The 230,686-nt window shown below is 31.2% G+C and carries 212 protein-coding genes, 2 rRNA genes, 1 other RNA gene and 1 pseudogene (2 of these 216 cut by a window edge); 124 read left to right on the top strand and 92 right to left on the bottom strand.

Annotated features, from left to right (window positions below; translation table 11 throughout):
- On the bottom strand, nt 1–585 hold the beginning of the coding sequence (locus AC3VJB_RS02840; RefSeq protein WP_497666729.1) for a T9SS type B sorting domain-containing protein. It extends 1,590 nt beyond the left edge of the window; only the first 585 of its 2,175 coding nucleotides appear in the window; it begins with the start codon at nt 583–585; the stop codon falls past the left edge of the window.
- Nucleotides 586–842: 257 nt separating this feature from the next.
- On the opposite strand from AC3VJB_RS02840, the gene cmk reads away from it, so the two are divergent.
- Together cmk and AC3VJB_RS02830 are read left to right on the top strand one after the other, a co-directional pair.
- Nucleotides 843–1,532 (top strand): (d)CMP kinase, encoded by a 690-nt coding sequence (cmk, locus tag AC3VJB_RS02835; RefSeq protein WP_497666728.1) that lies wholly within the window; start codon nt 843–845, stop codon nt 1,530–1,532.
- Nucleotides 1,533–1,622: 90 nt separating this feature from the next.
- Nucleotides 1,623–3,110 (top strand): NAD(P)H-hydrate dehydratase, encoded by a 1,488-nt coding sequence (locus tag AC3VJB_RS02830; RefSeq protein WP_497666727.1) that lies wholly within the window; start codon nt 1,623–1,625, stop codon nt 3,108–3,110.
- On the opposite strand, the gene AC3VJB_RS02825 is transcribed toward AC3VJB_RS02830, so the two are convergent.
- The 4 genes from AC3VJB_RS02825 to AC3VJB_RS02810 form a co-directional block, all read right to left on the bottom strand.
- Nucleotides 3,107–4,768 carry a sodium:solute symporter family protein gene (locus tag AC3VJB_RS02825; RefSeq protein ID WP_159611716.1) on the bottom strand — a complete coding sequence of 554 codons (1,662 nt, stop codon included), beginning with the start codon at nt 4,766–4,768 and terminating at the stop codon, nt 3,107–3,109. The two genes, AC3VJB_RS02830 and AC3VJB_RS02825, sit on opposite strands and share 4 nt — an antisense overlap.
- A 130-nt stretch (nt 4,769–4,898) precedes the next feature.
- Nucleotides 4,899–5,660, bottom strand: coding sequence for a DUF6503 family protein (locus AC3VJB_RS02820; RefSeq protein ID WP_497666726.1), 762 nt, complete (start codon nt 5,658–5,660; stop codon nt 4,899–4,901).
- Nucleotides 5,661–5,774: 114 nt separating this feature from the next.
- Nucleotides 5,775–7,526 carry a cytochrome-c peroxidase gene (locus AC3VJB_RS02815; RefSeq protein ID WP_497666725.1) on the bottom strand — a complete coding sequence of 584 codons (1,752 nt, stop codon included), beginning with the start codon at nt 7,524–7,526 and terminating at the stop codon, nt 5,775–5,777.
- A gap of 41 nt (nt 7,527–7,567) precedes the next feature.
- The gene (locus AC3VJB_RS02810; protein ID WP_497666724.1) at nt 7,568–9,028 is read right to left on the bottom strand and encodes an alkaline phosphatase PhoX; all 1,461 of its coding nucleotides are present in this window, start codon (nt 9,026–9,028) and stop codon (nt 7,568–7,570) included.
- Between the two features lie 1,646 nt (nt 9,029–10,674).
- Here AC3VJB_RS02810 and AC3VJB_RS02805 point away from each other — a divergent pair.
- The 3 genes from AC3VJB_RS02805 (at nt 10,675) to AC3VJB_RS02795 (ending at nt 13,664) form a co-directional block, all read left to right on the top strand.
- Complete coding sequence (locus AC3VJB_RS02805; RefSeq protein ID WP_497666723.1) at nt 10,675–10,905, top strand: hypothetical protein; 231 nt, start codon at nt 10,675–10,677, stop codon at nt 10,903–10,905.
- Between the two features lie 103 nt (nt 10,906–11,008).
- Complete coding sequence (locus AC3VJB_RS02800; protein WP_497666722.1) at nt 11,009–12,991, top strand: tetratricopeptide repeat-containing sensor histidine kinase; 1,983 nt, start codon at nt 11,009–11,011, stop codon at nt 12,989–12,991.
- Nucleotides 12,981–13,664 carry a response regulator gene (locus AC3VJB_RS02795; protein ID WP_047789727.1) on the top strand — a complete coding sequence of 228 codons (684 nt, stop codon included), beginning with the start codon at nt 12,981–12,983 and terminating at the stop codon, nt 13,662–13,664. The genes AC3VJB_RS02800 and AC3VJB_RS02795 overlap by 11 nt, the downstream gene beginning before the upstream one ends.
- Nucleotides 13,665–13,682: 18 nt before the next feature.
- Here the strand turns inward: AC3VJB_RS02795 and acs are convergent, their stop codons facing one another.
- From acs to AC3VJB_RS02780, 3 genes are all read right to left on the bottom strand, one after another.
- Entirely contained in the window at nt 13,683–15,590 is a 1,908-nt protein-coding gene (acs, locus tag AC3VJB_RS02790) for an acetate--CoA ligase (protein ID WP_497650649.1), read from the bottom strand.
- A gap of 92 nt (nt 15,591–15,682) precedes the next feature.
- The gene (locus AC3VJB_RS02785; protein WP_073183101.1) at nt 15,683–16,024 is read right to left on the bottom strand and encodes a DUF779 domain-containing protein; all 342 of its coding nucleotides are present in this window, start codon (nt 16,022–16,024) and stop codon (nt 15,683–15,685) included.
- A 54-nt stretch (nt 16,025–16,078) separates the two neighbouring features.
- A complete protein-coding gene (locus tag AC3VJB_RS02780; protein ID WP_047789724.1) occupies nt 16,079–17,578 on the bottom strand; it encodes an aldehyde dehydrogenase family protein in 1,500 nt (499 codons plus the stop codon).
- Between the two features lie 201 nt (nt 17,579–17,779).
- Here AC3VJB_RS02780 and AC3VJB_RS02775 point away from each other — a divergent pair, with 201 nt between their 5' ends.
- Together AC3VJB_RS02775 and AC3VJB_RS02770 are read left to right on the top strand one after the other, a co-directional pair.
- On the top strand, nt 17,780–18,700 hold the full coding sequence (locus AC3VJB_RS02775) for an AraC family transcriptional regulator (RefSeq protein WP_159490792.1): 921 nt from the start codon (nt 17,780–17,782) through the stop codon (nt 18,698–18,700).
- 46 nt (nt 18,701–18,746) lie between these two features.
- Nucleotides 18,747–19,526, top strand: coding sequence for a sulfite exporter TauE/SafE family protein (locus tag AC3VJB_RS02770; RefSeq protein ID WP_159490790.1), 780 nt, complete (start codon nt 18,747–18,749; stop codon nt 19,524–19,526).
- Nucleotides 19,527–19,612: 86 nt separating this feature from the next.
- Here the strand turns inward: AC3VJB_RS02770 and AC3VJB_RS02765 are convergent, their stop codons facing one another.
- The gene (locus AC3VJB_RS02765; RefSeq protein WP_047789721.1) at nt 19,613–20,083 is read right to left on the bottom strand and encodes a Dps family protein; all 471 of its coding nucleotides are present in this window, start codon (nt 20,081–20,083) and stop codon (nt 19,613–19,615) included.
- A gap of 116 nt (nt 20,084–20,199) precedes the next feature.
- Between AC3VJB_RS02765 and AC3VJB_RS02760 the strand changes: the two genes are divergently transcribed.
- Together AC3VJB_RS02760 and AC3VJB_RS02755 are read left to right on the top strand one after the other, a co-directional pair.
- Nucleotides 20,200–21,141, top strand: a complete 942-nt coding sequence (locus AC3VJB_RS02760; protein ID WP_047789720.1) for a hydrogen peroxide-inducible genes activator — start codon at nt 20,200–20,202, stop codon at nt 21,139–21,141.
- A 39-nt stretch (nt 21,142–21,180) separates the two neighbouring features.
- Nucleotides 21,181–21,927: a hypothetical protein gene (locus AC3VJB_RS02755; protein ID WP_497666721.1), complete on the top strand. Its 747-nt coding sequence runs from the start codon at nt 21,181–21,183 to the stop codon at nt 21,925–21,927.
- 47 nt (nt 21,928–21,974) lie between these two features.
- Here AC3VJB_RS02755 and AC3VJB_RS02750 read toward each other — a convergent pair whose 3' ends face one another.
- Entirely contained in the window at nt 21,975–23,867 is a 1,893-nt protein-coding gene (locus AC3VJB_RS02750) for a SulP family inorganic anion transporter (RefSeq protein ID WP_159611734.1), read from the bottom strand.
- Nucleotides 23,868–24,014: 147 nt separating this feature from the next.
- On the opposite strand from AC3VJB_RS02750, the gene pyrR reads away from it, so the two are divergent.
- Genes pyrR through AC3VJB_RS02725 form a run of 5 tightly spaced genes read left to right on the top strand, consistent with a single transcriptional unit; the run spans nt 24,015 to nt 27,165 of the window.
- Nucleotides 24,015–24,569 carry a bifunctional pyr operon transcriptional regulator/uracil phosphoribosyltransferase PyrR gene (gene pyrR, locus AC3VJB_RS02745; protein WP_073183111.1) on the top strand — a complete coding sequence of 185 codons (555 nt, stop codon included), beginning with the start codon at nt 24,015–24,017 and terminating at the stop codon, nt 24,567–24,569.
- A 24-nt stretch (nt 24,570–24,593) separates the two neighbouring features.
- Nucleotides 24,594–25,526 carry an aspartate carbamoyltransferase catalytic subunit gene (locus tag AC3VJB_RS02740; RefSeq protein WP_497666720.1) on the top strand — a complete coding sequence of 311 codons (933 nt, stop codon included), beginning with the start codon at nt 24,594–24,596 and terminating at the stop codon, nt 25,524–25,526.
- Between the two features lie 2 nt (nt 25,527–25,528).
- Entirely contained in the window at nt 25,529–25,861 is a 333-nt protein-coding gene (locus tag AC3VJB_RS02735; RefSeq protein WP_047789715.1) for a hypothetical protein, read from the top strand.
- A 41-nt stretch (nt 25,862–25,902) separates the two neighbouring features.
- Nucleotides 25,903–26,223: a T9SS type A sorting domain-containing protein gene (locus tag AC3VJB_RS02730; RefSeq protein ID WP_073183117.1), complete on the top strand. Its 321-nt coding sequence runs from the start codon at nt 25,903–25,905 to the stop codon at nt 26,221–26,223.
- Nucleotides 26,224–27,165 (top strand): ribonuclease Z, encoded by a 942-nt coding sequence (locus tag AC3VJB_RS02725; RefSeq protein WP_173360078.1) that lies wholly within the window; start codon nt 26,224–26,226, stop codon nt 27,163–27,165. It begins immediately after the preceding gene.
- Here AC3VJB_RS02725 and AC3VJB_RS02720 read toward each other — a convergent pair.
- A complete protein-coding gene (locus AC3VJB_RS02720) occupies nt 27,162–27,524 on the bottom strand; it encodes a CoA-binding protein (RefSeq protein WP_047789712.1) in 363 nt (120 codons plus the stop codon). The two genes, AC3VJB_RS02725 and AC3VJB_RS02720, sit on opposite strands and share 4 nt — an antisense overlap.
- 95 nt (nt 27,525–27,619) lie before the next feature.
- On the opposite strand from AC3VJB_RS02720, the gene AC3VJB_RS02715 reads away from it, so the two are divergent.
- Complete coding sequence (locus tag AC3VJB_RS02715; RefSeq protein WP_159490776.1) at nt 27,620–30,067, top strand: TonB-dependent receptor domain-containing protein; 2,448 nt, start codon at nt 27,620–27,622, stop codon at nt 30,065–30,067.
- A gap of 86 nt (nt 30,068–30,153) precedes the next feature.
- The gene (locus AC3VJB_RS02710) at nt 30,154–32,523 is read left to right on the top strand and encodes a TonB-dependent receptor (RefSeq protein WP_497666719.1); all 2,370 of its coding nucleotides are present in this window, start codon (nt 30,154–30,156) and stop codon (nt 32,521–32,523) included.
- Nucleotides 32,524–32,581: 58 nt separating this feature from the next.
- Here the strand turns inward: AC3VJB_RS02710 and AC3VJB_RS02705 are convergent, their stop codons facing one another.
- Nucleotides 32,582–33,592, bottom strand: a complete 1,011-nt coding sequence (locus AC3VJB_RS02705; RefSeq protein WP_047789709.1) for a 3-oxoacyl-ACP synthase III family protein — start codon at nt 33,590–33,592, stop codon at nt 32,582–32,584.
- A 162-nt stretch (nt 33,593–33,754) separates the two neighbouring features.
- Here AC3VJB_RS02705 and htpG point away from each other — a divergent pair, with 162 nt between their 5' ends.
- The 10 genes from htpG to AC3VJB_RS02655 all read left to right on the top strand — a co-directional run bounded on the left by htpG (nt 33,755) and on the right by AC3VJB_RS02655 (nt 44,849).
- A complete protein-coding gene (htpG, locus tag AC3VJB_RS02700; RefSeq protein WP_497666718.1) occupies nt 33,755–35,665 on the top strand; it encodes a molecular chaperone HtpG in 1,911 nt (636 codons plus the stop codon).
- Between the two features lie 331 nt (nt 35,666–35,996).
- Nucleotides 35,997–36,854 (top strand): RluA family pseudouridine synthase, encoded by an 858-nt coding sequence (locus AC3VJB_RS02695; RefSeq protein ID WP_437824352.1) that lies wholly within the window; start codon nt 35,997–35,999, stop codon nt 36,852–36,854.
- Nucleotides 36,855–36,886: 32 nt separating this feature from the next.
- Nucleotides 36,887–37,561 carry a tRNA (guanosine(37)-N1)-methyltransferase TrmD gene (gene trmD / locus AC3VJB_RS02690; protein ID WP_073183128.1) on the top strand — a complete coding sequence of 225 codons (675 nt, stop codon included), beginning with the start codon at nt 36,887–36,889 and terminating at the stop codon, nt 37,559–37,561.
- Between the two features lie 122 nt (nt 37,562–37,683).
- The gene (gene rplS / locus AC3VJB_RS02685) at nt 37,684–38,031 is read left to right on the top strand and encodes a 50S ribosomal protein L19 (RefSeq protein ID WP_047789705.1); all 348 of its coding nucleotides are present in this window, start codon (nt 37,684–37,686) and stop codon (nt 38,029–38,031) included.
- Between the two features lie 292 nt (nt 38,032–38,323).
- On the top strand, nt 38,324–40,138 hold the full coding sequence (locus AC3VJB_RS02680; protein WP_497666717.1) for a DUF885 domain-containing protein: 1,815 nt from the start codon (nt 38,324–38,326) through the stop codon (nt 40,136–40,138).
- Nucleotides 40,139–40,306: 168 nt separating this feature from the next.
- Entirely contained in the window at nt 40,307–41,479 is a 1,173-nt protein-coding gene (locus tag AC3VJB_RS02675; RefSeq protein WP_281980239.1) for a nuclear transport factor 2 family protein, read from the top strand.
- A gap of 112 nt (nt 41,480–41,591) precedes the next feature.
- Nucleotides 41,592–42,920: a M28 family peptidase gene (locus AC3VJB_RS02670; protein WP_497666716.1), complete on the top strand. Its 1,329-nt coding sequence runs from the start codon at nt 41,592–41,594 to the stop codon at nt 42,918–42,920.
- 3 nt (nt 42,921–42,923) lie between these two features.
- Nucleotides 42,924–43,490, top strand: coding sequence for a YdeI/OmpD-associated family protein (locus AC3VJB_RS02665; protein ID WP_497666715.1), 567 nt, complete (start codon nt 42,924–42,926; stop codon nt 43,488–43,490).
- A 34-nt stretch (nt 43,491–43,524) separates the two neighbouring features.
- A complete protein-coding gene (locus AC3VJB_RS02660; RefSeq protein ID WP_497666714.1) occupies nt 43,525–44,052 on the top strand; it encodes an RNA polymerase sigma factor in 528 nt (175 codons plus the stop codon).
- Entirely contained in the window at nt 44,052–44,849 is a 798-nt protein-coding gene (locus tag AC3VJB_RS02655; RefSeq protein ID WP_047789700.1) for an anti-sigma factor, read from the top strand. The genes AC3VJB_RS02660 and AC3VJB_RS02655 overlap by 1 nt, the downstream gene beginning before the upstream one ends.
- 109 nt (nt 44,850–44,958) lie before the next feature.
- On the opposite strand, the gene AC3VJB_RS02650 is transcribed toward AC3VJB_RS02655, so the two are convergent.
- The 4 genes from AC3VJB_RS02650 to AC3VJB_RS02635 all read right to left on the bottom strand — a co-directional run bounded on the left by AC3VJB_RS02650 (nt 44,959) and on the right by AC3VJB_RS02635 (nt 49,827).
- Nucleotides 44,959–47,187 (bottom strand): TonB-dependent receptor, encoded by a 2,229-nt coding sequence (locus AC3VJB_RS02650; RefSeq protein ID WP_497666713.1) that lies wholly within the window; start codon nt 47,185–47,187, stop codon nt 44,959–44,961.
- 15 nt (nt 47,188–47,202) lie between these two features.
- Nucleotides 47,203–48,498 carry a tetratricopeptide repeat protein gene (locus AC3VJB_RS02645; RefSeq protein WP_437824342.1) on the bottom strand — a complete coding sequence of 432 codons (1,296 nt, stop codon included), beginning with the start codon at nt 48,496–48,498 and terminating at the stop codon, nt 47,203–47,205.
- 89 nt (nt 48,499–48,587) lie between these two features.
- Entirely contained in the window at nt 48,588–49,148 is a 561-nt protein-coding gene (locus tag AC3VJB_RS02640) for a DUF4331 family protein (RefSeq protein ID WP_281980233.1), read from the bottom strand.
- A 28-nt stretch (nt 49,149–49,176) separates the two neighbouring features.
- Complete coding sequence (locus AC3VJB_RS02635; RefSeq protein WP_253680459.1) at nt 49,177–49,827, bottom strand: DUF4331 family protein; 651 nt, start codon at nt 49,825–49,827, stop codon at nt 49,177–49,179.
- Between the two features lie 195 nt (nt 49,828–50,022).
- On the opposite strand from AC3VJB_RS02635, the gene AC3VJB_RS02630 reads away from it, so the two are divergent.
- Complete coding sequence (locus AC3VJB_RS02630; protein WP_167714010.1) at nt 50,023–50,910, top strand: TIGR01777 family oxidoreductase; 888 nt, start codon at nt 50,023–50,025, stop codon at nt 50,908–50,910.
- On the top strand, nt 50,903–51,580 hold the full coding sequence (locus AC3VJB_RS02625; protein WP_073183151.1) for a GNAT family N-acetyltransferase: 678 nt from the start codon (nt 50,903–50,905) through the stop codon (nt 51,578–51,580). The genes AC3VJB_RS02630 and AC3VJB_RS02625 overlap by 8 nt, the downstream gene beginning before the upstream one ends.
- Before the next feature lie 164 nt (nt 51,581–51,744).
- Here AC3VJB_RS02625 and AC3VJB_RS02620 read toward each other — a convergent pair whose 3' ends face one another.
- The 11 genes from AC3VJB_RS02620 to hemA all read right to left on the bottom strand — a co-directional run bounded on the left by AC3VJB_RS02620 (nt 51,745) and on the right by hemA (nt 63,365).
- Nucleotides 51,745–53,052: a dihydrolipoamide acetyltransferase family protein gene (locus tag AC3VJB_RS02620; RefSeq protein ID WP_253680463.1), complete on the bottom strand. Its 1,308-nt coding sequence runs from the start codon at nt 53,050–53,052 to the stop codon at nt 51,745–51,747.
- A gap of 352 nt (nt 53,053–53,404) precedes the next feature.
- On the bottom strand, nt 53,405–54,307 hold the full coding sequence (gene hemF, locus AC3VJB_RS02615; RefSeq protein WP_159490750.1) for an oxygen-dependent coproporphyrinogen oxidase: 903 nt from the start codon (nt 54,305–54,307) through the stop codon (nt 53,405–53,407).
- Nucleotides 54,308–54,337: 30 nt separating this feature from the next.
- Entirely contained in the window at nt 54,338–55,084 is a 747-nt protein-coding gene (locus AC3VJB_RS02610; RefSeq protein WP_047789747.1) for an EI24 domain-containing protein, read from the bottom strand.
- 74 nt (nt 55,085–55,158) lie between these two features.
- A complete protein-coding gene (locus AC3VJB_RS02605) occupies nt 55,159–55,761 on the bottom strand; it encodes a TlpA family protein disulfide reductase (RefSeq protein ID WP_082118662.1) in 603 nt (200 codons plus the stop codon).
- Between the two features lie 20 nt (nt 55,762–55,781).
- The gene (hemE, locus tag AC3VJB_RS02600; RefSeq protein ID WP_253057196.1) at nt 55,782–56,813 is read right to left on the bottom strand and encodes a uroporphyrinogen decarboxylase; all 1,032 of its coding nucleotides are present in this window, start codon (nt 56,811–56,813) and stop codon (nt 55,782–55,784) included.
- 44 nt (nt 56,814–56,857) lie between these two features.
- Entirely contained in the window at nt 56,858–58,147 is a 1,290-nt protein-coding gene (gene hemL, locus AC3VJB_RS02595) for a glutamate-1-semialdehyde 2,1-aminomutase (protein WP_437824334.1), read from the bottom strand.
- A 58-nt stretch (nt 58,148–58,205) separates the two neighbouring features.
- Nucleotides 58,206–59,168, bottom strand: coding sequence for a porphobilinogen synthase (gene hemB / locus AC3VJB_RS02590; protein ID WP_047789688.1), 963 nt, complete (start codon nt 59,166–59,168; stop codon nt 58,206–58,208).
- Between the two features lie 19 nt (nt 59,169–59,187).
- Nucleotides 59,188–60,015: a tetratricopeptide repeat protein gene (locus AC3VJB_RS02585; protein WP_159490744.1), complete on the bottom strand. Its 828-nt coding sequence runs from the start codon at nt 60,013–60,015 to the stop codon at nt 59,188–59,190.
- Entirely contained in the window at nt 60,012–60,521 is a 510-nt protein-coding gene (locus AC3VJB_RS02580) for a hypothetical protein (protein WP_047789686.1), read from the bottom strand. The genes AC3VJB_RS02585 and AC3VJB_RS02580 overlap by 4 nt, the downstream gene beginning before the upstream one ends.
- Nucleotides 60,522–60,523: 2 nt before the next feature.
- Nucleotides 60,524–62,110 carry a hydroxymethylbilane synthase gene (hemC, locus tag AC3VJB_RS02575; protein WP_497666712.1) on the bottom strand — a complete coding sequence of 529 codons (1,587 nt, stop codon included), beginning with the start codon at nt 62,108–62,110 and terminating at the stop codon, nt 60,524–60,526.
- A complete protein-coding gene (gene hemA, locus AC3VJB_RS02570; protein ID WP_239180229.1) occupies nt 62,094–63,365 on the bottom strand; it encodes a glutamyl-tRNA reductase in 1,272 nt (423 codons plus the stop codon). Before hemA ends, hemC begins: the two co-directional genes overlap by 17 nt.
- Before the next feature lie 211 nt (nt 63,366–63,576).
- Here hemA and AC3VJB_RS02565 point away from each other — a divergent pair, with 211 nt between their 5' ends.
- The 5 genes from AC3VJB_RS02565 (at nt 63,577) to AC3VJB_RS02545 (ending at nt 67,205) form a co-directional block, all read left to right on the top strand.
- Entirely contained in the window at nt 63,577–64,461 is an 885-nt protein-coding gene (locus tag AC3VJB_RS02565; RefSeq protein WP_047789684.1) for a helix-turn-helix domain-containing protein, read from the top strand.
- A 30-nt stretch (nt 64,462–64,491) separates the two neighbouring features.
- Nucleotides 64,492–65,007: a TrmH family RNA methyltransferase gene (locus AC3VJB_RS02560; RefSeq protein ID WP_073183164.1), complete on the top strand. Its 516-nt coding sequence runs from the start codon at nt 64,492–64,494 to the stop codon at nt 65,005–65,007.
- A 1-nt stretch (nt 65,008) separates the two neighbouring features.
- Nucleotides 65,009–66,046 carry a ferrochelatase gene (hemH, locus tag AC3VJB_RS02555; protein ID WP_437824330.1) on the top strand — a complete coding sequence of 346 codons (1,038 nt, stop codon included), beginning with the start codon at nt 65,009–65,011 and terminating at the stop codon, nt 66,044–66,046.
- A 162-nt stretch (nt 66,047–66,208) separates the two neighbouring features.
- Nucleotides 66,209–66,799: a CopD family protein gene (locus AC3VJB_RS02550; RefSeq protein ID WP_437824328.1), complete on the top strand. Its 591-nt coding sequence runs from the start codon at nt 66,209–66,211 to the stop codon at nt 66,797–66,799.
- Nucleotides 66,800–66,821: 22 nt separating this feature from the next.
- Nucleotides 66,822–67,205, top strand: coding sequence for a lipocalin family protein (locus AC3VJB_RS02545; RefSeq protein WP_047789680.1), 384 nt, complete (start codon nt 66,822–66,824; stop codon nt 67,203–67,205).
- Nucleotides 67,206–67,239: 34 nt separating this feature from the next.
- Here AC3VJB_RS02545 and recR read toward each other — a convergent pair whose 3' ends face one another.
- Complete coding sequence (gene recR, locus AC3VJB_RS02540; protein ID WP_437824326.1) at nt 67,240–67,857, bottom strand: recombination mediator RecR; 618 nt, start codon at nt 67,855–67,857, stop codon at nt 67,240–67,242.
- A 70-nt stretch (nt 67,858–67,927) separates the two neighbouring features.
- On the opposite strand from recR, the gene AC3VJB_RS02535 reads away from it, so the two are divergent.
- The 4 genes from AC3VJB_RS02535 to AC3VJB_RS02520 all read left to right on the top strand — a co-directional run bounded on the left by AC3VJB_RS02535 (nt 67,928) and on the right by AC3VJB_RS02520 (nt 75,053).
- Entirely contained in the window at nt 67,928–69,391 is a 1,464-nt protein-coding gene (locus AC3VJB_RS02535) for an aminoacyl-histidine dipeptidase (RefSeq protein WP_437824324.1), read from the top strand.
- 64 nt (nt 69,392–69,455) lie between these two features.
- Nucleotides 69,456–70,043, top strand: coding sequence for an acyl carrier protein phosphodiesterase (locus AC3VJB_RS02530; RefSeq protein WP_437824322.1), 588 nt, complete (start codon nt 69,456–69,458; stop codon nt 70,041–70,043).
- A gap of 6 nt (nt 70,044–70,049) precedes the next feature.
- On the top strand, nt 70,050–71,729 hold the full coding sequence (gene ggt, locus AC3VJB_RS02525; RefSeq protein WP_437824320.1) for a gamma-glutamyltransferase: 1,680 nt from the start codon (nt 70,050–70,052) through the stop codon (nt 71,727–71,729).
- Between the two features lie 69 nt (nt 71,730–71,798).
- Nucleotides 71,799–75,053: a S41 family peptidase gene (locus AC3VJB_RS02520; protein ID WP_437824319.1), complete on the top strand. Its 3,255-nt coding sequence runs from the start codon at nt 71,799–71,801 to the stop codon at nt 75,051–75,053.
- Between the two features lie 138 nt (nt 75,054–75,191).
- Here the strand turns inward: AC3VJB_RS02520 and AC3VJB_RS02515 are convergent, their stop codons facing one another.
- Together AC3VJB_RS02515 and AC3VJB_RS02510 are read right to left on the bottom strand one after the other, a co-directional pair.
- A complete protein-coding gene (locus AC3VJB_RS02515; protein ID WP_073183184.1) occupies nt 75,192–76,322 on the bottom strand; it encodes a cysteine desulfurase family protein in 1,131 nt (376 codons plus the stop codon).
- A 46-nt stretch (nt 76,323–76,368) separates the two neighbouring features.
- Nucleotides 76,369–76,914 (bottom strand): DUF8465 domain-containing protein, encoded by a 546-nt coding sequence (locus AC3VJB_RS02510; RefSeq protein WP_047789673.1) that lies wholly within the window; start codon nt 76,912–76,914, stop codon nt 76,369–76,371.
- Nucleotides 76,915–76,997: 83 nt separating this feature from the next.
- Between AC3VJB_RS02510 and AC3VJB_RS02505 the strand changes: the two genes are divergently transcribed.
- Nucleotides 76,998–77,633 (top strand): low molecular weight phosphatase family protein, encoded by a 636-nt coding sequence (locus AC3VJB_RS02505; protein ID WP_073183187.1) that lies wholly within the window; start codon nt 76,998–77,000, stop codon nt 77,631–77,633.
- Here the strand turns inward: AC3VJB_RS02505 and ppk2 (AC3VJB_RS02500) are convergent, their stop codons facing one another.
- The gene (gene ppk2 / locus AC3VJB_RS02500) at nt 77,634–78,413 is read right to left on the bottom strand and encodes a polyphosphate kinase 2 (protein WP_047789671.1); all 780 of its coding nucleotides are present in this window, start codon (nt 78,411–78,413) and stop codon (nt 77,634–77,636) included. It lies immediately after the preceding gene.
- A gap of 2 nt (nt 78,414–78,415) precedes the next feature.
- A complete protein-coding gene (gene ppk2 / locus AC3VJB_RS02495; protein ID WP_047789745.1) occupies nt 78,416–79,273 on the bottom strand; it encodes a polyphosphate kinase 2 in 858 nt (285 codons plus the stop codon).
- Nucleotides 79,274–79,353: 80 nt separating this feature from the next.
- Between ppk2 (AC3VJB_RS02495) and AC3VJB_RS02490 the strand changes: the two genes are divergently transcribed.
- The 8 genes from AC3VJB_RS02490 to AC3VJB_RS02455 all read left to right on the top strand — a co-directional run bounded on the left by AC3VJB_RS02490 (nt 79,354) and on the right by AC3VJB_RS02455 (nt 86,852).
- Nucleotides 79,354–80,286 (top strand): lipid A deacylase LpxR family protein, encoded by a 933-nt coding sequence (locus tag AC3VJB_RS02490; RefSeq protein WP_497666711.1) that lies wholly within the window; start codon nt 79,354–79,356, stop codon nt 80,284–80,286.
- Nucleotides 80,287–80,371: 85 nt separating this feature from the next.
- Complete coding sequence (dnaN, locus tag AC3VJB_RS02485) at nt 80,372–81,490, top strand: DNA polymerase III subunit beta (protein WP_047789669.1); 1,119 nt, start codon at nt 80,372–80,374, stop codon at nt 81,488–81,490.
- A gap of 136 nt (nt 81,491–81,626) precedes the next feature.
- Nucleotides 81,627–82,391: a ParA family protein gene (locus AC3VJB_RS02480; RefSeq protein ID WP_047789668.1), complete on the top strand. Its 765-nt coding sequence runs from the start codon at nt 81,627–81,629 to the stop codon at nt 82,389–82,391.
- 9 nt (nt 82,392–82,400) lie between these two features.
- Nucleotides 82,401–83,288 carry a ParB/RepB/Spo0J family partition protein gene (locus tag AC3VJB_RS02475; RefSeq protein WP_497666710.1) on the top strand — a complete coding sequence of 296 codons (888 nt, stop codon included), beginning with the start codon at nt 82,401–82,403 and terminating at the stop codon, nt 83,286–83,288.
- Nucleotides 83,289–83,867 carry a DUF5683 domain-containing protein gene (locus AC3VJB_RS02470; RefSeq protein ID WP_159616812.1) on the top strand — a complete coding sequence of 193 codons (579 nt, stop codon included), beginning with the start codon at nt 83,289–83,291 and terminating at the stop codon, nt 83,865–83,867.
- Nucleotide 83,868: 1 nt separating this feature from the next.
- Complete coding sequence (gene dapB, locus AC3VJB_RS02465) at nt 83,869–84,570, top strand: 4-hydroxy-tetrahydrodipicolinate reductase (protein WP_167714032.1); 702 nt, start codon at nt 83,869–83,871, stop codon at nt 84,568–84,570.
- Between the two features lie 78 nt (nt 84,571–84,648).
- Nucleotides 84,649–86,232, top strand: coding sequence for a signal peptidase I (gene lepB, locus AC3VJB_RS02460; RefSeq protein ID WP_497666709.1), 1,584 nt, complete (start codon nt 84,649–84,651; stop codon nt 86,230–86,232).
- On the top strand, nt 86,232–86,852 hold the full coding sequence (locus AC3VJB_RS02455; RefSeq protein WP_047789663.1) for a WbqC family protein: 621 nt from the start codon (nt 86,232–86,234) through the stop codon (nt 86,850–86,852). The genes lepB and AC3VJB_RS02455 overlap by 1 nt, the downstream gene beginning before the upstream one ends.
- 163 nt (nt 86,853–87,015) lie before the next feature.
- Here AC3VJB_RS02455 and AC3VJB_RS02450 read toward each other — a convergent pair whose 3' ends face one another.
- From AC3VJB_RS02450 to AC3VJB_RS02430, 5 genes are read right to left on the bottom strand one after another with little or no spacing between them, the layout of a single operon-like run.
- Complete coding sequence (locus AC3VJB_RS02450; protein WP_253680490.1) at nt 87,016–88,521, bottom strand: lipopolysaccharide biosynthesis protein; 1,506 nt, start codon at nt 88,519–88,521, stop codon at nt 87,016–87,018.
- 1 nt (nt 88,522) lies between these two features.
- Nucleotides 88,523–89,608 (bottom strand): non-hydrolyzing UDP-N-acetylglucosamine 2-epimerase, encoded by a 1,086-nt coding sequence (gene wecB / locus AC3VJB_RS02445; RefSeq protein ID WP_159490712.1) that lies wholly within the window; start codon nt 89,606–89,608, stop codon nt 88,523–88,525.
- A complete protein-coding gene (locus AC3VJB_RS02440) occupies nt 89,605–90,885 on the bottom strand; it encodes a glycosyltransferase (RefSeq protein WP_437824305.1) in 1,281 nt (426 codons plus the stop codon). Before AC3VJB_RS02440 ends, wecB begins: the two co-directional genes overlap by 4 nt.
- Nucleotides 90,882–92,057: a glycosyltransferase family 4 protein gene (locus AC3VJB_RS02435; RefSeq protein ID WP_437824303.1), complete on the bottom strand. Its 1,176-nt coding sequence runs from the start codon at nt 92,055–92,057 to the stop codon at nt 90,882–90,884. The genes AC3VJB_RS02440 and AC3VJB_RS02435 overlap by 4 nt, the downstream gene beginning before the upstream one ends.
- On the bottom strand, nt 92,054–92,581 hold the full coding sequence (locus AC3VJB_RS02430; protein ID WP_437824301.1) for a class I SAM-dependent methyltransferase: 528 nt from the start codon (nt 92,579–92,581) through the stop codon (nt 92,054–92,056). Before AC3VJB_RS02430 ends, AC3VJB_RS02435 begins: the two co-directional genes overlap by 4 nt.
- A 316-nt stretch (nt 92,582–92,897) precedes the next feature.
- Between AC3VJB_RS02430 and AC3VJB_RS02425 the strand changes: the two genes are divergently transcribed.
- Entirely contained in the window at nt 92,898–94,586 is a 1,689-nt protein-coding gene (locus AC3VJB_RS02425) for a helix-turn-helix domain-containing protein (protein WP_437824299.1), read from the top strand.
- Here AC3VJB_RS02425 and AC3VJB_RS02420 read toward each other — a convergent pair.
- Together AC3VJB_RS02420 and AC3VJB_RS02415 are read right to left on the bottom strand one after the other, a co-directional pair.
- Nucleotides 94,583–96,976 (bottom strand): YfhO family protein, encoded by a 2,394-nt coding sequence (locus tag AC3VJB_RS02420; protein ID WP_497666708.1) that lies wholly within the window; start codon nt 96,974–96,976, stop codon nt 94,583–94,585. The two genes, AC3VJB_RS02425 and AC3VJB_RS02420, sit on opposite strands and share 4 nt — an antisense overlap.
- A 2-nt stretch (nt 96,977–96,978) precedes the next feature.
- A complete protein-coding gene (locus AC3VJB_RS02415) occupies nt 96,979–97,260 on the bottom strand; it encodes a DUF4834 family protein (protein ID WP_239178828.1) in 282 nt (93 codons plus the stop codon).
- A 139-nt stretch (nt 97,261–97,399) separates the two neighbouring features.
- Between AC3VJB_RS02415 and AC3VJB_RS02410 the strand changes: the two genes are divergently transcribed.
- The 7 genes from AC3VJB_RS02410 (at nt 97,400) to AC3VJB_RS02380 (ending at nt 104,787) form a co-directional block, all read left to right on the top strand.
- Nucleotides 97,400–98,743, top strand: coding sequence for a transporter (locus AC3VJB_RS02410; RefSeq protein WP_239178830.1), 1,344 nt, complete (start codon nt 97,400–97,402; stop codon nt 98,741–98,743).
- Nucleotides 98,744–98,761: 18 nt separating this feature from the next.
- Nucleotides 98,762–99,880, top strand: coding sequence for a GTP cyclohydrolase (locus AC3VJB_RS02405; protein ID WP_497666707.1), 1,119 nt, complete (start codon nt 98,762–98,764; stop codon nt 99,878–99,880).
- Nucleotides 99,880–100,590, top strand: coding sequence for a 16S rRNA (uracil(1498)-N(3))-methyltransferase (locus AC3VJB_RS02400; RefSeq protein ID WP_047789653.1), 711 nt, complete (start codon nt 99,880–99,882; stop codon nt 100,588–100,590). The genes AC3VJB_RS02405 and AC3VJB_RS02400 overlap by 1 nt, the downstream gene beginning before the upstream one ends.
- A 40-nt stretch (nt 100,591–100,630) precedes the next feature.
- Nucleotides 100,631–101,806, top strand: coding sequence for a helix-turn-helix domain-containing protein (locus tag AC3VJB_RS02395; RefSeq protein WP_520980978.1), 1,176 nt, complete (start codon nt 100,631–100,633; stop codon nt 101,804–101,806).
- Nucleotides 101,807–102,200: 394 nt separating this feature from the next.
- Entirely contained in the window at nt 102,201–102,842 is a 642-nt protein-coding gene (locus AC3VJB_RS02390; RefSeq protein WP_497666705.1) for a DUF4159 domain-containing protein, read from the top strand.
- Nucleotides 102,826–103,737 carry a bile acid:sodium symporter family protein gene (locus AC3VJB_RS02385; RefSeq protein ID WP_073183222.1) on the top strand — a complete coding sequence of 304 codons (912 nt, stop codon included), beginning with the start codon at nt 102,826–102,828 and terminating at the stop codon, nt 103,735–103,737. Before AC3VJB_RS02390 ends, AC3VJB_RS02385 begins: the two co-directional genes overlap by 17 nt.
- Nucleotides 103,738–103,740: 3 nt before the next feature.
- Nucleotides 103,741–104,787: a 1-acyl-sn-glycerol-3-phosphate acyltransferase gene (locus AC3VJB_RS02380; protein ID WP_047789649.1), complete on the top strand. Its 1,047-nt coding sequence runs from the start codon at nt 103,741–103,743 to the stop codon at nt 104,785–104,787.
- Here the strand turns inward: AC3VJB_RS02380 and AC3VJB_RS02375 are convergent.
- The 4 genes from AC3VJB_RS02375 to AC3VJB_RS02360 all read right to left on the bottom strand — a co-directional run bounded on the left by AC3VJB_RS02375 (nt 104,768) and on the right by AC3VJB_RS02360 (nt 110,080).
- Complete coding sequence (locus tag AC3VJB_RS02375) at nt 104,768–107,698, bottom strand: serine hydrolase domain-containing protein (RefSeq protein WP_173360858.1); 2,931 nt, start codon at nt 107,696–107,698, stop codon at nt 104,768–104,770. The genes AC3VJB_RS02380 and AC3VJB_RS02375 overlap by 20 nt on opposite strands.
- Before the next feature lie 69 nt (nt 107,699–107,767).
- On the bottom strand, nt 107,768–108,253 hold the full coding sequence (locus AC3VJB_RS02370) for an ABC transporter ATPase (protein ID WP_437824288.1): 486 nt from the start codon (nt 108,251–108,253) through the stop codon (nt 107,768–107,770).
- A 74-nt stretch (nt 108,254–108,327) separates the two neighbouring features.
- Nucleotides 108,328–109,155 carry a 3'-5' exonuclease gene (locus AC3VJB_RS02365; RefSeq protein ID WP_125067922.1) on the bottom strand — a complete coding sequence of 276 codons (828 nt, stop codon included), beginning with the start codon at nt 109,153–109,155 and terminating at the stop codon, nt 108,328–108,330.
- Between the two features lie 70 nt (nt 109,156–109,225).
- Nucleotides 109,226–110,080 (bottom strand): PPK2 family polyphosphate kinase, encoded by an 855-nt coding sequence (locus AC3VJB_RS02360; protein ID WP_464837958.1) that lies wholly within the window; start codon nt 110,078–110,080, stop codon nt 109,226–109,228.
- A gap of 140 nt (nt 110,081–110,220) precedes the next feature.
- On the opposite strand from AC3VJB_RS02360, the gene AC3VJB_RS02355 reads away from it, so the two are divergent.
- Nucleotides 110,221–110,736: a flavodoxin family protein gene (locus AC3VJB_RS02355; RefSeq protein WP_167714046.1), complete on the top strand. Its 516-nt coding sequence runs from the start codon at nt 110,221–110,223 to the stop codon at nt 110,734–110,736.
- Here the strand turns inward: AC3VJB_RS02355 and AC3VJB_RS02350 are convergent.
- From AC3VJB_RS02350 to AC3VJB_RS02320, 7 genes are read right to left on the bottom strand one after another with little or no spacing between them, the layout of a single operon-like run.
- The gene (locus AC3VJB_RS02350) at nt 110,726–111,481 is read right to left on the bottom strand and encodes a LytR/AlgR family response regulator transcription factor (protein ID WP_281980211.1); all 756 of its coding nucleotides are present in this window, start codon (nt 111,479–111,481) and stop codon (nt 110,726–110,728) included. The two genes, AC3VJB_RS02355 and AC3VJB_RS02350, sit on opposite strands and share 11 nt — an antisense overlap.
- A 26-nt stretch (nt 111,482–111,507) precedes the next feature.
- Complete coding sequence (locus AC3VJB_RS02345; protein ID WP_047789640.1) at nt 111,508–111,816, bottom strand: 2TM domain-containing protein; 309 nt, start codon at nt 111,814–111,816, stop codon at nt 111,508–111,510.
- Nucleotides 111,804–112,142 carry a 2TM domain-containing protein gene (locus tag AC3VJB_RS02340; protein ID WP_497666704.1) on the bottom strand — a complete coding sequence of 113 codons (339 nt, stop codon included), beginning with the start codon at nt 112,140–112,142 and terminating at the stop codon, nt 111,804–111,806. The genes AC3VJB_RS02345 and AC3VJB_RS02340 overlap by 13 nt, the downstream gene beginning before the upstream one ends.
- A gap of 1 nt (nt 112,143) precedes the next feature.
- Entirely contained in the window at nt 112,144–112,431 is a 288-nt protein-coding gene (locus AC3VJB_RS02335; RefSeq protein ID WP_047789638.1) for a 2TM domain-containing protein, read from the bottom strand.
- Nucleotides 112,421–112,717, bottom strand: coding sequence for a 2TM domain-containing protein (locus AC3VJB_RS02330; RefSeq protein WP_047789637.1), 297 nt, complete (start codon nt 112,715–112,717; stop codon nt 112,421–112,423). The genes AC3VJB_RS02335 and AC3VJB_RS02330 overlap by 11 nt, the downstream gene beginning before the upstream one ends.
- A gap of 5 nt (nt 112,718–112,722) precedes the next feature.
- On the bottom strand, nt 112,723–114,075 hold the full coding sequence (locus AC3VJB_RS02325) for a 2TM domain-containing protein (protein ID WP_167714048.1): 1,353 nt from the start codon (nt 114,073–114,075) through the stop codon (nt 112,723–112,725).
- 40 nt (nt 114,076–114,115) lie between these two features.
- Entirely contained in the window at nt 114,116–114,532 is a 417-nt protein-coding gene (locus tag AC3VJB_RS02320; RefSeq protein WP_073183237.1) for a DUF2141 domain-containing protein, read from the bottom strand.
- 152 nt (nt 114,533–114,684) lie between these two features.
- Here AC3VJB_RS02320 and AC3VJB_RS02315 point away from each other — a divergent pair, with 152 nt between their 5' ends.
- The 3 genes from AC3VJB_RS02315 to AC3VJB_RS02305 all read left to right on the top strand — a co-directional run bounded on the left by AC3VJB_RS02315 (nt 114,685) and on the right by AC3VJB_RS02305 (nt 116,358).
- Entirely contained in the window at nt 114,685–115,179 is a 495-nt protein-coding gene (locus AC3VJB_RS02315; protein ID WP_073183239.1) for an RNA polymerase sigma factor, read from the top strand.
- A gap of 5 nt (nt 115,180–115,184) precedes the next feature.
- Nucleotides 115,185–115,793, top strand: a complete 609-nt coding sequence (locus AC3VJB_RS02310) for a DUF8845 family protein (protein ID WP_047789633.1) — start codon at nt 115,185–115,187, stop codon at nt 115,791–115,793.
- A 79-nt stretch (nt 115,794–115,872) separates the two neighbouring features.
- Nucleotides 115,873–116,358, top strand: coding sequence for a hypothetical protein (locus AC3VJB_RS02305; RefSeq protein WP_047789632.1), 486 nt, complete (start codon nt 115,873–115,875; stop codon nt 116,356–116,358).
- On the opposite strand, the gene AC3VJB_RS02300 is transcribed toward AC3VJB_RS02305, so the two are convergent.
- Nucleotides 116,355–117,377, bottom strand: a complete 1,023-nt coding sequence (locus AC3VJB_RS02300) for a threonine aldolase family protein (protein WP_159615486.1) — start codon at nt 117,375–117,377, stop codon at nt 116,355–116,357. The two genes, AC3VJB_RS02305 and AC3VJB_RS02300, sit on opposite strands and share 4 nt — an antisense overlap.
- A 36-nt stretch (nt 117,378–117,413) precedes the next feature.
- Here AC3VJB_RS02300 and prfB point away from each other — a divergent pair, with 36 nt between their 5' ends.
- The 10 genes from prfB to AC3VJB_RS02250 all read left to right on the top strand — a co-directional run bounded on the left by prfB (nt 117,414) and on the right by AC3VJB_RS02250 (nt 129,410).
- Nucleotides 117,414–118,508 (top strand): peptide chain release factor 2, encoded by a 1,095-nt coding sequence (prfB, locus tag AC3VJB_RS02295; RefSeq protein WP_281980206.1) that lies wholly within the window; start codon nt 117,414–117,416, stop codon nt 118,506–118,508.
- A 19-nt stretch (nt 118,509–118,527) separates the two neighbouring features.
- Nucleotides 118,528–118,869 (top strand): arsenate reductase (glutaredoxin), encoded by a 342-nt coding sequence (gene arsC / locus AC3VJB_RS02290; RefSeq protein ID WP_239178858.1) that lies wholly within the window; start codon nt 118,528–118,530, stop codon nt 118,867–118,869.
- 697 nt (nt 118,870–119,566) lie between these two features.
- Nucleotides 119,567–121,792 carry an NADP-dependent isocitrate dehydrogenase gene (locus tag AC3VJB_RS02285; RefSeq protein ID WP_253680522.1) on the top strand — a complete coding sequence of 742 codons (2,226 nt, stop codon included), beginning with the start codon at nt 119,567–119,569 and terminating at the stop codon, nt 121,790–121,792.
- 207 nt (nt 121,793–121,999) lie between these two features.
- Nucleotides 122,000–122,815 (top strand): N-acetylmuramic acid 6-phosphate etherase, encoded by an 816-nt coding sequence (gene murQ / locus AC3VJB_RS02280; RefSeq protein WP_047789627.1) that lies wholly within the window; start codon nt 122,000–122,002, stop codon nt 122,813–122,815.
- Nucleotides 122,808–123,047: a DUF6095 family protein gene (locus tag AC3VJB_RS02275; RefSeq protein ID WP_047789626.1), complete on the top strand. Its 240-nt coding sequence runs from the start codon at nt 122,808–122,810 to the stop codon at nt 123,045–123,047. The genes murQ and AC3VJB_RS02275 overlap by 8 nt, the downstream gene beginning before the upstream one ends.
- Nucleotides 123,048–123,050: 3 nt before the next feature.
- Nucleotides 123,051–124,103, top strand: a complete 1,053-nt coding sequence (locus AC3VJB_RS02270; RefSeq protein WP_497666703.1) for an ATP-grasp domain-containing protein — start codon at nt 123,051–123,053, stop codon at nt 124,101–124,103.
- Nucleotides 124,104–124,193: 90 nt separating this feature from the next.
- Entirely contained in the window at nt 124,194–125,141 is a 948-nt protein-coding gene (locus AC3VJB_RS02265) for a phage tail-like protein (protein WP_073183252.1), read from the top strand.
- Nucleotides 125,142–125,188: 47 nt separating this feature from the next.
- Nucleotides 125,189–125,953 carry a hypothetical protein gene (locus tag AC3VJB_RS02260; protein WP_047789624.1) on the top strand — a complete coding sequence of 255 codons (765 nt, stop codon included), beginning with the start codon at nt 125,189–125,191 and terminating at the stop codon, nt 125,951–125,953.
- 20 nt (nt 125,954–125,973) lie between these two features.
- On the top strand, nt 125,974–128,244 hold the full coding sequence (locus AC3VJB_RS02255) for a hypothetical protein (protein ID WP_073183257.1): 2,271 nt from the start codon (nt 125,974–125,976) through the stop codon (nt 128,242–128,244).
- A 5-nt stretch (nt 128,245–128,249) separates the two neighbouring features.
- Nucleotides 128,250–129,410, top strand: a complete 1,161-nt coding sequence (locus AC3VJB_RS02250) for a T9SS type B sorting domain-containing protein (RefSeq protein ID WP_167714054.1) — start codon at nt 128,250–128,252, stop codon at nt 129,408–129,410.
- 18 nt (nt 129,411–129,428) lie between these two features.
- Here the strand turns inward: AC3VJB_RS02250 and AC3VJB_RS02245 are convergent, their stop codons facing one another.
- A complete protein-coding gene (locus tag AC3VJB_RS02245) occupies nt 129,429–129,923 on the bottom strand; it encodes a DinB family protein (protein ID WP_167714055.1) in 495 nt (164 codons plus the stop codon).
- A 240-nt stretch (nt 129,924–130,163) separates the two neighbouring features.
- Here AC3VJB_RS02245 and AC3VJB_RS02240 point away from each other — a divergent pair, with 240 nt between their 5' ends.
- A complete protein-coding gene (locus AC3VJB_RS02240) occupies nt 130,164–130,880 on the top strand; it encodes a hypothetical protein (protein WP_167714056.1) in 717 nt (238 codons plus the stop codon).
- 55 nt (nt 130,881–130,935) lie between these two features.
- Here the strand turns inward: AC3VJB_RS02240 and rny are convergent, their stop codons facing one another.
- The 4 genes from rny to AC3VJB_RS02220 all read right to left on the bottom strand — a co-directional run bounded on the left by rny (nt 130,936) and on the right by AC3VJB_RS02220 (nt 133,311).
- A complete protein-coding gene (gene rny, locus AC3VJB_RS02235) occupies nt 130,936–132,501 on the bottom strand; it encodes a ribonuclease Y (protein WP_047789620.1) in 1,566 nt (521 codons plus the stop codon).
- A gap of 48 nt (nt 132,502–132,549) precedes the next feature.
- Nucleotides 132,550–132,658: non-coding RNA, 6S RNA (gene ssrS / locus AC3VJB_RS02230), on the bottom strand.
- A gap of 56 nt (nt 132,659–132,714) precedes the next feature.
- Complete coding sequence (locus AC3VJB_RS02225) at nt 132,715–133,005, bottom strand: cell division protein ZapA (protein WP_047789619.1); 291 nt, start codon at nt 133,003–133,005, stop codon at nt 132,715–132,717.
- A 15-nt stretch (nt 133,006–133,020) separates the two neighbouring features.
- On the bottom strand, nt 133,021–133,311 hold the full coding sequence (locus AC3VJB_RS02220; protein WP_047789618.1) for a coiled-coil domain-containing protein: 291 nt from the start codon (nt 133,309–133,311) through the stop codon (nt 133,021–133,023).
- A 148-nt stretch (nt 133,312–133,459) separates the two neighbouring features.
- Between AC3VJB_RS02220 and AC3VJB_RS02215 the strand changes: the two genes are divergently transcribed.
- The 11 genes from AC3VJB_RS02215 to AC3VJB_RS02165 all read left to right on the top strand — a co-directional run bounded on the left by AC3VJB_RS02215 (nt 133,460) and on the right by AC3VJB_RS02165 (nt 145,037).
- Nucleotides 133,460–135,151, top strand: a complete 1,692-nt coding sequence (locus AC3VJB_RS02215) for a M23 family metallopeptidase (RefSeq protein ID WP_231128421.1) — start codon at nt 133,460–133,462, stop codon at nt 135,149–135,151.
- Nucleotides 135,152–135,162: 11 nt separating this feature from the next.
- The gene (locus AC3VJB_RS02210) at nt 135,163–137,607 is read left to right on the top strand and encodes a carboxypeptidase-like regulatory domain-containing protein (RefSeq protein ID WP_497666702.1); all 2,445 of its coding nucleotides are present in this window, start codon (nt 135,163–135,165) and stop codon (nt 137,605–137,607) included.
- Nucleotides 137,608–137,773: 166 nt separating this feature from the next.
- A complete protein-coding gene (locus AC3VJB_RS02205; RefSeq protein ID WP_159490654.1) occupies nt 137,774–138,358 on the top strand; it encodes an SMI1/KNR4 family protein in 585 nt (194 codons plus the stop codon).
- Nucleotides 138,359–138,483: 125 nt separating this feature from the next.
- Nucleotides 138,484–138,810 carry a DMT family transporter gene (locus AC3VJB_RS02200; RefSeq protein WP_159490652.1) on the top strand — a complete coding sequence of 109 codons (327 nt, stop codon included), beginning with the start codon at nt 138,484–138,486 and terminating at the stop codon, nt 138,808–138,810.
- Between the two features lie 8 nt (nt 138,811–138,818).
- Complete coding sequence (locus AC3VJB_RS02195) at nt 138,819–139,178, top strand: DUF2200 domain-containing protein (protein ID WP_159490651.1); 360 nt, start codon at nt 138,819–138,821, stop codon at nt 139,176–139,178.
- 221 nt (nt 139,179–139,399) lie between these two features.
- Nucleotides 139,400–139,978 carry a non-canonical purine NTP diphosphatase gene (locus AC3VJB_RS02190; protein ID WP_047789613.1) on the top strand — a complete coding sequence of 193 codons (579 nt, stop codon included), beginning with the start codon at nt 139,400–139,402 and terminating at the stop codon, nt 139,976–139,978.
- Nucleotides 139,979–141,010: a FecCD family ABC transporter permease gene (locus AC3VJB_RS02185; protein WP_497666701.1), complete on the top strand. Its 1,032-nt coding sequence runs from the start codon at nt 139,979–139,981 to the stop codon at nt 141,008–141,010.
- Nucleotides 141,011–141,042: 32 nt separating this feature from the next.
- Nucleotides 141,043–141,840 (top strand): ABC transporter ATP-binding protein, encoded by a 798-nt coding sequence (locus AC3VJB_RS02180; RefSeq protein ID WP_159490708.1) that lies wholly within the window; start codon nt 141,043–141,045, stop codon nt 141,838–141,840.
- A 65-nt stretch (nt 141,841–141,905) separates the two neighbouring features.
- The gene (locus tag AC3VJB_RS02175) at nt 141,906–142,940 is read left to right on the top strand and encodes a M28 family metallopeptidase (RefSeq protein WP_437824259.1); all 1,035 of its coding nucleotides are present in this window, start codon (nt 141,906–141,908) and stop codon (nt 142,938–142,940) included.
- 231 nt (nt 142,941–143,171) lie between these two features.
- Nucleotides 143,172–144,341, top strand: coding sequence for a histidine decarboxylase (locus tag AC3VJB_RS02170; RefSeq protein WP_437824257.1), 1,170 nt, complete (start codon nt 143,172–143,174; stop codon nt 144,339–144,341).
- A gap of 54 nt (nt 144,342–144,395) precedes the next feature.
- Complete coding sequence (locus tag AC3VJB_RS02165; protein ID WP_167714058.1) at nt 144,396–145,037, top strand: outer membrane beta-barrel protein; 642 nt, start codon at nt 144,396–144,398, stop codon at nt 145,035–145,037.
- 42 nt (nt 145,038–145,079) lie between these two features.
- Here AC3VJB_RS02165 and AC3VJB_RS02160 read toward each other — a convergent pair whose 3' ends face one another.
- The 3 genes from AC3VJB_RS02160 to AC3VJB_RS02150 form a co-directional block, all read right to left on the bottom strand.
- Complete coding sequence (locus AC3VJB_RS02160; protein WP_053056705.1) at nt 145,080–146,177, bottom strand: methyltransferase; 1,098 nt, start codon at nt 146,175–146,177, stop codon at nt 145,080–145,082.
- Nucleotides 146,178–146,197: 20 nt separating this feature from the next.
- A complete protein-coding gene (locus tag AC3VJB_RS02155) occupies nt 146,198–147,730 on the bottom strand; it encodes an FMN-binding glutamate synthase family protein (protein WP_437824255.1) in 1,533 nt (510 codons plus the stop codon).
- 91 nt (nt 147,731–147,821) lie between these two features.
- The gene (locus AC3VJB_RS02150) at nt 147,822–148,073 is read right to left on the bottom strand and encodes a type B 50S ribosomal protein L31 (protein ID WP_047789607.1); all 252 of its coding nucleotides are present in this window, start codon (nt 148,071–148,073) and stop codon (nt 147,822–147,824) included.
- A 197-nt stretch (nt 148,074–148,270) separates the two neighbouring features.
- On the opposite strand from AC3VJB_RS02150, the gene AC3VJB_RS02145 reads away from it, so the two are divergent.
- Complete coding sequence (locus tag AC3VJB_RS02145) at nt 148,271–149,311, top strand: glutaminyl-peptide cyclotransferase (RefSeq protein ID WP_437824252.1); 1,041 nt, start codon at nt 148,271–148,273, stop codon at nt 149,309–149,311.
- Nucleotides 149,312–149,320: 9 nt separating this feature from the next.
- Nucleotides 149,321–150,817, top strand: a complete 1,497-nt coding sequence (locus tag AC3VJB_RS02140; protein WP_437824250.1) for a hypothetical protein — start codon at nt 149,321–149,323, stop codon at nt 150,815–150,817.
- A 760-nt stretch (nt 150,818–151,577) separates the two neighbouring features.
- On the opposite strand, the gene AC3VJB_RS02135 is transcribed toward AC3VJB_RS02140, so the two are convergent.
- Nucleotides 151,578–152,867: a metal-dependent hydrolase family protein gene (locus tag AC3VJB_RS02135; protein ID WP_497666700.1), complete on the bottom strand. Its 1,290-nt coding sequence runs from the start codon at nt 152,865–152,867 to the stop codon at nt 151,578–151,580.
- 74 nt (nt 152,868–152,941) lie between these two features.
- Here AC3VJB_RS02135 and AC3VJB_RS02130 point away from each other — a divergent pair, with 74 nt between their 5' ends.
- From AC3VJB_RS02130 to AC3VJB_RS02115, 4 genes are all read left to right on the top strand, one after another.
- Complete coding sequence (locus AC3VJB_RS02130; protein WP_159494668.1) at nt 152,942–153,622, top strand: SDR family NAD(P)-dependent oxidoreductase; 681 nt, start codon at nt 152,942–152,944, stop codon at nt 153,620–153,622.
- 140 nt (nt 153,623–153,762) lie between these two features.
- Nucleotides 153,763–154,356, top strand: coding sequence for a SprT-like domain-containing protein (locus AC3VJB_RS02125; RefSeq protein WP_047789602.1), 594 nt, complete (start codon nt 153,763–153,765; stop codon nt 154,354–154,356).
- A 7-nt stretch (nt 154,357–154,363) separates the two neighbouring features.
- Entirely contained in the window at nt 154,364–155,425 is a 1,062-nt protein-coding gene (locus AC3VJB_RS02120) for a mannose-1-phosphate guanylyltransferase (protein WP_073183304.1), read from the top strand.
- Nucleotides 155,426–155,461: 36 nt separating this feature from the next.
- Nucleotides 155,462–157,447 carry a GTP-binding protein gene (locus AC3VJB_RS02115; protein ID WP_497666699.1) on the top strand — a complete coding sequence of 662 codons (1,986 nt, stop codon included), beginning with the start codon at nt 155,462–155,464 and terminating at the stop codon, nt 157,445–157,447.
- Here the strand turns inward: AC3VJB_RS02115 and lpxK are convergent.
- A complete protein-coding gene (gene lpxK / locus AC3VJB_RS02110) occupies nt 157,444–158,475 on the bottom strand; it encodes a tetraacyldisaccharide 4'-kinase (protein WP_497666698.1) in 1,032 nt (343 codons plus the stop codon). The genes AC3VJB_RS02115 and lpxK overlap by 4 nt on opposite strands.
- Nucleotides 158,476–158,576: 101 nt before the next feature.
- Between lpxK and AC3VJB_RS02105 the strand changes: the two genes are divergently transcribed.
- From AC3VJB_RS02105 to AC3VJB_RS02020, 18 genes are all read left to right on the top strand, one after another.
- Complete coding sequence (locus tag AC3VJB_RS02105) at nt 158,577–159,671, top strand: Nif3-like dinuclear metal center hexameric protein (protein ID WP_497666697.1); 1,095 nt, start codon at nt 158,577–158,579, stop codon at nt 159,669–159,671.
- A gap of 3 nt (nt 159,672–159,674) precedes the next feature.
- Nucleotides 159,675–160,445, top strand: a complete 771-nt coding sequence (locus AC3VJB_RS02100; RefSeq protein WP_173361080.1) for a zinc ribbon domain-containing protein — start codon at nt 159,675–159,677, stop codon at nt 160,443–160,445.
- 148 nt (nt 160,446–160,593) lie between these two features.
- On the top strand, nt 160,594–161,991 hold the full coding sequence (locus AC3VJB_RS02095; RefSeq protein WP_497666696.1) for an FAD binding domain-containing protein: 1,398 nt from the start codon (nt 160,594–160,596) through the stop codon (nt 161,989–161,991).
- Nucleotides 161,991–164,252: a xanthine dehydrogenase molybdopterin binding subunit gene (locus tag AC3VJB_RS02090; protein WP_497666695.1), complete on the top strand. Its 2,262-nt coding sequence runs from the start codon at nt 161,991–161,993 to the stop codon at nt 164,250–164,252. The genes AC3VJB_RS02095 and AC3VJB_RS02090 overlap by 1 nt, the downstream gene beginning before the upstream one ends.
- A gap of 1 nt (nt 164,253) precedes the next feature.
- Nucleotides 164,254–164,823, top strand: a complete 570-nt coding sequence (locus AC3VJB_RS02085) for a GNAT family N-acetyltransferase (RefSeq protein ID WP_497666694.1) — start codon at nt 164,254–164,256, stop codon at nt 164,821–164,823.
- A 132-nt stretch (nt 164,824–164,955) separates the two neighbouring features.
- A complete protein-coding gene (locus AC3VJB_RS02080; protein ID WP_437824229.1) occupies nt 164,956–165,330 on the top strand; it encodes a hypothetical protein in 375 nt (124 codons plus the stop codon).
- Between the two features lie 6 nt (nt 165,331–165,336).
- Nucleotides 165,337–166,281 (top strand): XdhC family protein, encoded by a 945-nt coding sequence (locus AC3VJB_RS02075; protein WP_497666693.1) that lies wholly within the window; start codon nt 165,337–165,339, stop codon nt 166,279–166,281.
- Nucleotides 166,282–166,288: 7 nt separating this feature from the next.
- Complete coding sequence (locus AC3VJB_RS02070) at nt 166,289–166,891, top strand: Crp/Fnr family transcriptional regulator (RefSeq protein ID WP_462099046.1); 603 nt, start codon at nt 166,289–166,291, stop codon at nt 166,889–166,891.
- 51 nt (nt 166,892–166,942) lie between these two features.
- Nucleotides 166,943–167,392 (top strand): DMT family transporter, encoded by a 450-nt coding sequence (locus tag AC3VJB_RS02065; protein WP_497666692.1) that lies wholly within the window; start codon nt 166,943–166,945, stop codon nt 167,390–167,392.
- On the top strand, nt 167,389–168,120 hold the full coding sequence (locus tag AC3VJB_RS02060) for a GNAT family N-acetyltransferase (protein ID WP_497666691.1): 732 nt from the start codon (nt 167,389–167,391) through the stop codon (nt 168,118–168,120). Before AC3VJB_RS02065 ends, AC3VJB_RS02060 begins: the two co-directional genes overlap by 4 nt.
- A gap of 303 nt (nt 168,121–168,423) precedes the next feature.
- Nucleotides 168,424–168,855: a RusA family crossover junction endodeoxyribonuclease gene (locus AC3VJB_RS02055; protein ID WP_349265616.1), complete on the top strand. Its 432-nt coding sequence runs from the start codon at nt 168,424–168,426 to the stop codon at nt 168,853–168,855.
- A gap of 1 nt (nt 168,856) precedes the next feature.
- On the top strand, nt 168,857–169,492 hold the full coding sequence (locus tag AC3VJB_RS02050; protein WP_349265617.1) for a pPIWI-associating nuclease domain-containing protein: 636 nt from the start codon (nt 168,857–168,859) through the stop codon (nt 169,490–169,492).
- 76 nt (nt 169,493–169,568) lie between these two features.
- On the top strand, nt 169,569–170,081 hold the full coding sequence (locus tag AC3VJB_RS02045; RefSeq protein ID WP_349265618.1) for a hypothetical protein: 513 nt from the start codon (nt 169,569–169,571) through the stop codon (nt 170,079–170,081).
- A 35-nt stretch (nt 170,082–170,116) separates the two neighbouring features.
- Nucleotides 170,117–170,656, top strand: a complete 540-nt coding sequence (locus tag AC3VJB_RS02040) for an HD domain-containing protein (RefSeq protein ID WP_497666690.1) — start codon at nt 170,117–170,119, stop codon at nt 170,654–170,656.
- Nucleotides 170,657–170,910: 254 nt separating this feature from the next.
- Nucleotides 170,911–171,936 (top strand): OmpA family protein, encoded by a 1,026-nt coding sequence (locus AC3VJB_RS02035; protein WP_464838244.1) that lies wholly within the window; start codon nt 170,911–170,913, stop codon nt 171,934–171,936.
- A 364-nt stretch (nt 171,937–172,300) separates the two neighbouring features.
- On the top strand, nt 172,301–173,470 hold the full coding sequence (locus AC3VJB_RS02030; protein WP_497666689.1) for a hypothetical protein: 1,170 nt from the start codon (nt 172,301–172,303) through the stop codon (nt 173,468–173,470).
- A 153-nt stretch (nt 173,471–173,623) separates the two neighbouring features.
- Nucleotides 173,624–174,694, top strand: coding sequence for a GmrSD restriction endonuclease domain-containing protein (locus AC3VJB_RS02025; RefSeq protein WP_497666688.1), 1,071 nt, complete (start codon nt 173,624–173,626; stop codon nt 174,692–174,694).
- Entirely contained in the window at nt 174,695–175,201 is a 507-nt protein-coding gene (locus AC3VJB_RS02020) for a HEPN domain-containing protein (RefSeq protein ID WP_497666687.1), read from the top strand.
- Nucleotides 175,202–175,393: 192 nt separating this feature from the next.
- On the opposite strand, the pseudogene AC3VJB_RS02015 reads toward AC3VJB_RS02020, so the two are convergent.
- From AC3VJB_RS02015 to sucC, 7 genes and pseudogenes are all read right to left on the bottom strand, one after another.
- Nucleotides 175,394–175,570: pseudogene (locus AC3VJB_RS02015) on the bottom strand (DNA polymerase III subunit delta); the annotation flags it as partial.
- A 93-nt stretch (nt 175,571–175,663) separates the two neighbouring features.
- Entirely contained in the window at nt 175,664–176,242 is a 579-nt protein-coding gene (locus AC3VJB_RS02010; protein WP_497666686.1) for a hypothetical protein, read from the bottom strand.
- A gap of 6 nt (nt 176,243–176,248) precedes the next feature.
- The gene (locus AC3VJB_RS02005) at nt 176,249–176,521 is read right to left on the bottom strand and encodes a hypothetical protein (RefSeq protein WP_497666685.1); all 273 of its coding nucleotides are present in this window, start codon (nt 176,519–176,521) and stop codon (nt 176,249–176,251) included.
- Nucleotides 176,522–176,652: 131 nt separating this feature from the next.
- A complete protein-coding gene (locus AC3VJB_RS02000; protein WP_497666684.1) occupies nt 176,653–177,153 on the bottom strand; it encodes a hypothetical protein in 501 nt (166 codons plus the stop codon).
- A gap of 118 nt (nt 177,154–177,271) precedes the next feature.
- On the bottom strand, nt 177,272–177,775 hold the full coding sequence (locus AC3VJB_RS01995; RefSeq protein WP_047790647.1) for a hypothetical protein: 504 nt from the start codon (nt 177,773–177,775) through the stop codon (nt 177,272–177,274).
- A complete protein-coding gene (gene tssD / locus AC3VJB_RS01990) occupies nt 177,753–179,396 on the bottom strand; it encodes a type VI secretion system tube protein TssD (RefSeq protein ID WP_497666683.1) in 1,644 nt (547 codons plus the stop codon). The genes AC3VJB_RS01995 and tssD overlap by 23 nt, the downstream gene beginning before the upstream one ends.
- Nucleotides 179,397–179,853: 457 nt before the next feature.
- Nucleotides 179,854–181,050, bottom strand: a complete 1,197-nt coding sequence (gene sucC / locus AC3VJB_RS01985; RefSeq protein WP_047790645.1) for an ADP-forming succinate--CoA ligase subunit beta — start codon at nt 181,048–181,050, stop codon at nt 179,854–179,856.
- A 243-nt stretch (nt 181,051–181,293) separates the two neighbouring features.
- Here sucC and AC3VJB_RS01980 point away from each other — a divergent pair, with 243 nt between their 5' ends.
- The 6 genes from AC3VJB_RS01980 to AC3VJB_RS01955 all read left to right on the top strand — a co-directional run bounded on the left by AC3VJB_RS01980 (nt 181,294) and on the right by AC3VJB_RS01955 (nt 186,921).
- Nucleotides 181,294–183,828, top strand: a complete 2,535-nt coding sequence (locus tag AC3VJB_RS01980) for a DUF5916 domain-containing protein (protein ID WP_497666682.1) — start codon at nt 181,294–181,296, stop codon at nt 183,826–183,828.
- An 88-nt stretch (nt 183,829–183,916) separates the two neighbouring features.
- Nucleotides 183,917–184,579 carry an ABC transporter ATP-binding protein gene (locus tag AC3VJB_RS01975; RefSeq protein ID WP_497666681.1) on the top strand — a complete coding sequence of 221 codons (663 nt, stop codon included), beginning with the start codon at nt 183,917–183,919 and terminating at the stop codon, nt 184,577–184,579.
- A 45-nt stretch (nt 184,580–184,624) separates the two neighbouring features.
- Nucleotides 184,625–185,176, top strand: a complete 552-nt coding sequence (locus AC3VJB_RS01970; protein ID WP_497666680.1) for a CPBP family intramembrane glutamic endopeptidase — start codon at nt 184,625–184,627, stop codon at nt 185,174–185,176.
- 1 nt (nt 185,177) lies between these two features.
- Nucleotides 185,178–185,942 (top strand): TIGR02757 family protein, encoded by a 765-nt coding sequence (locus AC3VJB_RS01965; protein ID WP_349265635.1) that lies wholly within the window; start codon nt 185,178–185,180, stop codon nt 185,940–185,942.
- Nucleotides 185,943–185,972: 30 nt separating this feature from the next.
- Nucleotides 185,973–186,533 (top strand): PAS domain-containing protein, encoded by a 561-nt coding sequence (locus AC3VJB_RS01960; RefSeq protein ID WP_053056780.1) that lies wholly within the window; start codon nt 185,973–185,975, stop codon nt 186,531–186,533.
- A gap of 4 nt (nt 186,534–186,537) precedes the next feature.
- Nucleotides 186,538–186,921: a DUF6122 family protein gene (locus AC3VJB_RS01955; protein ID WP_196781637.1), complete on the top strand. Its 384-nt coding sequence runs from the start codon at nt 186,538–186,540 to the stop codon at nt 186,919–186,921.
- Here AC3VJB_RS01955 and AC3VJB_RS01950 read toward each other — a convergent pair.
- Nucleotides 186,910–187,668 carry a Dph6-related ATP pyrophosphatase gene (locus AC3VJB_RS01950; protein ID WP_073183380.1) on the bottom strand — a complete coding sequence of 253 codons (759 nt, stop codon included), beginning with the start codon at nt 187,666–187,668 and terminating at the stop codon, nt 186,910–186,912. The genes AC3VJB_RS01955 and AC3VJB_RS01950 overlap by 12 nt on opposite strands.
- Before the next feature lie 44 nt (nt 187,669–187,712).
- Nucleotides 187,713–189,065 carry a 30S ribosomal protein S12 methylthiotransferase RimO gene (rimO, locus tag AC3VJB_RS01945; RefSeq protein ID WP_073183382.1) on the bottom strand — a complete coding sequence of 451 codons (1,353 nt, stop codon included), beginning with the start codon at nt 189,063–189,065 and terminating at the stop codon, nt 187,713–187,715.
- A gap of 135 nt (nt 189,066–189,200) precedes the next feature.
- Here rimO and AC3VJB_RS01940 point away from each other — a divergent pair, with 135 nt between their 5' ends.
- From AC3VJB_RS01940 to AC3VJB_RS01925, 4 genes are all read left to right on the top strand, one after another.
- Nucleotides 189,201–190,580, top strand: coding sequence for a BamB-related PQQ repeat family beta-propellar protein (locus AC3VJB_RS01940; protein WP_167714093.1), 1,380 nt, complete (start codon nt 189,201–189,203; stop codon nt 190,578–190,580).
- A 22-nt stretch (nt 190,581–190,602) separates the two neighbouring features.
- A complete protein-coding gene (locus tag AC3VJB_RS01935; RefSeq protein WP_497666679.1) occupies nt 190,603–191,826 on the top strand; it encodes an SGBP N-terminal domain-containing protein in 1,224 nt (407 codons plus the stop codon).
- Between the two features lie 259 nt (nt 191,827–192,085).
- Complete coding sequence (locus AC3VJB_RS01930; RefSeq protein WP_253680574.1) at nt 192,086–192,661, top strand: Crp/Fnr family transcriptional regulator; 576 nt, start codon at nt 192,086–192,088, stop codon at nt 192,659–192,661.
- A gap of 67 nt (nt 192,662–192,728) precedes the next feature.
- Nucleotides 192,729–193,832 carry an SMP-30/gluconolactonase/LRE family protein gene (locus tag AC3VJB_RS01925; RefSeq protein WP_497666678.1) on the top strand — a complete coding sequence of 368 codons (1,104 nt, stop codon included), beginning with the start codon at nt 192,729–192,731 and terminating at the stop codon, nt 193,830–193,832.
- Nucleotides 193,833–193,878: 46 nt separating this feature from the next.
- Here AC3VJB_RS01925 and AC3VJB_RS01920 read toward each other — a convergent pair whose 3' ends face one another.
- Together AC3VJB_RS01920 and AC3VJB_RS01915 are read right to left on the bottom strand one after the other, a co-directional pair.
- Entirely contained in the window at nt 193,879–195,525 is a 1,647-nt protein-coding gene (locus tag AC3VJB_RS01920; protein ID WP_497666677.1) for an amidase family protein, read from the bottom strand.
- A 111-nt stretch (nt 195,526–195,636) separates the two neighbouring features.
- Nucleotides 195,637–195,993, bottom strand: a complete 357-nt coding sequence (locus AC3VJB_RS01915) for a winged helix-turn-helix transcriptional regulator (RefSeq protein WP_047790634.1) — start codon at nt 195,991–195,993, stop codon at nt 195,637–195,639.
- 95 nt (nt 195,994–196,088) lie between these two features.
- Here AC3VJB_RS01915 and AC3VJB_RS01910 point away from each other — a divergent pair, with 95 nt between their 5' ends.
- Entirely contained in the window at nt 196,089–196,688 is a 600-nt protein-coding gene (locus tag AC3VJB_RS01910) for a nitroreductase family protein (protein ID WP_253057391.1), read from the top strand.
- Nucleotides 196,689–196,736: 48 nt separating this feature from the next.
- Here the strand turns inward: AC3VJB_RS01910 and ftsY are convergent, their stop codons facing one another.
- The 7 genes from ftsY to AC3VJB_RS01875 all read right to left on the bottom strand — a co-directional run bounded on the left by ftsY (nt 196,737) and on the right by AC3VJB_RS01875 (nt 201,568).
- The gene (ftsY, locus tag AC3VJB_RS01905) at nt 196,737–197,690 is read right to left on the bottom strand and encodes a signal recognition particle-docking protein FtsY (protein ID WP_047790632.1); all 954 of its coding nucleotides are present in this window, start codon (nt 197,688–197,690) and stop codon (nt 196,737–196,739) included.
- 263 nt (nt 197,691–197,953) lie between these two features.
- Entirely contained in the window at nt 197,954–198,106 is a 153-nt protein-coding gene (locus tag AC3VJB_RS01900; protein WP_073183390.1) for a DUF4295 domain-containing protein, read from the bottom strand.
- 28 nt (nt 198,107–198,134) lie between these two features.
- The gene (gene rpmG / locus AC3VJB_RS01895) at nt 198,135–198,317 is read right to left on the bottom strand and encodes a 50S ribosomal protein L33 (protein ID WP_013070733.1); all 183 of its coding nucleotides are present in this window, start codon (nt 198,315–198,317) and stop codon (nt 198,135–198,137) included.
- 27 nt (nt 198,318–198,344) lie between these two features.
- Nucleotides 198,345–198,584 (bottom strand): 50S ribosomal protein L28, encoded by a 240-nt coding sequence (gene rpmB / locus AC3VJB_RS01890; protein WP_047790661.1) that lies wholly within the window; start codon nt 198,582–198,584, stop codon nt 198,345–198,347.
- Between the two features lie 165 nt (nt 198,585–198,749).
- Nucleotides 198,750–199,994 (bottom strand): competence/damage-inducible protein A, encoded by a 1,245-nt coding sequence (locus AC3VJB_RS01885; RefSeq protein ID WP_437824185.1) that lies wholly within the window; start codon nt 199,992–199,994, stop codon nt 198,750–198,752.
- A gap of 41 nt (nt 199,995–200,035) precedes the next feature.
- On the bottom strand, nt 200,036–200,644 hold the full coding sequence (locus AC3VJB_RS01880) for a fumarylacetoacetate hydrolase family protein (RefSeq protein WP_437824183.1): 609 nt from the start codon (nt 200,642–200,644) through the stop codon (nt 200,036–200,038).
- Between the two features lie 84 nt (nt 200,645–200,728).
- Complete coding sequence (locus tag AC3VJB_RS01875) at nt 200,729–201,568, bottom strand: 1,4-dihydroxy-2-naphthoyl-CoA synthase (RefSeq protein WP_047790629.1); 840 nt, start codon at nt 201,566–201,568, stop codon at nt 200,729–200,731.
- Nucleotides 201,569–201,663: 95 nt separating this feature from the next.
- Between AC3VJB_RS01875 and AC3VJB_RS01870 the strand changes: the two genes are divergently transcribed.
- Complete coding sequence (locus AC3VJB_RS01870; RefSeq protein ID WP_497666676.1) at nt 201,664–202,893, top strand: alpha/beta hydrolase-fold protein; 1,230 nt, start codon at nt 201,664–201,666, stop codon at nt 202,891–202,893.
- A 1-nt stretch (nt 202,894) separates the two neighbouring features.
- Here the strand turns inward: AC3VJB_RS01870 and AC3VJB_RS01865 are convergent, their stop codons facing one another.
- From AC3VJB_RS01865 to AC3VJB_RS01850, 4 genes are all read right to left on the bottom strand, one after another.
- Nucleotides 202,895–203,305 carry a S1 RNA-binding domain-containing protein gene (locus AC3VJB_RS01865; RefSeq protein ID WP_047790627.1) on the bottom strand — a complete coding sequence of 137 codons (411 nt, stop codon included), beginning with the start codon at nt 203,303–203,305 and terminating at the stop codon, nt 202,895–202,897.
- 1 nt (nt 203,306) lies between these two features.
- Nucleotides 203,307–204,986, bottom strand: a complete 1,680-nt coding sequence (menD, locus tag AC3VJB_RS01860) for a 2-succinyl-5-enolpyruvyl-6-hydroxy-3-cyclohexene-1-carboxylic-acid synthase (RefSeq protein WP_437824179.1) — start codon at nt 204,984–204,986, stop codon at nt 203,307–203,309.
- Between the two features lie 65 nt (nt 204,987–205,051).
- Nucleotides 205,052–205,705, bottom strand: coding sequence for a fructose-6-phosphate aldolase (gene fsa, locus AC3VJB_RS01855; RefSeq protein WP_047790625.1), 654 nt, complete (start codon nt 205,703–205,705; stop codon nt 205,052–205,054).
- Between the two features lie 125 nt (nt 205,706–205,830).
- Nucleotides 205,831–206,631, bottom strand: coding sequence for an SDR family oxidoreductase (locus tag AC3VJB_RS01850; protein WP_437824177.1), 801 nt, complete (start codon nt 206,629–206,631; stop codon nt 205,831–205,833).
- A gap of 91 nt (nt 206,632–206,722) precedes the next feature.
- Here AC3VJB_RS01850 and AC3VJB_RS01845 point away from each other — a divergent pair, with 91 nt between their 5' ends.
- Together AC3VJB_RS01845 and AC3VJB_RS01840 are read left to right on the top strand one after the other, a co-directional pair.
- Nucleotides 206,723–208,393, top strand: coding sequence for a M1 family metallopeptidase (locus AC3VJB_RS01845; RefSeq protein WP_437824175.1), 1,671 nt, complete (start codon nt 206,723–206,725; stop codon nt 208,391–208,393).
- A 23-nt stretch (nt 208,394–208,416) separates the two neighbouring features.
- Complete coding sequence (locus tag AC3VJB_RS01840; RefSeq protein ID WP_497650699.1) at nt 208,417–208,845, top strand: hypothetical protein; 429 nt, start codon at nt 208,417–208,419, stop codon at nt 208,843–208,845.
- Between the two features lie 34 nt (nt 208,846–208,879).
- Here the strand turns inward: AC3VJB_RS01840 and AC3VJB_RS01835 are convergent, their stop codons facing one another.
- The 5 genes from AC3VJB_RS01835 to AC3VJB_RS01815 all read right to left on the bottom strand — a co-directional run bounded on the left by AC3VJB_RS01835 (nt 208,880) and on the right by AC3VJB_RS01815 (nt 217,889).
- The gene (locus AC3VJB_RS01835; protein WP_497666675.1) at nt 208,880–210,724 is read right to left on the bottom strand and encodes a DUF349 domain-containing protein; all 1,845 of its coding nucleotides are present in this window, start codon (nt 210,722–210,724) and stop codon (nt 208,880–208,882) included.
- An 86-nt stretch (nt 210,725–210,810) separates the two neighbouring features.
- The gene (locus AC3VJB_RS01830) at nt 210,811–211,572 is read right to left on the bottom strand and encodes a shikimate dehydrogenase family protein (RefSeq protein ID WP_239180367.1); all 762 of its coding nucleotides are present in this window, start codon (nt 211,570–211,572) and stop codon (nt 210,811–210,813) included.
- On the bottom strand, nt 211,553–212,560 hold the full coding sequence (locus AC3VJB_RS01825) for a DUF368 domain-containing protein (protein WP_073183416.1): 1,008 nt from the start codon (nt 212,558–212,560) through the stop codon (nt 211,553–211,555). The genes AC3VJB_RS01830 and AC3VJB_RS01825 overlap by 20 nt, the downstream gene beginning before the upstream one ends.
- Before the next feature lie 33 nt (nt 212,561–212,593).
- The gene (locus AC3VJB_RS01820) at nt 212,594–213,517 is read right to left on the bottom strand and encodes a polyprenyl-phosphate transporter (RefSeq protein ID WP_047790619.1); all 924 of its coding nucleotides are present in this window, start codon (nt 213,515–213,517) and stop codon (nt 212,594–212,596) included.
- A gap of 13 nt (nt 213,518–213,530) precedes the next feature.
- On the bottom strand, nt 213,531–217,889 hold the full coding sequence (locus tag AC3VJB_RS01815; protein WP_520980977.1) for a translocation/assembly module TamB domain-containing protein: 4,359 nt from the start codon (nt 217,887–217,889) through the stop codon (nt 213,531–213,533).
- Between the two features lie 227 nt (nt 217,890–218,116).
- Between AC3VJB_RS01815 and tsaD the strand changes: the two genes are divergently transcribed.
- The 6 genes from tsaD to AC3VJB_RS01785 all read left to right on the top strand — a co-directional run bounded on the left by tsaD (nt 218,117) and on the right by AC3VJB_RS01785 (nt 225,254).
- Complete coding sequence (gene tsaD, locus AC3VJB_RS01810; protein ID WP_437824169.1) at nt 218,117–219,145, top strand: tRNA (adenosine(37)-N6)-threonylcarbamoyltransferase complex transferase subunit TsaD; 1,029 nt, start codon at nt 218,117–218,119, stop codon at nt 219,143–219,145.
- Nucleotides 219,146–219,162: 17 nt separating this feature from the next.
- Complete coding sequence (locus tag AC3VJB_RS01805) at nt 219,163–221,016, top strand: LTA synthase family protein (protein ID WP_239180375.1); 1,854 nt, start codon at nt 219,163–219,165, stop codon at nt 221,014–221,016.
- Nucleotides 221,017–221,073: 57 nt separating this feature from the next.
- A complete protein-coding gene (locus AC3VJB_RS01800; RefSeq protein ID WP_239180377.1) occupies nt 221,074–221,739 on the top strand; it encodes a M15 family metallopeptidase in 666 nt (221 codons plus the stop codon).
- A gap of 67 nt (nt 221,740–221,806) precedes the next feature.
- The gene (locus AC3VJB_RS01795) at nt 221,807–222,481 is read left to right on the top strand and encodes a hypothetical protein (protein ID WP_253680594.1); all 675 of its coding nucleotides are present in this window, start codon (nt 221,807–221,809) and stop codon (nt 222,479–222,481) included.
- Nucleotides 222,482–222,623: 142 nt separating this feature from the next.
- On the top strand, nt 222,624–223,619 hold the full coding sequence (pdhA, locus tag AC3VJB_RS01790) for a pyruvate dehydrogenase (acetyl-transferring) E1 component subunit alpha (RefSeq protein WP_047790615.1): 996 nt from the start codon (nt 222,624–222,626) through the stop codon (nt 223,617–223,619).
- A gap of 3 nt (nt 223,620–223,622) precedes the next feature.
- Complete coding sequence (locus AC3VJB_RS01785; protein WP_497666673.1) at nt 223,623–225,254, top strand: pyruvate dehydrogenase complex dihydrolipoamide acetyltransferase; 1,632 nt, start codon at nt 223,623–223,625, stop codon at nt 225,252–225,254.
- A gap of 270 nt (nt 225,255–225,524) precedes the next feature.
- Here the strand turns inward: AC3VJB_RS01785 and AC3VJB_RS01780 are convergent, their stop codons facing one another.
- From AC3VJB_RS01780 to AC3VJB_RS01765, 4 genes are all read right to left on the bottom strand, one after another.
- Nucleotides 225,525–226,571, bottom strand: a complete 1,047-nt coding sequence (locus AC3VJB_RS01780; RefSeq protein WP_497666672.1) for a nuclear transport factor 2 family protein — start codon at nt 226,569–226,571, stop codon at nt 225,525–225,527.
- A 104-nt stretch (nt 226,572–226,675) separates the two neighbouring features.
- Nucleotides 226,676–226,975, bottom strand: coding sequence for a helix-turn-helix domain-containing protein (locus AC3VJB_RS01775; protein WP_497666671.1), 300 nt, complete (start codon nt 226,973–226,975; stop codon nt 226,676–226,678).
- A gap of 923 nt (nt 226,976–227,898) precedes the next feature.
- Nucleotides 227,899–228,007: ribosomal RNA gene (rrf, locus tag AC3VJB_RS01770) — 5S ribosomal RNA — on the bottom strand.
- Between the two features lie 100 nt (nt 228,008–228,107).
- A 23S ribosomal RNA gene (locus AC3VJB_RS01765) occupies nt 228,108–230,686 on the bottom strand (it continues 294 nt past the right edge of the window).

Below are 230,686 nucleotides of genomic sequence, written 5' to 3'. Positions count from 1 at the left end.
TCCATAATCAATTTTCACTTCATACTTCCCAGGTAAAGTGACCTCTAGTTTAGGTTCCGTTGTAGTGGTAAATAATACATCATCTTTATACCATTCGTAATTACCATTCTGATTAGTATTTAATATAAGTTCTGCTGATCCACTATCACAAAGTATAACGTCTTTATAATTATTTAAAACTAAAGTATCTGTTGAAAATTTATATGCTGCAAACGAATCTGAATCTGGACTGGTCATTACTGGTGAACTAGCAACCAAACGTATCTTGTAATTAGTTCCGTAAGTATTATCAGGCAATTGAAAAGTTCTAGAAAAAGTATATGAAGAATTTTCAGTGGTTACTGTACCTACATTGATCGGACTTCCCCAATTTCCATCTGCATCAGATAATTCTATCGTAAATACATTATTGGAGTCAAAATCTGAACCCGAGTATTTAAAAACCACATTAAAATCTGTAGCTGCTCCATTACAAGCATTAGAAAACTGAATCTCAGGCTTAAGCAGCGTCTGAGATACAGCACTTGTTGCACAAAACAGAAGTGTCGCTAAAAGTAATAAAATGCTTTTAGTGTAATTTTTCATCTAAGGGATCCTTTAAGGGGTGTCAAATTTATAGTTTTTCTTAACAAAAACGGCATTAAAATTAACAAAATTTAACGCCGAAATATATAAAATCTATGTGTAACCCACAACTAAAGTTTAAAAACACAAAAAAACAACCAATAAAACACTACAATACAATACTTTAAAAAAAATCAACAATCTTAAACTTAACCACAAAAAAGCAACCTCGTAATATTAAAAATCCACCGTATATTTGCTATCTATTTTTTTGAATCATGACAAAGAAAATCACCATAGCCATTGACGGTTTTTCATCTACAGGAAAAAGTACTATTGCTAAGCAATTAGCTAAAGAACTTAGTTATATTTATGTTGATACTGGTGCTATGTATAGAGCTGTTACCTTATATGCTATGCAACATAATTATATTTCTAAAAACCATTTTAACTCAGAAAATTTAGTTGCTGATTTACCTAACATTTCTCTGTCTTTTACTTTTAATGAAAAACTTGGTTTTGCTGAAATGTTTTTAAACGGAACCAATGTTGAAAAAGAAATTAGAAGTATTGAAGTTTCTAAATTGGTAAGCAAAGTTGCTGAAGTTTCTGAAATTAGAAAAAAGTTAGTTAGCGAACAACAAGAAATGGGCAGAAACAAAGGGATTGTTATGGATGGTCGTGATATTGGAACTGTAGTTTTTCCTAATGCTGAACTAAAATTATTTATGACTGCTTCTGCCGATAAACGCGCTACGCGTCGCTACAAAGAATTAATAGACCGAGGTGACAAGGTTAACTACGAAGAAATTTTACAAAACGTACAAGAACGTGACAGAATAGATTCTACCCGAGAAGATTCTCCTTTAGTCATGGCAGACGATGCTATTGAGTTTGATAATTCTGACATGGGACTTAAAGAACAATTTGAACGTATTATGAGTTTAGTTAATGCTAGAATTCAATAAAAACTTCATATACTATTAATTATAATAAACCCACAAAGAATTTTGTGGGTTTATTTTTGCTTTTTTTATGTAAAGTTGTAAATTTCTAACATGGAAAATCTTCAAAAAATAATCAACGTTACACAAATACGAAAAGCTGACGAACATACTATTAGTAAAAAAGGAATTACTTCTTTTGCTCTGATGGGACAAGCATCTTTAGCCTTTGTAAAAGCTATTGAACCTTTACTAAACCGTTCTCTAAAAATTGCTATTGTTAGTGGGGTTGGTAATAATGGTGGTGACGGATTTGCTATTGCTAGAATTTTAAAAAGTAAGAAATATACTGTACAACCTTTTTTAGTTCAGTTTAAAGATGTACTTAGCTCAGATTGTGATATTAATTTTCAAAAACTTGATGATACTATCACTATAAAATCAACCAGTACAATTCCTGATTTTTCTGAATATGATGTTATTATTGACGCTATTTTTGGTTTTGGGCTTTCCAAGCCTGTTACTGGTTTTATAAAGCATGTTATTGAAAACATTAATAATGCTAAAAAAACCATATACGCTGTTGATCTTCCTTCTGGTTTATATTGCGATAAGCTTCCTGATTCTGAAACTGTTGTACATGCAGATATAGCAGTGAGCTTTCAAAGACCAAAACTTTCATTCTTTTTTCCTGAAAATGGAAACCATGTAAAAAATTGGAAAACAGTTGATATTGGTTTAGATGAAGATTTTATTCAACAGCAGAAAAGTAACTATTTTATTTTAAACGAAAAGATTACTGAAATTTTAATACCCCGATTACGTCAATCACACAAAGGAAGTTACGGACACGCTTTATTAATTGCAGGTTCTTACGGAAAAATGGGAGCTGCGGTACTCTCTTCAAAAGCTTGCTTGCGAAGTGGTGTAGGTCTGCTAACTAGTTACGTACCAAAATGCGGGTATCAAATTATGCAATCTTCCATTCCAGAAGCAATGTGCCTAACCGACGAGAATGAAGAATTCGTGACCCAACTCCCAGAAATTTTCAAATACGACATTCTCGCGATAGGTCCAGGATTGGATGTTAACGAAAAAACAACACAACTTGTAAAAAAATTAGTATCGAAAAGTAGTAGCCCGTTAGTTATTGATGCCGATGCTATTAATATTATTGCTCAAAACGAAGAATTAAAATCGTTACTTCCTAAAAACTCTATCTTAACTCCACATATTAAAGAGTTTGATAGATTGATAGGAAAGTCTGACACCTCAACCGAACGTTTTCAGAAGCAGCTTGAGTTTTCTGCAAAATATCAATGTATCGTAGTTTTAAAAAATGCATATACTGTGATTTCTTCTCCTGAAGGAAATTTATACTTCAACACTTCTGGAAACCAAGGAATGGCAACAGGTGGTAGCGGTGATGTACTCACAGGAATTATCACAGGCTTATTAGCACAAAACTATACTCCTCTACATGCCGCTTTATTAGGTGTATTTTTCCACGGAAAAGCAGGTGACGATGCCGCTTGCAAAAAAGGATACAACGCCCTAATTGCTTCTGATATTATTGATGCTTTACGAATAGAAAAAAGTTAGTTTTCTTTAGACGTTGATTGAATTAGTATTGCTAATAGCATTACTAAACCGCACCCTAAAGCATTCAACCACAAATACGGTAGCCAATCGATGTACCAAACTGCTATAATAATTAATTGCGTAATTATCGCTGCAATAAATACTGCATTTCCTTTAACAAACTTTATAAAAAAGGCTAGTAAAAAAATTCCCAACACATTTCCATAAAAAATAGAACCAATAATATTTACAAGCTGAATTAAATTATCAAATAAATCTGCTATACAGGCGACTAAAATTGCCAAAATCCCCCAACCTAGGGTAAACCATTTTGACATTTTTACATAATGCTCTTCACTATATTCTATTTTCGTATTTCGTTTGTATAAATCAATAGCTGTAGTACCTCCTAAGGCGTTTAATTCAGATGCCGTAGAAGACATGGCAGCTGATAAAATTACTGCTAACAACAAACCTATCAATCCTTTTGGTAAATTATTCAGAATAAAGTGAATAAACACATAGTCTTTATCGTTTGTTTCTACCAATGGATCTACTTTTGAAATAATAGTTTTTGCTTCTTCCTTTAGTACCTTATCTTGTTCATTAAACTCTTGAATCTGCATTACATTTTCAGGAGTTAATCCTTCAAAAATCAGCGCTTTTTTTCTTCCTTCAATAAAACGATGTTGCTCTTCTAATTTTACATATTGTTCTATTGTTTCAAGGTTGGAATTTGCTATTGCTTCTCCTGATTTTGGATTAAAATTTAACGGTGACGGATTAAACTGATAAAATACAAACACCATCACTCCTACTAACAGAATAAAAAACTGCATTGGTACTTTTAACAGCCCGTTAAAAATCAATCCTAATTGACTCTCTCTTAATGATTTTCCTGACAAGTAGCGTTGGACTTGGCTTTGGTCTGTTCCAAAATACGATAACATTAAAAATGTTCCTCCTAAAATACCTGTCCAAACCGTATAACGGTTATTTAAATCCCAAGAAAAATCAAGCACTTTCATTTTATCGGAAGCTCCTGCAATTTCTAATGCTTTGGTAAATGTAATATCGTCTGGTAAATACTGTAGTATCAAATAAAATGCTACAAACATTCCTGCGAAAATTACTGCCATTTGTTGTTTTTGCGTAACACTTACCGCCTTTGTTCCTCCTGAAACGGTATAAATAATTACCAAAACCCCAATGATGATATTTAAAGTAATTAAATCCCAACCCAAAACAGCAGACAAAATAATAGCTGGCGCAAAAATGGTGATTCCAGCTGCTAATCCGCGTTGAATTAAAAATAGAATTGCAGTTAAGGTTCGAGTTTTTTGATCAAACCTTCCTTCTAAATATTCGTAGGCTGTATAAACTTTTAATCGGTGATAAATTGGAATAAACACCAAGCAAATAATCACCATAGCGATTGGTAATCCAAAGTAAAACTGTACAAAGCCCATTCCGCTATGAAATGCTTGTCCTGGGGTTGATAAGAAAGTTATCGCACTGGCTTGTGTTGCCATAACTGACAAACCAATCGTCCACCATTTACTTTCGTTTCCTCCTTTTATGTAATCTTCAACATTTTTACTTCCTTTGGTTTTCCAAGCTCCATATAAAACAATAAACAATAAGGTTACCGAAAGAACAATCCAATCTACTAGCTGCATGGTTTATTTTGTATATATGTTAGTGATTATGTAAAATAACACGATGTATACTAAATTAGCTACTAAGACTAATGTATACTCTTTTTTCCATACATACTTTTTATCCATACTTTGTTTTTTTATTAGTTGATTATTGTTTTGGTTTTTCGTAAAAACTATTGGCTAATGATGCTTCACTTAACAAAGGCATTTTAAACTGAATTGGTTCTCTTCCTGGTTCTGTTGGTTGCCCATTTTCATCTTTAGCATACCAAGTTATGGATTTTGGTAATAACAAACCGTTAACATTTTCCCAATCATTATATCTTATAATTTTATAAGCATCAGTTGGTTCTTTGCTAAAATAAGTAACCGTATACCCTAACCATGCCATTTGTTTTGTTTCTGGATGGTAAAATATAAAATAATTATCATCTGGTGAAGTTCCTACGTTGGCTTTGTATGAAATTTTTATTCCTGGATAGCTAACTCCTTCAAAAGTCAGCGGTTTTGTTTCTGAATACACAATGCCATCATCAGCTAATACAAAAGGCATTGCATAAAAATAAAAATATAGATTGTAATAAAACTCCGGGTTTCCTTTAAACGCTGTTGAATCTTGTTGTTGTAACCACACTTCTTTTCCATCAAACCCTAAAGAATATTCTGGTGAATTCACTACTGTTTTTCGTGAATGTAAGTCTGTAGTATGTTCTTCATTTTTTAGTGTGAATGACAATGTTTTCATTTTTTTCCATTGTTCAATCCCTCCATGTTTTTCAAGAATTTTTTCTAATGTTTTCGGGTATTTTAATGTTGCTACCTCTTCTTTTTTAATTGTTTCCTTTTTAACTTCTTTTTTACATGCTATTGAAACAAGAGCTATAGCGATTAGTACTAGTATTTTTTTCATGATAATTGATTTGTTCTAATTGGTCGAAACTACCATTAGAAATTACAGTAAAAATAAAAAAACTCTCTAAATATATATTAGAGAGTTTTATGTTAACTATAAAAATTGAATGAATTATTCATCCGTTAAGGCTTCCATAAAAGCGATTAGGTCTTTAATTTCTTTTTCTGACAAATTCAATTTATCTGATGGTAACGTTTGATTTGGTACTTTATATCCTAACCCTTGTCCACCACCTTTATTATAAAAATCAACTACTTGTTCTAAGGTTTCATACACCCCATTATGCATATAGGGAGCCGTTTTGGATATGTTACGAACGGTAGAAGTTTTGAAAAAGTATTTTCGTTCTTCAGTTTTAAATATATTATAAGCTCCTAAATCATCATCTAACCCTGTTTCTTTCATATTTGGAACTCCAATAGATTCTACTTCTGTTTCCGTAAAATTAGGTGGAACTGTTCCGTTAAACACAGGTGGAAAGTGACAAGTGGCACATTTTGCTTTCCCCATAAAAAGATTAAATCCGTTGATTTCAGAAGTTGTTAAAGTGTTTTCTTTATTGTTGATATTTTTATCAAACTTAGAACTAAAATCGCCTAAACTTCTAATATAATTTGCTATTGCATTTCGGATGTTAAAATCAGTTACTTTTCCATATAGATTAGCAAACGACTTTGTATATACACTGTCATTTTTTACAGTTTCTGTCAAGTTTTCTAAATTGGTATGAAACTCATTCTTGTTTTCAACAACTCCCACAATTTGCCCCTCTAAACTACCTGCTCTTCCATCGTGAAAAAAGGTTTGTTGATAAGCAGCATACGGTAAGGTTGGTGTATTTCTTTTTTGTTTTGGAAAAGTTGCTAACCCATCTGTAAAAGCCTTATCTTTAATATGACAAGTAGCACAGCTCATCACACCGTCTTTTGATAAATTCTTATCATTAAATAGTTTTCTTCCTAAAGCTATTTTTTCATTAGACATCGCCTTTTCTAACTGATGATAATCGTTAAAGAAATCAATATTAAATGTTTCTTTAGAAAATAATGAAGTAATGTTATTATTGAACGTCATAGTTAAAGGGAACTCTACTTTCCAATCTTCTGAGGTTTTTGCCAACAACTCCAATTGTTTATGTGTGTGATTTTTTATAAAATCATAGCGATTAAACGACTCAAAATTGCCTTCTTGTAACATTTTTTGAGCTGTCTGCAACTCATTTACAAAATCAGTATACAATTTATCTTTTGAAAACTCACTTTTATAAGTACCTATAATAAAAAGTAAGGTTTCGTAGTTTGTTTTTGCTTCTAATAAAGATTGCTCTAATACTGGTGAATCAAAACCTGTTATTCCTACCAAAGCTATACGGGCAATTTGATCGCGCAACAGCCATAAAACATGGTGTTTTTTTAAATACAACGTGTTATTTGCCGCTATTAGTTTAAGCCTACTTACTGTCTTTTTTATAATGCTCCCTACCTCTGCAACGTCAACTTCATCCTCATTTAATAACTCTTCAATAACTTGAAACCCAAAAGGGGCTCTTATTTTAATATCCGTAGCATCCTCCTCTTCAATCTTTAAAATATTAGGAGCATTTAGACTCTTGTAGTTTTCTTTATCAGCAAAAGCTAATATAGGTTCTATCAACTTAAATTCCCTTCTCGCTAACTTATACTTATTTAGCTTTTCGGAAACCTCTTCAACAACATTAATTTCTTCTAAACTTGAAATACAGTCATCAAGACGCTCTGAATAATATTCTTGAACTTTTGCCACCAAAGCTTGATTATCTAGCTTTGAATAGCTTGTTGTTTTTTCTTGTTTACAACCAATTATAGATACCAGAAAAAGACACATGATAACATGTGCCTTTTTTATTTTTTGAAAATTGTTTGTCATTATCTATCTAATCCTTGAACTACATATAATTGACTTCCTTCTTTTCTTGTTTCCGCTGCATCGTTTGCCATAGGGTCAGTAAATGCTCCTCCATCAGCAGGTTCCCAGCCATGATTTTGAGTAATTAATAAAAACGTATTGCTTACTCCAATAGTTTCAGAAACATCAATCATACCAGTAATTTCCCATGCTTTATCTTGATAAGACGCTCCGTAACCTTGAGCAGAAGCTGCAACCTGATCGCACTCTAACACTTTCTTTACCTCTCCTGTTTTCAAGTTGTATTGATATAAGCTAGCTGCGTGATTCTTTTCACCATCAAAATATCCGTTTGGATCTTCTTGAATATACGCATAGTTTTCTGTAACTACGATATTATCTGGACTATGGAAAGCTTTTGCTTTTCCATCTAATTTATCTCCATCTAAAACACAGGTAATTTTTGCTGCTCCAGTAGGATCATTTTCATTTAACTCTACTTTATATACACGCCCATAGATAGTTCCTTTTCCTACTAAACCGTCTTTTTTACGACCTGTTACACAAAAATAAATTTCACGATTGTTTTTAGCAGAACCTCTTCTCCAATCAATATCTTCTAAACGAGAGAATCCCATCACTCCTTTTTCTTTAGCCTCTGCATCTAATAAATCGATATTCTTTTCGGTTAACTCAACAAAAGAAGCATTATAAGTTGTACCTTCTTTCATATCTACCTCATAAGCAATCCCTTCATCAGTTACCTTTAAACCATATAATTTACCACCTTCTAAATCTCCTCTATCACCTACATACATTCCTAATTGGCCTGAAGGTACTTCATTATCTGAATGATCATCTCCAATAAATACAACTGTTTTATCTGCGTACGCATCTTTACCAATTGCCACTGCATTTTCTGTAGACCATTGTCCCATAGCTGTTAACATTTTTGGAGTACTTGCTGCTGAAACATTTTTTAAAGGATCAGTTGCAAAAACTCCTTTAGAAGCTCCTCCCCATTCTCCACCAGATAAATATAATGGACCAAAACCGTGTTCTGCCTCTGTAATTAATGAACCTGAGCACTGTGCTGTACTAGCAGTAGCATTTGCATTTAAAATATATTCACCATGTACAGGCTTAAAAGTTTTATCTAATTTAATACGAGCAATTGAATAATCTGCCTCAATATTATTTATTAAAGTATAAGTTCCATCTGAATTTCTCATTAACCCAGCTCCATCTGCCATAGAACCGTATACAAAGTTTGGTGTATCTTCTAACTTATCTTCAGAAGACAATAAAGGAAAAATGTTTACTCCAGAAAACTCTGATTCTAATTTTAAAAAGTTTGGAGTTTTTGAGTATGCTTTTAATTCAATTGAATCTCCGTGACTAGGTGTACTATCAGAATCGCAAGATGTTAAAGCTATAGCTCCGCAAACGCCTAAGAACCCTAATTTAAGTAAGTTTTTCATTATTATGTTAATTTTTGTGTTATGTCCGCAAATCAACAACACTTACTTTAAGAAGTTCTTAGCTGTAGTTTAAATCTAGCTCACTAAAAGGTTACCAACTTTAATTAAACTTAAACAATTATTTTTATTCCCACCTCTAAACACTTGTTATTAAAACACAGCACTTAACTATTTATTAACTTACTTAACTCGTTTATCTTCTGACTATATAGCTTTTTTCTAATAAAAAAGAGCGCCTTAAAAGACACTCTCAGTTTGAGTATTTTACTTTGGTTAGAGTAAAAATCATTTTGTTTTTCTTTTTCTTCATAGAACTTTCCCTACGACGTGATATAATTCCCCATTTTATATCTTAACCTTATTGAAGGTCTAAATTTTAACCGAGACAAAAATAAGTCGTCTAATTTTCTTTTTGGTAAGTCAGTGACTTACTTTTAGTAAGTCACTGACTTACTTTTTCACCAAAATGAGGTAAAAAAGACCTCAAAAGCCAAAAATTTCGTTAAAACAGAAATTATTTAAAATTTTATATATTTGTTTTTTATGAAAAAAATGAATTTACATATAGCACAAGAGCTTGTAAGCTTAACATGTAGTTTTCGTGGGAATCCTGATGAAGGAATCTTTCGAAACCGGACGTTGTATGTTAATTATAATGAAAACTCAGATATGATTTGATTATAAAACTAATGATATATAAAGCGTCCAATTAATTTTGGGCGCTTTTTTTATATTTTTTTTGAAAAATGGAATTTTAATTTAAACATACTAAAAACTCTTAATTGAACTCTAAGCTACTAACGTACAAAACGTTACAAAAACACTACTTATCTGGATATTATCCGGACAGTCCTTCTTTACCTTAACAACAACATAATCAACTGATTTACAACAGCTTAAATTTAAAAAACACTTGTTTTATTGTAAAAATTTAGTATATTTGTACCATACTTATTAAGATACACTTAATTGGTATTATTAATAAATAAAAATTTAAAACGATGGTATTAACTAACATAAACAGAAGTATCAGCTTAGCTTATAGAAAAGGAGCAGATTACGGAACAAAAAAAGACAAGGATGTTTATTGTGGAGCAAAATATTTAATGAGGAGTTAGCAATTATTCTACACTTATATATAACAAAAAAGCGTCTTTTTTAAAAAGACGCTTTTTTTATTAAAAAACACATTTTTAACAAGTTAAAACTTGTATAATTCGTTTTTTTTCATTATATTAAGAAGACAAAATAAATGCTATGAAAACATTAAAATTGCACATACTAAATGAAAAAGGACGTTTACTCATTCAACAAGAACGCTTACTAAAATCATCTTCATTATATATAATGTTGTCACTATTTTAGAATTAAAAATCAACTAGCGTTCATTTCAAAATTGCAAACGCTTCCTTTATGACAAAGTAGAATTCCCTGAAGTCTGTTGTACTCAATAGGCCTTAGTAGTAACGCATCTTCATGAATTGATGTTTCAATCAATTTAATTCTACCTACTGCCCAAACACTTGGGTTAGATGACTATTGCCTCATTTAAAAAATGATGTAATACACACGAAAATTTATTTCGATGCTATACGAGCTGCACATGCGGCTAGGAAAACTATTGTCAAAATTTAAAAATTGAAATTATGAGAACTTTAAAATTTACACTACTAATAAGCACGTTATTTTTGTTAACTACAAGTTGTACAGACTTAACAGAAGATATTGTACCAAATGACACTGTTTACCAAACAGAATTAGTTACAAGTACTAATGTACCTACCGATGGTACCGGCGATGACGGTACTGGTGGAACTACCGACCTTGATACAGGTGGTAGTGATGGTAGCGGTAATGATGGTGGCAAAGGAAACTAACCTTTATTAATAAACCAAGCCTTTAACAAGAGTTAAAGGCTTTTTTTTTAGATTTGCTTTTCTACATAAAATTAAGATGGTAAAAAAAAGTACTCTATTTTTTTTGTTTATTATATTCTCTAAAAACTGTTTTGGCTACAACTTAGACACTTCCTTTATTCAAAGGGATAGTATTAATATTTGGATTAATAAATCAAAAAATAAAAAACTAGATATTGATAATAGAAAAAACCTACTTTTTAAATCATATCAATATATTTTAAACAACAACTTGAAAAGGTCTCTAAATTTAAGTTCTATTGCTTATGAATATTATAAACTAAAAGATACTACTCTATTTAAAAAAGTAAATAATAAAGCTATAGAGATCTCTCAGGCTCAAAAAGACTATTATGCTTTAGGTGATGCTTATTGGAATTTTGCTACGTATTATGTAAGAAAGCAAAATTATCCTAAAGCTTATTATCATTTCAATAAAGGTTATGAAGCTTTTGATAAAGGAAAGTTTAAATATGAAAGAGGAAAGATGCTATACGGAATGGCTCATATCAAGGGTAGATACAGAGACTTTTATGGCAGTGAAATATCTATTATAAAAGCCATTGAAATTTTTAAGAATTTAAACAAAAATAAAGACCTTTACTTTTCTTACAATCAACTTGCTTTACTGCAAGCTGATATCAAAGAGTATGATAAGGCTTTATTTTATTATAATAAATCACTTGAATACCTTTCTAAGTTAAAAAACAAAGAAAATGTTTATTTAGGTACTTATAATAACATCGCCAATATACACAAGATAAAGAAAAATTATAAATCTGCTTTAAAATATTATAATATTGACTTAAAGAAAAGTATTAATATTACCAATAAGGTAAGAGCACTTAGTAATAGAGCTCATTGTAAACTTTTAATTAATGACACTTCTAATATTAAGAAAGATTTCTTTAAAGCTTTGACTATAAGAGATAGCCTAGGTGATAAAACTGATATTTTAACTTCAAAAATTCATATATCAGATTATTATAAATATTTAAAAGACACTATACAAGCACTGCAATATGCCAAAGAAGCCAATTTATTGGCTAAAGAATTAAAAAACGGAGGAGATTATTTAACCTCTTTACAACAACTCGCCAACTTAGACAAACAAAATTCTAAAAAATACTTAGATCGTTATATAGTGTTTAACGATAGCTTAATTAGTGCTGAAAGAAGAGTACAAAACAAGTTTACACGTATTGAGTTTGAAACAGATGAATACATTGAAGAAACGGAGCGCTTGAGCCAACAACGTATATGGATTATAGTAACTAGTTTTGCAGGTCTATTAGTTCTTAGTTTATTATATTTTTTACGTGTACAAAAGGTAAGAAATGAAAAATTAAAACTAGAAGCGGAACAACAAAAAGCTAATGAAGAAGTGTATGTATTAACACTACAACAACAAGCCAAATTAGAAGAAGAACGTGTTAACGAACGTAACCGTATCTCAGCAGAACTTCATGATGGTGTTTTAGGAAAACTTTTCGGTACTCGGGTTAACCTTGGTTTTTTAGCTATGCAAATGAAACCTGAAACTCAAGAAAAACACCAAGCTTTTTTAGATGAGCTACAAGAGATAGAAAAGGAAATTAGAGATGTTTCTCACAGGTTAAGCGATAATTTTGATAGTTCAAATATTAACTTTACAACTATCTTAACCCAACTTTTAAAAGATAGAAGTACTATTGGTAATTTTTCTTATAAGTTTAACTTTGATAAGACCATTCCATGGAACGAAATTAACGAGGTTACTAAAGCTAACGTATACCGCATCATTCAAGAGGCTTTACAAAACATTATTAAGCATGCTAAGGCAAAAAATGTTACCTTAGACGCTTCTTTTAAGAGAGAAGAGCTTATTATTTCGTTAAAAGACGACGGAATTGGTTTTAATGCCGAGAAAAAGAAAAAGGGAATTGGAATAAAAAATATTACAGCAAGGGTACAAAAATTAGGTGGTACTTTAGAGTTTATTTCTAAAGAAAACCAAGGAACTACACTTGTTATTATAACCCCTTTTAATACTAAAAATGGAAAGTAAAAAGTATAACGCTTTAATAATTGACGATCATCCTTTAATATCAGAAGCTTATAAAAGTGCTTTTGCCTATATCGAAAGTCAAAATGAAAATATTTCTTTTCATATTCAAATAGCAAATAACTGTGGTGCTGCCGATGAAATTATAGAAACGTATTCTTCTTCTAATCGATCTATTGAAATTATTTTTTTAGATATTAGTTTACCCCCTCTAGAAGAAAAAGGTATTTTATCTGGTGAGGATTTAGGTTTGATTATAAACGAAAAACTTCCTGAGTCTAAAATTATTATCTCCACTACTTTTAACGATAATTACCGAGTACATAGTATTTTAAAAAACGTAAACCCTGATGGGTTCTTAGTTAAAAATGACATTACTCCCGTTGAGTTAGTTCATGCTATTGAAGAAGTACTTAACGACCCTCCTTACTACAGTAAAACGGTAATGAAAATGCTGAGAAATCAAGTGTCCAATGAGTATTTTTTAGATGATTTGGATAGAAAGATTTTGTATGAATTATCTATTGGTAATCGTGTAAATAAACTACCCAACATCTTACCCTTATCTTTAGCTGCTGTACAAAAAAGAAAACGACAAATGGCTAAAATATTTGAGGTTGACAATTCTGATGATCGTGATTTGATTTTAATAGCAAAAGAAAAAGGATTCTTATAAGAATCCCTTTTCACTATTTTACAATCTGTTATCAATTATATTCTGTACTACTTCTGGATTTAAAAGTGTAGAAACATCTCCTAAACTATCTAATTCATTATGTGCAATTTTTCGAAGAATACGACGCATAATTTTTCCTGAACGTGTTTTAGGTACTCCTTCAGTAAATTGAATTTTATCCAACTTCGCTATCGGACCGATATGCTCCGTAATAATTTGATTTATCTCTTTACGTAAGTTATCTTGATTTCTTACCTCTCCGGTTTCTTTCAAAATCACATAACCATATAAAGCATTTCCTTTTACTTCGTGCGGAAAACCGACTATCGCACTTTCTGCTACTGCAGGATGCTCATTAATGGCATCTTCAATAGGTGCAGTTCCTAGGTTATGTCCAGAAACTATAATTACATCATCTACTCTACCTGTAATTCGGTAATAGCCTACCTCATCACGAAGAGCACCATCACCAGTAAAATACATATCATCAAATGCTGAGAAATATGTTTCTTTATAACGCTGATGATTCCCCCATATAGTTCTTGCCATAGAAGGCCAAGGGTATTTTATACACAATCTTCCGTCAACCTGATTTCCTTTTACTTCTTTTCCGTTTTCATCCATCAATGCTATTTGAATTCCTGGTAAAGGCAATGTTGCATAAGTTGGTTTTGTTGGAGTGATATAAGGTAAAGGAGAAATCATAATTCCACCAGTTTCAGTTTGCCACCAAGTATCTACAATTGGGCTTTTCTTTTTTCCAACATTATCATTATACCAGTGCCATGCTTCTTCGTTTATAGGTTCTCCTACCGTTCCTAACACTTTTACTGATGAAAGGTTATGGCTATCAACAAATTCTAAGTTCTCTTTTGCTAATGCTCTAATTGCTGTGGGCGCCGTATAAAATTGATTTATGTTGTGCTTCTCTACAATTTCCCAAAAACGACCGAAATCTGGATAACTAGGAACGCCTTCAAACATTACAGTTGTTGCTCCGTTTGCTAACGGACCATACACAATATAACTATGCCCTGTAATCCAACCAATATCTGCGGTACACCAATACACATCATTTTCTTTATAATTGAAAACATTTTTAAACGTATATGCTGTGTACACCATGTAACCAGCTGTGGTATGTAACATTCCTTTTGGACTTCCTGTTGAACCAGAAGTGTATAAAATGAATAATGGATCTTCAGCATCCATAATCTCTGGAACACAATCTTGATAAGCTTCTTCTAATAAAGGTGCTAACCACTTATCTCGTCCTTCTTTTAATTGAATATCTGAATTAATTCTTTTAGCAACTAATACATTTTCTATAGTAGGACAATCTTCTAATGCTTCATCTACAATACTCTTTAAATCAATAGTTTTTGTCCCTCTGTAGGAACCATCTGAAGTAATTACCATTTTTGCTTCGCAATCATTAACTCTCGTTGCTAATGCTGTTGATGAAAATCCTGCAAAAACAACTGAGTGTACTGCTCCGATTCGTGCGCAAGCTAAAACCGAAATAGCTAATTCTGGAATCATTGGTAAGTAAATACAAACTCTATCTCCTTTCTTTATCCCGTGGTCTTTTAAAACATTAGCAAACTTACAAACACGTTTGTGTAGTTCTTTATAAGAAATATGTTGAGCTTCTTCTTTTGGGTTGTTGGGCTCAAATAAAATAGCTGTTTTATCTCCTCTGATATGCAAATGACGGTCGATACAGTTTTCTGTAATATTTAGCTTTGCTCCTTCAAACCATTTGAACTCAGTTTTCTCAAAATTATAGTCCAAAACGGTATCCCATTTTTTCCTCCAAACAAAATGTTCTTCTGCTATTTCTTCCCAAAATAATTCTGGATTTCTAACGGACTTTCTATATACTTGAAAATATTCTTCTAATGTTTTTACGTGGTAGTTACTCATTCTTATACTCCTTTTTATTTTAGCTTAAGCTACTAAAATAAATCATTTTTAATTGTTTATCAATTTATTAATTCTTCTTCTTAAAACATATACTAACTTTCATCTTCTTGTTGCAATAAACGTGAATGTATAATAAAACGAACTCCTAAAGGAATTTCTAATGAAAAACTTGCTCCTCTTCCTTCAGTTATATCAATGGTTAAGTGCGTGTGCTTCCAGTATTCATATTGATCTTTATTCATATAAAAAGGAACTTCATCTAACACACCTAACAGAATATCACTTTCATCTAAATACATTTCATCTTTAGGAAAAATCATTGGTGATGATCCATCACAACACCCTCCGCTTTGATGAAAAATTAATTCGCCATGTTGCTTTTTTAGTTTTTTAACTATTTCTTTTGCTGCATCTGTTATTGCTACTCTTTGCATATTATATTTTTTTATAAAATACTGAGCTTTAAAAAGCTCAGTATTTTCAAACAACTAAAAGAACCCTAACTTGTTTTTATCATACGATATCAACATGTTCTTAGTTTGACGATAGTAATCCATCATCATTAAATGGTTTTCTCTACCAAATCCTGATTTTTTATACCCTCCAAATGGTGCGTGGGCTGGATAAGCATGATAACAATTTACCCAAACTCTTCCTGCTTTAATAGCTCTTGGAATTTGATATAACTGATGTGCATCTCGTGTCCACACTCCTGCTCCTAATCCATACATGGTATCATTTGCTATTTCTAGCGCTTCTGCTTCATCTTTAAACTTTGTCACACACACAACAGGCCCAAAAATTTCCTCTTGAAATACGCGCATCTTATTGTGTCCTTCTAAAATAGTTGGTTTAATATAAAATCCATTTGCTAACTCTCCTTCTAGTGTATTAACTTCTCCTCCACATAGCACTTTCGCTCCTTCTTCTTTTCCTATTTTAATATACGCTTGAATTTTTTCATATTGATCATTTGATGCTTGTGCTCCTACCATTGTGTTTACATCATACGGACTTTTTTGTACTATTGCTTCTGTTCTTGCCACCACTCGCTCCATAAACTTATCATAGATGTCTTCTTGTACTAAAATACGTGAAGGACAGGTACAAACTTCTCCTTGATTAAAAGCAAACAACACCGCTCCTTCAATTGCTTTATCTAAAAAAGCATCATCTTCATCCATTACACTATTAAAGAAGATATTTGGAGACTTACCTCCTAACTCCATCGTAACTGGATTTAAGTTTTTAGAAGCATACTGCATGATTAACTGTCCTGTAGTAGTTTCCCCTGTAAATGCTACTTTATCAATTCTTGGGCTTGATGCTAATGGTTTTCCTGCCTCTGGACCAAAACCATGAACTACATTAATAACTCCTGGAGGAAAAACATCGGCTATTTTTTCCATTAACAATGTTGCTGATGACGGAGTTTGTTCTGCTGGTTTTAATATTACACAGTTACCTGTAGCCAATGCTGGTGGCAACTTCCACGATAACATTAAAAGAGGAAAGTTCCAAGGAATAATTTGCCCCACAACCCCCAAAGGTTCTTTAATGTTCATTGATAAGGTGTTTTGATCAAGCTCTGTTGCACTTCCTTCTTCTGCTCTAATAGCAGCAGCAAAATAGCGCCAATGATCTACCGCTAAAGGAACATCTGCATTTAATGTTTCTCGTATTGGTTTTCCATTATCACAGGTTTCTACTAATGCAAACTCTTCTAAATTTGCTTCAATTATATCTGCTACTTTATTTAGCAATGAAGCTCGTTCTGCTGCTGAAGTGTTTCCCCAACTTTCCTTCGCTGCATTGGCTGCATCTAAAGCTAGTTCTATATCTTCTTTTTGTGATCTTGGATATTTTGCTATGATGCTATTATCAACTGGAGATTTGTTTTCAAAATATTCTCCACCTAAGGGAGACACAAACTTCCCATTGATAAAATTTGCATACGTGTCTTTAAATTTTGGTTTCGTGTAACTCATAAAACTTTGTATTTTTGTTCTTTACTTAAATTAACTATCCCGAAATAACACTTCTACAATCAACCTGTATTAAAAATGAGTATTTCGTAATTTTTGTAAAATTAAAATATCATATAGTCAATATATTGAACGTATTTATTAAATTGTAACACATATCTATTATCTCAAAAAAAGGATAAATAGATTTTTGTACTATTGATTATGAACCATTTATTAAGTCGACATAAAGAAAGTAGAAAACTTACTACTTTAATAGAGAACAGAACTACGTATAATGCTGAATATGCTGAGTTGAATATTTTTGAGACTCATAAAAGTGCTGAACAGGTTTCTTTGACTTTTGATTTTCCTGTGATTGCAAGTATGCTCACTGGAAAAAAAGTAATGCATTTAGAAGGTATGGAACCTTTTGATTTTTTCCCTGGTGAATCTGTGGTAATGCCAACTAATAAAGAAATGATTATAGATTTCCCCTTGGCTGAAAAAAATAATCCTACTCAATGTTTGGCTTTAGGTATTGACTCTGATAAGATTGATGAGATAGTAGATAAGTTTAATCACAATGTTACTATAGAGCGCGAAAACAATAATTGGAAATTAAACGAAACTTCTTCTCACCTTGTTCATAATACGGATATTAATCATTTAGTTGGACGTTTAGTACATACGTTTACCGATCAAAACAAATCTAAAGACATTCTTCTTGATCTTATGATACAGGAATTGATTGTTAGATTATTACAAACGAAGGCTAAAGCTTTTATCTTAAACGATCCTTCTGGCACGCTTACAGACACCCGCATTGGTATGGTTATTAAGTTTATAAAAAACAACCTCACAAATAAAGATATTACTGTAGAATTGTTAGCTAAGAAGGCTTGTATGAGTACATCTCATTTTCATAAAAAGTTTAAAAACACCTTAGGAATTTCTCCTATTGACTACATAAACTCTGAAAAAATTAAATTTTCTAAAAAACTTATAAAGCAATCTAAAAACCTACGAATCTCTGAAATAGCTTACAAATCTGGTTTTAATAACATTAGCTATTTTAACAGACAATTTAAAAAAATGGAGATGATTACTCCTCAGCAGTTTAAAAAGTCTTTTATAAAAGAGTAAATCATTAACTTTTTAAAAAAAACTTTTATAGCTACATTTGTTTGATATGATGATATCTCTTTTTCTAGATGTTTTAAGTACTAATTTGTACATAGTCTTACTCTTTTTTATTGTGGCTATTCTATACTCTTCTGTCGGATTTGGTGGTGGTTCCAGTTACTTGGCTGTTTTAGCACTCACTGGCTTACTTTTTACACAAATAAGAGCTACAGCATTACTTTGTAATGTAATGGTTGTTACAGGTAATGTTTTACTTTATATGCAACAAAAACAATATAATTGGAAAAAGGTTATTCCGCTTACTTTATTTAGTATTCCTATGGCTTTTTTGGGTGGCTATTTACGAATAAGTCAAACTTTTTTCTTTATTCTTTTAGGTTTCACACTACTTTTTGCTGCTATTACCATGTGGAGTTCAAACAAAGTAGTTACCAACAGCAATAAAACTACCGATTTAAACATAGCAAAAAATGCAGGTTATGGCGGAATTATTGGTTTTATTTCTGGAATGGTTGGAATTGGTGGTGGTATTTTCTTAGCTCCGTTACTTCATTTAACCAATTGGGACACTCCTAAAAAAATAGCTGCTACAGCAAGCTTTTTTATTTTAGTAAATTCTATATCTGGATTGATAGGTCAATATGTGAACCCTGAATTTTCTATCGACTGGAAGCTTACTTCTATTTTATTAATTACTGTTTTTATTGGTGGTCAAATTGGTAGTAGAATGAGTAACCAATTCTTTAATTCCACACAACTGAAAAAAGCAACCGCTATTCTAATTGCCTTTGTAAGTATTCGGATTTTAATTAAGTATTTATATTAGCCAATTATTCATATTATTTTCTTCTACATAAAAAAAGCAACGTAAACACGTTGCTCTTTCATCCCCTAAACATAGATAACTATTTCTTAGCCTAACCAAGCATTCATCATCCACAATGTTTTTTCTTGTTCTGCAATAAAGTCACTCATCATTGAGTTTGTTCCTTCATCTTCTGCTTCATCAGACAAATCAAGAATTAAACGTTCTATTTTTAATAGTTCTGATAACGAATCAATAATTAATTTTACTGCTTCAACATCATTTGAAATATTTTTTCCTACTGGTACTTTTGATACACTAGTGTAATCTTCAAAAGTATGCAATGGTGTTCCTTGTAATGTTAAAATACGTTCTGCTATTAAGTCTACTTTTTCTTGTGCATCTGTATAGAATTCTTCAAACTTCATATGCAACTCAAAAAAGTTTTTCCCTTTAATATTCCAGTGTAAACCTCTTGCATTTTGGTAATATACTTGAAAGTTTGCTAGTAGGGCATTTAACTCTTTTACTAAGTTTTCAGTTTTTTGTTTATCTAATCCTAAAATTGTAGTTGACATATTGTTTTGATTTTAAGTTTTTTACTTTTTCTATTACAAATTTAAGGCAAGTTTTAACAGTTTTACTATAAACGTAATCGATTGTTTTAATATCTTTATCAAAAATTATTATTGAAATGACTATAACACAATTAAAATATACACTAGCCGTTGCTGAATATAAAAACTTCACCATAGCTGCAGAACATTGCTTTGTCACGCAACCAACGTTAAGTATGCAAATTCAGAAATTAGAAGAAGAATTAGATGCTAAAATTTTTAATCGTTCTAAAAAACCTATTGAATTAACTGAAGTTGGTAAACGTATTGTAGAACAAGCTAAAGTAATTGTTGATGAAAGTAATCGTATTATTGATATTGTACATCAACAAAAAGGCTATGTAGGTGGTGAGTTTAGACTAGGAATAATCCCTACAATTATGCCTACACTACTTCCTATGTTTTTAAAAACATTTAGTAAGAACTACCCTAAAGTTCAATTAGTTATTGAAGAATTAACTACAGAAGAAATTGTTAGAAAGTTAATGGATGGTTATATAGATGCTGCTATTGCTGCTACTCCATTAGAAAATGAAGCCATAAAAGAGCGTGTTTTATATTATGAACCTTTTGTAGGTTTAGTTCCAAGTGAACATCGATTATTTAAACAAAAGAAATTAAAAGTTGATGATTTAGAAGTTGATGATATTTTATTGTTAGAAGACGGACATTGTTTTAAAGACAGTGTAATTAATCTTTGTAGAACTAATAAAAGAAGCTCTACACATCACTTTCAGTTAGAAAGTGGAAGTTTTGATACATTAATAAAGTTATCTAAAGACGGATTAGGAATGACCTTACTTCCTTATTTAAATACGCTGGATTTAAATGAACGAGACAAAACTCATTTAAGAGAATTTGAATCTCCATCTCCTGCACGTGAAGTTAGCTTGATTTATCACAAATCGCAATTAAAAATGCAATTGATTGAAGCTTTAAAAAGTACTATTGACAGTGTAATTAGAGGCGCTATTGCTTTTAGTGATGTAGAAATTATAAGTCCACTTCAGAAAAAATAAACCTCATTAAGCTAACATTTTAAAATAACTGACCTAGCTATGGGATGGAAAATATCATGCGTAATTATTAACTCTAACAAAGAAATAGAGAAAGAAAAACTCTTAAATAGTATCGGTTTTCATAATCTAAAAAAAATAGTTCCTAAAACGTTTGAAGAGGTTATGTTACCTCCTGGTAATACCGTTTATATTACAAAATACAAAGGAAATTGGATAATATGTGAACAAGAATTACCCATAAAATCATTTGAAGAAAACACTTCCTATGAGGAAAATACACTATCTGATTTTTTCCCTGATACAGAAATATGTTCTATTGCTCTTCAAAGCACTGTTAATTTTTGGGGATATTCTGTTACTAAAAATAATCAAAAATTAAGGGTTAAAGGAGGAACATCAGAACTAGGCACCTTTATTGATTTCGGTAAACCTCTTAAAGAGGAAGAAAAACTATTATCTAAGTCAAAAATAGATGAAAATGGAAATAGGTTTTATAATTTCGATGAATTTACTGAAGGAGAATTTATTGAAGATCAAGTAGGTGAAAATTTTGTATTTGAGTTATGTACAAGGTATTTTGGAAAGCAATTGGATTCAGATGATGAGTTATTATTTGATACTAATTTCGAAGGATATAGTTTTTCAAAAACACCTACTAACATAAGAAAAGTTTCTTCTCCTCTTGATAACTTAAATAAAAACACTCAACTAAACACGAAATTCCTAAAGTATCTATTATTTATAGTTGTAATAATCATTATATGCCTAATTCTAAAAAACACATAAAAAATCCCGCTAATAGCGGGATTTTTTATTTTTTATCGCTCTGCGATTTAAAAACTATATTCTGATAAAGGTTTTGGAAAATCTTCTGGATTTGCAGCTAAGTGATAACGAGGGTCATCTACTGCTTCTTCAATAACATCTGCAAAAATCGGGCTTGCTTTATATAACAATACCTTACAATCTTCACTTAAATGTTTTAAGGTTACCTTCTTCCCTGCTTTTTGATATTTTTCTACTAATATAAAAATAGCTTCAATAGCTGAATGGTCTGAAATACGCGATTCTACAAAATCAATTTCCACGTTAGCAGGATCATTTTTAATATCAAACTTTTCGTTAAAAGCAGTAATACTTCCGAAGAATAATGGTCCCCAAATTTCGTAAATCTTAGTTCCATCTTCTTTAAAACGTTTTCTCGCTCTAATTTTTTTTGCATTTTCCCAAGCAAAAACTAATGCTGAAATAATTACCCCAACAAATACAGCAATTGCTAAATCAAAAATTACAGTTACCGCAGATACTATAATTAATACAATTGCATCCGATTTTGGAATTTTATTCATAATTCTAAAACTAGACCATGCGAACGTATCAATAACCATCATAAACATTACTCCTACTAAAGCTGCGATAGGTACTTGTTCAATATATTTATCTGCAAAAAGGATAAAAATTAATAAAGTAACCGCCATCATAACTCCTGATAAACGCCCTCTACCACCTGCGTTAATGTTAATTACTGTTTGACCAATCATACCACAACCACCAGTTCCTCCAAACAATCCACTTAACATATTTCCAGCTCCTTGTGCTACACATTCTTTATTACCATCACCTCTTGAATCTGTTAACTCATCCACTAAATTCATCGTCATTAACGTTTCAATCAACCCAACTGAAGCTGCTAAAAAGGCATACGGTGCAATAAACTTTAATGTATCTAAATTAAATGGCAAATTACTCCAAAGTTCTGCTAAATTCATTTTCTTAGAAATTTCATCAAAACCATTTAAACCAGCTCCTCCTCCATCTCTAATAAAATCTCCAACATTTATAGACTCTAATCCACCGAAAATAGATACAAACGTAACAATTAAAATAGCTGTTAACGCTGCTGGTACTTTTGTTGTTAATTTTGGAAGCAACCATATAATTAGCATCGTTAACAACACTAACCCAACCATAGTATATAGCTTTGTTCCTTGTAAAGTAGATTTTACTACCCCACTATCTTTTACTGAATAAAATCCGCCATTTTCAATATTATAAACAACTTTTTTTGTTTTTGCATCAAAAACTTGTGTTTCTGATTTTACAAAAACTTCCTTGTTTGTTTCATTATTAATAATTGAATTTCCTTTAATTGAAAACAATGCAGCACTTGATACTAGATCTTGTACCTCATTATCTGCAACTTTATACACCAACTCTTTCGATTCAGTTTTACGCATATTTTGACCAAAAATGTCCTTCTTATTTTCTTTGAACATTCCTAGTTGAGCTATAAAAATAACTATAGCTAAACCATTTACGAATCCCATCATTACTGGATGTGGAATTAACCGAACTAATTTCCCTAATTTAAATACTCCTGCTAACACTTGAATAACTCCCATTAAAACTACAGCTGCTAGTAAATAAAAGTATCCCATATTTTCTACAGGAGTATCAAACAGCAGTCCTTTTGCATGTCCTTCTTGTATCATGTTTACAAAAATTACAGCCACAGCACCAGCTGCTCCTGAAATTAAACCAGGTCTTCCTCCAAAAATTGCGGAAACAATTCCTACCACGAAAGCTCCAAACAAAGCTACAATAGGACTAATTTGAGCTACGAAAGCAAAAGCTACTACCTCTGGTATCATTGCTAACGATACCGTAATACCTGCTAACGAATCGTCTTTTATATTAATCTTCTTACTTTTAATGTATTTCATCATAATTTCTAAGAGTCTTTTGTAAAAGTGCGCAAATGTAAAGATAATTTTATAGACCAAGTTTTAGCTTTCATTAAGTTTAATTTTGTCAGCGTAAATTTTTGCCTTAATTTTGAACGTTGAACTATCAAACCAATTTGGTAGCAACAAATGAGCAGAAAAACACTACTTACTTCGAAAGAAATTGAAATCATTCTGCATCGATTAGCGTGTCAGTTAATCGAGAATCACAACGATTTTTCTAATACCGTTTTAATAGGATTACAACCTAGAGGCTCTTATTTAGCTAATCGATTGGCTAAATTATTAAGAGAAGAGTATCAAATTAAAGGCCTAAAATTAGGCTTGTTAGATATTACCTTTTATCGTGATGATTTTCGCAGAAGAGAAGAACCATTAGAAGCCACTTCTACACAAATTGACTTTTTAATTGAAGGAAAAAAGGTGGTTATTATTGATGACGTATTATTTTCAGGAAGAAGCGTTCGAAGTGCTTTAACAGCACTACAATCGTACGGAAGACCTGATAATATTGAGTTATTAGTATTAATAGATCGTCGCTTTAGCCGTCATTTACCAATTCAACCTAATTATAGAGGAAGACAAGTAGATGCCATCAATGAAGAAAAAGTAGTTGTGAACTGGCAAGAAACTCATAAAGAAGATACAATTTACCTTGAACCCAAGCCCTCAAAGCTTGATTAGTTATGATTAAAAAAACAAACTAAAATGAAGCAGTTAAGTGTTGAACATTTATTAGGAATTAAATACCTTAACAAAAATGACCTTGAGCTTATTTTTGAAACTGCCGCTCATTTTAAAGAAGTCATTAACCGACCTATAAAAAAGGTTCCTTCGTTACGTGATATTACCATCGCTAATTTATTTTTTGAAAATAGCACACGTACAAAGCTTTCTTTTGAATTAGCTGAAAAACGTTTATCTGCTGATGTTATTAATTTTTCTGCAGGGCAATCTTCAGTAAAAAAAGGAGAAACTTTAATTGATACTGTTAACAATATTTTGTCGATGAAAGTTGATATTGTTGTGATGCGACATTCAAATGTAGGAGCAGGAATTTTCTTATCAAACCATGTAAATGCTAAAATTATTAATGCTGGAGATGGCACACATGAACACCCTACCCAAGCATTATTAGATAGTTTTTCTATGCGGGAAGCTTTAAATAGCGACTTAAAAGGAAAGAAAATTGTAATTGTAGGTGATGTTTTACACTCACGTGTAGCTTTATCAAATATTTTTGCACTACAATTACAAGGAGCTAAAGTAAAAGTTTGCGGACCTAGTACGTTAATTCCTAGATACATTTCTAGTTTAGGAGTTGAAGTGGAAACAAATCTAAAAAAAGCTTTAGAGTGGTGTGATGTTGCTAATGTATTACGTGTGCAACACGAACGTATGGATATAAAATACTTTCCATCAACTAGAGAATACACACAACTTTTTGGTATTAACAAAGAAATATTAGACAGTCTTGGCAAAAAAATTGTCATAATGCACCCAGGACCTATTAACAGAGGTGTAGAACTAACAAGTGATGTTGCCGACAGTGATCAATCAATTATTCTAAACCAAGTAGAAAATGGAGTTGCTGTTCGTATGGCAGTTATTTATTTGTTAGCACAACAAATAAAAAGATAGTCATGAATATAACTGATAAAACTAATTACACCCTAGTAACTTCTGATGAAAAAACATTTTCTGACTTCTTTGAAAGCTTTGAAAATGAACATGTAAACCTTACAGATAAAAATTTAATTGTTGTAATTTCAGAAGAATTTAACCCCTCTAACAAAAATATTTTACTATTTTTGGAATACGCAGAAAAACATCAAAACAATGGCACATCTTTTGTTGTTATATCTAAAGATGTTACTATTGATGATTTTCCTGAAACTTTTAACATTGTTCCTACTTTAATTGAAGCAGAAGATGTTATAGAAATGGAAAACATTCAGCGTGATTTAGGTTTTTAACCTTTAATTTTAATAATTATCCATCCCCTAAACGATAATTTATGATAAAAAAAATACTTTTTATAACTTTTTTCTTAACTATTTCTGTTGCTTTTTCACAAGAAAAATCAATTAATAAGTTAATAGCATCTCCTAACCCTTTTACGAACAATACTACTATTTACTTTAATGCTAAACATAGTCAAACAGTTATTTTAACTGTTAGAAATGTACTAGGTAAAACTGTTTATAATAAAGAGCTTAAAGTGGTTAAGGGACGTAACTCTTTCCCTTTTCAACGTAATGATTTAAAGTCTGGTATGTACATTTATGCAATACAAAGTAATAAAGAAATAATTTCAAAACGCTTTGTAATCAAATAAATGAGTTTACACTTAACTGTTTTAGGTTGTCATTCTGCTACTCCAAGAGCTAATGCCTACCCTACCGCTCAATACTTAGAAATTAACAATCGTCATTTTTTAATTGATTGTGGAGAAGGTACACAACGCCAAATGCGAAAATACAAGGTTGGTTTTTCAAAAATAAACCATATTTTTATTTCTCATTTGCATGGTGATCATTTTTTTGGTTTGGTTGGACTCATCGCTACTTTTGGGATTCTAAACAGAGAAAAAGAGTTACATATTTACGGCCCAAAAGGCATAAAAGAAGTGACAACACTTCAGTTAAAAGTTTCAAAATCGTGGACTAAGTACCCTATTACTTTTCACGAATTAGAATCAAAAGAAAGTGAACTTATTTTTGAAGATGATAAAGTTTCTGTAAGAACCATTCCTTTAAATCATAGAGTGTATACTAACGGTTTTTTATTTACTGAAAAACCTAAACTTAGAAAGTTACACATTGAGAATATTCAGCAATATAACGAAATAGAAACTTGTGACTTTCATAACATTAAAGCTGGTAAAGATATTATTCTTTCTACAGGAGAAGTAATTCCTAATGAAGAACTTACAATTGATCCTCCTAAACCTTTAAGTTTTGCTTTCTGTAGTGATACTGCCTATAAACCAGACATTGTTCCTATCATTAAAGATGTAGACTTGTTATACCACGAAGCTACATTTTTAAAAGACAGAGAAGATTTATGTGATAAAACTAAACATTCTACTGCAGAACAAGCAGCTTCTATTGCTAGTAAAGCAAATGCAAACAAATTAATTATTGGGCATTATTCTAGCAGGTATAAAAACATTAATGATTTTAAAATTGAGGCTCAAACAGTTTTTAAGAATACTGAATTAGCGGAAGCAGGGAAACGATATAGTACTAATTCTTTTCCTGTTGAAATTTTAAATTAATACTGCTTTGTTGATAGAAGTACCAAAGTACATGCTATTTCACTCTCAATACCATTTTCCTTTAACAACTCCATAAGCTCAATATTTTCGGTTCCAGGGTTAAAAATCACTCTGCGAGGTTGTAAGTTAATTATATACTCATAATAAGATTCCTGTCGCTTTGGATTTAAATATAAAGTTACAGTATCAATATTTTCGAAAAAAATATTTTCTGTTTTAATAGCTACATCTGCAACAATTCCTTTTTGTAAACCAATTGCTACAGTTTCTATTCCATTATCTCTTAGCCTTTTAATAGCTATATTCGAATATCTAGAGGATTTTAAAGAGGCTCCTAGTACCAAAGTTCGTTTTTTCATTTTCTGTTAATAATACGTTAAACTCTCTTAAGTTAAGTAACAAAGTTAGGTAATAAAGAGTCTATTAAGCATCAAAACAATTCAAAACAACAAAAATGAAAAACATATTACTAATACTTTTAGCTGTATTTACTACAAGTATTTATGCACAAATGCCTAAAAGTAGCCTACCCAAACCAGGAGTAATTTCTGGTAAAGTAGTCGATCAAGCAACCAAGCAACCTCTTCCCTATGTAAATATTATAATCAAAGATATTGCCAAAAAAATTATTACTGGTGGAATTACTGATGACAATGGCTTATTCTCTATAAAAAATATACCTGAAGGAAATAGTATTGTTGAAGTTCAGTTTATAGGGTATAGAACATTCTCTAAACCTATTTCTGTAAGTCGTAAATCAAGCAATGTTAATTTGGGCACTATTCCTCTAGAGGAAGATAGCACTACTTTAGATGAAGTAGAAATTAGAGCAGAAACTTCTTCAGTAACTCAAAAAGTAGACAGAAAAGTTATTAACGTTGGTAAAGATTTGACCTCAGCAGGAGCTACTGCTTCTGATTTATTAAATAACGTACAATCTGTAAGTGTTGATAGCCAATCAGGTAACATTAGTTTGCGTGGTAACGAAAATGTACGTGTATTAGTTGATGGTAAACCTACCAACATTCCTGCTTCTGAGTTATTAAAACAAATACCTTCATCATCTATTAAAAGTGTTGAGTTAATTACCAATCCTTCTGCTAAATACAACCCTGAAGGAATGAGTGGTATTATTAATATAATTCTTAATAAAAATGCCAATATGGGCTTTAATGGTTCTATAAATACTGGAGTTGAAGCTGGTCATTATGTTCGTTACAATGCTTCTACAAACATGAATTACAAAACAGGAAAAGTGAACTTTTTTGGTAACTATGGCTTTAGAGGTGGTGATAATTACAATTTTGGATACATTAGTAGACCTGGAGAAAATTATCAAGACTTTATTTTTCAGAATGATGATGAATCACATTTATTTAAAATTGGAGCAGACATTTATTTAGATGATAAAAACACTCTTTCGCTTTACACAACTCAAAACTGGTTTAATGTTTTTGCTAAAGGACGTGCTATAATTACAGATAATAATGGTAATTTAATTGAACATTCACCTAATACTCAAAACAATGAAAGTCATAATCAAACCTATAATGTAAATTATAAACATGATTTTGAAAAAGAAGGACATAACATAGAGTTTGAAGCTAACTATTCTAAAAACAATGCTCCAAACTACTTAAATAATTACTTCTTAGAAGGTACTCAACCTGATTATTTCAATGATATTAATAATGATAGAAAAAGTACATTATTAAATTTAGATTATACAAACCCTATCTCTAAAAATGGTAAACTTGAGTTAGGTTTAGAGTATCGAGTAAATAATACCGACAATGTAAACCTAACAAACCAACAAATTGTATTAGAAGATATTAATGGAAATAAAACATATAGAGATGTAGGAGATTCTTATTTTACTTATGACAGAGATATTTATTCTGCTTATATAAACTATGGTCATCAGTTTGGAAAATTATCTATGCAATTAGGTGCCCGTTTTGAGCAATATAAAATTGAAGGAAACTTTACAGGACTAGATGAGAATGGTGATGTAAAGAAAGATAAAGTTACTGATGATATTTTCAGCGTATACCCTTCTGCTTTTTTTACTTACAATCCTAATGATGCAGATCAATTTCAGTTAAGCTATAGTAAAAGAGTTGATAGACCAGGAATACAGCAAGTAAACCCTATTAGAGAATGGAGTACTCCTTTAATTACTTCTGTAGGTAATCCTGATCTTGTTCCTCAATTTACAAACTCAGTTGAATTTAATTATACAAGAAAAATAAAAGGTGGTTCAATAACATTAGGAAGTTTTTATAGAAACATCACTGATGTAATTAATAGAGCTACTTACATGGATCCTTTAGATGAAACAAACACTAGGCAAATATTAACTTTTGCTAATTTTGATGACACAGACGCTTACGGTTTAGAATTTTCTGCTAGTTATAAGATAGCAAAATGGTGGAGAGCAAATGCTAGTATGGATTATTATTCTCAAAAGCAATTTGGAACTACTGATTTAAGCGACCCGAACTCACCAACTATTGAAGTCAAAACAGATATTTTTAATGCTCGTATAAGTAATAGTTTTACAGTATCTAAAAAATTACGTTTACAATTGTTTGCAATGTATAGAGGTCCAAGAGAAGACATTCAATGGAATGTTGACCCTATGAAAATGGTAAATATTGGTGCTAATTATAGTATTCTTAAAGGAAAAGGAAATATTAACCTTAGAGTAAATGATATCTTTAACGATATGAGATTTAAGTTTAATTCTGAAAGGCCTTTTGTTCAAAATGGACGTTTTAAATGGGAAAGTAGAACTGCTTATATTGGATTTAACTATAGATTTGGTGGAGGAAAAAACAAAGCTCGTGCCAGAAAACAACGTGATAATAATGAAAAGCAAGGAGGCGGAGGCTTCATGTAGCATTACATTTCTTTAATTATTTAAAAAAAACGAAGTTAAATACTTCGTTTTTTTTATTTTTAGCAGAATTTCATTCCCTTCAATATATGAAAAGATTGCTAATATTAATTTTATTCCTAAGTACTTATTTGAGCCTAGCTCAAAACCTACAGGTTACAGGAACTATTTTAGATAAAAAAAATAACCAACCAATACCCTTCGTTACTATTTCTTGTAAAAATACTTCTAACAAAATACTTACTGGTAGTATCTCTGATGAAAAAGGGAATTTTAAAATTGAAAAACTTCCAAAGGAAAATTTACTTTTAACTTTTCAATTTATTGGTTACAGAGCTTTTGAAAAGAAAATTGACTTAAAAAAGAATAGTAAAATAGGAACAATTTTTCTTGAAGAAAATACTACTCAATTAGATGAGGTTAAAATACAAGGAGAAACTTCAACTATTATTCAAAAAATTGACAGAAAAGTCATTAATGTAGGTAATGACTTAACAGCTGCTGGAACTACCTCTTTAGAAATGCTTGAAAACATTCCTTCTGTAGATATTAATCAACTTTCTGGAACTATAAGTTTACGAGGTAATGAAAATGTTAGAGTTTTAGTGAATGGAAAACCTTCCAACGTAAATACAGCTCAATTATTAAAACAAATACCTTCCAACTCAGTAAAAAGTGTTGAAATAATTACAAATCCTTCAGCAAAATACACTCCTGAAGGTATGAGTGGTATTATCAACTTAATCCTAAAAAAGAACACCAAAATTGGTTTTAATGGTAGTATTATTGCAGGTATTAAGCACAGTAGAAACACCAAACCCGACATAATCTTAAACACCAATTACAAGGCAGGAGTTACTAATTTTTATCTAAACTATAATACTAGTTGGGGCGATTATGAAACTTTTAATAACTTAACAAGAGTAGACAGTAATCTGTCTCAAAACCTTTACTTTTTAAATAATTCTGAAAATCATAACATCAAATTTGGAATAGATATAGATCTTACAGCTAAAAGTATTTTATCTATATACACTTATCAAAATTTCGATAACAATAGTTTAATAACGAATGCACTAGTAACCGAAAACAATTCTTTGACTTTTGACAATAGAAGTTTTTCTAATTACAATCAAAAAAATGAAACCTATAATGCTGATTATGTTTACAATTTTGATGATAAAGGACAGAATTTAGAGATTGAACTTAATCACTCTCTAACCAAAAATCCTGAAAAAACAACTAACGAAGAGTTTATAAATCCCAGTTCAAAAGAATATAATTATACAAATGACATTAAAGACACTCGTAAACTTTGGTTGTTGAACATTGATTATATAAAACCTATAAAGTCAGGAAAACTAGAATTAGGATTTGAATTTAGAAAGCAAGATTTTTACAATCTAATACTTACCGATAGAGAAAACATAAATGATTCTACTTCTCTTGAACCTATAGGAAATACAACGTTAAATTATGATAGAGATATTTATTCAGGATATATAAATTTCAACAAGGAGTTCAAAAAAATTTCAATTCAGACAGGTTTAAGATTAGAACAATTTTACCTAGATGCTCTTTTTTCGAATACAGAACAAGGAAACACCACTTTAAAAAATAATATTTTTAGTTGGTATCCTTCATTATCAATTCTATACAGCTTTACTGAAAAAGATAAGTTACAACTTGCCTATAGTAGGAGAATTGACAGACCTTCTGCATATCAGATAACACCAATTCAAGAGTGGTTTTCTCCTCTAACTATATCAAGAGGAAACCTTAATTTACAGCCGCAATTTACAAACTCTCTAGAGCTTAATTATACTAAAACAGTCACTAAAGGTTATATATCATTCGGAACATTTTATCGAAGAACAAATGAAAAAATTGGTCGACTATTGCAGCAAGATGAACAAAATTCAGACAAAGTCATTACTTCGTTTACCAATTACGATTATGCAGATAGTTATGGTATTGAACTTTCTTCTAGTTTTAAGCCAAAAAAATGGTGGACACTCAATTCTTCTTTTGAAACGTACATTCAAGACTCTCAAGGTGTTTTAAATGGTAACTTTGAAACGGTAAAAAACACCTTAGTAAAAGGACGTATAAGCAACTCTTTTAAAGCTTCAAAAAAACTGAGCTTCCAGCTATCAGGTATTTTTAGAGGTAAAAGTAAAAACATTCAGTATTCTATAGAACCATATACTATGATTAATGCCGGAGCTAGGTTAAAGCTATTTGACGGTAAAGGAAGTATTACCTTAAGAAGTACTGACATTTTTAATAATGTAAATTTTGATTATACATCTAACACCCCTTTTATGCAAAAAGGAAAGTATACACTAGAGTACAACTCTGTCTACCTAGGATTTTCCTATAATTTTGGAAGTGGAAAAAACAAAAGTAAAGGCAGAAAATACAGAGATAATAATGAAGCACAAGGAGGTATGTTTTAATAAAAAATCCGAAGTTAATACTTCGGATTTATTTATTTTATAAGTAGGTAGTCTAACATTACCAACGAATCACTACCGATCCCCAAGTAAATCCACTACCAAAGGCAGCTAACACTACCAAATCACCATCATTTATTTTTCCTTTTTCCCAAGCTTCTGTCAATGCTATAATAACCGAAGCAGCAGTAGTATTACCATACTTCATAATATTATTATACACCTTGTCATCAGATAACTGGAACTTCTTTTGAATAAATTGTGCAATACGTAAATTCGCTTGATGAGGAATTAACATATCAATATCTTCCTTTTGCAGTCCGTTTGCTTGTAATCCTTCCATAATAGCTTCTGAAAAACGAACGACTGCATGCTTAAATACAAACTGACCGTTCATATATGGATAATACGAAGTATCATCTGGGTCATTGGCCTCTATGATTTCAGGAACCCAACGTCCTGTTGAAGGTCCTTCTAGCATTAATTCTTTCGCAAACTTTCCTTCAGAATGTAAGTGAGAAGATAAAATCCCTTTTCCTTCCTCTTCCGAACGTGATAAAACAGCTGCTCCTGCTCCATCTCCAAAAATTACAGTAACTCCACGACCACGTGTAGAACGTTCTAAACCACCTGAATGATTTTCAGAACCAATTACTAAAACATTTTTATACATTCCTGTTTTGATAAATTGATCAGCAACAGAAAGTGAATAAATAAAACCAGAACATTGGTTACGTACATCTAACGCACCAATTGTAGGCATATCTAATAAATCTTGAATTTGTACTCCACCTCCTGGAAAATATAATTCAGGACTCAACGTAGCAAAAATGATAAAATCAATATCATCTTTAGTCAATCCCGCACGCTCAATAGCTATTTTAGCGGCTTTTGCTCCCATTACTGATGTAGAATCATCAGAAGTTTTTGGGTCTATCCAACGACGCTCTTTTATACCAGTTCTCTCCTGAATCCATTCATCACTCGTCTCCATAAACTGAGTCAAGTCATCGTTAGTCACTACGTTCTCAGGAACATAATAACCTAATCCTGTAATTTTTGAGTTATACATATTTTTTATGTTGATTATTCTGTAGTTAACAAATTAAAAGCCTGTAAAAGTATGAATTTTATATAATTCGTACAAAAAGTGCCATCTTGTCACTAATTCTTATTTGGTATTTTTTTTGACTATTGATTCTGCAGAAAATAATATCAATTAAAATATATACTTATGAGTAAAGGAAACATTAATGTATCGGTTGAAAATATATTTCCACTGATTAAAAAATTCTTGTATTCTGACCACGAAATCTTTTTACGTGAATTAATTTCTAACGGAACTGATGCTACAACTAAATTAAAACATCTTATTTCAATTGGTGAAGCTAAGACAGAATTAGGCGATGCTAAAATTGAAATAAGTATCGATAAAGATGCGAAAACCCTAACCATTAAAGACCAAGGAATTGGTATGACAATGGATGAGGTTGAAAAATACATCAACCAAATCGCTTTTTCTGGTGCAGAAGAGTTCTTAGAAAAATACAAAGACGATAAAAACGAAACAGGTGTTATTGGTCACTTCGGATTAGGTTTCTATTCTGCTTTTATGGTAGCTGATAAAGTAGAAATTTTCACAAAATCATTCAAAGACGAGCCAGCTGCTCACTGGACATGTGATGGTTCACCTGAATATACTTTAGTGGAACACGATAAGTCTGACAGAGGTACAGAAATCGTATTACATATTGCTGAGGATTCTACAGAGTTTTTAGAAGAAGGTAAAATTCGTGGGTTATTAACTAAATACAACCGCTTTAACCAAGTGCCAATTAAATTTGGAACTAAGAAAATAAATGATCCAGATTTTACTCCAAAAACCACTAAAGACAAAGACGGTAAAGAAGTAACTGAGCCTCACAAACAAATTGAAGTTGATGATATCATCAATAATACTGAACCTGCATGGACTAAAAAACCAGCAGATTTAGAAGATGAAGATTATAAAAACTTCTACCGTGAGTTGTATCCAATGCAATTTGAGGAGTCTTTATTCCATATTCACTTAAATGTAGATTATCCATTTAACTTAACAGGAATCTTATATTTCCCTAAGTTAACGCAGAACTTGGATATGCAAAAGGATAAAATTCAATTATACCAAAACCAAGTTTTTGTAACAGATAACGTAGAAGGAATCGTTCCTGATTTCTTACAAATGTTAAAAGGAGTAATTGATTCTCCAGACATCCCATTAAACGTTTCTCGTTCATACTTACAAGCAGACGGAGCTGTTAAAAAGATTTCTGGATACATCACTAAAAAAGTAGCAGATAAACTTTCTTCTTTATTCAAAAATAACCGTGAAGATTTTGAACAAAAATGGAACGACATCAAGGTTATTATTGAGTACGGAATGTTATCGGAAGAGAAATTCTTTAGCAAAGCAAAGAAGTTTGCCTTATACCCTACTGTTGATGATAAATTCTTTACGTTTGATGAGTTAGTTGAAAAAACTAAAGATGCTCAAACTGACAAAGATGGAAATCACATCGTTTTATATGCCGCCAATAAAGATGCGCAACACAGTTATATTGAAGATGCAAAAGCCAAAGGCTATGAAGTATTGTTGTTAGACTCTCCTATCGTTTCGCATTTAATGCAAAAATTAGAAATGGAGTCTGGCGATGCTAAAGTACAATTCAAACGTGTAGATGCTGACCATATTGACAACTTAATTAAAAAAGATGACACTGTAATTTCTAAACTTTCTGACGAAGAAAAAGAGCAATTAAAGCCTGTTATTGAAGGAGCTGTAAATAATACAAGTTACACAATACAATTAGAAGCTATGGATTCTAGTGCTTCTCCTTTTATAATTACCGTACCTGAATTCATGCGTCGTATGAAAGAAATGAGTGCTACTGGTGGTGGAATGATGGGAATGGGTAACATGCCAGAAATGTACAATTTAGTGGTAAATACGAATCACGAGTTAGTATCAGAAATATTAAATGCTGATGAAGACAAGCAAAAACAATTAGTTACACAAGCATTTGATTTAGCTAAATTATCTCAAAACCTATTACATGGTGAAGAGTTAACAAATTTTATCAAACGTTCATACGAACTAATTAAATAGTCGTTAAGAGCTATATAATTAGTCTTAAACAACGCTAAACTTCATTACAAACTCATGGTTTGTAATGAAGTTTTCTTTTTGTGTTATTGTATTTTAATAGTTTCTTATAATTTTACTGTAACATTACACCTATCTGAATATTATATTAATTGATTAGTTAAGGTAACTTCTACTATTAGTAATAATATTTTCAAAGCCTGATGAAAAACTTTAATTATACTTTATTTTAAATGTATAACTATTTTTTTCAAGACGATATATGTTAAATTGTTTGAGTACTTAAATAAAAACTTTTACTTTATATAATGGCATACAAAATAAGTATTAACTCTTGAATGTTTCTGAAAATCATAACGTAAAAAAAATAATAACTCCTACTCGATTACAAGAATACGCTGTTGGAGTTTTTAAAACGATTCCTACAAAATCTGGTATAAAAAAAGCTATTAAAAAAGGATTAGTAAAAGTTAACGGTAAAACTGCCTCAACAGCCTTATATATTAAAGGAGGAGAAACTATTGAATTACTTCTTCCTAAAGAAAACTTACAAAAAAAACATTTTAATTTTCCCTTAGAAGTCCTCTTTGAAGATAATTATTTAGCTATTGTTTATAAACCCTCAGGAGTTTTAGTTAGTGGAAATTCTTTTGCCACAATTGATAACGCTCTTACACAAAACTTACAAAAAAGTACTCTCTTTGATACTACTCGCCCTCGACCTGTTCACCGATTAGATTATCCTACAAGTGGATTGTTACTCATTGGAAAAACAACTGAAAGTATTATTGTTTTGAACCAACTATTCGAAAAAAAGGAGATTCAGAAAACATATCACGCAATCTGCATTGGTAAAATAGAGAGGAAAGGTGAAATTAACTTTCCTATTGATGATAAAAAAGCTTCTACTTCGTTTGAAGTTATTGAAACTGCTGAGTCACCTAGATTTGATTTCTTGAACTTGGTTAAATTACACCCTAAAACAGGAAGAAAGCATCAACTACGCAAGCATCTTTTCGCTATTGGCAATCCGATTTTAGGTGATAAAGAATACTTTATAGAAAATAAAATATTAAAAGGAAAGGGGCTTTTTCTTCATGCTTCAACACTCGAATTCACACACCCTTTTACTAAAGAAACAATCAACATTACAAAAGAGCTTCCAAAGAAATTCAAAAAAATATTCCCATAAAAAATCTCCTTTAAAACATATATCTTTGCTACATGCGAATAGACATTATTACGGTAGAACCCGACTTAATAAAAAGCCCGTTTGAAAACTCAATGATGAAAAGGGCTATTGATAAAGGACTCGCTGAAGTCCATTTTCATAATTTACGAGAATATGGTTTTGGTAACTATCGTCAGATAGATGACTATCAATTTGGCGGGGGTGCTGGAATGGTTTTAATGATTGAACCCATAGCTAAATGTATTGAAAAGCTACAATCTGAAAGAACGTACGATGAAATCATATATATGACTCCAGACGCTAAAACTCTAAATCAAGCTACAGCAAATACCCTTTCTTTAAAAGAAAATATAATTATTTTAACGGGACATTACAAGGGCGTAGATCAACGTGTACGTGATAAATATGTAACCAAAGAAATTTCTATTGGTGACTATGTGTTAACTGGAGGAGAATTGGCTGCAGCTGTTTTATGCGATGCTGTCATTCGTTTAATTCCTGGGGTTTTGGGTGATGAAACTTCTGCTTTAACCGATAGTTTTCAAGATAACTTACTATCACCTCCTGTATATACAAGACCTTCAGAATATGAAGGAATGAAAGTTCCTGAGGTGTTACTATCAGGTAATTTTCCTAAAATTGAAGAGTGGCGCTCAGAACAAGCTTATAAAAGAACAAAAGAAATACGTCCAGATTTATTAGATTAACTAATAATCAATGATTTATTTATTTTTTTTATCAAAAGAAAAATTCTAAATTTGCAGCCACAAAATCAACCTCTGACGAAAATCGTGAATGTTGCTTTTATACAACCATAAATAACAAGAAAATGGATTTAGTAAAATTTGTTCAAGACGAATTTGTAACAAAAAACGAATTACCAGAATTCGCAGCTGGAGATACTATTACAGTATACTACGAAATTAAAGAAGGAAACAAAACTCGTACTCAGTTTTTTAGAGGAGTTGTTATCCAAAAAAGAGGAAGTGGAGCTTCTGAAACATTTACTATTAGAAAAATGTCTGGTACTGTAGGTGTTGAGCGTATCTTCCCTATTAACTTACCATCAATCCAAAAGATTGAAGTAAACAAAAGAGGTAAAGTACGTAGAGCTCGTATTTACTACTTTAGAGGTCTTACTGGTAAGAAAGCAAGAATTAAAGAAAGAAGACACTAGAAACTCTTTTGTCATTACCAATCCTAAATGTATTTACTTAGGATTAAAAAACACTAAACCTTATTACAAATTATGTAATAAGGTTTTCTTTTTCTATCATATTTACTAGAAAAATACTGTAAACAACTATGTTTTATAAGCTTATAGTCTACTATTAAAATACCATCTATTTAAAATAAATACTCCATTTTTTCGTATTTAACTTAACATTCTAAAACTTAACCTCCTTTCTCTTTTTTTACATCTTTAAACCTCCTTTTTGATATATTTGTTCATAATCAAAAACATAACCATGAAGAAAATCCTCTTAACCATTGTAGCTGCCACCACACTTTTTGCTTCTTGTAAACAAGAAAAAAAAGAAGCGGTTAACACTCCTACTCCAGAAAACATGGAGTTTGATCAGTTACTAAAAGACTATAACGAAGGGAAACTACAATTAAACCCTGTAAATGCAACTTTTGCGGGTGATAATCGTTTTAACGATCTATTTCCGAACACATTGTCAGACGAATATCAAACAAAAAGCAAGGAGTTTTACAAAAATTACAAAACAAAACTCAACAATTTTAAAGATACCGACTTAACCGATAGTCAACAAATGAGTAAAGCTGTATTGGATTGGGATTGTGATATGGCATTGGCACAAGCTAGCTATAAAAACGACTTATTAATGCCTATTAACCAAATGTGGACAATTAACCTTACCATGGGGCAATTGGCAAGTGGTAGTAGCGCACAACCTTTTAAAAAAGTTGAAGATTACGACAATTGGTTAAGCAGATTAGACAAATACAACACGTGGTTACAATCGGCTAAAGAACGTATGCAACAAGGTATCAAAGAAGGATATGTTTTACCTAAATCATTAATCAAAAAAGTAATTCCTCAATTCGAAAGCTTAACTGTTGTAAAGAAGTCTTCTGAAGGAATTATCGATTTTTCCGAGCATTTATTCTATTCTCCAATAAACACTTTACCTGCAGATTTTTCTGAGGGTGATAAAACTAGATTAACAGAAGCGTATACCAATATATTGAATGATAAATTAATTCCGTCATTCAAAGCTATGTATGAGTTTTTAAAGACTGACTATTTAGCGGCTGGTAGAGAAAGTAGCGGTATTTCTGATATTCCTAACGGAACAGCATACTACCAACATGCTATCAAAAATTATACGACTACCAACATGACTGCTGATGAAATTCATGAATTAGGGCTAAAAGAAGTTGCTCGAATTTTATCAGAAATGGAGAAAGTAAAAGAGCAAGTTGGATTTGAAGGAAACTTAAAAGAATTCTTTGATTTTGTTCGTAACAACAAAGAGTTAATGCCATATACTGAACCGCAACAAATTATTGATAACTTTAATGCGATTCACGAAAAAATGAAGCCACAATTAGAAAAATTATTTGGTAATAAGCCAAAAACTCCATTTGTGGTAAAGCAAACTGAAAAATTCAGAGAAGCTTCTGCTAGTGCTGAATACAACCCTGGTTCGTTAGACGGAACTCGTCCTGGAGTTTTCTATACACCAATTCCTAATGCTACTAAATACAATGTATTTTCTGATGAAGCTTTATTTTTACACGAGGCTATTCCGGGTCACCATTATCAAATTTCATTAACGCAAGAAAATGAAGACTTACCAGATTTTAGAAAAACGTTATGGTACAGCGCTTATGGTGAAGGTTGGGCTTTATATACTGAAAACTTAGGAAAAGAATTAGGTTTATATACAGATCCTTATCAATACTTTGGAATGTTAGGTATGGAAATGCATCGAGCGATTCGCTTAGTAGTAGATACAGGAATACATGCTAAAGGTTGGAGTCGTGAAAAAGCAATTCAATATTCATTAGATAACGAAGCGGAAGGAGAAGCTAGTATCATTTCTGAAATTGAGCGTTATATGGCGAATCCTGGACAAGCATTGTCATATAAGATCGGACAATTAAAAATCCGTGAATTACGCGCTAAGGCTAAAAAAGAATTGGGGGACAAATTCGATATTAAAGAATTCCACAATCAAGTTTTAGAAACTGGATGTATTCCGTTAGCACTTTTAGAAAACAAAATTGACAAGTGGATAGCTTCTCTAAAATAACTTTCTAAATCTTCATAAAAAGTCCGTTCTTATTATTTAGAGCGGACTTTTTTAGTATTTTAGACCTCAATTTATTTATTATGAAATGAGCCATAAAGAATATGAAATCTATCAAAATCTCTGTTAGCGAATTACATCTGACCAATAAAAAACAATAAAAACAAACAGATGAAAAAGCTATTATACTCCCTATTTGTTACCTCATTTACTTTCGCTCAAACAAATACCGAAATTCATTTATTTGACATCAATTCTGAAGATGGACAATGGAAGGTGACCAATGGAAAAAATATTTCTAACAATGATGGATATGATAGTCAACCTTATTTTTATGATGAAAACACGATCCTATTTGCTTCCAATAGAAATGGACAAACCGATATTGTAAAATATTCTATAGATAGTGAAACTAAGAGGTTTATTAATAACACACCAAATGGAGGTGAATATTCACCTCAACGAATTCCCAAGTCAAAAGATGTATCGGCAGTACGTTTAGATAATAATGGTTTACAACGTTTTTATCAGTATAGCTTTAAAACGGGCAAAAGTAAAGAAGTAATTAAAGACTTAGTAGTAGCATACCCTATGTGGTATACTAAAAACCTTGTAATTTCTTCCGTAATTGTAAATGATACTCTTCAACTTTATATGAGTGACTTAAAAAAGAACACTAACATTTCAATAGCTAAACAAACAGGACGTTCATTTCATAAAATTCCAAACTCTAACTTAGTTAGTTTTATGAAACAAAACGGTAAAAAATGGGAAGTTTGGTCATTAAACCCTTTTTCTAAAGAAACTAAAAAAATCGTTTCAACAGGTAAAAGTCAAGATGTTTGTTGGCTTCCTAATGGTACACTGTTAATTGCTTATCAGAATATGATTTTTCAATACAACCCTAAAACAGACAAAGAAATAACAGTTTTTCATCAGTTTGAAAATGAGAACATCAATAATATTTCAAGAATTATGGCAAACCCAGAAGGAACAAAACTAGCAATCGTAGCAGAAGTATCTCCCAGAGCTTTGGCACAAGAACAATTAGAAGCTTATAATAAAAGGGATATAGATGCATTTTTAAAACCTTACGCTAAAGGTGTAAAAGTATATAGCTACCCAAATAAATTAGAATATGAAGGTATTGAAGAAATGCGCAAACGATATGCCCCTAAGTTTGAAACAACAAAAGATTTACACTGTAAAATTATTAGTAGAATAGTTAAAGGAAATGTAGTGATAGATGAGGAAGAAGTTACAGCAAACGGAGCTACCTTTCATGCTGTTGCCATCTATGAGATAGTTAATGGTAAAATTACTGTGGTTAGGTTTGTAAAATAAATTTATAAGTCTAACTTTTTCACAAAGTACACTTCCACAATAAGTAAAAAGAGAATAAATACAATTTATTCTCTTTTTTGTTTTGTAATTTAGTAAGCTAAATTCCTTAATTATGAAAAAATTCATAGTACTATTCTTACTAACTTCTACAACAATATCAGCACAAACCGATACTAAAATATACGATATTATTAATGCTATTTCAGCAGATAGAATTAAATCAGATATTACTACACTAACAAATTTCGGTACCCGTCATACATTAAGCGATACTATTTCAAATACACGTGGAATTGGTGCAGCCCGTCGATGGATTAAGTCTGAATTCGACAAAATTTCTTCTAATTGCAACAACTGTTTAAAAGTATTTTACCAAAAAGACTTTGTAAAAAAAGGAACTAATAGCAGAATCACCAAAGATGTTTGGGTTGTTAATGTAGTTGCCATTCAAAAAGGAACTAAACACCCAAATAATTATATTGTAATGAGTGGTGATATAGATTCAAGAATTTCCGATCCTAATAACTTTATTGATGATGCTCCTGGGGCTAATGACAATGCCTCTGGAATGGCAGGAACTATTGAAGCAGCACGTGTATTAAGTAACTATACATTTGAAAATAGTATTATTTATGTAGGATTGTCTGGTGAAGAACAAGGCTTATTTGGTGGAAAAGGATTGGCTGCTTATGCCAAGGAAAAAAATTGGAATATTGTGGGAGTTATGAATAATGATATGATTGGAAACATAAAAGGTGTTGATGGAATTATAGACAACCGTACATTTAGAATCTTTTCTGAACCCGTACCTCCTACCGAAACTGAACGTCAACGAAAAGCACGTCGCTTTTATGGTGGTGAAGTGGACGGAATTTCACGTCAATTAGCACGTTATATTTATACAACAACTAAAACGTATATGCCAGAAATGAATCCGAAAATGATTTATCGCTTAGATAGGTTTGGTCGTGGCGGACATCACAGACCTTTTAACGATACAGGTTTTGCTGGCATTCGAATTATGGAAGCACATGAAAACTACACGCAACAACACCAAGATATTAGAACTGAAAATGGTATTGAATATGGAGACCGCTTAGAATTTGTAAATTTTGAATATGCTAAAAAATTAACTGCTGTAAATGCTATTAATTTAGCAAACATCGCTTCTGCTCCACCTTCTCCTAAAAATGTAGGAATTGGTGGTATTGTTGAAGCGTCTGCAAAATTACAATGGGATAAAGTTGATGGTGCTAAAGGGTACAAAATTTATTGGAGAGATACTACTTCCCCAACTTGGGATAACTTCAAATATGTAGAAAAAACTACTAAGTTTACTTTAGAAGGAATTGTTCTTGACAACTACTTCTTTGGTGTAAGTGCTGTAGGAAAAAACGGACACGAAAGTATCGTTTCATTCCCTTCTAAAATTATACGTTAACAAATGGACGACAAACCTCACCTATATTTTAAAACAGACACAGAATGGCGTAAGTGGTTATTAGAAAACCATAACGAAAGTGATGGAGTTCATCTAATTTTATACAAAGTTAACGTAGACATACCTAGTATGCGTTGGGAAGAAGCTGTAAAAGTAGCTTTATGCTTTGGTTGGATAGATAGTACTGTAAAAAGTTTAGGTGATGGTAAAAGGCGACAATACTTCTGTCCTAGAAAACCTAAAAGTGTTTGGAGTGCTTTAAACAAGAAATATATTAAGGAACTAACTACTTCCAACTTAATCCACCCTGCTGGAATTGCGTCTGTTGAAATTGCTAAAAAAAATGGTTCATGGAATGCTTTAGATACTGTAGACAATTTAATAATTCCAAAAGACCTACAGATTGAATTTGAGAAAAACCCCACTGCTCTTAACAACTTTCAAAATTTTGCTCCCTCTTACCGTAAGAACTACTTGTACTGGATACATCAAGCTAAAAGAGAAGCTACTAGAGTAAAACGAATTGATGAAATTATTCGTTTGTGTGAAGCTAATATTAAATCTAAATGATTTTTAGTATTTTGTACTCCAATCAATTAACTATATGCAAGTAGAACCCCTCATTAAAAATTTTAAAAACAAAGATGTAAAAGCTTTTGAATGCCTTTACGAAATGTACAAACAAAGCGTTACTGGTGTAGTTTTTAATATTGTTAGAGATCAAGCAATAGCTGAAGAAATAACACAAGATGTTTTTATAAAAGCTTGGAATAATGCAAACTCTTATTCTGAGAAAAAAGGACGTTTTTTTACATGGATTATCAATATCGCCAGAAATGCAGCTATTGATAAAACAAGGTCTAAAAACTTTAAAAACAGCTCTAAAAACCTTGATGCCGAAATTTTCGTAGATATATTAGAGAACCACGATAGCTTGGACTCTAAAACTGATGCAATTGGTATAAAAAACTTTGTAAACAAGTTAAAAGACACTTGTATCAAAGTTATAGAGCTTCTTTATTTTAAAGGCTTTACACAAAAGGAAGTTTCTGAAAGTTTAAAAATACCTCTTGGTACTGTAAAAACTAGAAGCCGAAATTGTATTAACGAATTAAGACTTATGCTTAAATAATGGCTACAAACAAACACATAGAATCTGGAATATTAGAACTATATATAGCTGGTGCTCTTTCTGATAAAGAAAATGAGCAAGTATATAGTTTGATGATGGAACATCCTGAGATTTTAGAAGAAGTAAAAGAAATTGAAAAATCAATTTCTATTCTTACTTCTCATGTTGCTCCTAAAGATGCTAAAAATTCTTTTAAAGACGTTTTAATAAAAATGTTACAAGAAAAAGAAGATTCAGCTAAAACAATTCCTTTACGAACATCAAAAAATAATTGGGTAACTTATACAGGGTGGGCTGCTGCTTTAGTAGTTGGTAGTACTTTAATTTTATCGTTAAATAAGAGTGCTAATTTACAAGGGCAAATAGACACTATTAATGAAGCTAAAGAACAATATGAAATTCAGTTAGATGAAACTAATGCTAATTTAGCTGAAAACAAAAAACTTTTAGCAGTAATAAGAAGTAAAGATATAGTTACAGTTCCTTTACAAGGACAAAAAGTATATCCTGAAGCCTATGCAAAGGTATATTGGAATAAAAACTCTAAAAATATTTTCTTAGATGTTCAAGGTTTACCTGATCCACCAGAAGGAAAAGTATACCAAGTATGGTCTTTAAAACTTGATCCGTTATCTCCAACTAGTTTAGGTACTATAGATAACTTTACTGCTAGTGATAGTAAAATATTTACTATTAACAATCCTAATGATTCACAAGCTTTTGGTATTACTCTTGAGCCAGCAGGTGGTAGCGAAACTCCTACTTTAGAACAATTATATACTCTAGGTGCAGTATAATAATCTATTTTATAAATTAATATAGCCGCTTAAAGCGGCTATATTTTTGTTGCCATTAATCCTTCTAAAAAATGACAACTTATCAAGCCCCCCCGGACTATCATTATCTTTAAAAAGAATATCGTATGGTGGCTTTTGCAGAAAACGGAGTTCCTGGTGTAAAATGAATTTCTTCTACAGAATTTGGTTCATTTTGCAACCTTGATTCTGTAGCAAACTGTGTTTCATTCCAAGCTACATCAAAAATATTTTCTAACGCTACACCTAGTGTTATATTATTTATTTTATAGCTAATATTCGCATCGGTAACAAAATAACCTTCTGCTACTATTGAATTATCTTCATTTGCAGGTCTATCACCTATATATCTGTAATGAACTCCTCCTGAAAAGTTCTTATAATTATTTACTGATAATCCCCCTGTTACAGTCACTTTAGGAGCTAAAGGAATATTGTTTTCTCCTGACGAATCGTCAACACTTTCTGCTTTTGTAAAAGTAGCATCACTATCAAGATATAACCAATCTGTTAGCTGATATCTAAGACCTAAATCAATACCATAACGCTGTGCTTCTCCTGAAGGCTCTACAATACCAGCATCTCCAACATATACTAACTCATCTTCTGAAAGTAAGTACCATAATGCTGTATTTATAGCTATTTTTGAGGTTGGTTTCCAAACAGTTCCTAAATCAACACCATAAGCTCTAGGTAATGTTTTCCTATTAGGTTGTGTAGCTACTACTCTAGTATCGTTTGAGTGAAAGCCTATTCCTGATTTTAAAAACCATTGAATTTTTTCATTTGGAGTATAAGTAACATTTATCTTAGGATTAACTACTACTTGTGATTCAGAAAACGTTTTGTATTCATCTAGTAAATAATCATTGTAGTTAAATTTTAAATAATCTAAACGTAAAGCTGGTGCCACCATAAATTTTCCAAACTCAAACTCACTATTTACAAAAGCATAATAGTTAGTTTGATTTACCTTTCCTAATTGAATTCGATCTAAAATTTCTTTTCTTTGAAGTGTATGCGATAACTCTAAGTTATCTACAATATCAGCACGTAAACCTGTTCCAAAAGTTAACTCTACTGGTGTATTTGATATATGAGTTTTCTTTTTAAACTGTGTATTGAACCCGAAAACATCTCTGTTTTCAGTTTGCTTTATTTGATCTCCGTTCACAGGATCATCTAAAAAGAAGGTAAAGTTTGAAAATAAATTAAAATTATAATTTGAATAAAAAACATTTGAAGTTACGCTAACATCGTTCTTTAAAACTTTTGAGTGCTCTAAGTTTATGTTTGTTCTTGATGTTGTTCCTCCTTCAGTATCATCAATTGAACCATAACGAGTAATATTTCCATTATCAACTTCTCTTTGTGGTATTTGCCCAGAAGCATCCCATTTACTGGTAAAATGTGAAGCTGATAATGATAAACTACTATTATCTTTTAAAAAGGTTCTATACTTCGTGAAAATATTAATTCGACTAAAATTTTGAGGAGATTCTACAAAGCCATCTGTTTCTAAATACTCAATAGCTACATAGGCATTGTCTGTATTGTTTTTATCTAACAAATTAAACATTCCTAAAGTTCTAAAAGTATTGAACTGACCTATGCCTACTTCAACTTGACTGTTTTGTAAATATGTTTTTGTTTTAAAATCTACATATCCGGCTGTATTAAAGTCTCCCTTACTAGCGTAATAAGGTCCTTTTCCGAAATTAATTTTTTCGATGGTTTCAGGAATTATAAAGTGTAAATCACTATACCCTTGTCCGTGTGCATGAGAAACCATATTTACTGGTGTTCCGTCTACCGACAACGCTATATCTGTACCGTGATCAATATCAAAACCTCTTAAAAATATTTGTTCCGCTTTTCCTCCACCAGCATGTTGACCTATGAAAAGTCCTGGTACTCGTTGTAATATTTGTTGAGATGAACTTACTGGTTTTTTATCTAAATCAACTCTTACAATTGTTTGTAATGGATCTCTCTTGTTAGATAATACCATCTCATCTAACAAAAAACTTTTCATTTCTAAAATAATTGTTTTTGGAGAGCTTAGATCGTCACTACCTAATTCTAAGTTGATTTTTTTGTATCCTAGAATTCCAAATTCAATAATATCTCCTACTTTTGAATTATCTAAGATAAATTCTCCATTAACTTTTGTGTGTGTATGGCTGTTACTAATAGTATTATATACATATACATTCTCTAAAGGCTTTTTGTTGGTATTTAATACCTTTCCTTTAAATTGTTGTGAAAATACATAGTAACTACCTAGCAATAATGCTAAAAATAAAATCTTTGTTTTCAAAATACTGAAGTTTGGTTATATATTTAAAATTTTTTCTGTCATCAATGGACCTAATTCAAAAGAGCTATCTAATAACTCTTCTTTTAAAGCCATAGCTTTATCATTAATTCCATTTGCTTTGTAAATTTCAGCTATATGATACTGTATTTCGGGCTCGAAAGTTTTATCTACTACATATGTATTAATTACTTCTAAAGCTTTTTTAAAGTCTTTATTTTTGTAATAATACCAGGCTAGTAAATCGTAAGATTGTGGCGTAGGCCTACTCTCAATTTCTTTTTCGATGTATGATAACGCACTAGATGTGTCATTAAATTCTTCTAAATATAATTTAGCTAAATGCTGATTATACATTACACCATATGAGCTATTTTTTACAGCCGATAAATATACCTCTATATTACTTTCTTTCATTGTTAAATTATTCTTAAACTCGGCTATTTCTGCCTTTAACAAATAGTAATCTGGAGAAGAATGTTCGTTACTTATAATATCTAAAATTCGGAGTGCTTCATCTGCATTTTTATCATGAGAATATACAATCCAAGCAATACCTTTTTTTGCATACGCATTACTGTTATCTAGTTCTAATGCTTTTAAGTATAATTTATAAGAATCCTTTATTTGACCATTATGTCCATAAAAGTCAGCTAAATTAGTATAACTCCATGCTTTTAAGTCTTTATTATTAGCTTCTTCTGCTTTTTTCATGGCTTTTTCCATAAATCGGATTGCCGAAGATAAATCTCCTTTATAATCATGCCATTTAGAAACTCTTATTAGGTAATCAAAGTCAGCATAGTTTTCAATTTCAGCTAAGTATTCTGAAGCTTTATTGGGTTCACCTAACTCTAAATAAACATCAAACAACATTTTTTCAGTAGCATTTAGATTCTCTCCATTTACCTCAGCTTTTTTTAATAATTCTAACGATTCTTTAAATCGATGTTGAGAAATATAGTTTCTTGCTAATGATCGTAAATGTGAGGCTTTGTTATAATTTGTTTTTTGATTGATTTTTAACAGCTTTTCTTCAGCTTCTATCAAATAAGAAATATTTCCTTTTTCTGAGAAAAGTAATGAATTAGCCTTTGCTATTTTACTTAAATATGGATACTGCGTTGGCTGATTGTTTAGTTTTTTCTGCCAAAAATCTAGTTCTTTTTGAGCTAACGATTCTGAAGTGGTGGTTGTACTTTGTAGATATTTATTATACTCTTCTTGGTTAGCTACTTTTGTTGTTTTTGAAGTTGTACAACTTAATATTGTGCTGCTTAAAATAGCACAAATAATTATTTTTATAGTTTTCATTTTAGAAGGATTTTTAGTTAATAATTTGTTTAAAAATTGGTTGCTAAAAAGCAACCAATTTTAACCCCAGGAGGTTTAGTCTCCCCATTTTACCAAGGACTTGCTAAATATGGAAAAGAACTTAAGAAGTCTTTATCATTTCCATCTACATGATCATCTGATAATGTAGGATTTTCAGAAAAGTCCTCGCCTCCGAAAATCAATAATAATTCAACGGTAATTACATCATCTGCCAAAGCTCTACCTGTTAACACATTTGTTCCATCATAAAAAGTTGTTGTTCCATCTAATGAAACGGTTAATACATCGGTAGCTAAAACACCTGCAAAAGCTGCTGCATCTAAACCTAATGCGTTGGTATCTCCGTCATTTGCATATGCTGGGCTTAACGCTTTTAAATTTGTTTCAAACATTGCAGCAAAATTTGCTCCTTGTTCTGACGGTATTGTTACATTAAACGCATCTTTCATATCGCTATTTACAAATACTGTATTTACTGCTGGTCTACCCATTTGGTCTTTTTGCATGTAACTTCCCGAGAAGTCAATAGAAGCCATTGGTGGCATGTTATTATCATCATCACTACAACTTGCTAAGGCAAAGATTGATAGAATTGAAATTGCTAAAATTTTTATATTGTTAAGTTTCATGTCTTTGAATTTTAAAGTTGATTGATTTTTACTGCTTCGTTTTAGTTTCTACCCAAGTATTAATAGTACCTGAGCCTCCAATCATAGATTTTGGCACCTCTACTACTACTGATAATACATTTGTTCCAGCAAAAGTATCTGCTCCTGGATCGTTAAAACCACCTGCATTTCCAGCTATAATTTCACCGTATTGTGCAAAATCCATAAAGAAAGGATCGTCTCTAGGCCCTGCAAAAAATTGCATTCCTCCCTTACTACCAATAATAGCACTAGATCCATAAGGAGTTATAGAAACCCCATATTCTGATCCATCTTGTGGTAACGTACTACTTAAACCAGTAGTTGATGGATTGTATGGACCAAAAAAGTACATTTTACCATCTCTAGGAATTGCTTGAATTACCAAGTCTTCAACATTATCACCAGTATTATCAATATTAAACTCAATTAATACATTTTCATCAAAACTTGCTGCTGCCGTAGCTGAAGGACTTAGTAATCCTTGAATATTTGCTGCAAACACAAGATTGCTCGTATTTTCTCCTTGAAAAGCGTAAAAGTCTGTAATATCACTTGAGCCTCCTGTTACATCTGGAGCATCAATGTGATCGGCTGCTAATAAGACTAAACCTATTAATGCTAAAGCACCGGCTCCAATAATTAATTTCATTTTTTTCATGGTTGTAAATTTTAAAGTTAATTACTCATTCTACCTTACTTACGAGAAAATGGTGATGACGGTTTTTATTTTTTTAACTTTTTTTTATAAAAGATTCGTAAGTCTTAATTTTACTAGGTATTTGATGATTATTTTTTTTATAATCTTTCTCCTACTCTCCTCTTTTTTAAAAATGAATGTTTATTTTTGAGTACTATGGCAACTATATTAATTACAGGAGGAACTGGCTTAATCGGAAAAGAGTTAACAAAAAGGTTAACTAGTAAAGGGCATGTGGTTAACATTCTTACCAGAACTCCAAAAAAGAGTAACGAATTTCGTTGGAATGTTAAAGAAGGCTTTATTGATAAAGATGCTTTTAATAATGTAAGTTATATTATTCATTTGGCAGGAGCTGGAATTGCTGATAAACGTTGGACTAATGAAAGAAAAAAAGAATTGATTGATAGCCGTGTAAAAACAGCTTCTTTACTATTTAATAAAATACAAGAGTATCAAATATCCATCAAGAAATTTATTTCTGCTTCTGGTATTGGATATTATGGAGCAATTACTTCTAATAAAATCTATACAGAAAATGATAAACCTGAAAATGATTTTATCTCTAAAATTTGTGTAAAATGGGAGAATGCTGCTCTTCAATTCGAACAAATAGATATTCCTGTAACCATTTTACGAACTGGTGTTGTACTTTCTAAAAATGGTGGTGCATTACAAAAGATGAATACTCCTTTGTTTCTATCTGCCTTAGGAAATGGTAAACAGTATATACCTTGGATTCACATTCATGACTTATGTGAACTGTATACAAAAGCGATAGAAGACAACGGTTTTACTGGAGTTTATAATGCTGTTGCTCCCGAACATCAGACTAATGAAAGTTTTACAAAGCTACTAGGAAAGGTTATTAATAAACCTGTACTTCCCATGAATGCTCCTTCATTTATTTTGAAAATAGCTTTAGGTGAAATGGCTTATATTTTATTAAAAGGAAGTAGGATTTCCTATGAGAAAACAAGTAATGCTTATAATTTTATTTTTTCAAACTTAAATACTGCTTTAACCAATATTTATAATGAATAACAAACTTCAAAATCCTGTTTGGCATTCGTTGTGTGAAACACATGAAAAATTTGCTATTAATTATAATAGTGTAAAGTTTTATAATCCTACTATTTGTCCTTTTGGTGCTTTTACTGAGGCTTCAAAAACAACTTATGCTCTAAATGAATATGCAAAGCTTACGGATAAATTCTTTTTAGTTTCTGAAAATAAAACACCTACTTATGACAAAGACAAAATTCTTCTATACAAAAAGATTGATGGTTGCCAAATGATACTTGAAGACTTAACTGATTTTGATATTATTGAAGAAATAATTCCGTTAACTGAAGAACATGTTGATGAAATTTATAACCTTGTATGGTTAGTAATGCCTGGTTATTATAGAAAAAGAACTTTTGATATGGGAAAGTATTTTGGGATTTTTAAGGATAACAAACTTGTTGCTGTAACTGGACAACGTATGCAAACTGATAGCTTTATTGAAGTTAGTGCTGTAGTTACTCATCCTGAACATACAAGAAAAGGATTGGCTAAACAACTTTCTCAACATGTTACTAAAGAAATTTTAAAAGCTGGAAAACATCCTATTTTACATACTAATAAAGGAAATCCTGCAATTAAGCTTTATGAAAAATTAGGGTATCGACTAACACGAGATATGAATTGGTGGTATTTTCATAAAAAATAAGAGTTCTCAATAAACTCCTAGATTCTTCAAGCAAGCCTTAATATTTGGTAAACTGTACTCTCAAAATGTATCAATAAAAATATTAATAGTTAAATAATCAACATAGTTGAAACAAAAAGGCTTAGGTAAATACCTAAGCCTTTTAAAATATTATTTCTTCTTTCTTAAAAATCTTGATTTACATCCCAAGATTCTAAAATTTCTTTTAATGTTTTTATAAACATACCACCTAAAGCTCCATTTACTACTCTATGATCATAAGAATGTGATACAATCATCTTATGACGGATTCCTATAAAATCTCCTTCTGGAGTTTCAATTACTGCAGGTTTTTTAACAATAGCTCCTAAAGCTAAAATTGCTACTTGAGGTTGGTTAATTATTGGTGTACCTGTAATACTTCCAAAGCTACCAACATTCGTTACTGTATAAGTTCCTCCTTGAATCTCATCCGGTTTTAACTTATTAGCACGAGCTCTAGTAGCTAAATCATTTACTTGCTTTGTCATACCTACCAAATTTAACATATCAGCATTTTTAATTACTGGTACAATTAAATTTCCGTCAGGTAAGGCAGCTGCCATTCCTAAATTTACGTTCCCTCTTTTAATAATTTTATCTCCATCAACAGAAATGTTTATCATTGGATGCTTCTTTATTGTAGAAGCAACAGCTTGCATAAATATTGGTGTAAATGTTAACTTTTCTCCTTCTCTTTGTTGGTAGGCTTTTTTAACCTTATTTCTCCAATTAACAATATTAGTTACATCAATTTCAATAAACGATTGTACGTGTGCTGATGTTTGAATAGAGTCAACCATATGTTTAGAGATTAATTTCCCCATACGACTCATTTCTATAATTTCATCTTGACCACTTAACGAAACAGGAGTTGGTGCTGGTGCTGACTGAGGTACTGATTTCTTTTCTGTTGAAGCTGGAGCTACAACTTCTGGCTGACTTCCTCTGTTTTCTAAATATGATAAAATATCATTCTTAGTAACTCTTCCTTCTTTACCAGTTCCTTTTATAGTTTCTAGTTCTTCAACAGATATTCCTTCTGTTTGTGCAATACTCTTTACTAATGGAGAGTAAAAACGATCGCTTGATGAAGTATCAATCGTAGTAGCTACAGTTTCTTTAGCTACTTCAACAGTTTTCTCTACAGCAGCTACAGTTTCTGGTTTAACTTCTTCTTTCTTAGACGCATCAGCTGTTGCTCCTTCCTCTCCTTCTATTTCTATAATTGCAATAGTTTCACCTACTTGCACAACAGCATCTTTTTCAAATAAGATTTCAACTAAAGTTCCTTCAACTTCACTAGGTACTTCGCTATCTACTTTATCTGTAGCTACTTCAACAACGGTATCATCTATATCAATAGTTTCTCCAACTTCTTTTACCCAAGAAGTTATTGTTGCTTCTGCAACACTTTCGCCCATTTTAGGCAACTTCAATTCGTATCTAGCCATAGTGTATAATTTTAAACGCTTGCGAAGTTACTAAAAAGCAACGATTTTTTCATGGTTTTATACGTTAAATATTTTTGATTTTTTCTTTACCAATTAAATTATCCTCAATTCAACTATAAAAAACAACAAATAGATTATTGTTATCTCTATAAACAGAGAATATCATTACGAATAATCTAATATCTAATTAAACTATTGTTTCTTTACTCAAAATTCTATTTTTGAACTCTTTAACCTAATTAAAATTATTAAGCACTATTTTATTTTTAATATTAATTTTCTATCTAACAAAAAAAGACAAAACTTTATCTGTTTTGTCTTTTTTCCTTTGTATTTATTTTAAAAGAAATGTTTACACCCAATTTTTAGGTTTTGTCAATACCTCTAATAATTTTGCTTCTTCAGAACCTTCTTTTGGATGGTGATTATATTTCCACTGTACTGTTGGTGGTAAACTCATTAAAATACTTTCGATGCGTCCATTAGTTTTTAAACCAAATAAGGTTCCTCTATCGTGTACTAAATTGAATTCTACATAACGACCACGACGAACTTCCTGCCAATCTTTATGCTCCTGAGTGTGGGCAATGTCTTTTCTTCTCTCAACAATAGGCACATAGGAGTTTAAAAAGCTATTTCCTACTTCAGTTACAAAATCATATCGATCTTGCATAGAGAACTCTTCTGTTTCTTTTAAATAATCAAAGAACAAGCCTCCTAAGCCACGTGCTTCATTTCTATGCGCATTCCAAAAATAATTATCACAAGTTTCTTTGAACTTTGGGTAAAAATCTGGGTGATGCTTATCACAAGCTTCTTTACATATCTCATGAAAATGTATTGCGTCTTCTTCAAATAAGTAATACGGAGTTAAATCTTGTCCACCACCAAACCATTGGGTAACAATATTTCCTTCACCATCATACATTTCAAAATAACGCCAATTAGCATGTACTGTAGGTACAAATGGATTCTTCGGGTGAATTACCAAGCTCAATCCACAGGCAAAGAAATCTCCACTTTCTACTCCAAACTGCTTTCTTAATGCTTCTGGTAACTCTCCAAATACTTTAGATATATTTACGCCACCTTTTTCAAAAATATTCCCATTTTCAATTACACGAGTTCTACCTCCTCCTCCTTCAGCACGCTTCCATAAATCTTCTTGAAACTTAGCTTCACCATCTATTTCTTCCAGCTTTGATGTTATGGTATCTTGTAATTCTTGAATGTAGGCGTAAAATTGTTCTTTCATGTGTTTGTTTCTATTGACGTGCAAAAGTACTTATTCTGGTAATTTTTTAAGCTGTATTTTCTTAATAGTTTCTGTAGTAGCTGCGGTTACTGATAGTGGTAATACCAAAATTACTCCGATAACAGGAATTAATAAAAACAACATAAATACCACTCCATTTCCTATAGCTAGCCCTTTATTTTCTTTTACAAAATTGATACTTTCTCTGTATTTAAAATGACGTTCTAAGGTATAATCCATATTTCCAAAACCGGCATAATATGCTTGCATTAAAAACAGTAATATCGTTGAAATAATACCAATTACAGGAATAAAACCTAACAATAAGATAGGGATTGTCAATAAGAGCTCTCTAGTTAAATTTCTAAGGTTTATTCGTATACCTCTAATTAATTGCTCTTGAAAAGAAGTTATTCTATGTGTATGGTCTTCTCCTCTAAGATGATCTTCAATTTTTTCTGAAACTGGACTCATAAAAGGCGCAGATAAAGCCATTACAATATGTTTATACAATACCAAACCTATTACCACAATAAGTAATCCGCTTATAAAAGTACTGATAACCTCAAAGGTTTCTTTACCAAACTCCCATTTCCAGAAATTGGCTACATAATGACCAATATTATCTGAAAATGTATAGGCCATAAAACCAATAAACGTTGCTGTTAATAGGCTTATAAACATTGGAATAATAAAATACTTCCATAGCTTTAGTTTTGAAATCATTCCGAAAGCACCAAAATAGGCTTTAATTCCTTTTACAATATTTTGTATCATATCTTTTTTTGTGTGAAAATAAAAAACCTCTTTCAATAAAGAAAGAGGTTACTAGTAATATTATTTCAAATGATTTATTTTAATATTGGTGCTAAAAAATCTTCAAAGTTTTTGGTATTTATTTCGTTAACTTTATCCCAACCTACTTCTTTTGTTGGTGTTGCAGCTCCTCTTTTAACATTAACAAACTGTTTGTCTTTACCTATTAAGTATGCTGTTGGGTAGTCTAACTTATGAACAAACCCACTGATATCTAAAAATCCTTTTTGAACTTTATCAATATCTCTTGCAGGAACAAGCTTAATTCTCTTATCTAGCTTTTCAGCCATTCTTTTAACTTTAGCTTCCTTATCCCAGAAAATCATAATAAACTCCAATTGATTATTATATTTTTCTACCATTTTGTTTAGGGCTGGTACATCTCCCCAGCAAGGAGCCGACCAAGTAGCATTAGCTATCAATACAATTGGCTTGTTAATTTTGTCTGTACTTACTGTTTTACTGTCAATTGTAGTAAAGTTATAATTTAACAAATAAGAGCCTTTAATGCACTTATCAATCAAACCTTCGGCACTTTCTTCTACACAATTGTTTACTGCAAAATTGTAATACGTTTTATTTTGTGCGAAAATAACAGTTGTTAAAAAACACATCAAAACAAAAGATAATTTCTTCATTTTTAATTATTTAAAAGGGGTTATCTGTCGGCTTTATACTCTTTTACCGCATCTATAAATGCTTTTGCATTCTCTATCGGTATATTTGGTAAAATTCCGTGCCCCAAGTTAACAATATATTTGTCTTTACCAAACTCATTTATCATTTGGTGTACCATCTTTTTTATTTCGGCCGGTGGAGACAATAATCTTGAAGGATCAAAATTACCTTGTAATGTAATATTTCCTCCTGTTAAATAGCGTGCGTTTCTTGCTGAACACGTCCAGTCTACTCCTAAAGCTGAAGCATTTGATTGTGCCATTTCATGTAAGGCAAACCAACATCCTTTACCAAAAGCTATTACTGGTGCATCATCTTTTAATGCTTCTATTATTTGATTAATGTATTGCCATGAAAACTCCTGATAATCTGTTGGAGATAACATTCCTCCCCAAGAATCAAAAACTTGTACAGCATTCACACCTGCTTTTACCTTTTCTTTTAAATAAGCAATTGTGGTATCTGTAATCTTCTGAAGCAATTCGTGTGCCAAAACTGGTTGCGTAAAACAAAATTCTTTTGCCTTATCAAAATTCTTAGACCCTTGCCCTTGTACAACATAACATAAAATTGTCCATGGAGACCCTGCAAAACCTATCAATGGTATTTCATCATTCAGCTTTTCTTTAGTTGCTTTAATAGCATCCATTACATAGCCTAATTCTTCATGAATATCAGGTATAATTACACTATCTAATCCTTTTTTGTCTCTTACAGGGTTTGGTAAATAAGGTCCAAAATTTGGTTTCATTTCCACTTCAATATTCATTGCTTGTGGAATTACTAAAATGTCTGAGAATAATATTGCAGCATCCATTCCGTATCTACGAATTGGTTGTACTGTAATTTCTGATGCTAATTCTGGAGTTCTACAACGTGTAAAGAAATCGTACTTTTCTCGAATTTCCATAAACTCTGGCAAATACCTTCCTGCTTGACGCATCATCCATACTGGTGGACGATCAACTGTTTCTCCTTTTAATGCTTTTAAAAATAAATCGTTTTTTATCATGTCTATCTGTACGTCATTCTTCCTCGTAATGACAATTATTTATTCTACATTTTTGATACTGCTTCCATCGACTTATCAATGGCATTAGCTATCTCTTGAATATCTTTTTCTGTTAATGCTGATGATAAGAACCAAGCTTCAAACTGACTTGGAGGTAAAAACACCCCATTTTTAGTCATTTCCCAAAAGAAAGTTGCATATTTCTTCGTATCTGAAGTTTGTGCATCTTCAAAGTTGGTTACTTTTTTATTAGTAAAGAATGGATTAATCATCGAACCAAATCGGTTAACTGTAATTTCAACTCCGTGCTTTTTTGCTGATTCTAGTAAGAATACCTCAATAATTTGAGCTATCTCATTGAACTTTTCGTATGGATTTTGCTTCTTTAATTCTGTTAAGGTTGAAATTCCTGCTGCCATGGCAATTGGGTTACCACTTAATGTTCCTGCTTGATACATTCCTCCTAATGGGGCTACTGTTTCCATAATTTCATTACGTGCTCCATAGGCTCCTACTGGAAAACCTCCTCCAATTACTTTTCCTAAACAAGTAATGTCAGCTTCAACACCTAATATTTCTTGAGCTCCCCCAAACTTAGAACGGAAACCTGTCATTACCTCATCAATAATTAATAAGGCTCCTTTTGAGTTTAGATACTCTTTTAATTCTTTTAAGAAATTGTTTTGTGGAGTTACCACTCCCATGTTTCCAGCGATAGGTTCTAAAATAACTCCTGCAATATCATCATGAGCTTCAAAATGTGCTTTTACACTTTCTAAATCGTTGTAATTTGCAATCAACGTATTTTTTACAGCTCCTTCTGGAACTCCTTTACTTCCTGGTAAACTCAACGTAGCTAAACCAGAACCTGCAGCTACTAATAAAGCATCTTGATGCCCGTGATAACAACCTGCAAACTTTATAATTTTGTCTTTTCCAGTAAACGCTCTCGCTAAACGAATTCCGCTTAATACAGCCTCTGTACCAGAATTTACAAAGCGTACTTTATCCATTCCCGGAAAAGCATCACAAACAATTTTTGCTAATTTAATTTCACCTTTTGTTGATGCTCCAAAAGAATACCCATTTTTCAACGCTTTTCTAATAGCTTTTTCTACTTTTTTATGGCGGTGTCCTAAAATCATTGGACCGTAAGACAACACTAAATCAATGTATGAATTATTATCTACATCAATAATCTTACTTCCTTTCGCTTTTTTTATGAATAAAGGATTCCCTCCTACGGATGCAAATGCACGCACTGGTGAATTTACTGCTCCTACTAAGTTTTCTAATCCTTTGTTATATAATTCTTGTGATTTCTTAAAGCTCATTCTTCGCTAATTATTAGTTGTTAATTATGAGTTTTTAGTTGATTAACTCATTTTTTAATTATCTATTTAAAACTCTAGCTGCTTCTTTGGCAAAATAGGTTATGATAATATCTGCTCCAGCTCTTTTCATAGAAAGTAAGCTCTCCATCATTACTTTTTCACCATCAATCCAACCTTTTTCGGCTGCTGCTTTTACCATTGAGTATTCTCCACTTACATTATAGCAAGCAATAGGTCTATCAAAATTATTTTTTAAATCTCTTATGATATCTAAATACGATAGAGCTGGTTTTACCATTAAAATATCTGCTCCTTCTTCATCATCAAAAGTTGCTTCACGTAAACCTTCATCTCTATTAGAAGGGTCCATTTGATACGTTCTTCTATCTCCAAACGACGGTGCTGAATCTACCGCTTCTCTGAAAGGTCCGTAAAATCCTGATGCGTATTTTACAGAATATCCCATGATTGGTAAGTTCGCAAAACCTGTATTATCTAACGACTCACGCATCATAGCTATAGCACCGTCCATCATTCCTGATGGTGCTACCATATCTGCTCCAGCTTTCGCATGTGATACGGTTTGTTTTGCTAAGTTAACTAGAGTTGCATCGTTATCTACATCATTATCGTGTATAACTCCACAGTGACCATGACTTGTATATTCACAAAAACATACATCAGTAATTACATATAAACTTGGGTAATTCTTTTTTATGAATCGGATAGCTTGTTGCATAATTCCGTTATCATTCCAAGTTTCAGTCCCTTCATCATCTTTTTTAGATGGAATACCGAATAACAATACTGCTGGAATTTTTAAAGCTACAACTTCATCTAATTCTTTAGAAATAGTATCTAATGAATAACGATTGATTCCTGGCATTGATGGAATTTCGGTTTCAATGCCTGTTCCTTCTTCAATAAATAATGGGTATACAAAATCATCTACCGAAAGCTTATTTTCTCTAACTAATCGACGGATGTTTTCTGTTTTTCTTAGTCTTCGTGTTCTAAACATTAATTTTCTTTTTAAAAGTTTAAGGGGTAAATCTTTTACTTTTATTAATTTCTTCTTCTATTTGAGACAAATACACCTTATCATAGTGATGAGTGTATGGATCATTTAATAAATATCCTTCTTCAAATAACTTCTTTGCTTCTAATATTATTTCTTTATACTTATTGAGGTTATTCTTTTTTTTATAACACATTGCTATGTAGTACCTATTATCTGCTAAATTATTATTCTCCTTTTGCTTCATAAGGTTACTTAAAGCTCTATTATAATTTCCTTTTTCGAAATACAAAACTCCTAGATGAAAATAGTTGTACAGATCAGGTTCTTCGTTATTATCTTTTAAATAATCCTCTATTATTTTAATTGCCTTATCTTTTTTTCCAACTGCTTTATAACAAATTGCTTTTGCTATTCGTAAATGATAGTCTCCATTTTGACAGTAACCTATATCATCTTTTATAATTTTTTCATATTGTTCTATATCTTTTATAGCTCCTTTATAATCTCTAAAAAATTGATATCTACACCATCCTCTATAACCTAAATGCATTTTAGGATTTAATTCTACAGCCTTGTCAATTAATGGTTTCCATGATAAAAAATCTCCACTTTTTAAATATGCAATTGACTTAGCCCAATAAGCTTTATCATAAGTAGAATCTATCTGTATGGCTTCATCTAATAATTCTTGATACTTTTTGGTGAACTGATAAAATTGATAGGCTTCTTTTTGTTTTTTACAAGCCTCATATTTTTTAATCTCCCCTTCCCATTTGTATGCATTGCAGTTTTGAGTAAAAGTATTACTCGCAAAAAAACTTAACAAACATATTATAATAGATCTCATGGTAAAATTTCAATAAGGTTTCCTTTTTCAATTTTAAATATCAAGTATTGATAATAATCTATTTCTCTATCTCGACCATCTTGTTTTGTTTTCCAGCCATTTAAGCTTTGAGTTAACATCAATAGCTGATTAGTGATTCTATTATCAAAAGTAAATTGTTCGTAGTTATTATTCATTTGTATAACTCTAAACCTGCCTGTTTCTCCTTTACAGTTAACAATGAAACGAATCCTTATCAATCCGCTTTCATCCACTTTTATATGAGTATACTTTTTTTTAAATAAATTTTCTATTTCTCTTTTACTTCCTTTATACTCTAAACCTTTGCCATTATTGAAGTATTGAAATATTTTATCATTTTCGTTGCATGGAATAAAACTTGGACTGTCTAACTTTACATCATAACCAATATCTCCTATTTGACGTGGATATATAAGTTTTTCTGTCTTTTTATTTTTACAGCTAAAAAGAAACAAAAAACACATAAAATAAAACATTCCCTTCATTTCTATTCCTTTACAAAATGTAAATTAACCAACTCCAAAACGCTTTCTACTGTTGGTAATTTTGCTATTTGTACTTCTTTAAAATGTTTTTTTGCTTCGTTAGCAGTACTATCTCCAATACAAAAAGCTATTTTATCTGCAGTATTTTTTTCCATGTAACTCTCTACTGTTGATGGGCTATAAAACAACACTCCATTTACCTTTTCATTAACTTTTGCTGGACTATACGTTGTTTTATAAGCTTCTACTTCATTTACAGTAATGCCCTTTGCTTTTAAGATAAGTGGTAAAGTATCTAAACGTAGATTACTACAGAAATAAGTTACCTCCTGCCCTTTTAATTCTTTTGACAGATAATCAGAAAGTTTCTTAGCATTTCTTTCTGAGTGTCTTACTTTTCCTATACGTTGTTCAATTAACTTTTTGGTTCTTCTACCAACACAATAAATATTTTTAAATTGTAATTCATCTGAAGTAAATGAGTTTAGTAATGCTTCTACTCCGTTTTTACTAGTAATAATTACATTTTCTATTTCTTCCTTAACTACTTTAGGAGCAATTCTATTAAATCGAATTTTAATAAAATCACTATCCTGAACATTCATGCTTGTTGGTAATAGTTTTTTTTGTGCTTCTGATAGTTTTTTTGTCGAATAGATTGAAAACTGTTTTTCAATTCCTTCGTCTTCCATCATAATTAGCTTCCCTCCTTTATCTATCACGTAATTTGCACAATCTTTTGCTATATATTTATGTTTTCCTACTTTTACTTTCTTGCTAACTTCAATTTTCTTTTTACCATCTCTACTTAGTAAAACTCCTTTAAAGTTAATTTCTTCTTCTTTCTCATTTATAAAAGCTAATGCACCAATAGGTGCTGTACATCCTCCTTCTAAACGATTTAAAAACTCACGCTCTATACCTGTACAAATTTCAGTGTCTTTATCATTTAGGTTAGCACAAATTTCTTTTATTTCTTGATTTTCATCTAAAGCTGTAACCATTATAGCTCCTTGTGCTGGTGCAGGAATCATCCAAGACAAATTAACAGCTCCTTTAGGTCTTAAACCTACACGTTCCAATCCTGCTGCTGCAAAAATAGCACCGTTCCAGTCATTACTTTCTAACTTTTGCAAGCGTGTATTTACATTTCCACGTAAACCCTCTACCTTGTGAGTTGGATAACGATTTAACCATTGGGCTTTTCTACGTAAACTACCTGTAGCAACTACTCCGTTGGGTTGCGCCATAAACTCTTCATTGTCCTTTAACAACAATATATCGTTATAATTAGCACGTTTTAAAACAGCTGCTTGTATAATACCTTCTGGCAATACTGTAGGAACATCTTTCATAGAATGTACTGAAATATCAATGTCGTCATTCAACATAGCGATATCTAAATTTTTAGTAAAAATCCCTGTAATTCCTAATTCATAAAGGGGTTTATCTAAAACTAAATCACCCGTTGCTTTAACGGGGATTAATTGAGTTTGATGGCCTAATTCTTCTAAAAGTTTTTGAACTTTTCTTGCTTGCCACATAGCCAATTGGCTATCGCGGGTACCTATTCTAATTATCTTCTGCATGGATGGTTTCTAAATTTGCTCCAAACACTTTAGCCATTACTTCAATACTTGTATTTACCGAAGTTTCTTCGTCTTTTAAGTGTTTAACAAACTGTGTGGTTATTTTTTGAATAAATCTTGATGTTAATATTTCTGCCTGTTCTTCATCAAAATTTTTAATTTTCTTCTTATGGAAGGCTATTTCTCCTTGTTGAATATTTTGTAATGATTCTTTTAAAGCAGTAATTGCTGGCGTAAATCTTCTATGATTTAACCATTCTTGAAATTCTTGGTTATGAGTTTCAATAATCGCCTCTGCTAATGGTACTTCTTGTTGGCGTATTGCTAATGTTTCATCAGTTATTTTGGAAAGATCATCTACATTTACCATTGTTACATTCTCTAAACCTGCCACTTCTTTTGACACATTTGCTGGCATTGATAAATCTAAAATCAATAATTCCTTATCTGTTGAAACATGTTCTTTTGTAACCGTAGGAAAACTTGCTCCTGTAGAAACAATTAGAACATCACTATTTGAAACCTCCTTTGCTAAATTTGCATATGACGCTTTTCTAATAGAATTATGTTCTTTTACAAATGCTGAAGTCTTTTCTTCAGTTCTATTAATTAAACTTACCGATTTATTTTGTGTGTATTCTGCTAGGTTTTTACAGGTATGTTTTCCCATTTTACCTAATCCAAATACTAAAATATTTTTCGAGTTGTAATCTGGCAAATTATTAATTAAGTATTGAACAGCTGCATATGATACTGAAGTGGTACCTGAGCTTAACTTAGTTTCATTTTTAACTCGCTTGCTTGCTTGCATTACATGGTTCAACAAACGCTCAAAATAAGCATTTGTAGTTCCTACTTCTTTAGCTTGTTTAAATGCCTGACGTAACTGCCCTACTATTTCGTAGTCACCTAAAATTTGGCTATCTAAACCTGTTCCCATTCTAAAAAGATGGTTAATAGCCTCTTTGTTTTTGTATACGTTTGATACGTTTGCAAATTCTTCTACCGAACCATTTGAGTATTTACACAACATGCTTATTAACTGAAAAGGATGTTCTGCAAAACCACAAATTTCTGTTCTATTACAAGTAGACAACACAAAAATTCCGTCTATACCTCTTTGCTTGGCTTCTTCTAAAAGTTGTATTTGATTTTCTTTAGAAATACTAAATTTCCCCCTAATCAAAGCATCAGCCTTTTTATAACTAACGCCTATATTGTATAAATTATTATGATGTTTGTTTTCTACTATCATTGAGTCTTCTTCAAAAAAGTCGGTCAAAAATATAAATATTGAACAAAAAAAAGTATCGCTAAAAGAACTTTTAATGTCGCTATTTGTTTTTTCACTTAAAAACCCCCTAAAAACTTCTGTAAAAGTGTATTTTTGTAGTAAAATAGACTAGGGAAAACATTTTATTTTAGAACCATTCTAAATAACAAGTTTTACGTAAACCACTAAATTCATGTCAAAAAACATCGCAGAAAGTACATTTAGAGAAATTTCTATAGAAAAAGGGTTTTTTGTCCTAAAATTTCAAAACAATTCTGACCAAACGGAGTTTTTTAAAAGAGATATAGACAACTCATACATACAACTACACTACTGTGTTAAAGGTAATTGTAAGTTTAACTTCAATAACAATAGCTATACTTTTAATGTTTTAGACAAACATTCAATTTTCCTATATAACCCACAACAAGATTTACCTATCAATTTAGAAATACTACCTAAAACCTCTTTGGTTTCAGTTTTAATTTCTATTGAAAAGTTTCACGCTCTTTTCTCTAAAGAAGCTAGTTATATACCTTTTTTAAGTGAAAATAATAAAAATAAAAAATATTACGACAACGCAGAAATAAGTGCTAATGTTTTATTCGTACTTCAACAAATTTTAACAGCGAAAAACCAAAGCTCTATGAAAGACCTTTATATAAAAGGAAAAACATACGAGCTATTAAGTTTACATTTTGACAGCGGTGAAAACACCAATGAAGAATATTGTCCTTTTTTGGTGGATGATCGTGAAGTTTTAAAAATAAGAAAAGCAAAAGATATAATCATTGCTAGAATGAGTGAGCCTCCTAGTTTACAAGATTTATCTAACGAAGTAGGTTTAAACTTAAAAAAATTAAAAGAAGGATTCAAACAAATTTATGGAGATACTGTATACAGCTTTTTGTTTGACTATAAAATGGATCATGCTAGAAAACTATTAGAAAGTAACCAATATAATGTTAACGAAGTTGGTTTACAGGTTGGTTATAGTACTTCTAGTCATTTTATTGCTGCTTTTAAAAAAAAGTTTGGCACTACCCCTAAACAATATGTAATGAGTTTACAACAGTAGAAAAAAATTAAAAACTCATAATCTTATAAAATGAAACAACTTACTCATTACGATATAGAAAATAACCAACAAGAATTTCCTATAACCATTGTTTGTGATACTATCCGTACTCCTGAAAATATAGGAATGTGTTTTCGAATTTCAGAAAGTTTTGGCGTATCTAAAATATATTTACACGAAAGCTCTCCTTCTGTAGATAATAGAATTGTAAAAAAAACTGCTCGAAATACAATTCAACAAATATCACATAATACGTATAACAATTTCGAACAACTTATCCATCAATTAAAAGAAGAAGGAAACACTATTATTGGAATTGAAATTACCGATGAAAGCATAGATATTAGCGATTACGATTTCTGTACACATTCTAAAATTGTATTACTTTTGGGTAGCGAAAGAAACGGTATAGAAAACATAAATTTAGTAGACGCAACAGTTGCGATACCAATGTACGGAAGAAATTCTAGCATGAATGTAATTCACAGTTTAGCTATCGCATTATACGAAACGACAAATCAGTTAAAAGAAAAGAACTTGAAATAGTATGAAAGGAGTTTTATTAGTAAACCTTGGCTCACCAGAAAGCACAAACCCTAAAGACGTAAAAAAATACTTAGGAGAATTTTTAATGGACGAACGTGTTATTGACGTTCCTTACTGGCTAAGAACATTTATTGTTAAAGGTATTATTTTAAATACGCGCCCAAAAAAATCAGCTGAAGCCTATCAAAAAATTTGGTGGAAAGAAGGCTCTCCTTTAATTGTATTATCAGAACGTTTACAAAACAAAGTACAAGCAAAAACAGAACTTCCTATTTCCTTAGCAATGCGTTATGGAAACCCTTCAATTAAAAGTGGATTACAAGAATTACACGACAAAGGTGTTACTGAAGTTTTATTAGTTCCGTTATATCCTCAATTTGCCATGGCAACTACTGAAACTATTTTGGTATTAGCTGAAGAGTTAAGAAAAGAATTCTTTCCTAACATGAAAATTACCGATGTCCCTGCTTTTTATAACAAACCAGAATATATAAAAGCACTATCTAATAGCATAAAAGATTATTTATCTGATAAAGATTATGACCATATTTTATTCTCTTATCATGGAGTTCCAGAGCGTCACATCAGAAAATCTGACATTACAAAATCGCACTGTAATCCTGAAGTAGGAAATTTAAGTTGTTGTAATACTCCTTCAGAAGCTCATAAATATTGCTACCGTCATCAATGTTATCAAACCACTAAAAATGTAATTTCTGAATTAGGATTAGACGAAAATAAAGTTTCTACCTCATTCCAATCACGTTTAGGAGTGGATCCTTGGTTACAACCGTATACCGACAGAACTATTGTAAATAAAGCAGAAAAAGATGGCATTAAAAAATTAGCTATTGTAACTCCTGCTTTTGTATCTGATTGTTTAGAAACACTAGAGGAAATAGCTATGGAAGGAAAACACGAGTTCTTAGAAGCTGGTGGTGAAGAATTTTACACAGTTCCTTGTATTAATGATAATGATGAATGGGTAGATGTTTTAGCTGGATGGATTAATGAATTTCAGTTAACAACAAACAATTAACAGATTGCCACGCTTTCGCTTCTCTTGAGCCACAGTCGAAAGGCTCGCAATGACACAAAAACTGTCATTATGAGAAGCGATAACGACGTGATAATCTCTTTCAAGTTATAAGTTAACAAAATTAAAAACTTGTAATTTTACAACTTTCAAACATTAAAACTCATGGATTTTTATTACGTAAAAGCATTACACATTATATTTGTAGTAACTTGGTTTGCCGGATTATTTTATATAGGTCGTCTGTTTATTTACCATGTAGAAGCAGAAAAAAAAGACGAACCTGCCAAGTCTATATTGCAAACTCAATACAAGTTAATGTCTAAACGTTTATGGTATATTATTACTTGGCCTTCTTTATTTTTAGCAAGTTTTTTTGCTTTTTGGATGCTATATAAAAATCCTTATTACTTAAAAATGCCTTGGATGCATGTAAAATTAGCTTTTGTATTAGCGCTATATTTTTACCACGGATTTTGCCATAAAATATACAAAGAACTACAACGTGATGAGATTAAATACACACCTAATAAACTCCGCATATTTAATGAAATTCCAACTGTAATTTTATTCGCTGTTGTATTTTTAGTCGTTTTAAAAAGTGCTATCAACTGGATTTGGGGCGTTGTAGGAATTATTTTATTTGGCGTATTATTGATGATTGGTATCCGTTACTATAAAAAAGTAAGAGCTAAAAAATCTTGGGATAAATACGAGCAAGAATTGATGGATGAGGATGAAAAACTAAACGAATAATCTATAAAAAAATAATAGTGCTATGAAAAAAATTTTAGTTTTAACAATTGCTATATTTAGCTTATTCGCTTGTTCTTCTGACGATGAAAACAATTTAGACCCTATTATAGGAACTTGGTATTTCTTTTCTTATGATGGAATAGAAGTCGACGACTGTAATAAAAAATCAACTATGTTTTTTTATGAAAACGGTACTTTTTTAAGTACCATTTATGAAAATAAAAACAGCACTAATAATTGTCAAATAAAAAATACCACAAAGGGCACATGGAGTTATAAAGGAAAAGGATACTATGAAATTATTGCTTCTTCTGAAACCTCTGAGAATATTTTGAAAATAGTTTTTTCTGACAACAAAAACACTTTTACAGCTATTGAATGGTTTACTGCATTCAAAAGAAAATAACATAAAAAAAGCGAAGTTTAAAACTTCGCTTTTTTTATCCCTTTATAGACTGCTCAAAAGGTATCCTATTCACAATACTTCTACCTAGTGTAACCTCGTCTGCATATTCTAACTCATCCCCTACTGAGATTCCTCTAGCAATGGTTGATGTAGTTACTCCGTATTTTTCTATCTGTTTGTAAATATAAAAGTTCGTTGTATCTCCTTCCATAGTAGAACTTAACGCGAAAATCAGTTCTTTAACCTCTCCCTCTTTTACTTTTTCCACTAACGATTCAATCTGTAAATTTTGAGGACCAATTCCTTCAATAGGAGAAATCTTCCCTCCTAACACATGATACAAACCTCTATATTGTGCTGTGTTTTCAATCGCCATTACATCACGAATATCCTCCACTACACATACAATCTCAGCATTTCGCTTCGGATTACTACAAATATCACATAACACTGTATCTGAAATATTATGGCACTTTTTACACGATTTTACATCATTTCGTAAATGCGTTAAAGCCTCTGCCAAATACTTCGTATTTTCTTTCGGTTGTTTTAATAAATGTAACACCAAACGAAGTGCAGTACGCTTACCAATACTCGGTAATCTGCTTACTTCATTTACTGCATTTTCTAATAATTTCGACGAAAAATCCATGTTGCGAATTTACAATTTTTCGATAAGGATTAAGTATCTTCGTAGCTTTAAAATTAAAACTTCAATTCACATGAATTCAGAGATAAGAAACCTAGAACCAAAAGCTGTTTGGAAAAATTTTGCCGACTTAAACGCTGTACCTCGTCCATCAAAAAAAGAGGAAAGAGTCATTCAATTTATGGTAGATTTCGGTAAGAAACTAAATCTTGAAACCATGGTTGATAAAGTTGGGAATGTAATTATTCGCAAGCCTGCTACACCTGGAATGGAAGACAGAAAAACAGTAGTAATGCAAAGCCATTTAGATATGGTACACCAAAAAAATGCAGACACTGTTTTTGATTTTGACACCGAAGGAATTAAAATGTTTGTAGATGGTGATTGGGTTAAAGCTGACGGAACTACATTGGGAGCCGACAACGGTTTAGGTGTTGCCGCTATCATGGGAGTTTTAGAATCTACTGATATTCCTCACCCTGCTATCGAGGCTTTATTCACAATTGATGAAGAAACAGGTATGACAGGTGCAATGGGACTTGAAGGAGGTTTATTAGAAGGTGAAATTTTATTAAATCTAGACACTGAAGAAGATGATGAAATAGGAATGGGATGTGCTGGTGGTGTAGATGTTACCGCTACTAGAAATTATAGTGAAGAAACTACTCCTGAAAACACAATCGCCTATGAAATTTCTGTTACAGGATTAAATGGTGGTCACTCAGGAATGGATATTATTAAAGGTTTAGGAAACGCTAATAAAATTATGAACCGTTTGTTATTTGACGGTTTTACGAATTTCGGATTACGTGTTTCGGAAATTGACGGAGGTAGTTTACGCAATGCTATTCCTCGCGAAAGCTTTTCAACTGTAGTTATTGATGCTGTTTCTAAAGAACCTTTCCAATTTGAAATACATGAGCTTATCAACAACATCAAAGCTGAGTTTTCAACACTAGAACCTAATCTTTCTATTGAATTAAAAGAAGTTGACACTCCTGAAACTGTAATGGACTTAGGTGTTCAAGAAGGATTAATTAAAGCGGTTTATGCTGCGTTGAATGGTGTATATCGAATGAGCCCTGATATTGAAGGTTTAGTAGAAACCTCAAACAACATTGCTCGTATTATTGTAAAAGATGGTGCTATTAAAATTGGATGTTTAACACGTTCTTCTTCTGAAACAAATAAGTGGGACTTAGCTAACTCATTACGTTCATCTTTTGAATTAGCTGGTTTTGATGTAGAGTTTTCTGGTTCGTATCCTGGATGGTTACCAAACGTAAATTCTGAGATTTTAAAAACTGTAACTAATTTATATGAAGAGTTACACAACGAAAAACCTATTGTAGCTGCATGTCATGCAGGATTAGAATGTGGTATTTTAGGCCAAAACTACCCAGAAATGGATATGGTTTCTTTCGGTCCAAATATTAAAGGTGCACACTCACCTGATGAGCGCGCACAAATATCATCAACACAAAAATTCTGGAAATTTTTATTAGAGATTTTAAAGAATACTCCAGTTAAAAATTAAAGACTTATACATAAACTTTAAAACCACAGCTTTTCAGTTGTGGTTTTTTGTTTACATTTATAAAATGAATTTTTTAGCGCATTTATATCTTTCTGACAACAACACTAATGTAATGATTGGTAACTTTATTGCCGACCATGTAAAAGGAAGAAACTTCTCTCACTATCATGAAGACATTCAAAAAGGAATTTTGTTACATCGCGAAATTGACACCTACACAGATGCGCATAAAATTGTTAGAATCAGTAAACGTCGCCTTCACGAAAGATATCGTCATTATGACGGAGTAATTATCGATATTTTTTACGATCATTATTTAGCCAAAAACTGGAAAAATTATTCACAAATTCCACTAGACGTCTATGTAAACTCTGTCTATAATTTACTTCAAGACAATATTGATATTCTTCCTGAAAAAACACAAGAAATGCTACCCTACATGATACAGTATGACTGGTTATATAATTATCAATTTGCCAAAGGAATTCAGGAAGTCCTAAACGGAATGAATAGACGCACTAATGGGAAATCAAAAATGAATTTAGCAACCGGAGATTTGTTAGAGAATTATCAGATTTTCGAAAATGATTTCACTACTTTTTTTGAAGACCTTCGCACATTCTCTCATCAAAAACTAAAAGAACTAAGTTAACAACACATGAAAAAAGCATTCTTATTTTTTTTAACACTCACAGTATTATATAGCTGTAAAAAAGAAAAAGTTCTAGGTACAATTACTGAAAAGGCTATGGTAGTTTCTGCTCGTAAAGAAGCTTCACAAATTGGTTCGGATATCTTACAAAAAGGAGGAAATGCTTTCGACGCTATGGTAGCCACAGAATTAGCTTTAGCAGTAACATATCCTTACGCTGGTAATCTTGGTGGTGGTGGATTCATGGTATATAGAAAAAATACGGGAGAAATTGGTGCGCTTGACTATCGCGAAAAAGCTCCACTTGCTGCTCATAAAGACATGTATTTAGATAGCTTAGGAAATGTAATTAAAAACAAAAGTACTTTAGGAGCTATGGCTGCAGGAATTCCAGGAACAGTGGCTGGTGTTTTTGCCACACATGAAAAATTCGGCTCATTACCTATTCAAGAGATTTTAAAACCAATCATAGCTTTAGCTAAAAAAGGAGTTGTAGTTACTCAAAAACAAGAAGACCGTATAAAAAAGTATCAACATTATTTTTTAGAAGTAAATAAAGACTCTATTCTTTTTGACAAGCCTTGGAAAAAGGGAGACACTATCAAATATACTGCTTTAGCAGCAACTTTAGAACGTATTGCAAAAAATGGTCGTGATGAGTTTTACAAAGGAGAAACCGCTAAACGCCTTGTTGATTTTATGCAAAACAATGGCGGAATTATGACCGAAGAAGATTTGGCTAAGTATGAAGCTAGATGGAGAACTCCAATCACTTTTACCTACGACGATTTACGAATTATTTCAATGTCTCCACCTGCTAGTGGGGGAATTTGTTTAGCACAGATAATGAACGGAATTGAACCGTTTGATTTAGATAAATACGGTCATAATTCAACAAAAACTATGCAGATAATTACTGAAGCAGAACGTAGAGCTTATGCAGATAGAAGTTTTTACTTAGGAGATCCTGATTTTGTAGAAATTCCTATTAAGACACTCATCAGTAAAGAATACACAAAAAATCGAATGCTTGATTTTTCTTTTGAAAAAGCCACCCCTTCGTCCGATGTATCTCATGGAAGTATTACTATGATTGAAAGCAATGAAACCACCCACTACTCTATCGTTGATCAATTTGGAAATGCTGTTTCTGCCACTACAACCATTAATGGAGCTTACGGTTCTAAACTATATTGTTCAGATTTAGGTTTTTTCTTAAACAATGAAATGGATGATTTTTCAAGTAAACCTGGTGTACCGAATATGTTTGGTTTAGTAGGTGCTGAAGCCAATAAAATAGAACCTGAAAAACGCATGTTAAGCTCTATGACCCCTACTATTGTAGAAAAAAATGGTCAACTATACATGGTTGTAGGAACTCCTGGAGGTTCAACAATTATTACTTCAGTTTTGCAAACTATTTTAAATGTACATGAGTTTGATATGGGAATGCAAGAAGCCGTGAATCAACCACGTTTTCACCATCAATGGTTACCAGATGTAATTAAAATGGAACCAAAAGGTTTTGATAAACAAGTAAAAAGACGTTTACAAAGTCTTGGGTACGAGTTAGACGAAACCAACTCACCAGTTATCGGAAAAGTAGATGCTATTTTGGTGCTTCCTAACGGGAAATTAGAAGGCGGCGCTGATCCCAGAGGAGATGACACAGCTGTAGGGTTTTAGTTTTTAACATTTTTTTCACTCCCTTTAACAACTAATTAAGTAGTTTTAAGATTTAAATTTCAACAAAGCATGAAAAAAATACTGACCTTACTCACTTTAGCTACCTGCTACACTGGCTTTCCCCAAGAAACACGCCTTTTAAGACAACCTACAATATCTAACTCTGAAGTCGTTTTTGTATATGCAAACGACCTTTGGAAGGCTCCGATTAAAGGTGGAGATGCCATACGACTTACCAGTGATGACGGCTATGAGTCAAACCCACATTTCTCTAATGATGGTACTATGATTGCCTTTACTGCACAGTACGATGGAAATACTGATGTATATGTAATTCCTGCTACTGGTGGTGAACCCAAACGATTAACCTATCATCCAAGTGGTGACTTTGTACAAGGCTGGACACCTGATAACAAAGTTTTATTTCGCTCATCTAGAGAAGGCAGACCAACCCAAACTACTAAATTCTATACTGTTTCACTTAAAGGAGAATTACCTAAAGCTGTAAACGTTCCAAGAGCTGCTTATGGAGAATTTTCAAAAGATGGTAAATACCTTGCCTACACCCCTATTACGAGTTGGGATGCAGAATGGCGAAATTATCGTGGTGGTCAAGCAATGCCTATTTGGATTTTAAATATGCAAAATCAAAAACTAGTTAAAACTCCTCAAAAAGACAAAGAAAGGCATTTAGATCCTGTTTGGTACAACGGTAATGTTTACTACATTTCTGAAAGAGACTATACTAGTAATATTTGGTCATATAACTTGGCAACCAAACAAGAAAAACAACTTACATTCCATAAAAGATTTGATGTAAAAAGCTTAGATGCTAATTCAAACGGAATTGTTTATGAACAAGGAGGATACATCCACTTTTTAAATCCTAACACCTCAACTACCAAACAAATACCGATAACAGTTCATGGTGATTTAAACTATGCTAGAACTCGTTGGATGGATGTAAAAGGAAGAAATTTAACAAACCCTAATATTTCCCCTAAAGGAAAAAGAGCTATTTTTGAATACCGCGGTGAAATTTTTACTGTCCCAAAAGAAAATGGTACTTGGAGAAACTTAACTAACTCTTCAGGTGTAGCTGATAGGTATCCTATTTGGTCTCCAAAAGGAGATAAAGTAGCTTGGTTTTCTGATAAAAATGGAGAATACGAATTGGTGATTTCCGACCAAAATGGAGACAACAAATCATATATTACCATTCCTAATCCTACTTTTTATTTTAGACCAGATTGGTCTCCTGATGGTAAATATGTATCATTTACCGATACGCATTTTAATATTTGGATTTTAAATTTAGAAACTAAAAAAGCTGAAAAAGTAGCTACTGATAATTTTGCACATCCAAATAGAACCATGAATCCGAAATGGTCTCCTGATAGTGATTGGATTGCTTATGCTAAACAAAATGAAAATCATTTTAAATCTATTTACGCATATCAAATCAGCACCAAAAAAACAATTCAAATTACAGATCCTTTAGCAGATGCTATTTCACCTGTTTGGGATGCTTCAGGGAAATATATTTATACCTTGGCTAGCACAAACTACGGATTAGCATCTGGGTGGTTAGACATGAGTTCTTACGACCCTTCAGTAACTCGTAGCTTATATGCCGTTGTTTTGAACAGCAAAGACAAAGCTCCTAACCTACCGAAAACTGATGAAGAGAAAGCTGAAAAAAAAGATTCAGAAGAAAAGAGCAAAAAAGAAAAAAAAGACGATAAAAAAACATCAAAAGAAGCTGATAAAATAAAAGTTGTGATTGATGAAGAAGGTATTTTCAATAGAGCTATTGCCTTAAAATTACCTACTAAAAATTATACAGCTTTATACAAAGCACCAAAAAATCATGTTTTCATAGCTGAAGCTATTCAAAACAAACCTGATGTGATTATCCATGACTATGACATTTCAAAAGAAAAAGCTACTGAATTTACTAAAGGAGCTCGTTCAGTAACAGTTTCAGAAGACAGAGAGTCTGTATTACTATCAAGTAAAGGAAACTGGAGTATTGTTAGTAGTAAATCTCCAGTTAAACCTGGTAAAGGCTCTATAAAAACCAACTTAAAAATTAAGGTCGACCCAAAAGCTGAAGCTCATCAAATCTTTAAAGAAGGTTGGCGCTATATGAGAGATTTTTTATATGTTGATAATGTACACGGTGCACCTTGGGACAAAATCTATCAATGGTACGCTCCTTGGATTGATCATGTAAGGCACAGAACTGATTTAAACTATGTTGTAGACATTATGAGCGGTGAAGTTGCTATTGGTCATTCATACGTTTATGGAGGTGACACTCCTAAAACCAACTACGTTCCTGTTGGATTACTTGGTTGTGATTTTGAAGAATCTAATGGCTTATACAAGTTTTCAAAAATATACAAAGGAGAACGTTGGAATCCTAATATTAAAGCTCCATTAGGGCTTCCGGGAATTGATGTTAAAGAAGGGGATTATTTATTAGAAGTTAATGGAGTTCCTGTAACTTCAAAAGACAATCTGTATAAAGCATTAGAGCAAACCGCAGGAAGAGAAATTTACATTAAGACAAATTCTAACCCCACAGTTAATGGAGCAAAAACTATTTTGGTAAAACCTGTTGCCAGTGAAAGAAATTTGCGCTCTATAGACTGGGTAGAAGAAAACAGGAGAAAAGTAGATAAATTATCTAACGGAAAATTAGCGTATGTGTATGTTCCGAATACTTCAAACAACGGATTTACCTCTTTTAATCGCTATTATTTTTCTCAGCAAGATAAAAAAGGAGTTATTATAGACGAAAGAAATAACGGTGGTGGTAGTGCTGCCGATTATATGATTGATATTTTATCGAGAAAACCTTTTGGGTATTTTAATAGTAAAGCTAATAAAAGAAAGCCATGGACAACACCTATAGCTGGTATTTGGGGACCAAAAGTGATGATTATTAACGAGCGTGCTGGTTCTGGAGGAGATTTACTTCCTTATATGTTTAAAGAAAAAAAATTAGGACCACTAGTTGGAACTCGTACATGGGGAGGTTTAGTAGGAACCTGGGACACTCCAGCTTTTATTGATGGTGGTAGAATGGTTGCACCACGTGGTGGATTTTTTGATTTGGATGGTAATTGGGCCGTTGAAGGTGAAGGTGTAGCTCCTGATATCGAAGTACACCAAGAGCCAAGTAAAATTTTAAAAGGAAAAGACCCTCAGTTAGAAAAAGCTGTTGATGAAGCTTTACGCTTATTAAAAAGTAATGAATTTATTCCTAAACCTGAACCTGCTCCACCTGTGCGTTGGAAAAGACCTTCCGGATATTAAAATCACTTTATATAAAAGTATAAAAACTTCTTAAAACAGGGGGCTTTTAGCCCCCTTATTTATTATATAATAAGAGTCTGCTCATATAATTTCCTAAAATAAAAAGTAATTCATAATTAACAATATTATCTTTTCTATCTATTTCAATAATCTCTTTAATTGATTTATCGTATAATCAATTTCTTTAATTGTATTTAATTTACTAAAAGAAAATCGTATAGATGTTTTCTTTTCTTCTTTTTCACTTAAGAATTCTCGTAACACATGAGATCCTTTACTACTTCCACTTTGACATGCACTACCTCCAGAAACAGCTATCCCAGATAAATCTAAATTAAATAACAGCATTTTATCCTCTAAAGGAAATTGTATATTTACAATTGTATAACTAGTCTTTTCTATTGACTCTCCATTAACTCTAATATTTGGAATAACTTCTTTTATTTTTTTTGTAAAATATTCCTTTAATCCAAAAATATATTTTTTGTCTTTTTGTAAATTTTCAAAAGCAATAGTCAACGCTTTTTCCATTCCAACTATTGAATGTACGTTTTCTGTACTAGATCTTGCTCCTTTTTCTTGTTCACCACCATGTAACATTGGTAATATTCCAATCCCTTTTTTAAAATAAGCAAAACCAACCCCTTTAGGTCCATGGAACTTATGTGCACTTGCAGTGATAAAATCTATTTGTGTTTTTTGTAAGTCTATATCATAATGCCCAATAGCTTGTACGGTATCTGAATGAAAATACGCCTCATGCTCTTTACATAATGCTACAACCTCTTCTATTGATAGTAAATTACCTATTTCATTATTCACATACATTAAACTCACCAAAGTTTTTTTCTTTGATTTATTTAGTAAATCCCCCAAACTCTCCATTGAAACAGCTCCTTCTTCATTTACCTTAACATAATCTACTACTAGATTATGTTTTTCTTCTAAAAACTGTACAGTGTTTAAAACTGCATGGTGTTCTATCTTGGAAGTAATAATTCTCTCTACTCCTAAGTTTAAGACTGCATTAAACAAAATTAAGTTATCAGCTTCGGTCCCTCCTGCTGTAAAAATGATTTCACTTGAAGACACATTAAAATGTTTCGCTATACTCTTTCTAGCTGTTTCAACAGCTGCTTTAGCTTTTCTACCATGCTGATGTATGGATGACGGATTTCCAAAATTGGTTTGCATTGATTGTTGAATAACCTCAATAACTTCGGGCAACATAGGTGTTGTTGCGGCATTGTCTAAATAAACAGATTTCATAGAGCAAAAATAAGTTTTTCTTAACGATAGTTATGTTTTCAAAAAATTATTGATTCTGAAAAATATATACCTCTGTTGCTCCTTGCCCATATCTTTGATAAGAAGCGTCGTAATATTTAACTGGATAATTATTTAATAAATACTGTAACTCAGTTTTTAAAACTCCATCTCCTACTCCATGTATTAAAACTAGTTTTGATATTCTTTTAGATATACAATACTCTAACTTATGTTTTGCTGTATTAATTTGTATTGATAAAATATCAAAATTATCCATTCCTCTTGTAGATTTTAACAGCTTTTCAGCATGTAAATCTACTTCCATTACCACTTCTCTTTTATCTTTTATAAAAGATGTTTTTTTCTTTTTTTCTTTATTTTGAGTCTTGGCTTTAAGCATTGGATTGTTAATATCCGAATATTTACTTAACTCACTTTGATCTACCTCAACTTTTACTAGCTCTTTCCTAAGAAAACAATACTCCATTCCTCCCTCATCTTTAACAAAAATTTCTTCATTTTTAATTTTTGTTACAACTCCTTTAATATCAGCATCAATTACTGCTACTTTATTTCCTATTTCTAAACACATCCTTAACCTTTATTTAATTAGCCAAAAGGGTATTAGCTTGTATTTTTGCAAATGATTTAATTATGCAAAATAACTGCAAATAAATGATAAACACTAAGAATATCAATACAAAAATTTTCTTTGAGGAAGCTAGAAAAGAGTTAACCCTTACCGAAGACCGAAAAGATTTATTGGTTGAAATAATAGACACTATTTACGAAGAATATCTTGACAGAGAAAAAATAAATTTAAATTTTATTTGTACTCATAATTCTCGTAGAAGTCAGTTTGCACAAGTGTGGAGCTTTTTTGCTATTGAATATTTTAACTTAAAGAATATGTTCACCTATTCTGGCGGAACAGAAACCACTTCTTTTCATAGAAACACAGTGAAATGTTTACAAAAAACTGGCTTTATCTTTAACGTTGTTGATTTTTCTCACCAGAATCCAAGGTACTTAGTTTCTTTTAAAGGAACTAAAAAATCAATTTTAGGTTTTTCCAAGTTATATGATCACCCCCAAAACAGTTATCCTTTTGTAGCTATAACTACTTGTGATAATGCCGACCAAAACTGTCCATATATACCTGATGCTATTGAACGTTTTCATTTACCTTATAACGACCCTCAAACATCTGACAATACAGACTTAACCGAAGAAACATACTTAAAAGTTAGTAAACAAATTGCTGGTGAGTTATTTTTTATTTTCGAAGAAATTTATCAAAAATTATCTTAGCTACACTTCTATACTCTTGTCATAAGGTATACTTTTTAAAATGTGATTAATCACACTTATTCTTGCTATAGTTTTCCTATTTGCTCGAATAACTTTCCATGGAGATATTTCTGTATTTGTTTTTGAGAACATTGCCTTTTTATACTCTGTATAATTATCCCAAAGTTCTTGCGCTTTTTCATCTACAGGCGTCATTTTCCATTGTTTTAATGGGTTGTTTTTTATATCGTTGAATCGTTTAGCTTGTTCTTTTTTATTAATAGACATGTAGATTTTTACCAAACGAATACCTGACTCTAAAATCATACGTTCAAAATCATTTACTTGATTCATAAAAACCTCATACTCTTCTTGTGTACAAAAACCATTAACTGGTTCTACTACTGCTCTATTATACCAACTGCGATCAAAAAAAACTATTTCACCTGCTTTTGGAAACTGTTCTACATACCTTTGAAAATACCATTGTGTTTTTTCATCTTCATTTGGTTTAGGAAGCGCTACTATTCGCATATGACGAGGATTGATACGTTCTGTAATTCTACGTATTGCCCCTCCTTTTCCAGCAGCATCTCTTCCTTCAAAAATTACAATTATTCGTTCATTTTTTTTTATTGTCCAAGCTTGTAAACGAATTAACTCTACTTGTAATTTTTTTAACTTTCGTTCGTAATCTACATATCGAATTGCTCTTTCTATATTAAAAGATTTAGACAGTAAAGCCTTTAAACCTCTTGTTGTATTTAATTTATTTACATCTCTTTGAGTTAACTTCCCCATAATTAATCTAAATGTTTTACTGAACGATAATAACGCATTACTATATTTGGATCTGGTGTTAAAATAGTTTGCGCCTCTTCTTTTCCTTTATAATCAAATTGAGACAATACATGACGCATACACTCAACTCTAGCTTCTTTTTTGTTATTTGTCTTTACTACTATCCAAGGACTATAAGCTGTGTGCGTTTTACTAAACATTTCATTTTTATAATGACTATACTTATCCCATAACTCTTGTCCTCTTTTATCTACAGGGCTGAACTTCCAACGCTTTAAAGGATTATTATTCCTAGAATTAAATCGACGTAACTGTTCTTCTTTTGAAATTGATAACCAAAATTTTATCACAACAACTCCATCTTCATATAACATATGTTCAAATTCAGGCACTTGAACCAAAAAATTCTTATACTGCTCGTCCGTACAAAATCCCATTACAGGCTCAACTACAGCTCTATTGTACCAACTACGATCAAAAAAAACTATTTCTCCAGGATTTGGTAACTCTTTAATATAACGCTGAAAATACCATTGTCCCTTTTCTACATCTGTAGGTTTATTCAAAGCTACTAAACGAGTAGAACGCGGATTCATATGCTCCATAAAACGTCTTATACTCCCACCTTTCCCTGCAGCATCTCTTCCTTCAAAGATAACTGCTACTCGCTTCTTATTTTGCGCAATCCATTGCTGAAGTTTCACTAACTCTATCTGTAGTTTTTTCAGTTCCTCTTCGTAATTTAACTTTACCTGAACCTTGGTTATTGAAATTTCCTTTTTTTTTATAATTGCTAGCAACTCTTCATTTGTAGAAACACTTTCAAAATCTTCAATTGTTAATACTTGCTTTTCTTTCATATGTTTATTAATTATTCTTGTTAATAATTTAACCAAGGTTGTGCTAAAATAATACGATATTTACACCTATGAAAAAAAACATGTCACTTTTATTTATCTTATTTACTCTCTATCTATTCTCACAACGTAAATATGGCAAAGAATTAAGTTTTTTAAATGATAATGACTTATATGTTTCCACCTATCAAGATCGATATTATACAAACGGAGCCTTTTTAACATACCGCTTCTTAAGTAAAAAGCAAGCTGAAAATATTAATAAAAAAATATATGAAATCCAATTAGGTCACCATATGTACACTCCTTATAAGGCTGTTGTTGAAACTATTGAAGAACATGATCGTCCTTTTGCTAGCTACTTATTTGGTAGTTTTGGGGTTAACCGATTTTACGCTAATAAATCTATTCTCAAAACAGCTTTACAAATAGGAACTATTGGATCTTATTCTTTTGGTGAAGAACTTCAAGGAATTATACATAAAATGTATGGTTTTAAAGAAGCTACTGGATGGGATTATCAAATAAAAGATGCTTTTGCTCTTAATCTAAAGGTCGATTATATTAAAAAAATAACTAAAGACAATGTTTTTGACCTTAACTGGACAAACTCTGCTAGGTTAGGTACTGTTTATACTGATTTATCAACTGGTTTATTTACTCGTATTGGCTTTAAACCTCTAGAAAGTATTATTAATTCTATTGCTTTTCATGGAAACTTAAACAATAAAAACACTAATTTCGAAAATAAGACGGAAGTTTTTTTATACCTAAAACCAATGCTCCATTATGTTGCTTATGACGCAACTATTGAAGGTAGCTTTTTAAACAAAAAAAGCCCTGTAACGTTTGATGTAGAACCTTTTAAATTTACAACGGAGTTTGGAATTCGTTTTACAAGTAATCGTTTTAATTTTGGTTATGCCATAAACTACCATACAAAAAAACTTAAAAGTTCGCGTGTTCCTAAAGGAAATTTTTATGGTACAATACAATTAAATTATCAATTTAATTAAGAGTATTGCACTCTTTGAAAAAATAATTTTTAAAATCATCAAATTAAGATATATTTGTAAGTCTAATAAATAGAAAAATTACTAAATGAAATTTATCGTATCTAGCTCACAATTATTAAAACAACTACAAGTTTTAGGTGGGGTTATAAATAGCAATAACACGTTACCAATTTTAGATAACTTTTTATTTGAACTATCTGAAAACGAATTAAAAATATCGGCTTCCGACCTTGAGACAACCATGTCATCAGTTATTGAAGTTGAAAGTACTGATACTGGAGCGATTGCTATAAATGCTCGTTTATTATTAGATACTTTAAAAACATTTCCTGAACAACCTCTTACATTTAAGATTGAAGGAGATAACACTATTGAGATTATTTCGGAACAAGGAAAATATGACATGGCATACTTTAGTGGAGATGAGTTCCCTAAAGCTGTAGAATTACCTTCTCCTAGCAGCACTGAAATCCCTTCTCATATTTTAGCTACAGCTATTTCTAAAACTATTTTTGCGGCTGGTAATGATGATTTACGTCCTGTTATGAGTGGTGTATTTTTTCAGTTCAATTCAAAAGAATTAACTTTTGTAGCCACTGATGCTCATAAATTAGTTAAATATACACGTACCGATATTACTGCTGATAAATCAGCCGAATTTATCATGCCTAAAAAACCTTTAAACTTATTAAAGGGAATTTTAGGGGGATCAGAAAACAATGTGACTATTGAATATAATGATACTAATGCCAAATTTACTTTTGATAATGTAGTATTAATCTGTCGATTAATTGATGGAAAATACCCTAACTACGAAGCTGTTATACCAAAAGAAAACCCAAACAAATTAACTGTTGACAGAGCTTCTTTCTTAAATTCTGTACGTCGTGTATCTATTTTCTCTAGTAAGACAACACATCAAATTCGTTTGAAAATGGCGGGTACTGAATTAAATATTTCTGCAGAAGATTTAGACTATTCTAATAAAGCCGACGAACGATTAAACTGTGATTATCAAGGTGACGATATGCAGATTGGGTTTAACTCTCGTTTTCTTAGCGAAATGTTAAACAACTTAAACTCTAACGACGTTTTAATTGAAATGAGCTTACCAAATAGAGCTGGAATTTTAACTCCAATTGACGGTACTGAAGAAGGCGAGTTAGTAACTATGCTTGTTATGCCAGTAATGTTAAACGGGTAATAAATTTTCCACATATAAAAATTACAAAAGCCACAGAATCAAAACTCTGTGGCTTTTGTAATTTTATTTAATATCTTTCTCTTTCAAAAATGAGAAATAATTGTAAATTTACCTCTTTCAAACTTTATAAATTATAATGGGTAGAATTATTGCAATTGCAAATCAAAAAGGTGGCGTAGGTAAAACTACTACATCTGTAAACTTAGCTGCGGCTTTAGGTGTTTTAGAAAAAAAAGTGTTGTTAATTGATGCTGACCCCCAAGCAAATGCTACTTCTGGTTTAGGTTTAGACGTTGAAAGTATAGAAATTGGAACGTATCAGGTTTTAGAACACACGATCTCTGCGAAAGACACTGTTTTAAAAACTGACTCTCCAAACGTTGACTTAATTCCTGCTCATATTGATTTAGTTGCTATTGAAATTGAATTGGTAGACAAGCAACAACGCGAGTACATGTTAAAAAAAGCGTTAGAAGATATTAAAGATGATTACGATTTTATTTTAATTGATTGCGCCCCATCTTTAGGGTTAATAACTTTAAACTCTCTAGTAGCTGCCGACTCTGTTGTTATCCCTATTCAATGTGAATATTTTGCTTTAGAAGGTTTAGGAAAATTATTAAACACAATTAAGAGTGTTCAAAAAATACACAATCAAGAGCTAGAAATAGAAGGCTTGTTATTAACTATGTTCGATTCTCGTTTACGCTTGTCAAACCAAGTGGTAGATGAAGTACGCAAACACTTCAGTTCTATGGTTTTTGAAACAATAGTACATAGAAATATCCGTTTAAGTGAAGCACCAAGTTATGGCGAAAGTATAATTTCATACGATGCAACGAGTAAAGGTGCCGTAAATTACTTAAATTTGGCGAACGAAATTTTAACTAAAAACGCATAATTACTGTAAATGGCAAAAGCAACAAAAAAACAAGCTTTAGGTAGAGGTTTATCAGCATTATTAAAGGAAACTGCAGAAGTAAATTCGGCAGAAGATAAAAATGCAGATAAGTTAGTTGGAAATATTATTGAAATTGATATCAACTCAATCGATGTAAACCCTTACCAACCTAGGACTTATTTTGATGAAGAAGCGTTGCGCGAATTAGCTAGTTCTATTAAAGAATTAGGAGTAATTCAGCCTATTACTGTACGTAAACTATCAAGCGATAAGTTTCAATTAGTTTCTGGGGAGCGTCGTTTTAGAGCTTCTAAACTTATTGGAAACAAAACCGTTCCTGCTTACATTCGTTTAGCAAACGATCAGGAAATGTTAGAAATGGCGTTGGTAGAAAATATTCAACGTAAAAACTTAGATCCGATTGAAGTTGCTCTTTCTTATCAACGTTTAATTGATGAAATTCAACTTACTCAAGAAGAACTAAGTACCCGTGTTGGTAAAAAGCGTTCTACAGTTACTAACTACTTACGTTTACTTAAGCTAGATCCTATTATTCAAACAGGAATGCGTGATGGTTTTATTTCAATGGGGCACGGTCGTGCATTGATTAATATTGATAGTAACTCTGATCAATTAAACATTTATGAGAAAATTGTTCGTGATAAACTATCAGTACGTCAAACTGAAGAACTTGTAAAAAACTTAAAAGCTGGCAAGGTCGCTAAAACAGCCAAAAAGAAAGCTTTACCTAATTATATTTCTGAAAGTGTTAAGGATATTAGCGACTATTTTGGACATAAAATTGATGTTACGGTGAACAATCGTGGAAAAGGTAAAATCTCTATTCCTTTTCATTCAGAAGAAGATTTTAACCGTATTAAAAACTTACTAAAGTAATTGAACGTACGTACTATCATATTCGCTTTTTTTAGTCTTTTTTTGTTTCAAAATACTTTTGCTCAAAAAGATTCTATTGCCGTTAGAGCAAAACAACTTCAGTTAACAAGCGACAAATACAATCCTTTGTCACCTTCAAAAGCTGCCTTTTACTCAGCTATTTTTCCTGGAGGTGGACAAATTTATAATGGAAAGTATTGGAAAGCCCCAATAGTATGGGCAGCAATAGGCGCTAGTGCTTATTTTTACATTGATAATAGCGATCAGTATGATCGATACCGAACAGCTTTTAAACTTCGTAAACAAGGATTAAAAGACGAATTTACTAGAGAGGACGGAACTGTTCTTATTTCTACTGCTGGTTTAGAAAGTGCACAGAAAACTTTACGAAAAAATAGAGATTTATCATTATTAACTGGTGTACTTTTATATGTTTTGCAAATTGTTGAAGCCAGTGTTAATGCACACTTATTACAATTTGACACAGACGATAGCTTATCTGTAAAACCAGTAATCACTCCAGATCCTTTATTTATCGAAGCACCGAAAGTTGGTTTAACACTAAAATATTCTTTTTAAGATGAAAATAGCCTTACTTGGTTATGGTAGAATGGGTAAAGAAATTGAAAAAATTGCTTTACAAAGAGGACATGAAATTGTTATAAAAACTTCTGGAAAAGAAGTGTATGATATTACAAAAGCTGATGTAGCAATAGACTTTAGCATTCCTTCTTCAGCATACGACAATATCAGCAATTGTATTAACAATAATACACCTGTTATTTCTGGAACTACTGGCTGGTTAGATAAGTACAACGATATTGTTGAGTTATGTAATGAAAAAAACGGTGCTTTTATTTATGCCTCTAACTTTAGTTTAGGAGTTAATGTTTTCTTTGAACTAAACAAACAACTTGCTAAAATGATGAATACTTTAGAACAATATAATGTTTCTATTGAAGAGATTCATCATACTAAAAAGTTAGATGCACCAAGCGGTACTGCAATTACATTGGCAGAAGGTGTTATTGAAAATACTAAGCAAAAAGCTTGGGAATTAGACGAAAAAACATCAGAAGAAAATATTCCTATTAAAGCTATCAGAACTCCGAATGTTCCAGGTACTCACACCGTGACTTACAATTCTGAAATAGATACTATTGATATTAAACACACAGCTCATAATCGTCAAGGTTTTGCTTTAGGTGCTGTAATTGCTGCTGAGTGGTTAAATAATAAAACAGGTGTTTTTACTATGCGAGATGTGTTAAACTTAGGTTAATAACGTAACAAACAGCTCAAAAAACACACAAATAAAATTGAATTTTATTCCTTAATGGAACTACAAAATATATAGATTATGACATTTACTGAATGGTTTTTATTCTTTTTATTCATACAAGTTGTTCATTTTTTAGGTACTTGGAAGCTATATACTAAAGCAGGCAAAAAAGCTTGGGAAGCTGCTATACCTGTTTATAATGCTATTGTATTGATGCAAATAATAAATCGTCCAAAATGGTGGGTGATTTTATTGTTTATTCCTATAGTTAACCTATTAATGTTCCCTATTATTTGGGTTGAAACTTGTAGAAGTTTTGGTTTTAACAAAAGACCTGATACTATTTTAGCTATTCTAACTTTAGGATTATATATCTATTATATCAATTATTTTACAGATGCAAAATATATTGAAAACAGAAGTTTAAAACCAAGATCTCCTTTAGGTGAATGGGTTAGCTCTATTGCTTTTGCTATTATTGCTGCTACTTTGGTACATACTTATATTATGCAACCATACACTATTCCTACCTCATCTTTAGAGAAAACCTTATTAGTTGGTGATTATTTATTTGTAAGTAAGTTTCATTACGGTGCACGTGTACCAATGACTACCGTTGCTGCACCAATGGCACACGATACTATTCCTGGATTGGGTATAAAATCATTTTTATCTGATGATAAAAACAAGGAAGGTTTATTAAACAAGCTTTCTTTACCTTATATGCGTGTTCCTGGCTTTCAAAAAATTAAGCGTAATGATATCGTTGTTTTTAGCTGGCCTTCAGACTCTTTAGCCACAATGTGGGGAGATAACTCTGGTAACTTTACCTATAAACCAATTGATAAGCGTACGAACTACGTAAAACGTGCTGTAGGAATTCCTGGAGATAGCTTAGAAGTACGTGATGGTTATGTTTTTATTAATGGAAAGAAAACTGTTTTACCAGATAGAGCGAAACCACAATGGCATTTTATAGTTGATACCAACGGAGAAAAGTTTAGCCAAGGAGCCCTTTCTAGATATAATATTAGAGAAGGACAAGTAATGCCTGATGGTAAATATGCTTTAAACTTAACAGATGAAGAAGCTGCTTTAATAGCTAAAAACCCTATTGTAGAAAGTATTAAAAAACACTTAACTCCAAAAGGAGCTTATGACAAATCAGTTTTTCCTCATGACCCAAGATATGCTTGGTCTTCGGATAATTTTGGACCAATATATATTCCTAAAAAAGGAGCTACTGTTAAATTAAATTCTAAAACAATTCCTTTTTATGAGCAGATTATTCGTAGATATGAGAATAACAATTTAACAATTTTTGGAGACGATATTTATATCAATGGTGAGAAAGCAAAAGAATATACTTTTAAGCAAGATTACTACTGGATGATGGGAGACAATCGTCAACGTTCGTTAGACGCTAGAAATTGGGGGTATGTGCCTTTTGACCACGTAGTTGGTAAACCTGTTATGATTTGGTTAAGTTGGGATGCTAATGCACCTAGTTTTATTGCTAAGTTAAATTCTATTCGTTGGGACAGAATGTTTACAACTGTTGGAGGAAATGGTAAACCTGTTTCTTACCTTTGGTTAGTTTTATTGTTGATTGGAGGTTATATCGTGTACAGTTTTAGAAAAAGTAAAAAGAAAAAAGCATAATGTCACTTTTTATTCCAACTTATTTTGCTCCTATTTCACAGTATGCAGCAATCTATCAATCGGATGCTATTACTTTTGAAATAGAAGATAATTATCAAAAGCAAACCTATCGTAATCGCTGTTATATTTATGGAGCCAATGGTAAATTAGCTCTTAATATTCCTGTTAAACATAAGACAAAAGAAGGTAGAAAAAAGACCAAAGACACCTTAGTAGAAAATGACTTCCCCTGGCAACAACAACATTTTAAGTCATTACAATCAGCTTATCGTTCTTCTCCATTTTTTGAATTTTTTGAAGATGATTTACAAGCTATTTTTAATAAAAAGTACACGTTTTTACAAGACTTGAATATTGATACTCATTTATTTGTAACTGACGCTTTACAAATTGAGCAACGATTTAACAAAACAACTAGTTACGAGTTAAACTCTGAAAGCAAAGACTTCAGACCTTTAGCTATTGCCAAAAAAGGAGTTGAAATAAAAATGGATTCTTATATTCAAATGTTTGATGATAAATACGGATTTATACCTAATTTATCTATTTTAGATCTTTTGTTTATGGAAGGTGCTAATACTATTAGCTTTTTAGAAAAAATTAATATAAGCCTAAAATAACTTTCTTCATACTATTTTAGTATTTCTTTATTTTTTAACATAAACTAAGAGGTTATTTAGTTATTTTATATATATTTGCCACCGAAGCATTTCCCCCTTTTTTAATGTTTCATTTCCCCCTTATTATTAAGAAAAGACTTGTTCCCTTTGTGTGCAGGTCTTTTTACTTTATATACCTTTTGGCTAGATTGTTAATCTGTTCAGAAATAGATAATTTTACTACGACAAAGACATAAATTACTATAATTAATATACTCTTTAAAACAATGTTTACTATTGGGTGAATTGGAAAGTCAAAAAGATAAAACTTAGGTATTGAAAAATTCCAAAAATTAAACCCTAAAAACATAATTAAGACAACAAGAATCATTAAAAATGTTTTATTAGTAAAAGGGGTCATATTAAACTTTTCTTTTACAAACCATAGTTTAAAGGTATTAAACACCAAAACTGTAATAAGTGTTGCTAGTGCCAACCCTTTTGTTCCCATTTCTAAATCATTAAAAAAGTAACTATTTAAAAAATATACAGAAAAGGCCATTCCTAAACCTACAGGTAACGTAATACGATAAAATTTAGAATTACTTATAATAGCACCATTACTACCTAATGACATTAAAAATAACTTTGCAGACGAAATCAATAATACTACTAATACTCCTTCTTTTCCATAGTTTTTATTCGGCATCAACCTGAATAACTCCTCCACATTACAATTTACTAAGACAAAAAACAGCCCGCCAATCAACAATAAATTAATAGAACTCTTCTTATATAAACTTTCTGTTTCTTTTGGGTTATCTTCATTAAGAGCCTTAGAGGTTAATGGCTGTAAAATTTGCCCCATTGCCCTACTTGGTGCCTCTATAAATGATCCTATAAACACAGCTACCGTATAATATGCAGCTGTAGCAAAACCTTCTTTCCCTGGTATCATTACTTTGTCTATATCTAAGATAATAGCTCCTGCACTACCTGCTAAAATGATATAAAAAGTGTATCGTAAAACTTCTTTAAAGTTGTTTGGTAAACTGAAGGTAAATTTTGGTGTATATAGACGAAAAGCATACCCCATCATTAAGAGTACTCTTATTATGTAAGCTATTGACATATATACTAAAAACTCTTCTTTTGTTATAAAGTTAAAATACACAGCAAAAAGTAAAACCATCACAGCTACTCTATTGTATAATTCCTTTAAAATATTCCCAAAAACCGATTGCATTTGTACTCTTGCCCAAGAATAAAACACTTCAAAATAAGCACAAGCTACAGCGATTATATAAATATAAATGGTATAATCTTCAATTATGAGGTTGCCTCCACTTCCATTTTCTACCACATAACTCATAATCCAATTATGAAATAAACTCCAAAAATATCCTATTGGAATCGCTATAAATAATGGTAAAAAAATTATAGAACTTAAAAATTTATCTTTTTCTACTTTTGAAGTATATCCAGAAAAAAACTTGATAATTGTAAAGTGAACTCCAAAGGCTGTAACAGGCATAATTAAGTTTGAAGCCGAAAAAACATAGGTTGCTAATCCATAATACTCATCTCCTAAAAATCGTGTATATAACACCAAAGTATTAACACCTCCAATCAAAAATCCTAAATATATTATTAGAGTATTCCTGAACGATTGTTTAAATACAATTCCCAATTTATTCTTTTATTAATTTTAATATTGATTGATATATTTTTTCTCCAACATTATCTCCATATAACGGCTCTTTAAAATCTTTTGATGTAGCTAGAAACTGTTGAAAATAATTAATTATTTTTCCTGAATTAGCTCCTGTTATAGCTGCATAACCATTACTTACTAACTCTTTCCATTCTGTTTCTTCTCTTGCTATAACACAAAACTTCTTATTAAAGAAAGCCTCTTTTTGTAAACCTCCACTATCAGTTATAACAAGAGCACAATTTTTTAATAACTCTAACATAGAAAAATACCCTACTGGTTCAATAAAGGTTATATTAGACTTTAATTTGTACTTTTCTAACATTTTTTTTGTCCTTGGATGCAATGGCAATACTACTTTTTTAGAAACATTAATTTTTTCAAGAGCTTCAAAAATATTAGCTAATCTCTCTTTTTCATCAGTATTTTCTTGACGATGAATTGTTGCTAACACAAACTCTTTTTTCTCTAAACCTAAGTCTTTAATAATAGTTGACTTCTCTTCGGAAACTTGATTATAAAACTCTACAGCATCTTTCATGATATCACCATGCTTTTCTATCAAAATATCAAAACTATCAAAACCTTCATTTCTCAGGTTTGATACAGCAGTATCTGTTGGACAACTTAGTAGGTTTCCTATTCTATCTGTTAAAATACGATTTATTTCTTCAGGCATTTGCATATTGAATGAACGCAAGCCCGCTTCAATATGTACTACTTTTATATGTAGTTTTTTAGCTGCTAAAGCTCCTGCTAACGTCGAATTTGTATCTCCATATACAACAACTGCATCTGGCTTTTCTAATACTAAAATTTCTTCTATTTTCTCTAACATTTGCCCCGTCATAGCACCATGACTTAAACCATTGATATTTAAATTATATTTGGGGTTAGGTATTTGCATTTCTTCAAAAAAAACAGCGCTCATGTTAGCATCAAAATGTTGCCCTGTATGCACTATTATTTCTTCTACTTCATTATGCTTTTGAATCACTCTACTTAATACAGCTCCTTTTACAAACTGTGGACGTGCTCCTAATATGGTTATTATTTTTTTCAAGAATTAACGACTTTTTTTAATACTATAGATAATTTCTCTGTTAACTTTTTCCGATGATATTGCTCTATGTTTTTAGAATTAACTTCTAAAATCCCTTTCTTATATTGATTATAAAGAAGTTTAATTTCTTTTTTCATTTTTACTACATCATCAAAACCAACAATAGTTCCTGAGTTAGTTTTAGCAAGTATTTCTGCTAAATCACCATCTTCTGGACCCACTGCTAAGATAGGGCGTTTTGCTTGTAAATATTCAAATATTTTACCTGTAATAATTCCTTTAGCACTTGGTACTTTATTTACTGCTAACAATAAAACTTGTGATGTTTGTTGTTGTTGTTGTGCTTTTTTATGAGGTAGATAAGTAATTTTTGTAATATTTTTAAATTGATGTGTTTCTAAAGATTTTTTAACTCCTTTCGCTATTTTCCCTATTAGTTTAATTTCTAAATCTTCTGTAAACTCTTTATCTTCTTTACATAACTCTGATAATGCTTTCCATAAAACTTCAGGATTCCTATCATCATTCATCAAACCTATATGCGTAATTGAAAACTTTTTATCTAGTATTACATTTGTTTCTCTACTTTCTTCTGCATCAAAACCATTAGTAATAACATGAATATTATTAGAAAATTTTTCATAATTCTTTTTCATAGTTTTACCTACAACTAATACCGCATTGGCATATCTTAACACTTCCTGCTCCAATTGATGATGTGTTGCTTTTGATTTTTGCGTGAGTGGTAATTGATGAAAATAATCAATATCTGTCCAAGGGTCACGGAAGTCTGCTACCCACTTCAATCCTAATTCTTTTTTAAGCTTTAATCCGATTAAATGCAAGCTATGTGGTGGTCCAGTAGTTATAATAGCATCAATAGTATTTTCTTTTAAATATTTTTTTAGCTTATTAACTGAAGGCTTTACCCAAAACCTTCTTGCATCAGGAATGAAATAATTAGCTCGAACATATTGCATTACCTGACCTATTAAACTTGGATTAGTATCTAAAAAACCAGCACTTGTTTTCGTTTCTTTTTTCTTGAAAACAGATAACAAGTCATTAGGTTCCCAAATTGAGTTTCTTAAAACCGTTAAATTTTCAGGAAGATCTTTTTTTAATGTTGTATCAACTATCGGATATTTAGCATCTTCAACTGTGTAAACTATTGGTTCAATATTAAAATTTCGCAAATATTTTACAAACTTCAACCATCTTTGTATACCTGAACCTCCTGCCGGCACCCAATAGTATGTAATTATTAATACTTTCAAATTAAACTATTGTATAGGTTTATTAATTCTTTTGAGGTTTTATCCCATGTAAATTCATTTCGAATAAAAGCTTCTCCGTTTTTTCCTAATTCTTTTCTCAGCAGCTCATCTTTATATAACCTCAGTACTTTATCAGTAAAATCTTCTACATTTTTTGCTTCATGTATCAATCCGGCATTTACTTTTTCTACTATGTTTTTTTGAGCTGTTGCATCGCTTACCAACAAAGGTTTCCTTAAACTCATGTACTGGAATAATTTATTAGCATGTGTAGTATCGTGATGTAAATTTCTATGTAAAGGAGACAAACAAACACTACTCTGTTTTATATACTTAGGAAATGTAGTTTCTTCTTGCCACCCTTCAAAACATACTTGTTCTTCAACTTTTAATTCTTCAGATAACTTTTTTAATTTAGTGTTTAGACTTCCTACAATTACTAATCGAATATTCTCTATTTCCTTTTTTAATGCTGGTAAACTTTTAATTGCTGTAGCTACTCCCCTTCTCTCTCCTGTATCTCCTATATATAGTAAGTTAAAAGTATCTCTTTTTGAGCTTTCTTCAAAATTATCTTGCTTTTCAAAAAATGATTTTCTTACTGTATTAGGAACAACAATAACTTTATCAGATTTTATTTTTGTTCTCTTATATATTTCCTCTTTTGCTTCTTGAGTAACAACTATTACTTTACTAGCTTTCTTAATAAGTTCTTCTTCTTTTTGCTTCCATTTGTTTGTTGATATTAAAATATTTTGCGGAAACTTTTTTAAATGAGGATAAAACCTCATTATCTCAGGCCTATTTTCATGTAAATCTAATACAACCGGGAGCTGCTTCTTTTTATTGGCTAACATTACAGCTTCAGCTACAACCATATCATGTATATGAATAGCCTCTATTTCATATTTATTAAGAAAATGTATTATCTTTTTCTTTAGTGAAAGAGAATATAATGGGAGGGTATAAGCCAAAGCAGATAACTTATACTCTAACTTATTTGACTCATATCTTTTTACTTTTATTTTACCTACAAGTTCTGATGTTGGCTCATTACCATAAGTTAAACAAAATAAAAAAACCTCATGTCCAGATTTTATTAATTCTATTGCTTCATTATGTACTCTAGGGTCAGGAGGAAACGTCTTATCTAAAACCATTCCTATCTTCATCCCTTTCTCTCTTTCTCAGCATATACAGCATAATATCTAGGTGTATATTTTCTTAAAACAGGTCTTATACCCAACTTGTTTATTGGACTTGTCCATTTTTCAGTATCAACAATATTCCAACCTGATTTTTCTAATAACCAATCATACTGCCAGTCTTCAAACTCATGATAATGTCTATCCCACATATCTGTTTTGCTTCTGTACGCACTTGCAAACCACAACTTTAAAGGAACAGTGGTTATCATTTTTTGTGCTTCAATTTCTCTTAACACGTTAAATGGTGCTAATAAATGTTCAAAAATCTCAAAAGCCGTTACTGCATCTACATTATAATCTTTTACAATTTGGGGTAATAAATCTAAATCTTCCCCATTTGTATTATAAACTGTATATCCATTTTCTTCCATAATTTCAGAAAATGGGTTACGCACTCCTAAATCTAGTATTGTAGCAGGAGCTGTAAGATGTTTTTGTAAAAACTGAAGTGTATGGTTATATCTTTTCTTTGGTAGTTTAAAATACATGAAATTTATTTTAACACAAATGTATTACTATTTTATCATTTCGTGTAATAAACCTTTTAATTGAGTTTAATTAAATATTATACAAAAAAACATAAAAGCGAAAGATTAATCTTTCGCTTTTATAAAATATTAATTTTCCATAGCAACTTGTACTTATCTAGTACGTTTTGTTTAGTGCAAACATATTATTGTTTTATTTAAAAATAAAATATTATATCCCGTATTTTATAAAAAGCACAGTTAAATTAATGTATATTTGAGAGCTTTTTATGAGGTTATTTGAGAAAAAGAATTCTTAATTACTTAAACTATTCTAATGATTAGGTTTATACTTATAACATTAATTACTTTATTTTTTTCATTAAATACAGTATCACAAACAATATATTTAGATTCTATAAACCGAAGTAAGATTGACTTTTATAAAAACATTAATACTGATAGCTTGTTCTTTTATTGTGATAAGTTAGAAAATTCTAACAATATTTGTACAAAAATAGAAGCTGCTACTGATAAAATTTATGGACTTTATAGATTAAAAAGATACGATGAAGCTGCAACTTCTTCTAATAAGGTAATAACACAAATTGATTCTTTACTCCAAAATAATAACTTGACTTGCCTTATTGATAGAAAAATTGCTTCTTTAAATAGGCTTTTTTGGATAAAAAAAAATCAAGAAAAGTACGAAGAAGCTTACTCTATACTTATTAAGTATGAAAAAGAAATAATTAATCATCCTATAAAAGATCAAAAATGGATTAGAAATAAATTGGGACTTGTTCTTAGTAAAGCTGTAATAAAAAATAAACTTAACATGCAAGAAAAAGCTAAAAGTATACTACTAAAAGCTATTTCGGAATCAAAAAAAACTGTTCTTAAAGATTTTCAAAAAAACAATTTTTTTCTTCAATGGAAAGCTAACTCTTTTAATTGCCTTGGAAACACATATATTTTAATTAACAATAAAAACCCAAATACCATTCTCCTGGATTCTGCTGACTATTACTTTGACAAAGCTTATAAATTAACACAACAATTTACTCCTCAACATAAAGACTCTAAAATATATTATTACTTAAGAAAAACTAAAGTTTTAATGGCTAAAAAAGAATTTTCTAAAGCTATTGATTTAATTAATAATTATAAAAATATAAGTAATGGTTATTCTTATTTTAACAAAGAATATTACCTAAAAGCCATTTGTTTTCACAACTTAAAAAATTCTGATTCCGCTATTTACCATTCTAATAAATTATTAATGAATTATAAAAAATGTGAAAGGAGTAAACTTATTACTATTTACGACATTCTCTCAAAAGAATATAATAATTTAAATAAACTGGATAGCGCTTACAAGTATTCTAAACTTACTTTAGAACAACATCATTTAACAAAAGATACTAAAGACAAAACTTTCAATCTTTTTTACAACAATAATTTTGCTCAAGCTCAAAAGCTTAAAAAAACTATAGAACAAAGAGAAGCAGAAAAACAGCGTAACCTCATTATTTCTTTTATTATTTTATTATTAACTTTTTTCGTTATTACTTTTTATTTATTTAGAAAAGAAAAAGATAAGAAGAAGAAACTTATATCTGTAATAAGCAATAATAAAACGACAGAAATAGAAAAAAAAGAATACAATATTGATGAAATCTTAGAAGCTAAAATTCTTAATGAATTTAGGAATATTGCTAATAGTTTAGATTTTTTAAAACCTGATTTTTCAGTTAACTACATTGCTGAAAAATTAAATACCAATACTACTTATATTTCTTTTGTTTTTAATAAGTATTACGAAGAGTCTTTTAAACAATACTGTACTAAGCTTAAAATTAACTATGTAGTACATAAATTAAAGACAAACAAAAACTTTAGAAAATATTCCATTCAAGCCATTGCTGAAGAAATAGGTTACACCAACGCATCTGCTTTTACAAGAGCGTTTAAAAAACATATTGGTGTAACCCCTTCTGTATTTTTAAAAGACCTTGAAAATTAGTTCTTCTTCTTTTTTATAACAAACCAACCAATAGGTATTATAAGGAGTAAAGCATAACAAATTAAAGACAATGAACTTCCTGTTTTAATTACTGAAGGCTCATATTTAAAAGTTATTTTATGTTTTCCTGCAGGAACTTCTATTCCTCTTAAAACATAGTTTACTCTATAATATGGCACACTTTCTCCATCAATATAAGCGTTCCATCCATCTTTATAATAGATTTCAGAAAATACAGCAAATTGTTCTGAAGTTGTACTTGCTTCGTATATCAATTCAGTAATATCTTTCTTAACTAGATTAATCGTAGCAATAGAATCTTTTTGAAACACATCGGCTTTTAGATTAAACTCGCTTGAGTTAATAACTGCTTCTGATTTAGTATTCAAACTATCTAACGCTATAATTTCTTCATTTGCTGAAGATACTTTTTTCAGTGAATTAACAAACCATGCATTTCCATTCGCTTCTGGATTTTCTTGAAATTGTTCTTCACTAACAATAAAATACTTCGTGTTTAACATATTTAACACCTCCATATTATTTTTAGCTATCTGATAATCAAACAATTCTTGATAACGTTTCATTTTGGCAGCATGGTACCCTCCTATCGAATTGTGGAAATAAGAAGTTCTACCATCTTGCATAGGACTTACGCTAAAATTAACAACTCTGTAATGCCCTTTATCTTTTAAAATTTCTGTATCAGCTTTTGTTGCTGTAAATGGTTTTTGTACTCTTCTAGCTGAAGTAAAATCTTCCTTATTAACATAGTTAGCATCTATTGAGACCAAATCAAAAATTATCAATCCTCCCAATACAATTAACACAGGTACTTGCTTCAATTTTCCTTTCAAATAAAACCACAACATTCCTGCAACAACTAAAACCAATAAAAGAGAACGTAAACTATCATTAAATAACATTTCTTTTCTATCTGCAACTAAAGCATCAATTAACTCTGGAAGTTGCTGATATTGTGCATCACGTAATCCTTCAAAAGCGAACAAACTAGATCCAAACAGTAAGAATAGCAAAGAAATTCCTCCAACAATGTAAAAAGCTTTCTTTACTGCATTTTCTTTTTCTTCGGAAGAATTCTCAGAAGAGAAAAATTCTTTTAATGCCAGAATTCCTAACAAAGGAACACATAATTCTGCTATTACTTGAATAGACGATACTGCTCTAAATTTATTATATAAAGGTATATAGTCAATAAAGAAATCAGTTATTATAGAAAAGTTTTTACCCCAACTTAATACGATCGAAAAAATGGTAGCTGCAACCAGCCAATATTTTAATCGTCCTTTTACTAGAAAAATTCCTAAAAAGAATAAGAAAAAAACTATCACACCAATATAAGCTGGTGCTTCAACAATAGGTTGTTTCCCCCAATAAGTCAACACTTGACTAGAATACTCTTTTGCTACACTTTTACCAGCATTTTGCTCTAAAACTTGATAAAAGTTTGAGTCTTCTTCCAACTCTTCAACTGTTCCTCCTCCCATAAAACGAGGAATCATCAAGTTAAATGTTTCGGCTATTCCATAGCTATATTCAGTTATATACTCCTTATCTAACCCAGTAGACTTTTCTTTTGATGTTCCATCAGGGTTAATTGTTAGTTCTGATTTTCCTCTCGTACTATAATCAGCATACTCTTTCATTGCTAACAACCTAGTAGAATTAGCTCCAATACCAATTAACATTGCTGCAACCAAAATAGCTGATTGTTTAAAAAACACAGGTAATGTTCTCGATTTAAAAGCTTCAACACCTTCAACAATTACCAAAATCAACAAACAAAACCCTAAATAATAAGTCATCTGTGGATGATTTGAATAAACTTCTAAAGCCATTGCTAAAGCCGTTAAAATAAACCCAAATAAATATCGTTTTCTAAAAATATAAATTACTCCTGCAATCACCATTGGCATATAACCTATAGCATGTGCTTTCGCATTGTGTCCTGCTCCAAAAATAATTATCAGATAAGTAGAAAACCCAAAGGACAAACTTCCTAAAATAGCCAGCTTCCAATCTACTTTTAAGGCAGTTAATAATAAGAAAAAACTTAAAAAATATAAGAAAAGATAATCCGCAGGTCTAGGTAAAAAGCGAATAACTTTATCAACATAACGTACAAAGTCATTCGGATAATAAGCACTTACCTGATATGCTGGCATTCCACTAAAAGCATTATCTAACCAATAAGGCTCTTCTCCTTTTTCAGCTCTATATTCTTTTACATCTTTTGACATTCCTATAAACTGAGTAATGTCACTTTGTTTAATTTGTTTTCCGCTTAAAACCGGGTTAAAATACAATACAGATGCTATTGCAAAAACAATAATTGCTATTGCAAACGGTAAAAATTTCTTTAAGTTCATGGTTAGTCTATTTCTTCATAGTCAACGTACTCGCCAACAGAATTATTACTTTCTTTAGAATTACTTGGCTTTTTATCAATAACAGTTTTTCCTACTTCAACATCAGATGCTTGTTGTTGGTTTCTATACTGTTGTGCAGCTTTCTTTTGTACTTTGTCTACTGCTTTTTTTATTAAGTATGGTCCAAAAAGTTTCGCTAAAAACTTAATAACGTAATAAACTAACAGAATAATTAATATGGTTTTTAAAAAATTCACAGGTCCAGCTTCATTTAAATATGTCATCTTTTTCTTAAAATAAAAAAATCAATCAAAAATAACAATTTGAAGCAAAAGGAAGCGTTAAGAGTTTACAAAACTTATATTATATAGGTAATTGTATTTTTACGTATGTTTGTACAACCTGAAAATTTGGATTTATTATATGATTAAGAAACTTCTTATCCTTTTTGTTTTTTGCTCTATTCTAACTACTAACGCGCAATATACACCTGTTATAAATTCAAATAAGCCAGGTTTTTCTGAAAGCCCTTATAGTGTTGGCTCGGGTGTTTATCAGTTCGAAACAAGTATTTTTTATAGAAAAATGAATGCTACACCAACTTTTAGCAATCCTGAAGCCTTAGGATTAAACTTGTTTTTTAGAACCAGCTTTATTTCTGAAAAATTAGAAGTAAACTTTAATACTTCTTTACAAAGAGATAAAATAGCATTTAAAAACATTTTTGAGTCATCATATAATAAAACAGGGTTAAGTCAATTTAGTCTAGGTGCAAAATATCTGATTTATGCTCCTAAATATGATGATAAGAGCAAAGAAATAAGAAGTTGGAAAAAAAGACATTCTTTCGACTGGAAAAGGTGGATACCACACATTGGTGTTTCTGCTGGTATAAATATTGGAAGTTTTTTAACTGATTACCACGAAAGAGGTGGGTTTAGTCCTAAAGTTGGTATTTTATTACAAAATGAATTTTCTGACAAATTAAATGTAATCACTAACCTACATTATGATTATATTGGAACTGATTTTTCTCAACTTTCTTACATAGTAACGGGTACCTATAACTTTAATGATTATTGGTCTGGTTTTGCTGAAATACAAGGTATTTTTGAAGAATATGAGAAAAAAACTAATATAGGAGCAGGTGCCGCCTATCTTTTTAGTGAAAACTTACAGTTCAATGCTTCTTTAAGGGCAAACTTACAACAAGATGAAATTGGTATATATAGTTCTTTAGGAGTATCATACAGACTTAATAGACATAAAGACGATTTTGTTGAAATAGATGAATTTGGAAATAAGATTGAAGAAGAAAAACCTGTTAAATATGACGAAAACAGAAATTTCTTTGGTCGAATGTTTAGTAAAGTAGGAAAACTATTTTCTAAAAAAGAGAAGAGAAAAGTTGATTTAGATAATGACTCAGGTAATGGAGAGCTTTTAAACGAAAAACCTAAGAGAGAGCGCCAAGGATCTTTGGTTGATATGATTGTTAAAGAAGATAAAAAACAAAAGAAAAAAACAGCTAAAGAAGAAAGAAAAGCTGCTAAAAAAGCTAAGAAAAAAGCCGAAAAAGAAGCGAAACGCAAAGAAAAAGAACGCTTAAAACTTGAGAAACAAATTAAAAAAGAAGAAGAAAAAGAGGCTAAGCGTAAAGAAAAAGAACGTTTAAAGCTTGAAAAAGAAATAAAAAAGCTAGAAGAAGAAATTAAAAAAGAAGAACAACAAGAGAAAGAAAAGGAAAAAGAAAAGGAGGATAATTAAAAGCCTTAAATTTGTAAAATGATTCAAATTAAAGAAATAACTACCAAAAAGGGAATGAAACAGTTTGTTAAGTTTCCTTTTTCTCTTTATAAAAACAATAAGTACTGGGTTCCTCCTATTATTAAGGATGAAATTGAAAGCTTTGACAAAAATAAAAATCCTGTTTTTGAACATGCCAAAGCTCGTTTTTTCTTAGCATTAAAAAACAATGAAATAGTTGGTAGAGTTGTAGCTATTATCAATTCTTATGAAGTAGAAAAGCAGCATATAAAAAAAATACGTTTTGGCTGGTTTGATGTTATTGATAATATTGAAGTATCTAAAGCTTTACTAAATAAAGTTGCTGAAATAGGTCGCGAAAATAACTTAGAATACATAGAAGGTCCTGTTGGTTTTAATAATTTAGATAAAACAGGAGTTCTTATTGAAGGGTTTGACCACATTGGAACTATGATTACATGGTACAATCATCCTTATTATGCGAAACACCTAGAGCATTTAGGGTTTACTAAAGAAAAAGAATACATCGAAAGTATATTCTCTTTCAGTAACGTTGATATTAAGAAATATAGAAAGGCTAGTAATATAATTCAAAGGAGATACAACTTAACTCCTTTGAACTTTACTTCTACAGATAAAATTATGCCTTATGTTGATGAAATGTTTAACTTGTTTAGTAAAACATATTCCAAACTATCAACTTATGTACCTATTTCAGATGCTCAAATAGCTTATTTTAAAAAGAAATATATAAGCTTTATAAACCCTGAGTATATAAAATTTGTTGTTGACGAAAATCATAAACTAGTCGCATTTGCTATTGTTATGCCTTCTTTTTCTAAAGCTTTACAAAAAGCAAAAGGAAAACTTTTTCCTTTCGGAATTTTCCACTTGTTGAATGCAAGAAAAAACTCTAAAGATGTTACTTTTTATTTAATTGGAGTTGATCCCGAATATCAAAACAAAGGAGTTACAGCCATTATTTTTGAGCAATTTCATCCTATATTTTTGGCTAAAGGAATTCAAAACTGTATTAGAACACCTGAACTTGAAGAAAATCATGCAATTCATCAAATTTGGAAAGATTTTAGTCCTAAAATTCACAAAAGAAGAAGAACATACAAACTCGATTTATAATGCAACTTTTTTATAATCCGGATTTATTAATCACTTCAAAAGAAATTACTTTCAACAAAGATGAAAGTCGTCATATAATTCGTGTTTTGCGGAAAAAAGAAGGAGATATATTGCATATCACCAATGGAAATGGTATTCTTTTTTTTGCTGAAATAATTATTGGAAATGATAAAAAGTGTATTGCCAAAATTATTAAATACGAAGAAAAACCTAGTACAAGAGATTATTATTTACACGTAGCTATAGCACCTACGAAAAACAACGATCGCTTAGAATGGTTTTTGGAAAAAGCTACAGAAATTGGTATTGATGAAATAACCCCTATTATTTGTAAAAACTCAGAAAGAAAAGTTGTAAAAGTTGACCGTTTAGAAAGAATTATACAATCTGCAATGAAACAATCACTACAATTTACATTGCCTAAACTTAACCCTCCAATAAATTTTTCTGACTTCATAAAAAATGATTTTTCAGAAGAAATTTTTATTGCTCATTGTGAAAATGATACTGAAAAAAAGTTTTTAAAAAACGTTGCTTCTCTAACATCAAAATATACAGTGCTTATTGGACCCGAAGGTGATTTTTCTCCTGAAGAAATACAAGAGTCATTAAACAAGAAATTCATCCCTATTTCTTTAGGAAAGAATAGACTTAGAACAGAAACCGCAGGCTTAAATGTAGTTCAAAGCATATCCTATTTACATCAATAATTCATTTTTCGTATATTTAGCTCTTTTAAAGTGTTTTATTTTGACTACAGCAGATTTTTTTAATCTCTTTTTGTTAATTAGTGCCATTCATGGTTTTGCTTTTAGTATAATACTTTTTTGTTCTAAAAATGGACGAGAAAAAAGTATGATATACTTAAACCTTTTAATTTTGGCAATTTCTCTAAACAATATTCAATCTTGGGTTTTAGAAAAAGAATTATTTCAGCATAAGTTTGCTTTAGATTATGTACAAATACCTTGGCATTTTTTAGCAATGCCTTTTTTGTATATGTTTTTAATTCACTACCTAAACCTTGCTGAAAAGTCGTACAAAATATTAAAATTAATTATTCCTATTTTTTTTATTCTTATAATTAGCCAAATTAGCTTTGTTCTATATTACAGTGATTCTGCTTCAAGAGAGTATTTAAATTATACTTATGAACGGTATACCTCCATCGAGGAAATATTTAGCTTAACTACTTCGTTAAGTATTTTTTTTTATTCATTTTATATTTTATATAAGAAAGAAAAGCTCTTTCCTAAAATTTTATCGTTTGATAATCTTAGATGGATTTATACTTTTTTTATTTTAACTTCAATTGGATATGCTCTTTGGATTTTAGCCTTAATTATTAAAGTAAAAATGAACTTTACCGGTTTCTTATTCTCTTATTACCCTTTAAGAGTTTACACTACTGTTTTAATTTACTGGTTAGGTTATCAAGGTTTAAGACAAATTCGTGTATTAAAAGAGCGTAAAAAAATTAGAGAATCTCTTTTAATTGATTTAAATGATGACTTTGGTATAGATTTAATTAATTTAAACACAAATAAATGTTTTTCTCAAAACCAAATAGACAAACAACAAGAACAGTTTAATGAAATAAACCAATTTATTAGATCAAAAAAGAAATATTTATTAAATAAATATACTTTACAAGACTTATCAAAAGATACTAAACTAAGTTCTAGTACTCTTTCTCTTATTATAAATAGTGTTGCTAAAAAGTCTTTTACTGATTACTTAAATGAAATGAGAGTAAATTTTGCTAAGACTCTTTTAGTTGATTCTGATTATGCTGACTATACAATAACTTCAATAGGCTTGGAATCTGGATTCAACTCTAAATCTACGTTTTATACCGTTTTTAAAAAGCATACAGGTTATACACCTGTTCAATTTAAAAACTTATCTGTAATTGTTTTAAATTAATTTTATAATCTTTTTATAAAAAGACAGTTCGAAAACATCCAAAATGGACGTTTTCGAACCCTTATATTTTACTCTTAAGCTATATTTGTGATGAGAAATTAAAAAATTAGTAATTGAAAATAGTTGAAGGGGTTTTCAATTTATAATGTGAAATTTCTAAAAAATTTATTGAGGTGTAATTTATTTCTCAATTACGAAGAAGAGGAAGCTATAGCTTAAAAACATCAATATTTATTATTGGTGTTTTTTTTTTATTTAAGAACTACATAATACTTTATTAATTAGCTTTCATATTCAAAAGAATTATTTTTTTAAAGAAAAGAAGGCGATAACAAATTTGTTAGTGTTTTTTTATTGTTGTTTTACTATATTGCTTTTAAATTCAAGTTAATTCATGAAAAACCTCACCCTGCTTTTTATTTTTCTATTAAGTCAAAATATTTTTTCTCAAGAAATAGCTGTTATACAATATAAAGGAGGTGGTGATTGGTATGCAAATCCTACAGCTTTACCTAACCTTGTAAAATTCACTAATCAAAACACGAAAACCCAGATTGACAAAAACATACAAAACATTACGCTAGACGACGAAACTATCTTTGACTACCCAATAGTTTTCATAACCGGACATGGTAATATTTTATTTACAAATAATGAAATTTCAATACTAAGAAGTTATCTTATTTCAGGAGGCTTTTTACATATATCAGATAATTATGGTCTTGATAAATACATACGAAGAGAATTAAAAAAAGTTTTTCCTGAATTACAACTTCAAGAAATCCCCAGCAATCACCCTATTTATCATCAAACTTTTTCCTTTCCTAAAGGCTTGCCAAAAATTCACGAACATGATAAAAAACCTCCTCAAGGTTTTGGTTTGTTCTATGAAGGTAGACTTATAGTTTTTTATGATTACGAAAGTGATTTAAGTGATGGATGGGAAGATACTGCCGTACATAACAATCCAAAAGAAATTAGAACAAAAGCTCTACAAATGGGGGCTAACATAATAGAATATGCCTTTAAACATTAACACTTTACAAATTGATAGTATTAAGATTAATTTTGATACTGAAGCTTTATGGATGCTTAATGTTGCTCTAGCTATCATTATGTTTGGTATTGCTTTAGATATGAAGGTAGAGGATTTTAAAAGACTTATTAATGAACCTAAAATATTATTTGTTGGATTATTATCTCAGTTTATTTTACTTCCTTTTTTAACCTTTATCCTTATCAATATTATTAACCCATACCCTAGTTTTGCTTTAGGCATGATTATGATTGCTGCTTGCCCTGGAGGAAATGTTTCTAACTTTTTTAGTAAAATGGCAAAAGGCAACGCTGCATTATCTGTTAGTTTAACAGCATTTTCAACGATAATTTGTTTAGTAATGACCCCGTTAAACTTACAATTATGGGGTAGTTTATACGGGCCTACTAACGAAATTTTAAAAAGTGTTTCCTTAAACCCTTTTGAACTTTTTAAACTTGTCCTTCTTATTTTAGGAATTCCGATAGTTTTAGGAATGTTAGTTAATCACTATCATCATGAAATGGCTAAAAAAATCAATAAACTTTTACGTCCATTTTCTATTTTCTTTTTCCTTTTATTAATTGTAATAGCCCTTTATGATAACGCTGATGTTTTTAAAGACTATATACATCTAGTTTTATTTCTTGTAATATTTCATAATATTTATGCGTTTATTATAGGTTATGTAACTGCTAAATCTTTTAAATTAAATAAAAAGGACTCTAAAACTATTTCTATGGAAACAGGAATACAAAATGGTGGTTTAGGCTTACTACTTATTTTTAGTTTTTTTGATGGCCTAGGAGGAATGGCCCTTCTTGCTGCGTTTTGGGGTGTTTGGGATATTTTTTCAGGAATAATGTTAGCTACTTACTGGGGAAGAAATAAATAATACATGAAAACACTGTTGTACTACTTTTTTAAAGCTTTTGTAAAAACTGGCTTATTCTTTTACTCTAAAAAGACAACGATTATTGGAAGTGAGCATATTCCCAAAAAAGAAGCCGTAATCTTTACAGCTAATCACCCAAATGGCTTAATTGACCCTATACTTATAGCTACACATATAAAAAGGAGAACAAACTTTTTAGTGCGTGCAGCTGTATTTAACAACCCTATTATTGCTAAGTTTTTCAACTCGCTTGGAATGATGCCTATTTATCGTATTAGAGACGGTGTACAACAACTTAGTAAGAATGAAGAAATTTTTAATAAATGTCAACTCCTTTTAAAGAATAATAAAACTTTACTAATCTTTCCTGAAGGAACACACAAAAAAGACAGAGCTATTAGACCACTTAGTAAAGGCTTTACAAGAATTATTTTTAAAACTTTAGATAATTTCCCTGACACTCGAATAAATATTATTCCAGTAGGAATTACATATCAAAACGTATCTAGCTACCCTTCAAAAACTGCTATCCATTTTGGTTCTCCAATTTTGGCTAACGATTATTACGACAAACAAAACATAAATAAATCTGTAAAACACATAAAAGAGCTTGTTTCAAATCAATTAGAAAACTTATCTGTTCATATAGAACAAAATGAAAGTTATGAAACTACCTTAGCTAATTTAAATAATGCTCAAGTAGATTTTACTAAAATTGATGAAATAAACAGTATTGTAAGAAATAAAAAGGTACTTGTACAAAAAAAGCGTAGTATTAACTACGCTCTCCCTTTATTCTTTTTAATTGTTTTAAATAGTTTAGTTCCATATTCAATTTGGAAATTTTTAAGTAGAAAAATCGATGAAATAGAGTTTATAGATACCTTTAGATTTGGTGTAAACGCTATTTTATTTCCTTCCTTTTATTGTATACAAAGTTGGATAATATCTATATTTTGGGGTTGGAAAATAGCTTTAATCTACTTTTTCACTTCCTTTTTACTTATTCTTTTATATACCAAATTATCACCTACTCCACCATCAAAATAGCATCTTGAATATCTTGTTGAATTTTGGTACGTATATTACTTTTTACTAAACCATAATTTCTCATTGTTGGATAAATTCTGTTTGATAAAAACACATACACGACACCTGTTGCTGGGTCTGCCCAAGTATACGTTCCAGTAAAACCACTATGTCCAAAACTCACATCCGAAACACAGCCACAAGTTGCTTTTACTTTGGGGTTTAATTGTGGTTTATCAAAACCTAACCCTCTACGTACTCTTTTGTTTTCATAATAGCGTTTATTAAACTTATGCACTGTTTCTGGCTCTAAGTACTTCTTTCCTCCATAAGATCCATCCTGTAAAAACATTTGCATAATTTTAGCTACATCATTTGCATTTGCAAACAACCCTGCATGCCCTCCTACTCCACCTAACATAGCTGCTCCCATGTCGTGAACATAACCATGAACTAATTGATGTCTAAAATAATTGTCTCTTTCTGTGGGTACAATTTCATCTTTAGTAAACTTATTTAAAGGTAAGTATGTCATTCTATCTGCCCCAATAGGTTGATAAAACTGTTCTTCAACCAGTTTATTTAAAGGTCTTTTATATTTTCTTTCTATAATTTCTTTAAAAATATAGTAGCCTAAATCACTATACTTATATCCTACTCTTTTTCGTTGTTCAGAATCAACTATTTGTTTATAAATTGAATCTTTATATTCTTTAGCTAAGTATAAATTTCTTGCTACTTTTATACTAAACCTTGAAGTTCTGTTTTTTCTATAAAACTGTGTAGAGTTCTTTCCTGTTACACTGTCTTTAGTATGCAAATAAAATGGAATCCAAGCACGTAAACGTCCATAATGGGATAATACTTCTTTTAATAACAAAGTGTCTTTATTCGATTTACTATACCTTGGTAATACATCTCCCAAGTTTGAAAATAAACTAATTTTTCTTTCTTCTTCTGCTTTCATTATCATGGGTAACGAAGCTAAAATTTTAGTTAAAGAAGCTAAATCGTAAATATCTGAATTCCTAACTGGTTTATTTTTTGCTAAGGTATGATAACCAAAACTTTTATTATAAATTACTTTTCCATCTTTGGCTACTAAAATTTGTCCACCTGGAGCCATCTTTTCTTGTAAAATTGTATCAATTCTTTTATCAATAATTGAAAGTTTTTCTGAAGAAACTCCAGCTTCTTCAGGAATTGTGTATTGTAACACATCCAACCCATCTACCAATAATCCATCCCCTGCTTTAAACTCATTTTTTATAGATACTGGCAACTTTCCTTTTAAATTAAAAGCTCCAAAAAGGGCTTGCGCTGATAGCTCTTGCGCTAACTTACTATTTTGATATGACATTACAACTCCTTCTATGTTAGTAAAAGAAGGAACTTGAAGTAGACTATATGGACTAGCAAAAACATCTAAAATAACTTTATGGTTCCTTGCTATTTCTTGTAACCACACAAGGTCTTTATTAGAAAACTTGTAACCTTTCCAAGGGTTTTTATTTGATTTATGAAAACCTATAACTATAAGATTGTACTTTTCTAACTTCTTGTTCAATACACTTAAATGCTTATCAGAAACCTTATCTACTTTTGTATAGTTTTTAAGCATTTCATAGAAATCTGATCCAGTATCACTTCCTAAAGAAATGTAAGCTACTTTTTTATCCTTAAGGTTGTTAATTGGTAAAATTCCTCCTTCATTTTTTAGAACTGTAATAGCGTTTTTTATCAATTTACGATGTAAAACCTCATCATAAGGGGTATTTATATCTTTTACAACATTTTCTGTAGTAATAGGCTTATACTTGTTTAACCCTACTAAGTATTTTGCCTTTAAAATCTTTTTAACTGAATGATTTAATCGCTCTTCTGTTAATTTTCCTTCCAATAGGGCTTTCTTAATCAACCTAATTGATTCAGGGACATCTTGAGGAATCAACAACATATCGTTTCCTGCCAAAATTGCTGCTAAGTCTATTTCTGCTGGTGTTGAATAATTTGCAGCTCCTTTCATATTCAATCCATCCGTGATAATCAACCCTTTAAAGCCTAACTGATCTTGTAACAGATTGGTTACAATACTTTTTGATAATGATGATGGTAATTTTGGATTCGTTTCTAAAGCTGGAATACTCAAGTGCGCTGTCATTACACTTCCTACACCTGCTTTAAATATTTTTTTGAATGGATATAACTCTATTGAATCTAGTCGTTCTTTACTAAAATTAATTGTTGGTAACGTGTGGTGAGAATCTGCTTCCGTATCTCCGTGTCCTGGAAAGTGTTTTGCATTCGCTAACACTCCTACCTCTTGCATTCCTTTTGTAAATGCTATTGATTTTTCTGCTACATTTTCTTTATCTTCTCCAAAAGAACGGTTTCCTATAATTGGGTTATCAGGATTAGTGTTTATATCTACAACTGGAGCAAAATTTATATGAATTCCAACTCGTTTACAGTGTTCTCCAATTCTTTTACCTACTTCCTGAAGTAAAACCGTGTCCTGAATAGCCCCTAATGTCATGTTCCAAGGAAAACGATACGTGTTTTTCAAACGCATATCCAAGCCCCATTCGCCATCAAAACCAACCATTAAAGGTATTTTTGCTAATTCTTGATATTTATTGTTTAAAACTACTTGTTTATCAGGTGTTCCTTGCATAAAAATAATATTTCCTACATGGTATTTTGTAACCATATTAGAAATAAAATCTTCGTGTTTTTTATCTTTATTTGAATATGCTTGTATCATAAACAACTGTCCTATTTTTTCATCAACAGACATAGTTTTCATGATACTATCTACCCATACATTTTGTGTTATAGAATCTTTTGCCAATAAAGGGTTTACTCCTTGGACTTGGGCTTGAATTATTTGTATAAAAACAAACGTTAGTAATGTTAATACTTTTCTTTTCATATATTATCCCTTAACAAGCCTTACAAAAAACATGTAAGGCTTTAACATCTTTTTTTATAAAATCAATAGTTATACCAAAAATCGTGCATGCCAACTCTGGTTTGCTGGTACTTCCCATTTTGTTTCAAAATCTCCTTTTGTATTTACCATATTATTAAACACAACTGTTTCTGCTGTTATTTTTTGTTCTTTGGCAAAATTTTGGAACTCTGGAAGTTTAACAATATTAATGTTATCTCCATCTTTAAAAGAAACATTCATTTTGTTCATTAAATCTAGCTCTAGCTCTTTTTCTAACTCCTTTATAAAACGTACAGAAGCATCAATTGAACAACCAGAAACATTGTTGAAGCCTTCATCTACTGCCAATACTAAAAACTGATTATATTTAATAGTAAATGATCCTTTTAAATCGTCTCCATGACGTGTCCAATTGTCAATAAAAAGTAATGCTTTTGCACTGATAAATTCTATTTCTTCTTGTGTAAATTCTCTATCTGACTGGTACACCCAAACCCTTGAGTTTTGGGGTAATTTTTTATATTCTGTAAACATTTTTCTTGTATTTGTTTTCGTACTATCTAAATTAAAGAACAACCGAGATAATTACTAAAAATAAATGTTAAAGATTACCTTAAATTAAACTTCTGTTGTAAAGCTTGTAGCTTTTCTTCATCAGTCATCGTATCTTTCGGTGCCGACATTCGTTCTTTTATTTCTTTTAAAACCTTTTTTGTGTACAAAGGAAAATCAGCATTCTGAATCCAAGCATTGTATCCTGGGTTTTCTTTAAATACTTCTTCAACAGTTCTTCCCTTATACTTTCCAAAAGAAAAAATTTCTTGATCTTTATCATTAAATAAAATAAACCCTGCAAAATCTGCTCTTTTTCCGTGGGTTGAAAATTCACTCAATGCTTCTACTGAGTTTTCTAAATCTTCATATTTTTCAACCTGTGCTAATAAAATTTCATAGGTTGCCTTTGTATCCGCTTCTGCTCCATGTGCTCCTACTAATTCTTTTCCGCAATAAAATTGATATCCAGCACTTAGTGTTCGCTGTTCTTTTTTATGAAAAATGGTTTGTACATCAACTGCTTTTCTATTATTCATATTAAAATCAATTCCTGCTCTTAACAGTTCTTCTGCTAATAAAGGAATATCAAATCGGTTAGAATTAAATCCTGCTAAATCTGCATCACCTATTAACTCATTAATTTGCGGTGCTAATTCTTTAAAAGTTGGTTCTGTAACTACTTTTTCGTTTGTAATTCCATGAATTTCTGAAGCTTCTTTGGGTATTTCTATTTCTGGGTTTACCAACCATGTTTTACTTTCTTTATTTCCATTAGGAAACACTTTTAAAATAGATATCTCAACTACTCTATCTTTAGCAATGTTTATTCCTGTTGTTTCTAAATCAAAAAATACGATTGGTTTTGTTAAATTTAAATTCATTTTTTGTAGTGCTTAAAGACAATATTTTATTTACTTTACATATATTATCTATTATTGTCTTTTCTATATATTATTCGTTCGTTAATTCTTTTTTAAATTCATCTATTTGGTCTAACACTTTCTTTGGCAGTGTAGGCTCTTTAAAATTATATTTTTCTAATTCTTTTTCTAATGTTTTTGCTACAATGTAACGTGCTGTAGGTTTATCATCTGCAGGTATTACATACCAAGGAGCATAATTTGTTGATGTTCTCAACAACATATCTTCATAACACTCTTGATATTTATCCCATAACTTTCGTTCTTTTAAATCACCCGCAGAAAATTTCCAGTTTTTTTCTGGAATATTTAACCTACGTAATAATCTGTTTTTCTGTTCTTCTTTAGATATATTTAAAAAAAACTTTAAAATAATTATTCCGTTTTCAGATATATGCCTTTCAAACTGATTAATACGCTCCATTCTATCATGATAAAAAGTATCATTTAAATCATCAACGTTATTTACTGTGGGAATATTTTCGGCAAAAACATACTCTGGATGCACTCTTGTTACCAAAACATTCTCATAATGTGTACGATTAAAAACTCCTATTTTTCCTTTAGCAGGCAAGGCTATATAATGACGCCATAAAAAATCATGTTTTAATTCTAATTCTGTTGGTACTTTAAAGCTATGCACTACTACTCCACGTGCATTAACATCTTTAAAAACTTCTCGAATTAAACTATCTTTACCGGCTGTATCCATTCCTTGTAAACACAATAAAACACTATACTTACCTTCTGCGTACATTGTGTCTTGTAAATCACTAATTTTTTTTCTTGATTTTTTCAGCTTCTTCTTAGCATTATCAACAACTTCTTTAGTAGAAAATTCATTTAACTTTCTTTTTTTAGAAAATATGTAGGCATTTGTGTTCATCCGCTTTTTTTATAGCATAAAAGTACAAAAATATAGACTTCTTCTATTGATTTTTTCTTGGTTATTATCAAATATTACAATTAAATCCAAGATATTCTTTTATTTATTTTTTTGAGCTTTACTTCCAAATAAATGACAGAATGAATAAAACAGTTATTATACAAGCAAGTTCTAAAAGTGTAGGAAACACAAACAAAGTGGTTAATTACCTCAACAGCAATGAGTCTTTTGATTTTATCGATTTAAAAATAAAAAAAATTGGTGTATTTGAATATGATTTTAGCAATTCTGATGATGATTTTATCCCTCTTATAGAAGAAATTGTTAGTAAATACAATACACTAATATTTGCCACCCCTGTATATTGGTATAGTATGAGTGCTACGCTGAAAATATTTTTTGATAGATTGTCAGACTTGTTACATTATAAAAAAGATTTAGGAAGACAGTTACGAGGTAAAAATATGGCTATGATTAGTAATTCTGGTGACAACGATCTTAGAGATGGCTTTGAAATGCCTTTTATTGAAAGTGCAAAATATTTAGGCATGAACTACTTTGGTAGTACTCATGCTTGGTTTACTGAAGACGGAAATAATATACATCCTGAAGCTAAAGTTAAAATTGATTCTTTTAGAAAAATACTTACTCAATAAAGCACTTAAAATCTTTAACTCGCTCTCTGCTTACAATTATTTCAGTATCATCGTAAGATTGCAACTTTAATTGTAAGCGTGAGTTGGTATAAGAAACAATATCTTTTATCGCATTTATGTGTACTATAAATGTTCTATTTACCCTAAAAAATTGCTCGGGGTCTAACTCTTCTTGCCAATATTCTAAAGAGTTATCTATTAAATAATTTCTATTAGCATTTGTATGTATGTAAGTTGCTTTATTTTCTGAGTAAAAACATTCAATATCTTCTGTATTGATAATTTTTAAGTGCTGTCCCACTTTTATAGTAAATCGCTTTTTATATTTTCTATCAACTGGGTTAATCAACAGCTTACGAATGTCATCTATATTAACCTGTATATTACTTTGTATAGGTTGATGCTCTTTAAATTTATTTACTGCTATTGTTAACTCATCTTCATCTATGGGTTTTAACAAATAGTCTATAGAATTTAACTTGAATGCTTTTAATGCATATTCATCATAAGCCGTTGTAAAAATAATGGCTGATTTTACAGTTACTTCTTCAAAAATTTCAAATGATAATCCATCTGAAAGTTGAATATCTAAAAAAATTAAATCAGGATGAGAATTGTTTTGAAACCAGTTAATCGACTCTTCTACTGAGTGCAACATTTGTTGAACTTCTATATCTAATTCAGCTAACATTCTACTTAACCGTCTTGCAGCTGGCTTTTCGTCTTCAATAATTATAACATTCATAGTTTGGTTTGGTCTACTTTTAGCAATTACTTGTTCATGTATTCTTTAATCTTTCGCTCTTCCCATTTTTTAGAAAAAAGTTTTCCTTTTGAAAAAACATTAAATCCGTGTAAAAATACTATAACTCCCCACCAAAAGAATAAATTATAGTTGTTTACATCTAAAAAAGCTTCCATTACTGATTCGTCTCCATAAACAATATCTTTATATATTCTTCTTCCTATAAAAATTAAGTTTATTAGTATGTAAAACACTAAATGTTTGTAGAACTTTTTAATTTCATCTACTCTTTTTTGAGCTCTTATATATTGTTGTTCTCTATTTATAGTTTCCATTTTCTCTCTTTTTTTAGTTCATCTAGATACTCTTGTATTTTGCGTTGTTCCCAATCTTTATTAAAAAATATATTAGTTCCAAATACTCCTAACCAATGAAAAAAAACTCCAATCCCCCAAAAAAGCCAAGTAGCATATACACCAAAATTGCTTATTGCTTTGATAAAAGTTAACTTGTCTTCATTCATCAACCCCATAATAATTACAACTGAAATGAATATATTTACAATTATATACGCTGCTAAATGCCAATAAAATCCTTTTATTTTTTCTACTCTTTTTTTGGCTAGTAAATATTTATGCTCTTCTGTATAATCTCTTTTCATATTAGTCTTTTTTATTTAAGTATTCCTTTATCTTCTTCTCCTCCCAATCTTTTCCAAGCCCTAAAATGTTAACACCAAAAACTAGCATCCAATGAATAAAAGTAACTAGTACTATTCCTATAACAGGAAACCAAAACCAGTGATAATAAGGTGAGAATTTTAAATTCACTAAAACAATAATAATCACTGAAATGATATTTACTAAAGCATGAGCATAAAACCCTTTTACTTGTTTTACTTTCTTTTTAGCCTCTAAATACTTTTTTTCTTCTCTATAATTACCTTCCATTGTTATTGTTTTCTAAAAATTCTTTAATCTTACGTTCTTCCCAATCTTTTCCTAAACCTATTTTTTCTATTCCAAAAATGCCCAACCAATGAAAAAAAACTCCAATTAACATTCCTATTATTGGATAATAAAACCAATGATAACTTGGCACAAACTTTAAGTTTATAAAAATTAAAACTGGAATGATTAATACAGTGACTATAAGATGAATGTAAAACCCTTTGATTTTCTCTACTCTCTTTTTTGCTTTTGCATATTTGTAAGCTGTTGTGTATTCTTTTTCCATCTCATTTATAATTTTTTATCATCATTCATTAACTCCTTAATCTTGCGTTCTTCCCAATTTTTACCTAAGAATAAATTATAATTATTTACTTCTAAATAATGAAAAATTAATCCTATCCCCCAACCTATCATAGGAAACCAAAACCATTGAAACTTTGAATATGTTTTGAGGTTTATAAAAATTAAAAAAGGAATAACTATACAATACGAAACTAAGTTTTGATAAAACTCTTTTAGTTTTTCTACCTTTTCTACTGCTTTTACATAATTACTGTTTTCTAAACTTTTTGTATCCATGATACTATCTTTTATATTAATTAACAGCGGTAAACACACTGTGAATATTTTATTATTATTAATTATTTGAATATTTCTATCGGTTATTAAACCGTAACGATCTGCTATATTTCTTAATCCTACTTTTGTACTTTTTCCTATAGCCTCTTTCGGATTAACGTTGTTTTGAATCTTTAAAAAACCTTCTTCTTCAAAAATGTTTATTTCTAAGGGTTTATTTGAAGAAACTACATTGTGTTTTACTGCATTTTCTAATAATAATTGAAGAGATAGAGGAACTATTTTTAAATCTGAATTACTTACTTCTTCTGGAATATAAAATTGAATAGCTTCTTCAAAACGCATTTGTAATAACTCCATATACGTCTTAGCAAATTGTAATTCTTCTTGTATAGGCACCAATTCTTTATTACGTTGTTCTAGTACATATCTATACACTTTAGATAACTTTGTTGTAAACTTCTCTGCTTGTTTTGGATTTTCGCTAATTAAAGAGGTTAGTACATTTAAACTATTAAACAAAAAATGTGGGTCTATTTGATTCTTTAATGTTTCAAATTTTGCTGTTTCTGTTTTAGCTACTATTTCATGCTGTGTTGTTTCTTCTTTTACAGACGCTTTCCAGTTTACCATAAAATCTTTGGCATGAAAAAACACGGCTATCGCTAACGATAATATGATTGCAAATAAATGCATCCATAAAAATCGTCCATTAAAAAAGTTATCTATATTATTATTAAAAATTACAAAGTACTGTACGTAATGGATTAATAATACAGCTACAGTTGTATAGCTTATTGTTGCTATGATTCCTGCCCAAACTCTTTGATTGGTTTGCAAAACCCAATCCCACTTTTTACTTAAATAACCATTAATAATTCCATTACCTAACCCCAGAACAAAAGAATACATTCCTGAAAACAAAAACACTAATCCAGCTTCTTTTAATGTAAAAGCTTGATTTATTATAGTAAAAACAACACCAAAAATAATTGTAAGCTTTAAGCAAATCCAAATATCATTCTTCAAACTATTAAATGTTTTTTTTACTGGTGTTTTCATTCTTTATGCTTATTATATTTAAAGGTTTACCCTCTTCATTCTAAAATTTAATATCGAAAGATACATTTTTATCTTTAACCAAAAACTTTGCTTCGTCAAACACAGGCGGTCCAAAACGTGATAATTTATTGTTTGATACTCCATAGTCTTCTATTGGCATTCCATTAGGTTCAAAATCCATCTTATTATTATTGTTTGCGTCATGAAAACAAATAATAGCATATTCTCCTTCTGATACTTTTTCAAAAATTACAGTACTTTTTCCCTTTATTATTACTGATTCTTTTGCCTGTAGTGGTTCTTTTCTAAAGTTCTCTTTAGTATATAAGGCAAATTTTATTTTTCCTTTATCTGAAGTGACATTTACAACTGTCGTTGCAATTGTTTTGTCTTGAGCTGAAATTGTTTCAATTGTAAACAAGACGACTGTAATAACAATATGGATTACAAGTTTCATTTTATTTATTTTTTACGGTTAATTATGACACAAATATTCATAAGATGCTTTATCTCTAAAATAAAAACACACTGAATTGTATTATTTTTAGGATGAATTGTAACAATTTGTATTTTTGAGCTACTTATAACATAACAACTCTACTAAACTTAGTGAAAAAAGAATTAGAAAATAGATTTTTAACTGATTTCGAAGCCAATCAAAACATTGTGCATAAGGTATGTAGGATTTATACAACCAATCAAAATGCACATAACGATTTGTTTCAAGAAATCACCATTCAGTTATGGAAAAACTATGGTAAGTTTAGAGGAGATGCAAAATTTAGTACTTGGATGTATCGAGTAGCATTAAATACTGCTATTTCTTTATATAGAAAATCAACAAGAAGTATAAAAACACAAGACTTTACAGACTATTCTTTTAAAATTAAAGCAGAAGAATATGACGACACTGAAGAAATACAATTAAAAGCCTTATATGGTGCTATTCGTAAACTAAATGATATTGATAAAGCGCTAATTTTTTTATACCTAGAAGACAAGCCCTATAAAGAAATTTCTGAAACCTTAGGTATTAGTCAAGTAAATGCTCGGGTTAAAATGAACAGAGCAAAAGATAAATTAAAAAAGATATTAAACCCATAATTTAAATGGATTTAGATAAATATAAAAAAGCTTGGGGAAACCAGTCTGAAGAAACAAATAAAGTTTCTAAAATCGACATTTATAGAATGGCGCATTCCAAGTCATCATCAATAGTAAAGTGGATTTTTATTATTGGAATTTTAGAGTTTATTTTCTTGAATTCTTTCTATTTTATTTTTGACATGGAAGAAGCTTATGAGGAATATAAAAAACTTGGGTTATATAACTTTATGATTTATTCTCAATTTATCATATACCCTGTACTACTCTATTTCTTGATTAAATTTTACCTTAATTATAAAAGCATTTCTGTTGTAGACTCTACTAAAACTTTAATGACAAAAATTATTAAAACAAGAAAAACTGTAAAGTACTACGTTATATTTAACTTGTTATATGTATTTACTTTTGGAATTATAGTTGCAATTGCATCACTAAAAGCTCATCCAGAATTTAACTCTAAGCAAGTTTTAATTTCAATTATTGTTACAGTAATAATGTTGATAGTTATGCTTATAGTTTTATGGTGTTTTTATCAGCTCTTGTATGGAATTTTACTAAGAAAGTTAAATAAAAACTATAAAGAGCTTGCTAAACTTGAAGACTTAAATTAAAAAGAACTGTTTTTTCATAAACTTTTATTAACGTTATATAATTAGCATTCACTATATTAGCCATATTAATTCATTACTTATGAAAAAAGTATTTATTATAGCTGTTTTCCTTTTTTATTCTGTTTTTGCTTTTACTCAAGAACATAGTTTTTGGAAAAATCTTCGTTTTGGAGGGGATGCTAGCTTTGGCTTTGGTTCAAATAACACAACGCTTGCTATATCTCCAGCTACTGTTTATGATTTTAATGAATCTTTTTCTATAGGCTTAGGAATTGGTTATGTGTACAATAAAAACGAAGGTTTAAGTTCTAATATAATCACTCCTAAAATAATTACTTTATATAGACCTATTAGAGAAATTGAATTTTCTGCCGATTTACAGCAAATGTATGTCAATACAAACATTAATGGTACTTCTAAAAAATATAATTACCCTGCTTTAAATATTGGAGCTTCTTACAGAATAGGTGTTGTTTCTTTAGGCGTACAATACGATGTTTTGTATGAAGAAAGCAAAAGTGTATACGCTTCTGCTTTCTCTCCTATCGTAAGAGTTTTCTTTTAAAAAAACTCTCTTAATTCTTGTAATAATTTTTCATGCATCTCATTTGTATAATCTAAATGAGTTACTATTCGTATTTTTCCTTCCCCCATAGAAATTAGTAATATACCTCTTTCTGCCATCTTTTTCATAAAATCATCTGGATTTATAGAATCTTCTACATAAAAAATAACAATATTCGTTTCAATAAGTTCTACCTTTTTCACATACGAACAACTTTCTAATACCTTACCTATTTCTTTTGCTTTTTGATGATCTTCTGCTAAACGCTCTACTTGATTATCCAGAGCATAAATCCCAGCAGCTGCTAAAAAACCAGCTTGTCTCATTCCACCACCAAACAACTTTCGTACACGTAACGCTTTTTCTATATGTTCTTTAGTTCCCAACAAAACAGATCCAACAGGAGCTCCCAATCCTTTTGATAAACAAATTGAAATCGTATCAAATAACTCTCCATATTGTTTTGGGGTTTCTTTTTTTGCCACCAAAGCATTAAATAAACGTGCTCCATCCAAATGATACGCCAAATCATTGGCTTTAGCTACTTTTTGAATCTTTTGTAATTCTTCAAAGTCCCAGCAGGCACCACCTCCTTTGTTTGTTGTATTTTCAACACAAACTAATCTACTATAAGGTGTATGAATATCATTTCTTCCTCCTACCACACTTGCTAACTGATTCGCTGTAAACATTCCTCTACCCCCATCAATTAAACAAGAAGTAACTCCTGCATTAAACGCAGCTCCTCCACCTTCATAGTTATATACATGTGCCCATTTGTCGCAAAACATTCTATCCCCTGGTTGTGTGTGAATCTTTATCGCTGTTTGATTTGCCATGGTTCCCGAAGGAAAAAATAACGCAGCTTCCATTCCAAACAAATCCGCTACTTTTTCTTGTAACAAATTCACTGTCGGATCTGCTTTAAAAACATCATCTCCTACCTTAGCACTCATCATTGCTTCCAACATTCCTTGAGTTGGCTTTGTTACTGTGTCACTTATTAAGTTTATTTCCATTTCTAACTACGATTTTTAAAATGTATTTTTGCATCTATGATTACACACGAACAGCTTAAAAATATCACTGAACGAATTGGCAAGTTAAAAGGATATTTAGAAATTGACAAGAAGTTAATTGAAATTTCAAATGAAGAAGAAAAAACAGCAAATCCTGATTTTTGGAACAATCCAAAGGAAGCAGAAGCTGTAATGAAATCACTTCGGTTTAAAAAGAAGTGGGTAGAAGATTATAACACTGTTGTAGCTATGAATGACGATTTAACAGTTTTGTATGATTTTTATAAAGAAGGTGATATTGATGAAAACGAAGTAGAAGAACAATTTGATAAAGCTGCTACTTTTTTAGAAGATATTGAGTTTAAAAACATGCTTTCAGAAGAAGGTGATAGTTTAAGTGCAACGATACAAATTACAGCAGGTGCAGGTGGAACTGAAAGTTGTGACTGGGCAGAAATGCTAACTCGAATGTACACTATGTGGGCAGAAAAACAAGGTTTTAAAATAAAGACCTTAAACTACCAAGAAGGTGATGTTGCTGGTATTAAAACGGTTACTTTAGAATTTGAAGGCGATTATGCCTTTGGGTGGTTAAAAGGTGAAAATGGGGTCCATCGCTTGGTACGTATTTCTCCTTTTGATAGTAATGCGAAACGTCATACTTCCTTTGCTTCTGTATATGTGTATCCTGTAGCCGATGATTCTATCGAAATTGAAGTAAACCCAGCCGATATTGAAATTACTACAGCACGTTCAAGTGGTGCTGGTGGACAGAATGTAAACAAAGTTGAAACTAAAGTTCAGCTCTTGCATAAACCTACAGGAATTCAAATTCAGTGTTCTAACTCACGTTCGCAGCACGATAATAGAGCTACTGCAATGCAAATGCTGAAATCGCAATTGTACGAAATTGAATTACAAAAACGTTTAGCTGCTCGTGACGAAATTGAAGCAAACAAAATGAAAAATGAATGGGGAAGTCAAATTCGTAACTACGTAATGCACCCATATAAATTAGTAAAAGATGTCCGTACAGCCCATGAAACAGGAAATGTAGATGCTGTTATGGACGGAAATATCAATCCGTTTTTAAAAGCCTATTTAATGATGATGGGGCAAAAAGAAGATTAATACTATAAAACTCTTAATAATGATAAAAATATATCACAATCCACGTTGTTCTAAATCAAGACAAGGTTTAGAGATTATAGAAAACTCTGGTAAAGAGTTTGAAACTGTAAAATATTTAGATACTATTCCCTCTACTGAAGAGTTAAAAGGAGTTATTAGTCTATTAAATATTTCTCCAATCGATTTAGTTCGTAAAAATGAAAAAATTTGGAAAGAAGAATATAAAGGAAGAGAACTATCAGATGCTGAAATCATTAAAGCCTTGGTTGACAATCCTAAATTAATAGAACGCCCAATAGTTATTAATGGCAATAAAGCAGTGATTGGTCGTCCACCTGAAAACATCAAAGAAATCATTTAACTACTTAAAAGCTCTCAAGAAATTGGGAGCTTTTTTATTCACATTTGTTAATAAAACATTACATCCAACTTGTTGATAACAAAACACCTAAAACACTAAAAAAGAGTTATTTATTTCTTATATTTGGAAAAGAGTTTACAAAGTAAGTGACGTCAGAATTATAGTTAACTGTATTAATCACTAAAAGTAAACCATTAAAGTAACGTTCTTTATATATTTTGTTTTTAAACGTAATTAAAGCTAAATACGATCATCATAATTTTTGATTAATTGTAAGTTATTAATAATTTATAGTTTTCTAGTTATAAGTTTATAAGTATTATTGGTTTAAATTTAGCTGGACTAACCTGTTTAAAAACATCGAAACTTTTATTTTATAGGTGACATAATTTATAAGGTAAAGTTTCTTTTGAGGTAGTAACGTAGCTTTATCTAAGGAAAAAGCATAAACACCGTTTATTTGATAATGTAGTAATATAAATCAGTACCTCTTACTATTTCAAGAAAGCCATATCAATTACAAGAAATTGTTTGATATGGCTTTTATTTTTAATAACAAATTCTCTATTTCACCTCTTTAAATTATCATATTCACAACAAAACACACTAATTAATAATAATTTACCATCAAAAAACTCAGCCGTAATTCTTAAATTTGCGTCACTTCAAAATATAATTTAATTTATTACTTATACATATGAATAAGACTGCTAAAATTATGTACACAAAAACGGATGAAGCTCCAGCATTAGCTACTCGTTCGTTTTTACCAATCGTAAAAGCTTTTACAAAATCATCTAACATAGAAGTAGAAACCAAAGATATTTCTCTTGCTGGTCGTATTCTTGCTAACTTTTCAGATTTTTTACCTAAAGAACAACAAGTAGAAGATGCTTTAGCTTTTTTAGGAGATTTAGCAAAAAAGCCAGAAGCTAATATTATTAAACTTCCTAACATCTCTGCTTCTGTACCTCAATTAAAAGCCGCAATCAAGGAACTACAAGCTTTAGGATACTCTTTACCTGATTACCCTGAAGAAGCTACTACCGATGAAGAAAAAGCTATTTTAGCACGTTATAACAAAGTAAAAGGTTCTGCAGTAAACCCTGTTTTACGTGAAGGTAACTCTGACCGTAGAGCTCCAAAAGCTGTAAAAAATTACGCAAAAAAGAATCCTCATTCAATGGGAGCTTGGAGTACAGACTCTAAAACTCATGTTTCAACAATGACTGAAGGAGATTTTGCACACAGTGAAAAATCAGTTACAGTACCAAATGCTACAGATGTACAAATTGTACATACTGATGCTAATGGAAACAAAACTGTTTTAAAAGAAAAGGTATCATTACTAGCTGAAGAAGTAATTGATGCTTCTGTTATGAGTAAAAAAGCATTGTTAACTTTCTTAGAAGAACAGGTTAAAGACGCTAATGATAAAGGAGTTTTATTCTCTTTACACATGAAAGCAACCATGATGAAGGTTTCAGACCCTATTATATTTGGTCATGCTGTTCGTGTTTTCTTTAAAGATTTATTTGCTAAACACGGTGATACATTTAAAAAAATTGGGGTTGATGTAAACAACGGATTTGGTAACTTGTTGAGTAACCTAGAAGAATTACCAGCTGATAAAAAAGCAGAGATTTTAGCAGATATTGAAGCTATTTATGCTAATAACCCTGATGTAGCAATGGTTAATTCTGACAAAGGAATTACTAACTTACACGTTCCTTCTGATGTAATTATTGATGCTTCTATGCCAGCAATGATTCGTACTTCTGGACAAATGTGGAATAAAGAAGGAAAACAACAAGATACTAAAGCTGTGATTCCTGATAGTTCTTATGCTGGTTTATACCAAGAAACTATCGATTTCTGTATTAAAAATGGAGCTTTTGATCCAACTACTATGGGTACAGTTCCTAATGTAGGCTTAATGGCTCAAAAAGCTGAAGAATATGGTTCTCATGATAAAACTTTTGAAATCACTACTGACGGAAAAGTTGAAGTTATCGATGCTAATGGAACTGTATTATTAGGACACACTGTTGAAACGGGTGATATTTGGAGAATGTGTCAAACTAAAGATGCCCCTATTCAAGATTGGGTAAAGTTAGCTGTTACTCGTGCAAGAGCTACACAAACTCCTGCTGTTTTCTGGTTAGGAAAAGAAAGAGCACACGATGCAGAAATCATCAAAAAAGTAGAAAAATATTTACAAGACCACGATACTACAGGTTTAGAAATTAAAATCTTATCTCCAATAGAGGCTACCAAATATACTTTAGAAAGAGTTAAAGAAGGAAAAGATACTATTTCTGTTACAGGAAACGTTTTACGTGATTATTTAACTGACTTATTCCCTATTTTAGAATTAGGAACTTCAGCTAAAATGTTATCTATCGTTCCATTAATGAACGGTGGTGGATTATTTGAAACTGGTGCTGGTGGATCTGCTCCAAAACATGTTGAACAATTAGTAGAAGAAAATCACTTACGTTGGGATTCTTTAGGAGAATTTTTAGCATTAGCAGTTTCTTTAGAACACTTAGGGGAAACTAACGATAATACCAAGGCTAAAATATTAGCAGAAACCTTAGATGATGCGACAAGCAAATTGTTAGATAATAAAAAAGGACCTTCAAGAAAAACTGGTGAGCTAGACAACAGAGGTTCTCATTTTTATTTAGCTATGTACTGGGCACAAGCTTTAGCTTCTCAAGACAAAGATGCTGATTTAAAATCTCAATTTGCTCCTATAGCAGAAAAAATGGCTACTAATGAAGCGACAATTGTAGAAGAATTAAATTCTGTACAAGGTAAAGCTGTAAACATTGGTGGATATTATGAACCAAATGATGATTTAGCTAATGCAGTAATGCAGCCAAGTAAAACTCTTAATAATATTTTACAAAACATATAATTAATTAGTTATATAAAATTCAAAAGCAGGTGATAAATCACCTGCTTTTTCTATTAAAAAAGTAAACCAAACAAATTATTAAACAATAATGTCCGCCGAATTATTATTTAACCCCCATTACTTTGTTTTAACTTATAATTATGACACCATAAAATTATAATCACAACAATCTAATTTCTTAAAACTTTTAATTAGTAAATTTGAAGCATGAAGTTTACAAAAACAACCGAACAAGATTCCAACTATAATAATTTGGAAAAAATGAGTGTATCTGAATTACTGTTTAACATCAATAAAGAAGACAAATCAGTTCCTTTCGCTGTAGAAAAAGCACTTCCTCAAATAGAAAAACTAACGAAACATATTGTATTAAAATTAAAAGAAGGTGGTCGATTGTTTTACATTGGTGCTGGTACCAGTGGTAGGCTTGGAATTGTAGATGCTAGTGAATGTCCTCCTACTTTTGGCGTTCCTCACGAGTTAGTTGTTGGATTAATCGCTGGTGGTGATTATGCTATTAGAAAAGCTGTTGAATTCGCTGAAGATTCAACGAATCAAGGATGGAAAGATTTACAAGAGCATCAAATATCATCAAAAGATATTGTAGTAGGTATTGCTGCGTCTGGCACTACACCTTACGTTATTTCTGCTTTAGAAGAATGTAACAATAACGGTATTATTACAGGCTGTATAACCTGTAACCAAGGAAGTCCCTTAGCTTTAACTGCTCAATTTCCTATTGAAGTTGTTGTAGGCCCTGAGTTTGTGACTGGAAGTTCTAGAATGAAAGCTGGAACAGCACAAAAATTAGTATTGAATATGCTTTCTACAGCTAGTATGATTCAATTAGGAAGAGTTAAGGGAAATAAAATGGTTGATATGCAATTGTCTAACAACAAATTAGTAGATAGAGGAGAAAAAATGTTAGCTTCTGAATTAAATATCGACCAAGAAACTGCTAGCGAGCTATTAAAAAAATATAGAAATGTTCGTGAAGCAATAAAAAACTATACAAATGAATAAACCTACTACTTTTGAAGCTGGTATAAAAAAGCTCTTAGTTTTTTTAGGGTTGTTAATTATTTCTCCATTAGTATTAAGTATTGCTTTTAAAGCCTTACGTGCTTTTAAAGATGCTCCAAAAGTTTTTATTGCATATGGTCTGCTCGCAGTTGGTGTGTTGCTAATACTATTTACCGTATATTATGGCTTTAAAACTTTTAAAACTATATTAGACCACCTTTTTAGCAAATAACTTTTGATTAAAAATAGTTCCATAAAAAAAATAACAGACTGGGAGCATTGGCCATCCGCTATGTTTTATCTTCCTAATCTTCCTTACGCTTTTTATCTAGCCTTCAAAGCCAAACATTTAGCTTTTTTTAGTGCAACTAATCCATGTATAAAAAGCTCTGGAAATGGAACTGAAAGTAAGTACGAAACAATTTTATTAGTTCCTGAACAACATAGACCTAAAACAGTTTTAATTAAACCAAAAACTGATTTTAAAACTGTTTGTAAAAATATCAAAGAACAAAAAATTAATTTTCCTTTAATAGCAAAACCCGATGTTGGCTTTAGAGGTTTATTAGTTGAAAAAATAACTACAAAAGAAACACTAAAAAACTATCTTGAAAAATACTCCATTGACATTATTATTCAAGAGTTTTTAGATTATAAAAATGAGTGTGGGATATTTTATCATAGAAACCCAAAGGATGATTCTGGAAAAATTTCTTCATTAACTCTAAAACATTTTTTATCCGTTACAGGAGACGGGACCTCTACTTTAAAAGAATTAATTTTAGCTGATAAAAGAGCTAAATTATACGTCGATTTATTTTTTAAAATTCATCAAAATAAACTTACAGAAATACCTGTTAAAAATGAGGTTATTAAACTTACTGCTATAGGTAATCATTCTAAGGGAACTCAGTTTATTAATGGTAATCATTTAATAAATGATAAACTAACTGACACTTTTGATAAACTAAGTAAATCAATTCCCGGTTGGTATTATGGACGAATTGATTTAAAGTACAATACTTTTGAGGAACTAGAAAAGGGTATTAATTTTAAAATACTAGAAATCAACGGAATTATAGCAGAACCTACTCATATTTACGATTCACAAAATTATACCTATCTAAAAGCCTTAAAAGCTATAAGGGTACATTGGAAATCACTTTTTAATATCGCTATTACGAACCATAAGAATTTCAATACTCCATATAAAAATTCGATAAGTTTTCTTTATGAAATTTTTTTACTAAAAAAATATACAAAAAAAATTAAACGTCTTTCTAAATAAAAAATCTTTCTTACCTTTGTAAGCGAATACATGTCCATGTATTTTTTAAGAATCCCCCCGAGTCTTAAGAACAATTAATTATTTAACTGAATGGAAAGAAGATTACTTTTTTCTTTGATTCTTGTTTGTGCTATTATCCCAACCTTTTCTCAAGTAAAAGTTGGAGATAATCCCTCTTCAATTCATTTAAGCTCTATCCTAGAACTAGAGAGTTCTGACAAAGTTTTAGTTATAAGTAGAATGACCAGCACTCAAATGAATGCAATTCAACCTTTGCGAGGTGCTTTAGTTTTCAACATTGACCAGAATTGTGTTTTCATGTACGATGGTAGCTCATGGAGAAGTTTATGTTCTTCAGGAACTAGAGAAAGTATTGACGTAACTACTTCTTCCACACCTCCTATTGATAATGAAATAGGTGATTTTTGGATTAACGACTCTCAAAATAATACCACCAGTATTTGGGATGGAACAAATTGGATTTCTATAGACAACAACCCTAGAAGAGGAAATGGAACACCTAATAATAGTACTGCCCCGAATCCAAGTTCTGGAGATGTTTATGTAGATACAACCACTGGTATAATTTATGCTTATGATGGTACCACTTGGGTGACATCTAACACAACACCATCTGCAAATAACGGACTTTTAATAAATGCTAGTAATACTATTCAATTAGGTGGTGTATTAATTCAACCTACCACTATTGAAACTAGTACTACAAATACATTAGCTATTAGTGGTTTAGAAAATGGAAGCACTACTACTGATGATATCGTTACAGTAGACAGAACTACTGGCGTTTTAAAAAGAACCGCTGCTTCTAACCTACTAAATGAAGAAGTTATAAAAATTATAGCAACTGATGGTCAGGTAACTTTTACGGGGCTTACATTATATACAACTGATAAAATTAATGTATACAGAAACGGAGTTAGAATAGACTTTACTGTTGATAATGCCACAACAATTACCATAGAACCTGAAGCAACATGCTATGCAGGTGATGAAATACGAATAGTTCAACTTTATTAATAACAATCCTTAATTAAAAATCTTAAAAACAATTTAATTATCAATTCATGAAAACAATTACAAACAAATTTAAATTAACATTAGCTGTCTTAAGTTTATTGGCTATTGGTACTGTTAGTGCGCAAATCACTGGTGTAGATATTGCTCCTGCAAATAAAGACATTCAAACTGGAGTAAATAAAACTATAAGAGTTATAGACAATAAAGGTACTATTAAATACATCCAAACTCAAAATGGTATTACTACATTAACTAATACTACTAACAATACCACTACCACCACTATTCAATTGGGAGGAACTTTAAATAGTGATACTACAATCACTTTAAATGATGGTACTACAGATCATAACTTTACTATTGATGGTATTAATTTTAACCTAAATAATACAGTTGTTGAAAACGGTGCTGCTGCAACTGCTGATGCAGGACAAGCTGATGGTATTTCTACTACTGGTTACACTCTTTTAGTAAGAGATCAAGCTACTGGTCAAGTAAAAAAATTACTGTTAAGTGATTTAATCCAAAGTGGTCATGATATTTTTGATAGTACTACTACACCTGCAGTTGTTGCTACAGCTAATCCTGCTACCTTAACTTTAGTACTTACAAACGCTCCTCAAACATTAGAGTTTAAAAATGTTAGTGTATATAGAAATGGTGCAAAACTGATTGCTAATAGAGATTATAGTATTATAGCTGGGGCAACTGCTACAGACCCTGCCTCTGTTTCATTAGCTCCTACCAATACAGCTCCATATGATTGGTCAATAACTACCGAAGATATTATCGAAGTTCATTGGTCTAAATAATTAAATCTTAATTTACCTTAATGCTTGAAAACATTAAACATATAAAAAGATTTATACTAGCTTTTGCATTGGCACTATCTTCTTTTAGTGCCAATGCACAAGAAGTTAGGGTTATAGATAATAAAGGAACTATTCAAAAAGTAAATAATAATAACGTTACTACTTCTACAACCGCACCAACCAACCCTGTTGAAAATGATGTTTGGTTCGATACAACCAATAGTCAAATAAAAATATATGACACTGTAGACGGTTGGAAGTTAATTAGCTCTACTATTGCTTCTCAAAATATCTATACTGCCAACGGTGATTTAACTTCAAACCGTACTTTAAACGGCACCAATAGCTTTGGTTTAACTTTACAAAACTTAAACTATCTACAACTATTTAGTAACACTATACAAATAAATGGTATTAACAGTACCCAAATAAGTACCACAGGAGGCCCTATGCAACTATCTGCTTCTTCAACAATGCAGTTAACAGCCCCAAGTAATATTATTTTACAAAGTCCTACTGAATTTAACAGTAGCTTATTAGATATTAATAATTCTGCTGGAACTTCTGGTCAAATATTAACCTCTACAGGCACCGGTGTAGATTGGATAGATAATCCTGCTTTGAATAACTGGCTAATTACAGGTAATACTGGAACTACGAATACAAATTTTTTAGGAACGATTGATGATGTTAAAATGCAAATCCGTTCTAATAACGTTTCTATGCTAGAGTTTGGTAGAAGACAAACATTAGGCTTAAACGAACCAACTAGAACTGATTATAACAACCCAAACCAATCGTTAGTATATTTAAATGGTTCTGATGGTGTATCTGCATTACAATTTAGAGCTGACGGTGCTAGCTTTTATAAACCTATGTTTTATACAACTTCTAATGGAAGTTTTAGGTTAAAAGGTAGTTCTGGAGGTACTGATTTTTTTGAAATAGGTTCCGCTGGTCCTACTAATGACGGTCGTTTAGAGTTTGTTATTGCCGATGATGGAAACGAACCTATTGTTTTCAAAAGGTTTGACTATAGAAATGGAGAGTTCTATAAAGAGTTTTTTAGAGTTCAAGGATCTAATGCTACTGAGAATGCTAAAACACGTTTTGGTATTAATATTAATCAGAATCAATATTCTGTAACAGACAATATAAATGCACCTTCAAACGGAGGTGTTACAAACCCTAAATTAATAGCTAATTCGACTTTACAAATTGAGGGATCTGTCTCTAAATCTATTGAACAAATTAACTCTAACACTACACTTAATGAAGACCATCATACAGTAGTTGTTACAGCTAACGTTACAATTAACTTTCCTACAGCAAATACCTGTAAAGGAAGAATCTACATAATTAAAAATGTATCTGGTGGAAACATTAATTCTTCTACTTACAGAAACGAATCAAACACAGATACATCTACGATAAACAATAATACTACATTAAAGGTACAGAGTGATGGAACTAGATGGGTAAGTATTAGTAATATTCTAAATAATATTAACAATAATTGGAAAGTTACTGGTAACTCAGCCACAAATCCTACAAATAATTTTATTGGAACTACTGATGCTCAAGATTTATCTTTAAGAACAAACAATACTGAAGCAGTTAGAATTCTTCAATCTAATCAAAATGTTGGTATAAATACCACTATCCCTTCTGAACGTTTAGATGTAAATGGTAAAGTACGTATTAGAGATATATCTACTGTTACTACAAATAATGATATACTAACAACCAATACAAACGGTGTTGTTGAAAAGAAAAAATTGATTGCCTCTGAAAGTAATAATCAAATTTCTACTGGAGCCAATGGTGGTGTATATTTAGGACCAACTGTATATACTGGTGCTTTTATAATTAATACAAACGGAAATGTTACTATAAATACACTACCTTTTCAACCTTCTCAAATAACTTTTGTAGCTCACGCAAATGTTGAATCTTTTAACTTAGATCTAGACAATAATATAGGTGATAACAACAGAAGCATTGCTAATTCTTTTGGTACAATGAACGGTTTTGCTAGAAATGACTCTGGAACAATAACACAACAAGTTATTTATATTGGAGGTAGTGGTAATTCTATAAATGATATTTCAAGGTTTGCATCTTCTTCAAACTGTATAGGTTTAAGATATAGTGATCAAAATGGTAATGATCTCGGTAAAATTACAGCTTCCATGACCTCTTTTAATACAAATGGTTTTACTATTAATGTAAATAGAACTAATAATGCTAGCTCCGAAAACCTTGTTGTATTATACACAGCATATAAATAGTTTAAATGAAAAATCTATTTTTCATATTATTTTCTAGTTCATTACTTGCTCAAAATGCATTTTACAATGTTGGAAATGTGCAATTACATAACGACGCCAAAATAGGTTTTCATACTAATGTAGTAAATAATGGTACATTAGATAATTACACAGGTTTTGCTGGTTTCTATGCTGATAATGAAGTAAGAACGATTTCCGGTACTAATAGTGTTAGTTTTTTTAATGTAGAAGTTGATGCTTTACAAAATATAGAACTTTACAACTCTTTAAAAATTCGTAATCAATTAGACTTTATAAACGGGCAAATTGTCACACCTAGATTTGACAACTCTATTTCTCTTCAATTTTTAGACTATGATTTTTATGCCGGGGAAGATAACTCTAGACATATTAATGGTTATGCCTTAGTAGAACAAGGAAATAAAAATACTACAAATTTTACATTCCCAATTGGAGATGGAAGTATGTTGCGTCCTATGAGTTTGCCAAACCATGATAAATATTATGTGTTCAAAGGAGCTTATTTTTACGAAAACCCAAATTTTCCTTCAACATTTACTTCAGTTTTTTTAACAGATCAAAAACAAGCTATTATCGAAAACGTAAGTAATATTGAGTTTTGGGATTTAGATGGAAATAATGAAACTCAAATTACATTAACATGGAATAACCGTAGTGATATTACATCAATAGCTAATCAAATTTCTCAATTAATAGTTGTTGGCTGGAGCAAAGCAGAAAATCAATGGGTAAACTTAAATGTAATGCAAGTTACCGGAGACTTGTCTGAAGGAACAATTACATCGGCGGCATTTACACCTAATAATTACGAAGTAATAACTATTGGTTCTTTGTTAAATAATGAAATAAGTAATAACAATAACATTCTAATATCTCCAAATGGAGATAGTCTTAATGACTTCTTGGTCTTTGATGAAGTTAATAACTATACACATAATAAATTAACAATTTATAATCGTTGGGGAAACCTAGTTTATGAAACTTTAAATTACAAGAATAATTGGGATGGAACCTCTAACGGTAGAGCTACACTAAACAAAGAAAGCAAACTTCCTACTGCTACGTATTTTTATTATTTAGAACTAGGTAACTCACCCAATAAGTTAAACGTTATGAAAAAAGGTTGGGTGTATATTAACCGATAAATTATTAATTATTAATTACTACTTTATTAATATTTTCTTAGGTGTTGTAGGATTATACCCAAAATCTGCATCAGGTAACTCTATTCCTAATTGATTTATAATAAAACCTATACTAGCAAAGTGATGTATTGCATGACTATGTGCCTGGATTAAAGCACTGCTTAAAGTATAATTTGCTGTTACTTTCCCTGTTCCTAAATCGTCAGTAACAGAAATAATTTTATCAAAATCTTCTGTCTTCAAACAATATAATTGCTCTATAACTTCATTAAAATATGCTATTCCTGAAGCTGTTTTTTGCTCTGCTAAATGATTACGTTCTCTATCAGAAAAATCAACACAGTTTTTACTTAGCCCATTAAAAATGCAGTTAAAAACGTCTAAAATATGTCTCATATTGGCCCCTATGCTCGAATAATAAGGCGGAATAGATGTATCACTATATTGTTCATCACTAATTGCTTCTAATAATTTAATCCCTCTTTGTAAATTTTTATCAATAGCTGCTATCATTCGTAAGTATAAGTTTTCAAGTAAGTCGTATAAATATAGAACTTTTTACGGGGAGAAATAAATTATTTTTTAAATCCTAAAAAAGACACTAAATATCAGTAGTTTAAAGTAAAAAATCACTTTATATTATTACTTTTAAAAAGCTTTAAAATATTTTTTGGCACGTTCTTTGGAAAATTACATAACAACTGCGGAAGCCGAAAAGCATATAGAGTAAGCATAACCCTAAAATTAGCAATTATGAGAACAGGGATACTTTTATTATTAGCAATGATGTCATTAACAACTGTAAATGCCGACAACATTGAAAAATCAACTAGCAAAATTGGGGTTACATACCGTTATAATGAAGCGGTTACCTTTGTAGAAAGAGGAATCCAATTTCATGTGTTTTTAAATGGAGATTTCGATTTTAACACTCACTACGATAGATATTCTGACTATGGTGTACGTATAAAACGAGATAGAAGAGGACGTGTTAGAAGTGTTGGAAACGTATATATAAATTACGATGCCAGGGGAAATGTAAAAAGAATTGGTAGTGTATTTATGAGATACAAATTCGGAAACTTATTTAAGGTTGGAAATCTACATATTCAATATGATAGATGGGGAAAGCCAAGGTTTAGAGGACATGTAAAATCAGGAGGACATCACTATTATGGAAATGATCATTATTATTACGATGATGGAGTTGATGTAAATATCGACATAAACATAGGAGATATTTTTGATTATGACGATGTATATTTTTACAGAAAAGACTTTAGAAGAAACTATCGTCAGTTTAGAGAAGATAAAAACTTTTATTACTACAGAGCATTACCTAATGCAAAAATTGGCAAGCGTAGTAAAGTTATAAAAAGACGTAAACATAAAATTTACAAAAACGACAACAATAAATATAGAAAAGGAAAGCCTGAACAAAGAGGTAAATCAAGAAGAAACCATGATTAAACAAAAATCCCTCATCAAAATTGATGAGGGATTTTTATATTTTATAATTTAATAATTACTTCGCTACATTTACTGCTCTTGTTTCTCTAATTACAGTAACTTTAACCTGTCCTGGATACGTCATATCATTCTGAATTTTTTGAGAAATATTAAATGATAATTCAGCAGCTTTAGTATCGTTAACTTTAGCACTTTCTACCATAACTCTTAATTCACGCCCCGCTTGAATTGCATAAGCTTTTTGAACTCCGTTAAATCCAAAAGCAATATCTTCTAAATCTTTTAAACGTTGAATATAAGAATCTAATACTTGACGACGTGCACCAGGTCTTGCTCCTGAAATTGCATCACAAACTTGAACAATAGGAGCTATTAAACTCTTCATCTCAATTTCATCGTGGTGAGCTCCAATTGCATTACATACATCTGGCTTCTCTCCGTACTTTTCAGCCCATTGCATCCCTAATAATGCGTGTGGTAATTCGCTTTCTGTTTCAGGTACTTTACCTATATCGTGTAATAAACCTGCACGTTTAGCTGCTTTAGCATTTAATCCCATTTCAGCTGCCATAATACCACAAAGATTTGCTACTTCACGTGAGTGTTGTAATAAATTTTGACCATAAGAAGAACGATACTTCATACGTCCTACAGTTTTAATCAATTCGGGGTGTAAACCATGAATTCCTAAATCAATAACAGTACGTTTACCAACTTCAATAATCTCCTGAGTGATTTGTTTTTCGGTTTTCTTTACGATCTCTTCAATTCTTGCTGGGTGAATTCTTCCGTCTGTAACTAATTTATGCATTGATAAACGAGCAATTTCACGACGAACAGGATCGAAACACGATAAAATAATTGCCTCTGGCGTATCATCTACAATAATCTCAACTCCAGTTGCAGATTCTAAAGCTCGAATATTACGTCCTTCTCTACCAATAATTCTACCTTTAACGTCATCTGATTCTAAATTAAATACCGACACACAATTTTCTACAGCTTGCTCTACTCCTACTCTTTGTATAGTGTTTAAAACCACCTTACGAGCTTCTTGTTGCGCTGTCATTTTAGCTTCTTCAATGGTATCTTGTATGAAAGACATTGCATCAGATTTTGCCTCATCTTTTAATGATGCAACTAATTCTGTCTTAGCTTCATCTGCAGATAAACCTGAAATTTGCTCAAGCATGTCTACATGACGCTTGTGCATTTTTTCTAGCTCAGATTCTTTTTTTTCTAAGAACTCTAATTTATAATCAAAATCAGCTTCTTTTTTTTCTAATTGTTTATTAAGTTTTCTGTTCTTATCTAGTTCTGATGATACTTGACTCTCTTTATCTCTAATTCTTTTTTCTACATCAGAAACTTTCTTTTCTCTAGATAAAATTACTTTTTCATGCTCTGATTTTAATTCTATAAACTTCTCTTTGGCTTGTAATATTTTATCTTTTTTTATTGCTTCAGCCTCTACTTTAGCTTCTTTAAGAATGCTATTAGCCTCTTTTTTTGTTTCTTGTATTAATTTATTTGCATTAGATTTTTCTAACATTTTAGCAATAAAAAAACCTACTGCTACACCTATAATTCCTGCTAAAACAGGAAATAATATTCCCTCCATAATTTTGATTTGATTGTATAAAAAAAGCCCACATTAATAGGGTTTTAAAAACTCCAAAATAACAAGTTTAGGATTAACTGATTGATCAAGGATCCGAGGTAAAATCGGCTTGCTTTACTAATCACGACTCATCCTTTATAATTGAATAACGTTGAGTTTAACAAACAATGTACTAATGTAGGCAGTATATTAAATAATATATTTTAAAGAACGTTATAATAAATGATCTTCTAGCAAGTTAGTCAATTCATTTATCTTTTGCAATACTTCGGCTTTTTCTTTAGTATTTTTTAACGATACTATTTCTGCTTTTGATGCAAACTGTAAAGCACTCATTGCTAAAACATCTTGCTTATCTGCTACCGCATAATTTTGTTCAAACTTGGCTATTAATTCGTTAATACTTTTTGCTGCTTTTCGTAATCCTTCTTCTTCATCTGTACTATTTACACTTAATGGATATGTTCTCCCAGCAATTACCACATTAACTTTTATTTTTGCCATGCAAAAAAACTTATATTATGTATTCAAAAGGGTGATGCACTTATCAATCTCTCGAATTAAAGTATTTATTTTGAGTTTTGTTTCTCTTGTACTTTCGTTACTGCCCTCAATAGTTTTTGCAACTTTCAGCAAATTAAATTGTTTTTGCTGTTCTTCTAATTGCCTCTCTTTTTCCTGTAATAAAACTTGTAACTCTCCGTTATTTTGAAGTAAAACTCTATTTTCTTCTTTCAAAAACTCGTAGTTCGAAAGTAAGTCCTTCAATCTATCTTCCAGTAAATGAACTGCTTTTAAAGGGTTACTCATTTATTTTAGAGAATAAAACTATATTTACAAAGTTATTAATATAACTTATAATTAGCAACTCTTTTAGTGTTTTTTACTAAATTACTGATTTTAAATCTTTAACAGCTTTAATAGAATTTTATTAGTTTTGCTTTAAAACTGTTGCATTTTGAAATTTTATTTTTCTCTTATTCTATTTATCTTTTTTATTAGCGGACAAGCTCAAAATAAGTATCCGCGAAACTATTTTTCAAACCCTTTAAAAATTCCTATTGTATTGTCTGGTACTTTTGGAGAATTACGAAGTAACCACTTTCATTCTGGAATAGATATTAAAACTCAAGGTAAAGAAGGTATTCCTATTTACGCTCCTGCTAATGGATATGTTTCTCGTATAAAAGTGCAGCAATATGGTTTTGGAAAGGCTTTATATATAACGCACCCTAACGGTTATACAACTGTATATGCACATTTAAAACGTTTTGAACCAAGCATTCAACAGTATGTAAAAAGTATTCAGTACAAAAAAGAAAAATATAGTACAGGAAACCTTTTTCTTAAATCAGATAAATTCCCTGTAAAAAAAGGGCAACTTATTGGTTATACTGGTGATACTGGTAGTTCTGGAGGTCCGCACTTACATTATGAAATTCGAGATACTAAAACAGAATATATTATTAACCCAATGCATTTTGGTTTAACAGCTGAAGACGATAAAACTCCTACTGTTCAAAAATTAGTAGCCTATCCATTAAGTGATGATGCTAGAATTAATAATTCGGCATTAAAATCTGTTATTTCATTTAAAAATAATGGTGAAGGTAATTATGTTGCCGAAAAAATTACTGCCAGTGGCACTATTGGTTTTGGTATTAGCGTGTTTGACCGATTAAATGGTGCTTTAAATAAAAATGGAATTTATAGTTTAGAAATGAAAGTAAATGGTAAACGTGTGTATTATCATGATGTTGAAACCTTTTCTTTCGCAGAGAGTAAATATATTAACTTATTAATTGACTATAAGCATTATAAAAAATATAGAGATAGAGTACAAAGAACACACAAGGTAAACGCAAATAGACTTAGCTTATATGAAGATTTAATAAACAACGGAAAAATATATATTGAAAACGGAGCTAATTACAATATTGAGATTATAGCCAAAGACTTCAAACATAACACTTCTAAAGTAAGGATACCAGTTAGAGGAACTGCAAGCAATTTAGTATTTAAGGGAAAAGATACTACTAACTATAAAATTATAGCAACTAACTTTAATAAATTTCATCAAAAAAATGTAACAGCTGCTTTTCCTAAAAACACTTTTTATAAAGATTGTTTCATTGATTTTAAAGTTGAAAATGGTACTGCAAAAATTCACGACCCTACAATTCCTTTAGACAAACGTTATACACTAACTTTTGAGACTTCTTTTTTAACAGAAGATCAAAAACAACATGTATATATCGCTAATGTTACAAACCCTAAATATCCAAGATACACATCTACAAGAAAAAAAATTGACAAAGTATATACTACCACTAAACTCTTAGGTAGTTATGCTTTACGTTTTGACACAGGAAAACCAACTATTCAGCTATACAATTTTAGTAACAATCAGTGGATTTCTAAAAATAAAACACTGAAAGTTAAAATTGGGGATAAAGAAACGGGAATAAAAAATTACCGCGCTACTATTGATGGTGAATGGATTTTAATGGAGTATAACCATAAAAAAAGAATACTTACATACGATTTTAATGATAAAAAGTTGGTTGGTAGTAAACATATTTTTAAACTTGTAGTCTCTGATAATGTGGGTAATACTGAAACAGTTTCAGCAACATTTTTCAGAAAGTAAACTAAACAAGCTTGAAAAAATTTATTCTTTTATTACTGTTCCCTTCACTCGTTTTTGCACAAAAAACAGCTACAGTAAAAGGAATCATTACCAATAAATTCAATACACCAATTGAAGGAGTTGCGATTTCCTATTTATCTAAAGGAACTACTACCGATGCTAATGGAATGTATCAATTTACAATTCCCATCCGTAAAACTGTTACTGTTACATTCACACATGTTTCTTATAAAACTTTGGTGAAAAAATTCACTTCTAGAGGAAAAAGAAACTTTAACTTCTCTCCTACTTTACAAATTAAGAGTGAAAAATTAGAAGAAGTTATCGTTAAAAGCCAACAAAAAGAAGCCCAAGGAATTACCAAAATAAAAACTAAAAAAGTAAAAAACATACTTGGTGCTAATGCTGGTGTTGAAAATATATTAATGACGCTCCCTGGAGTTAGTAACGACAACGAATTAAGCACTCAATACAATGTTCGGGGTGGTAATTTTGATGAAAACCTAGTATATGTTAACGGAATTGAAGTGTATCGTCCATTTTTAATCCGCTCTGGTCAACAAGAAGGCTTAAGTTTTACCAATCCGCATATGATTCAGAATATCAATTTCTCTGCAGGTGGATTTCAAGCAAAATATGGAGACAAACTATCTTCTGTACTAGACATTACCTATCGAAAACCAACTAACTTTGGCATACAATTAGATTTGAGTTTGTTAGGAGGAAGTTTTACTATTGAAAATACTTTTGCTAATAATAAACTAAGTGCAATTGTTGGTGTTCGTTACCGTGATAATAGCTTATTTGTAAATAGTAAACAAACCGAGGTTAACTTTAGACCTCAATTTACAGATGTCCAATCATTTTTAAGCTACCAAGCAACCAGAAAACTTACATTAAATTTCTTAGGAAATTTCTCTCTTAACAACTATAATTACAAACCACTAACTCGTAAAACCCGATTTGGAACCTTAACAAATCCACTAGAATTAATCGTTTTTTATCAAGGGCAAGAAAAAGATCGTTTTCAAACCTTATTTGGAGCGCTCTCTGCTGACTATCAAGTTAACGACAATCTAAAACTTACTGGTACTATTTCTTCTTTTAATACACAAGAAGAAGAATATTTTGATATTGCTGCCGCTTACGCCATAGGTGAAGTAAATAGTAATATTGGTTCTGAAAATTTTGGTGAAGTTGAATTTTCTCAAGGAATTGGTTCGCAAATTAATCATGCTCGTAACGACTTGGATGCTTTAATCAGCAATATTCAACTAAAAGCTACTTTAAAAGATGGTAATAATGAATGGAAAGCTGGTATTAAATACCAAAAAGAAAATATTAAAGACCGTATTCGTGAATGGGAAGTAATAGATTCATTAGGCTTTTCTGTTCGTCCACCACACCACACCGGAAATAATCAACCATACGAACCTTTTACAGGTCCTATTGAGCCTTACAGAAATGTGAGAGCAGAAAATGAAACAGACATTAACCGTATTACTAGTTTCTTACAATTCAGTAGAAAAGCAATGTGGAATGACCACCAAGTTTGGATGAATATTGGAGTTCGTTCTCATTATTGGTCTATAAAAACAGCTTTTACTAATAATTTTTCTCAAACAACCTTTAGTCCTAGAGTACAATTTGCTATTAAACCTGATTGGGAGAGCGATATGCTATTTAGAATATCTGGCGGATGGTATTCACAACCTCCATTTTATAAAGAATTACGTGATTATGACGGACAAGTACACCCCAAAGTAAAAGCGCAAAAGTCAATTCACATAGTTGCTGGGAATGAATATAGTTTTAACGTATGGGAACGCCCTTTTAAGTTAGTTACTGAACTTTATTACAAAGATTTATCAGATGTAAATGCTTACTCTGTTGATAATGTCCGTATTCGTTATCGCGCAGACAATGTTACTAATGCCTATGCTTATGGTTTAGATGTTCGTTTAAACGGAGAGTTTGTACCTGGTAACGACAGTTGGGTTAGCTTTGGTTATTTAAAAACCGAAGAAAATATTAACAATAGAGGTTATATTGCTCGACCAACTGATCAACGTTTAAAATTTGGTGTATTATTTCAAGATTATGTGCCTAACTTACCTGACTTAAAAGCTTATCTAAACCTTGTTTATAACACTGGGTTACCTGGCGGTGCTCCTGCTTACGCTGATGTATATCAATTTCAAAATCGTTTGAACGATTATAAACGTGCCGATGTAGGAATTTCTTATGTTTTTGCTGATGCTAACAAACAACATAAAACTGGATTCTTACGTAACTTTAAAGAACTTACCGCTGGTTTAGAATTATTTAACATTTTCGACATCCGTAACTCCAACACCAATACATGGGTACGTGATGCTTACAGTAAAAACCAATACGGTATTCCTAACTATATGACAGGAAGAGTGTTGAACTTTAAGTTAGGAGTACAATTTTAGTCTTCTCTACTCTTTTTTAACGAAAAATTAGCGAAAAAACTTCCTTAAGCATTTTCCACACATAGTACTTTAGCTTAAAAATTTAAATAGTTCTGTGAAAAGCTCTATCTATTTTTTTACAAGAAGTCTAGTAAGCATTAATATTACATTACAAAAAATAATTACAATGAAAAATCAAAAAATTGAAATAGAAAATTTATGGAACCGTTTTAAAAATTGGGTTTCTTCTAATGCTCCTCATTTATCTGAAGAGCTTCAGCCTGCAATTCAACCAGAAGAAATAAAACAATTACAACAAACCATACAAACAGAACTACCTGAAGACTTTATAGCCTTTTTAAGTATACACAACGGTCAAAACAGAAATGCCGAAGGCTTAATAGATGCTGAAGAGCTACTTTCTTCTAATAGAATAATTGATGAATGGAAAATTTGGTATGATTTATATGAGGGTGGAGATTTTGAAGATAGTGAAGCTGAACCCGATGAAGAAATTAAAGACTTTTGGTGGAACCCTAAATGGATTCCAATTACTTATGATGGTTCTGGAAATCATCTATGTATAGATATGGATCCTACAGAAAATGGAACTAAAGGACAGATAATAAGAATGTGGCACGACGATAGTGTAAGAGAGTATATAGCACCTTCTTTTAAGGTTTTCTTTGAGAACTATTGTACCAATCTTGAAAACAACAAATATGTATATTCTAACGAGTGGGGAGGAATAATTATTAAAGAAGATTTGTAAAACCTTTAACTCAGCTCAATAGCAGTAATATTTTAACTTCAAAATAAAACAAGTGAAAAGATAGCACACCTTAGCTTGTAATTGAATAAAGTTATTGTATTTTAGTATCTAAAAAGCAATTACAAATGAATTGGATTTTGTTAATTATAGCTGGTTTATTTGAAGTAGCTTTTGCAGCTTGTCTTGGAAAAGCTAAAGAAACTACTGGAATAGAAGCCACATATTGGTATATTGGCTTTTTAATCTGTTTATCTATCAGTATGTTGCTTCTCATAAAAGCAACCCAAGAGCTACCTATTGGAACTGCCTATGCAGTTTGGACAGGAATTGGTGCTGTAGGAACAGTACTAATTGGAATTTTAGTTTTTAAAGAACCCGCTACATTTTGGCGATTATTTTTTATCACAACATTAATTACTTCGATTGTAGGACTCAAAATCGTTTCACATTAACCTAAGTCATGAAAACAACACCCAAACACGACGAAAGAATAGCGAGCATGACTTTTGCTTCTGTTTACCCTCATTATGTTACTAAAGTTGAGAAAAAAGGAAGAACAAAAGAGGAGTTACACCAAGTAATTGAATGGCTTACTGGTTTTAACAATCAAAAATTAAACAAATTAATTGATCAAAAAGTAACTTTTGAATCCTTCTTCAAAGAAGCCGACTTAAATCTAAATGCTCATTTAATTACAGGAGTTATTTGTGGTTATCGAATAGAAGAAATCGAAACTCCGTTAACGAAGCAAGTTCGTTATTTAGACAAGCTTGTAGATGAATTAGCTAAAGGTCGTAAAATTGAGAAAATTTTACGATAAACCTTTTAATTTTTCTTTTTAAAAGTTATATCGGTTTCTTTGTTATTTGAATAAAAGAGGCCTTGAACCCTTTTTAGGGCACTTAATAACCCTTAACCCTACCTTCACACAACACCTCTTTATTTACAAGACTTTCAAGACGAAGGCCTTTTTTATAAAAATAAAAACACCAGCAAAGATGATAAAAATTGAATACATTTGCTTTTGTTAATTTTCAACACATGAAACTAGTTTTTGCTACTAACAATCTAAACAAACTTGCTGAAGTACAAAAAATGTTACCTAACTCTATTGAGTTACTTTCTTTGAAGGACATCGATTGCTTTGATGATATTGAAGAAACCGCAACTACTTTAGAAGGAAACGCCAAAATTAAAGCAAATTATATTACTGAAAAGTTTGGATATAATTGTTTTGCCGACGATACAGGTTTAGAGGTAGAAACTTTAAATGGAGAACCAGGAGTATATTCTGCTCGCTATGCTGGTGAACCTGCTAATGCAGAAAACAACATGCAAAAACTATTAACAGCGTTAAACAATAAAACTGATAGAAATGCTCAATTTAGAACTTCTATTTGTTTAAATTTAGATGGAAAACAATTTTTATTTGATGGAGTTTGTAAAGGAACCATTTTAACATCTAAGCAAGGTGAACAAGGTTTTGGATATGATCCCATTTTTCAGCCTGAAGGATACAATAAATCATTTGCAGAAATGACTTCAGAAGAAAAAAACAAAATAAGTCATAGAGGATTAGCTATTCAACAATTAGTCGCTTTTTTAAAATCAATTAGCTAATTGAATTTATCAAAAACATACACAGTTCACTTTTTACTTTTATCAGTTTTACTGATTATTTTTCTACTACTAAACATTAGTTTAGGTTCCGTATCTATTCCTTTAAAAGAAATTTTCAACTCCTTATTTGGTAACCCTGTTGTAAAAGATAGTTGGGAAACCATTATCATTAATTACCGCTTGCCAAAAGCAATTACAGCAATGCTAGTTGGGTCAGGATTAGCTATAAGTGGTTTATTAATGCAAACATTATTCAGAAATCCACTTGCAGGCCCTTTTGTATTAGGAATATCTTCTGGTGCAAGCCTTGGTGTAGCATTACTCATTTTAGGTTCTAGTGTTTTTGGAGGATTTTTTCTTGTAGCTATTTACTCTAACTGGGCATTAGCCATTGCTGCAAGTGCAGGATCTTTCTTAGTATTATCAGCAGTTATCATAGCTGCAAATAGAGTTCGTAATACGATGTCTATTTTAATTATTGGATTAATGTTTGGCTCATTAACATCAGCAGTTATTAGCGTATTAGCTTTTTTTAGTGAAGCTGAACAAATACAACAATATTTATTTTGGAGCTTTGGAAGTTTGGGGAATCTAACTTGGACTGAACTTTCTGTTTTTGGAATTATTTACCTTGTAGGAGTTCTTGGAACATTCTCTGTCATAAAACCTCTAAACAGCTTTTTACTAGGCGAAAACTATGCAAAAAGCTTAGGAATTAATATTAAAAAAAGTAGAAATATCATTTTACTAATCACAAGTATTCTTACAGGAGTAATTACTGCTTTTTCAGGTCCTATTGCTTTTGTTGGACTAGCTGTTCCTCACATCGCTAAAATGATTTTTTCTACATCAAACCACAAAATTTTATTACCCGCTGTTGCTTTAATTGGAGCAATTATTCTTTTAATTTGTGACAGTATAGCGCAGTTACCCACAAGCGAATTCACTTTACCTATTAACGCAATAACATCATTATTTGGAGCACCTGTAGTTATATGGCTATTAATTAGGAAGAAGAAAATATATGTGTAAAACTAAGATTATAAACAGTTAAACTAGCAAACATCAAGCAACAACAAAAACATATCGTCTTACAAACAGAAAATCTTTCAATAGGATACAAATCAAAAAAGCAAGAAACAGTTATTGCTTCAGCTATTGATTTAGCTATCGAAAAAGGAAAATTTGTTGCTTTGTTAGGTAAAAATGGAATTGGAAAATCAACCTTACTCCGTACCATTTCTAAGGTTCAAAAACCTTTGAACGGAATTATAAAAATCAATCAAAAAGAACTTTCAACCTACACCAGTCAAGAATTATCTACTACCCTAAGCTTAGTATTAACTGAACGTTTACCCCTAAGTCAGCTAACTGTTTTTGAACTCGTTGCTCTAGGACGTCAACCTTACACCAACTGGATTGACAAACTAACTCAAGAACATCTAAAAAAAATTCTCTGGGCAATTGAACAGACAGAAATCTCCCATTTAAAAGATAAACGATTTTATGAATTGAGCGATGGTCAGCTACAACGAGTACTTATTGCTAGAGCTTTGGCTCAAGATACTGAAATCATTATTTTAGATGAACCTACTGCTCATTTAGATATACATCATACATTCAAAGTGTTTTCTTTATTAAAAAAACTCGTAAAGAATACAAGAAAAACTATCATTATATCTACCCACGAAGTGAATTTAGCCATTCAACTTGCAGATGAATTCATACTTCTTTCTGAAAAACAACTATATACAGGTACTTCACAAGACTTAATTAGTAAAAATGCTTTTGAAAAACTTTTTCCAAAAGAATTAATAAGTTTTAACAAAACATTAGAACAATTCGTTATCAAGAAAAATTAAATTTGAGCAATTGTAACATTTTCTTACTTTTGAAACTAATCGAACTAAACAAACCTTAACTATTGATGAAAAAATTACTTTTTATGGCTAGTGCAATTGCATTGGTAGCATGTGGTTCTAGCAAAGAAACAGCTAGTACTGATAATGATACTACTGATTTTGCAGCTAAATATGCCAAAACTATTACTGCAAAAGATTTAGGAAAACATCTATTTATCTATGCTTCAGATGAATTTGAAGGAAGAAACACGGGGGAGCCTGGACAAAAAAAAGCGGTAAAGTATTTAAAAGATTTTTATGTTAGTCAAGGAATAGCTTCTCCTTTAGGTGGTGATGATTACTTTCAAGAAGTACCTTCTGAATACTTAAGTAACAACCGTAGAGGAATGACTTTAAAAGATTCTGAAAATGTTGTTGCTTTTATCAAAGGAACGGAAAAACCAGATGAAATAGTAGTTATTTCAGCTCACTTAGATCACGAGGGAGTTAAAAATGGAGAAATATACAATGGTGCCGATGATGATGGATCAGGAACTGTAGCTATTTTAGAAATTGCTGAAGCTTTTAAACAAGCTGCCGATGCTGGTAAAGGCCCTAAACGTTCTATTTTATTTTTACACGTTACAGCTGAAGAAAAAGGTTTATTAGGATCTAAATATTATACTGAAAATCCAATTTTCCCATTGGCTAATACTGTTACCAACTTGAACATTGATATGATTGGTAGAGTTGATGACCGCCATAAAGGAAATCCAAATTATGTATACTTAATCGGTTCTGATAAGTTAAGTACTGAATTACATAACATTTCTGAAGCGATGAATAAAAAGTATACTAACATCGATTTAGATTATAAATACAACGATGATAACGACCCTAATCGTTTTTATTATCGTTCTGACCACTATAATTTTGCTAAGCACAACATTCCTATTATTTTTTATTTTAATGGAACACATGCCGATTATCACAGACCAACTGACACTCCTGACAAAATCAATTATGAAATGTTAGAGAACAGAACTCGTTTGGTTTTTCATACAGCTTGGGAAGTTGCGAATCGTGAGAATCGTGTTGTGGTTGATAAAGCCGCAGAATAAGGTCTAATCAAATTTAAATTATAAAGTTTAAAAGCTCATCTAAATTAGATGAGCTTTTTATTTTCTTTAATATTACTCTTAAAATATATCTCGTTTTAAACTTAAAAAAGAACCCTAACCAGATTATTTATCTACTAAAAAAAATAAATTAGAAAAATAATCTAAACATCAAACTAATACCTGATAAATAACATTCCTTAGTTTACATTTGCCCGCTTAAATTTTAATACTATGGTTAACGAAGGGAAATTATCATTAGAAAATCAACAAAAACTAGATAAATTACAAGAAGAATTAGCTTCTGCTCGCGATACTTTTTTAGGATATCCTGTATCAAAAGATTTCGATTATTCAGAATTAAATAATTTTTTTCAATATCCAATTAACAACCTTGGTGATCCTTTCGAACAAGGCACTTATCGTGTGCGAACCCATGAAATGGAACGTGAGGTTATTGCATTTTTTGCAAAACTATTTAGAGCAAATCCGAAAGACTTTTGGGGATATGTTACCAACGGTGGTTCAGAGAGTAACCTGTATGGTTTATACATTGCTCGTGAATTATTTCCTAAAGCTATGGTATACTATTCTGAATCTACTCATTATAGTGTACGTAAGAATATCCATTTATTAAATATCCCAAGTATTGTAATTAAATCGCAAGAAAATGGCGAGATGGATTATGAAGATTTTGAAAACACTGTTCGTATGAACCGTCATAAACCAGTAATTGTATTGGCAACTTTTGGTACAACGATGAAAGAAGCAAAAGACGATATAGGTAGAATTAAAGGAATTTTAAGCAACCTCGCTATCCAAGACCATTATATTCATTGTGATGCTGCTTTAGCTGGCTCTTATGGACCGTTCATGCAACCTCGCCTTCCTTTTGACTTTATGGATGGTGCAGACAGTATATCTATTAGTGGACATAAATTTATTGGTTCACCAATCCCAACTGGTGTATTAATGGCTAAAAGATCAAATAGAGATAGAATTGCTAAAGGTATTTCGTACATCGGCTCTTTTGATACTACTATTACAGGCTCTCGTAACGGACATTCTCCTTTATTCTTGTGGTATGCTTTAAAGCAATTAGGTGTCGAAGGTTTACAACAGCGTTATCAGCATAGTTTAGCTGTAGCTGAATACTGCGAAGCTGAATTACAAAAAATTGGAGTAAATGCTTGGAGAAACCCTAATGCAATTACTGTTGTATTACCAAAAACTCCACAAAGTATTAAAGATAAATGGCAGTTAGCTACTGAAGGGAACATTTCTCATGTTATTTGTATGCCTAACGTAACAAAAACTCAAATTGATGAATTTGTAAATGATTTAAAAAATTGTACAGAACAAATTATTGAAGAGGAATTTTCCTATGATTTTTCATTAAGCTAACCTTTTATTAATCTAAGACAAGTACTTTTGATTGCTATAAAAGAAAATTTAATTATGAAGAAATTATTATTAAGTACAATGCTACTTGCATTGTCATTTGCTTATGGGCAAGAAAAAAAAGAAAATGAAAAATTAACTATTGAAAAAGATACGTGGTATGTTGGTGGGAATGTTTCTTTAGGACACACCAATTCCGAATTTGAAGATTCACCTAATACTTCTAAGTATTTTAATTTTAACTTCTCCCCTAAGATAGGTTATACTTTCAACGACAACTTAATTCTAGGGTTGGGCTTAGGGTATGGATACACGGAAAGCGAGTCAGGAAACACAACAAATAATCAAGTAAACACAACTAATCATTTTAGAGTTTTCCCTTACATCAAAAAATATTTTCCTGTTGGAAAGAAATTGACTATTTCGTTACAAGGAGAATTTAGGTATAGCTATTCAGAATATGAAAAAAATGACGTTTTAAATTCTAATGGAGGGCATACAAACGAGTATTTTATTGGTGTTCGACCAGGAATAACTTATTTCTTAAACAAAAATTTAGCTTTAGAGGCTAACATAGGAACTTTAGGATACAATAATGCTACACAAAAGTCCGGGAGTCCATCAAAAAGAACTTGGAGTTCTTTCAACTTTAATATAAACTCAACTGATTTAATGTTCGGTTTATCATATTATTGGTAGTATTAAAGTTTACAAATCAAACAAGAAACGCTAAGAAAATTCTTAGCGTTTTTTTATACATTCTATTATTTGAAACTTTTTATTTTGTTCTAACACACTCACCGAAGAAAAAAGCTTTATTAGGTGTGTACTATAATTCAAATGTGAATTAGCAACTAACAAAAATCTTCCGTTATTTTTCAAACAATTTTCTACTCCTTTAAAAAGGTTTAGTGCCACTTCAATATTATTCTCATATTCAAAATGAAAAGGAGGGTTCGATACTACTAAATCAAAAGAATTTTGTTTTACCCCCTCTAAAGTATCATCACATAAAAATTCTGCTTTTTTTTCTTCTAAGTTAATTTTAGATGATTCTATAGCTAAGTTAAAATCATCTAGCAAAGTTACTTCTGCTTGTGGGTTTTGCTCAGTAACTTCATAAGCTATAATTCCATTTCCAGAAGCTACATCTAATACTTTTAACTCCTCTGTTTTAACTTCTAAATTTTCTAAGAAAAATTGCGTTCCTATATCTATGCTTCCAGAAGAAAACACACCGTAATATTGCTGTAAGACTTTGCTTTTCCACTGGATGGTATTAATTAGATCCTTGTGCTTGACTTCTTTTTTAGGTACTTTTAAAATCAACAAACGTGCTTTTTTCCATGCTTTTGATTGAGTAACCTCTTCAAAATATTGTTCAGCAACTTTTATAAAAGAAACTGAAAAATATTTAGTCATAAACCCACAAACTACTTCAGTATTTTCATGTGAAGCTTTATGTATTTGTTGTAAAAACAACTCAAACAACTCTAATGACTTTGGAATTTTAATCAATGCTAAATCAACACTCTCTAAGTTGTCTAAAGGAGTTTTAAAATCGACTTCCGTAGAAATGTTATTCAGTTTTAAATTTTGACGAATTGCTTTTTGCTGACTAGCATACGTCCAAACAGCCGTAACTTTTTTATGCTGTAAAGCGCAATTCCACACTCCAAAACGGTCATTAAAAAGGTGTAAACCCTCTATATACTTATCGGTTATATAATCTAACACTAAGAGTTCAGCGTTACTCCAAGCTCGTAAACTTTTATCGGAAGTATTGGGGTAACGCTGTAATTGATATGTTTTTGAATTTATTTTTACTCTAGTATCCAATTTTAACTAGTTTTCTTTATTTAACTAACTAAAACCTTTTCTTTAGTGTAGTAAACTTTATCTAACGAAGTTATTTCTCCTGTTCTTTTTCTTCTAAAAATGTGTTTTGCCTCTACATGTCTAATTGAATCTTTTCCCATAGCTGCAACCATTTCTTTAATGGCACTAATTGTCTTATTATGGTAATTCTTTACACGCATATTCTTGTACTTAACTACCAAAGCCTTTACCAAGTCCTTCTCTTGTGTCGCCACACCTACAGGACAAGTATCTAAATTACATTCGCGTGCCTGAATACAGCCTAAACTTAACATAAAGCTACGAGCCATACCAATTGCATCGGCTCCTAATGCTAGATATTTAATCACATCAAAAGCATCAATAGCTTTACCACTTGCAATAATTTTTATTTGGTCTTTTAGTCCGTATTTTTTCAACATCTTATTTACAAAAGATAGTCCTTCTAATAACGGTGTACCAATGTAGTTTGAAAACTCTAAAGGTGCTGAACCTGTCCCTCCTTCTCCTCCATCAACAGCTATATAATCAGGGTAATTATTAGCATCAGCAAAAGCTTTAATCATCGCTTCGATTTCATCGTTGTCTCCAACACAAAACTTAATTCCAACGGGTTTCCCTCCAGATAATTCTCTTACCTGTTGAATAAATGCAACCATTTCGTCAAAATTAGAAAAAGCATCGTGTGCCGGTGGTGAATCTACTCGTGTAAAAGGCTCTACAGAACGAATTTCAGCAATTTCTTTCGTGTTCTTTTTTGCTGGAAGAATTCCACCATGACCTGGTTTAGCTCCTTGTGAAAGCTTTATTTCAACCATCTTTACCTCTTCTCTAACAGCATTTTTCTTAAAAACCTCAGCATCAAAAACACGTTTACCATTTACACTTTTCCCTGCTCCAAAATACCCTGTACCTACCTGAAAAATTAAATCTCCTCCTTGTAAATGATAAGGAGAAACTCCTCCTTCACCTGTGTTATGAGCAAAACCACCCATTTTAGCACCTTGGTTCAATGCCATAATTGCATTTTTACTCAATGAACCAAAAGACATTGCAGAAATATTGATTATAGAAGAGTCATATTTTTGTGTACACTTATCTGAACCAATAAGTACTCTTTCTCCTTTAATATGATGATGATCTTTAGGAAATAGTGAATGTTTCACAAACTCATACCCCTTTGCATATACATTATGTTGAGTACCAAAAGGTACTGTTTCAATTTCTTTTTTTGATCGCTGATAAACAATACTTCTTTTTTCACGATTAATAGGCTTTCCGTTTAAATCGTCTTCAATAAAATACTGTTGAATTTTTTCTCTTTCTTCTTCAAATACCCAACGTAAACGAGCAATTACTGGAAAAGCTCTCATTAATGAATGCTTTTTTTGAATAAAAGCATCATATATTGCTAACAGAGTAACTGCTGTAGCTACTGTTAGTAAAATGTAATTTCCCATATCTGGCATGAAATAAACTAACACACCACATAAAATATTTATTACAATAACAACAGATAAGATAGTATCTCTCATTTTTTTTATTTTTTTTGCAAAAATACAATTTTAGCATAAAAAAAGCTCTGACATATAGCCAGAGCTTTCTTGTATATTTGAATACTTGAAATTATTTTTTGAATTTCGCGTACTTATTTTTGAACTTATCAATACGCCCTGCAGTATCTACTAACTTAGACTTACCAGTGTAGAAAGGATGTGAAGTTCTTGAAATTTCTAATTTAATTAATGGATACTCAACTCCTTCTACTTCTAAAGTTTCTTTTGTGTTAGCAGTTGAACGTGTTAAAAAAACATCTCCGTTAGACATGTCTTTAAACGCTACCATTCTATAATTTTCTGGATGTATACCTTTTTTCATCTCTTGTAAATTTAAAATCTTTTATTTTTGTTGAAAAAATTATAAAGTTGGTAAAGCTTTATAGTTCTTTCATATATCAAAAACCTGCAATGGCTATTTGAGGGTGCAAATTTAACCCTTTTTTTTAATTTGCAAACAAATAATTTGCTTTAATTTGTAGTACATCTTTATAAACTATAGAAAATAACATTTTATATATGCGTTTTTATAAACTTTTATCATTAGGATTAACTACTTTACTCATAACTTCTTGTAGTGAAACTAATTACAAATTTAAATTAAACACTACTAAAAAAACCACTCTAGGCGAAAAAGCCGCTATTAAGTTTGAACAATTGAAGGGGGAGCAGATAGATTCTGTACATCTTTATGTAAACAACAAACGTGTAAATACTAACGAAACAAGTGTTACTGTTAATACTGCCGATTTTGGTGTAGGAAAACATGCTGTTACTGCATTGGCTTTTTACCCTAACAAATCAAAAAAATTAAACAACTCTATTGAGATTTTAGCAAAAGAGGCTCCTGCTGTATATTCTTATAAAATTGTAAACATTTACCCACATGATAAAGGAGCCTATACTCAAGGACTAGAATATAAAAACGGTTATTTATATGAAAGTACGGGTCGAAACGGTGAGTCTACTTTACGAAAAGTTGAATTAGAAACTGGAAAAGTTTTACAAAAGATAGATTTGGACGAAAAGTACTTTGGTGAAGGAATGACCATTTTTAACAATAAAATTTATTGGTTAACATGGCACGCTCGAAAAGGATTTATATACGATTTTGAAACATTTAAACAACTTGGCAGCTTTAATTATACCAATAGTAATCAAGGATGGGGATTAACACATAACGGTTCTGAGCTTATTAAAACGGATGGAAGTAACAAAATTTGGTTTTTAGATGCCAATAATCAGCAAGAAAAAAGAAGTGTTCAAGTATACACAAACAAATATCCCGTTGATAATTTAAATGAAATTGAGCTTATAAATGGTAAAGTTTATGCTAATAAATGGCAACAAAACTCAATAGTTATTATCAATCCAGAAACAGGTGTCGTTGAAGGTGTAGCTAACTTAAATGGATTGAGAGATATTGTTGCTAAAGATCAAACTTTGGAGACTCAAGATGATGTACTAAACGGAATTGCATATGATTCTGAAAACAATCGTTTATTTGTTACAGGAAAACATTGGGGAAAATTATTTGAAATAGAATTAATCAAACAATAATCCTAAACCATGAAAAATACCCTTCCCATACTAGCACTTATTCTATCCATTATTGTAATATCTTGTAGAAAAGACTTCAATACAGTACCTAGTTATGGGAAGTTACAGTTTTCAAAAGACACCGTATTTCTAGACACTGTTTTTAGCAATATAGGTTCTGCTACGTATAACTTAAAAGTATACAATAAGAGTAGTAAAACTATTACAATTCCAGAAATCAAATTGGAAAATGGAAATACTTCAAATTATCGATTGAATGTAGATGGATTAGCTGGTGACAGTTTCAATAATATTGATATTTTGGCAAATGATAGTATTTATATTTTTATAGAAACTACTATTAATGTTAACACCATTACCGATCCTTTATATACTGATAAAATATTATTTGATAATGGAGAAAACCAACAAGATGTAGATTTAGTTACTTTAGTACAAGACGCTCATTTTATTTTTCCTTCTAAAAACAGTTCGGGTATTGAGACATTAACTATTAACGGTAAAGAAACCGAAATTCAGGGTCGCTTTTTAACTGACGAAGAACTAACCTTTACTAATGAAAAACCTTATGTCATTTACGGTTACGCTGCTGTACAATCAAGTAAAACACTAACAGTTGAAGCCGGAGCTAAAATTCATTTTCACAATAATTCAGGCTTAATTATTGATAAAGATGCAAACTTTAAAGTGAATGGAACTTTAGATGAAAAAGTAATTTTTGAAGGAGACCGATTAGAACATCAGTTTAGCGAAATTCCAGGACAATGGGGAGCTATCTGGATACGTGAAGGTAGTTTTAACAACGAACTAAATTATACTCAAATTAAAAATGGAACTGTTGGACTTCTTGTTGACGGACAAGATACCTCCTCTCCCACGCTAACAATAAAAAACACTGAAATATATAACAGTTCAAACTATGGTGTTTTAGGTAGAAACACACATATTGAAGGAGAAAACTTAGTAATAGGTAGCGCAGGACAATCTGCATTAGCTTGTACTTTTGGTGGTAAATATAACTTTACCCATGCTACTTTTGCTAACTTTTGGAACAATAGTATTCGTCAATTACCTTCGGTTTTAGTCAACAACCACATTAGTTATCTTAATAATGATAACCAAGAAGTTACAGAGACTAATGATTTGGTTACCGCTAACTTTATAAACTGTATTATTGAAGGAAACAACAACGTTGAATTTATTCTTGATAGAATTGATGGTACAACCTTTAATTACTCGGTTGAAAATTGCTTAATAAAATTTAATGACCTTAATAATTCATTCACAGATAATACTGAATTGAATTTTAATGATACTGAACATTATCAAAATAACATTTTAAACGGAGAGCCTAACTTTAAAGATGTTACTAAAAATGAGTTTATCATTGGTGAAAATAGTGATGCCATTAATAAAGCTAAACCTTCTGCTGTTTCTAATGATATTTTAGGTGTAGACAGAAGCACTTCCTCTGATATTGGAGCTTACCAACATACTAATTTTTAACTCTTCAAAAAGAGTCATTAAACATTAAAATATTTATCAAGCGATATATAGCTTACAAGCTATAAAACGAATTCAAGCTAAAAAATATGTTACTTGTTTTTTTCGTTACATAACTTACCTGTAGTACACTTCTTTTCAACCTAAAAAACACTCCATTCATCGAATTAAAAGTAAAAGAACATAGAATCTAAAATATATTTGTAGTGTATTTGTTTCATTCATAGTAATAAAATAGATTAATTAGTTTGGTTAGTTGAGAGCTATTCTTTATTAATAAACATTGAATAGCTCTTTTTTAAAAAAGAAATCATTAAACATCAAAATATTTGTCGGGGGGCAACACTATAGATACGTATCTATAAATAAAAGGAATGCTGAGCATTCCTTTTTTGTTCTTTTTTATAAATTCTTTCCAAAAATAAATTCAAATTAAAAAACATGTTACTTGTTTTTTTTCGTTACATAACTTATCTGTAGTGGGCTTCTTCTCAACCTAAAAAACACTCCATTCATCGAATTAAAAGTAAAAGAGCATAGAATCTAAAATATATTTGTAGTGTATTTGTTTCATTCATAGTAATAAAATAAATTAATAAGTTTGGTTAGTTAAGAGCTATTCTTTATTAATAAAATTGAATAGCTCTTTTTAAAAAAAGAAATCACTAAACATCAAAATATTTGTCGGGGGGCAATACTATAGATATATATCTATAAAAAAAGGAATGCTTTGCATTCCTTTTTATTTTTAACGTACTGTTTTTCAATTCATAATTTCTTTATAAACCCTCCCACCTTTCATCACAAAAACTACTTTTTCCATCGTATGAATATTTTGAATAGGATCTTCTCCTACTGCAATGATATCTGCTACATACCCTTTTTTAATCTGTCCTAACTCATTTTTCATACCTAATAATGCTGCATTAGTTACTGTTGCAGACTGTATTGTTTCTATAGCAGGCATTCCTGCTTCAACCATGTACCCAAACTCTTTTCCATTCTTACCATGTTTAAAAACTCCTGCATCGGTACCAAAAGCTATTTTTACACCCTTTTTATAAGCTCTTCCAAAAGTTCCTTGTATTTGTGGACCAACAGCCAATGCTTTAGGCACTACAATTTCTGGATAAAAGCCTTTTACTTTAGCCTTCTCTTCTACTTCTTTTCCAGCTGTAATAGTTGGTACCAAATATGCATCGTATTTTTTCATCAACTCCATTGTTTCATCACTCATATAAGTTCCATGTTCAATCGTTTTTACCCCTCCAATTATAGCACGTTGCATTCCTTCATCTCCATGAGCATGAGCCGCTACATGCATTCCGTAATCTTTAGCTGTTTCACAAATTGCTTTTATTTCCTCAATAGTAAACTGCGGATTGTCTCCGCTTTTGGCCACACTTAATACGCCTCCTGTAGCTGTAATTTTTATACAATCTGCTCCATTTTTGTAACGCTGTCTAACCGCTTTTCGAGCATCTTCTACCGAATTTACCACTCCTTCTTTTGGCCCAGGGTTTCCTATTAGCTTTCTACTGCTTCCATTTGTTGGGTCTGCATGCCCTCCTGTCGTTGCTAAAGATTTCCCCGCAGTAAACACTCTCGGACCTACAATTTTTCCCGCTTTAATTGCTTTAGCTAAAGAAATATTAACACCTGTTCCTCCCAAATCTCTTACCGTGGTAAAGCCGTTTGACAAAGTGGTTTCGGCAAACTTAACTGAGTTATAAGCTCTATCAGCATCATTCAAAATATATTTTTCCAGTCTTGTTTTCGGACTATGTTCACTTTCAATATGCACATGCATATCAATCAATCCAGGCATTACCACCTTATCTTTCAAATCTATCGTTATATCATCAGTGTTTTCAGGGTTCACATATCCTTTTAACACATCAATAATCTTGTTACCTTTTACAATTATAGTTTGTTGTTCTTTTATTTTACCTTTTTCTGTATCAATTAATTTCCCACAAAATATATAGGTATTTTGAGCAAATGTTGTGATTGACATTGTTAGGAGAACCGCTAAAAAAAGTCTTTTTTTCATGATAATTTAAGAATGATTAAACAATAAATGTAGTGATTTTTATGTAGCTTGCCTTTTTAAATTTTGACAATTACATGAAGAACGTTGTTATTACAGGAACTAGTAGAGGTATTGGTTTTGAATTAGCACAGCAGTTTGCTAATCAAGGACATCAAGTATTAGCCTTATCAAGAAACACAAAACCTTTAGAACAGGTTAGCCACCCAAACATCACTATTATCTCTGTTAATTTATCGAACGAAAGAGATCTACAAAAAGCAGTTGAATTTGTTTCAACTAAATGGAAAAAGGTAGATATCCTTATCAATAATGCAGGAAAGTTGGTTAACAAACCTTTTGAACAACTATCTACGCAAGATTTTGAAGAGGTTTATAAAGTGAATGTTTTTGCAGTTGCTGAATTGACTAAAACCCTTCTACCGTTTATGCAAAAAGGGAGTCATGTGGTAACAGTGAGTAGTATGGGTGGAATTCAAGGAAGCATGAAATTTCCTGGATTAGCTGCCTATAGCTCTGCCAAAGGTGCTGTAATTACCTTATCAGAACTATTAGCAGAAGAATACAAAGAACAACAAATAGCTTTTAATGTATTAGCCTTAGGCGCTGTACAAACAGAGATGTTAGAAGAGGCTTTCCCTGGTTATGAAGCTCCATTATCTGCTAAAGAAATGGCTAATTATATTTTTGATTTTGCTTTAACTGGTAATAAATATTATAACGGAAAAGTGCTACAGGTTTCAAGCTCTACTCCATAATAAAATAACGTGTATCACTTTTAATGATTTTCGTTTAACATAACTGAAAAGAAAATTGTATCTAGAAGTATTAGTTAATTCTCGATACAATTTTTTATTTTTTCATTTTATTTCAAAATAAAAACCGCTCGAACTGACTTTTGAAAAAAACACTAATTAAATACATCCCCAAAGAAGCAATTCCATTAGTTGAATATTTAATTATTGAGCATAAAATCAATTTGAAAATAGTAAGTGAACGCCAAACCAAACATGGTGATTTTCGTCGCTTACCAAATGGTCACATGCAAATTACAGTAAATAACAACTTAAACCCTTATCAATTTTTACTGACGTTAATTCATGAAATTGCACATCATGTTACGTATCAAAAATTTGGAAGAGTACAACCTCATGGTAAAGAATGGAAAACAGTTTTTCAACATTTAATGTTACCTTTTTTACAGCCAGAAATTTATCCAAAAAATATTCTGCCATATTTAGCCAATTATTTAAAAAATCCTAAAGCCAGTACAGATACCGATACAAACTTATCGTTAGCTCTACGAGGAGGTAAAGCAGAAAATGGAAAGCATTTTATATTTGAAGTTCCTGTAGGGAGTGTTTTTAAATTTAAAAATATTTTATATAAGAGAGGAAATAAACGAAGAACTCGTTATGAATGCTTAAATTTAAACAATAAAAAAACCTACTTATTCAATCAAAACGCAGAAATTGAATTAATAAAAACTTAAAATTCTTATGAAGAATAATTATTACGCAGTAATTATGGCTGGTGGCGTAGGTTCTCGTCTTTGGCCTGTAAGCACAGAAAACAATCCTAAACAATTTCATGATTTATTAGGAACTGGAGAATCTTTATTACAAAAAACCTTTTACAGGATCAATCAATTAGTTCCTTCTAAGAATATTTTAATTGCTACGAATCAACGTTATAAAGAATTAATATTAAAACAACTTCCTGAGATTAGCTCAGAACAACTACTTCTTGAACCTACAATGCGCAACACAGCTCCTTGTATTTTATATGCTGCATTAAAAATCCGTCAGCAAAATGAAAATGCTGTGATGTTAGTAGCCCCATCAGATCACTGGATAGAAAACGAAACCGAATTCCTTAAAAACATAGAAACTTCTTTTAACGCTTGCTCAAAGGAAGACATATTAATGACTCTAGGAATACAACCGAATCACCCAAATACGGGGTATGGCTATATTCAATTTGAAGAAAATACTTCTGAAATAAAAAAGGTACAAACGTTTACCGAAAAACCTAATCTAGAAAAAGCTACTCAGTTTTTAGCGAGTGGCGACTATTTATGGAATGCTGGTATTTTTGTTTGGTCTGTTTCTAGCATTTTACATTCCTTTAAAAAACATCTTCCTGAAATGGTAAACATTTTAGAAACCGAAGATAACGTGTACAACACTAATTTCGAAGATGATTTTATTAAAAGTAACTACGAGAAGTGCGAGAATATTTCTATCGACTTCGGAATTATGGAACGCTCTGAAAAGGTACACGTACTCCCTGTAGATTTTGGTTGGGATGATTTAGGTACTTGGGGTTCTTTATATAACAAACTTGATAAAGACACTCATCAAAACGCAACAGTTGGAGCTACAACTATTTTTAAAGATGCCAACGGGAACATGGTTAGTACTAAAAATGGCAAAAAAGTAGTAGTTCAAGGATTACAAGATTTTATTATTGTAGAAAAAGATGATGTATTAGTTATTTGTCCACGTAAAGACGAACAAGACATTAAGCAACTACGAACTGAAGCAAAAGAGCAATTTTAACAAACTACCTCTATCTTTATAAGATATTACTGATTAATGGAATATTCCAACACTCTTAACATAGGAATTTTAGCACATGTGGATGCTGGTAAAACTACCTTAACCGAACATTTATTATACCATACAGGAGCTATAAGAAATATAGGGAGTGTAGATAAAGGTTCTACTGTTACTGACAGTTTAGCACTGGAAAAAGAACGTGGAATTTCCATAAAAGCAGCTACCACTTCTTTTATTTGGAATGACACCAAAGTCAATCTGATAGATACTCCTGGACACGTAGATTTTTCTAGTGAAGTTGCAAGAACATTATGTGTGGTAGATGCTGTTGTTTTAGTTATTTCAGCTGTTGAAGGTGTACAAGCTTATACCTTAACTATTGCAGATGCTTTGCAAAAACTAAAAATTCCGACAATAATTTTCATTAATAAAATTGACCGACAAGGAGCAGATATAGAGAATGTTTTAGAACAAATAAAAGATGAGCTTCAAATTAAAACTGTGTCTATCTATACCAGTCATCATGAAGGATTGGACACTGCTTGTATTAATCCCATTTTTCATAATAGTTCGGCTACCAAAGAACAAAAAGAAGCGATTTTAGAAGAGTTAATTGAAACCGATGAAAGTTTGCTAGAACAATACTTAAATGGTCACTCCATTACCGATGAAACCTATATAAAATCTATTATAAAAAACACCTCAAAAGCTTCAATTTCACCTGTATTTACAGGAATAGCTAAAAACAACATTGGTGTAAAGGAACTATTAGATGGATTAACAAGTTTCATTAAACCAGATAAGAATACTGCCACACAAGAAACTTCTGCTTATGTATACAAGTTAGAACATCATAAAACTCATGGTGTTATGGCACATGTAAAAGTTTTTTCGGGTGAGTTATCCTCTAAGTCGGTTATTTATAATCATACCCAAGCCGTAGAAACTAAAATAAACCAATCGAAGGTTTTTCATCATACCAAACATATTGACACTACTATTAAAACTGGTGATATCGGAATTATTACAGGTGTTGTTGATACAAAAACAGGAGACATTCTTGGCAACCCCGAAGGAATTCCAAAACTACCCGAATTAAACACGCCTGTTTTAAGTGTACAAGTAATACCTGATAATGATAAAGATTACAATGCTTTAGCGCAGGCTTTACAAATCATAGACAGAGAAGATCCAACACTACAATTTAAATGGCATAAACCCGAAAAAGAATTATTATTGTTACTAATGGGAGATATGCAAATTGAAGTGCTTACACATGTTTTATTAGAGCGATTTTCAATACCAGCTACTTTTACAGAGCCTCAAATTGTTTATAAAGAAACCATAAGCAAAGCCGCAGAAGGTTATGTTTGTTATTGGATGCCTAAACCTTGTTGGGCAATCATGACTTTTTTAATTGAACCCGCTCCTCTAAATTCTGGTGTTAGTTACCAATCTATTGTTTCTAAAAATGATATTCATAACAAATATCAAAATGAAATAGCCAGAACGATTCCAAAAGCTTTAGAGCAAGGTTTACTTGGTTGGGAAGTAACCGATGTAAAAATAACATTGATTAAAGGAGAAGATCATAATGTTCATTCAAGACCTGGTGACTTTAATTTAGCTACTCCAATGGGTATCATGAAAGGTTTACAAGCTGGTGGAACACATTTGCTGGAACCTTTAGTTCGCTTTGAAATAAAAACCAATGAAGAGTTTTTAAGTAAAATTATTTCTGAACTTACTACTAGAAGAGCTACAATCGACTCTCCTACTTTTCAAAATGAAATGATGCATCTTACAGGAACGATTCCTGTTGCTACTTCTTTAGATTTAAGTATTAAATTAAATACTCTTTGTAGTGGTCGTATACGTTTACGAATGGTTTTTCATGGCTATGATGTATGCCCTGAAGGAGAAGGAAAATCGAGAGACTTTAAAGGAGTAAATCCACTGGATGAAGCTCAATGGATATTACACCGTCGTGGCGCATACAAAGCTGACGAACGAGTAATTTAATTCACTTTCTTTATTTCATCCAACATTAAAGAATTAAAAGCTTTCTCTTCTCTTATAAAATGACTTTTTATAGAGATATAATTAAGAGAGTCAACCTTTCCTTCTAAACGCATATAATCTTTTTCGGTTGTTAGCATGATTTTTTGTTTAGACGGCAGCTCATTAAATATTTTTTCAATCTTTAAAATGTCTTGCTGAGTAAAATTGTGATGGTCAGGAAAGTTTAGATGCTTATAACTTACTTCATTTTCTTTCAAAAAATTCAATAAAGGAGTCGGATTCGCAATTCCTGTTACTAACAAAACTTCTTTATCCTGCAAATCATCAATTGTTAACTCTTTTGTTCCTTTTAAATTCTCATCGTAAGCAATCGTTGTAAAGAACACTTTTTGATATGGCTTCGGATTGAGTTTTCTCACTATCTTTTCTTGTTCTGTCTTCGATAAATTCTCAGGACATTTCGTAACCACAATCACACTAGCCCGTTTAGCTCCTCTCCTGCTTTCTCTTAAATTCCCTGTAGGCAATACAAAATCATCTACAAATAAATCGTTATACTTGGTTAGTAAAATATAGCTACTCGCTGTTACTTTTCTATGCTGATAAGCATCATCTAACAACACAACTTCTGGTGGATTCTTATGTTGTAATAACTGTTGAATTCCGTTCGTTCTATCAGCATCCACAGCTACGGCAACATCTTTTTTAAACTTCTTATAAAACTGTAAAGGTTCATCACCTACATCTTCTGCAGTATGTGTGTCATTTACTAACTGAAATCCTTCTGTTTTACGTTTATATCCTCGACTTAAAACTGCAATTCTATAATTACCTTTAAGTAATCGTATCAAATATTCAATCTGTGGAGATTTTCCTGTTCCTCCTACACTTAAATTTCCAACAGCAATTACAGGAATATCAAAAGAAGTAGCTTTTAAAATACCTACATTAAAAAACCAATTACGAATCCTCGTAATTACATCATACAAAACAGCAAACGGAAATAATAAAAATCGAAGTAGCTTCATTACATCAAAAGTAATAATTTAAGCATTAATCTACAGGATACTTTTATTTTCATTTTTCTACTTTGTAACTTTGCTATATTAATACTTTGAAAATTACCCAAATGCAAATAAAAGACGTTACCAACTACATTGAACAACTAGCTCCACTTTCGTATGCCGAAGATTTTGACAATGTAGGCTTATTAATAGGAAAACACAATACTGAAGTAACTGGGGTTTTAGTTACCCTAGACACGCTTGAGAAAACTGTAGATGAAGCAATTGCTAATAACTGTAATCTTATTGTAAGCTTTCATCCAATTGTGTTTAGCGGATTGAAAAAAATAAACGGTAACAATTATGTAGAACGTGTTGTGTTGAAGGCTATTCAGAATAATATTGCTATTTATGCTACACATACCGCCTTAGATAATGTAAACAATGGTGTTTCAGCTAAGATGGGAGAAGTTTTAGGCTTAGAAAATATGAAAACTTTGATTCCTAAAAAAGGAATCATAAAAAAACTAACTACTTATGTTCCTTTTGCAGAAGCTAATAATCTTCGTGAAAAATTATTTGAAGCGGGTGCAGGTAATATTGGTAATTATGATAACTGTTCTTTTAATGTAGAAGGAAAAGGAAGTTATAAAGGCAATGAAAACTCAAACCCTACTGTTGGTGAAAAGGGTAAATTGATGTTTGAAGAAGAAACCTGCATTACAGTAACATTCGATTCTTATTTAGAAGGAAAAATACTTTCCGCTCTCTTTAAAAACCATCCTTATGAAGAAGTTGCCTACGAAGTTATTACGCTGGATAACCAAAACCAAAACGTAGGTATGGGAATGATTGGAGAACTACCTTCGGCGATGAATGAAAAAGACTTTTTATTATTTGTAAAAGAAACCTTTAAAACTGGTTGTGTACGACATTCAGAATTACTTGACAAACCTATTAAAAAAGTTGCAGTACTAGGAGGTTCAGGAAGTTTTGCTATTAAAAATGCCATACGAGCAAGTGCAGATGCCTATATAAGTGCTGATTTTAAATACCATGAATTTTTTAAAGCTGAAAAAAGAATCTTACTTACAGATGTAGGACATTATGAAAGCGAGCAGTTTACAAAAAACCTTTTAGTTGATTATCTTAGCAAAAAATTTAGTACTTTTGCAATTATTTTAAGCGAAAAGAGTACAAATCCAATACACTATATTTAACAGATGGCAAAAAAAGAAGTAACGGTAGAAGAAAAATTAAGAGCGTTATACGATTTACAGTTAATCGATTCTAGAATTGACGAGATTAGAAACGTTCGCGGTGAATTACCTTTAGAAGTTGAAGATTTAGAAGATGAAGTTGCCGGATTAAACAAGAGACTTTCTAATTTAGCTGAGGATGTTAAAAATTTAGAAACTGACATTAGTAACAAAAAGTTAGCAATTGAAGAATCTAAAAACTTAATTACTAAATACGAAGAACAACAAAAAAATGTTCGTAATAACCGTGAATTCGACTCTTTATCTAAAGAAATTGAGTACCAAGAGCTAGAAATTCAATTATCTGAAAAGAGAATTAAAGAATACAAAGCTAAAATTGCTCAAAAGAAAGAGGTTATTGATAACACCAAAGAAAAATTAGCTAAGCAAGAAGCACATTTAGCTCACAAAAAAGGTGAATTAGATGCTATCTTAAAAGAGACTGAGAAAGAAGAGCAATTATTAAAAGAAAAGTCTGAAGAGTTTTCTCAATCTATTGACAAGCACTTATTAACGGCATACAAAAGAATTAGAACTAAAGTAAGAAACGGTTTAGCTGTTGTTGCTATTGAGCGTGGAGCTGCAGGAGGTTCTTTCTTCACTATTCCACCACAGGTACAATTAGAGATTGCTAACCGTAAGAAAATTACAATTGACGAGCACAGTGGTCGTATTTTAGTAGATCCAGCTTTAGCACAAGAAGAAAAAGAAAAAATAGACAACTTATTTGCTTAATATTTTTCTTAAAGTATATACAAAAGCCTCCAAAAATTTGGAGGCTTTTTTATTGCTATCAGTTTTGATTATAAAATTAGTGACAATTAAAAATCAAAGCTCCTCACTTTTCACCTAACGTTACATTTTCGTATCTTGCATTCTGCTTATGATACAATTTATATTAAATAATCAGGTAATAAAAACTACAGCAAACGCTGGTATTACCCTACTCGATTTTATTCGAGAACATCAACAGTTAAAAGGTACAAAAATAGGATGTCGTGAAGGTGATTGTGGTGCTTGTACCGTTCTAATCGGTGAACAAAAAAACGGTAGCCTTAACTATCAAAGTATAACTTCGTGTATTTCTCCTTTAGGGAATGCTAACGGAAAACATATCGTTACGGTAGAAGGTATCAATTTACCAAAAGAACTGAATACCGTTCAAAAAGCAATGGCCGATAATTATGCGACACAATGTGGTTTTTGCACACCAGGATTTGTGGTTTCTATGACTGGTTATGCTCTTGACAGTAAACAAACAACTTCTTGTAACGATGCTGTCAGCGGAAACATTTGTCGTTGCACAGGATATAAATCGATTGAAAAAGCTGGTTTTGAAATAGAACAAAAACTACAACAAAAAGATAAGAACCATCAAATCGACTGGCTAATCAAAGAAGGTTTTATTCCTAATTATTTTGAAACTATCCCTGAAAAATTAGCACAAATACAACCAAAAACCTTTGAAAAAACGGGAATAAAAGTAGCTAACGGAACCGATATTTATGTACAGCATGCTGATAAAATGGCGGAAGAAGATGTACATTTATTAACCGATAAAAACGCTTTAAAAGAAATTTCTTTTACCGAAGGATTTTGTGCACTAGGTGCTAATACAACAGTGACCGAAATAGCAGAAAGCAAACAATTACAAACCCTCTTTCCTAAACTAAAACAATTTTTGAAACTTGTTTCTTCTGAGCAAATCAGAAACATGGGAACCATCGGTGGTAACTTTGTAAACGCCTCTCCTATTGGCGACATGTCTATTTTCTTTTTAGCATTAAATTCAATGGTAAACATTCAAAAAGAAGATGGAAACGTGCGACAAATTCCATTTCAAGAATTTCATCAAGACTATAAAAAGTATGATTTACACGAAGGTGAAATCTTACAATCAATACAATTCAAAGTTCCACAAGCAGAAGACTTTTTCAATTTTGAGAAAGTAAGCAAACGAACACATTTAGATATTGCTAGTGTAAATTCGGCAGGAAGAATTACACTAAAAAATAACACAATTACAGATGCACATTTTTCTTTAGGAGGTGTAGCCGCTATTCCAAAATATTTATCCGATACCAACACCTTTTTAATAGGAAAAACAATCAATTCTGAAACTATAAAAGAAGCAGAAGCTATTTTACAGTCAGAAATTTCGCCTATTAGCGATGTTCGTGGAACTGCTGACTATAAGCGATTGTTGGCAAGACAATTATTTTTTGCTCACTTTTTAGAACTATTCCCAAATCATGTAGAACTTAAAAAATTGATTGCCTAATGAAGACGATGAAAAACATTGACAGCTTTACACATGTTAGAGGGGAATCGTTATTTGTTGACGATTTAATGCTAAGACAGGATACCTTATTCGGCTTGGTGTTCGACTCGCCAAAAGCACATGGAAAAATCAAATCGGTAGATTATTCAAAAGCAGAAGAACTAGAAGGTGTAGTAAAAATATTTACCTATAAAGATGTCTTAGGAGAAAATCAAATTGGAGGCATCATTCCCGATGAACCCTTATGGGCAGAAGATGAAGTCCATTTTTGGGGACAACCGATTGCTTTTATTGTTGCAAAAAGTGAAGCTATTGCTAAAAAAGCTAGAGCCTTAATTACCATAGATATTGAAGAACTTCCTGTAATCACAACCGCAAAAGAAGCCAAAGAAAAAGGTAGTTTTATCAATGCTCCTCGTTCATTTAACTTAGGAAATACCCAAAATGCTTTTACCGAATGTGACTATGTGTTTGAAGGCGAAACTTTTTCGAACGGACAAGAGCATTTGTACCTCGAAACACAAGGTTGTTATGCGGTTCCTCAAGAAAACGGAAATATAAAAATTACTTCCTCTACGCAAGGCCCTACTGCTGTACAAAAAACAGCGGCCAAGGTTTTAGGTATTCCAATGCATAAAATTGAAGTAGATGTAATTCGTTTAGGTGGTGGTTTTGGAGGTAAAGAAGATCAAGCAACTCCTTGGGCTGTTATGGCTGCTGTGGCAGTGCAACACTTAAACCGCCCAGTTAAATACATGCTGAATCGTCATGACGATTTGCGTATGACAGGAAAACGTCACCCCTATTCATCATTTTATAAAATAGGACTCACCAAAGACTTAAAAATTAAAGCTTTTGAAGCAGAGTTCTTACAAAATTCAGGTGCTGCAGCTGATTTATCTCCTGCTATTGCTGAGAGAACTTTGTTTCATGCTACCAATAGCTATTTTGTTCCAAATGTACATACTACCGTGTATAGCTGTAAAACCAACCTACCTCCTAATACCGCTTTCCGTGGTTTTGGTGGTCCGCAAGGTATGTTTGTTATTGAAAGTGCTATTGCAGATGCCGCTGATAAAATCGGAATCAACAAAAGAAAAATACAAGAAGCAAATCTATTAGCTGAAAACGATGAGTTTTCTTACGGGCAAATTGCAACCGAAGTACAAGCACAAAATTCGTGGTTTAGTGCAAAAGAGCAATATCAACTTGAACAGCTAGAACAAGAAGTAGCTGAATTCAATAATAAGAACGACCGCTACAAAAAAGGGATTTCATTAATGCCTATTGCTTTTGGTATTTCGTTTACCAATACCCCGATGAACCATGCACGTGCTTTGGTACATATTTATCAAGATGGAAGTGTTGGTGTTTCTACAGGTGCCGTAGAAATGGGACAAAGTGTAAACACCAAAATATTACAAGTAGCACAAAGTATTTTAGGAATTTCGCCAGATAAAGTAAAACTAGAAACCACGAACACTACACGCGTTGCCAATACTTCACCTTCTGCAGCAAGTTCAACTGCCGACCTTAACGGAAAAGCAACTGAAATGGCTTGTAATTCATTAGTTGAACGACTAACAGAAGTTGCCGCTGACATGCTCTCTACCAAAAAAGAAAACATCTCTTTTCAAGAAGATGCTGTTTTTGTAAGCGATAAAAAATCAGATCTAACATGGGAAGCTTTAATTGCTGAAGCGATGCTACGTCGTGTGGCGCTATCTGAAAATGCACATTATGCTACACCAGTTATTCATTTTGATAAAACCAAAGAAAAAGGACATCCGTTTGCCTACCATGTATACGGTACTGCAATAACAACAGTTACTGTAGATTGTATCCGTGGTAATTATGAAATTGACAGTGTAAAAATTGTACACGACTTTGGTAAAAGTATGAATATGGGCATTGATTTAGGGCAAGTTGAAGGTGCTTTGGCACAAGGAATTGGTTGGATGACTATGGAAGAAATCTCTTATAATAATGAAGGACGATTATTATCGAATGCCTTGTCTACCTACAAGGTGCCTGATATTTTTTCAGCTCCCAAAACAGTTGAAACCATTCCGTTAAAAACTGAAGGGAATCAAATGGCTATTAAAAAATCGAAAGCGGTTGGTGAACCTCCATTAATGTATGGAATTGGGGCTTATTTTGCCATTCAGCAAGCGGTAAAAACCTTTAACCCTAATTATAAATTAAAATTCCACGCTCCTTTTACACCCGAAAAAGTATTGATGGGATTGTATGAAAAATAGAATGACATACGCAATAAACGAAAGTATTTTTGATATGTTTCCTAAATTAGAGAGTGACAGACTTTTATTTAGAGAATACACAATGGCTGATGCCTCTGAACTGTTTAACGTTAGAACTCATCCTCAAGTTTCTAAATACTTAGACTCTGAAGTTTCGCAATCTCCCAAAGACATTGAAAAAAGAATAGCACTCATTCAGCAAGCTTTTAAAGATAAAAACGGAATTACTTGGGCTATTACGCTCAAAGAAAACAATACTCTTATTGGTGATTTTGGAATATGGAGATTAGACAAACAAAACTTTAGAGGTGAAATAGGCTATGTATTAAACCCTGATTATTGGGGAAAAGGTTATATGAAAGAAGCTATGAACACCTTAATTCACTTTGCTTTTCACACATTCAACCTTCATAGTTTAGAAGCCAACATAAACCCTAAAAATCAAAATTCAAGAAGTATTCTTTTAAAATTAGGTTTTCAAAAAGAAGCCTATTTTAGAGAGAACTACTTTTATAATGGGAAGTTTTTAGACAGCGAAATTTACTCGTTATTAAAATCAGATTTCGTTTAATTAAAAAATAGAAGGCTTATCAAACTACAATACACCAAACAGAATATATTTAGGGGGGCGTTAATTTATAGTATTGGAGACACCATTGCATCCCTTTTACTAAACGAGTTTTCTATATACAGACTCCTCGGAATGGTACTTATAGGTGCTACTATTTATGCTTTTGAAATCCCTAATTATTTTAATTGGATAGAAAAAAAGACAGCCAACAATAGCGGACTCAGAAAAACTATAGCGAAAACAATATTAGCGATTGCCTACTTTAATCCACTTTGGATTTTTAGACATTTGCTGTTTATCAAATTATTTTCTGGAAATTTTGACCAAATAACCAGTAACTTATTCATTGTTGCTTGTTGGTCGTTTTTAGTGAACATCCCTATTTCATTTATCGCTAATTTTATCATTCAAAATAAAGTAAAACTCGATTGGCGTTTTTTAGCAAGTGCTATTTTTTCTGCATTGATGGCTATTTATTATGCCCTAAGCGAAACCATTTTTAAGTAAACTTTTATGGAATTTTGGCAACAGTTACATACAAAACTTCAAAATAAGCAGAAGGTATACCTCCTAACGGTAATTGAAAACCTTGGTAGTTCTCCAGGTCGAAAAGGCTTTAAAATGTTAATTGCTGAAGATGGTTTTATTTTCGGTTCTGTGGGCGGTGGTGTTATGGAGTTTGCGCTCGTTGAAGAAGCAAAACAACTATTACAACAAGAGAATCCGCCAACATTTATAAAAAAACAAATCCATAAAGGAAATATCAAAGATGGTTCTGGTATGATTTGTTCTGGTGAACAAACTGTGGCCTTTCATTACTTAGATGCTAAGCATATTTCAATAATCTCAAGCATTATTTCTTCTTTACAACACGGTAAAAAAGGAATATTACATTTATCTCCTACCCTATTTGATTTTACTTCTCATACTCTAGATAATCAATTTGAATATACCATCAACTCAAAAGAAGATTGGTACTTTAAAGAACATATTGGTTTTAAAGAAACCTTATACATTGTTGGTGGTGGACATGTAGGCGTTGCTGTTTCTGAACTCTTTGTGAAACTTGGTTTCTATGTAGTTGTTTTTGACAATCGAGAAAACCTCAACACTTTAGAAAATAATCAAACTGCTCATAAAAAACAGGTTATTGATTATAAAGATATTGAAAACTACATAGAAGAATCTTCTTCAAGCTATGTAGCTATTATGACTAATACATATACTGATGACAAGTTGGTATTGAGTAAGCTCCTTAAAAATAACTATCAATTTTTAGGAGTTTTAGGTAGCAAAGCAAAGTTGCAAGCGATGTGGGAAGTTTTACAAAATGAAGGATTTACTCAAGAAGAATTAAACAACGTTCACGCACCTATAGGGCTTTCTATAAAAAGTGAAACCCCTGAGGAAATAGCGGTAAGTATTGCGGCACAAATTATTCAAATTAAAAACACCTAAACGAATAATGAATCAACCTAATGAATATAAAACCTTTTTAACAAGCGTTTTTAATCGTTATGCTACGGTGAGCGACGATTCCATTTCTTCTTTGTTTTCAGCTGCAAAAATTCATGATTTAAAAAAAGGAACCACTCTATTACCTTTTGGTAAAATATCAAAACACGTTCATATTCTTTACAAAGGTGCTGTAGTTTCGTGTTTTTTACATAAAGATGGTACGTTATACCACAAAAACATTTTTTTACCAGAGAGTTTTGTAGGTTCTGTAGTATCGTCACTTACTAATACACCTTCTCAGTTTTCTCTGGAAGTTATAGAAGACTCTACAATTATTAGTTTTCCGTATGATGTATACAGACAACTTATTAGAGAAAACCAAGATTTACAAAACTTCTATATTGCTTATCTTGAAAAAAATTGGGTAATTGATAAAGAAAAACGAGAAATTGATATTGTTTTAAAAGAAGCTAAAGAACGTTATCTCGATTTTGTAAAGGCTAATCCAAACATAGAAAATAGAATACCCTTACACTATATTGCCTCTCACTTAGGTATCACTCCTACTCAATTAAGCCGAATACGTAAGAGCATAAAAAAAACTGTATAGCAATCAACATATGTAAAGAAAAAGGTGTTATTTCCTTTCCATCTTTGCAGTATGAAAATATTCTTTTTATACTTTTTGGCCTTTATTGGTGGGGTTTCACTAGCTGTTCAAGCAGGATTTAACACACAATTAGGTGCTATTGTAAAGCAACCTATTATTGCTGTTATAGCCACCTCTATAGCTAGTGCTATTTTTGGGTGCTTATTCATCTTTCTATTCAAAGAAGAAAGTATTCAACTAACTATAGCGCAACAAGTACCTTGGTATTTATGGTTTATTGGCGGACTTTTTAGCATGATTGGTATTTCTCTTTATTTTTACACCATACCAAAACTAGGGATTTCAAAAATGATTGCTTTTGGCTTATGTGGTCAATTGATTTTTTCGTTATTCGCAGGAAAATTTGGTTGGTTAAACCTGCCTGTTGAGCCTATAACTACCAAAAAATGTGTTGGAATTGTTTTCATGGCAATTAGTATTCTTTTAATCAACTCAAAATGAAAAAAATAGTATCAAACATTAACAATTTAACCTCTTTATGGAAAACTGCTGCGGCTCCATATCAAGGATATCATAAAGAAACATCTTTTGAAAGCGCTTATATTGAAAATGCCCAATGGCCTAATAGAATTTGGACCAACCTCTCTCCTTCTGAAAATCAACTAAAAGAAGTACAGCTACAAATGTTAGGAGATGGTAAGCATTTTACATTTTCTTTATTTACACTACCAAATCAAGAAAATAATATGGAACTTGACGCTAAAATTCAGTTAAAGTCTACACAATATGGAATGAGTTTAGAACTAAAAGAAAAGTTCGAAACGCAAAGACAGATTGATTCTAAAAGAGTAGAAAACACGGAAGAAGCTGGTATTTGGAGCAATGCTTTTTTTAAAGCCTTTAATTACGAAATAAGCACAGCCACCATTTTAAAAACTAAAGAAACCATCCCCTACTATCTTGTTTATTTTGAACAAGAACTTGTTGGAACCGTAATTTTATACACCACAAATACGATTGCTGGTTTGCACAGCTTAGGTATTATACCAGAAAAAAGAAAACAAGGTTTTGCTACCGAAATTATGCGTCACACATTGAATAAAGCTATTGACAACAACTTATCCTTAGCTACGTTGCAAGCCTCTGAAATGGCTAAAGAAATGTATTTAAAACTAGGGTTTTCTTTAGACTTTTTAATGGAGAACTATATACTCAATACAACAAACTAACAATTTTCTACACAATACGAATATTTTATCTTTTTTGTTGTTTGGTGTTACTCCCATTAGGCAGTGAATGACACTTCCCTTAGGCAAGGAGTGTCACTCCCCTTAGGCTTCGTGTGTCGACCCGATTAGGCTTCGTGTGTTGACCCGATAAAAAAGTTACACTTTTTTATCTTACTTTTTTTATATTTGAATGAATAAAAATTGCTAAAAGTTCCATTTATCCTACCGTAAAAAGAATATAACAGTAATTTTATTACGTATATAAGCTAGTTTTAGCTGTAATTTAAGAACCTCATAAATTTTATGTATAATTTTATTTTTAAAGAGAAGCCAAAATCCTATAACAGTCTTAAAGGAACTAAAAAAGATAATTACAAAATTGCACTTGAAAAAGCATTCAAAGCATTTTACGCAAATCATTCATTGTTGAAAGGACATCTATACGCTACAATTTATTATTTCTTTAATAAAAATTTCCATTTAGATGTAGACAATTTAAGCAAACCTGTTTGGGATTGTTTAGGTGGTTTACTTTATGATGATGACAAACAAATTAGAATAAGGACTGCTGGAAGCTTAAACTTGGAATTAGAAGATTATAGTGTAATTGATGTTTCTGGTTTAAGTGGAGACTTTGTTTTAAAGCTTTTAGATGCCTTCGAGAATGAGGAGCATATTGTCTACATAGAATGCGGAAAATTTCAACCTTCAATGTTTAAATTTAATATCGAGTAGTATGGAAATCAAAAAAAAGTATCTTTCAAAATATCTGCACGATATTGCTATTTTACAAATAAAAGAAGATTATGAAAATAGAGGATATGAAGTATATCTTGAAAAAAGAATAGGAAAATATATTGCAGATATAGTTGCAGAACGAAAAGATGATAAAGTTGTATTAGAAATTAAAACAGGAAAAATGACCAGTGAAAGGCGTAAAAAATTATCGTCTATCGCTGATTACATCAAAGAAAGTGGCGAATATAGATTTATGGTTGTCGTTGCTACACCACCTAAAGAAAAACGGCTTGAAATTAAAAATTTTGAAGAGATTTTATGGGACTATCTTTTTGGAAATTTACCTAATGAAATTTATATACTTTCTACTCATTCTCGTATCGATGAAATAATCGAAATTGATATAGATGAAATTGAAATTAATGGTAATGCCATATTTGTTATCGGAGACGGAGTTCTAAGCGTTGAACTGCAATACGGTTCAGATGGTGACCAATTAAAAGGTGATGGATTAAAAATGTTTGACTCTTATCCATTTAATTTCAAATTTACATTAGAATATGATACTGACAAGAATTTGAAAATAACTGAAGTTCACAATTTTGAAGTTGACACAAGCTCATTTTATGAATAAAAAACTACCTACAACAATGACTATAAGTAATTGCTTGTTCTCGCCTACTTTTTATCCTTTTGAACAATAATATGCTATGCTAAAAAAACTCTTTCGTAAAAAGAAACTATCTGATATTTATTCTAATTACGAAAAAAATCTACGACAAGGGAAAGACTTTTTTGAGGGTATTTCTCTTAACAGGAAAAAATATAAAACTCAAGTTTTAAAACTATTTAGAGAGGCTATTGAAAACAAGGATAATGATAAACTTACCTTTTGTATTACCATGTGCTTTTATGATGGTACTGATAATGAGTATATAAATGTTTTTGAGGAAATTATTTTAGCTGAATGGCATGAAGAACATGAAAATATTGTTGATATAGTTAGAAGTTTTAAAGATGATAGGTTTACTGAGCCTCTAAAAGAAATTGCTGTAAAAGAAGAGATTTACAGAAAATATGATGATGAAAACGAATCAACTTTAAGAAAATGTATTCATGCATTGAAAGCTATAAACTCCCCTAAAAGCAATCAAATAATAAAGGAGTTAATAGACAGCGGAAATGAAAATGTAAGATATGCCTTAGAAAACTATAAAGATTAAACAAGTTGTAGCCTATTAATAGAAAAACACCTCAAATGACACAAGAACTATATCAAAAAGCAATAAAATTTGCTGGAGAAAAGCACAAAGATCAAAAAGTTCCTGGAACAAATTCTAACTATTTGCTACATATTTCTAACGTTGCTATGGAAATAATCTTAGCATATAATGCAAATAACAATTTCGATTTAAATTATGCTGTTCAATTAGCGCTACTCCACGATACATTAGAAGATACTGATACCAACTTTTCGGAGTTATTGAACATGTTTGGAGAAAAAGTTGCTATTGGGGTTCAAGCATTGACTAAAAATAAAAACATAAGCTCTAAAAAAGAGAAAATGATAGACAGCTTGAACCGAATAAACAAACTTGAAAAAGAGGTTGGAATGGTAAAATTAGCAGACAGAATTACAAACCTTCAAGAACCACCAAAACATTGGAAAAAAGATAAAATTCAACACTATTTATCTGAAGCTATCGTAATTAATGAAACACTAAATAACAAGAATGAATATTTAAATAAAAGATTAGAAAATAAAATTGCTGAATACAAAAAGTATACTACTAAATAAGAATAACTTATTATTAAACTCTCCCGAGAAATAACTATAAAATTAATCTTTATAATGTTTAACTGTAGTAATAAACTCTTAATTACAAATATAACCTACTTTCAATCTCAAGAAGATGTAAGAAACTTCAAAAAACCACTAAAATAATTAATAACATTAAACTAAACTTAAAAATATTATATTTAACTCCATAATTAACAAGCACATAAAAGCTGTTATTAACAATTAGAAGCCAAACTTAAATAAGAATTACAATGAAAAGAATTTACTCAATCTGTTTGTTATCAATAATTACTTTAATTTCATGTAAAAATGAGAAAGAGACTTCCAAAAACAACTTAGATGAAGTTGTTAATAATGAAGTTACAACCAAAGAAAAAAAAGAATTAAAGAATAACACTAAAAAATTTTCTTGGAAAAACATAATTGAATCTAAAGTTGATATTGGTGCATACCCTTATATAACACCACCAAAAGGTATGTTAGTAAATAAAAATACTAGCAGCACAGAGTCTTATGACTTTCACAAACTTGAAATGTTTGACGGTAATTCATTTTTTGACATAGAAGGACGAGTAGATAAAATGGGAATTATGATGGATGGAAATCAAAAATGGAATCAATACTATTTTGATAAAAGTATTAAAGACTACTTAACAGCTATTGGCGCTCAACTTATTTTTGAAGGAAAAATACCTAATGAACTTGTAAATCAAAAAGGAGAAAGCGTAAACGATCGTTATACTTACTTTAATAATTTTTATGTTGGAGATGTTGTAAACCATCCTATTCGTATGTATGTATTAAAAACGCCTACTAAAAAAATAGGAATTCAAATCTATTCTGATGTGGCTAATGCACAAATTGGAGTTGTGGAATCAAAAGAATTTGAACAAACAATAGAGAAAATAACTGCAGATAAAATCATAAATGAAATAAACACTAAAGGCTTTGCTACATTACATATTAATTTCGATACTGGCAAATCAAGAATTAAAGCTGACTCTTACGAAATAGTGAGTGAAATATCTAAAATGTTAAAAACAAATCCCAATTTAAAAATAAGTATTGAAGGACATACTGATAATGTGGGTAATGAAGATTTTAATATGAAACTATCTAAAAACAGAGCCAAATCTGTTCTTATGTCACTCGTAGATGAAGGTATTGAAGAATCAAGACTAGAAAGTAAAGGCTTTGGGCACACGAAACCTATAGGTAATAACGCTACAGAAGAAGGAAAAGCACAAAATAGAAGAGTTGAACTAAGAAAAATTTAAAGAAATATCGTGTAAGCAGTATAAAAACTGCTGCTTACACAAAACACAACATAATTCTATAGCCTTAATATCAGCGACCCGTGCAACCTTTAATAACTCTTAAAACATCTTTTATTCCCTAAATAGCTGAACTTATGGGATTTCGTAAGAGTTTATTAATACTTTGTATTAGGTTCGCAAGAATTGTAAAAGCAATTAGCTTTTATAATTAATTAACAAATAACAATAACTTTATTTTAAGTAAAACATTGATTTTAATATATTTGATAACGTATAAAATTGCTAAACTTTACGATATCCCATACTATTCTCCGGATAAAACAAATAAAGTTTGACATATAACGAGTTAGCCTACATTATAAAAATGCCAATATCAAAAGAAGAAATAGAATTAATTAAAAAAGGATTCCAAATACTTGAAACGGATTATGGAATTGAACCTCTTGAAGATGAAATTGATGAAGATTTGGAATATGTTTATTTTCCATTTCCCAGAGAAGAGGCTGAAGTAGAAGTAGAAACCGATAATTTGCTTGTTTATTTAAGTGAAATAGAGTCATTAAAAATACACGATTATAACAAGGTAACTACTGATATTATTACACAAAGGGTAATTACAGCAAGTGAGCTTGGACCAATTTTCTATTTAGGCTTTTTACAATCAACCACTAAAGATGGAATCAGTTTACAGATAGTAACAGAACCTATTTTAATAGGTATCGCTGCAACAAAGAAGGATGAATACAGCAAATATCATCCACCTTGTTCAAGTCACGTTGCAGTAGAGGTAATATATCCAAATAAAGAAAGTCGCTTATCAGATGAGGATGAAGAAAAATTAATAAAATCATATTTTTTTGAGTTGTCTCACACTTATAAAATAGGATTCAATTTTTCAACTTTCCATCATCCAGACGAATTCGATGAAGATGAATTTCAGCAAGAAATTAGTAATCTTCCAGATGCCACAGAAGATTATAATCCTGCAATGGATTTATTCATCCAAGCGAATCAAGCTATTAGTGATGATTTGAAATACCTCACTTACTACAAGATTTTTGAATATTTCGCACCGTTTTATTCTAAAATCGATGCTTTTGAGGCTATGCGTAAAAAATTAGATTCATCTAACGCCACATCGTTAAATGCCGAATTCATTGCATCAATCTTTGATTTGACCAAGAACTATGAAAAAAGTATTAGAGATAAAGAACTGGTTAAATCCCTAATAGACAATACATTTGACCTTGTAGACATTTACGATGATTTGCCTTTGTCAATAAGAAATGGAGCAAACGTTGAAAAATTAGAATATAAATCAAAGAAAGATATCAAAGACCGAGTGATTAATCATTTAGGAAACGTTTTATACTCAACACGAAATGGAATTGTTCACGCAAAATCTAACTTTGAATCAACTGGAATTGAATGTCCTGAAGAGGATTTAGAACAACTGAATATATTTATGCATAAAGCTTGCTATAGCACAATAAAATGGTACAACCGATTGCCAAAACATCTAAAAATAACGTAGGCTAACAATGGCTATAAGTAATTGCTTGTTCTCGCCTACTTCTGAAAATCCTCGCGGATTTTCAATTTGGTGTGTACTTGCAAAGTTAACCGCTAAACCACGCAACTACTCATAGCCTAGACCGTTGTGGGTAATTTAATAAAAAACTGAAATATGAGTGAAAATACTGAAATTGAAATTGAAGAAGTTATAGACGAAGGAGAAGTTTATCAAACCTTTGACATTGCAACTTACCCATCTGATTTTACATTAAGAGGAATTGTTGATATGTGGAATAATGAAGGAATTACAATACCTGACTTTCAAAGAGAATTTGTATGGTCAATGAAACAATCATCGTTATTGATTGAATCTTTTCTACTTGGTCTTCCAGTTCCGCCAGTATTTTTCTACATTGATGAAGATAATTCAAATTTAGTAATAGATGGACAGCAAAGAATTTTAAGTACAGTCTATTTTTTTAATGGTTTCTTTGGTTCTGAAAATAATCGAGGACGAAGACAAGTATTTCGATTAGCTGGCTTAAACGAACAGAGTCCTTATTACAAAAGAACTTACGAAGAATTAACAGATTCTGATAGGAGAAAACTTGACAATTCAGTATTAAGAGCAATTAATATTCGACAGTTATCACCAACAGGAGAAAGTACTAGTATGTATCATATTTTTGAAAGATTAAATACTGGTGGAACACCTCTTAAATCTCAAGAAATAAGAAATGTTGTTTTTAGAGGTGAATTAGTAAATATTTTAAGAGAACTTAATAGAAATGAAAATTGGAGAAATATACTTGGTGCTAAAAACGTGAATAAGCATCAAACTGATGTTGAATTAATTCTACGTCTTTTTGCACTTCATACTAGACTAGCAGAATATGAAAAACCAATGAAAGAGTTTTTAAATATTACAATGAAAAGAAATCAAGATGGAAACACAAGAGCTGTTAGAGATTTCATTGATAGATTTAATGCCGCAACTGAAATAATTATTAATCAATTAGGAGAAAAGCCATTTCATATTAGAACTAGACTAAGTTCTTCGACTTTAGATTCTGTATTAGTTAACCTTATGCAGAATTTGAATAACGTACCAAGCAATCTATCAGAAAGATATAATGCTATGATACAAACAGAGGAATTGGAAGAGTTAACAACAATTGGAACTACTGACCCAACAGTTGTCAGAAATAGATTTCAATTTGTTAATCAAAACCTGTTCAATTAAATGGCTTATACATCTCATTTTGTGATAGCTGACGATATGATTAATCATTTGAATTCTATAGTTGGAGGAACTTCTGACCAATTTATGAGTTCTAGATATATAGGTTTTGTTTCGGTTAGTGCAGTAACAGTTTACGAACTTGCTCTTAAAGAAATATTTATTGAATTTGCTCAGAAAAAACACAATGTATTTGGCACATATGCTGAAAGTCATTTTGACAGAATTAACGGAAGAATTAAAACAAGTCAAATAAAAGACGATTATGTTAAAAAGTTTGGAACTAAATACTTGAGAAGATATCAAAGAAAAATACAAGAAACTGAAGATATTTTTTTAAGAAGTCACAGAAAGAGTGTTTTAAGTTCTTACAACAATTTAATTACTTGGAGAAACGATTTTGCTCACGAAGGACATATACCGAATACAGTTACATTTAGTGAAGTTGTAAATTCCTATAATTTAGGAAAAGAAGTCATCAGGTGTGTAGCTGAAACAATGATTAGGTAACAAAAACTACCCACAACAAAGAACTGAGATAAAAAACAAGTTAACTTTATACTTTTTTAAACCATAATGATTTTTATAAATTTAGAGCTTGTGCTTAACCGAGAAGTTAGTTTGTAAAACCACTACTTTTCATATACTTTACCGTTAATACAATATCTTAAACAGTAATTCTTTTAAAATATCGGCATGGGTTTAGTTGGCTCCTATCCCTTTGCTTTTTACATCGACATCACGTAATAATGCTATAATTTGTGATACTTTTCGCATCGGGTAGTTACCGGCAGCATTTACATAGTCGTCCACAAAATAAGGGTTTACTCCTAAGTTTTTAGCTACCGAAGCTTTCGATTTGTCTTTTAATCCGTGGTATTAAAATTCATATATAGAAAAACGATTACTTATTCTGTTAATAAACTTTTTAAGAGTACTATGAATTAACAGGTAGATAATTAACTTCATTGATTAGTTAACCTTAATAGGTAATTTAATTCTTTTAGGAGGAGAAGTTGTTTTATCAAAATTTGTAAACTTTAAAAAAATACTATCATTTGATAATAATTTTTGTGTCAATTCAGGCAGTTTATTTTTGAAGTTTTTAAAACTACTCAAATGTATTGAGTCTTTATTTAAATGTTTGTTTTGAAAGGCTGAAAGAATTTTATTAGAATCCGTCAAGTTATTAATAAGATGTTTTGAGTAAACGACATACTCTTTTTTTTGTTTTGGAAGTATCTCTTTTTTGAGCGTGCTACTCAGTTTTATTAAATCGTTATTATCATTCTCCTTATACAAAAATGCGAAAGCACCTTCACTAGGTTTTTTATAGATGTATTGATGAAAAGTAAGCTCTTCCTTTTGATTAGCTGATTTATTATTTATAGTTAAAACAAAGGGAAAGCTAATAGCCCAAATATCTTTCTGCTCTTTATCATACCAAACGACAACTTTATGTTTATTAGAAGGGTAATTATCTACTTCTATTTTACTGACAGTTTTACAAGAGGTACATGCTAATAACAGTATATATAAGTATATTTTCATTTTGATTTATTTTTGAAATAAAATTGATTCAATAACTCTAGGGTTTTCTTTTAGGTAGTCTTTTTTTACTTCTTTAATTAAAAGCTCTATTTTTTTAGCACCTCTAGTATTTGCATCATAATCTAAAAGTTCGTCAAAAGTTTTAAATTCTCCTAATAACAATGCTGAGAGAGTTTTACTTGAAATAGGAATCAAATTATAATCTGTTTCATAAACATGTAAAAATGTTCTTAAAGCATCTAATCCTTTTATTTTTGCTCTTTCAAGTTTTTCTTGCATTATTTAGTCAACTATAGCTTCTTGCTTTCCATGTTCAACTAAAGCTACATATCCTAAAAACTCAAGCCATAAACTAATACCTACTATAGGTGTTTTGGGTAAAAAACGTTTTAACAAAAAATCAGGTACGTTTAAAGTTTAATAGGGACCTTAATTCTTTTTGTAGATAGTTTACTTTTTTTATCCTCGTTGTTAAAGCTTAAGAACAAACTATCTTTTACCAATATATTTTCAGCTAAATCTGGTAATTTGTTTTTAAAATCATTAAAAAAGTCGAGTACTATAGAATCACTTTTAAACTCTCTATTTTTATAAGAGTACAATATTTGGTCGGAATATTTCTTGTTTGTTATTAAATGTTTAGAATAAATAATGTATTTTTTCTTTGTACTAGGTGTTATTTTTTTTCTACTGAAGTTCTTTTTCTTTTTTAATTTTCCATTTGCTTCTAACTCGTACAAAAATGTATGTGTACCACTGTTTTTATCTGCATAAATATATTTATGAGATATGAACTCACGTGGTATTAGAAAACTTTTATTTTCAACTTCTAAATATATAGGAACACTAAAAGCCCAAATATCTTTCTGCTCTTTATCATACCAGGCAATAACTTTATATTTATTAGACACTTTATTTGTAACAGTAATTTCTTTAGTTGTTGTACATGAAACTAATAGAAGTGTGAGTATAATATTTAAATACTTTATTTTATTTAGAGAAAAAATTGATTCAATAATTGTTTTAGTTTCACTCTATTTCGAATCCTTCTTTAATAAAAGTAGCACTTCCTCCTTCTTTAATTACATTATTTATTTTCATTTCATAAAAATCACATCCCCATTTTTTTGACAATGTGGTAAAATGAGGTCTTACTTTGTATTTAAAATCACTTAATATATAACGCTCTTTGTTTGGAAAAACCAAAACAACAGTATCTTTCAATCCAATCTCTTGGTATATAGTCACATCCCTTCTTAGTCTTATACTATCTGTAATTTTTTCTGGTACATATAGTTTTGAAATAAGTGGGTTTACTCCTCGTATTTCTAAAACAATATCAGAAATTTCATTATAAGAATATCCTAAAAAAATTAATGAAAGCTCTGTTATTTTTTGTTTTTGACTACATTCTTTCTCTATTTTAATGTAATTGTCTTTTTCTTTATTTGTTGATTCACATGTTGTAAAAAAAACGAGTAAAAAAACGAGGCATAAAACGTGAAATACTTTATTTAACTTTAATATATCCATAATAATTTTTTGCAAAATGTTCCCATGTAATTTGTGTTTTTAAGTAACGACTGTCAGAACCCCATGAGTAAACTTTAAAATCGTAGTTATTTATAATTCTCCCTTTAGAATCCCATGCTTGTATTTTACGAATTGTTTTTTCTAAAACTACCCAATGAAACTCTTGATAAGACGAAAATAAAGTATCTCCATCATCACTAATTAAATCGGAGTCTATCATTAACATTAACTTGTATCCTTTATTAATTTGTTTATTAATGTCATCTACTTTTTGTTCAGTTATCTTTATACTTATTCTTCTAGCAATTACAGAGGAATATACACCTTCTGTACTTACATCATTACAAGCTAACAGCTTTTCACTCAACTTCGTCATTATACTTGGCCAATTAATTGCAGAAGCATCTTGATTTATTTTCCCTGTATAACCAAAGCTACTTTCTTTATTTCTAGTTACAGCCATAGTTATCCAATCTACATCTGGAATATTGGGGTGGTCATTTGATAAAGGTTTAACATCATAAAGCTTATAAGAATCGCTGTTAGGTGAGACAACATATTTATTATATGTTGTCTCACCTATTCTATGTAACTCCTCTACTAAATTATAATATCCTTTAGGGTCTTTCTTTGCTAATAAATAAAATATACAAGCCATTCCACATAAAGAAGTTCCTCCTTGATCAATCCTCCAGGGTCTAACTTTCCTATCCTGTGCTTGAGTTAATACTCTTTTTCTATCAAACCACCTAAAGCGATAATGGTGAAATACTTCTAATTCAGCTTCATTTTCTTTACTTTCAATGTAAGCATAAAACGTAATTTTATTACCACAGTAATCTAAATCATTAGCCTTAAAGGTAGCTTTATCTCCTTTTGCATTTATACTCCCCTCTACAATTTCTCCTTTTGCATTGGTGTAATCATAAGACCATTTTATGGTGTTACTGTTTTTTGGTACTTTATCATTTTTATATTTAGTAACTTTTAAGATATACTCCTTTCCATGAATTAGTCCTTCTTTTTTATTTGCTCCTCCATTACTTGACCCCTCATCTAGATTTTCTATTTCAATTTTCTCTATAAAATACTTCTCTTTCTTTGGTTCTTTATTTTCCTGCGCTTTATAAGAAGTTTCTTTTATAGGCGGTATATAACTTTCTTGCCAGTGTTTTATATAACGAGTAGGGCTTTTTCTACGCCAGTCGGTACTATTATTAAAAAAACGATAGTCTTGCATTGCAGTTGATATAGTTAAGGTAACCTGCATACCTTTTTGATTATCAAAAGTTTCATAATAATTTACAAGCACACCATCTTGAAAGTTGTATTGGAATAGCTCTACTCCATCAAACTCGTCTTTGTAAAAAACTATTTTACCGTCTCTTAACTGATAAAGATTAAAAGGATGACGTATTTTTTTATTGCCTCTTCTATCTGATTTAATCCAATCAACAAAAGTATCATCGTACATTTCAGATTCAAAAGTTACTGAAATAGTTCCTCCTAATAAGGCTGAAGTAGGTTTACCATTCCAATCAGTAAGTCTGTTATAATTTAAGTTAGTAGTAAGCAATTCTCGTTCCTCACCACATATAAAAAGCTTTGCTTTTATGTTCATAGACGTATTTTTAGGGTGGTACAATTTTTGAGTTAAAGATATAAAACATCTTCAAAATCACACATTTAATATATTGATTTTTAAGTTTTTTACTGTAAAACACTGTCTTTTAACAAAAACCAATTTTATTTGTACGCAGCTTGTACCTGTGCACACTATTTTATGTACTTAAAAAGTCACTAAGTAGTACGTGTTTTTTTTCTCTTTTATTCTAGCAGTCATCTATTTCAATACATTTAATTATGAAACTAGACAGGTAACTTAACTCTATCACTTACTTATTTATTAGAGTTTACTTTTAAGTTATTAGCTTCTGAGTCTTTCATATTGACTTTTAATTCATGATATTAAAAACCAAACCTCATTAGAATTTAGATTTCTAATGAGGTTTGGTTTTCTGACCTTAAAATATATAACACTATTTAGGACCAGTTATAACTAAGAATTAAATGGTAGTTTAAGCGTTTAAAACTTCCCCTACTTTGTCAGCAGCCTCTTGGAACTCAGTAGCTGAGATTATCTCCATTCCGCTATTGTCTATTAATTCTTTTGCTTCTTTAGCATTTGTTCCTTGTAAACGACAAATAATAGGCACATTAATTTTGTCTCCCATATTTTTATAAGCATCTACAACACCTTGAGCAACACGATCACAACGAACGATTCCTCCAAAAATGTTTACTAAGATAGCTTTTACATTAGGATCTTTTAAAATGATTCCGAAAGCAGTTTCAACACGTTGTGCATCTGCAGTACCACCAACATCTAAAAAGTTTGCTGGATCACCACCTGCTTGCTTAATTAAATCCATAGTTCCCATTGCTAAACCAGCTCCGTTTACCATACATCCAACATTACCATCTAAATCTACATAGTTTAATCCTGCAGCTTTAGCTTCTACCTCAATTGGATTTTCTTCACGTAAATCACGCATTGCTGCATAATCTTTATGACGATATAATGCATTCTCATCTAACGATACTTTAGCATCTACTGCCATAATTTTATCATCAGATGTTTTTAATACTGGGTTAATTTCAAACATCGAAGAATCAGACTTGATGTATGCAGTATATAAAGCAGTAACAAATTTTACCATTTCTTTTAAAGCCCCACCGCTTAAACCTAAATTAAAAGCAATTTTACGAGCTTGAAAAGGTAATAATCCTGTTCCTGGATCAATTTCTTCTGTAAAAATTAAGTGTGGAGTTTCTTCTGCCACAGTTTCAATATCCATACCTCCTTCAGTAGAGTACATAATCATGTTTCTACCCGTAGCACGGTTTAATAAAACTGACATATAAAATTCATCTGGCTCACTATCACCAGGATAATATACATCCTCAGCAATTAACACTTGGTTAACTAACTTTCCTTCTGCTGAAGTTTGAGGAGTTACTAACATCATTCCTAAAATATCATCAGAAATGCTCTTTACTTCGTCTAAGTTTTTAGCTAACTTAACACCTCCACCTTTTCCACGACCACCTGCGTGTACTTGAGCTTTGATTACGTGCCAACCAGTACCTGTTTCTTCTGTTAATTTTTTTGCTGCTTCAACAGCTTCTTCTGGAGTATTTGCAACAATTCCGCGTTGAATACGAACGCCAAAACTGCTTAATATTTCTTTACCTTGATATTCGTGTAAGTTCATTAGATATGAATTTTTAAAAGTCGAACAAAAATACAAATTCAATTTATAATACCTTATAATTTGTACTTTAATTTATAATTAAATCAAGTTTTATTTAATTTTCATTCTACTATTTTTTTAACATTTAAACTTTTAACACTCTTTTTTTTAACACGTTTTTACTGTAATTAACATGATTTTATGATTTATTAATCCAAATCATAATAATTTAGCGCAACAACTAACACTATACATCAATAAATTATGCTTAAGATTTTAGCATTTATTATAACTTGTTTCTTCTTTATTGAAGTTACAACCGCCCAAACCATTAATAAAAACAGAAAAAAACTAAATGTAGTACGTGTAGATACCCCTCCAAAAATTGACGGAAAATTAAATGACATTGCCTGGAAAAATACTCCAGCCGCAAAAGATTTTGTAATGTTGCGTCCTGATAACGGAAAAGCAGAACCTGACACCCATAAAACAATAGTAAAGTTAGTATACGATGATAATGCTATTTATATCTGTGCTAAAATGTACGATCCTGAACCATCTAAAATACCTGCAGAGTTTACTAACAGAGACAATATTGGTAACAGCGATTTCTTTTTAATAACTATTAACCCTAACGATGACGGACAAAATCCTTTTGAGTTTATAGTAACCAGTTCAGGAGCCCAAGCAGACTCAAAAGTCTCTAACGGAAATGAAGATTTTAACTGGAGTGCTGTATGGGATAGCGATTTTAGTATTAATCAAGATTCTTGGGTTGTAGAAATGAAAATCCCTTATAGAGCTTTGCGTTTTGCTAATACTCCTGTTCAATCATGGGGAATCAATTACCACAGAAAAGTGCTCAATTTAAATGCTCAATTTACATGGAACCATATTGATAATCAACAAGGGAATTGGACTCAATATGATGGTTTATATGAAAACTTCACCAATATAAAACCTCCTACCCGATTAAACTTTTATCCGTATGCCTCAGCAACTACGACCACTAAAGATGGAAATACAGACTTTGATTGGAGTGTAGGAATGGATGTAAAGTATGGTATTACCGAAAACTTTACCTTAGACGCTACTTTAATTCCTGATTTCAGCCAAGTAGGTTTTGACAATGTTACCTTAAACCTCGGTCCTTTTGAGCAGCAATTTACAGAACAACGTCAGTTTTTTACTGAAGGAACAGAACTATTTAGTAAAGGTAATTTGTTTTACTCAAGAAGAATTGGAGGACGACCAATAGATCAATTTTCTAACGAACGAAAAGACGATGATGAGTTTATTAATGGAAAAAAAATAAATGATGAAGTTATAGATGTTCCTGATAAAGTTCAAATGCTAAACGCCATAAAAATATCTGGAAGAACCAAAGGTGGTTTAGGAATAGGATTCTTTAATGCCATTACTGAAAAAACAGAAGCTACTGTTGAAAGAACTAAGCAAACAATTAATGGATTAGATACTATTAGCAATGTAAGTACTTATAAAACTACAGTTAATCCGTTTTCTAATTACAATATTATGGTGTTAGACCAACAGTTTAATCAAAACTCATCTATTACCTTAATTAATACCAATGTAACTCGTGATGGACGATTTAGAGATGCTAATGTTACTGGACTTCTATGGCATGTTGAGGATAAAAAAAGTAGGTATAATATAGACGGAAGTTTTAAAATGAGTAGTATCTCTGACGATGAAGACAACCCTAATACGGGGTACACTTTCGATACCAGTATAGGTAAACATTCAGGGAATTGGCGTGGAGAAATTGGATATAATTTTGAAAATAAAGACTACAACCCTAACGATATGGGGATTCTTTTTAGCAACAACGAACAAGCTATTTATGGTTTTGTTGGCTATCGATTATTAAAACCTAAAGGAATATTCAATAATTATAGAATTAATGTTTTTTATGATATTAACTTCTTACACAATCCAGGAACGTATGTAGGTACAAATGTTAGTTTATCTTTTGGCGCTGATACAAAAAAGCGATTCAGTTTTGGAGGAAACTTGAATTATAGCACAGAACGAAAAGATTTTTTTGAACCTAGACAAGGAACTACTAGTGGAGTTTATTTTAACAGACCTGAAAGGCTAAATGTAAATCATTGGGGGTCTACTGATTATAGAAAAAAGTTTGCAATAGACTACGATTGGTATTATACTTTTTACAAAAACAACCCTAAAGAAGATTATGGGTTTAGAGTTTCTCCTAGATATCGTTTCACTAATAAGTTTTCTTTGATTTATGGTTTTAGATATGGCAAAACCAATAACGGTCAAGGGTATGTTACAAAGATTGATGAAGATGATGTAGAAGAAAAACCTTTATTAGCTCCTTTAAAAAATCACATTATTTTCGGGCAACGAGATTGGGATACTTATGACAATTCATTAACTGGAAAATACACATTTAGTACAAAATCAGCAGCGTCGTTATCGTTTAGGCACAATTGGAGTAAAGTTCCATATTTAGGTCTATTTTATAGTTTGAATGAAGATAATGGAGAACTTGTTTCAAATAATTATCAAGGAGAACACGATAAAAACTTTAATAGTTGGAACTTAGATTTGAACTATCAATGGCAATTTGCTCCTGGTAGTCAATTGATTTTTTTCTACAGAAACTCAATAAGGCCTGATCATGATTTTGCTCCAGCTAATATTGATTTTAAAGACAACATCTCAAAACTTTTTGACCAAAGTATGCAGCATAGATTCTCTGTTCGATTGGTTTATTTTATCGATTACAACAACATCAAAAACATAATTTAAATACTCGTTCATTTATTATTTGAAATCAGGTAAACCCTAAAGTTTATCTGATTTCTTTTTTATACATTCGTACTAAGAAAATAACACTATGATTGTTGCTAAAAACATCCACAAACATTACGGAGAGGTAGAAATATTAAAAGGCGTTGATCTTCATATAAAAAAAGGAGAAATCGTCGCTATTGTTGGTCCGTCAGGAGCAGGAAAAACAACCTTATTACAAATTTTAGGAACTTTAGATAAGCCCTTAAAAAATCAGAGCTACGAATTATTGGTCGATGGTGTTTCTATAAAAGGTTTAAACGATACCAAAGTTTCTGCTTTCCGAAATAAACATATCGGATTCATTTTTCAATTTCATCAGTTGTTACCAGAGTTTACTGCTTTAGAAAATGTTTGTATTCCTGCTTTTATAGGAGGAAAAGGAAAAACAGAAACCGAAAAAAGAGCAAAAGAATTACTAGCCTTTTTAGGATTATCACATAGAGAAAACCACAAACCTAACGAGCTTTCTGGAGGAGAGCAACAACGTGTTGCTGTTGCTAGAGCTTTAATTAACGAACCTTCTGTTATTTTTGCAGATGAACCTTCTGGAAACTTGGATTCAACCTCAGCAAAAAACTTACATGAACTGTTTTTTAAGTTACGTGATGAGTTTGGCCAAACGTTTGTATTAGTTACACACAACAAAGAATTAGCAAAAATGGCTGATAGAACACTTACAATGAAAGACGGAATTATTGTTGAATAGTGTAACTATTTAAAGTTTCTTGCTACTAACTAATAAATCAATTCCATGAAAGAAACTTTTCAAGAGCTCATTACCTATTTAAAAAATCCTGTTTTAGAAAAAGATACTAACCAAGATATTTCATATCGATTTCAAAAATTCTTTCATTTACTTATTATAAGTATTATAACAGGTGCTTTATTATCTCCTCTTTTTCTTCTTGTTGAAGAGTTAGGTTTGATCAATATGAATGAACACGCTGTAGAAGATTTACTAAAAGCTCATACCAAATGGTTTATTGCTTTTCTTACCATTATTTTAGCTCCTTTGCTTGAAGAACTGTTTTTTAGAGCACCAATCACCTTATTTCATGGGAAGAAAAACTTCAAAATAGCCTTTTATGTGTTTGCACTACTTTTTGGTTTAGTACATTTAACTAACTTTGGTATTACCACCAACGTACTTTTATTAGCTCCAATACTAGTAGCTCCACAAACTATTTTAGGCGGTTATTTAGGGTTTATTAGAGTTCGTTTTGGCTTAGGATGGAGTATATTATTACACGCTTGCTATAATGCTTTCTTTGTTTTGCTTAGTTTTGCAGGAGATTTAGCATAAAATGAACAAAAAGGAGCTTAAAGAGTTTTTAGACGAAAAAGTAATACAGTACAACAATCCTGATTTTATTGATAGTGATCCTATTCAAATTCCACACCAATTTTCAGTAAAAGAAGATATTGAAATTGCTGGTTTTTTAGCAGCAACTATTGCTTGGGGAAATCGTAAAATGATTATTAACAACTCCCATAAAATGATGGATTTAATGGGAAGTTCTCCTTATGATTTTGTTCTCAATCATTCTGAAGAAGATTTAGCTAATTTTGACGGATTTGTACACAGAACATTTAATGCCGATGATTTTAAGTTCTTTGTTCAAGCATTAAAAAACATCTATCAGAATCATGGGGGATTAGAAGCTGTTTTAAAACCAAAAGATAAAGTAGATAATTACCAACATGCTATACATCGTTTCAAACAAGTTTTTTTTGAAATCCCTCATCAACCAAGAACTCTAAAACATGTTTCTGACCCTTTAAAAGGCTCTGCATCTAAAAGAATTAATATGTTTTTACGTTGGATGGTTCGCGATAATACCACTGGAGTCGATTTAGGCATATGGAAAACACACTCGTCAGCACACTTACATTGTCCGTTAGATGTTCACACAGGAAATATTGCTAGAAAACTAAAAATACTTACTAGGAAGCAAAATGATTGGAAAGCTATTCAAGAACTTGATCTTACTTTAAGAACGTTTGATAAAAAGGATCCTGTGAAATATGATTTTGCCCTTTTTGGTTTAGGTGTATTTGAAAAGTTTTAATTTTTTACATTTACAAAAAATTATATTAGCATGAAAAACTGTTTTGACAAAATGATGTCTCTTGATATTTATACATCTAACTTAACTAATGATGAGTATTCTAAAATAGCCAATAATCTTACACTCGCTTCCAAAAAAAGTATAAATATTTTAAGTTGGGGAATTCAACAGTTATTTATGAGTTCAACAGTTTCTAATGATATTAATGTTTTAAAAAACTTACGTAAAAACTACAACTGGAAAAATAACATAACTTCTATTTTAAACGAGAACTATTATGAAGCGCTTGTATTAACAGATGTTACAAAAAAAATTATTTGGGCTAACGATGGCTTCTCTAAAATGACTGGATATGACATTGATTTTGTTATTAACAAAACTGGACGTTTTTTTCAAGGAGAAAAGACAAAAGAAAGTACTCGAAAACGAATTAGAAATAAATTATTAAAAGGGAAACCTTTTAAAGATATTATTGTTAATTATAGAAAAGATAAGTCCTACTACAAGTGTGAGTTATATATCATTCCTTTATATAAAAACAGCCCTACAGAAGTTACTCATTTTTTAGCTTTAGAAAAAGAAATAGCTTAGCATAGTGCAACAATTCATCCATTATTTTTTACATTTCGGATTTCCTGTTTTTATCGCTTTCTTCTTTTTTAAAAAAAATTGGATAAAAGTTGCTATAACACTACTAGCAACTATGCTAGTAGATATAGATCACTTATTAGCAATCCCTATATTTGACCCAAACCGATGTAGTTTTGGGTTTCACCTATTTCATTCCTACTATGCTATTGGAGTGTATGTTATTTTACTTTTTTTTAAAAGACCATACAACATTATTGGCTTAGGGCTATTATTACATATGCTAACCGACTTTATCGATTGTTTGTTTATGTACAACACTTGTAGTTCTTGCCTAGAAAATGCTCCTGCTCAAAGACTATTAGAAGCTATAAATAAATTACTTTTTTAGCTGTAAATCACAGTACCAAAAACTTCTATCATAGTTTTTAGTAGTCGTTTCTTCTGATTTCTTAGTTTTCTTTGAATCTTGATAACAATTGTCATCATCGTTTTTATGTAACGTATACGATTTCAATACCTTCTCTCCTATTTCAAACTCCACAGGTTTCTTAAAAATAGGACCGTCATAACAAAACGTATGGAACTCTCCATTCTCCCCACAAACATCAACTCCATCAGGAAGTTCATTAATAAAACCTTCATCAATAACTCTCCCTACAAATTCTTCTCCTAGCAATTTTGCATTCACACAAACAGTAATTGTTTTAAAGCCTAAATCTAAAAACTCTCTAAGTAATTCTTTTGTATCTTGTTTCCAAAGTGGGTAAACACCAGTAATTCCAACCTCTTGTAGCTTCGAATCGCGATATGCTCTCAAGTCTTCCAAGAAAATATCACCAAAAATACCATTTACAAGTCCTGCTTCTTTTAACTCCGCAGTCTTCTCTTTCATTCTTTGATTATATAAATCCATTGTAACCTCAGCTGGAAAATATATTTTTTCTAAAGGAATACCAATGCTTTCAGTCTGTGCATTCAGTAAATCCTCATGTAAACCATGCATTGAAACACGCTGATAATCTTGATTTACATTTGTAATCAATTTTTGTACATCGTATTCTTTTTGTTGTAAAATTTTATACAATGCTAATGACGAATCTTTTCCTGAACTCCAGTTAAAATAGGCTTTTTTCATGCGACAAATATGCATAAAAAAACCTGCATTGCGCAGGTTTGATTTTATTTTCTCTTTTGATTTAAAGGAACTGGTCTTTCTTGTTTTACTACTGGTTTTCCGTGCAAGTCAAAATCACCTGCATCAAAAATTTCAATATCGATAAACTCTCCTAGTTTGATATAATACTCACGAGCATCAACAATTACGTCATTATCTACATCTGGTGAGTCAAACTCGGTACGTCCGTAATAGTACTCTCCATCTTTTCTATCGAATAAACATTTGAACGTCTTTCCTATTTTCTCTTGATTCAATTCCCAAGAAATTTGCGACTGCACTTCCATGATTTCATTCACCCTTCTAAACTTTACATCCGCAGGTACATCGTCTTCTAAAACATACGCTCCTGTATTTTCTTCATGCGAGTATTCAAAAGCTCCTAAACGCTCAAAACGCATCTCTTCTACCCAGTCTTTTAATTCTTGGAATTGCTCTTCAGTTTCTCCCGGATATCCAACAATTAATGTTGTACGAATTGCCATGTTTGGCACTGCCTCTCGAAATTTATGAATCAGCGAAGTCGTTTTTTCGTGCGTTGTACCACGCTTCATCGACTTTAAAATTTCGGTATTGATATGCTGTAACGGAATATCTAGATAATTACAAACCTTTGGTTCGTTTTTCATCACTTCCAATACATCCATAGGGAAACCTGTTGGAAATGCATAATGCAAACGAATCCACTCTATACCTTCAACTTTTACTAATTCTTTTAATAAATCTGCTAAAGCACGCTTTTTATAGATATCCAATCCGTAATAGGTTAAATCTTGTGCGATTAGCATAATTTCCTTAATCCCTTTTTCTGCCAATTTCGTTGCTTCTGTAACCAAATCTTCAATTGGTGTCGATTTATGCTTGCCACGCATTAACGGAATGGCACAGAACGAACACGGGCGGTCACATCCTTCTGCAATCTTTAAATAGGCATAATGCTCTGGAGTCGTGGTTAAACGTTCACCGATTAACTCATGCTTATAATCTGCTTCTAAAACTTTTAACAAATTTGGTAAATCGTGTGTCCCGAAATACTGATCTACATTGGTAATTTCAGCTTCTAAGTCTGGCTTGTAACGTTCGCTTAAACACCCCGTAACAAACACTTTATCTACTTCACCTTCTTCTTTCTTCTGTGCGTAGTGTAAAATAGTTTCTACACTTTCTTCTTTGGCTTTACCAATAAAACCACACGTATTAATTACTACAATATTTCCATCGTCATTTTCATCTTCATGAACCACTTCTTTACCATTAGCTTTTAACTGCCCCATTAACACTTCACTATCGTAAACGTTTTTAGAGCAACCTAAAGTAACTACATTAATTTTGTTTTGTTTTGTTGTTTTGGTACGCATACTATAAAAATTCGGTGTGCAAAGATACGTTTTAATTGAACTTCTTTAACTTTAAACCCTTAAAAATTAGTTTGATTGAAAATCTGTTTTCGCATATATTTGTAGCTATAAAAATTGCTTACACTTTAAATTACTATGAAAAAAACTATTTCTGTTCTCTTCTTACTATTATTTTTATCATGCTCTAACAATGATAATATACCTCCTGAAAACACAAAACCAGAACAATTAATATTAGAAAACATTAGCTTTTATGGAAATGAAGTAACCATAGATTGGAATGATGTTTTAGATATTGACAATGATATTATATATTATAGTCTATACATTAACTCTGTCTTAGTTACAGAGACAACTTATTCTAACTATACTTTTCATTTAGAATATAATAATGAATATGAAGGAAAAATAATAGCAACGGATAAGAAAGGTGGAGTCTCTGAATTAAATTTTACATTTGAGAGTCTTAAAAGTAAAATTCTTTTCATTCCTATAGCTTCAAATGATTTAATTGCTTATGATTTAATAACCAATGAAATATTGTGGAAATCCAAGACCTATTCTCTCATAGAAGCCCACACTGGACATAAAAACCTTATTTTTTCGGGTATAAACGGAAATGCGTTAAATATTCTTTCAGGAAAACCTATATGGAGCATAAATCCAAATATAGACACCAATGATGAATTTTATAGAGATATAATAACAGATGACACTTATTTATATACCTTTGATGTTTATTCTAATTTACAATGTTTTTCTATTGAAAAACAAGAAAAATTGTGGGAACGTAGATTTAATTTTACAACACCGCTATCTATAGATGATTCAAAATTATATATATCAAACGAAAATTATTTTGAGGTAGTAGATAAAGTTTCTGGAAACGTAACATGGAATTTCAAACCTGACAACAATACACACGCTGCTCTTGAAATAAACACCAATCCGTTAATACATGAAGGCAATATTTACATTGGGGATAATATAGGTCGATTTTATTCTTTAAATAAAAATACTGGAACTTTAAACTGGACTTTTAACGCAGGGCTTTTTAATGGATTTGAAAATTCGCCAACTATTTATAATAACTATATTATTACTGCAACCGCTAGAGATTTATATGCTCTTGATAAAGAAAATAATAGTGTAAAATGGAGTTATCACAAAAATAACGGAGTTATAGAATCATCTCCTTTTGTGTACAACGATAATATTTATATCGGAATTTCTAACTCCACTGATGGTAGTGGTGAACTAATTTGCTTTGACGCTGATAATGGAAATATAAAGTGGAAATGTAATTTACAAAAGATGACTACAAGTTCTCCAATTGTATATGAAAATACCGTTTATATTGGAGATTGGAATAAAACCTTTTATGCTATTGATGCTAGCTCAGGTAACTTAAAATGGACTTTACAAACAGAAGAAATTATAACTAAATCACCTACTATTATTATAGGTAATAGTGATATTGTAATTTACCCAAGTTCATATGGCTTAAAGAATTAAAACTATACTTAAATAAATAAAAATGATAAAGAAAATTATATCTATTACTTTTACAATACTAATGTTTGTCTCTTGTTCAAAAGATGATGAACCAGAATCTCCAATTATTTTAAGTTCTGAAAGTAAAATCACTTCATTTACATTAAAGGTAAATGATGAAGTTATAAATGGGAATATAGACCAAACAGCTAAAACCATAGTTTTTAATGTTGTAGGTGCTGAAATCTCAGCATTAACTCCTTCTATTGAATACTCTACTGGAGCAACTATATCTCCCTTAGAAAATGAAAGTCAAAATTTCAATAACGAAGTCCCTTATACAGTATATGCTGAAAATGGGGAAACAAGTATTTATAGAGTTCAAGTTAATAATAGACCTCTAAGCTCTGAGAATAAAATTCTTTCTTTTTCTGTCATCTTGAATAATCAAACTATTGATGCAGAAATTAGTCAAGATTCTAACATAATAAGTTTTAACACTGGAGAATTAGATATAAGCTCTCTTACCCCTACAATTTCAATTTCAGAGTACGCTTCAATTTCTCCTAACAATTCTAATAGCCAAAATTTCGAAACACCTGTAACATATACTGTTACAGCAGAAAATGGTGAACAACGTGAGTACAAAGTAATAGCAAACATGCCTGTAATAAATAATTATAGAAGCTATTATCTTTATTACATTAGAGCTAACATGGTAATTTCAGGAAAATTTATAGATCCAAGTAAACCTGGAGCAGAAATATATTTAACTGATGGCACAAATAAATATTATTTACCTATTTTAAACTATGAGAGTTATTCTTCACAAGAGAGAGTCACTACTTTCAATATTAATACTAAAATTCCTGAAAACATCCCTACAAACACTAACTATAAAATAATTTATAAAACAAATTTAGTAGAGATTGAATCTGATCAGTTTATTGATATTTTGGCAGAAAATGCACCTAAAATAATATCTACAAATCAAAACTCTTATAGCTATGGAGATAATTTAATTATTACTGGTGAAAACTTAACAGATTATATTGGGGTTCCTTCAAATGGAAGCTTTTACCAGTTTAATCCTAATGGTAGTATTGATGCAACTCTAAATCCTGAAAAGACAGAATATAACTTATTAATGGATGGGAGTTTTGTTCGCAGTGCCTTTTTCAACAATAATTTAACTGAAAGAACAGTTATATTTATAGGATCAGAAGGAAGAATGGGAGATCAAATTAATATTAATGTTAATAATTAGAATGTTTATTCATCTAATAAAGCAAAAACTCCACTTTAATAGTGGAGTTTTTTAATTTTTATAAATTATATGATATTATTTTTTTATACAAAAAAAGAATCAACAAATTCGTGTTTGTTAAATACTTGTAAATCATTAATACCACCTCCTACTTCAATATACCACAAAGAGCTTCTCTTCTATTTACACATTTAAAACTTGTTTGATTTTTAAACTTGTTTTAGATAACTTCGCTACTAATTGAACTTTATATTAAAGAATGGACGAACTCAAAAAATTGCTACATGACTTAATTGGACTTACTGAAAATAAGTTTAAAACATTTTATAATCAATTAGAAAAAAAAGAGTATAAAGCAAAAACATTAGTTATTAAAGAAGGGAGAAAAGCTAAGGATTTATACTTTATTGAATCTGGTTTTTTTAGAACATTTAAAAATATAGAAGGTAAAGAGTTTACAACCTATTTTTCTTGCGATAACCAGTTTATAACAGTTTTTGATAGTTTTATATACCAAACTCCTTCTCTTGAGTTTCTAGAAGCTATTGAAGATAGCGTAGTTTATAAAATTTCTTTTGAAAGTTTAACTCAATTATATAAAGAATCTCCCAACTTTGAGAAGTTTGGTAGAGTTTTAGCTGAGCAAAATCACCTTTGTGCACAACAAAGAGCTCTAACTATGCAAACAAAATCGGCTAAGAAAAAGTACTTAGACTTTATTAAAAACTATGATAAGAAAATTGTTTTAAGAGCTCCTCAATACCAAATCGCAAGCTTTCTTGGTATAGCTGCCGAATCTTTGAGTAGGATTCGAAAAGAAGTTACTATTTCCTAACATTTGTCAAGATAGAAATAAATTACTGTCATTTTCTTTGTCTTTATAAATTATAAAAACAAATACAATGAAAATTGCATCATTAGTAAAATACGCTACATTATTAATCTTACTCATTTTTATAACCAGTGTTACTTTTAAATCATGTTCAATTAATCCAGAAGCTTGGTTTCCTCCTACACCTCCTAAATTAGTAGGCGCGCTTCATGAAAATGAACTACTAAGCTCAACTCAACACATCGATTTAGACGGTTGGTATGGGCCTGAGGATATTGCCATAGATAAACAAGGAAATCTATATTGTGGAGTTCATACTTCTGAAACAGACTTTTCAGATGGTAGAATTTTAAAAATTGACACATCGGGAAAAGTTTCTGTCTTTTGTAATACGGAATCTTGGGTTGCTGGTTTACATTTTGACAGCAATCAAAATCTAATTGCTTGTGACTTAGAAAGAGGGTTGATTAGTGTAGATAAAAAAGGAAAAATTACCACTTTAGCAAGTGAAGATGAAAACGGGAACAAGTTTCTTATCACCAATGATGTAGACATTGCTTCTGATGGGATTATTTACTTTACCAATACTTCTTCTAAAATTCCTTTTAGTAGAACACATATTTGGAAACTATTAATGGAAGCTAAACTTGATGGAGGTCTTTATAGTTACAATCCGAAAACCAAAGAAGTAAAAACACTTATAGAGGGTACTTATTTTGGAAACGGTGTTGCAGTTTCTCAAAAGGATGACTTTGTGTTAATGGTAGATTTGGCTAAATATAGAATTCTTAGATACTGGTTAAAAGGCAGTAATAAAGGAATAACAGATATTTTTCTTGATAACCTACCTGGTTTTCCTAATGGAGTCTCTAGAAGAACCGATGGTAGTTTTTGGCTTGGTTTTTCAACTAAAAGAGATCCTTCTTTAGATGCAATACATTCTAAACCCCTTGTAAAAAAGTTAGTATATGGTCTTCCTCTATTTTTACAACCTAAAGTAGCTCGCTATGGAATGATTATGCATGTGAGTGCTGATGGAGAGATTTTAAAAACTTATTATGACACGACTGGTAAAGTTGTATCAGAAGCTAGTTCTGTTGAAGAGCATGATGGATATCTTTATCTCGGCGGAGATGTGTCTGGTTATATTGGAAAATACAAATTAGAGAATTAAAATAAAAACTCCCGTATTAGGAGTTTTTATTTTATATGTAGTCCTATTAATGATAATCAACTGGAGTCTTTCTTGCTTTCGTTAGTTTCTCAAAAGCATACCCTAGCTGCAATAATTCTTTTTCAGTAAAAGGCTTCCCTATAAACGTTAAACTAACAGGTTCTCCAGAGTTTTTATATCCCATAGGAACTGTTAATGTCGGATACTTCGCTACTGCTGCAATACCAGAATGATAATTATTAATTGATAGAATAACGTCTAAATTTTGGGCTTTTAAAGCTTGTAAAAATTTCTTTCCATTATAACTTAGACTATCTTTTACCACCTCTAACTGAGCTAAACTAGTCGTATCTTTTATTATTCCTTCAAATAGCTGTTGTCCGTAAGGAGCTCTTTTTGTAGAATCTTTTTTATTAAACTCAACCACATCTTGTATATTTTTCACTGTTAGATTTTTGTTTCCGTGAGTAGCTAAGTATTCAGGTAAATCATGTTTCATATCTATATTTAGCAGCGTAATAAATCCATCAAACGAAATTTCTGGTGGAGTTATCTCTATAATTTCTGCACCAGCTTCTTGTAACTTTTCTACACTTGCTTTATAAATAGAATCTGTTAAAATAGGTTTTAGCACTCCTATTCTTTTTCCTTGGATTGTGTAGCTTTCATTAAGTAATTCTTTAGGTTTAAAATCTTCTATTTCTAAAGAAGCAGCATCCTCATTATCTTTTCCTAGCATCGCTTCAAATAAAATAACATTGTCTACGACACTTTTAGTCATCGGACCTGGAGTATCTAACGTACTTGAAATCGGAACAATTCCTGAGCGACTTAAAACACCAATTGTTGGTTTTAATCCAACCACTGAGTTTTGACTTGATGGTGAAGTTATAGACCCTGCTGTTTCTGTACCTACAGCAGCTACGGCATAGTTTGCTGCTACAGAAACTCCACTTCCTGAGCTAGAACCTCCTGTTTCAAAAACTTTTCTTCCATAAGGATTTAAGGTTTGCCCTCCAGTGGCACTATACCCTAACGGACAATCTTCACAAAAGAAGTATGCCCATTCACTTAAGTTTACTTTTCCTAAAATTAATGCTCCCGCTTCTCTTAATTTTTTGACAATAAAAGCATCCTTGTCAGTTGAGTTGTTTTGTAAAGCTACAGCTCCAGCAGTCGTTATCATTCCTGCGGCATCAATATTATCCTTTATCAAAATTGGAATTCCATTCAAGGAAAATTCATTTGCTTCTTTTGATTCTTTATCTTTTGCTCTTGCTTCTTCTAATACCTTTGGATTTAGAGATATAATTGCATTCAAATACTTTGTACTATCACTTTCAAACTTTCGTATTCTATATAAATAGAATAATGTTAGTTTTTCGTACGTGAGTTTTTTATTTGTTATGCTCTTTTGAATAGTTGGAATATCTTTTTCTAAAATTAATGGCTTTAGTTGTTGATATTCTTCTTCTGAAAATCTTGATAGCTCCTTTTCAAAAGGTTTGAGTTCTTTATTTAAATCTAAAAAATGAGACTGAAGTAATTTAAACTGCATTCTCTTTTTCTCGTGATCTTGCTGTTTTTCTATTTCTGATGATTCATTATAGCTTTTAAAATATACCTTTACAGCTTTTTGCTTACATGCACTTATAAATAGAAGAGTTAATAATAAAAAAGTAGCTTTTCTCATTGGTCAAATATTTGATACTCAAATGTAATTATAAAAATTGAAAAGCTTTATTTAGGATAACAAAACTTCCTTATTATCTAAACTCTAATAGTTGATAATATACGGATATTATTATTTAGAATGGTTTGTTACGGCAAAATCTCCCCAGTCTGCGATAGACTGAATTATAGGAATTAAACTCTTTCCTAAATCAGTTAAAGAGTATTCCACTTTTAATGGTGGTTTTGAGGTATACACTTTTCTTTTAATCACACCATCTTCTTCCAAGGCTTTCAACTGTAAACTTAAAGTTCGTTCTGTAACCATTGGAATTTCTTTTCTTAACTCACTGTAACGAAGCGTTCCTTTTATTAAATGAAAAAGAATTACTGTTTTCCATTTCCCTCCAATAACTCCCATAGTAAGACTCGTACAACAAGGGAACTCTCTTCCTTTAAACTTAAGTGTTTTAGATTCTTGTACCTCCATAATTTATACTATCCTTTTTGACCGTTATTGCAAAGATAAAAAACTATACTTACTTTTGATACTATAATTTTTATAGTTTAATTAAAAAATAGAATATGAGCTTTATAACATCAATGCAGCAACGTTATACAACAAAAAAATATAATGCTTCAAAAAAAATTGAATCAGAAAAAATCAAAGAGTTACAACAGGTTTTACAATTAAGTCCTTCTTCAATAAATAGCCAACCATGGAAATTCACTTTTGTTTCTGACACTGATACTAAAGAACAACTTTCAAAAGTATCTTGGTTAAATACTAGCAAGGTTATTGAAAGTGATACCATTGTTGTTTTTAATCGAATTAATGATATTGATTTGTTTGAAAAACAAATTGAAGAAGAGCTCCCTGAGGGTGCTGTTGGTTATTATAAAGAATTTATAAAGCCAAAACCTGAAGAAGAAATTAAAGCCTGGTTTAACAGACAAGTATATTTGGCTTTAGGAGTTTTTTTAAGTGCTTGTGCTGAAATGAGAATCGATGCCACTCCAATGGAAGGTATTGAACCAGAAAATTATGACAAAATTTTAAACAACAAAGATTACGCAACTGTTGTTGCTGTGGCTATTGGCTATAGAGATGAAGAGGATTTTAATCAACCAGACAGAAAACCTAAATCGAGATTGGCTTTTAACAAGGTTATTGAAACTGTTTAGAATAAAAAAACTCCCAAATTGGGAGTTTTTTTATTTACTTATGTTTTTCTATTTAAAAAACGAATCTACAAATTCATGTTTGTTGAATACTTGTAGGTCATCAATACCTTCTCCTACTCCAATATATTTCACAGGTATTTTAAATTGATCTGAAATTCCGATAACAACACCTCCTTTTGCGGTACCATCTAATTTAGTTACTGCTAACGAAGTTACTTCTGTTGCTTTCGTAAATTGTTTTGCTTGTTCAAAAGCATTTTGTCCTGTTGAACCATCTAACACTAACAATACATCGTGTGGTGCATTTGGTATTACTTTTTGCATTACACGTTTTATTTTTGTTAGCTCATTCATTAGGTTTACTTTATTATGTAAACGTCCTGCAGTGTCGATAATTATAACATCTGCTCCTTGATTTACACCTGATTGAACTGTATCAAAAGCTACAGAGGCAGGATCGGAACCCATTTCTTGTCTTACAATTGGTACGTCTGTTCTATCTGCCCAAACTTGTAGCTGATCTATTGCTGCGGCTCTAAAGGTATCCGCTGCTCCTAAAACAACTTTTAACCCTTTCTTTTTAAATTGTGAAGCTAGTTTACCTATCGTAGTTGTTTTTCCTACTCCATTAACACCTACAACCATTAACACATAAGGTTTCGTATTTGCTGGAATAGTAAAATCGGTGTCGTCACCAGTATTGGTTTCTGATAATAAACCCGCTATTTCTTCACGTAAAATTTGGTTTAGCTCTTCTGTTCCTAAATATTTGTCGCGAGATACACGTTCTTCTATTCTATCTATTATTTTCAGGGTAGTTTCTACTCCTACATCAGACGATACCAATACTTCTTCTAAATTATCTAATACATCATCATCAACCTTAGCTTTACCAGCAACTGCTTTTGATAATTTAGAGAAAAAACTTGTTTTGGTTTTTTCTAATCCCTTGTCTAAGGTTTCCTTTTTCTCTTTAGAGAAGATTTTCTTAAAAAAACTCATTTTTAAATATTATAATCGCTTACATAGGTTAAAAACTATACCATTTTACTAATACAGTCAAATTGTCATTGTTCCACAGCTTTAGTGTTAAGGATTGAGGCATTTGTTAAAACTCTCCCGATACTTCGGGAAGCGACTGCCGAAAGCCCGACTTGCTAGGATAATTCCCAAATCTTTAACGTATTCAAAAAACTTGAGACTGTCAAATATAAAAAAAGCTACTCTCTAATGAAAGTAGCTTTTCTTTAAACTGTATACAAGAATTACTTTTTTGCTAAAAAGTCATTCACGCTTTCTGGATCCATAATAGCTTCAACAAATGTATAAGCTCCTGATTTTGGAGACTTTACCATTTTGATAGCTTTGGTTAATCTTTTTGAACCTGTTTGTAACGATGCTACTGATTTCTTTGCCATTTTATATTAAAGTTTACGCCGTAGCTTATTATTTAATTTCTTTATGAACTGTCATCTTCTTTAAGATTGGATTAAATTTCTTTAATTCCATTCTATCAGGAGTATTCTTTTTGTTCTTTGTTGTAATATAACGAGAAGTTCCTGGTTGACCAGAAGCTTTGTGCTCAGTACACTCTAAAATTACTTGAACTCTGTTTCCTTTTTTTGCCATCTCTCTAAAATTTTATCTAGTAAGGAATTATTTAGTTAAGAAACCTTTTTCTCTAGCTTCTTTAATAACCGCAGAGATTCCTTTTTTATTAATATTTTTTAATGCAGAAGCAGATACTTTTAAAGTTACCCATTTATCTTCTTCTGGAATATAGAAACGCTTAGTCATTAAATTAGCGTTAAATCTTCTTTTAGTTCTATTTAAAGCGTGAGATACATTGTTACCTACCATCGCTTTTTTTCCTGTTAATTCACAAACTCTAGACATCTTCTTGACAGTTTTTAGTGTTATTTCTAAACGAGGTGCAAATTTATGCATTTTAATTTACTGCACAAAAATATTCTCGATTAAATTTTAATTAATTTTAATCTTTTCAAAACTAGGCTCAGCATCTAACCTATTTGGAAGCGTAACGGCTGCAAAAATACTAATTTATTTTAATATGGCAGCTTGTAAAAGTTCTAAAGATTTGGTTACCGTTCTATTAATTACCTTTTCTCTTGGCTCCCCAAAATTAAACTCATAAACATCTACTCCACTTTTAGTTGCTATACCAATATATACCAATCCTACACTTTTATCATTATGATCGGTTGTTGGACCTGCATTTCCTGTTACAGCTATCGCGTAATCTGTTTGTAACTTCTCCAAACATCCTTTTGCCATTGCTAAAGCTACTTCTTTACTTACTACCGTATATTTATCAATAACTTCTTTAGAAACATTGAGTAGTTGTTCTTTTAAAGCTGCTGTATACGTAACGAATCCTCCCATAAAATATGAAGATGCTCCTGGAACTGAAACTATGGTTGACGCTATTTTCCCTCCTGTTAAACTTTCTGCTGTAGCAACAGTTTTCCCATGTTTTTTTAACAATTTACCCACTTCTTTTTCTAAAGATGTTTCATTATCATCTCCTACGATAATTTCTGGTATTAGCATATATAATGCTGCAACTTGCTTTTCCATCTCTTTCACTAATACCTCTTTATCTTTTCCTTTAGCTGATAAACGTAAACGAACACGTCCATAAGATGGCAAGTAGGCTAGCTTTATAAAATTAGGTAAACTTTCTTCCCAATCAGAAATTCTTTCTGCAATAATTGTTTCCCCTGTACCTACCGTCATAATTGTCCTATGTAAAATGAATGGCAATTTAAAAGTAGACCGTAGCTTAGGCAATACATGATACTTCATTAATCCTTTCATTTCATATGGCACTCCCGGAAGAGATACAAAAACAGTATTATTTTCATAGAACCACATTCCTGGTGCAGTTCCTAAACGATTCATTAATAAGGTTGCTTTGGAAGGAAGCTGCGCTTGATACTTCTGTATTTCGTTGAACGGATGATTAATTTTTTTGAATAGATATTTAATATTATCAATTACTTCTGGATATTCAACAATCTTTTCATCTTTAAAATATTCAGCAATTGTTTTTTTAGTGATATCGTCTTTGGTAGGTCCCAATCCTCCTGTAACAATAACAATATCTGCTCTACTTTCTGCTTCTTTTAACGCATTTAAAATATGTTGTTTTTCATCCTGGACTGAGGAGATTTGATATACCGAAATTCCAATTTTATTAAGTTCTTGACCAATCCATTGTGAATTGGTATCTATAATTTGTCCGATAAGAATTTCATCTCCTATCGTAATGATTTCTGCATTCATGTATATATCTAAAAAAGAATCCCGCCGAAGCGGGATATATTTTATTTTACTTTAATTTGAAAAGCTTGTTTTCCTTCAATAGTTCCTGTTAAAATGTCATTTTCTGCCACTTTTCCAACTCCTGCTGGTGTTCCTGTAAAGATAATATCTCCTTTTTTCAACGTGAAATATTGCGACACGTAACTAATCAACTCATCAATTTTCCACAACATACTAGTGGTATTTCCATCTTGTACAACCTCATCGTTCTTTTGTAATTGAAAAGACAAGTTTTCTAAGTCAAAATCTTCTTTCGGAAAAAACTCTCCTACTATAGCACTACCATCAAAAGCTTTTGCTTTTTCCCAAGGCAATCCTTTTTCTTTACATTGTACTTGCACATCACGTGCAGTAAAATCAATCCCTAAGCCTACAGTGTCATAATATTTATAAGCAAATTTTGGAGAAATGTGTTTTCCAACCTTATTAATTTTTACCAATACTTCCACCTCATAATGGATATCATTTGAAAACGGAGGAATAAAAAATGGCATTTTTTTAGGAAGAATAGCCGAATCTGGTTTTAAGAAAACTACCGGGTTTTCTGGTCTTTCATTTGCTAACTCTTCTATGTGTTTTGCGTAATTACGTCCTATACAAATTATTTTCATTTCTTCAAGTACGAATTATGATTTTAGAATTACGAATTAAAAACCTCTAACTCGTAATTCATAATTCTTAAAATTATCAATCAGTTATGGTATCCACGTTTTAGGGAAGTTTGGCTTACGTTTTTCTAAAAACGCATCACGTCCTTCTTTGGCTTCATCCGTCATATATGCTAAACGAGTTACTTCTCCTGCAAATACTTGTTGCCCTACCATTCCATCGTCCGTTAAGTTCATTGCAAACTTTAACATTTTTATTGAAGTTGGTGATTTTGCTAAAATTTCTTGTGCCCAATCAAAAGCTGTTTGCTCTAGCTCATCATGTGGAATTACGGCATTTACCATACCCATTTCATACGCTTCTTGTGCTGAGTAGTTTCTTCCTAAGAAAAATATTTCACGGGCCTTCTTTTGCCCCACCATTTTAGCTAAATATGCTGAACCATAACCTGCGTCAAACGAAGTAACATCGGCATCAGTTTGCTTAAAAATAGCATGTTCTTTACTCGCTAAAGTTAAATCACAAGTTACGTGCAAACTATGTCCGCCACCTACAGCCCAACCTGGAACCACGCATATTACTGCTTTTGGCATAAAACGTATTAAACGCTGTACTTCTAAAATATTCAAACGGTGGTAACCATCATCTCCAACATAACCTTGGTGTCCACGTGCATTTTGATCTCCTCCAGAACAAAAACTCCAAACTCCATCTTTAGTTGATGGCCCTTCAGCAGACAATAATACCACTCCTATATTCGTATCTTCATGTGCATCATGAAACGCATCCAATAACTCTGAAGTAGTTTTTGGTCGAAACGCATTACGTACATTGGGTCTATTAAATGCTATTCTTGCAACGTTGTGTGACTTTTTATAGGTAATATCTTCGTACTCTTTGGCAACTTTCCAGTCTGGTTGTATCATAATTTTAAAATATTGTCGTTATTTAGTTGTACAAAAATAACATAATAACTTTATTTTTCTTTTCTATATTTGAACGATATAATTTACCCCTAAATATGAAACAAGTATATTTATTATTTACCCTATTAATTAGTATTAGTCTTTTTTCTCAAAAAGTTGTTACTCAAAAAATCAATTCAAAAGAATTAGAAAAAGATAGAAATGTAAAAATCTACCTTCCAGAAGGCTATGATGTAGATGAAACTACTAATTATCCTCTAGCTATTGTTTTAGGTGACGAGTATCTTTTTGATTTATATGTAGGTAATGCTAAGCTTTATGCTAATGTAGATAAAGCACCCAGACAAATTGTAGTAGGTATTGATATGAAAAACACTTATGGAAAAGATATTTCTATAATACCTTCTAATAATTCCTTAACCAGTTCAGGGGTACATTTTTTTAATTTTATTAAATATGAGTTAATTCCTTTTATGGAAGGAAACTTTAGAACTTCTCCTTTTATGACAATTGTAGGTGAAGGAAAAGCTGCTAATTTTATTACTCACTACTTAAAAGATGAAAAACCTATTTTTAATTCTTATATCTGTATCACTCCTGATTTTCCTAAGTTTGCTCCAGCTATTATGGAGTCTTATTCTCTTAACAGACTGGGTTCTATAGATAACACTTACTTCTTATATACAAGTAATAACAAAAAGTACATTGACACTAATCAATATAATCGATTTAGTGATATTAAAACGTTATTAACATCCTATGAAGCTAAAAACTTTAATGTTGTTTTTGATGAATTTGATTCTTCTCCAAGCTATTTAGCTATAATTGGAGAAACTATTCCTAGAGCTTTTACACAAATGTTTAGCTTATATTCTAAAATTACTAAAGAAGAGTACGAAGCTAATGTTAAAGATTTGGCTCCTTTAGATGCAATTAAGTATGTGGAAAAAAAATATCTAGATATTCAGTATCTATACGGTTCTAACTTAAATGTTCGTTTAGATGACATTTTTGTTATTGAAGATATTGTAATTGACAGACAAGATGGTGATTACTTGAGAGTTTTAGGGGATTTTGTAATGATAAAATACCCTGATTCTCATATGGGTGATTTTTATATAGGTAAATACCATGAACTTGGAAAAGACTACGAAAAAGCAGATTTTTACTACAAAGCTGCTTATGGAAAAATGGATCCTTCTGATCCTAATGCAAATGCTTTTTACGAAAACATTAAACGTGTAAACGATTTAATGGGAAGTAAAAAGAAAGAAGAAATTAAAAATAATGACGAGGAAATTATTGAAGAAGAAGGACAAGAATAGTTTATTTTAACACTATTCTGTCTTCTTGTAATTCTATTTTTTTACTCTTATACAAGCTGCCAATAGCTCTCTTGAATGCTTTTTTACTCATCTGCAAGTGAAATTTAATTGATTCAGGAGAGCTTTTATCTGTTAACAATAAAAAGCCTTTTTCTTCTAGCTTTTTTAAGATTATATCAACATCTGAATCAATTACGTTTTTAAATCCTTGCGGTCGTAGTGATACATCAATTTTTTCATCTTCACGTATCTTTTTAATATAACCTATTGTTCGCATTCCTTCTTCTACATCACTAAAAACTTCATTGTTATACAATAAGCCTTCATATGCTTCATTAATTAATACTGAATAACCTAAAGCGGTTTGAACACCAATTACTAAATCTACCTTATCACCTTCTTTTAATTCCATTTTATAAGTTTTTAAAATAGTTTTTTAAAACTACGTCATTTATTTCTTTTGGAGTAAAAACCTCCATTATTTTTGGCTGATCCGATTCTTCATAAAACGAAATCAAACTATTTTGCAAGCTCTTTAAGTCTTTTGTTTGAACATATTCAAAACCATACATTTTTGATAAATACTCTGCAGTTAAATCATGCGGTGTTTCAAAGTACTCCGTAGCATTTGTTGTTAATGGCCCCGGGATATATCTAAAAATACCACCTCCTGCATTGTTTAAAATAATAATTCTAAAATTCTTCGGAATATTTGTGTTCCACAATGCATTGCTGTCGTAAAAGAAACTTAAATCTCCTGTTATAAATATTGTTTGATTTTTTGAGGCATATGCTGCTCCTACAGCTGTACTTGTACTTCCATCAATCCCGCTTGTTCCTCTATTACAAAATACTTTTAGCGTAGAGTTTACATCAAACAATTGTGAATATCGAATAATTGAGCTGTTACTTATTTGTACTTGCGAATTATCTGGGATACTTTCTAAAATAACTTCAAAAGATTTTAAATCTGAATATTCGCAATCTTTCAAATACTCTTCGTGTTTTACAGCTCTTTGTTCTTTTTCTTGTAACCATGTTTGTTGATAATTACTTTCAACATTTTTCTTTTCCTTAGAAAGACTTGTTAACAAGGTTACAGGTTTTACTTGTAAAAATTCTGACAAACAGTGATACGTATCCATCGCCTTTAACTCATCAACATGCCAGTGATGTTTTGGCTGTAATTTTCGTAAAAACTGTTTAATTCTTTTAGAAATTACCATTCCTCCTAAAGTGAGTAATACTTCAGGTTGCAACTCTTTATACCCGTCTTCAGTTAACTTAGAGATTAATTTATCTATGTTATTGATAAACTTAGAATTGTATATATTTGAGGTAGTTTCTGTTAACACTAAAACAGAAGTATCTTCTGCATATACATTCAATATTTTTTGAAGCTCAACATCAGGAAAATGACTTCCTACCAAAATCATTTTTTTGACTGAAGAGTTCCAAATAGAAGCTATTTTTTCTAAATCAAAAGATTTCTCGACTGCGCTCGAAATGACATTCATCTTTTCAAAAGATTGCTTCACTTTGTTCGCAATGACCGAATCTGATTTTTCAAGTGTTTCATATAAAGGTTCATCAAATGGAACGTTTATATGAACTGGTCCTTTTTGAGTGATTGAAGTTTGTAATGCCTCAATTAATAAACTGATATTATTTTTTAACTGACTTTCTTCTTCAATCAAATTAGCTGAGAATAAAATATGGTTCTTAAACACATTCTCTTGACGAATGGTTTGTCCATCACCAATATCAATCAGGTGCTTGGGTCTGTCTGCTGAAATTACAACTAGCGGAATATTGCTATAAAAAGCTTCTGCTATCGCAGGATAATAATTCAACAAAGCAGAACCTGACGAACATACAATGGCAACAGGTTTTTGCTTTTGTTGTGCTATTCCCATAGCAAAAAAGGCAGCACAACGCTCATCTACCACACTTAATGTTTCTATTTCTGGATGATTTGAAAATCCGACAGTAAGTGGTGCATTACGAGAGCCTGGAGAAATTACAACGGTATCAATATCAAATTGATTACATGCTGAAACTACTAATTGTGCGAGTTCTTTTTTTGGGTACATATCTTTTAAAAAATGAGATTCCCGCTTTCGCGGGAATGACAAAATACTAAAGCCAACTTCGTTGGTTAGTTTCCTTTTTTATAATCTGCTAAAAATTTTGCTAAACCAATATCTGTTAAAGGGTGTTTTAACAACCCTTCAATTGCACTTAAAGGCCCTGTCATAACATCAGCCCCAATTTTAGCACAATCAATCACATGCATTGTATGACGTACAGATGCTGCTAAAATCTCAGTATCAAACGCATAATTATCAAATATCTGACGAATTTCAGCTATTAGATTTAAACCATCTGTAGAAATATCATCTAAGCGACCAATAAATGGCGATACATATGTTGCTCCTGCTTTTGCTGCTAACAATGCTTGACCAGCTGAAAACACTAAAGTTACATTGGTTTTAATTCCTTTATCAGAAAAATATTTACACGCTTTTATTCCATCTTTAATCATAGGTAGTTTCACTACTATTTGAGGGTTTAAAGCAGCTAACGCTTCTCCTTCCTTTACCATACCATCAAAATCAGTAGAAATTACCTCAGCAGAAACATCTCCTTCTACAATTTGACAAATTGCTTTGTAATGATTGATAATATTCCCCTCTCCTGTTATTCCTTCTTTAGCCATTAACGATGGATTTGTTGTTACCCCGTCTAAAATACCTAAAGCTTGTGCTTCTCTTATTTGATCTAAGTTAGCTGTATCAATAAAAAATTTCATCTGTATATTTATTATGTAGTTGTGTTCTAATTCTTGAGTTTTGCGAGTTCAACTCTCTATAAAAACAACATATAAAACAATGTTTTATACCTTGATTTTTCTTTAATTACTAATCTTCTGCGAATTTACAATTTATAATGATTCATTAGTAATTTTTCATAAATTTTATCAGGCAAAATTCTTTTTAATATAATTGAAAATTTCTCCATAAATCCACCAACTTTATAGTGAATTTTTGGGTTCTTGTTTTCTATGATTTTATAGATTGCTTCTGCCATTAGTATTGGATCTGCACCAGAATCAACATGAGCATCCATCAAGGCTAAGTTTTCAGCATATTTTTCTTTGTAAGCAGAATCTTCAAAAACAGGTGTATGGTATCTTCCTGCTGCAATATTCGTAGCAAAATCTCCCGGAGCTACATTAACAACCTTAATACCGAAACTTTTCACCTCCATACTTAACGCTTCTGTTACCAACTCTAACGCCCCTTTACTTGCAGAATAAATTCCTCTAAAAGGTAACCCCATGTATCCTGCTATTGAAGTTGTGTTAATAATCGTTCCCAGTTGCTGTTTTCTCATATGAGGCAACACTTCTTTAACAACATCAATTACCCCAAAAAAATTTGTATTAAAATTATCTTTCATTTCTTGTGTAGGTGTATCCTCAATTGGACCAGTAATTCCTTTTCCTGCATTGTTTATCAACACATCAATCTTTCCTTCAGCAGTGATTACTTCTTCTACAGCTTTCTTTATTGATTCTTGGTCAGTTACATCTAATACTACCATTTGAAATGGAGTAGTTACTTTTTGTGGATTTCTACTTGTTCCGTAAACTTTAAACCCTTTATCGTGTAAATAGGTAGCTATTGATTTTCCTATTCCTGAAGAAGCTCCTGTAATGAAAACTGTTTTTGACATTGTTCTTATTTTAAGCAAATATCTTAAAGTTAGCTTCAATAAAAAAACTTTAAAACTTATCTTAGCATTTTATCTTACAAGAACAAATACCATGTATAAAAAAACGTTTTCTTTATCTGTTTTTATGACATCTTTAGCAATTTTAGTTGCTGGATGTTCTTCTTCAACCGCTCAAAAAAGCACCTCTTTATTTTCAAAAAATAAAACGTTTACACGTCAAGATTCTTTACGTGGTTCTATTACGCCTGAAAGATCTTGGTGGGACTTAACATATTATCACCTTAACGTAACCGTTAATCCTGACAAAAAGTTTATTAAAGGAAAAAATACTGTACAATATAAAGTTTTAAAACCTTATCAAGTTTTACAAATAGATTTACAACCTCCTTTAAAAATTACCAAAGCGACTCAAAACAATAAAGAACTAAAAGTTATTTCTGAAGGAAATGCGCATTTTATTCAACTACAATCTCCTCAAAAGAAAGGAACTGTAAACTCTGTTGATGTATATTATGAAGGTAAACCTAAAGAAGCGATTAGAGCTCCTTGGGATGGTGGTTTTTCTTGGAAAAAAGACAGTAATGGAAATCACTTTGTTGCTACTTCTTGTCAAGGGTTAGGAGCTAGTGTTTGGTGGCCAAATAAAGATCATATGTATGATGAGGTAGATAGTATGGCAATTAGTGTTCGTGTACCTAAAAATTTAATGGATGTTTCTAATGGACGTTTACGTAATATTGAAAAACACAATGACGATACAACTACTTATCATTGGTTTGTTGATAATCCTATCAACAACTACGGAGTTAATGTAAACATTGGAGATTATGTACATTTTTCTGAAAAATACCAAGGTGAAGGTGGAGCGTTAGATATGAATTATTATGTGTTACGTGACAATCTTAAAAAAGCCAAAAAGCAATTTAAAGACGCTCCCAAGATGATGAAAGCTTTTGAACACTGGTTTGGTAAATATCCTTTTTATGAAGATGGCTTTAAACTAGTAGAAGTTCCATATTTAGGAATGGAGCATCAAAGTTCTGTTACCTATGGAAATCAATATAAAAACGGGTATTTAGGTAGAGATTTATCTGGAACTGGTTGGGGACTAAAATTCGACTTTATTATTATTCACGAAGCTGGTCATGAATGGTTTGCTAATAATATTACCAATGTAGATATTGCTGATATGTGGATTCACGAAAGCTTTACAGCTTACTCTGAAAACTTATTTTTAGATTATTACTATGGTAAAAAAGCTTCTGCTGAATATGTTATAGGAACACGAAGTTCTATTCAAAATGATATTCCTATAATTGGAAATTATAATGTTAATGATGAAGGTTCTGGAGACATGTATTATAAAGGGGCTAATATGCTTCATACAATTCGTCAACTAGTTAATGATGATGAAAAATGGCGTCAAATTTTACGTGGTTTGAATGCTGATTTTTATCATAAAACAGTAACTACTCAAGAAATCGAAAAGTACATGATTGAAAAATCTGGTATTGATTTAAGTAAAGTATTCGATCAATATTTACGTACAGTGAAGATTCCAGAGCTGGAGTATACTATTGAAAACAACACCTTAAAATATCGTTGGAATAATGTTGTTGGAGGTTTTAATATGCCTATAAAAGTAACTGTTGATGGAAAAGATGAATTACTAAAACCTTCTGATAATTGGCAAACAAAAACTATTAAAGGAGACTCAATTGAGGTTGACAAAAACTTTTATGTAAACTCAAAACCTCTATAAAGCAACTGTATTTTATCTTTTTCATGATTAAAAAGCTTTTAAAAAACGTTATCCTAAACCCTAAAAAGTTGTTTTTAATAGATGGTTTTGGAGCTTTTTTATCTGCTTTTTTACTGGGTGTTGTGTTAGTAAAGTTTGAAAGCACCATAGGAATTCCTCCTTCTAGTCTGTATTTTCTAACTGTTTTTCCTTTGATCTTTACTATGTATGATTTTTACTGTTACCGAAAAAACCACAATAATCTTAGATGTTTTTTAAAAGGAATTGCAGTTGTAAACCTACTATATTGCTGTCTTTCTATTGGAGTAGCATTTCTTCATAGAAAAACTATTACTAACTTAGGATGGACTTATATTATCGTTGAAGTCTTTATTATTACCATTCTATCAAATTTTGAACTCAAAGTAGCCAAACAACTTACTAAAAAAACAAATAAAAAACTCGAACCTTAAAAGGCTCGAGTTTTTAATGATTATTATATTGTTTTTAATAATCTAATCTTTTTAAGTAGTCTAGTTTTTCTTGCCAAAGATCTAACTGGTCTTTAAATTCTTGGATTCCTTTACGTACATTTTGTACTAAAGGATTATCTTCTGTAGCGTTTGAAATAAAGCTTAAATTGTTTTCTAACTGTTGCATTTCTCGTACAGTTTCATCTATTTTTTTTCTAATAAAGAACTGTTCACTATCTAATTTTCTATAGTCTTCTTGTGCTAAATATGTATCTACAACGCCTTTAAACTTCATCATTTCAATATCAATTCTGCTCATATCCAATTTATCGAGATGTGCATCCATTGCTTTGTTGAATTTTTCATCCAAATAACGTGCATTTCTTGGCAATGCTCCTAGTGCTCTCCAATCTGCTAAGGCTTTTTCTACATCTTCTTCGGTAGAAATTTCAGCAACTTTAATTTGCTCTACAAATTCTTTCTTAGCCTCTACTACTACTAATTGTTCTTTATTTTCTTCATTCTTATGGGCGTGTAATCTATCAAAATAGTAATTACAAGCATTTTTGAATTTTTTCCAGATATCGTCAGAAAATTTTCTAGGCACATGTCCTATTTTTTTCCAATCTGCTTGAATACGCTTCATAGTATTGGTAGTTTCACTCCAGTCTTCACTATCTTTTAAGCTTTCTGCAAGCTCTACCAATTCCATTTTCTTCCTTAAGTTCTCGTTTTGTGCACTTTTTTCATGCTTGTAAAATGCATTTTTAGCTGAGTTAAACTTTTTAGTTGCTGCTTTAAACTCTTGCCAAACAGCTTCGCTCTTACTGTAAGGTAATTTTCCTATGTCAAAGTATTTTTTTCGTAGTTTTTCTATTTCTACAATACTTTTTTGCCAGTCGTTGTGTGTTTTATTACTTGATGTATCGTACGCATTTATTTCTGCTGCAACAGCTAGTTTTGCATCAATCATTTCTTGATGCTTTGACTTTAATTCTCTGTAATGCTGATGACGTCTGTCATGAATTTTTTTAGTTGCTTCACTAAACCTTCCCCAAACATCTTCTCTATGTTCTCTTGACACAGGTCCTACATCTTCTTTCCACATACGATGTAATTCTTGTAACTCTTTAAAAGCTACATTAACGTCTTCTACATCATTTAAAGCTTCTGCTCTTTCAATTAGTCGTAGTTTTTCTTCAAGGTTATGTTTAAAATCTAACTCTCTAAAGTCTTTATTTAAATGTAGTAAATCGTAAAAACGTTCTACATGATGATGATATGTTCTCCAGGTATCATTATACTTTGTTTTAGACACAGCTCCAACACTTTTCCAACGATTTTGAATTTCTTGAAAATCATTATACATCGTTTTTGGGTCAGCATCTTTAATTAAAGTCTTTAACTCTTCAATTAAATTATTTCGTCTCTCTAAGTTTTCTTTTAATTGTTTTTCTAATTGAGAATAGTAAGCATCACGCTTGGATTTATATTCACCTAATAACTTATTGTATTCTGTTTTTGTTGGACTAGAGAATTGAAAATCTATAGAATTTCCTCCATCTGCCAAAAACGCCTCTTTCTTCTTTGCTAATAAAGCCCCAAACTTTGAGTTAAACGCTGTTTTAATAGCATCTACATTTGATTTTAATTGTTGAATTGGATGGCTTTTTAGTAATTTTTTTAATTCATCTACCAACTTTTCTAGCTCCATCGAAGCATAATCAAGCATAGGTATTTCGTGCTTTTCATCTGCTTTTTCAGATTCATTGGCTACTTCATTTTCAACTTCATTAACTGCATTTTCAGTTTCCCTACTAACCTTTGATTGCTCTTCTGTGATTGGCTTTTCTACTTTCTCTTCGTTGTTTTCTAACATATCTACAATGTTTAAGTTCCTTTGATTTAGATTATAAAGATAAGGATTCTTAGAGAATAGCAAATTTTATTTTAGTTTTTAAAATTTTAGCTATTATTCCATATTTTCCAAGCTTTTTCTGCTTGTAGCTCTAACATCTCTAATCCATTTTTTATAGTTGCTCCCTGCTCTTTACCTTTACGTAAAAAAGTAGTTTCTGACGGATTATATATTAAATCGTATAATAAATGTTTATCTGATAAAAATTTATATGGAATATCTGGACAGTTCTCTACGTTTGGATGTGTACCTAACGGTGTACAATTTACAATTATATAATGTGATTCTATAAGTTCTTTACCTATATCTTGATAGGAGATTTGCTTTTTTCCTTCAGGAGTTCTAGATACATATTTATATTTCACTCCTAAGCTTTCAAATACATAGGCTACAGCCTTAGATGCCCCACCTGTTCCCAATATCAAGGCTCTTTTATGATATTTCTTTACTAATGGTTTTAATGATTTTTTAAACCCATACACATCAGTATTATATCCTTTTAATCTCCCTTTCTTGGTTATTTTAATAGTATTAACTGCTCCTACTTTTAGAGCTTTCTTGTCTATTCTATCTAAAAAATTAAAAACATCTAACTTATATGGAATCGTAACATTCATTCCTTTTAAGCGTTTTTTATTTTCTTTTATTTTTTCAGGTAGTTCATGTATTGATTGAATATCAAAATTGATATACTCATGATTTTTTAAATCTAATTTTTCAAATTTTTCGGTAAAATATCCGCGAGAAAATGAGTACGAAATGTTCTTTCCTACTAAAGCATATAAATGCTTATTTTCTTTTTTGGTCATAAAAATCAATAATTAGTATTAATGCAATTCCAATAATAATGAATCCTATAGAAACCCATGTTTCTTGATTGTTAAAATTGGGTATAAATCTCTGGTAATTTTCTATAATTTTGTTCCCACTCTGATCAAGCAAAAACACACCTGCTTCTTTTTTATAAATAGTTTCTTTCCATGGCCAAACAACACCTAATGACCCAGTAATAAAACCTATAATAATTGCTGTTACAATTTCATGCCATCTTTTTAAAACATACCCTAAAACATGTGAAATAGACACAAGCCCAAAAGCTGAACCTGCTGTAAAAACTCCTATAATTTTTAAGTAACGAACTTTTACTTGATCATTCAGTACTTCAAAGTTTCCAGACAATAGATTTGTAATTACATTGCCTAATACATTTACACTGTCTACTAACAACAAAACATAGTTTCCTAATAATATAAGAATAAATGAGCCTGAAAGTCCTGGTAATGTCATTCCTGAAACTCCTATAATACCACATAAGAAGACAAACCAAAGATTATCATTTTCTGTAGCGGGTGTCATAAAACTAATAGAGATTCCAACTGATGCTCCAATAAATAGTCCTAAAACTGTTTTAAGTTTCCATTCTCCAAAATCTTTCGATATATAATAAATAGAGCCTATAATCATTCCAAAAAACCATGACCATACATACAGTTCGTAATTTTTCAAGAAATAATCTAAAATAAGAGATACACTGAAGTAGCTGAACATACTTCCTGCCATTACCCAAACTAAAAATTGTAAATTGGTATAGGTTGCAAAACTTTTAAAACGTCCATTAAACAACAGTTTAAAAGCTTTACCATTGATTCTTTGAAAAGTATAAATAAGCTCTTCATAAAACCCCATTACAAAAGCTACCATGCCCCCTGAGACTCCTGGTACCTTGTTGGCTCCTCCCATTATCAAGCCTTTTAAAAAAAGGGTTATTTTTTGTGATAGCGTGCGCTCTTTATACATGCGGTTTGATTAGAACGCTAAGTTAGTTATTTTCTAGTGCTTTTTTACTGCTAATTTTTCTAGCAATAAAATAAGTGCAAAACCAATTAAGGCTAAGATTATTGCATACATTAATTGTGGATTTCCATCGTAGGAAAATGGTGAAATAGATAACTCATTAAAAGGGATTTGTTCTCCGTGTGAATTGGTTCTGTATGTCAATACTTTCTTCCAAGGCCAAATTTTGTTTAATGACCCTATTATAAACCCTGTTAAGACAACGAGAGTATGGTTTTTATAGTTTTCAAACAGATACTTTAAAACTCTTGAAAAAAGTAATAAACCTACAATCGCTCCTAAACCAACAACTGTTATAGTTGTTAAATCACGGTTGTTTACGGCTGCTAATACTGGTTTATAGGCTCCTAATAACACTAGTATAAAAGATCCTGATATACCTGGTAAAATCATAGCGCAAATTGCTATTGCCCCTGCTAAAAACATAAATGACATTGAAGAGTTTTCTGAAACCAACGGATTTAGCGTTGTGATGTAATAAGCTAATATAGCTCCCAACATTAGTAAAATTCCTGAAGCGAGATTCCATTGAGTAACTTGTTTTGCTATGTAAATAACACTTGCTAATACTAACCCAAAGAAAAAAGACCATACTAAAACTGGATGGTGCATTAATAACCAAGAAATCATTTTTGCTAACGAAACGATACTAATAAAAATTCCAACAAAAAGAGTTACTAAAAAGTTACCATTTACTTGTTTCCAAGCTGATTTAAAACCTTCTTTTTTTAAAGTTTTAAGTAACTTTAAGTTAATATTACTAATAGAACCTAGTAGTTCTTCATAAATTCCTGAAATAAATGCAATGGTACCTCCTGAAACACCTGGAACCACATCAGCAGCTCCCATAGCAATTCCCTTTAACATGATTACGAAGTAATCTTTAATAGTTCTATTCATAAAAATAGTTTGGTTATTTTTTCTCTTTTGATTTAAAATTTATCAATCCTTTTTTCTTTGGTTTTAAGGTATCTTTTTTTACTTCTTTCTTCTTTTCTTTTTTATTTAACCCTAATTTTTTCCCCAAGTCACGTAAATTATTAAAGTTAACTTGATAAGAAATCCCTACCCCTTGTGTATATCCTTCTTCTTCTGTGGAATATTGCACTTCATTTTGGCGATTAAATACTGTACCTCTTAAATTACCTTCTTCATTTAAAAGGACCTCTACTTTTACTTCTCCCACTACACTGGTTTGTGTATTAGCTCCAACAGGAACTCCTACTTTACCATTAACCAATACCCTATCACTTAATTGCGTTGATACAGATACATCTACTTGATCGTCTGAATTAAGGTTGTCTACATCTCCTCTATCTCCTTGTGTATAACCTACTCCTAACTGAAATTTATTTCCATCGCTATTTAACATATTTGTCAAAATTCCTGAAGCTATTTCTGAAGCTGTTCCTGTAATTCCTGAACTTGCACTACTTCCAATAGCATCTGGATTATAAAATGTACCGAAGGCTAACAAAAATGAAAAGTGCTGCATTTTAGTGTTTAAGTCATTCTCATTTAAAATAAATTCTAACTCAGAACTTACTGTTGAGTTTGCATTTGGTATTTTAATATCAAACTCTTGTTTTGAACTAAATAGACCTCCTGTAATTTTGGTGTATAAATCAATTGGAATCTTACGATTTGAATTAATATTATCTAATAACTGTGCTGGGTTTGCTTTGGTTCTATATACTGCTGTTATATCTAAATCGGCTTCATAAGGATCTCCATTCCAAGAAATAGTTCCTCCTTTTTGTACAATAAAGGGTTTTGTTATTCCTGCATACTTAAAATTATAAAAACCATTATCTACCGTAAAGTCTCCAAACATATTAAACTTACCTCGTGTATCAATATCAATTCTAAGGTTTCCTTCTCCACTTCCTTTTAACTCACTTCCAGAAACTTTATCTATTACAACTTGTGCTACAGCATCTTTTGTTACGGCTAGATTAAGTCTTAAGTCAAGACCTTTAATATCTCCAATAACTTTTCCTTTAGTTCCTTCTTCTTCTTCTCCTGTTTTAAATCTAATTAACTTGTAATTATCTATCGTTTTAACATCACTTAATGGAATTACAAATAAAGTTCCTTTGTTTGTTTTTCCGTTAACCTCAATATCTAAAAAGCTAGTAAGCCCTCTAATTTTAGCTTCTCCATTTAAAAAACCTGTTCCATAATACTGAGATTCTTCAGTTTCTTGTGTGTCTAAAATCAGTAAATTTTGTGTATTGATATCAAAATTTAAAAACCAATCTTTAAAGTTTTGATGTACAATACTCCCAGATAAACCTCCTTGTGTAAGATACTTTGTATCCTCTAAGATTATGTCTTTTAGTATAAATTCTTGTTTGTCTAAAACAACACTTGTATTTCCTTTAAGATCAAAATCTACATTTAAATACGGAAAAGCTAATCCTGCATTTTCAAAATTTAAAACTCCTTTAAAATCAGGATTTCTTAAATAACCTGTTGCTGTAAAATCTCCTGTTACTTTTCCTCTTAGTTTAGACAATACATCTTCTCCTAATGGACTGAAAGCAGCAATATCATATTCTTTCAAGTAAATATCTAAATCTATAATTGGCCTATCCTTTGAAAAATCAATTCCACCAGTAGCAGATATGTTTTTTGCATTTTTATTTTCTAGAGATAGATTAACATTGTATTTTTCATAAGAATTATCTCCCGTAACATTTAACGCCAAATTTCCTTGCGAATAATTATTAATGTCAAAATTCTCTATGTATAAATTACCAACTGGAGCTATCGTTTCATTTTCTTGTTTAAATGCTAATTGTCCATTTAATTTACCATCTAATTTTAAACTATCGATAGGGGGTAAAAAGCTAGCTAATTTAACTTTATTAAAATCTGCTTGAAAATCTTTGTAAGTACTATCTCTTAAAACTCCTTTGAAATCGATTCTTTGTTCTCCCGATTTCAAAATAAATGGGCTGATTGTAAATTCATCTTTTTGTAAATCAAATGTTACTTTGTTATTTTTATCATCATTGGGATTTACTTCCCAATCAAACCCCTTGTAATATAGCTTCGATTTTTGAATTCCTACTACGGATTTTTGAAGTTCATTGATTGTATAGAAAAAATCTAAACTAAAACTTTCTTCATAATTTTTTCCTCCTTTAAAAACAGACTTAAAGAATAGCGTATCATTTTTGGTACGGTTTAACAAGTTTAATTTCTCAATGTTATAATATTTTGTATTCACCTTATTTGCAGTTAAGTGAGTACTATAAAGCGGGTTTTTATTATCTAATCTTAACACCACTCCTTCTATTATATTTTTATACGCGTTTATTTCTGGAGATTCAAACGTTAGTTTTAATGAGTTTTTATCTGAATTAATACGTCCTTTTAATCGTGTATTCTTTCCTATAGAAATATTTGGTAAAAAAACATCTATAATTTGATTATAAATTGTAAAGTCAAAATCTAAAAACTGATTTGGCGCTACTTCATGCGGACGATAGTTTGTATACACACTACCTAAAGCATTTTGAGTAATTGGTAACAGCTCTTCGAAAGAAAATTTACCTTTAAGAGATCCTTTTACAATATCTGATGAATTTACTTCAATAGTTTTTATGCTATCTTTTACTGATGAATTTACCTCAAAACTCTTAAATGGGTAGCTTTGTTTTTGATTTGTATAAATTAAGTTTTTGAACGTTGCTTTACCAATAATATCATCAAACGTATTTCCTGAAATATTTAAATTAATATTCCCTTTTAATTCAGAAATACTATCACGGGTAAACAAATTTGTCTTTTTTAAATCAATTCTATCAACATCAGCGATAAAATCAAATTTGTTAATCTCTGATGAAAAATCTGCTAGCCCTTCAAATTTCAACTTAAAGTTATCATCATCCGCATTAAGTAAACCGTCAAACTTTTTATTCTGAAACTGTCCATTTACTTGTAAGTTTTTGTATTCATACTCATTAAAAAACAAACTACTTACTTTTCCTATTATTATGGTGTTTACATTATCTACATTAAACCCACTCCCATTAACATCCGCTTTTAATGAAACAGTTCCTAATACAGGATCATTAGCAAAGACTCCAAGATCAAAATTTTTAAACTCTACCTCTCCTGTATACTCAGATTTATCAATATTATCAATATTGGTTAATTGAAGATCAGAAATTGCGGTTCCAATTTCTGATTTTACTGATACTGTAGCGTCCATTTGTTGTGGAGTTACTCTTACTATTCCATCCAAAGTAAAATTTCCTAGTCTTTGAAATTCTGTTGGCAATGTTCTTCCTAATAAATTTGGTAGTACATTTCTTAGTTGATAATAATTTGCTGTAAGATTATCTAAGTCCGCATCAAATACAAAACCCCTACTAGTTTTAACTGCGTTAACAAACCCCATGTCTCCAATAATTCTCATACCTCCTTTTGAGTGTACTCTTACATTACTAGCACTAAAATTGTTCAAAACACCATCAATATCTCCACTTATATAAAGAAAATCATGTCCGCCAATTTCACTATATAGTTTGTTTAAATCTCTTACAGAGACTACACTTTCTTGAAATTTAGCCTTTATCCTAACTTTATCATTAAAGTTTACAAAATCTTTGCGATTATAGGTAAATTTAACTTCTGCTTGCAATTTTGTGTCATTGTCTGTTGCTAAAATTGTATTACTAAAATCCATAAAGGATTTTGTATATGTAAAATCGGTAGCTAGGTTTGATACATTTACTCCCCTGTTTTCAGTAAAGTACATGTTTCTTATTTTCATAGAAACATCAGGGCCTATAATAGAAAAATCATTTAATTCAGCTCCTGCTTTATACGCTGCAAATTCAAGAGGGTCTTGTTTATTTTCATCCATTAACTTAAAAGTTAAATCATCTAAAGAAATTTTATCACTTTTAAGAACAAACGGTGCAGCTAAACTATCTTTAGGTTTTCCGTCTTCAAAACTATCTATAAAAATAGACATATTATCATTCTTTTCACCTTTATATGTTTTCATATAAAAATGAACGCCACTTAAAGAAGCTTCTCCTAAATCTACTTGATTTTCTAATATACGTTTAGCATTTTGTAAAGAAGTAGTTAGATTATTCACAAATATTAAAGTGTCTTTGTGGTGGTCTCTAATCTCAATTTCTTTTAACTGGACACTTCCCAACCAAGACAAATCAATTTTTTTTACAACTATATTAGTATTAAATTCTTTATTCATCCAATTAGTTGCTTGTTTAGCAAGTTGACTTTGCACAAAAGGGAGAGATAGTAAAATAAAAAGCAAGAGTAAAAAAAGTACTGTATACTTTAGTATTTTACCTATTATGTTTCCTAATCTTTTAATAACTTCCTTTATTTATAATCTTATTTAACAAAAGTAATCAGCAAACAGCAAAAATGCTGCCTTATTTTAAAGAAATGTTTTTTTTAACTAAAATCTAACGTAATATCAATATTTTTGTCCTCTAAATCAGAAAAGATTTGAGTGCAAAAAACATCTATATTTTAGGTATTGAGAGCTCTTGTGATGATACAAGTGCTTCAATAATTTGTAACGGAAAGGTATTAAGTAATATCGTAGCAAACCAAGAAGTACATGCTAAATATGGTGGTGTAGTTCCTGAATTAGCGTCAAGAGCACATCAACAAAACATTGTTCCTGTTGTGCAACAAGCTATTGAACAAGCTGGTATAACTAAAAACGATTTAAATGCAATTGCTTTTACTCGTGGCCCAGGGTTAATGGGCTCATTACTGGTTGGTACTTCTTTTGCTAAGTCTTTAGCCTTAGGGTTAAACATTCCTTTGATAGATGTTAACCATATGCAGGCACATATTTTAGCTCATTTTATTGATGAAGAAGGAAGTAGAATACCTCCTTTTCCTTTCGTTTGTTTAACAATTAGCGGTGGACACACGCAAATTGTAAAAATTACCAATCATTTTGAAATGGAAATTTTAGGTGAAACAATTGACGATGCAGTTGGGGAAGCTTTTGATAAATCTGCTAAAATTTTAGGTTTGCCATATCCAGGTGGACCTTTAATTGATAAATATGCGCAATTAGGAAACCCTAAAGCTTTTAAATTTACCAAGCCTAAAGTTGGTGACTTAGAATTTAGTTTTAGCGGATTAAAAACTGGAATCTTATACTTTATTCAAAAAAACATAAAAGAAAACCCCAATTTCATCAAAGAAAACCTTAATGACATCTGTGCTTCTATTCAATACACTATTATTGAAATTTTGATGGATAAGCTTAAAAATACTATAAAACAAACTGGTATTAAGCACATAGCTATTGCTGGTGGTGTTTCTGCTAACTCAGAAATACGAAAACGTTTAATTTTAGCTGAAAAACATTGGGGATGGACAACATATATTCCAAAGTTTGAGTATACCACTGATAATGCTGCTATGATTGCCATTGCAGGGTATTTAAAATATTTAAACAACGATTATTCAGATATTTCTGTAACAGCTAAAGCTCGTTTAAAAGTTACAGAGTAAACCTTTTTCAAACTAGAATGACTAATTTTAAAAATAGAATCTTATTTAGTTTTACATATTATTTTCTATGGGTAGTATACTTTTTACTTGCCCGTCTTTTATTTTTAATATATTATTTTGATAAAACCTCTGAATTAAGTTTTATCACTACGCTAAAAACATTCGTGTATGGTATTCAATTAGATTTTTCTTTTGCTGCATACTTGGCTGCTATTCCTTTTCTAATTATTTTGCTATCAATATGGATTCCTAGAAGAATTATTGGTTATATTATTAAAGGGTATACTTTCCCTATTCTTTTAGTTATTAACTTGTTTATGTTAACGGATATTTCCTTGTATAAATTCTGGGGAGTTCGTATAGATGTTACTGTCTTAAATTACATTAATACTCCTAAAGCAATGTTGGCTTCTGTAAGTACTTTACAATTAGTTGGCGGACTTTTTGCTTGGGGATTACTTTCGGTAATTACTATTTACTGTTTTAATAAGATATTGAACAAAGTTCTTAAAAAGTTGAATAAGAAGCATTTTTTAGAAGCTCCTATATTTTTATTATTAATTGCTAGCTTAATAATTCCTATACGAGGTGGTTTTGCCAACATTCCTATTAATCAAAGTAACGTATACTTCTCTAAAAATATGTTTGCAAATCATGCTGCGGTAAATTTTATCTGGAACTTTGCTAATACAATTACTCATAAAACCGACGGCAAAAACCCGTATGTTCACTATAAAAAAGATATTGCTAAAAACATCATCAACAAAACTAAAAATCAGCTTTTAACAGCTAATACAGATTCTATCTTAAATACTAAAAAACCAAATGTCATTTTACTTATTTGGGAAAGTCTCTCTGCTAAAGCAGTTGGTGCATTAGGAGGTGAACCTGATGTTACTATAAACCTAAACAAACTAGCTAAAGAAGGTATTTTGTTTACTAATTTCTATGGAAATGGAGACAGGACAGATAAAGGGGTTCCTGCTATTTTAAGTGGCTATTATCCTCAGCCTACAAAAAGCATCATGAAAATTCCATACAAAGCAAGAAAGCTACCTATACTCACCAAAGAGATGAAAAAATTAGGGTACAATACTAGTTTTTATTATGGTGGGGATAGTAATTTTGGAAATATGATTACCTATTTACGTAATGGTCAAATAGATAAAATTGTTGATGGAACTGAATTTGACAAAGAAAACTGGAATTCGAAATGGGGAGCGCATGATCACATCTTTTTAGACCGATTTATGAAAGATTTATCTTCTCCTACCCTTAAAGAACCTTTTTTTGAAGTAGCTTTAACATTAACCAGTCACGAACCTTACGAGTTCCCTGGTGAATATAAATTTGGTAAAAGTTCTGTAGAAAATTTATACAGAAGTGCACAAGCATATACAGACAAAGCTATAGGTAAGTTTATTCACAAAGCTAAAAAACAACCTTGGTGGAATAACACTTTGGTTATTATTTTATCTGACCATGGACATCCATTACCTAAACACAAAGGTTATTTTAACTCCCCTAAAAGATTTCAAATTCCTATGGTTTGGTTAGGTGGTGCTCTCAACAAAACAGGTATTACTGTTAATAATTTTAGCGCTCAAAGTGATTTAGCATATACTTTAACTGACATATTAGGAGGTAATCCAGAAAAATTTCAGTTTGGAAAAAATATTTTTAATAATTCTGAAAATCAATATGCACATTATGTGTTTAATAAAGGATTTGGTACAGTTTCTAAAAACGGAACCTTTGTATACGATTATGTAAGCAAAAAACCTGTAATACAAGAAGGTAATTACCACCCTTTAGATTCTCTCGGAAGAGCTATTAGTCAAAACGCTTATCAAGATTTTTTAGATAAATAAAAGTTAATCTTTCATTAAGAGAGAAACTGTTAAAATCCATTTCATTACTTTTACCCTATGAAATGGATTTTATCGTTATTTTTACTTGCCGCTTTAAGCATTCAGTCTCAAAAATTACCTGAAGGTTTTACATATATAAAAGAAGTGTCTCCTACAATACAAGGGGAATTAAGATATTGTCATGCTAACAACTTTATGGGGGTCCCTGTTAATGGATATGAAGAAAATATTCTTATAGCTACCACCCCTACTGCTAAAGCTTTAAAAAAAGTCCAAGATGAGTTAGCAAATCAAAAATTAGGTTTAAAAATTTATGATGCTTACCGTCCTCAAACAGCAGTAAATCATTTTGTAAAATGGGCTCGAGTAATGAATGATACATTAATGAAACAACAATACTATCCTGAGGTTAATAAACGTCATTTATTTAAAAAGGGATATATTTCTTCAAAATCTGGTCATTCAAGAGGAAGCACTGTAGATTTAACAATTATACGCCTAGAAACAGGCGAAGAGTTAGATATGGGAAGTCCGTATGACTTTTTTGGAGTTTCATCTCATATCACCTATGAAAAACTTACTAAACAACAAAAAAAGAACAGACAACTATTACAAACTGTGATGCGTAAACATGGTTTTAGACCTTACAGTAAAGAATGGTGGCATTTTACCCTAAGAGGAGAACCTTTCCCTAAAACCTTTTTTGATTTTCCTGTAAAATAACTAGTTTTAATCCTTTATTTTAAAATCACTTAAAAATCGGCATTATATTTGCTTAGATTTATTTACAATGATGAAAATAATACCAACACTTGTAATCATTTTTTTATGTAGCGTTACATCCAATGTTCTTGCACAAATGGATGGTTCTGTTAATGGTAAAAAAAAGGGAAATTCTGCTTTTGGTGTTATAACTGCACCTGTTAAAGAAGTAAAAAAACCTAAAGCGTTAGGTTTTGACAATAACAATGGATTTAAAACTGCACATAAAGAACAACAAAAAGAACTTCAAAAAAAACAAGCTCAAAGAGATTTAGAAAATAAAGGAATCTTAACTAAAGCTAAAATTGCAGAAGAACAATACTTAAAATCATTCAAACAAATAAATGGAATGTATCAGTATCCTGTTATTGATCAGGACTTAGGGAGTTTTAGTACTAAATCAAAAAGTGTTAACATTATTTGTAGGGATTATCAATATCCTGACGGAGATAAGGTTACCATCTATATAAATGATGTACCTGTTGTTAGCAACCTTATACTAAGACAACGCTATCAGTCCTTTAATATTCCTCTAGATAAAGGAATCAACACTATAAAAATTGTAGCTTTAAACCAAGGTACCTCTGGTCCAAACACAGCCGCATTTAAAATTTATAACGATGCAGGTATCTTAATTTCATCTAATGAGTGGAATTTAGCTACAGGTGCTAAAGCCACTATAATTGTAGCTAAAGAACAATAATTACACCTTTACACTTCACCAAAAACCTTTCTTCAACTTTTAGTAATAACTTTTTTTAAATTACTAAAAACTACTTATTTTTGTAGCTACGTTTTGTAATAAGTAAAGCAAACAAACATTTAAATAAACAACTAAGTATATAATGAAGAAAATCACCAAAGAAACCTATATCAATTGGTATAGAGACATGCTATTTTGGAGAAAATTCGAAGATAAGCTAGCTGCAGTTTACATTCAACAAAAAGTAAGAGGTTTTTTACACTTATACAACGGTCAAGAGGCTGTTTTAGCCGGTTCATTACACGCAATGGATTTGACTAAAGATAAAATGATTACTGCTTATCGTAATCACGTTCAACCAATTGGTATGGGTGAAGATCCAAAACGTGTTATGGCAGAGTTATATGGTAAAGCTACAGGTACTTCTCATGGTATGGGAGGTTCTATGCACATCTTCTCTAAAGAATACCGTTTCTATGGTGGTCACGGAATTGTAGGAGGACAAATTCCATTAGGTGCTGGTATCGCTTTTGGAGATAAATACAAAGGTAGCGATGCTGTTACTTTATGTTATTTTGGTGATGGAGCTGCACGTCAAGGTTCTTTACATGAAACTTTTAACATGGCTATGAACTGGAAATTACCAGTAGTATTTATTGTAGAAAATAATGGATATGCTATGGGAACTTCTGTCGAAAGAACTGCAAACCATACTGATATATGGAAATTAGGCTTAGGTTATGAAATGCCTTGTGGACCTGTTGATGGAATGAACCCTATCAAAGTAGCTGAAGCTGTAGATGAAGCTATTCAAAGAGCTCGTCGTGGTGATGGTCCTACTTTCTTAGAAATGAAAACATACCGATATAGAGGTCACTCTATGTCAGATGCTCAACATTATCGTACAAAAGACGAAGTTGAAGAGTATAAAAAAATAGATCCTATCACTCAAGTTTTAGATGTCATCAAAGAAAAAGAGTACGCTACAGAAGATGAGATCAAAGCAATTGATAAAGAAGTAAAAGATATGGTTAAGGAATGTGAAAAATTCGCAGAGGATTCTCCATATCCAGAGCTTAATCAATTATATGATATGGTATATGAACAAGAAGATTATCCATTTATAAAATCTAAGTAAACTATGGCTACAATTATAAACATGCCTCGCTTAAGCGATACAATGGAAGAAGGAGTGGTAGCTTCTTGGTTAAAAAAAGTAGGTGATAAAGTTGAAGAAGGTGATATTTTAGCTGAAATCGAAACTGATAAAGCTACAATGGAATTCGAGTCTTTCCATGAAGGAACTTTATTACATATCGGAGTTCAAGAAGGCGAAACAGCTCCTGTTGATAGTTTATTAGCTATTATTGGTGAAGAAGGAGAAGATTTTTCAGCATTATTAAATGGAAACACTTCCGCTTCTGCTGAAACAAAATCAGAAGAACCTAAAACTGAAGAGCCCAAAGCAACATCTACAAATACTGCTATTCCTGAAGGAGTAAAAGTGGTAACCATGCCTCGTTTAAGTGATACAATGACTGAAGGTACCGTTGCTTCTTGGTTAAAAAAAGTAGGTGATAAAGTTGAAGAAGGTGATATTTTAGCTGAAATTGAAACTGATAAAGCTACAATGGAGTTCGAATCTTTCAATGAAGGTACTTTGTTACATATCGGTGTTCAAGAAGGTGAAAGTGCTCCTGTAGATAGTTTATTAGCTATCATTGGTGAAGCTGGTACTGATGTTTCATCATTAGTAGAAGCTCATAAAGCAGGTACTTTAAATAACAACTCTTCTGAAAAACAAGAAGAAGCTCCTAAAGCAATTGAAGAAAATAAAACAGAAACAGTAGTTACTCCAGTAGAAACTGCATCAAATAATAAAGGTGGACGTATTTTTGCTTCCCCTTTAGCTAAGAAAATTGCTAAAGACAAAGGAATTAATTTAGCAGATATTAAAGGTTCTGGAGAAAATGGTCGCATCATCAAAAAAGATGTTGAAAACTATAGTCCAGCTGCTAAAGTTGAAGCTCCTGTAGCTACAAGTACAGCTACAACTCCATCAGCAGTAACTAATTTTACTACTGCAGCAGGTGAATCTGTAGAGGAAGTTAAAAATTCTCAAATGCGTAAAGCTATTGCTAAAGCACTAGCTAATTCTAAATTCTCCGCTCCTCATTTCTACTTAAACATAGAGGTAGATATGGACAATGCTATTGAATCTAGAAAGATTATTAATCAGATGCCAGAAACAAAAGTATCCTTTAATGATATGGTGGTTAAAGCTTCTGCTATGGCATTGAGAAGACATCCTCAAGTTAATACTACTTGGAATGATGATGTAACAATATACAATAAACATATAAATATAGGTGTAGCCGTTGCTGTACCTGAAGGTTTAGTTGTACCTGTTCTTCGTAATACAGATTACATGAATATCAATCAAATAGATATTGAAGTTCGTCAATTAGCGTCAAAAGCTAGAAATAAAAAACTAACTCCTAACGAAATGCAAGGAAGTACGTTTACGGTATCTAACTTAGGAATGTTTGGTATTGAAAGCTTTACTTCAATTATCAATCAACCTAATTCTGCTATTTTATCGGTAGGTGCAATTGTACAAAAACCAGTAGTGAAAAACGGCGAAATAGTGGTTGGAAACACTATGAAGTTAACCTTAGCATGTGACCACAGAACGGTTGACGGTGCTGTTGGAGCTCAGTTTTTACAAACCTTAAAAACTTATTTAGAGAATCCAGTTACAATGTTAGCTTAATATTCAATAAATTATAAATAAAAAACTCACCTTTGGTGAGTTTTTTTTATGAAATCAAATCTACTTTATTTGGAGTTAATAATATTAATTACCTCTCTTACCAATTTAGGTACCGACGCTGGATTTTGACCAGTTACTAACCTTCCACCCACTTCTAGATGTTCATCTGCTACATCTGAAAAAAAGAACTTTCCTCTATGATCTTCAACTGTTTTTCTTATTAAAAAAGAAAAACTTTTAAAATATTCTTTTTCTTTCTTTTCATGATCTTCAGGAAACCCATTTACTCGCTTGTTTTTTTACCACATACTCGCCGTCACTTTTCTTTAGAAAAACAATTCCAGCAGTACCATGACACACTGCACTGATAACACCTTCTTGCTTTTCATAAATATCCATAGCTATTTTTTGTATTTCCTTATTCTTAGGTACATTAAACATAGCACTTCCACCTCCCACATAATAAATTGCTTTATAGCTAGACGAATGAACTTCTGTTGTTTTTTTAGTCGTTTTTAAAGCATACATAAAGTCATTATCATACAAGTATTTTTTCTTATTCTTTTCAGATGTATCCACATATTTTAAAGGAATTGCACCTCCTTTTGGACTAATAATATCTATATTAAACCCAGCTTCCGTAAACATTTTATAAGCCAATACTATTTCATCAAAACTATTTCCTGTTGGTATATTAGTACCTACATAATAATCTGTATTAGAAACCACAAATAAGATTTTATTTCCTGTCTCATAAGAAGCTTCTCTAGTTGCGGTTTTACTTATAATTTTCCAATTATTCGCAAACTTCTTCAGTAAAAAAAGATCTACAAACCTCCATTTACGATTAGGTATTAGGATTTCAACTTTTGTCGTAGCAATATCATTCGTTATATCAACTGAAATGATCTCTCCTATCCTACCATTAAACTCTCCCTTTTTGTTTGATGAAAAAAAATTTGAATATTCTTCAGTAGTAAACTGTTTAAAGCCATCTTTTCTTGTTAAATAAAATGTTACATATTTGTAAAAAGAGTTTTTAAGAGTATTCATTTTATTAAAAGAACTTCCTTCAATATAATTATTAAGCGTCTGTTCAATCAATTCTTTATCAGAATGAGGTAGATTAACATCTGGACGATTTAAACTTTTATAAAACAAACGGTCGTCAGACATAAAACTCTTGCCGTAGTTAATTACTTTCTGTTGTTTACTTCCATAAATACTAGCTAGAAATTTCCCTTTAGTATCTTCTTTTTCTTGTGAAAAACTAAACAGAAAAAAGAAAGACACTACTGCTGTACATATAAATTTCATTTTAAAAGGTTTTTAATTTGAATTCAAACCTCTTAAAACAATCTTCCTTTTTAATGATGTCTTATAATTTAGGCGTCCTAAATTATAATTCTGTACTAAAAACCTTATAAAAACTGCTTTTGATATTGAGCTGGAGTTTGCCCAACAACCTTTTTAAAGGTAGCATAAAAGTTTGATTTTGAAGAAAAACCAGCTTCAAAACCAATATTTTCTAAAGTAATTTTATGATTCTCTTTCAATAGTTTCTTCGCTTCCTCAATTCTGTACTCATTCAAGAATGTTGCAAAGCTTTTTCCAAGGTTATCATTTAGAAATTGCGATAATTTATGAGAAGACACTACTATTTTAACTGAAATATGAGACAGTTTTATAGCTGTATTTTTATACAACTCTTCTTCTTTCATTAAAGCATCTAATTGAAATTTTAAAGAATCAGCTTCTTTACTTTCAATCTTTTTTGCAGAGTATTTTTTCTGGTAAATCTTTAAAAATAGACTCTCTATTTTTCTTTGAAAGGAAAAGTAGTATTAATCCATAAAAAACTATTGAAAAAGTAACAGTTCCTATAAAGTAAAAGTAACCGACTATATAGGCTAAATAAATTAGTAAACTACTTATATAAACAGCTATTAGCCATATTTCAGAAGTGTTACAACTTACATTAGAAAACAGCTTTCTAAAAATATCTTTTAAAATAAATAATGATAATACTATATAAACACCCCAAACAAAATAAATAAACTTAACAAAATATGCGTTCCAAAAAAGAATATTACTTGAGCAAGGCTTTATAACACCAACAATAATTACTACTAGAAATAATAAAAGAAAATGAAGTATCCATTTTAATGGAATCACCTTCTTTTTAAATACAGATGCTTTTAAGTAAAAGTATAGCGAAACACCTATTAAAAAACAAGCTTATAAACCTATTTGTATGAGCAATAAATTTCTTTCTTCTTTGGGGGTAAATATTGTATAAACTGATTTGACTATTCTAATGGTAACAAAGAAAACTAACAATCCGAATATAAAGTTAGTTACTCTCTTTGTTTTATCTAGCAATAAAAAATAAATACTAACTAAAAAACCATTAAAAACCCCTAAAGAACAAATAAAAAATAAACTTCGTTATATAAACTCATTTCGTATTTCTAAAACGTAAATATTAAAAAAACAAATTTCAATGTACAAATCTTATTTAGTATAATTACTTCTTTTATAATTATAAAAATAACGGGCAAAGGATTAAAAACTACGAGATACAGCAATCCTAAAAATAAGATCAAAAAAAACCTCAATCTTTTAAAGATTGAGGCTTGATAAAGAAAGGCAACGACCTACTCTCCCACCTGTGGCAGTACCATCGGCGCTAATGGGCTTAACTTCTCTGTTCGGAATGGTAAGAGGTGAGCCCCATTGCGATAATCACCTTAAATCGTTTCAGTATATTTCAACTGTAAAAGTTAACATATTAGTAAAATCATATCCTAAATTCATCAAAGAGTTTGCTCCCGGCCACTAGGACCGGGATACGTACATAAGCCTATGGGTTATTAGTACTACTCAGCTACATACATTACTGCACTTACACTTATAGCCTATCAACGTGGTGATCTTCCACGACCCTTTAAAGAAATCTCATCTTGTGGTGGGTTTCGCGCTTATATGCTTTCAGCGCTTATCCCTTCCCGACGTAGCTACTCTGCAGTGCCCCTGGCGAGACAACAGATACACTAGAGGTCAGTCCAACTCGGTCCTCTCGTACTAAAGTCAGATCCACTCAAATTTCTAACGCCCACAGCAGATAGAGACCGAACTGTCTCACGACGTTCTGAACCCAGCTCGCGTGCCACTTTAATGGGCGAACAGCCCAACCCTTGGGACCTTCTCCAGCCCCAGGATGTGACGAGCCGACATCGAGGTGCCAAACCCCCCCGTCGATGTGAGCTCTTGGGGGAGATCAGCCTGTTATCCCCGGAGTACCTTTTATCCTTTGAGCGATGGCCCTTCCATGCGGAACCACCGGATCACTATGCTCTACTTTCGTACCTGATCGACCTGTATGTCTCTCAGTCAAGCTCCCTTATGCCATTGCACTCTACGCACGGTTACCAAGCGTGCTGAGGGAACCTTTAGAAGCCTCCGTTACTCTTTTGGAGGCGACCACCCCAGTCAAACTACCCACCACGCACTGTTCTCATTGCTGAGTTAGGCTCTAGATAAGCAAAGGGTGGTATTTCAAGGATGACTCCACAACGCCTAGCGACGCCGCTTCAAAGTCTCCCACCTATCCTACACATTACTTATCCAAAGTCAATACGAAGCTATAGTAAAGGTTCACGGGGTCTTTTCGTCCCGCTGCGGGTAATCGGCATCTTCACCGATACTACAATTTCACCGAGCTCATGGCTGAGACAGTATCCAGATCGTTGCACCATTCGTGCAGGTCGGAACTTACCCGACAAGGAATTTCGCTACCTTAGGACCGTTATAGTTACGGCCGCCGTTTACTGGGGCTTCATTTGATTGCGTCGCCGAAGCTAACAACTCCACTTAACCTTCCAGCACCGGGCAGGTGTCAGGCCTTATACATCATCTTTCAATTTAGCAAAGCCCTGTGTTTTTGATAAACAGTCGCCTGGATCTTTTCACTGCGGCCAACATTGCTGTTGGCGACTCTTCTCCCGAAGTTACGAGTCTATTTTGCCTAGTTCCTTAGCCATGAATCTCTCGAGCACCTTAGAATTCTCATCCCAACTACCTGTGTCGGTTTACGGTACGGGTTCTTATAATCTGAAGCTTAGAGGTTTTTCTTGGAAGTTTTTAGGCACACTATCCACGCATCCGAAGACTTGTGGTACTATCACACTTCAGCTAAACCAGCGGATTTGCCTACCAGTCTAATACCTAAATGTTTCAACGAACTATTCCGTCAGTTCGCGGTGCTTTCAGTACTCCGTCACCCCATCGCAATTATAAGAAGTACAGGAATATTAACCTGTTGTCCATCGACTACTCCCTTCGGATTCGCCTTAGGTCCCGACTAACCCTCAGCTGATTAGCATCGCTGAGGAAACCTTAGTCTTTCGGTGAGGGGGTTTCTCGCCCCCTTTATCGTTACTTATGCCTACATTTTCTTTTCTATACGTTCCAGCATGCCTCACAGCACACCTTCAGCACATATAGAATGCTCCCCTACCACTTTTAAAAGTCCATAGCTTCGGTAATATGTTTATGCCCGATTATTATCCATGCTCGACCGCTCGACTAGTGAGCTGTTACGCACTCTTTAAATGAATGGCTGCTTCCAAGCCAACATCCTAGCTGTCTGGGCAGTCAAACCTCGTTTTTTCAACTTAACATATATTTGGGGACCTTAGCTGATGGTCTGGGTTCTTTCCCTCTCGGACATGGACCTTAGCACCCATGCCCTCACTGCTGAAAAACATTCTATAGCATTCGGAGTTTGTCAGGAATTGGTAGGCGGTGAAGCCCCCGCATCCAATCAGTAGCTCTACCTCTATAAAACTTTTATTCAACGCTGCACCTAAATGCATTTCGGGGAGTACGAGCTATTTCCGAGTTTGATTGGCCTTTCACCCCTACCCACAGGTCATCCAAAGACTTTTCAACGTCAACTGGTTCGGTCCTCCACTGTGTGTTACCACAGCTTCAACCTGCCCATGGGTAGATCACTCGGTTTCGCGTCTACTACTACTAACTATAATCGCCCTATTCAGACTCGCTTTCGCTTCGGCTCCAGACCTTAAATCTTTAACCTTGCTAGCAACAGTAACTCGTAGGCTCATTATGCAAAAGGCACGCCGTCACACAGTAAATGTGCTTCGACCGCTTGTAGGCGTACGGTTTCAGGTTCTCTTTCACTCCCTTACTTAGGGTTCTTTTCACCTTTCCCTCACGGTACTAGTTCACTATCGGTCTTTCAGGAGTATTTAGCCTTACCGGATGGTCCCGGTGGATTCATACAGGATTACACGTGTCCCGCACTACTCAGGGTACTGCTATATCCTCTTCGATTACCTGTACGAGACTATCACTCTCTGCGGTTCGTCTTTCCAAACGATTCCAGTTCTCTTAGATTCTAATGTCGC

The organism is Tenacibaculum sp. TB-53 (genome assembly GCF_059716285.2).
This window is presented reverse-complemented; position numbering and strand designations above follow the sequence as displayed.

Coding starts and splice junctions, on each gene's coding strand:
- AC3VJB_RS02420 (WP_497666708.1), bottom strand. CDS start 96,976: ATGAACTTAAAGAAATTTTTACCGTTTGCAATAGCAATTATTGTTTTT.
- hemA (WP_239180229.1), bottom strand. CDS start 63,365: ATGATAGTAGAAAACAAACATCATAATAATTTATACAATATAGGCGTT.
- murQ (WP_047789627.1), top strand. CDS start 122,000: ATGAAGTTTACAAAAACAACCGAACAAGATTCCAACTATAATAATTTG.
- AC3VJB_RS02435 (WP_437824303.1), bottom strand. CDS start 92,057: ATGAAGATAGGAATGGTTTTAGATAAGACGTTTCCTCCTGACCCTAGA.
- cmk (WP_497666728.1), top strand. CDS start 843: ATGACAAAGAAAATCACCATAGCCATTGACGGTTTTTCATCTACAGGA.
- AC3VJB_RS02625 (WP_073183151.1), top strand. CDS start 50,903: ATGAATAACAAACTTCAAAATCCTGTTTGGCATTCGTTGTGTGAAACA.
- AC3VJB_RS01970 (WP_497666680.1), top strand. CDS start 184,625: ATGAAAGAAACTTTTCAAGAGCTCATTACCTATTTAAAAAATCCTGTT.
- AC3VJB_RS02305 (WP_047789632.1), top strand. CDS start 115,873: ATGAAAAAAGTATTTATTATAGCTGTTTTCCTTTTTTATTCTGTTTTT.
- AC3VJB_RS02785 (WP_073183101.1), bottom strand. CDS start 16,024: ATGCAAAGAGTAGCAATAACAGATGCAGCAAAAGAAATAGTTAAAAAA.
- AC3VJB_RS02065 (WP_497666692.1), top strand. CDS start 166,943: ATGAAAATATTCTTTTTATACTTTTTGGCCTTTATTGGTGGGGTTTCA.
- hemL (WP_437824334.1), bottom strand. CDS start 58,147: ATGAGCTTTAAGAAATCACAAGAATTATATAACAAAGGATTAGAAAAC.
- AC3VJB_RS02240 (WP_167714056.1), top strand. CDS start 130,164: ATGAGAACAGGGATACTTTTATTATTAGCAATGATGTCATTAACAACT.
- AC3VJB_RS02565 (WP_047789684.1), top strand. CDS start 63,577: ATGTCAAAAAACATCGCAGAAAGTACATTTAGAGAAATTTCTATAGAA.
- AC3VJB_RS02005 (WP_497666685.1), bottom strand. CDS start 176,521: ATGCAAGAAAAACTTGAAAGAGCAAAAATAAAAGGATTAGATGCTTTA.
- sucC (WP_047790645.1), bottom strand. CDS start 181,050: ATGAACTTACACGAATATCAAGGTAAAGAAATATTAAGCAGTTTTGGC.
- AC3VJB_RS02610 (WP_047789747.1), bottom strand. CDS start 55,084: ATGATACAAAATATTGTAAAAGGAATTAAAGCCTATTTTGGTGCTTTC.
- AC3VJB_RS02560 (WP_073183164.1), top strand. CDS start 64,492: ATGAAACAACTTACTCATTACGATATAGAAAATAACCAACAAGAATTT.
- AC3VJB_RS02255 (WP_073183257.1), top strand. CDS start 125,974: ATGCTTGAAAACATTAAACATATAAAAAGATTTATACTAGCTTTTGCA.
- AC3VJB_RS01800 (WP_239180377.1), top strand. CDS start 221,074: ATGAAATGGATTTTATCGTTATTTTTACTTGCCGCTTTAAGCATTCAG.
- pyrR (WP_073183111.1), top strand. CDS start 24,015: ATGAGCAGAAAAACACTACTTACTTCGAAAGAAATTGAAATCATTCTG.
- AC3VJB_RS02370 (WP_437824288.1), bottom strand. CDS start 108,253: ATGTTTACAGAATATAAAAAATTACCCCAAAACTCAAGGGTTTGGGTG.
- AC3VJB_RS02310 (WP_047789633.1), top strand. CDS start 115,185: ATGGATTTAGATAAATATAAAAAAGCTTGGGGAAACCAGTCTGAAGAA.
- AC3VJB_RS02780 (WP_047789724.1), bottom strand. CDS start 17,578: ATGAGTTACACGAAACCAAAATTTAAAGACACGTATGCAAATTTTATC.
- rpmB (WP_047790661.1), bottom strand. CDS start 198,584: ATGTCTAGAGTTTGTGAATTAACAGGAAAAAAAGCGATGGTAGGTAAC.
- AC3VJB_RS02475 (WP_497666710.1), top strand. CDS start 82,401: ATGGCAAAAGCAACAAAAAAACAAGCTTTAGGTAGAGGTTTATCAGCA.
- AC3VJB_RS02535 (WP_437824324.1), top strand. CDS start 67,928: ATGAATTCAGAGATAAGAAACCTAGAACCAAAAGCTGTTTGGAAAAAT.
- AC3VJB_RS02375 (WP_173360858.1), bottom strand. CDS start 107,698: ATGAAAAGAAAAGTATTAACATTACTAACGTTTGTTTTTATACAAATA.
- AC3VJB_RS01910 (WP_253057391.1), top strand. CDS start 196,089: ATGAGCTTTATAACATCAATGCAGCAACGTTATACAACAAAAAAATAT.
- AC3VJB_RS02140 (WP_437824250.1), top strand. CDS start 149,321: ATGAAAAATACCCTTCCCATACTAGCACTTATTCTATCCATTATTGTA.
- AC3VJB_RS02165 (WP_167714058.1), top strand. CDS start 144,396: ATGAAGAAATTATTATTAAGTACAATGCTACTTGCATTGTCATTTGCT.
- AC3VJB_RS02530 (WP_437824322.1), top strand. CDS start 69,456: ATGAATTTTTTAGCGCATTTATATCTTTCTGACAACAACACTAATGTA.
- AC3VJB_RS02660 (WP_497666714.1), top strand. CDS start 43,525: ATGCAAGTAGAACCCCTCATTAAAAATTTTAAAAACAAAGATGTAAAA.
- AC3VJB_RS02385 (WP_073183222.1), top strand. CDS start 102,826: ATGCCTTTAAACATTAACACTTTACAAATTGATAGTATTAAGATTAAT.
- AC3VJB_RS02580 (WP_047789686.1), bottom strand. CDS start 60,521: ATGAAGGGAATGTTTTATTTTATGTGTTTTTTGTTTCTTTTTAGCTGT.
- arsC (WP_239178858.1), top strand. CDS start 118,528: ATGATAAAAATATATCACAATCCACGTTGTTCTAAATCAAGACAAGGT.
- AC3VJB_RS02145 (WP_437824252.1), top strand. CDS start 148,271: ATGCGTTTTTATAAACTTTTATCATTAGGATTAACTACTTTACTCATA.
- AC3VJB_RS01820 (WP_047790619.1), bottom strand. CDS start 213,517: ATGAATAGAACTATTAAAGATTACTTCGTAATCATGTTAAAGGGAATT.
- AC3VJB_RS02635 (WP_253680459.1), bottom strand. CDS start 49,827: ATGAAAAAAATGAAATTAATTATTGGAGCCGGTGCTTTAGCATTAATA.
- AC3VJB_RS02740 (WP_497666720.1), top strand. CDS start 24,594: ATGAAGCAGTTAAGTGTTGAACATTTATTAGGAATTAAATACCTTAAC.
- tssD (WP_497666683.1), bottom strand. CDS start 179,396: ATGAACATAAAAGCAAAGCTTTTTATATGTGGTGAGGAACGAGAATTG.
- AC3VJB_RS02330 (WP_047789637.1), bottom strand. CDS start 112,717: ATGGAAAAAGAATACACAACAGCTTACAAATATGCAAAAGCAAAAAAG.
- AC3VJB_RS02075 (WP_497666693.1), top strand. CDS start 165,337: ATGGAATTTTGGCAACAGTTACATACAAAACTTCAAAATAAGCAGAAG.
- AC3VJB_RS02090 (WP_497666695.1), top strand. CDS start 161,991: ATGAAGACGATGAAAAACATTGACAGCTTTACACATGTTAGAGGGGAA.
- AC3VJB_RS01875 (WP_047790629.1), bottom strand. CDS start 201,568: ATGATACAACCAGACTGGAAAGTTGCCAAAGAGTACGAAGATATTACC.
- AC3VJB_RS02710 (WP_497666719.1), top strand. CDS start 30,154: ATGAAAAGATTGCTAATATTAATTTTATTCCTAAGTACTTATTTGAGC.
- AC3VJB_RS02320 (WP_073183237.1), bottom strand. CDS start 114,532: ATGAAACTTGTAATCCATATTGTTATTACAGTCGTCTTGTTTACAATT.
- AC3VJB_RS02225 (WP_047789619.1), bottom strand. CDS start 133,005: ATGGCAAAAATAAAAGTTAATGTGGTAATTGCTGGGAGAACATATCCA.
- AC3VJB_RS01785 (WP_497666673.1), top strand. CDS start 223,623: ATGGCTACAATTATAAACATGCCTCGCTTAAGCGATACAATGGAAGAA.
- AC3VJB_RS02100 (WP_173361080.1), top strand. CDS start 159,675: ATGGCAAAAAAAGAAGTAACGGTAGAAGAAAAATTAAGAGCGTTATAC.
- AC3VJB_RS02825 (WP_159611716.1), bottom strand. CDS start 4,768: ATGCAGCTAGTAGATTGGATTGTTCTTTCGGTAACCTTATTGTTTATT.
- AC3VJB_RS02345 (WP_047789640.1), bottom strand. CDS start 111,816: ATGGAAACTATAAATAGAGAACAACAATATATAAGAGCTCAAAAAAGA.
- AC3VJB_RS02505 (WP_073183187.1), top strand. CDS start 76,998: ATGATAAACACTAAGAATATCAATACAAAAATTTTCTTTGAGGAAGCT.
- AC3VJB_RS02300 (WP_159615486.1), bottom strand. CDS start 117,377: ATGGAAATAAACTTAATAAGTGACACAGTAACAAAGCCAACTCAAGGA.
- AC3VJB_RS02820 (WP_497666726.1), bottom strand. CDS start 5,660: ATGAAAAAAATACTAGTACTAATCGCTATAGCTCTTGTTTCAATAGCA.
- AC3VJB_RS01940 (WP_167714093.1), top strand. CDS start 189,201: ATGAAAAAAACTATTTCTGTTCTCTTCTTACTATTATTTTTATCATGC.
- AC3VJB_RS02120 (WP_073183304.1), top strand. CDS start 154,364: ATGAAGAATAATTATTACGCAGTAATTATGGCTGGTGGCGTAGGTTCT.
- AC3VJB_RS02095 (WP_497666696.1), top strand. CDS start 160,594: ATGATACAATTTATATTAAATAATCAGGTAATAAAAACTACAGCAAAC.
- recR (WP_437824326.1), bottom strand. CDS start 67,857: ATGGATTTTTCGTCGAAATTATTAGAAAATGCAGTAAATGAAGTAAGC.
- acs (WP_497650649.1), bottom strand. CDS start 15,590: ATGAGTAACTACCACGTAAAAACATTAGAAGAATATTTTCAAGTATAT.
- AC3VJB_RS02365 (WP_125067922.1), bottom strand. CDS start 109,155: ATGAATTTAAATTTAACAAAACCAATCGTATTTTTTGATTTAGAAACA.
- AC3VJB_RS01950 (WP_073183380.1), bottom strand. CDS start 187,668: ATGAAAAAAGCCTATTTTAACTGGAGTTCAGGAAAAGATTCGTCATTA.
- AC3VJB_RS02705 (WP_047789709.1), bottom strand. CDS start 33,592: ATGTATAACTCAAAAATTACAGGATTAGGTTATTATGTTCCTGAGAAC.
- AC3VJB_RS01925 (WP_497666678.1), top strand. CDS start 192,729: ATGAAAATTGCATCATTAGTAAAATACGCTACATTATTAATCTTACTC.
- AC3VJB_RS01780 (WP_497666672.1), bottom strand. CDS start 226,571: ATGAAATTTATATGTACAGCAGTAGTGTCTTTCTTTTTTCTGTTTAGT.
- hemC (WP_497666712.1), bottom strand. CDS start 62,110: ATGCAGAAGATAATTAGAATAGGTACCCGCGATAGCCAATTGGCTATG.
- AC3VJB_RS02020 (WP_497666687.1), top strand. CDS start 174,695: ATGGCTTATACATCTCATTTTGTGATAGCTGACGATATGATTAATCAT.
- AC3VJB_RS02520 (WP_437824319.1), top strand. CDS start 71,799: ATGAAAAAAATACTGACCTTACTCACTTTAGCTACCTGCTACACTGGC.
- AC3VJB_RS01775 (WP_497666671.1), bottom strand. CDS start 226,975: ATGAAAGAAGAAGAGTTGTATAAAAATACAGCTATAAAACTGTCTCAT.
- AC3VJB_RS02735 (WP_047789715.1), top strand. CDS start 25,529: ATGAATATAACTGATAAAACTAATTACACCCTAGTAACTTCTGATGAA.
- AC3VJB_RS01975 (WP_497666681.1), top strand. CDS start 183,917: ATGATTGTTGCTAAAAACATCCACAAACATTACGGAGAGGTAGAAATA.
- AC3VJB_RS01805 (WP_239180375.1), top strand. CDS start 219,163: ATGACTAATTTTAAAAATAGAATCTTATTTAGTTTTACATATTATTTT.
- ggt (WP_437824320.1), top strand. CDS start 70,050: ATGAAAAAAGCATTCTTATTTTTTTTAACACTCACAGTATTATATAGC.
- AC3VJB_RS02275 (WP_047789626.1), top strand. CDS start 122,808: ATGAATAAACCTACTACTTTTGAAGCTGGTATAAAAAAGCTCTTAGTT.
- ftsY (WP_047790632.1), bottom strand. CDS start 197,690: ATGAGTTTTTTTAAGAAAATCTTCTCTAAAGAGAAAAAGGAAACCTTA.
- AC3VJB_RS02755 (WP_497666721.1), top strand. CDS start 21,181: ATGGGATGGAAAATATCATGCGTAATTATTAACTCTAACAAAGAAATA.
- AC3VJB_RS02350 (WP_281980211.1), bottom strand. CDS start 111,481: ATGAATGTTATAATTATTGAAGACGAAAAGCCAGCTGCAAGACGGTTA.
- AC3VJB_RS02045 (WP_349265618.1), top strand. CDS start 169,569: ATGCTAAAAAAACTCTTTCGTAAAAAGAAACTATCTGATATTTATTCT.
- AC3VJB_RS02200 (WP_159490652.1), top strand. CDS start 138,484: ATGAATTGGATTTTGTTAATTATAGCTGGTTTATTTGAAGTAGCTTTT.
- AC3VJB_RS02190 (WP_047789613.1), top strand. CDS start 139,400: ATGAAACTAGTTTTTGCTACTAACAATCTAAACAAACTTGCTGAAGTA.
- lpxK (WP_497666698.1), bottom strand. CDS start 158,475: ATGAAGCTACTTCGATTTTTATTATTTCCGTTTGCTGTTTTGTATGAT.
- AC3VJB_RS02055 (WP_349265616.1), top strand. CDS start 168,424: ATGTATAATTTTATTTTTAAAGAGAAGCCAAAATCCTATAACAGTCTT.
- rplS (WP_047789705.1), top strand. CDS start 37,684: ATGGATTTAGTAAAATTTGTTCAAGACGAATTTGTAACAAAAAACGAA.
- trmD (WP_073183128.1), top strand. CDS start 36,887: ATGCGAATAGACATTATTACGGTAGAACCCGACTTAATAAAAAGCCCG.
- AC3VJB_RS02415 (WP_239178828.1), bottom strand. CDS start 97,260: ATGACATATTTAAATGAAGCTGGACCTGTGAATTTTTTAAAAACCATA.
- AC3VJB_RS01840 (WP_497650699.1), top strand. CDS start 208,417: ATGATTAAAAAGCTTTTAAAAAACGTTATCCTAAACCCTAAAAAGTTG.
- AC3VJB_RS02655 (WP_047789700.1), top strand. CDS start 44,052: ATGGCTACAAACAAACACATAGAATCTGGAATATTAGAACTATATATA.
- AC3VJB_RS01995 (WP_047790647.1), bottom strand. CDS start 177,775: ATGGATATATTAAAGTTAAATAAAGTATTTCACGTTTTATGCCTCGTT.
- AC3VJB_RS02750 (WP_159611734.1), bottom strand. CDS start 23,867: ATGATGAAATACATTAAAAGTAAGAAGATTAATATAAAAGACGATTCG.
- AC3VJB_RS02675 (WP_281980239.1), top strand. CDS start 40,307: ATGAAAAAGCTATTATACTCCCTATTTGTTACCTCATTTACTTTCGCT.
- AC3VJB_RS02730 (WP_073183117.1), top strand. CDS start 25,903: ATGATAAAAAAAATACTTTTTATAACTTTTTTCTTAACTATTTCTGTT.
- AC3VJB_RS02380 (WP_047789649.1), top strand. CDS start 103,741: ATGAAAACACTGTTGTACTACTTTTTTAAAGCTTTTGTAAAAACTGGC.
- rpmG (WP_013070733.1), bottom strand. CDS start 198,317: ATGGCAAAAAAAGGAAACAGAGTTCAAGTAATTTTAGAGTGTACTGAG.
- AC3VJB_RS02040 (WP_497666690.1), top strand. CDS start 170,117: ATGACACAAGAACTATATCAAAAAGCAATAAAATTTGCTGGAGAAAAG.
- AC3VJB_RS02630 (WP_167714010.1), top strand. CDS start 50,023: ATGGCAACTATATTAATTACAGGAGGAACTGGCTTAATCGGAAAAGAG.
- AC3VJB_RS02080 (WP_437824229.1), top strand. CDS start 164,956: ATGGTACTTATAGGTGCTACTATTTATGCTTTTGAAATCCCTAATTAT.
- AC3VJB_RS02010 (WP_497666686.1), bottom strand. CDS start 176,242: ATGAAAATATACTTATATATACTGTTATTAGCATGTACCTCTTGTAAA.
- AC3VJB_RS02175 (WP_437824259.1), top strand. CDS start 141,906: ATGAAAAAATTACTTTTTATGGCTAGTGCAATTGCATTGGTAGCATGT.
- AC3VJB_RS02510 (WP_047789673.1), bottom strand. CDS start 76,914: ATGTGTTTAGAAATAGGAAATAAAGTAGCAGTAATTGATGCTGATATT.
- AC3VJB_RS01845 (WP_437824175.1), top strand. CDS start 206,723: ATGTATAAAAAAACGTTTTCTTTATCTGTTTTTATGACATCTTTAGCA.
- AC3VJB_RS02150 (WP_047789607.1), bottom strand. CDS start 148,073: ATGAAAAAAGGTATACATCCAGAAAATTATAGAATGGTAGCGTTTAAA.
- AC3VJB_RS02830 (WP_497666727.1), top strand. CDS start 1,623: ATGGAAAATCTTCAAAAAATAATCAACGTTACACAAATACGAAAAGCT.
- prfB (WP_281980206.1), top strand. CDS start 117,414: ATGATTACACACGAACAGCTTAAAAATATCACTGAACGAATTGGCAAG.
- AC3VJB_RS02025 (WP_497666688.1), top strand. CDS start 173,624: ATGAGTGAAAATACTGAAATTGAAATTGAAGAAGTTATAGACGAAGGA.
- AC3VJB_RS02060 (WP_497666691.1), top strand. CDS start 167,389: ATGAAAAAAATAGTATCAAACATTAACAATTTAACCTCTTTATGGAAA.
- AC3VJB_RS01825 (WP_073183416.1), bottom strand. CDS start 212,560: ATGTATAAAGAGCGCACGCTATCACAAAAAATAACCCTTTTTTTAAAA.
- rimO (WP_073183382.1), bottom strand. CDS start 189,065: ATGCGTACCAAAACAACAAAACAAAACAAAATTAATGTAGTTACTTTA.
- AC3VJB_RS02585 (WP_159490744.1), bottom strand. CDS start 60,015: ATGAGATCTATTATAATATGTTTGTTAAGTTTTTTTGCGAGTAATACT.
- AC3VJB_RS02130 (WP_159494668.1), top strand. CDS start 152,942: ATGAAGAACGTTGTTATTACAGGAACTAGTAGAGGTATTGGTTTTGAA.
- AC3VJB_RS02115 (WP_497666699.1), top strand. CDS start 155,462: ATGGAATATTCCAACACTCTTAACATAGGAATTTTAGCACATGTGGAT.
- AC3VJB_RS02325 (WP_167714048.1), bottom strand. CDS start 114,075: ATGAAAACACCAGTAAAAAAAACATTTAATAGTTTGAAGAATGATATT.
- AC3VJB_RS02455 (WP_047789663.1), top strand. CDS start 86,232: ATGTCACTTTTTATTCCAACTTATTTTGCTCCTATTTCACAGTATGCA.
- AC3VJB_RS01830 (WP_239180367.1), bottom strand. CDS start 211,572: ATGACCAAAAAAGAAAATAAGCATTTATATGCTTTAGTAGGAAAGAAC.
- AC3VJB_RS02205 (WP_159490654.1), top strand. CDS start 137,774: ATGAAAAATCAAAAAATTGAAATAGAAAATTTATGGAACCGTTTTAAA.
- AC3VJB_RS02760 (WP_047789720.1), top strand. CDS start 20,200: ATGACTATAACACAATTAAAATATACACTAGCCGTTGCTGAATATAAA.
- AC3VJB_RS01930 (WP_253680574.1), top strand. CDS start 192,086: ATGGACGAACTCAAAAAATTGCTACATGACTTAATTGGACTTACTGAA.
- AC3VJB_RS02425 (WP_437824299.1), top strand. CDS start 92,898: ATGATTAGGTTTATACTTATAACATTAATTACTTTATTTTTTTCATTA.
- AC3VJB_RS02515 (WP_073183184.1), bottom strand. CDS start 76,322: ATGAAATCTGTTTATTTAGACAATGCCGCAACAACACCTATGTTGCCC.
- AC3VJB_RS02665 (WP_497666715.1), top strand. CDS start 42,924: ATGGACGACAAACCTCACCTATATTTTAAAACAGACACAGAATGGCGT.
- AC3VJB_RS02260 (WP_047789624.1), top strand. CDS start 125,189: ATGAAAACAATTACAAACAAATTTAAATTAACATTAGCTGTCTTAAGT.
- AC3VJB_RS02245 (WP_167714055.1), bottom strand. CDS start 129,923: ATGATAGCAGCTATTGATAAAAATTTACAAAGAGGGATTAAATTATTA.
- AC3VJB_RS02070 (WP_462099046.1), top strand. CDS start 166,289: ATGAATCAACCTAATGAATATAAAACCTTTTTAACAAGCGTTTTTAAT.
- AC3VJB_RS02355 (WP_167714046.1), top strand. CDS start 110,221: ATGAATAAAACAGTTATTATACAAGCAAGTTCTAAAAGTGTAGGAAAC.
- AC3VJB_RS02250 (WP_167714054.1), top strand. CDS start 128,250: ATGAAAAATCTATTTTTCATATTATTTTCTAGTTCATTACTTGCTCAA.
- AC3VJB_RS02360 (WP_464837958.1), bottom strand. CDS start 110,080: ATGAACACAAATGCCTACATATTTTCTAAAAAAAGAAAGTTAAATGAA.
- AC3VJB_RS02085 (WP_497666694.1), top strand. CDS start 164,254: ATGACATACGCAATAAACGAAAGTATTTTTGATATGTTTCCTAAATTA.
- dnaN (WP_047789669.1), top strand. CDS start 80,372: ATGAAATTTATCGTATCTAGCTCACAATTATTAAAACAACTACAAGTT.
- AC3VJB_RS01850 (WP_437824177.1), bottom strand. CDS start 206,631: ATGTCAAAAACAGTTTTCATTACAGGAGCTTCTTCAGGAATAGGAAAA.
- AC3VJB_RS02340 (WP_497666704.1), bottom strand. CDS start 112,142: ATGAAAAGAGATTATACAGAAGAGCATAAATATTTACTAGCCAAAAAA.
- AC3VJB_RS01865 (WP_047790627.1), bottom strand. CDS start 203,305: ATGGAATTAAAAGAAGGTGATAAGGTAGATTTAGTAATTGGTGTTCAA.
- AC3VJB_RS02770 (WP_159490790.1), top strand. CDS start 18,747: ATGATGATATCTCTTTTTCTAGATGTTTTAAGTACTAATTTGTACATA.
- AC3VJB_RS02670 (WP_497666716.1), top strand. CDS start 41,592: ATGAAAAAATTCATAGTACTATTCTTACTAACTTCTACAACAATATCA.
- AC3VJB_RS02775 (WP_159490792.1), top strand. CDS start 17,780: ATGAACCATTTATTAAGTCGACATAAAGAAAGTAGAAAACTTACTACT.
- AC3VJB_RS02405 (WP_497666707.1), top strand. CDS start 98,762: ATGATTCAAATTAAAGAAATAACTACCAAAAAGGGAATGAAACAGTTT.
- AC3VJB_RS01885 (WP_437824185.1), bottom strand. CDS start 199,994: ATGAATGCAGAAATCATTACGATAGGAGATGAAATTCTTATCGGACAA.
- rny (WP_047789620.1), bottom strand. CDS start 132,501: ATGGAGGGAATATTATTTCCTGTTTTAGCAGGAATTATAGGTGTAGCA.
- dapB (WP_167714032.1), top strand. CDS start 83,869: ATGAAAATAGCCTTACTTGGTTATGGTAGAATGGGTAAAGAAATTGAA.
- AC3VJB_RS02105 (WP_497666697.1), top strand. CDS start 158,577: ATGCAAATAAAAGACGTTACCAACTACATTGAACAACTAGCTCCACTT.
- fsa (WP_047790625.1), bottom strand. CDS start 205,705: ATGAAATTTTTTATTGATACAGCTAACTTAGATCAAATAAGAGAAGCA.
- AC3VJB_RS02490 (WP_497666711.1), top strand. CDS start 79,354: ATGTCACTTTTATTTATCTTATTTACTCTCTATCTATTCTCACAACGT.
- AC3VJB_RS02480 (WP_047789668.1), top strand. CDS start 81,627: ATGGGTAGAATTATTGCAATTGCAAATCAAAAAGGTGGCGTAGGTAAA.
- ppk2 (WP_047789671.1), bottom strand. CDS start 78,413: ATGGGGAAGTTAACTCAAAGAGATGTAAATAAATTAAATACAACAAGA.
- AC3VJB_RS02220 (WP_047789618.1), bottom strand. CDS start 133,311: ATGAGTAACCCTTTAAAAGCAGTTCATTTACTGGAAGATAGATTGAAG.
- AC3VJB_RS02680 (WP_497666717.1), top strand. CDS start 38,324: ATGAAGAAAATCCTCTTAACCATTGTAGCTGCCACCACACTTTTTGCT.
- AC3VJB_RS02195 (WP_159490651.1), top strand. CDS start 138,819: ATGAAAACAACACCCAAACACGACGAAAGAATAGCGAGCATGACTTTT.
- AC3VJB_RS01935 (WP_497666679.1), top strand. CDS start 190,603: ATGATAAAGAAAATTATATCTATTACTTTTACAATACTAATGTTTGTC.
- AC3VJB_RS02285 (WP_253680522.1), top strand. CDS start 119,567: ATGAATAAGACTGCTAAAATTATGTACACAAAAACGGATGAAGCTCCA.
- AC3VJB_RS01870 (WP_497666676.1), top strand. CDS start 201,664: ATGAAACAAGTATATTTATTATTTACCCTATTAATTAGTATTAGTCTT.
- AC3VJB_RS02430 (WP_437824301.1), bottom strand. CDS start 92,581: ATGTATTTTAAACTACCAAAGAAAAGATATAACCATACACTTCAGTTT.
- AC3VJB_RS02765 (WP_047789721.1), bottom strand. CDS start 20,083: ATGTCAACTACAATTTTAGGATTAGATAAACAAAAAACTGAAAACTTA.
- AC3VJB_RS02155 (WP_437824255.1), bottom strand. CDS start 147,730: ATGAGAGATACTATCTTATCTGTTGTTATTGTAATAAATATTTTATGT.
- AC3VJB_RS02335 (WP_047789638.1), bottom strand. CDS start 112,431: ATGGAAGGTAATTATAGAGAAGAAAAAAAGTATTTAGAGGCTAAAAAG.
- AC3VJB_RS02545 (WP_047789680.1), top strand. CDS start 66,822: ATGAAAAAAATTTTAGTTTTAACAATTGCTATATTTAGCTTATTCGCT.
- lepB (WP_497666709.1), top strand. CDS start 84,649: ATGACATTTACTGAATGGTTTTTATTCTTTTTATTCATACAAGTTGTT.
- AC3VJB_RS01915 (WP_047790634.1), bottom strand. CDS start 195,993: ATGGAGGTACAAGAATCTAAAACACTTAAGTTTAAAGGAAGAGAGTTC.
- AC3VJB_RS02725 (WP_173360078.1), top strand. CDS start 26,224: ATGAGTTTACACTTAACTGTTTTAGGTTGTCATTCTGCTACTCCAAGA.
- hemF (WP_159490750.1), bottom strand. CDS start 54,307: ATGAAAGAACAATTTTACGCCTACATTCAAGAATTACAAGATACCATA.
- AC3VJB_RS02620 (WP_253680463.1), bottom strand. CDS start 53,052: ATGGCTAGATACGAATTGAAGTTGCCTAAAATGGGCGAAAGTGTTGCA.
- AC3VJB_RS01795 (WP_253680594.1), top strand. CDS start 221,807: ATGATGAAAATAATACCAACACTTGTAATCATTTTTTTATGTAGCGTT.
- menD (WP_437824179.1), bottom strand. CDS start 204,986: ATGTACCCAAAAAAAGAACTCGCACAATTAGTAGTTTCAGCATGTAAT.
- AC3VJB_RS01880 (WP_437824183.1), bottom strand. CDS start 200,644: ATGAAAATAATTTGTATAGGACGTAATTACGCAAAACACATAGAAGAG.
- AC3VJB_RS02550 (WP_437824328.1), top strand. CDS start 66,209: ATGGATTTTTATTACGTAAAAGCATTACACATTATATTTGTAGTAACT.
- AC3VJB_RS01965 (WP_349265635.1), top strand. CDS start 185,178: ATGAACAAAAAGGAGCTTAAAGAGTTTTTAGACGAAAAAGTAATACAG.
- AC3VJB_RS02640 (WP_281980233.1), bottom strand. CDS start 49,148: ATGAAACTTAACAATATAAAAATTTTAGCAATTTCAATTCTATCAATC.
- AC3VJB_RS02410 (WP_239178830.1), top strand. CDS start 97,400: ATGATTAAGAAACTTCTTATCCTTTTTGTTTTTTGCTCTATTCTAACT.
- AC3VJB_RS02390 (WP_497666705.1), top strand. CDS start 102,201: ATGAAAAACCTCACCCTGCTTTTTATTTTTCTATTAAGTCAAAATATT.
- AC3VJB_RS02810 (WP_497666724.1), bottom strand. CDS start 9,028: ATGAAAAACTTACTTAAATTAGGGTTCTTAGGCGTTTGCGGAGCTATA.
- AC3VJB_RS02815 (WP_497666725.1), bottom strand. CDS start 7,526: ATGTGTCTTTTTCTGGTATCTATAATTGGTTGTAAACAAGAAAAAACA.
- AC3VJB_RS02605 (WP_082118662.1), bottom strand. CDS start 55,761: ATGAAGAAATTATCTTTTGTTTTGATGTGTTTTTTAACAACTGTTATT.
- hemE (WP_253057196.1), bottom strand. CDS start 56,813: ATGATAAAAAACGATTTATTTTTAAAAGCATTAAAAGGAGAAACAGTT.
- AC3VJB_RS02805 (WP_497666723.1), top strand. CDS start 10,675: ATGAGAACTTTAAAATTTACACTACTAATAAGCACGTTATTTTTGTTA.
- AC3VJB_RS02050 (WP_349265617.1), top strand. CDS start 168,857: ATGGAAATCAAAAAAAAGTATCTTTCAAAATATCTGCACGATATTGCT.
- AC3VJB_RS01980 (WP_497666682.1), top strand. CDS start 181,294: ATGCTTAAGATTTTAGCATTTATTATAACTTGTTTCTTCTTTATTGAA.
- pdhA (WP_047790615.1), top strand. CDS start 222,624: ATGAAGAAAATCACCAAAGAAACCTATATCAATTGGTATAGAGACATG.
- AC3VJB_RS01920 (WP_497666677.1), bottom strand. CDS start 195,525: ATGAGAAAAGCTACTTTTTTATTATTAACTCTTCTATTTATAAGTGCA.
- ppk2 (WP_047789745.1), bottom strand. CDS start 79,273: ATGAAAGAAAAGCAAGTATTAACAATTGAAGATTTTGAAAGTGTTTCT.
- AC3VJB_RS01960 (WP_053056780.1), top strand. CDS start 185,973: ATGAAAAACTGTTTTGACAAAATGATGTCTCTTGATATTTATACATCT.
- AC3VJB_RS02795 (WP_047789727.1), top strand. CDS start 12,981: ATGGAAAGTAAAAAGTATAACGCTTTAATAATTGACGATCATCCTTTA.
- hemB (WP_047789688.1), bottom strand. CDS start 59,168: ATGTTTAGAACACGAAGACTAAGAAAAACAGAAAACATCCGTCGATTA.
- AC3VJB_RS01835 (WP_497666675.1), bottom strand. CDS start 210,724: ATGTTAGAAAACAACGAAGAGAAAGTAGAAAAGCCAATCACAGAAGAG.
- htpG (WP_497666718.1), top strand. CDS start 33,755: ATGAGTAAAGGAAACATTAATGTATCGGTTGAAAATATATTTCCACTG.
- AC3VJB_RS02035 (WP_464838244.1), top strand. CDS start 170,911: ATGAAAAGAATTTACTCAATCTGTTTGTTATCAATAATTACTTTAATT.
- AC3VJB_RS02265 (WP_073183252.1), top strand. CDS start 124,194: ATGGAAAGAAGATTACTTTTTTCTTTGATTCTTGTTTGTGCTATTATC.
- AC3VJB_RS01900 (WP_073183390.1), bottom strand. CDS start 198,106: ATGGCAAAGAAATCAGTAGCATCGTTACAAACAGGTTCAAAAAGATTA.
- AC3VJB_RS02715 (WP_159490776.1), top strand. CDS start 27,620: ATGAAAAACATATTACTAATACTTTTAGCTGTATTTACTACAAGTATT.
- AC3VJB_RS02645 (WP_437824342.1), bottom strand. CDS start 48,498: ATGAAAACTATAAAAATAATTATTTGTGCTATTTTAAGCAGCACAATA.
- hemH (WP_437824330.1), top strand. CDS start 65,009: ATGAAAGGAGTTTTATTAGTAAACCTTGGCTCACCAGAAAGCACAAAC.
- AC3VJB_RS02400 (WP_047789653.1), top strand. CDS start 99,880: ATGCAACTTTTTTATAATCCGGATTTATTAATCACTTCAAAAGAAATT.
- AC3VJB_RS02030 (WP_497666689.1), top strand. CDS start 172,301: ATGCCAATATCAAAAGAAGAAATAGAATTAATTAAAAAAGGATTCCAA.
- AC3VJB_RS02720 (WP_047789712.1), bottom strand. CDS start 27,524: ATGAAAAAACGAACTTTGGTACTAGGAGCCTCTTTAAAATCCTCTAGA.
- AC3VJB_RS02170 (WP_437824257.1), top strand. CDS start 143,172: ATGGTTAACGAAGGGAAATTATCATTAGAAAATCAACAAAAACTAGAT.
- AC3VJB_RS02135 (WP_497666700.1), bottom strand. CDS start 152,867: ATGAAAAAAAGACTTTTTTTAGCGGTTCTCCTAACAATGTCAATCACA.